General features: G+C 69.3%; 235 protein-coding genes, 3 tRNA genes, 1 other RNA gene and 1 pseudogene (2 of these 240 only partly in view). 165 read left to right on the top strand and 75 right to left on the bottom strand.

What is annotated here, in order from left to right; translation table 11 throughout:
- The 3 genes in view from M3195_RS08805 to M3195_RS08815 are tightly spaced (at most 10 nt apart) and all read left to right on the top strand, a layout consistent with a single transcriptional unit that may run on beyond the window.
- Nucleotides 1–448 carry the end of a TIGR03364 family FAD-dependent oxidoreductase gene (locus M3195_RS08805; RefSeq protein ID WP_251586678.1) on the top strand. 692 nt of this gene lie to the left of the window's left edge, so only the last 448 of its 1,140 coding nucleotides appear in the window; the start codon falls outside the window, past its left edge; the stop codon is at nt 446–448.
- Entirely contained in the window at nt 445–1,185 is a 741-nt protein-coding gene (locus M3195_RS08810) for an HAD family hydrolase (RefSeq protein WP_251586680.1), read from the top strand. Before M3195_RS08805 ends, M3195_RS08810 begins: the two co-directional genes overlap by 4 nt.
- Before the next feature lie 10 nt (nt 1,186–1,195).
- Nucleotides 1,196–2,284 (top strand): alcohol dehydrogenase catalytic domain-containing protein, encoded by a 1,089-nt coding sequence (locus M3195_RS08815; RefSeq protein WP_251586682.1) that lies wholly within the window; start codon nt 1,196–1,198, stop codon nt 2,282–2,284.
- Nucleotides 2,285–2,290: 6 nt separating this feature from the next.
- Here the strand turns inward: M3195_RS08815 and M3195_RS08820 are convergent, their stop codons facing one another.
- Nucleotides 2,291–2,797 carry a CinA family protein gene (locus M3195_RS08820; RefSeq protein ID WP_251586684.1) on the bottom strand — a complete coding sequence of 169 codons (507 nt, stop codon included), beginning with the start codon at nt 2,795–2,797 and terminating at the stop codon, nt 2,291–2,293.
- Between the two features lie 247 nt (nt 2,798–3,044).
- Here M3195_RS08820 and M3195_RS08825 point away from each other — a divergent pair, with 247 nt between their 5' ends.
- Nucleotides 3,045–3,668 carry a DUF6766 family protein gene (locus M3195_RS08825; protein WP_251586686.1) on the top strand — a complete coding sequence of 208 codons (624 nt, stop codon included), beginning with the start codon at nt 3,045–3,047 and terminating at the stop codon, nt 3,666–3,668.
- Here the strand turns inward: M3195_RS08825 and M3195_RS08830 are convergent.
- Both M3195_RS08830 and M3195_RS08835 read right to left on the bottom strand, forming a co-directional pair.
- Entirely contained in the window at nt 3,641–4,162 is a 522-nt protein-coding gene (locus tag M3195_RS08830) for an FHA domain-containing protein (RefSeq protein ID WP_251586688.1), read from the bottom strand. The two genes, M3195_RS08825 and M3195_RS08830, sit on opposite strands and share 28 nt — an antisense overlap.
- Before the next feature lie 32 nt (nt 4,163–4,194).
- Nucleotides 4,195–4,584, bottom strand: coding sequence for a DUF7882 family protein (locus M3195_RS08835; protein ID WP_251586690.1), 390 nt, complete (start codon nt 4,582–4,584; stop codon nt 4,195–4,197).
- Nucleotides 4,585–4,666: 82 nt separating this feature from the next.
- Between M3195_RS08835 and M3195_RS08840 the strand changes: the two genes are divergently transcribed.
- The 4 genes from M3195_RS08840 to M3195_RS08855 all read left to right on the top strand — a co-directional run bounded on the left by M3195_RS08840 (nt 4,667) and on the right by M3195_RS08855 (nt 7,595).
- On the top strand, nt 4,667–5,017 hold the full coding sequence (locus M3195_RS08840; protein WP_251586693.1) for a DUF7882 family protein: 351 nt from the start codon (nt 4,667–4,669) through the stop codon (nt 5,015–5,017).
- 93 nt (nt 5,018–5,110) lie between these two features.
- Entirely contained in the window at nt 5,111–5,995 is an 885-nt protein-coding gene (locus M3195_RS08845) for an SDR family oxidoreductase (protein WP_251586695.1), read from the top strand.
- 88 nt (nt 5,996–6,083) lie between these two features.
- A complete protein-coding gene (locus tag M3195_RS08850; RefSeq protein ID WP_251586697.1) occupies nt 6,084–6,995 on the top strand; it encodes an EamA family transporter in 912 nt (303 codons plus the stop codon).
- Nucleotides 6,996–7,034: 39 nt separating this feature from the next.
- A complete protein-coding gene (locus tag M3195_RS08855; protein WP_251586699.1) occupies nt 7,035–7,595 on the top strand; it encodes a GNAT family N-acetyltransferase in 561 nt (186 codons plus the stop codon).
- A 19-nt stretch (nt 7,596–7,614) separates the two neighbouring features.
- On the opposite strand, the gene M3195_RS08860 is transcribed toward M3195_RS08855, so the two are convergent.
- Complete coding sequence (locus M3195_RS08860) at nt 7,615–8,379, bottom strand: YidC/Oxa1 family membrane protein insertase (protein WP_251586701.1); 765 nt, start codon at nt 8,377–8,379, stop codon at nt 7,615–7,617.
- A gap of 62 nt (nt 8,380–8,441) precedes the next feature.
- Complete coding sequence (locus M3195_RS08865; RefSeq protein WP_251586703.1) at nt 8,442–8,714, bottom strand: DUF6412 domain-containing protein; 273 nt, start codon at nt 8,712–8,714, stop codon at nt 8,442–8,444.
- 89 nt (nt 8,715–8,803) lie between these two features.
- Between M3195_RS08865 and M3195_RS08870 the strand changes: the two genes are divergently transcribed.
- Nucleotides 8,804–9,865: an NAD(P)H-dependent flavin oxidoreductase gene (locus tag M3195_RS08870; protein WP_251586705.1), complete on the top strand. Its 1,062-nt coding sequence runs from the start codon at nt 8,804–8,806 to the stop codon at nt 9,863–9,865.
- Nucleotides 9,866–9,903: 38 nt separating this feature from the next.
- Here the strand turns inward: M3195_RS08870 and purU are convergent, their stop codons facing one another.
- Complete coding sequence (gene purU / locus M3195_RS08875; protein WP_251586707.1) at nt 9,904–10,755, bottom strand: formyltetrahydrofolate deformylase; 852 nt, start codon at nt 10,753–10,755, stop codon at nt 9,904–9,906.
- Between the two features lie 76 nt (nt 10,756–10,831).
- Between purU and M3195_RS08880 the strand changes: the two genes are divergently transcribed.
- Entirely contained in the window at nt 10,832–11,302 is a 471-nt protein-coding gene (locus tag M3195_RS08880) for a glutaminase (protein ID WP_251586709.1), read from the top strand.
- An 8-nt stretch (nt 11,303–11,310) separates the two neighbouring features.
- Here the strand turns inward: M3195_RS08880 and M3195_RS08885 are convergent, their stop codons facing one another.
- The 6 genes from M3195_RS08885 to M3195_RS08910 all read right to left on the bottom strand — a co-directional run bounded on the left by M3195_RS08885 (nt 11,311) and on the right by M3195_RS08910 (nt 15,723).
- On the bottom strand, nt 11,311–12,030 hold the full coding sequence (locus M3195_RS08885; RefSeq protein WP_251586711.1) for a glutamine amidotransferase-related protein: 720 nt from the start codon (nt 12,028–12,030) through the stop codon (nt 11,311–11,313).
- A gap of 44 nt (nt 12,031–12,074) precedes the next feature.
- The gene (locus tag M3195_RS08890) at nt 12,075–12,815 is read right to left on the bottom strand and encodes a LysR substrate-binding domain-containing protein (protein ID WP_251586713.1); all 741 of its coding nucleotides are present in this window, start codon (nt 12,813–12,815) and stop codon (nt 12,075–12,077) included.
- Between the two features lie 128 nt (nt 12,816–12,943).
- Entirely contained in the window at nt 12,944–13,351 is a 408-nt protein-coding gene (locus M3195_RS08895) for a DapH/DapD/GlmU-related protein (protein ID WP_096715048.1), read from the bottom strand.
- 87 nt (nt 13,352–13,438) lie between these two features.
- Nucleotides 13,439–14,212: a DNA-formamidopyrimidine glycosylase family protein gene (locus M3195_RS08900; protein WP_251586715.1), complete on the bottom strand. Its 774-nt coding sequence runs from the start codon at nt 14,210–14,212 to the stop codon at nt 13,439–13,441.
- Nucleotides 14,212–15,027: an EI24 domain-containing protein gene (locus M3195_RS08905; RefSeq protein ID WP_251586717.1), complete on the bottom strand. Its 816-nt coding sequence runs from the start codon at nt 15,025–15,027 to the stop codon at nt 14,212–14,214. The genes M3195_RS08900 and M3195_RS08905 overlap by 1 nt, the downstream gene beginning before the upstream one ends.
- Nucleotides 15,028–15,036: 9 nt before the next feature.
- The gene (locus M3195_RS08910) at nt 15,037–15,723 is read right to left on the bottom strand and encodes an HAD family hydrolase (RefSeq protein WP_251586719.1); all 687 of its coding nucleotides are present in this window, start codon (nt 15,721–15,723) and stop codon (nt 15,037–15,039) included.
- A 249-nt stretch (nt 15,724–15,972) separates the two neighbouring features.
- On the opposite strand from M3195_RS08910, the gene M3195_RS08915 reads away from it, so the two are divergent.
- Entirely contained in the window at nt 15,973–16,722 is a 750-nt protein-coding gene (locus M3195_RS08915; protein ID WP_251586721.1) for a GntR family transcriptional regulator, read from the top strand.
- Nucleotides 16,723–16,795: 73 nt separating this feature from the next.
- Here the strand turns inward: M3195_RS08915 and M3195_RS08920 are convergent, their stop codons facing one another.
- Entirely contained in the window at nt 16,796–21,484 is a 4,689-nt protein-coding gene (locus M3195_RS08920) for an ATP-dependent helicase (protein WP_251586723.1), read from the bottom strand.
- 69 nt (nt 21,485–21,553) lie between these two features.
- On the opposite strand from M3195_RS08920, the gene M3195_RS08925 reads away from it, so the two are divergent.
- A complete protein-coding gene (locus M3195_RS08925; protein ID WP_251586725.1) occupies nt 21,554–21,964 on the top strand; it encodes a DUF6157 family protein in 411 nt (136 codons plus the stop codon).
- Between the two features lie 9 nt (nt 21,965–21,973).
- On the opposite strand, the gene M3195_RS08930 is transcribed toward M3195_RS08925, so the two are convergent.
- Nucleotides 21,974–23,572: an ABC-F family ATP-binding cassette domain-containing protein gene (locus M3195_RS08930; protein WP_251586727.1), complete on the bottom strand. Its 1,599-nt coding sequence runs from the start codon at nt 23,570–23,572 to the stop codon at nt 21,974–21,976.
- A 330-nt stretch (nt 23,573–23,902) separates the two neighbouring features.
- On the opposite strand from M3195_RS08930, the gene M3195_RS08935 reads away from it, so the two are divergent.
- Nucleotides 23,903–24,163 carry a hypothetical protein gene (locus tag M3195_RS08935; RefSeq protein WP_251586729.1) on the top strand — a complete coding sequence of 87 codons (261 nt, stop codon included), beginning with the start codon at nt 23,903–23,905 and terminating at the stop codon, nt 24,161–24,163.
- Here M3195_RS08935 and M3195_RS08940 read toward each other — a convergent pair.
- Complete coding sequence (locus M3195_RS08940) at nt 24,160–24,822, bottom strand: alpha/beta hydrolase (protein WP_251586731.1); 663 nt, start codon at nt 24,820–24,822, stop codon at nt 24,160–24,162. The two genes, M3195_RS08935 and M3195_RS08940, sit on opposite strands and share 4 nt — an antisense overlap.
- A 96-nt stretch (nt 24,823–24,918) precedes the next feature.
- Between M3195_RS08940 and M3195_RS08945 the strand changes: the two genes are divergently transcribed.
- Nucleotides 24,919–25,521, top strand: a complete 603-nt coding sequence (locus tag M3195_RS08945; RefSeq protein WP_251586733.1) for a DUF4916 domain-containing protein — start codon at nt 24,919–24,921, stop codon at nt 25,519–25,521.
- Nucleotides 25,522–25,658: 137 nt separating this feature from the next.
- On the opposite strand, the gene M3195_RS08950 is transcribed toward M3195_RS08945, so the two are convergent.
- Nucleotides 25,659–26,726 (bottom strand): threonine aldolase family protein, encoded by a 1,068-nt coding sequence (locus tag M3195_RS08950; protein WP_251586735.1) that lies wholly within the window; start codon nt 26,724–26,726, stop codon nt 25,659–25,661.
- A 68-nt stretch (nt 26,727–26,794) separates the two neighbouring features.
- Between M3195_RS08950 and M3195_RS08955 the strand changes: the two genes are divergently transcribed.
- Both M3195_RS08955 and M3195_RS08960 read left to right on the top strand, forming a co-directional pair.
- A complete protein-coding gene (locus M3195_RS08955; RefSeq protein WP_251586737.1) occupies nt 26,795–28,360 on the top strand; it encodes an MFS transporter in 1,566 nt (521 codons plus the stop codon).
- Nucleotides 28,347–28,988 carry a GNAT family N-acetyltransferase gene (locus tag M3195_RS08960; RefSeq protein WP_251586739.1) on the top strand — a complete coding sequence of 214 codons (642 nt, stop codon included), beginning with the start codon at nt 28,347–28,349 and terminating at the stop codon, nt 28,986–28,988. Before M3195_RS08955 ends, M3195_RS08960 begins: the two co-directional genes overlap by 14 nt.
- 28 nt (nt 28,989–29,016) lie before the next feature.
- Here the strand turns inward: M3195_RS08960 and M3195_RS08965 are convergent, their stop codons facing one another.
- Both M3195_RS08965 and M3195_RS08970 read right to left on the bottom strand, forming a co-directional pair.
- The gene (locus M3195_RS08965; protein ID WP_251586741.1) at nt 29,017–29,655 is read right to left on the bottom strand and encodes an SDR family NAD(P)-dependent oxidoreductase; all 639 of its coding nucleotides are present in this window, start codon (nt 29,653–29,655) and stop codon (nt 29,017–29,019) included.
- Between the two features lie 125 nt (nt 29,656–29,780).
- Nucleotides 29,781–31,211, bottom strand: coding sequence for a DUF6421 family protein (locus M3195_RS08970; RefSeq protein WP_251586743.1), 1,431 nt, complete (start codon nt 31,209–31,211; stop codon nt 29,781–29,783).
- Between the two features lie 71 nt (nt 31,212–31,282).
- Here M3195_RS08970 and M3195_RS08975 point away from each other — a divergent pair, with 71 nt between their 5' ends.
- From M3195_RS08975 to M3195_RS08985, 3 genes are read left to right on the top strand one after another with little or no spacing between them, the layout of a single operon-like run.
- Entirely contained in the window at nt 31,283–31,738 is a 456-nt protein-coding gene (locus tag M3195_RS08975) for an Lrp/AsnC family transcriptional regulator (RefSeq protein ID WP_251586745.1), read from the top strand.
- 54 nt (nt 31,739–31,792) lie between these two features.
- Nucleotides 31,793–32,083, top strand: coding sequence for a DUF4287 domain-containing protein (locus M3195_RS08980; protein ID WP_251586747.1), 291 nt, complete (start codon nt 31,793–31,795; stop codon nt 32,081–32,083).
- A gap of 36 nt (nt 32,084–32,119) precedes the next feature.
- On the top strand, nt 32,120–33,094 hold the full coding sequence (locus tag M3195_RS08985) for a 1,4-dihydroxy-2-naphthoate polyprenyltransferase (RefSeq protein WP_251586749.1): 975 nt from the start codon (nt 32,120–32,122) through the stop codon (nt 33,092–33,094).
- Between the two features lie 12 nt (nt 33,095–33,106).
- Here the strand turns inward: M3195_RS08985 and M3195_RS08990 are convergent, their stop codons facing one another.
- Together M3195_RS08990 and M3195_RS08995 are read right to left on the bottom strand one after the other, a co-directional pair.
- Complete coding sequence (locus tag M3195_RS08990; RefSeq protein ID WP_251586751.1) at nt 33,107–33,391, bottom strand: DUF4229 domain-containing protein; 285 nt, start codon at nt 33,389–33,391, stop codon at nt 33,107–33,109.
- Between the two features lie 49 nt (nt 33,392–33,440).
- Nucleotides 33,441–34,328 carry a hypothetical protein gene (locus M3195_RS08995; RefSeq protein ID WP_251586753.1) on the bottom strand — a complete coding sequence of 296 codons (888 nt, stop codon included), beginning with the start codon at nt 34,326–34,328 and terminating at the stop codon, nt 33,441–33,443.
- Between the two features lie 111 nt (nt 34,329–34,439).
- Here M3195_RS08995 and M3195_RS09000 point away from each other — a divergent pair, with 111 nt between their 5' ends.
- The 5 genes from M3195_RS09000 (at nt 34,440) to M3195_RS09020 (ending at nt 40,346) form a co-directional block, all read left to right on the top strand.
- A complete protein-coding gene (locus M3195_RS09000) occupies nt 34,440–35,450 on the top strand; it encodes a glycosyltransferase family 2 protein (RefSeq protein ID WP_251586755.1) in 1,011 nt (336 codons plus the stop codon).
- Nucleotides 35,447–36,787 (top strand): alpha-2,8-polysialyltransferase family protein, encoded by a 1,341-nt coding sequence (locus tag M3195_RS09005; RefSeq protein ID WP_251586757.1) that lies wholly within the window; start codon nt 35,447–35,449, stop codon nt 36,785–36,787. Before M3195_RS09000 ends, M3195_RS09005 begins: the two co-directional genes overlap by 4 nt.
- A gap of 2 nt (nt 36,788–36,789) precedes the next feature.
- Nucleotides 36,790–37,971, top strand: a complete 1,182-nt coding sequence (locus M3195_RS09010; protein ID WP_251586759.1) for an acylneuraminate cytidylyltransferase — start codon at nt 36,790–36,792, stop codon at nt 37,969–37,971.
- Between the two features lie 84 nt (nt 37,972–38,055).
- The gene (locus M3195_RS09015; protein WP_251586761.1) at nt 38,056–38,928 is read left to right on the top strand and encodes an N-acetylneuraminate synthase family protein; all 873 of its coding nucleotides are present in this window, start codon (nt 38,056–38,058) and stop codon (nt 38,926–38,928) included.
- Nucleotides 38,925–40,346: a DUF6716 putative glycosyltransferase gene (locus tag M3195_RS09020; RefSeq protein WP_251586763.1), complete on the top strand. Its 1,422-nt coding sequence runs from the start codon at nt 38,925–38,927 to the stop codon at nt 40,344–40,346. The genes M3195_RS09015 and M3195_RS09020 overlap by 4 nt, the downstream gene beginning before the upstream one ends.
- A 40-nt stretch (nt 40,347–40,386) precedes the next feature.
- Here M3195_RS09020 and M3195_RS09025 read toward each other — a convergent pair whose 3' ends face one another.
- Entirely contained in the window at nt 40,387–41,322 is a 936-nt protein-coding gene (locus M3195_RS09025) for a hypothetical protein (RefSeq protein WP_251586765.1), read from the bottom strand.
- A 146-nt stretch (nt 41,323–41,468) separates the two neighbouring features.
- Between M3195_RS09025 and M3195_RS09030 the strand changes: the two are divergent.
- Nucleotides 41,469–41,544, top strand: a pseudogene (locus M3195_RS09030).
- Between the two features lie 155 nt (nt 41,545–41,699).
- On the opposite strand, the gene M3195_RS09035 reads toward M3195_RS09030, so the two are convergent.
- A complete protein-coding gene (locus M3195_RS09035) occupies nt 41,700–42,311 on the bottom strand; it encodes a TetR/AcrR family transcriptional regulator (protein ID WP_251586766.1) in 612 nt (203 codons plus the stop codon).
- A 70-nt stretch (nt 42,312–42,381) separates the two neighbouring features.
- Here M3195_RS09035 and M3195_RS09040 point away from each other — a divergent pair, with 70 nt between their 5' ends.
- The gene (locus M3195_RS09040) at nt 42,382–43,671 is read left to right on the top strand and encodes an MFS transporter (protein ID WP_251586768.1); all 1,290 of its coding nucleotides are present in this window, start codon (nt 42,382–42,384) and stop codon (nt 43,669–43,671) included.
- A gap of 15 nt (nt 43,672–43,686) precedes the next feature.
- Here the strand turns inward: M3195_RS09040 and M3195_RS09045 are convergent, their stop codons facing one another.
- Nucleotides 43,687–44,496 carry an SDR family oxidoreductase gene (locus tag M3195_RS09045; protein ID WP_251586771.1) on the bottom strand — a complete coding sequence of 270 codons (810 nt, stop codon included), beginning with the start codon at nt 44,494–44,496 and terminating at the stop codon, nt 43,687–43,689.
- A 120-nt stretch (nt 44,497–44,616) separates the two neighbouring features.
- On the opposite strand from M3195_RS09045, the gene arfB reads away from it, so the two are divergent.
- On the top strand, nt 44,617–45,057 hold the full coding sequence (gene arfB, locus M3195_RS09050; RefSeq protein ID WP_251586773.1) for an alternative ribosome rescue aminoacyl-tRNA hydrolase ArfB: 441 nt from the start codon (nt 44,617–44,619) through the stop codon (nt 45,055–45,057).
- A 9-nt stretch (nt 45,058–45,066) separates the two neighbouring features.
- Here arfB and M3195_RS09055 read toward each other — a convergent pair whose 3' ends face one another.
- Both M3195_RS09055 and M3195_RS09060 read right to left on the bottom strand, forming a co-directional pair.
- Nucleotides 45,067–46,275 (bottom strand): alpha/beta hydrolase family protein, encoded by a 1,209-nt coding sequence (locus M3195_RS09055; protein WP_251586775.1) that lies wholly within the window; start codon nt 46,273–46,275, stop codon nt 45,067–45,069.
- 3 nt (nt 46,276–46,278) lie between these two features.
- Entirely contained in the window at nt 46,279–48,363 is a 2,085-nt protein-coding gene (locus M3195_RS09060; RefSeq protein WP_251586777.1) for a bifunctional lysylphosphatidylglycerol flippase/synthetase MprF, read from the bottom strand.
- 86 nt (nt 48,364–48,449) lie between these two features.
- On the opposite strand from M3195_RS09060, the gene M3195_RS09065 reads away from it, so the two are divergent.
- The 5 genes from M3195_RS09065 (at nt 48,450) to M3195_RS09085 (ending at nt 53,748) form a co-directional block, all read left to right on the top strand.
- Entirely contained in the window at nt 48,450–49,511 is a 1,062-nt protein-coding gene (locus tag M3195_RS09065; RefSeq protein ID WP_251586779.1) for a PQQ-dependent sugar dehydrogenase, read from the top strand.
- A gap of 80 nt (nt 49,512–49,591) precedes the next feature.
- Entirely contained in the window at nt 49,592–50,758 is a 1,167-nt protein-coding gene (locus tag M3195_RS09070) for a MalY/PatB family protein (RefSeq protein ID WP_251586781.1), read from the top strand.
- 90 nt (nt 50,759–50,848) lie between these two features.
- The gene (locus M3195_RS09075; protein WP_251586783.1) at nt 50,849–51,199 is read left to right on the top strand and encodes a PLD nuclease N-terminal domain-containing protein; all 351 of its coding nucleotides are present in this window, start codon (nt 50,849–50,851) and stop codon (nt 51,197–51,199) included.
- A gap of 14 nt (nt 51,200–51,213) precedes the next feature.
- A complete protein-coding gene (menD, locus tag M3195_RS09080; RefSeq protein WP_285885787.1) occupies nt 51,214–52,860 on the top strand; it encodes a 2-succinyl-5-enolpyruvyl-6-hydroxy-3-cyclohexene-1-carboxylic-acid synthase in 1,647 nt (548 codons plus the stop codon).
- Between the two features lie 45 nt (nt 52,861–52,905).
- Nucleotides 52,906–53,748: a polyphosphate kinase 2 family protein gene (locus M3195_RS09085; RefSeq protein WP_251586787.1), complete on the top strand. Its 843-nt coding sequence runs from the start codon at nt 52,906–52,908 to the stop codon at nt 53,746–53,748.
- 13 nt (nt 53,749–53,761) lie between these two features.
- On the opposite strand, the gene M3195_RS09090 is transcribed toward M3195_RS09085, so the two are convergent.
- A complete protein-coding gene (locus M3195_RS09090) occupies nt 53,762–55,012 on the bottom strand; it encodes an isochorismate synthase (protein ID WP_251586789.1) in 1,251 nt (416 codons plus the stop codon).
- Nucleotides 55,013–55,071: 59 nt separating this feature from the next.
- On the opposite strand from M3195_RS09090, the gene M3195_RS09095 reads away from it, so the two are divergent.
- The 6 genes from M3195_RS09095 to M3195_RS09120 all read left to right on the top strand — a co-directional run bounded on the left by M3195_RS09095 (nt 55,072) and on the right by M3195_RS09120 (nt 61,048).
- Complete coding sequence (locus M3195_RS09095; RefSeq protein ID WP_251586791.1) at nt 55,072–55,635, top strand: hypothetical protein; 564 nt, start codon at nt 55,072–55,074, stop codon at nt 55,633–55,635.
- A gap of 9 nt (nt 55,636–55,644) precedes the next feature.
- Nucleotides 55,645–56,379 (top strand): class I SAM-dependent methyltransferase, encoded by a 735-nt coding sequence (locus tag M3195_RS09100; protein WP_308211574.1) that lies wholly within the window; start codon nt 55,645–55,647, stop codon nt 56,377–56,379.
- 45 nt (nt 56,380–56,424) lie between these two features.
- A complete protein-coding gene (locus tag M3195_RS09105) occupies nt 56,425–57,486 on the top strand; it encodes a polyprenyl synthetase family protein (protein WP_251586793.1) in 1,062 nt (353 codons plus the stop codon).
- 55 nt (nt 57,487–57,541) lie between these two features.
- Nucleotides 57,542–58,915, top strand: coding sequence for an FAD-dependent oxidoreductase (locus M3195_RS09110; protein WP_251586795.1), 1,374 nt, complete (start codon nt 57,542–57,544; stop codon nt 58,913–58,915).
- Between the two features lie 62 nt (nt 58,916–58,977).
- The gene (locus tag M3195_RS09115; protein ID WP_251586797.1) at nt 58,978–60,012 is read left to right on the top strand and encodes a hypothetical protein; all 1,035 of its coding nucleotides are present in this window, start codon (nt 58,978–58,980) and stop codon (nt 60,010–60,012) included.
- Between the two features lie 28 nt (nt 60,013–60,040).
- The gene (locus M3195_RS09120; RefSeq protein WP_251586799.1) at nt 60,041–61,048 is read left to right on the top strand and encodes an alpha/beta hydrolase; all 1,008 of its coding nucleotides are present in this window, start codon (nt 60,041–60,043) and stop codon (nt 61,046–61,048) included.
- A gap of 25 nt (nt 61,049–61,073) precedes the next feature.
- On the opposite strand, the gene M3195_RS09125 is transcribed toward M3195_RS09120, so the two are convergent.
- Nucleotides 61,074–61,712 carry a GntR family transcriptional regulator gene (locus M3195_RS09125; protein ID WP_251586801.1) on the bottom strand — a complete coding sequence of 213 codons (639 nt, stop codon included), beginning with the start codon at nt 61,710–61,712 and terminating at the stop codon, nt 61,074–61,076.
- Between the two features lie 663 nt (nt 61,713–62,375).
- On the opposite strand from M3195_RS09125, the gene M3195_RS09130 reads away from it, so the two are divergent.
- Entirely contained in the window at nt 62,376–62,738 is a 363-nt protein-coding gene (locus M3195_RS09130; protein WP_251586803.1) for a hypothetical protein, read from the top strand.
- A gap of 78 nt (nt 62,739–62,816) precedes the next feature.
- A complete protein-coding gene (locus tag M3195_RS09135) occupies nt 62,817–62,993 on the top strand; it encodes a hypothetical protein (protein ID WP_251586805.1) in 177 nt (58 codons plus the stop codon).
- Here M3195_RS09135 and M3195_RS09140 read toward each other — a convergent pair.
- The 20 genes from M3195_RS09140 to M3195_RS09230 form a co-directional block, all read right to left on the bottom strand.
- A complete protein-coding gene (locus tag M3195_RS09140) occupies nt 62,990–63,907 on the bottom strand; it encodes a sigma factor-like helix-turn-helix DNA-binding protein (protein ID WP_251586807.1) in 918 nt (305 codons plus the stop codon). The two genes, M3195_RS09135 and M3195_RS09140, sit on opposite strands and share 4 nt — an antisense overlap.
- The gene (locus M3195_RS09145; protein ID WP_251586809.1) at nt 63,894–64,643 is read right to left on the bottom strand and encodes a tail fiber domain-containing protein; all 750 of its coding nucleotides are present in this window, start codon (nt 64,641–64,643) and stop codon (nt 63,894–63,896) included. The genes M3195_RS09140 and M3195_RS09145 overlap by 14 nt, the downstream gene beginning before the upstream one ends.
- Before the next feature lie 12 nt (nt 64,644–64,655).
- Nucleotides 64,656–66,353: a hypothetical protein gene (locus M3195_RS09150; RefSeq protein WP_251586811.1), complete on the bottom strand. Its 1,698-nt coding sequence runs from the start codon at nt 66,351–66,353 to the stop codon at nt 64,656–64,658.
- Entirely contained in the window at nt 66,350–66,706 is a 357-nt protein-coding gene (locus M3195_RS09155; RefSeq protein WP_251586813.1) for a hypothetical protein, read from the bottom strand. The genes M3195_RS09150 and M3195_RS09155 overlap by 4 nt, the downstream gene beginning before the upstream one ends.
- Complete coding sequence (locus tag M3195_RS09160) at nt 66,706–68,106, bottom strand: hypothetical protein (protein WP_251586815.1); 1,401 nt, start codon at nt 68,104–68,106, stop codon at nt 66,706–66,708. Before M3195_RS09160 ends, M3195_RS09155 begins: the two co-directional genes overlap by 1 nt.
- On the bottom strand, nt 68,106–68,606 hold the full coding sequence (locus M3195_RS09165) for a hypothetical protein (RefSeq protein ID WP_251586817.1): 501 nt from the start codon (nt 68,604–68,606) through the stop codon (nt 68,106–68,108). The genes M3195_RS09160 and M3195_RS09165 overlap by 1 nt, the downstream gene beginning before the upstream one ends.
- A gap of 3 nt (nt 68,607–68,609) precedes the next feature.
- The gene (locus tag M3195_RS09170) at nt 68,610–69,023 is read right to left on the bottom strand and encodes a hypothetical protein (protein WP_251586819.1); all 414 of its coding nucleotides are present in this window, start codon (nt 69,021–69,023) and stop codon (nt 68,610–68,612) included.
- 2 nt (nt 69,024–69,025) lie between these two features.
- The gene (locus M3195_RS09175) at nt 69,026–69,433 is read right to left on the bottom strand and encodes a hypothetical protein (protein WP_251586821.1); all 408 of its coding nucleotides are present in this window, start codon (nt 69,431–69,433) and stop codon (nt 69,026–69,028) included.
- The gene (locus M3195_RS09180) at nt 69,423–69,746 is read right to left on the bottom strand and encodes a hypothetical protein (RefSeq protein ID WP_251586823.1); all 324 of its coding nucleotides are present in this window, start codon (nt 69,744–69,746) and stop codon (nt 69,423–69,425) included. The genes M3195_RS09175 and M3195_RS09180 overlap by 11 nt, the downstream gene beginning before the upstream one ends.
- Before the next feature lie 95 nt (nt 69,747–69,841).
- Entirely contained in the window at nt 69,842–71,539 is a 1,698-nt protein-coding gene (locus M3195_RS09185; RefSeq protein ID WP_251586825.1) for a hypothetical protein, read from the bottom strand.
- Complete coding sequence (locus M3195_RS09190; RefSeq protein ID WP_251586827.1) at nt 71,536–72,570, bottom strand: hypothetical protein; 1,035 nt, start codon at nt 72,568–72,570, stop codon at nt 71,536–71,538. Before M3195_RS09190 ends, M3195_RS09185 begins: the two co-directional genes overlap by 4 nt.
- Before the next feature lie 134 nt (nt 72,571–72,704).
- Nucleotides 72,705–74,165 carry a hypothetical protein gene (locus M3195_RS09195; RefSeq protein WP_251586829.1) on the bottom strand — a complete coding sequence of 487 codons (1,461 nt, stop codon included), beginning with the start codon at nt 74,163–74,165 and terminating at the stop codon, nt 72,705–72,707.
- Nucleotides 74,166–74,361: 196 nt separating this feature from the next.
- On the bottom strand, nt 74,362–74,688 hold the full coding sequence (locus M3195_RS09200) for a hypothetical protein (RefSeq protein WP_251586831.1): 327 nt from the start codon (nt 74,686–74,688) through the stop codon (nt 74,362–74,364).
- Nucleotides 74,685–75,257, bottom strand: coding sequence for a hypothetical protein (locus M3195_RS09205; protein ID WP_251586833.1), 573 nt, complete (start codon nt 75,255–75,257; stop codon nt 74,685–74,687). The genes M3195_RS09200 and M3195_RS09205 overlap by 4 nt, the downstream gene beginning before the upstream one ends.
- Nucleotides 75,258–75,407: 150 nt before the next feature.
- On the bottom strand, nt 75,408–75,611 hold the full coding sequence (locus tag M3195_RS09210; protein ID WP_251586835.1) for a hypothetical protein: 204 nt from the start codon (nt 75,609–75,611) through the stop codon (nt 75,408–75,410).
- The gene (locus tag M3195_RS16915; protein WP_285885703.1) at nt 75,608–75,733 is read right to left on the bottom strand and encodes a hypothetical protein; all 126 of its coding nucleotides are present in this window, start codon (nt 75,731–75,733) and stop codon (nt 75,608–75,610) included. Before M3195_RS16915 ends, M3195_RS09210 begins: the two co-directional genes overlap by 4 nt.
- Nucleotides 75,730–76,071, bottom strand: a complete 342-nt coding sequence (locus M3195_RS09215; RefSeq protein ID WP_251586837.1) for a hypothetical protein — start codon at nt 76,069–76,071, stop codon at nt 75,730–75,732. Before M3195_RS09215 ends, M3195_RS16915 begins: the two co-directional genes overlap by 4 nt.
- Entirely contained in the window at nt 76,068–76,361 is a 294-nt protein-coding gene (locus tag M3195_RS09220; RefSeq protein ID WP_251586839.1) for a hypothetical protein, read from the bottom strand. The genes M3195_RS09215 and M3195_RS09220 overlap by 4 nt, the downstream gene beginning before the upstream one ends.
- Complete coding sequence (locus M3195_RS09225; protein ID WP_251586841.1) at nt 76,358–77,002, bottom strand: hypothetical protein; 645 nt, start codon at nt 77,000–77,002, stop codon at nt 76,358–76,360. Before M3195_RS09225 ends, M3195_RS09220 begins: the two co-directional genes overlap by 4 nt.
- A gap of 74 nt (nt 77,003–77,076) precedes the next feature.
- Entirely contained in the window at nt 77,077–77,280 is a 204-nt protein-coding gene (locus M3195_RS09230; RefSeq protein ID WP_251586843.1) for a helix-turn-helix domain-containing protein, read from the bottom strand.
- Between the two features lie 130 nt (nt 77,281–77,410).
- On the opposite strand from M3195_RS09230, the gene M3195_RS09235 reads away from it, so the two are divergent.
- Nucleotides 77,411–77,986, top strand: coding sequence for a helix-turn-helix domain-containing protein (locus tag M3195_RS09235; protein ID WP_251586845.1), 576 nt, complete (start codon nt 77,411–77,413; stop codon nt 77,984–77,986).
- Nucleotides 77,961–79,022, top strand: a complete 1,062-nt coding sequence (locus M3195_RS09240) for a tyrosine-type recombinase/integrase (RefSeq protein WP_251586847.1) — start codon at nt 77,961–77,963, stop codon at nt 79,020–79,022. Before M3195_RS09235 ends, M3195_RS09240 begins: the two co-directional genes overlap by 26 nt.
- Here M3195_RS09240 and M3195_RS09245 read toward each other — a convergent pair.
- Nucleotides 79,015–79,248, bottom strand: coding sequence for a hypothetical protein (locus M3195_RS09245; RefSeq protein ID WP_251586849.1), 234 nt, complete (start codon nt 79,246–79,248; stop codon nt 79,015–79,017). The two genes, M3195_RS09240 and M3195_RS09245, sit on opposite strands and share 8 nt — an antisense overlap.
- Nucleotides 79,249–79,273: 25 nt before the next feature.
- On the bottom strand, nt 79,274–79,762 hold the full coding sequence (locus tag M3195_RS09250) for a YajQ family cyclic di-GMP-binding protein (protein WP_251586850.1): 489 nt from the start codon (nt 79,760–79,762) through the stop codon (nt 79,274–79,276).
- Between the two features lie 86 nt (nt 79,763–79,848).
- Between M3195_RS09250 and M3195_RS09255 the strand changes: the two genes are divergently transcribed.
- The 40 genes from M3195_RS09255 to rplQ all read left to right on the top strand — a co-directional run bounded on the left by M3195_RS09255 (nt 79,849) and on the right by rplQ (nt 114,105).
- The gene (locus M3195_RS09255) at nt 79,849–80,001 is read left to right on the top strand and encodes a hypothetical protein (RefSeq protein WP_251586852.1); all 153 of its coding nucleotides are present in this window, start codon (nt 79,849–79,851) and stop codon (nt 79,999–80,001) included.
- Between the two features lie 121 nt (nt 80,002–80,122).
- Nucleotides 80,123–81,151, top strand: a complete 1,029-nt coding sequence (locus M3195_RS09260) for an ABC transporter (protein WP_251586854.1) — start codon at nt 80,123–80,125, stop codon at nt 81,149–81,151.
- Nucleotides 81,151–81,651 (top strand): hypothetical protein, encoded by a 501-nt coding sequence (locus M3195_RS09265; protein WP_251586856.1) that lies wholly within the window; start codon nt 81,151–81,153, stop codon nt 81,649–81,651. Before M3195_RS09260 ends, M3195_RS09265 begins: the two co-directional genes overlap by 1 nt.
- A gap of 60 nt (nt 81,652–81,711) precedes the next feature.
- The gene (locus tag M3195_RS09270) at nt 81,712–82,359 is read left to right on the top strand and encodes a spermidine/putrescine ABC transporter substrate-binding protein (protein ID WP_251586858.1); all 648 of its coding nucleotides are present in this window, start codon (nt 81,712–81,714) and stop codon (nt 82,357–82,359) included.
- A 218-nt stretch (nt 82,360–82,577) separates the two neighbouring features.
- On the top strand, nt 82,578–82,946 hold the full coding sequence (rpsL, locus tag M3195_RS09275; RefSeq protein WP_013584051.1) for a 30S ribosomal protein S12: 369 nt from the start codon (nt 82,578–82,580) through the stop codon (nt 82,944–82,946).
- 5 nt (nt 82,947–82,951) lie between these two features.
- Nucleotides 82,952–83,422 carry a 30S ribosomal protein S7 gene (gene rpsG, locus M3195_RS09280; protein WP_050722490.1) on the top strand — a complete coding sequence of 157 codons (471 nt, stop codon included), beginning with the start codon at nt 82,952–82,954 and terminating at the stop codon, nt 83,420–83,422.
- Nucleotides 83,423–83,506: 84 nt separating this feature from the next.
- On the top strand, nt 83,507–85,621 hold the full coding sequence (gene fusA / locus M3195_RS09285; protein WP_251586860.1) for an elongation factor G: 2,115 nt from the start codon (nt 83,507–83,509) through the stop codon (nt 85,619–85,621).
- 147 nt (nt 85,622–85,768) lie between these two features.
- Nucleotides 85,769–86,962: an elongation factor Tu gene (tuf, locus tag M3195_RS09290; protein ID WP_096715090.1), complete on the top strand. Its 1,194-nt coding sequence runs from the start codon at nt 85,769–85,771 to the stop codon at nt 86,960–86,962.
- 294 nt (nt 86,963–87,256) lie between these two features.
- Entirely contained in the window at nt 87,257–96,373 is a 9,117-nt protein-coding gene (locus M3195_RS09295) for an isopeptide-forming domain-containing fimbrial protein (RefSeq protein ID WP_251586862.1), read from the top strand.
- A 147-nt stretch (nt 96,374–96,520) separates the two neighbouring features.
- Complete coding sequence (locus M3195_RS09300; RefSeq protein WP_045264638.1) at nt 96,521–96,733, top strand: hypothetical protein; 213 nt, start codon at nt 96,521–96,523, stop codon at nt 96,731–96,733.
- An 845-nt stretch (nt 96,734–97,578) separates the two neighbouring features.
- Nucleotides 97,579–97,887, top strand: coding sequence for a 30S ribosomal protein S10 (rpsJ, locus tag M3195_RS09305; RefSeq protein ID WP_017201594.1), 309 nt, complete (start codon nt 97,579–97,581; stop codon nt 97,885–97,887).
- 8 nt (nt 97,888–97,895) lie between these two features.
- Nucleotides 97,896–98,555 carry a 50S ribosomal protein L3 gene (rplC, locus tag M3195_RS09310; RefSeq protein WP_096715092.1) on the top strand — a complete coding sequence of 220 codons (660 nt, stop codon included), beginning with the start codon at nt 97,896–97,898 and terminating at the stop codon, nt 98,553–98,555.
- 2 nt (nt 98,556–98,557) lie between these two features.
- Nucleotides 98,558–99,220, top strand: coding sequence for a 50S ribosomal protein L4 (gene rplD, locus M3195_RS09315; protein WP_096715093.1), 663 nt, complete (start codon nt 98,558–98,560; stop codon nt 99,218–99,220).
- The gene (gene rplW, locus M3195_RS09320) at nt 99,217–99,540 is read left to right on the top strand and encodes a 50S ribosomal protein L23 (RefSeq protein WP_017829206.1); all 324 of its coding nucleotides are present in this window, start codon (nt 99,217–99,219) and stop codon (nt 99,538–99,540) included. The genes rplD and rplW overlap by 4 nt, the downstream gene beginning before the upstream one ends.
- A 21-nt stretch (nt 99,541–99,561) precedes the next feature.
- On the top strand, nt 99,562–100,401 hold the full coding sequence (gene rplB, locus M3195_RS09325) for a 50S ribosomal protein L2 (RefSeq protein WP_251586864.1): 840 nt from the start codon (nt 99,562–99,564) through the stop codon (nt 100,399–100,401).
- 12 nt (nt 100,402–100,413) lie between these two features.
- Nucleotides 100,414–100,695 carry a 30S ribosomal protein S19 gene (gene rpsS / locus M3195_RS09330; RefSeq protein WP_045249922.1) on the top strand — a complete coding sequence of 94 codons (282 nt, stop codon included), beginning with the start codon at nt 100,414–100,416 and terminating at the stop codon, nt 100,693–100,695.
- A gap of 25 nt (nt 100,696–100,720) precedes the next feature.
- Nucleotides 100,721–101,119, top strand: coding sequence for a 50S ribosomal protein L22 (gene rplV, locus M3195_RS09335; RefSeq protein WP_025102404.1), 399 nt, complete (start codon nt 100,721–100,723; stop codon nt 101,117–101,119).
- Nucleotides 101,119–101,874, top strand: a complete 756-nt coding sequence (rpsC, locus tag M3195_RS09340) for a 30S ribosomal protein S3 (RefSeq protein WP_050722499.1) — start codon at nt 101,119–101,121, stop codon at nt 101,872–101,874. The genes rplV and rpsC overlap by 1 nt, the downstream gene beginning before the upstream one ends.
- On the top strand, nt 101,874–102,293 hold the full coding sequence (rplP, locus tag M3195_RS09345; protein ID WP_045275476.1) for a 50S ribosomal protein L16: 420 nt from the start codon (nt 101,874–101,876) through the stop codon (nt 102,291–102,293). Before rpsC ends, rplP begins: the two co-directional genes overlap by 1 nt.
- The gene (gene rpmC, locus M3195_RS16920) at nt 102,293–102,610 is read left to right on the top strand and encodes a 50S ribosomal protein L29 (protein ID WP_050722500.1); all 318 of its coding nucleotides are present in this window, start codon (nt 102,293–102,295) and stop codon (nt 102,608–102,610) included. Before rplP ends, rpmC begins: the two co-directional genes overlap by 1 nt.
- Nucleotides 102,610–102,927: a 30S ribosomal protein S17 gene (rpsQ, locus tag M3195_RS09355; RefSeq protein ID WP_096715095.1), complete on the top strand. Its 318-nt coding sequence runs from the start codon at nt 102,610–102,612 to the stop codon at nt 102,925–102,927. Before rpmC ends, rpsQ begins: the two co-directional genes overlap by 1 nt.
- A complete protein-coding gene (gene rplN / locus M3195_RS09360) occupies nt 102,924–103,292 on the top strand; it encodes a 50S ribosomal protein L14 (protein WP_053097479.1) in 369 nt (122 codons plus the stop codon). Before rpsQ ends, rplN begins: the two co-directional genes overlap by 4 nt.
- Nucleotides 103,293–103,295: 3 nt before the next feature.
- Nucleotides 103,296–103,643, top strand: a complete 348-nt coding sequence (gene rplX, locus M3195_RS09365; protein ID WP_251586866.1) for a 50S ribosomal protein L24 — start codon at nt 103,296–103,298, stop codon at nt 103,641–103,643.
- Nucleotides 103,643–104,233, top strand: a complete 591-nt coding sequence (gene rplE, locus M3195_RS09370; protein WP_096715096.1) for a 50S ribosomal protein L5 — start codon at nt 103,643–103,645, stop codon at nt 104,231–104,233. Before rplX ends, rplE begins: the two co-directional genes overlap by 1 nt.
- A 133-nt stretch (nt 104,234–104,366) precedes the next feature.
- Nucleotides 104,367–104,765: a 30S ribosomal protein S8 gene (rpsH, locus tag M3195_RS09375; protein WP_096715097.1), complete on the top strand. Its 399-nt coding sequence runs from the start codon at nt 104,367–104,369 to the stop codon at nt 104,763–104,765.
- Nucleotides 104,766–104,771: 6 nt separating this feature from the next.
- Nucleotides 104,772–105,308 (top strand): 50S ribosomal protein L6, encoded by a 537-nt coding sequence (rplF, locus tag M3195_RS09380; protein ID WP_096715098.1) that lies wholly within the window; start codon nt 104,772–104,774, stop codon nt 105,306–105,308.
- Nucleotides 105,309–105,310: 2 nt separating this feature from the next.
- Nucleotides 105,311–105,670, top strand: a complete 360-nt coding sequence (gene rplR / locus M3195_RS09385; protein WP_096715099.1) for a 50S ribosomal protein L18 — start codon at nt 105,311–105,313, stop codon at nt 105,668–105,670.
- A complete protein-coding gene (gene rpsE / locus M3195_RS09390; protein WP_096715100.1) occupies nt 105,667–106,368 on the top strand; it encodes a 30S ribosomal protein S5 in 702 nt (233 codons plus the stop codon). Before rplR ends, rpsE begins: the two co-directional genes overlap by 4 nt.
- Nucleotides 106,368–106,553, top strand: coding sequence for a 50S ribosomal protein L30 (gene rpmD, locus M3195_RS09395; RefSeq protein WP_067121122.1), 186 nt, complete (start codon nt 106,368–106,370; stop codon nt 106,551–106,553). The genes rpsE and rpmD overlap by 1 nt, the downstream gene beginning before the upstream one ends.
- The gene (rplO, locus tag M3195_RS09400) at nt 106,553–107,182 is read left to right on the top strand and encodes a 50S ribosomal protein L15 (RefSeq protein ID WP_251586868.1); all 630 of its coding nucleotides are present in this window, start codon (nt 106,553–106,555) and stop codon (nt 107,180–107,182) included. Before rpmD ends, rplO begins: the two co-directional genes overlap by 1 nt.
- A 104-nt stretch (nt 107,183–107,286) precedes the next feature.
- Nucleotides 107,287–108,609, top strand: a complete 1,323-nt coding sequence (gene secY, locus M3195_RS09405; protein ID WP_096715102.1) for a preprotein translocase subunit SecY — start codon at nt 107,287–107,289, stop codon at nt 108,607–108,609.
- A complete protein-coding gene (locus M3195_RS09410; RefSeq protein WP_251586870.1) occupies nt 108,606–109,202 on the top strand; it encodes an adenylate kinase in 597 nt (198 codons plus the stop codon). Before secY ends, M3195_RS09410 begins: the two co-directional genes overlap by 4 nt.
- A 10-nt stretch (nt 109,203–109,212) precedes the next feature.
- Complete coding sequence (gene map / locus M3195_RS09415) at nt 109,213–110,061, top strand: type I methionyl aminopeptidase (RefSeq protein ID WP_251586872.1); 849 nt, start codon at nt 109,213–109,215, stop codon at nt 110,059–110,061.
- 137 nt (nt 110,062–110,198) lie between these two features.
- Nucleotides 110,199–110,870 carry a DsbA family protein gene (locus tag M3195_RS09420; RefSeq protein ID WP_251586874.1) on the top strand — a complete coding sequence of 224 codons (672 nt, stop codon included), beginning with the start codon at nt 110,199–110,201 and terminating at the stop codon, nt 110,868–110,870.
- A 178-nt stretch (nt 110,871–111,048) separates the two neighbouring features.
- Nucleotides 111,049–111,270: a translation initiation factor IF-1 gene (gene infA / locus M3195_RS09425; RefSeq protein ID WP_028496510.1), complete on the top strand. Its 222-nt coding sequence runs from the start codon at nt 111,049–111,051 to the stop codon at nt 111,268–111,270.
- Between the two features lie 65 nt (nt 111,271–111,335).
- Nucleotides 111,336–111,452 carry a 50S ribosomal protein L36 gene (rpmJ, locus tag M3195_RS09430; protein ID WP_005050492.1) on the top strand — a complete coding sequence of 39 codons (117 nt, stop codon included), beginning with the start codon at nt 111,336–111,338 and terminating at the stop codon, nt 111,450–111,452.
- A 131-nt stretch (nt 111,453–111,583) separates the two neighbouring features.
- Nucleotides 111,584–111,958 (top strand): 30S ribosomal protein S13, encoded by a 375-nt coding sequence (gene rpsM / locus M3195_RS09435; RefSeq protein WP_050722514.1) that lies wholly within the window; start codon nt 111,584–111,586, stop codon nt 111,956–111,958.
- A gap of 31 nt (nt 111,959–111,989) precedes the next feature.
- Complete coding sequence (gene rpsK / locus M3195_RS09440; protein WP_050722515.1) at nt 111,990–112,388, top strand: 30S ribosomal protein S11; 399 nt, start codon at nt 111,990–111,992, stop codon at nt 112,386–112,388.
- Between the two features lie 129 nt (nt 112,389–112,517).
- Nucleotides 112,518–113,507 carry a DNA-directed RNA polymerase subunit alpha gene (locus M3195_RS09445; protein WP_251586876.1) on the top strand — a complete coding sequence of 330 codons (990 nt, stop codon included), beginning with the start codon at nt 112,518–112,520 and terminating at the stop codon, nt 113,505–113,507.
- A gap of 34 nt (nt 113,508–113,541) precedes the next feature.
- Nucleotides 113,542–114,105 carry a 50S ribosomal protein L17 gene (gene rplQ / locus M3195_RS09450; RefSeq protein ID WP_251586879.1) on the top strand — a complete coding sequence of 188 codons (564 nt, stop codon included), beginning with the start codon at nt 113,542–113,544 and terminating at the stop codon, nt 114,103–114,105.
- Nucleotides 114,106–114,271: 166 nt separating this feature from the next.
- Here the strand turns inward: rplQ and M3195_RS09455 are convergent, their stop codons facing one another.
- Entirely contained in the window at nt 114,272–115,846 is a 1,575-nt protein-coding gene (locus M3195_RS09455) for an AMP-binding protein (protein ID WP_251586881.1), read from the bottom strand.
- A gap of 116 nt (nt 115,847–115,962) precedes the next feature.
- Between M3195_RS09455 and M3195_RS09460 the strand changes: the two genes are divergently transcribed.
- From M3195_RS09460 to M3195_RS09480, 5 genes are all read left to right on the top strand, one after another.
- Nucleotides 115,963–116,763, top strand: a complete 801-nt coding sequence (locus tag M3195_RS09460; protein ID WP_251586883.1) for a sulfite exporter TauE/SafE family protein — start codon at nt 115,963–115,965, stop codon at nt 116,761–116,763.
- A 61-nt stretch (nt 116,764–116,824) separates the two neighbouring features.
- Nucleotides 116,825–117,280: an FAS1-like dehydratase domain-containing protein gene (locus M3195_RS09465; protein ID WP_251586885.1), complete on the top strand. Its 456-nt coding sequence runs from the start codon at nt 116,825–116,827 to the stop codon at nt 117,278–117,280.
- On the top strand, nt 117,280–117,678 hold the full coding sequence (locus M3195_RS09470) for a MaoC/PaaZ C-terminal domain-containing protein (protein WP_251586887.1): 399 nt from the start codon (nt 117,280–117,282) through the stop codon (nt 117,676–117,678). The genes M3195_RS09465 and M3195_RS09470 overlap by 1 nt, the downstream gene beginning before the upstream one ends.
- 14 nt (nt 117,679–117,692) lie before the next feature.
- Nucleotides 117,693–118,823 (top strand): UDP-N-acetylmuramate dehydrogenase, encoded by a 1,131-nt coding sequence (locus tag M3195_RS09475; RefSeq protein WP_251586889.1) that lies wholly within the window; start codon nt 117,693–117,695, stop codon nt 118,821–118,823.
- 32 nt (nt 118,824–118,855) lie between these two features.
- The gene (locus M3195_RS09480; protein WP_308211575.1) at nt 118,856–119,338 is read left to right on the top strand and encodes a VOC family protein; all 483 of its coding nucleotides are present in this window, start codon (nt 118,856–118,858) and stop codon (nt 119,336–119,338) included.
- Here M3195_RS09480 and M3195_RS09485 read toward each other — a convergent pair.
- On the bottom strand, nt 119,272–120,474 hold the full coding sequence (locus M3195_RS09485) for a pyridoxal phosphate-dependent aminotransferase (RefSeq protein WP_251586891.1): 1,203 nt from the start codon (nt 120,472–120,474) through the stop codon (nt 119,272–119,274). The two genes, M3195_RS09480 and M3195_RS09485, sit on opposite strands and share 67 nt — an antisense overlap.
- An 81-nt stretch (nt 120,475–120,555) precedes the next feature.
- On the bottom strand, nt 120,556–121,650 hold the full coding sequence (gene ald, locus M3195_RS09490; RefSeq protein WP_251586893.1) for an alanine dehydrogenase: 1,095 nt from the start codon (nt 121,648–121,650) through the stop codon (nt 120,556–120,558).
- Between the two features lie 122 nt (nt 121,651–121,772).
- Here ald and M3195_RS09495 point away from each other — a divergent pair, with 122 nt between their 5' ends.
- The gene (locus tag M3195_RS09495; RefSeq protein ID WP_251586895.1) at nt 121,773–122,282 is read left to right on the top strand and encodes an Lrp/AsnC family transcriptional regulator; all 510 of its coding nucleotides are present in this window, start codon (nt 121,773–121,775) and stop codon (nt 122,280–122,282) included.
- 109 nt (nt 122,283–122,391) lie between these two features.
- Here M3195_RS09495 and M3195_RS09500 read toward each other — a convergent pair whose 3' ends face one another.
- The 3 genes from M3195_RS09500 to aceA all read right to left on the bottom strand — a co-directional run bounded on the left by M3195_RS09500 (nt 122,392) and on the right by aceA (nt 125,915).
- Entirely contained in the window at nt 122,392–122,826 is a 435-nt protein-coding gene (locus M3195_RS09500) for a hypothetical protein (RefSeq protein WP_251586897.1), read from the bottom strand.
- A 94-nt stretch (nt 122,827–122,920) separates the two neighbouring features.
- A complete protein-coding gene (gene aceB / locus M3195_RS09505) occupies nt 122,921–124,570 on the bottom strand; it encodes a malate synthase A (RefSeq protein ID WP_251586899.1) in 1,650 nt (549 codons plus the stop codon).
- Between the two features lie 19 nt (nt 124,571–124,589).
- Nucleotides 124,590–125,915 (bottom strand): isocitrate lyase, encoded by a 1,326-nt coding sequence (aceA, locus tag M3195_RS09510; protein ID WP_251586901.1) that lies wholly within the window; start codon nt 125,913–125,915, stop codon nt 124,590–124,592.
- A gap of 134 nt (nt 125,916–126,049) precedes the next feature.
- Here aceA and M3195_RS09515 point away from each other — a divergent pair, with 134 nt between their 5' ends.
- The 3 genes from M3195_RS09515 (at nt 126,050) to M3195_RS17100 (ending at nt 129,852) form a co-directional block, all read left to right on the top strand.
- A complete protein-coding gene (locus M3195_RS09515; RefSeq protein WP_251586903.1) occupies nt 126,050–127,501 on the top strand; it encodes a helix-turn-helix domain-containing protein in 1,452 nt (483 codons plus the stop codon).
- 109 nt (nt 127,502–127,610) lie between these two features.
- Nucleotides 127,611–129,188: a glucoamylase family protein gene (locus tag M3195_RS09520; protein WP_251586905.1), complete on the top strand. Its 1,578-nt coding sequence runs from the start codon at nt 127,611–127,613 to the stop codon at nt 129,186–129,188.
- A gap of 37 nt (nt 129,189–129,225) precedes the next feature.
- A complete protein-coding gene (locus M3195_RS17100) occupies nt 129,226–129,852 on the top strand; it encodes a TetR/AcrR family transcriptional regulator (RefSeq protein WP_251586906.1) in 627 nt (208 codons plus the stop codon).
- Nucleotides 129,853–129,858: 6 nt separating this feature from the next.
- Here M3195_RS17100 and M3195_RS09530 read toward each other — a convergent pair whose 3' ends face one another.
- Nucleotides 129,859–130,506 carry an amino acid deaminase gene (locus M3195_RS09530; RefSeq protein WP_251586908.1) on the bottom strand — a complete coding sequence of 216 codons (648 nt, stop codon included), beginning with the start codon at nt 130,504–130,506 and terminating at the stop codon, nt 129,859–129,861.
- Nucleotides 130,507–130,624: 118 nt separating this feature from the next.
- Here M3195_RS09530 and M3195_RS09535 point away from each other — a divergent pair, with 118 nt between their 5' ends.
- From M3195_RS09535 to M3195_RS09560, 6 genes are read left to right on the top strand one after another with little or no spacing between them, the layout of a single operon-like run.
- The gene (locus M3195_RS09535; RefSeq protein ID WP_251586910.1) at nt 130,625–131,269 is read left to right on the top strand and encodes an HAD family hydrolase; all 645 of its coding nucleotides are present in this window, start codon (nt 130,625–130,627) and stop codon (nt 131,267–131,269) included.
- A gap of 49 nt (nt 131,270–131,318) precedes the next feature.
- On the top strand, nt 131,319–132,308 hold the full coding sequence (locus tag M3195_RS09540; protein WP_251586912.1) for a phosphate/phosphite/phosphonate ABC transporter substrate-binding protein: 990 nt from the start codon (nt 131,319–131,321) through the stop codon (nt 132,306–132,308).
- Nucleotide 132,309: 1 nt separating this feature from the next.
- Nucleotides 132,310–133,134, top strand: coding sequence for a phosphonate ABC transporter ATP-binding protein (gene phnC, locus M3195_RS09545; protein WP_251586914.1), 825 nt, complete (start codon nt 132,310–132,312; stop codon nt 133,132–133,134).
- A complete protein-coding gene (gene phnE, locus M3195_RS09550) occupies nt 133,131–133,952 on the top strand; it encodes a phosphonate ABC transporter, permease protein PhnE (RefSeq protein ID WP_251586916.1) in 822 nt (273 codons plus the stop codon). The genes phnC and phnE (M3195_RS09550) overlap by 4 nt, the downstream gene beginning before the upstream one ends.
- Entirely contained in the window at nt 133,949–134,761 is an 813-nt protein-coding gene (gene phnE / locus M3195_RS09555; protein WP_251586918.1) for a phosphonate ABC transporter, permease protein PhnE, read from the top strand. Before phnE (M3195_RS09550) ends, phnE (M3195_RS09555) begins: the two co-directional genes overlap by 4 nt.
- Nucleotides 134,748–135,614 carry a MurR/RpiR family transcriptional regulator gene (locus tag M3195_RS09560; RefSeq protein WP_251586920.1) on the top strand — a complete coding sequence of 289 codons (867 nt, stop codon included), beginning with the start codon at nt 134,748–134,750 and terminating at the stop codon, nt 135,612–135,614. Before phnE (M3195_RS09555) ends, M3195_RS09560 begins: the two co-directional genes overlap by 14 nt.
- Nucleotides 135,615–135,657: 43 nt before the next feature.
- On the opposite strand, the gene M3195_RS09565 is transcribed toward M3195_RS09560, so the two are convergent.
- Nucleotides 135,658–137,166 (bottom strand): PucR family transcriptional regulator, encoded by a 1,509-nt coding sequence (locus tag M3195_RS09565; protein WP_251586922.1) that lies wholly within the window; start codon nt 137,164–137,166, stop codon nt 135,658–135,660.
- Between the two features lie 107 nt (nt 137,167–137,273).
- Here M3195_RS09565 and gabT point away from each other — a divergent pair, with 107 nt between their 5' ends.
- The 6 genes from gabT to M3195_RS09595 all read left to right on the top strand — a co-directional run bounded on the left by gabT (nt 137,274) and on the right by M3195_RS09595 (nt 145,442).
- On the top strand, nt 137,274–138,635 hold the full coding sequence (gabT, locus tag M3195_RS09570; protein ID WP_251586924.1) for a 4-aminobutyrate--2-oxoglutarate transaminase: 1,362 nt from the start codon (nt 137,274–137,276) through the stop codon (nt 138,633–138,635).
- A 98-nt stretch (nt 138,636–138,733) separates the two neighbouring features.
- Nucleotides 138,734–140,116 (top strand): flavin monoamine oxidase family protein, encoded by a 1,383-nt coding sequence (locus M3195_RS09575; RefSeq protein WP_251586926.1) that lies wholly within the window; start codon nt 138,734–138,736, stop codon nt 140,114–140,116.
- Nucleotides 140,116–141,000, top strand: a complete 885-nt coding sequence (locus M3195_RS09580; protein WP_251586928.1) for a universal stress protein — start codon at nt 140,116–140,118, stop codon at nt 140,998–141,000. Before M3195_RS09575 ends, M3195_RS09580 begins: the two co-directional genes overlap by 1 nt.
- Nucleotides 141,000–142,544 carry an APC family permease gene (locus M3195_RS09585; protein WP_251586930.1) on the top strand — a complete coding sequence of 515 codons (1,545 nt, stop codon included), beginning with the start codon at nt 141,000–141,002 and terminating at the stop codon, nt 142,542–142,544. The genes M3195_RS09580 and M3195_RS09585 overlap by 1 nt, the downstream gene beginning before the upstream one ends.
- A 43-nt stretch (nt 142,545–142,587) precedes the next feature.
- A complete protein-coding gene (locus M3195_RS09590) occupies nt 142,588–144,054 on the top strand; it encodes an NAD-dependent succinate-semialdehyde dehydrogenase (RefSeq protein ID WP_251586932.1) in 1,467 nt (488 codons plus the stop codon).
- Between the two features lie 23 nt (nt 144,055–144,077).
- Nucleotides 144,078–145,442, top strand: a complete 1,365-nt coding sequence (locus M3195_RS09595) for an NAD-dependent succinate-semialdehyde dehydrogenase (protein WP_251586934.1) — start codon at nt 144,078–144,080, stop codon at nt 145,440–145,442.
- Between the two features lie 156 nt (nt 145,443–145,598).
- On the opposite strand, the gene M3195_RS09600 is transcribed toward M3195_RS09595, so the two are convergent.
- From M3195_RS09600 to M3195_RS09610, 3 genes are all read right to left on the bottom strand, one after another.
- Nucleotides 145,599–146,252: a response regulator gene (locus M3195_RS09600; protein WP_251586937.1), complete on the bottom strand. Its 654-nt coding sequence runs from the start codon at nt 146,250–146,252 to the stop codon at nt 145,599–145,601.
- On the bottom strand, nt 146,243–147,352 hold the full coding sequence (locus tag M3195_RS09605; protein ID WP_251586939.1) for a sensor histidine kinase: 1,110 nt from the start codon (nt 147,350–147,352) through the stop codon (nt 146,243–146,245). The genes M3195_RS09600 and M3195_RS09605 overlap by 10 nt, the downstream gene beginning before the upstream one ends.
- A 69-nt stretch (nt 147,353–147,421) precedes the next feature.
- Entirely contained in the window at nt 147,422–148,078 is a 657-nt protein-coding gene (locus M3195_RS09610) for a DedA family protein (RefSeq protein WP_251586941.1), read from the bottom strand.
- A gap of 206 nt (nt 148,079–148,284) precedes the next feature.
- On the opposite strand from M3195_RS09610, the gene poxB reads away from it, so the two are divergent.
- Nucleotides 148,285–150,009: a ubiquinone-dependent pyruvate dehydrogenase gene (gene poxB / locus M3195_RS09615; protein WP_251586943.1), complete on the top strand. Its 1,725-nt coding sequence runs from the start codon at nt 148,285–148,287 to the stop codon at nt 150,007–150,009.
- Between the two features lie 125 nt (nt 150,010–150,134).
- Here poxB and M3195_RS09620 read toward each other — a convergent pair whose 3' ends face one another.
- A complete protein-coding gene (locus tag M3195_RS09620) occupies nt 150,135–152,933 on the bottom strand; it encodes a hypothetical protein (protein WP_251586944.1) in 2,799 nt (932 codons plus the stop codon).
- A gap of 61 nt (nt 152,934–152,994) precedes the next feature.
- Nucleotides 152,995–154,818, bottom strand: a complete 1,824-nt coding sequence (locus M3195_RS09625) for an HSP90 family protein (protein ID WP_251586946.1) — start codon at nt 154,816–154,818, stop codon at nt 152,995–152,997.
- A gap of 190 nt (nt 154,819–155,008) precedes the next feature.
- Between M3195_RS09625 and M3195_RS09630 the strand changes: the two genes are divergently transcribed.
- From M3195_RS09630 to M3195_RS09665, 8 genes are all read left to right on the top strand, one after another.
- A tRNA-Trp gene (locus tag M3195_RS09630) sits at nt 155,009–155,081 on the top strand.
- 40 nt (nt 155,082–155,121) lie between these two features.
- Entirely contained in the window at nt 155,122–155,397 is a 276-nt protein-coding gene (gene secE / locus M3195_RS09635) for a preprotein translocase subunit SecE (protein ID WP_251586948.1), read from the top strand.
- A 40-nt stretch (nt 155,398–155,437) separates the two neighbouring features.
- The gene (gene nusG, locus M3195_RS09640; RefSeq protein ID WP_251586950.1) at nt 155,438–156,514 is read left to right on the top strand and encodes a transcription termination/antitermination protein NusG; all 1,077 of its coding nucleotides are present in this window, start codon (nt 155,438–155,440) and stop codon (nt 156,512–156,514) included.
- A gap of 329 nt (nt 156,515–156,843) precedes the next feature.
- Nucleotides 156,844–157,275: a 50S ribosomal protein L11 gene (gene rplK, locus M3195_RS09645; protein WP_025102337.1), complete on the top strand. Its 432-nt coding sequence runs from the start codon at nt 156,844–156,846 to the stop codon at nt 157,273–157,275.
- 11 nt (nt 157,276–157,286) lie between these two features.
- Nucleotides 157,287–157,976, top strand: coding sequence for a 50S ribosomal protein L1 (gene rplA, locus M3195_RS09650; RefSeq protein WP_096715141.1), 690 nt, complete (start codon nt 157,287–157,289; stop codon nt 157,974–157,976).
- A 172-nt stretch (nt 157,977–158,148) separates the two neighbouring features.
- Nucleotides 158,149–158,967, top strand: coding sequence for a transporter substrate-binding domain-containing protein (locus tag M3195_RS09655; RefSeq protein WP_251586952.1), 819 nt, complete (start codon nt 158,149–158,151; stop codon nt 158,965–158,967).
- 3 nt (nt 158,968–158,970) lie between these two features.
- On the top strand, nt 158,971–159,636 hold the full coding sequence (locus tag M3195_RS09660) for an amino acid ABC transporter permease (protein ID WP_096715144.1): 666 nt from the start codon (nt 158,971–158,973) through the stop codon (nt 159,634–159,636).
- A complete protein-coding gene (locus M3195_RS09665) occupies nt 159,623–160,426 on the top strand; it encodes an amino acid ABC transporter ATP-binding protein (protein WP_251586954.1) in 804 nt (267 codons plus the stop codon). The genes M3195_RS09660 and M3195_RS09665 overlap by 14 nt, the downstream gene beginning before the upstream one ends.
- A gap of 8 nt (nt 160,427–160,434) precedes the next feature.
- Here M3195_RS09665 and M3195_RS09670 read toward each other — a convergent pair whose 3' ends face one another.
- Nucleotides 160,435–161,094, bottom strand: coding sequence for a LysE/ArgO family amino acid transporter (locus tag M3195_RS09670; protein WP_251586956.1), 660 nt, complete (start codon nt 161,092–161,094; stop codon nt 160,435–160,437).
- Nucleotides 161,095–161,166: 72 nt separating this feature from the next.
- Between M3195_RS09670 and M3195_RS09675 the strand changes: the two genes are divergently transcribed.
- The 6 genes from M3195_RS09675 (at nt 161,167) to M3195_RS09700 (ending at nt 165,425) form a co-directional block, all read left to right on the top strand.
- Nucleotides 161,167–162,039 carry a LysR family transcriptional regulator ArgP gene (locus tag M3195_RS09675; protein ID WP_251586958.1) on the top strand — a complete coding sequence of 291 codons (873 nt, stop codon included), beginning with the start codon at nt 161,167–161,169 and terminating at the stop codon, nt 162,037–162,039.
- 198 nt (nt 162,040–162,237) lie between these two features.
- Complete coding sequence (locus M3195_RS09680) at nt 162,238–162,876, top strand: SipW-dependent-type signal peptide-containing protein (RefSeq protein ID WP_251586960.1); 639 nt, start codon at nt 162,238–162,240, stop codon at nt 162,874–162,876.
- A gap of 2 nt (nt 162,877–162,878) precedes the next feature.
- A complete protein-coding gene (locus tag M3195_RS09685; protein WP_251586962.1) occupies nt 162,879–163,538 on the top strand; it encodes a SipW-dependent-type signal peptide-containing protein in 660 nt (219 codons plus the stop codon).
- A gap of 53 nt (nt 163,539–163,591) precedes the next feature.
- A complete protein-coding gene (locus tag M3195_RS09690) occupies nt 163,592–164,188 on the top strand; it encodes a signal peptidase I (RefSeq protein WP_251586963.1) in 597 nt (198 codons plus the stop codon).
- Nucleotides 164,185–164,889, top strand: coding sequence for a hypothetical protein (locus tag M3195_RS09695; RefSeq protein ID WP_251586965.1), 705 nt, complete (start codon nt 164,185–164,187; stop codon nt 164,887–164,889). Before M3195_RS09690 ends, M3195_RS09695 begins: the two co-directional genes overlap by 4 nt.
- On the top strand, nt 164,886–165,425 hold the full coding sequence (locus M3195_RS09700) for a hypothetical protein (RefSeq protein ID WP_251586967.1): 540 nt from the start codon (nt 164,886–164,888) through the stop codon (nt 165,423–165,425). The genes M3195_RS09695 and M3195_RS09700 overlap by 4 nt, the downstream gene beginning before the upstream one ends.
- 21 nt (nt 165,426–165,446) lie before the next feature.
- Here M3195_RS09700 and M3195_RS09705 read toward each other — a convergent pair whose 3' ends face one another.
- Entirely contained in the window at nt 165,447–166,127 is a 681-nt protein-coding gene (locus tag M3195_RS09705) for a YqaJ viral recombinase family protein (RefSeq protein WP_096715152.1), read from the bottom strand.
- Between the two features lie 256 nt (nt 166,128–166,383).
- Between M3195_RS09705 and M3195_RS09710 the strand changes: the two genes are divergently transcribed.
- From M3195_RS09710 to rplL, 3 genes are all read left to right on the top strand, one after another.
- On the top strand, nt 166,384–167,367 hold the full coding sequence (locus M3195_RS09710; protein WP_251586969.1) for a type IV toxin-antitoxin system AbiEi family antitoxin domain-containing protein: 984 nt from the start codon (nt 166,384–166,386) through the stop codon (nt 167,365–167,367).
- Between the two features lie 365 nt (nt 167,368–167,732).
- Nucleotides 167,733–168,221, top strand: a complete 489-nt coding sequence (gene rplJ / locus M3195_RS09715) for a 50S ribosomal protein L10 (protein ID WP_096715154.1) — start codon at nt 167,733–167,735, stop codon at nt 168,219–168,221.
- 48 nt (nt 168,222–168,269) lie between these two features.
- Nucleotides 168,270–168,650, top strand: coding sequence for a 50S ribosomal protein L7/L12 (gene rplL / locus M3195_RS09720; RefSeq protein WP_096715155.1), 381 nt, complete (start codon nt 168,270–168,272; stop codon nt 168,648–168,650).
- A 99-nt stretch (nt 168,651–168,749) separates the two neighbouring features.
- On the opposite strand, the gene M3195_RS09725 is transcribed toward rplL, so the two are convergent.
- On the bottom strand, nt 168,750–169,754 hold the full coding sequence (locus tag M3195_RS09725; RefSeq protein ID WP_251586971.1) for a LacI family DNA-binding transcriptional regulator: 1,005 nt from the start codon (nt 169,752–169,754) through the stop codon (nt 168,750–168,752).
- Nucleotides 169,755–170,029: 275 nt separating this feature from the next.
- On the opposite strand from M3195_RS09725, the gene M3195_RS09730 reads away from it, so the two are divergent.
- The 8 genes from M3195_RS09730 to M3195_RS09765 all read left to right on the top strand — a co-directional run bounded on the left by M3195_RS09730 (nt 170,030) and on the right by M3195_RS09765 (nt 178,968).
- Nucleotides 170,030–171,343 carry an ABC transporter substrate-binding protein gene (locus M3195_RS09730; protein ID WP_251586973.1) on the top strand — a complete coding sequence of 438 codons (1,314 nt, stop codon included), beginning with the start codon at nt 170,030–170,032 and terminating at the stop codon, nt 171,341–171,343.
- A 103-nt stretch (nt 171,344–171,446) separates the two neighbouring features.
- On the top strand, nt 171,447–172,586 hold the full coding sequence (locus M3195_RS09735) for a carbohydrate ABC transporter permease (RefSeq protein WP_096715158.1): 1,140 nt from the start codon (nt 171,447–171,449) through the stop codon (nt 172,584–172,586).
- A complete protein-coding gene (locus M3195_RS09740; protein ID WP_251586975.1) occupies nt 172,586–173,548 on the top strand; it encodes a carbohydrate ABC transporter permease in 963 nt (320 codons plus the stop codon). The genes M3195_RS09735 and M3195_RS09740 overlap by 1 nt, the downstream gene beginning before the upstream one ends.
- An 87-nt stretch (nt 173,549–173,635) precedes the next feature.
- Complete coding sequence (locus M3195_RS09745; protein WP_251586977.1) at nt 173,636–175,012, top strand: cystathionine beta-synthase; 1,377 nt, start codon at nt 173,636–173,638, stop codon at nt 175,010–175,012.
- Between the two features lie 53 nt (nt 175,013–175,065).
- Nucleotides 175,066–176,220 carry a cystathionine gamma-synthase gene (locus M3195_RS09750; RefSeq protein ID WP_251586979.1) on the top strand — a complete coding sequence of 385 codons (1,155 nt, stop codon included), beginning with the start codon at nt 175,066–175,068 and terminating at the stop codon, nt 176,218–176,220.
- 87 nt (nt 176,221–176,307) lie between these two features.
- Entirely contained in the window at nt 176,308–177,672 is a 1,365-nt protein-coding gene (locus M3195_RS09755) for a multidrug effflux MFS transporter (protein ID WP_374209316.1), read from the top strand.
- 31 nt (nt 177,673–177,703) lie between these two features.
- Nucleotides 177,704–178,333: a phosphatase PAP2 family protein gene (locus tag M3195_RS09760; protein ID WP_251586981.1), complete on the top strand. Its 630-nt coding sequence runs from the start codon at nt 177,704–177,706 to the stop codon at nt 178,331–178,333.
- 32 nt (nt 178,334–178,365) lie between these two features.
- Complete coding sequence (locus tag M3195_RS09765; protein WP_251586983.1) at nt 178,366–178,968, top strand: GNAT family N-acetyltransferase; 603 nt, start codon at nt 178,366–178,368, stop codon at nt 178,966–178,968.
- Nucleotides 178,969–179,039: 71 nt separating this feature from the next.
- Here M3195_RS09765 and M3195_RS09770 read toward each other — a convergent pair.
- Nucleotides 179,040–179,127 (bottom strand) — tRNA-Ser (locus M3195_RS09770).
- A 180-nt stretch (nt 179,128–179,307) separates the two neighbouring features.
- Here M3195_RS09770 and mpaB point away from each other — a divergent pair.
- The 12 genes from mpaB (at nt 179,308) to trhO (ending at nt 188,979) form a co-directional block, all read left to right on the top strand.
- Nucleotides 179,308–180,324 (top strand): daptide biosynthesis RiPP recognition protein, encoded by a 1,017-nt coding sequence (gene mpaB, locus M3195_RS09775; protein WP_251586985.1) that lies wholly within the window; start codon nt 179,308–179,310, stop codon nt 180,322–180,324.
- A complete protein-coding gene (gene mpaD / locus M3195_RS09780; RefSeq protein ID WP_251586987.1) occupies nt 180,324–181,616 on the top strand; it encodes a daptide-type RiPP biosynthesis aminotransferase in 1,293 nt (430 codons plus the stop codon). Before mpaB ends, mpaD begins: the two co-directional genes overlap by 1 nt.
- Nucleotides 181,613–182,845 carry a daptide-type RiPP biosynthesis dehydogenase gene (mpaC, locus tag M3195_RS09785; RefSeq protein WP_251587576.1) on the top strand — a complete coding sequence of 411 codons (1,233 nt, stop codon included), beginning with the start codon at nt 181,613–181,615 and terminating at the stop codon, nt 182,843–182,845. The genes mpaD and mpaC overlap by 4 nt, the downstream gene beginning before the upstream one ends.
- Nucleotides 182,799–182,933, top strand: a complete 135-nt coding sequence (gene mpaA1 / locus M3195_RS16935) for an MpaA1 family daptide-type RiPP (RefSeq protein WP_285885709.1) — start codon at nt 182,799–182,801, stop codon at nt 182,931–182,933. The genes mpaC and mpaA1 overlap by 47 nt, the downstream gene beginning before the upstream one ends.
- Before the next feature lie 43 nt (nt 182,934–182,976).
- Nucleotides 182,977–183,102 carry an MpaA2 family daptide-type RiPP gene (gene mpaA2 / locus M3195_RS16940; protein WP_285885710.1) on the top strand — a complete coding sequence of 42 codons (126 nt, stop codon included), beginning with the start codon at nt 182,977–182,979 and terminating at the stop codon, nt 183,100–183,102.
- A gap of 36 nt (nt 183,103–183,138) precedes the next feature.
- The gene (gene mpaA3 / locus M3195_RS17105; RefSeq protein ID WP_308211576.1) at nt 183,139–183,258 is read left to right on the top strand and encodes an MpaA3 family daptide-type RiPP; all 120 of its coding nucleotides are present in this window, start codon (nt 183,139–183,141) and stop codon (nt 183,256–183,258) included.
- 90 nt (nt 183,259–183,348) lie between these two features.
- The gene (gene mpaM, locus M3195_RS09790; protein WP_251586989.1) at nt 183,349–184,170 is read left to right on the top strand and encodes a daptide-type RiPP biosynthesis methyltransferase; all 822 of its coding nucleotides are present in this window, start codon (nt 183,349–183,351) and stop codon (nt 184,168–184,170) included.
- Entirely contained in the window at nt 184,163–185,827 is a 1,665-nt protein-coding gene (mpaP, locus tag M3195_RS09795) for a daptide biosynthesis intramembrane metalloprotease (protein ID WP_251586991.1), read from the top strand. Before mpaM ends, mpaP begins: the two co-directional genes overlap by 8 nt.
- Nucleotides 185,828–185,839: 12 nt before the next feature.
- Nucleotides 185,840–186,556 carry an ATP-binding cassette domain-containing protein gene (locus tag M3195_RS09800; RefSeq protein WP_251586993.1) on the top strand — a complete coding sequence of 239 codons (717 nt, stop codon included), beginning with the start codon at nt 185,840–185,842 and terminating at the stop codon, nt 186,554–186,556.
- Complete coding sequence (locus M3195_RS09805) at nt 186,553–187,281, top strand: ABC transporter permease (protein ID WP_251586995.1); 729 nt, start codon at nt 186,553–186,555, stop codon at nt 187,279–187,281. The genes M3195_RS09800 and M3195_RS09805 overlap by 4 nt, the downstream gene beginning before the upstream one ends.
- Nucleotides 187,278–188,012, top strand: a complete 735-nt coding sequence (locus M3195_RS09810; RefSeq protein ID WP_251586997.1) for a hypothetical protein — start codon at nt 187,278–187,280, stop codon at nt 188,010–188,012. Before M3195_RS09805 ends, M3195_RS09810 begins: the two co-directional genes overlap by 4 nt.
- Before the next feature lie 76 nt (nt 188,013–188,088).
- Nucleotides 188,089–188,979 carry an oxygen-dependent tRNA uridine(34) hydroxylase TrhO gene (trhO, locus tag M3195_RS09815; protein ID WP_251587000.1) on the top strand — a complete coding sequence of 297 codons (891 nt, stop codon included), beginning with the start codon at nt 188,089–188,091 and terminating at the stop codon, nt 188,977–188,979.
- A 28-nt stretch (nt 188,980–189,007) separates the two neighbouring features.
- Here the strand turns inward: trhO and M3195_RS09820 are convergent, their stop codons facing one another.
- The 3 genes from M3195_RS09820 to M3195_RS09830 are packed head-to-tail and all read right to left on the bottom strand — an operon-like array spanning nt 189,008 to nt 193,455.
- Nucleotides 189,008–191,251, bottom strand: coding sequence for a transglutaminase family protein (locus M3195_RS09820; RefSeq protein WP_251587002.1), 2,244 nt, complete (start codon nt 191,249–191,251; stop codon nt 189,008–189,010).
- On the bottom strand, nt 191,238–192,452 hold the full coding sequence (locus M3195_RS09825; protein ID WP_251587004.1) for a DUF58 domain-containing protein: 1,215 nt from the start codon (nt 192,450–192,452) through the stop codon (nt 191,238–191,240). The genes M3195_RS09820 and M3195_RS09825 overlap by 14 nt, the downstream gene beginning before the upstream one ends.
- 13 nt (nt 192,453–192,465) lie before the next feature.
- Nucleotides 192,466–193,455 (bottom strand): AAA family ATPase, encoded by a 990-nt coding sequence (locus M3195_RS09830; protein WP_251587006.1) that lies wholly within the window; start codon nt 193,453–193,455, stop codon nt 192,466–192,468.
- A gap of 89 nt (nt 193,456–193,544) precedes the next feature.
- On the opposite strand from M3195_RS09830, the gene ffs reads away from it, so the two are divergent.
- The 16 genes from ffs (at nt 193,545) to M3195_RS09910 (ending at nt 212,677) form a co-directional block, all read left to right on the top strand.
- Nucleotides 193,545–193,641, top strand: an RNA gene (gene ffs / locus M3195_RS09835) — signal recognition particle sRNA small type.
- Nucleotides 193,642–193,684: 43 nt separating this feature from the next.
- The gene (locus M3195_RS09840; RefSeq protein WP_251587009.1) at nt 193,685–194,323 is read left to right on the top strand and encodes a rhomboid family intramembrane serine protease; all 639 of its coding nucleotides are present in this window, start codon (nt 193,685–193,687) and stop codon (nt 194,321–194,323) included.
- 101 nt (nt 194,324–194,424) lie between these two features.
- Entirely contained in the window at nt 194,425–195,000 is a 576-nt protein-coding gene (locus tag M3195_RS09845) for a hypothetical protein (RefSeq protein WP_251587011.1), read from the top strand.
- A 50-nt stretch (nt 195,001–195,050) separates the two neighbouring features.
- Nucleotides 195,051–197,168 (top strand): phosphate acetyltransferase, encoded by a 2,118-nt coding sequence (gene pta / locus M3195_RS09850; RefSeq protein WP_251587012.1) that lies wholly within the window; start codon nt 195,051–195,053, stop codon nt 197,166–197,168.
- On the top strand, nt 197,165–198,385 hold the full coding sequence (locus M3195_RS09855) for an acetate/propionate family kinase (protein WP_251587014.1): 1,221 nt from the start codon (nt 197,165–197,167) through the stop codon (nt 198,383–198,385). The genes pta and M3195_RS09855 overlap by 4 nt, the downstream gene beginning before the upstream one ends.
- Before the next feature lie 55 nt (nt 198,386–198,440).
- Nucleotides 198,441–199,268, top strand: a complete 828-nt coding sequence (locus M3195_RS09860; RefSeq protein ID WP_374209317.1) for an HAD family hydrolase — start codon at nt 198,441–198,443, stop codon at nt 199,266–199,268.
- Entirely contained in the window at nt 199,265–201,769 is a 2,505-nt protein-coding gene (locus M3195_RS09865; protein ID WP_251587015.1) for a glycoside hydrolase family 65 protein, read from the top strand. Before M3195_RS09860 ends, M3195_RS09865 begins: the two co-directional genes overlap by 4 nt.
- A 175-nt stretch (nt 201,770–201,944) precedes the next feature.
- Nucleotides 201,945–204,299: a DNA polymerase III subunit gamma and tau gene (locus M3195_RS09870; RefSeq protein WP_251587017.1), complete on the top strand. Its 2,355-nt coding sequence runs from the start codon at nt 201,945–201,947 to the stop codon at nt 204,297–204,299.
- Nucleotides 204,299–204,892, top strand: coding sequence for a recombination mediator RecR (gene recR, locus M3195_RS09875; protein WP_096714913.1), 594 nt, complete (start codon nt 204,299–204,301; stop codon nt 204,890–204,892). The genes M3195_RS09870 and recR overlap by 1 nt, the downstream gene beginning before the upstream one ends.
- Complete coding sequence (locus M3195_RS09880) at nt 204,889–205,821, top strand: DMT family transporter (RefSeq protein WP_251587018.1); 933 nt, start codon at nt 204,889–204,891, stop codon at nt 205,819–205,821. Before recR ends, M3195_RS09880 begins: the two co-directional genes overlap by 4 nt.
- 85 nt (nt 205,822–205,906) lie before the next feature.
- Nucleotides 205,907–207,187 carry an aspartate kinase gene (locus tag M3195_RS09885; protein ID WP_251587019.1) on the top strand — a complete coding sequence of 427 codons (1,281 nt, stop codon included), beginning with the start codon at nt 205,907–205,909 and terminating at the stop codon, nt 207,185–207,187.
- 111 nt (nt 207,188–207,298) lie between these two features.
- Nucleotides 207,299–208,369 carry an aspartate-semialdehyde dehydrogenase gene (locus M3195_RS09890; RefSeq protein WP_251587020.1) on the top strand — a complete coding sequence of 357 codons (1,071 nt, stop codon included), beginning with the start codon at nt 207,299–207,301 and terminating at the stop codon, nt 208,367–208,369.
- 83 nt (nt 208,370–208,452) lie between these two features.
- Nucleotides 208,453–209,922, top strand: a complete 1,470-nt coding sequence (locus M3195_RS09895; RefSeq protein ID WP_308211577.1) for a malate:quinone oxidoreductase — start codon at nt 208,453–208,455, stop codon at nt 209,920–209,922.
- 7 nt (nt 209,923–209,929) lie between these two features.
- On the top strand, nt 209,930–210,583 hold the full coding sequence (locus M3195_RS09900) for a thymidine kinase (RefSeq protein ID WP_251587021.1): 654 nt from the start codon (nt 209,930–209,932) through the stop codon (nt 210,581–210,583).
- 100 nt (nt 210,584–210,683) lie between these two features.
- On the top strand, nt 210,684–211,406 hold the full coding sequence (locus tag M3195_RS09905) for a FadR/GntR family transcriptional regulator (protein ID WP_251587022.1): 723 nt from the start codon (nt 210,684–210,686) through the stop codon (nt 211,404–211,406).
- An 11-nt stretch (nt 211,407–211,417) separates the two neighbouring features.
- On the top strand, nt 211,418–212,677 hold the full coding sequence (locus M3195_RS09910; protein WP_251587024.1) for an alpha-hydroxy acid oxidase: 1,260 nt from the start codon (nt 211,418–211,420) through the stop codon (nt 212,675–212,677).
- Nucleotides 212,678–212,705: 28 nt separating this feature from the next.
- Here the strand turns inward: M3195_RS09910 and M3195_RS09915 are convergent, their stop codons facing one another.
- The 5 genes from M3195_RS09915 to M3195_RS09935 form a co-directional block, all read right to left on the bottom strand.
- Nucleotides 212,706–213,461 carry an HAD-IIB family hydrolase gene (locus M3195_RS09915; RefSeq protein WP_251587025.1) on the bottom strand — a complete coding sequence of 252 codons (756 nt, stop codon included), beginning with the start codon at nt 213,459–213,461 and terminating at the stop codon, nt 212,706–212,708.
- A complete protein-coding gene (locus tag M3195_RS09920; protein ID WP_251587026.1) occupies nt 213,458–213,931 on the bottom strand; it encodes a VanZ family protein in 474 nt (157 codons plus the stop codon). Before M3195_RS09920 ends, M3195_RS09915 begins: the two co-directional genes overlap by 4 nt.
- Before the next feature lie 66 nt (nt 213,932–213,997).
- Nucleotides 213,998–214,074, bottom strand: a tRNA-Pro gene (locus M3195_RS09925).
- A gap of 53 nt (nt 214,075–214,127) precedes the next feature.
- Nucleotides 214,128–215,072, bottom strand: a complete 945-nt coding sequence (locus M3195_RS09930) for a metallophosphoesterase (protein WP_374209322.1) — start codon at nt 215,070–215,072, stop codon at nt 214,128–214,130.
- Entirely contained in the window at nt 215,063–217,621 is a 2,559-nt protein-coding gene (locus M3195_RS09935; protein ID WP_251587028.1) for a transglycosylase domain-containing protein, read from the bottom strand. The genes M3195_RS09930 and M3195_RS09935 overlap by 10 nt, the downstream gene beginning before the upstream one ends.
- Before the next feature lie 76 nt (nt 217,622–217,697).
- Here M3195_RS09935 and M3195_RS09940 point away from each other — a divergent pair, with 76 nt between their 5' ends.
- Nucleotides 217,698–217,922, top strand: a complete 225-nt coding sequence (locus tag M3195_RS09940) for a DUF4177 domain-containing protein (RefSeq protein ID WP_251587029.1) — start codon at nt 217,698–217,700, stop codon at nt 217,920–217,922.
- On the top strand, nt 217,919–218,377 hold the full coding sequence (locus M3195_RS09945; protein WP_251587030.1) for a RidA family protein: 459 nt from the start codon (nt 217,919–217,921) through the stop codon (nt 218,375–218,377). Before M3195_RS09940 ends, M3195_RS09945 begins: the two co-directional genes overlap by 4 nt.
- A 58-nt stretch (nt 218,378–218,435) precedes the next feature.
- Here M3195_RS09945 and acs read toward each other — a convergent pair whose 3' ends face one another.
- Complete coding sequence (gene acs / locus M3195_RS09950; RefSeq protein WP_251587031.1) at nt 218,436–220,403, bottom strand: acetate--CoA ligase; 1,968 nt, start codon at nt 220,401–220,403, stop codon at nt 218,436–218,438.
- A gap of 409 nt (nt 220,404–220,812) precedes the next feature.
- Between acs and M3195_RS09955 the strand changes: the two genes are divergently transcribed.
- From M3195_RS09955 to topA, 6 genes are all read left to right on the top strand, one after another.
- A complete protein-coding gene (locus M3195_RS09955) occupies nt 220,813–221,820 on the top strand; it encodes a TadA family conjugal transfer-associated ATPase (protein WP_251587032.1) in 1,008 nt (335 codons plus the stop codon).
- A complete protein-coding gene (locus M3195_RS09960; RefSeq protein WP_251587033.1) occupies nt 221,814–222,710 on the top strand; it encodes a type II secretion system F family protein in 897 nt (298 codons plus the stop codon). Before M3195_RS09955 ends, M3195_RS09960 begins: the two co-directional genes overlap by 7 nt.
- A gap of 38 nt (nt 222,711–222,748) precedes the next feature.
- Nucleotides 222,749–222,946, top strand: a complete 198-nt coding sequence (locus M3195_RS09965; RefSeq protein WP_251587034.1) for a DUF4244 domain-containing protein — start codon at nt 222,749–222,751, stop codon at nt 222,944–222,946.
- A 14-nt stretch (nt 222,947–222,960) separates the two neighbouring features.
- On the top strand, nt 222,961–223,302 hold the full coding sequence (locus M3195_RS09970; protein WP_251587035.1) for a TadE/TadG family type IV pilus assembly protein: 342 nt from the start codon (nt 222,961–222,963) through the stop codon (nt 223,300–223,302).
- 34 nt (nt 223,303–223,336) lie between these two features.
- On the top strand, nt 223,337–223,666 hold the full coding sequence (locus M3195_RS09975) for a helicase (RefSeq protein WP_251587036.1): 330 nt from the start codon (nt 223,337–223,339) through the stop codon (nt 223,664–223,666).
- Nucleotides 223,667–223,764: 98 nt separating this feature from the next.
- Nucleotides 223,765–223,913: the 5' portion of a type I DNA topoisomerase gene (gene topA, locus M3195_RS09980; protein WP_251587037.1), read on the top strand. The gene runs 2,710 nt beyond the window's last position; the window shows 149 of its 2,859 coding nt (coding positions 1–149); the start codon lies at nt 223,765–223,767; its stop codon lies off the right edge, out of view.

The following is a 223,913-nucleotide window of genomic DNA, read 5'->3' on the forward strand; positions in this document are numbered from 1 at the left end:
GCTGACGGGCTGGTCGCTCGTTCGGTACGGTCGCTTCGCCGAGGGATCGGCGGCGACCGCACTGCGGGAGCGTCTGCACGCCGAGCGGCCGGAGCTCGCCGCGCTCGACCTCAATCAGATGTACACGCAGCTGCCCGACGGCACGCTCATCCTGGGCGACTCGCACGCCACGGCGACCGCGCCGGCGCCGTTCCAGCCCGAGGCCGCGTTCACGGCATTCCTCGCGGAGGCGGAGGCGCTGTTCGACATCCCGGCTCCCCGCGTGCTCGAACGCTGGCAGGGCGTCTACGCGAAGGCGCCGGGCGATTTCCTCGTCGACACGGCTGTCGACGGTGTGCTCGTGCTCGCCGCGACGACGGGGATCGGAATGACGACGGGACTGGGGCTCGCCGAAGAGAATCTCACCGCCGCCTTCGGGTGGGCACCAGCGATGGAAGGAACACCATGACCACTCCGCTCGAATCCCCGAGGCGCGACGCCGTGCCCGCGGAACTCGTCGTGCTCGACATGGCCGGCACCACGGTGCTCGACGACGGCGTCGTGGAGAGCGCGTTCCAGCGTGCGGCCGAGCGCACCGGCGTCGCCGACCGGATGCCGTGGGGCGAGGCTCTCGCGTACGTCCGGGACACCATGGGCCAGTCGAAGATCGACGTCTTCACCCATCTCGCCGGTGGCGACCGGGCGGCCGCCGAGCGCGCGACCGCGGCCTTCGAGGGCGCCTATGCCGAGATCGTCGCCGAGCAGGGCGTCACCCCGATCGCCGGCGCCGCCGACGCGATCCAGGACCTCAAGGACGCCGGGCTCGCGGTCGTCCTGACGACCGGTTTCGCGCCGGTGACCCGCGACGCGCTGATCGACGGTCTCGGGTGGCGGGGCCTGATCGACCTCGCCCTCTCGCCGGTCGATGCCGGCCGGGGGCGCCCGGCGCCCGACCTCGTGCTCACGGCACTGCTGCGCACCGGGGCTTCCTCGGTCTCGGCGGTCGCGGTGGCCGGGGACACCGTCAGCGATATCGAGTCGGGACGCCGTGCCGGCGCCGGCTTCGTGGCGGGCGTGCTCACGGGAGCCCACGATCGGGATGCGCTCACGGCTGCGGGAGCCGATGCCGTGCTCGCCGACGTCACAGCTCTGCGCGCGTCGCTCGCCGAGCACGACCTGCTGCGCCTCGTCGCCGCCACCCCGTGAGGCGGACGACATGGGCACGCTGCTGATCCGTCCCCCCGGCCACCGCCGCGACGTCGCGCTCCGACCTGCCGCGACCGCCATGGTGTGGATCGGCGAGGGACACCCGCACGAGACCATCGCGGTGCCGGGCGTGGCCCTCGGCGACCACGACGTGCTCGTCGCCGTCGAGCTCTCGACCATCTGCGGATCCGACGTGCACACCGTGCAGGGTCGCCGATCGGCACCTGTGCCGCTCGTGCTCGGTCACGAGAGCGTCGGCCGGGTGATCGCGACCGGCGACTCCGGCGCGACCACTGTCGACGGCGCACCTCTGCGCATCGGCGACCGCATCGTGTGGTCGGTCACGGTGTCGTGCGGCTCGTGCGATCGCTGCGCACGCGGGCTGACGCAGAAGTGCCGCACCCTCGCCAAGTACGGACATGACCGGGTCGGCGTGCACGGCGACCTCACCGGTGCCTTCGCGAGCCACGTGCAGGTGCGCGGCGGCACGGCGATCGTCCGCGCCCCGGAGTCCCTGCCCGCCTCGGTGCTGGCCCCCGCGTCGTGCGCCACGGCCACCGCCTGGGCGGCCGTCGCCAGAGCCGCCCGTGATCACGACCTCGACGGTGCGGCCGTGCGCATCCACGGTGCGGGTCTCGTCGGCCTGACCGCGGCGGCGATCGCGGCCGAGCACGGAGCCGCCGTGGAGGTCAGCGACCCGAACCCGGCACGTCGAGCGCTCGCCGCGCGTTTCGGAGCGACGTCTCTCGACCGGGAGCCGGAGGTCGTCATCGAGGCGTCTGGGCATGCCGTCGGCGATGCTCTCGCCGGTGTCGCCACCGGGGGGACCGTCGTGCTGGTCGGCAGCGTGTTCCCCGCGGATCCCGTGCCCCTCGACGCGGAGAGCATCGTGCGCCGCCTCGTCACCGTCGCCGGGGTGCACAATTACTCGGGCGCCGACCTCGTCGAAGCCGTCGGGTTCCTCGCCGGTCGCGGGCGCGCCTACCCCTTCCCGGATGCCGTCGGGGAGATGCGTCCGCTCACCGCCGTCGACGAGGCTCTCGCCGCGGCATCCGCGCCCGAGGCCCCACTGCGCATCGGGCTCGTCCCCGGTCGCTGAACCGGCTCACTCGACGCCGACCCCGCGACGGGGGCCTGCCGCGCGAAGGCCCTCGGCGTGGAACGCGAGCAGACGCACGGCGGTTTCGACCGTCTCGTCGAGGATCTCCTTCGGTTCGCCGGTGAGCGCCAGCATCCGATGTCCGATGCCCTCCGGTGTCGCCCATCCGAGATATACCGTGCCCGCAGGGTGTCCGCCGTCGGGACCCGGACCGCCGACGCCCGTCGTCGAGACGCTGAGGTCAGCATCGAACAGCTGCCTGACGCCCTCGGCGAGCTGCTCTGCGCAGGTCGCCGACACGGGGTCGGTTCCCGGAGTCATGCCCAGCACCCGCTCCTTGATATCGGTCAGGTAGGCGACGACTCCGCCGGCGAACCACTCGCCGGCCCCCTCCGCCGCGCCGACCGTGCCGGCCAGGCGACCGGACGTGAGGGACTCGACCACGGCGATGCGGAGCCCTCGTTCGGCCGCGAGCTCGCCCAGACGCTGCAGCGCCTCGTCGACCGCGCTCACCGGACCCCGCCCTCGGTGCACCGGGTCTCGAGCGTCGTGATGTGTCGCGCGGTGGTCATGCTTCTGCTCCTTCTCGGTCGATCGCGCCCCGGGCGCTGAGGACCTCGGGGCGTGATCCCGACGTTAGAGGCGCCGGACGGCGGGGGAGAGGGGGATTGACAACTCCGCTCCCGCTCGTCAAGCCCCTCCCCGAGCCCGACGCGCGATCCGCGACAACGGCCTCAGCCTGTTCTTCCTGGCGCTCTTCGTGCTCGCTCTGCTCGGTCAGTCGGTCGCCGGCTACCTGCGCAACGATGCGGAACTGACGGATCACGGGATGCCGAGCATCGGCTTCGGAGAGCTCGTCACCTCGTGGGATTTCCTCGTCGACGTCGCCGAGAACTGGCAGTCGGAGTTCCTCCACTTCTTCCTCTTCATCGCCGCGACCATCTGGCTCGTGCAGCGCGGGTCGCCGGAATCGAAGCGGCCGGGGGACGAGGGGCCGGGCAGCGACGCCGATCAACGCGTCGGCGACCAGGCCCGCCCGGACCCTCCGGCGTGGGCGCGCGCGGGCGGGCTGAGGGCCATGCTCTACAGCAACTCCCTGCTCATCGCCATGGGAGCGATCTTCCTGCTCTCCTGGCTCGCGCAGTCGCTGACCGGCACCGTGGTGATGAACTCGGAGAACGCCATGCACGGCGCAGGCGCGATCACCTGGTTCGACTACGTCGTGTCGGCGGACTTCTGGGACCGCACGCTGCAGAACTGGCAGTCGGAGTTCCTCGCGGTCGGCACGATGGTCGCGTTCTCCATCTACCTGCGACAGCGCGGGTCCGCCGAGTCGAAGCCGGTCGGCGTCCCGGATCAGGTCTCGTCGACCGAGTCGGAGTGAGTCGGAGCCTCCGACTCGATGGTCGCCTCGTCGGAGTAGTCCGGCCGCGGCGGCTGCAGCGGCTGGTCGGAGTACTCTCCGCCGAGGCGTCCGCCGTAGGGGCGTCCGTGGTCGGCGAACTCGTCGCGTGCGTACACGAGCGTCCATGGGCCCACCGTGAAGCGCGCGCCGGTCCGAAGGGTCTGGCTGCGCTCGCCGGGGTGGGTGGCGTCGGCGTCGGGGTTGGAGTTCATCTCTCCCGCGCCGTGCAGTTCGAGCACGTACTCGTCGCGGTCGTCGTGAGTGATCGTCGCATGCACCGGATCGGCATCGGCGAGGCGCAGGTCCGCGTCGGCGGCCGAGCCGATGCGCACGACGTCGGACTCCAGCGCGAATTCCGACCGCTCGTCGTCGCGCGTGACGCGGAGGCGGGGGTTCCCGGCGCCGAACTCGGCGTGCGTGGTGGTGGGCGCGTAGCCCTCGTCGGAGCGGTCGTCGATGTGGCGTGCGTTCATGATCTTGGCCTCCTCGGGTCGAGAATTCGACCCTACGCGGTGCGCCCGTCGCTGTCAGGGGGTTGACTTCCGTCGGCCTGGTCGCCCGCGGCTCCGTCCGCGGCTGTGAGCTCTGCCGCGGGCACGAGATCCTCACTGACGAGCGTGATGCCGCCGCTGCTGTTCGCCGAGTTCGCCATCGCGGTTATCCAGTCCGCGCGCAGTTCCACTCCTTCCGGGTCGTCGAATACGAACCGCAGCGGGATCGAGGGATGGAGCCAGATCGTGGTGCGCCCCGGGGGCTGCCCCGCGGGGTGAGTCCAGCTGAGCGTGAAGCTCTCGTTGCGACGCAGCTTCGTGGCGACCACGACCTTGAGATGAGCCAGGGCGCGGTCCTCGATGTGGATCGGGTTGTCCGCGCCGTCGTAGTAGATCAGTCCCATACCGGCACGGTACGCCGCAACTTCGCCAGGCGACAGGCGTATCGTGGTGAGAGGCCGTGCCATGCGGACAGGAGAGGGCGGGATGGGCAAGTTCATCTATGAGGGCAGCGTCAAGAGCGAGATCGAGGACAGGGCGCTCACCCACCTGCAGCTCGTGATCACCGCGAAGCTGCGTCGAGGCGAGCCGTTCCCGTTCAGCTGGCGCGAGGACACCAGCGTCGGGGGAGGGCGCACGACGGTCTGGATGCAGCCGGGGAGCTCTCTCGTCTTCAAGTACTTCGGCAGCCGCCAGCCGTCGATCAACCGCGCCTGGATCGAAGCGCTCGCGTTCACCGCGAACTCGCCCGGGGGCCTCTACCTGGTCCCCGAGCCGCAGGACGGCGGCGGATCCGCGGACTCGACGGGCGAGGTCGCCACAGCGCCTCCCGCCTGATCGAGGAAGGCGGGGAATGTTGTCAACCCCCTGCCTCCCCCCGGCATCGGCCGGAAGTCTCGATGGACACCCATCGAGAGGAGCGACAGCGCCATGGCCGAGAACACCACGGACCCCCGCAGCGAGCACCGCCAGGAAGGATTCCCCGGGCAGCAGCAGGATCAGCCCGGGCTCACCGAGCACACTCGCCCCGACCCCGACCACGGCGAGGGCAGCTATATCGGACACGGCCGCCTCGCCGGGCGGCGTGCACTCATCACCGGCGGCGACTCGGGCATCGGCCGCGCCGTCGCGATCGCCTACGCCCGCGAGGGTGCCGATGTGGCGCTCGCGCACATGCCCGAGGAGCAGGAGGATGCCGACGACACCCTCGAGCTCGTGCGGGCGGAGGGTCGCCAGGGGCTGAGCCTCGCCGGTGACGTGCGCGACGAGGCGTTCGCGACGGAGATCGTCGGCCGCACCAGGAGCGCCCTGGGTGGCCTCGACATCCTCGTGCTCAACGCCGCGTACCAGCACGACATCGAGAGCTTCGACAGCCTCAGCACGGAGCGCATGCGGCGGGTGTTCGACACGAACCTGATCGGGATGCTGTTCACGGCCCGCGCCGCCTACCCGGATCTCGCGCCGGGGTCGAGCATCATCGTCACGGCATCCGTGCAGGCATACCAGCCGTCTCCCGGTCTCATCGACTACGCCATGACCAAGGCCGCCCAGGTCGCGTTCGTGAAGGCGCTCGCCGAGGAGGCGGGTGAGCGCGGCATCCGCGTCAACGCCGTCGCGCCGGGTCCGATCTGGACGCCGCTCATCCCCGCGACCGGATGGGACGAGGAGCGTCTCAACACATTCGGAGAAGACACCCCGCTCGGCCGCGCCGGCCAGCCGGCGGAACTGGCGGGTGCCTACGTGTACCTGGCATCAGGCGACGCCTCGTACACCTCGGGAGCCGTGCTCGCCGTGACGGGTGGCAAGCACCTCTGATCCAGACCCCCGGGCCGCGGCGGACGGCGCCGCGGCCCGGGTCTCGCTCCGGGTCTCGCGCCCGGCATCCGCGCCCTAGGCTTGTGTGGTGCAGCAGTCAGCGTCGTCCCGTCCGCTGGTCGGCGTGGCCCTGGTCATCGGATCGTGTCTGTCGCTGCCCTTCGGCGCTGCCGTCGCCGCGCAGCTCTTCCCCGTGCTCGGCCCGTGGGGTGTCACGTCGATGCGCGTCGCGATCGCCGCGCTGCTGCTCGTCGTCATCGTGCGACCGCGTCCGCGTCGGTGGACGCGGAGCCAGTGGACGGCAGCCGTTCTCTTCGGCTTCTCTCTTGCCGCCATGAACGCGTTCTTCTACGCGGCGATCGACCGCATCCCGCTCGGGCCGGCCGTGGCCATCGAGTTCCTGGGCCCGCTCGTGCTGGCCGCGATCCTCACCCGGCGGCTCGCCGATGCCGCCTGGGTCGGGGTCGCCTTGGTCGGCATGGCGCTGCTCGCCGTCGACGGGCTGATCGGCGCCGAACCACTCGATCCGCTCGGCGTGGTGTTCGTCCTCGTCGCGGCCGGGTTCTGGATCATGTACATCCGCATGAGCGCTCGGGTCGGCGCGGTCATCCCCGGCAGCGGCGGACTCGCGATGGGTCTCGTCGTCGCCGCGATTCTGCTCATCCCGGTCGGCGTTCCGGCGGCTGTCACGGTCGCGGGCGACATGCAGCTGCTGCTGCTGGCCGCCCTCACCGCCGTGCTGTCGTCGGTCATCCCGTACAGCTTCGAGCTCGCGGCGCTTCGCCGACTGCCGCAGCGCGTGTTCGGCGTGCTGCTGAGCCTGGAGCCCGCGTTCGCGACGCTCGCCGGCTGGCTCGTCCTGGGGCAGTCCGCGACGCCGCTGCGGATGCTGGCCGTCGCCCTGGTGGTGCTCGCCAGCGTCGGCACGACCATGGGCGTTCGACGTCAGCGGCGGCGCGACGAGGGCCCGTTCACCGCCCCCATCCCGCTGCCGGACTGAGATCGGCTGATCGCATCGTGCCTCGTGTCACGATGGACTGTGACCATCGAACGACGCCTCCGCGATCAGCCGACCCTGCGCACTCCGCGTCTGCGTCTCGAACAGCTCGGTCCCGAGCACCTCGATGACGTACACGCCGCGCTCGGAGACAGCGAGGCGATGAGGCTCACCGGTACGCGTGCGTCATTCACCGCAGAGCAGGTCCGCGCACACCTCGACCGGTTGCCCGGTGCCGATGACCGGGCCGACTTCGCGATCATCCGCGCAGCGGACGGCGTCTTCCTGGGCGAGGTCGTGCTGAACGAGCTCGAAGCAGACGACCTCGCGATGAACTACCGCGTCGCGCTCGCGGCGCCGGAACACCGCGGGCAGGGGTATGGCACCGAAGCGGGGCGCGCCGTCGTCGAGTGGGCCTTCGCCGCGGTCGGCCTGCACCGGATCTCGCTCGAGGTCTACAGCTTCAATCCGGGTGCGCAGAGGTCCTACGAGAAGATCGGCTTCCGCGTCGAGGGTCGCGCGAGGCACGCCCTGCGCTGGGACGACGCGTGGGTCGACGCGATCCTCATGGGGCTGCTGAGCGACGACCCGCTCCCGGACTGACCGGGGCGGGTCGACGCCGTCAGCGTGCGGCGACGGGCACGGGCAGCGGGTAGCGGCGACGCAGCAGCATCCGCTGCACGAGTGTCCACGCCACCGTGACGGTGAGGTAGAGCGCTGCGGCGAGCGGGACGAACGCCGCGAACACGGCCGTGAGGTAGTGCAGCGTACCCGCGACGCGCATCATCGCCGGGGAGTTCAACGGAGACTCCTCCGAGCCCTCGACCGGCACGGGGCGGAAGACCCGTCGCGAGACCTCGGCGACCGCGACGATGATCGCGAGGAGCACGCCGAACACGAGGAACGTCTCGGGTGTCGCCGTGCCTCCGAAGACCGCCGACACGAGGCTCGTGCCCAGCGGGGCGCCGAAGAGGTCGTGCGCGAGAAGGTCGTTCGGATGCCCGGCGATCTCGGGGCGCAGGAACAGCGTGTAGATGAGGCCGACGACGGGCGCCTGCGCGAGCACCGGCAGCATGCCCGCGAACGGCGAGGTGTTCTCGGAGCGGTAGAGCTCCATCATCTCCTTCTGCAGTCGCTCGGGGTTCTTCCCGTGGCGCTTCTGCAGGTCGCGCAGACGCGGGGCGAGGCGCGCCCTGATCTGCTCGGCCTTGGCCTGCGACACCCCGACCGGGATGAGCAGTGCCCGCACGAGCAGGGTGACGAGCACGACCGCGAGCGCGGCGGCCGATGCTCCGGCGAGGGGTTCGACGAGGGTGGCGAGGCCCGCCAGGGCGCCGTAGGCGGCGTCGAGCAGGGCGGCGAGGGGTGGGAAGGCGAAGATGTCCATGGAGGTCCGTTCGTGTGTCGGGAGGGGTCGGCGAAGGCCGCGCGGTCCCGATGAGAGACGGACTACGCGGCGGCGGCGACTCCCGGCGCACGAGGGCGCGGGTGCCCGGCGGCATCCGGATCGCTCTGCCCGAGCAGGGTCGACACGTCGATCGCCCGCAGCGGATGCGGGGCGGTGCGCGGCGTCGGCGGGGCGACGCTCAGTGCGACGGCGATCGTGAGGGTGGTGAGCGCGATCACGGCGATCGCGAGGCCGAGCGCCGCGGCATCCGGGACGGCGATCAGCCCGAGCGCGGACGCGATGAACGACAGCATCTGGCTGAACCACTCGCTCATGCGCGCCTCCCTCAGGGCGAGCGTAGCATCGGCGAAAGGACGGATGCCGGGCGCGAGCCGCCCGTCCGCTGCGGGCGTAGCCTCGGAGCATGAGTGATCTGCGCGCGCTGTTCGGGATCGAGCATCCGATCGTCCTCGGTCCGTTCGGCGGACTCTCCTCGGTGGCGTTGACCGCCGCGGTCAGCGAGGCGGGCGGCCTCGGCGGCTTCGGGCTCTATGGCTTCGACGGCGACCGCATCCGTGAGACGGTGGCGCAGCTGCGCGCGGCGACCGCCCGTCCGTTCGCCGTGAACATCTGGCTGCCGACCGGAGACGAGGCCCTGCCGAACCCGCAGCACACGGTCTTCGCGCAGGCGCTGCAGCCGTTCTACGAGGCCGTCGGAGTCGACGTTCCCGCCCGTCCGGACCGCTACCTGCCCCCGCTCGACGAGCAGCTCGACGCGATCTGGGAGGCGGCCCCGCCCGTGCTCAGCGTCGTGTTCGGAGTCCCGTCGGGGGAGATGATCGACGAGGCGCGACGCCGCGGCATCCGTCTCGTCGGCACCGCGACGACGGTCGCCGAGGCAGTCGCGCTGGCGGACGCGGGTGTGGATGCCGTCGTCGCCACGGGACTCGAGGCCGGAGGTCACCGGGTGACGTTCCTGAAGCCCGCCGAGGAGTCGCTGGTCGGCACGTTCGCTCTCGTGCCGCAGGTGGTCGACGCGGTGGACGTGCCCGTGATCGCGGCCGGCGGCATCGCCGATCGACGAGGGGTCGCCGCGGCCCTCGCTCTCGGCGCCGCGGGCGTGCAGGTCGGTACGGCGTTCCTCGCCACAGCGGAATCGGCGACGACCGAGCCCCACCGCGACGCCATCCGCGGCACCGCAGCCGACGCCACCGTGCTCACGCGGGCGATGAGCGGCCGCCTGGCCCGAGGGGCGCGAAACCGGGCTGTGCGGGCGATCGAGGCCAGCGGCACGATCGCTCCGTTCCCTATGCAGAACTGGCTGACGGGCAGGTTCCGCGCGGTCGCGAACGAGCAGGGACTCGGCGAGTTGCAGTCGCTCTGGATGGGACAGGCGGCATCGCTCGCGCGGTCGCGCACCGCGTCGGAGGCCTTCGCGGAATTGCTCGCCGGAGTTCCGCAGGACGACGGAGGCACGTCTGGCTAGATGTGATAGATCGCGCTGCCGCGTCTCCGTGAAGCCGGCTAGAGGATGACGGTGGACCGGCCGTGCACGATTACGCGATCCTCCGCGTGCCACTGCACGGCGCGCGCGAGCACCAGGCGCTCGACGTCGGCGCCGCGACGCTGCAGTTCGGCCGCGGACGCGGAGTGCGTGACGCGCGTGACGTCCTGCTCGATGATCGGCCCCTCGTCGAGGTCGGCCGTGGCGTAGTGCGCTGTGGCGCCGATGAGCTTGACGCCGCGCTCCTTGGCCCGTGCGTACGGGTTCGCGCCGATGAAGGCCGGCAGGAACGAGTGGTGGATGTTGATCACCGGCGCCTCGAGCCGCTCGATGAAGTCGTCGGTGAGGATCTGCATGTAGCGGGCGAGGACCACGAGGTCGACGTTGCCGCGCAGCAGCTCCAGCTGGCGCTCCTCCATGACCTGCTTGTCGCCGGACGGGATGTGCACGAACGGCACGCCGAACGAGCGCACGGCCTCCGCGAGGTCGGGGTGGTTCGAGACGACCATCGTGATGTCGATGTCGAGCTGGCCGCGCTGGGTGCGCCATAGCAGCTCCATGAGGCAGTGGTCGTACTTCGAGACGAAGATCGCGACGCGCTTGCGGCGCGCCGTGTCGTGCAGCGACCACTCCATGCCGAAGCGCTCGGCGACCTCGGCGAGATCTGCTTCCAGGGCGGTGCGGGCGGCGGAGAGGCCCGGCAGGTGGATCACGGTGCGCTGGAAGAAGCGTCCGCCCTCGGAGTCGGTCGAGTGCTGGTCGAGCGAGATGATGTTCGCGCCGTGCCGGGAGAGCACACCGGCGACGGCGGCGACGATGCCGGGCTGGTCGTCGCAGGCGATGAGCAGGCGGGCGGTGTCGGGCTGGGGCATGGGGACTCCTCGGGGTGTGCATCGATTCTGCCGTGCCCGCGGGTCCCCGAGCGAATCGCGGCCCTACCCTGGAGGGATGGACGAGGTCGCGACGCCCGCATCGCAGCTGCTCGCCGAGGCGCGAGCCGCCCTCGTCGGCGCTCCGCGCGAGGGCCTGGGCGAGGAGCGCGTCTCGCGGTGGCGCGGTCGGCGCATCGTGCGCATCGGCGACGCCTGGCACCTGGGCGTGCTGCTGCTCACCGACACGCACGCGCTCGCGACGGCCGAGGTGCTGCGCGCCGCCGACCCCGGCCGGCGCGGCTACACGGCCGAGTCGGCTCGCGAGCGCGCCGAGAGGCGCGCAGAGGCACTGCGCGGCGGATTCGCCGAGGGCGAGGTCGCGCACGTGGGGTGGTCGGTGATCGACGTGGATGCCGTGGATGCCGGCGGGGCATCCGGTCCGCTCGGCGTCGTCGACGGAGTGCCGTCGGTTCACTGGAGCACGGCCGGTGGGTGGATGCCACTGGAGGCGTATCTGCGCGAGCGCGTCGAGCTCCTCCGCGGCTGACCCTGCGCTCAGCCGGCGAAGGTCTCCGCGAACCGGCGCAGCAGGGCCGCGCCCTCGGTGACCGACGCCGACAGCACCTGCCCCTGTACGAGGTCGAATTCGTCCGGGTCGAAGTACCCGGTCGTGCGATAGAACGTCATCCGGTCGGCGAAGTCGCGCGGTGTGGGCTCGGGATGGAACTGCGCCGTGTAGAGGTGCGAGCCGACGCGGTAGGCCTGCACCGGGCAGACGTCGTTCGTCGCGAGCAGGACGGCGCCCGAGGGCAGCGCGACCGCGCTCTCCTTGTGCGCCGTGAACACCGTGAGCGCGGGAGCGCTGGGCCCGAACACCGGATCGGAGTCACCCGCGGCGGTCGTACGGATCACGGTGGCGCTCGCCGGCTCGGGCGTCGAGGTCGTGACCTCGCCCCCGAGCATCCTCGTCACGACACCGATGCTGAAGCACGTGAAGAACGCGGCGACGGTCCCGTCGATCGTGTGGCGCGCCAGGGTTTCGAGGTCGGCCTCGACCCGCAACTGCTCGGGCGACTTGCTCGCGTCGGTCACGTTGAAGGGCGATCCGCCGACGACGACTCCGCGGTACCGGCTCAGATCGACGGTGTCGAGGCGGTCTGTGAGAAGGTCGAGGCGGTCGACCACGTCGACGCCGAGCGCCCGTCGGAACGAGGCGTGCTCGGCATCCGCTGCCCCCAGCTCGGGGCGCACGCAGACGTAGAGAAGCGAGACCACCACGAGAGTCTAACGAGCGGTGAGGGCGCGGCCCGACGCGGCCGTCACCGTGAGGAGTTCGCGGTGCGGCCGCGCACGATGCCGACGAACGTGTCGACGTCGTCGGTGGAGCGGTCGCGCAGCCACGCGAGGCCGACGGTCGAGGTCGGTCCGTCGACGAGCGGTCGACGGTCGACGTCCTTGCGGTGGTGCAGGCGCGCGAGCGACATCGGCACGATCACGACGCCCGTGCCCGCAGCGGCCGTGGCGATCGCATCGGCGGTCGTCATCGCCGAGAAGCGCGGCGTGACGGCGCCGGGCACGTCGATCGGCCCGAGGGTGTCGTCGGAGAGCGGGATCACGACCTCGCCCGCCAGATCCCCGAGCGTCAGTTCGTCGGCGGCCTGCAGGTGCGAGTCGATGGCCGCGACGACGACCGGCGTCTCCTCGTAGAGAGGGATGACGTGCAGGGTGTCATCCGCGAGGGGCAGGCGCACGATCGCGGCATCCAGCGTCGCGAGGGCTGCCCGCTGGTCGGCGACATCGATCGGCACGAGCTCGAGCGGCACGTGCGGCATCCGCTGCCTCCACGCGTCGATCCATTTGCCGGGCGTGGCGCCGGGTACCGCGCCGAGGCGGAATGTGCGCGGTTCCTCCGGCTCGGCGGGCGGCGCGTCGAAGACGACTTTCGCGGTCTTGCGCGGCGGCTTCGGCGGAGGGAAGCGCTGCGCCGGGGCGGCCTTGTTCCGACGGGCGGGCGTGCCCCTGCCGGAGCCGCGCGGCGGTCGTCGTCCTTGGTTCGCCATGCTGTCCAGGGTACTCGCGCCGTGCGGGTCGGCGCGGGGGCGGCACGTTCTGCGGTGACGAGCACGTTCTGCGGCCACGCGCGAGCGGTGAGGCCGCAGAAGTTGGCCAAGGCCGCAGAAGTTGACGCTCAGGCGGCGAGCCAGAGCCCCTTCGGGTTCGTCGCGATGGTCAGCCCTGCGGCCACCGTCTCGTCATCGCCGATGCGAGCACCGCGGACGATGCGCGCTCCGGCGCCGATCTCGGTGCGGACGCCGATGTGCGCGTGGTCGCCCACGGCCGCGCCCTCTCCGATGTGCGCGTGCGCCTCGATGTGCGCACCCTCGCCGATCACGGCATCCGGTTCGATCCATGCGCCGCGGGCGATGGTCGCCCCCGCGCCCACTCGGGCACCGGGTTCGATGTAGGCGCCCGCTTCGATGTGCGCCTTCGGATGGACCTTCGCGCCGTGCGCGACGAGACCCCGACCATTCGCGTGCTTGCGGTATCGCAGCGTCGCGCCCTGGTCGTTCTCGATGTCGACGTAGTTCTTGCCCACTGTTCCTCCCGTGTTCCGGAGTTCTCCGGATATATCAACAACCACAAGAGGTTCGGATTCATTCCCCGGAATGGATGGGGGTTGACATCATCTCTGACAGACGGGACACCAGAAGGTGATGCGCTCGCGGGTGGGATCGGCGCCGAGTTCTCCGCGTTGGATCAGCGTGCCGCACCGCCGGCACGGTCGCCCGGCGCGGCCGTAGACCCAGGTCCCCTGTCCCGGCCGGTCGACGCCCGTGAACGTCCGGTGCCGACGATCGCGGTTCGCCCGGATCGTGCGCACACCCAGGGCGAGCAGCGCGGGTACGTCGACCTCGGCGGCCGGTGTGGTGGGCAGCACGCCGCGCAGGTAGAGCAGTTCCGCGGCATATTCGTTGCCGAAGCCGGCGACGTTGCGCTGGTCGAGCAGGGCCACGTGGATGCTGCGGTCGTCGGCGCTGACCCGGCGCGCGGCCTCGACGGCGTCCCAGTCCGCTCCGAGCGGATCGGGGCCGAGGTAGCCGACGAGCTCGTCCTCGTCTCGCGTCGGGACGACCTCGATCTCGGCGAGGTCGATGCCGACCGCATCACGCTCGGCGGTGCCCACGATCGCGCGCACCTTGAACGCCGGATGCCGCCACTTCTCGCCGTGGCGGTATACGAGCCAGGCTCCGTCCATGCGGAGATGCGAATGCAGCGTGGTGTCGCCGATGCGCAGCAGCAGGTGCTTGCCGCGGGCGACCGATGCCACGACGGGTTGCCCGGTCAGATCCACCGTCGCGAAGCGCGGGACCCGCAGGTCGAAGCGCGTGACCTCGGCGCCGACGATCGCCTCCTCGAGCCGGCGGGCTGTGCGGAAGACGGTATCTCCCTCGGGCATCAGGCGCCCCCGGTCGGGGGATGAGCGACAGGCGGAGGCAGCGGAGCGGAGACGGAGCCGGGCCGGGGAGGCGGAGGAGCGACCGGAGTGCGCTCGAGCAGGCTGCGCGCGAGCACCGTCGCCCCTGCCACGGCCGCTGGCATCACCGCGACCGCGCCGCCCGGCACGAGGAAGCACAGCTGGGTCGCCGCGCCGAACCCGAGCACCCTGGCGCGACTCCCTCGGAACAGCGTCGCGCGGTCAGCGGGCGAGAGGTCGCGCGCATCGAACGCGCGGCCGGTGAGCTCGCGGGCGAGCACCCGCCCCGACAGCAGCACGCCGACGACGGGTCCGAGGATGCCGCCCACGAGCGGGATGAGCCCGAGCAGCAGCACCACGACGGCGACGAGCACGCCCAGGAGCACGAGGCGGATGCCCTCGCCCAGTGCCGACCAGAACCCGCCGCCGTCGGACGCGGGCGGGTCGCCGAGGTCGGCCTCGACCGCGCGCCAGATGCGCTGGTAGAACGGGTCGCCGATCGCGAGCGCCAACGCGCTGAACACCGCGCCGGCGAGGGCGAGGGCGGCTGCGAACAGCACGATGCCGACGACCCCGCGGAAGAGGTCGCGCCACGGCTCGGCCCAGCCGTCTGCGAAGGGCGTCGCCCAGTCGGCGATCGTCCACAGCGAGAACGCCAGGGGGATCAGTGCCGCCAGGAGCAGCAGACCGGCGATGATCGCAGGCACAAGACCCAGCGCCATGAGTCCGGGTCGCCGCCGCCACGTTCCGAAACCGCGGAAGAGCATGCGGACGCCTTCGCCGAACTCGCGGATCATGCGTCCAGCCTAGGAGACAGGCGCCCGGACGATCGCGAGCACTGTCGAGACGTCGACCTCGGTGAGGGATGCCGTGCGGTGCACCCCCGGCGGAAGGGCGCGGTGGAGATCTCCGACGACGAGCGTCGGACACCCGGCGGCGACGGCGGCGGAGGCGCCGACCAGCGAGTCCTCGAGCACGAGGCAGCGGTCCGGCGGCATCCCCAGCGCGCTCGCACCGAGCAGATACGGGTCGGGAGCGGGCTTCGTGCGCGGGGCGTCGTCGGCGGTGATCGAGGCGCGGAAGAGCGAAAGGTCGACGTGCTGCGCGAAATGCTCCACCCAGTGCCGCGGCGAGGAGGTCACGAGCGCCAGCGGGATGCCCGCCGCAGCGAACTCGGTCAGCAGCCGACGTGCGCCGGGCTGCCAGGGGATCTCGGCGCCGTAGCTCGCCAGTGCGCGGCGGTCGAGCTCCCGTGCGACGGTGTCGAGGTCTGACGGCAGGTCGAGCCGATCACGCAGAAGCGCAGCGGTGCGCACGAGGTCGAGGCCTTCGGATGCCGCGACGAGACCCGAGGCATCCGCCGTCGCGCGCCCGGACGGCAGGTGATCGTGCACGAATCGCTCGACCGCCCCGAGCCAAGTGGCCTCGGTGTCGAGGAGCGTCCCGTCCATGTCGCTCAGCACGGCCCATCCGGGTGACTGCTCGCCCGACATCGTCCTCCTCCGCCACGTCGATCACGACCGGATCGCCGTACCCATCCGCTCGCGGAGAGGAGGCCGCATCGGGGCGCTCCGGGGAACGGCGCGTGAACGGCAGGGGGACGGACGGTGAAACCCCGCGGACACGTGCGTGCACGTGTGCAGGCAGCGGTCCCGAGCCGCGCGGTGGAGGGCGGATGGAGGGTTACGCTGACGCCTGATGCGTCGGAACCCGAACCCGGCGCGGGGAGAGGGGAGCGAGTCGTGCACCGGTACCGGGAGATCGCGCGCGACCTGACGATCCGGATCGCGGACGGCGACTTCGACGCGACCGGCATGCTCCCCGCGGAGGCGCAGCTCGCCGCTTCCTTCGGCGTCTCGCGCGGCACGGTGCGCAACGCGCTCGTGCTCATGGCGCGACAGGGCGCGATCGCACCGCGACGCGGATCGGGCTGGCTGGTGCGCACGACCGCTCTGAGTCAACGGTTCTCGGAGGTGCGGTCGTTCGCGCAGTGGGCGCGCAGCCGGGGGATGGAGCCGGGCGGACAGGTCGTCGCGCAGCAGCGCCGGAGCGCGACGCCGACCGAGCTGCGCACGCTGCGGGGGCACGGCGGTGGGCCGAGCGGCCCGACGCAGGTGCTGGAGGTCGTGCGGCTGCGGACGTTGAACGGGCGGACGGTCATGCTGGAGCGCACCGCGTACCCGCCGTGGATCGCGCCCCTGATCGAGGCGCTGCCTGCAGATGAGCCATCGGTCGTCGGCGCTCTGGAAGCGCAGCACGGTGTGCGGATGGTGCACGGCGAGCACTCGATCGACGCGATCGCTGCGCCGAGTGAGGACGCCCGCCTGTTGGAGGTGCGTCGATCGAGCCCGCTTCTGCGCGTGCGGCGTGTGAGCTACGCGGCCGATGGGCGGGCGATCGAGACCGGCGACGACCGGTACCTCCCCGACGCGATGTCGTTTCAGGTGCAGGCGTCGCTGCAGGGAACGTCGCTCACCCGGCGCACCGGCTGAGGCGAGCTTTCGGGCGGCCGTCGGGCTGTCGGACCGCGGTCTGTGCGGGGGCGGCTGTCGGCGCGTGGCCGGCTCAGATCGCCTTGCGCAGCGAGTAGCCGCGCGGGGTCGCGACGAAGCCCGCCTCCTGCAGCGCGGTGGCGAGGGGTGTTCCGTAGACGCCGTCTCCATCGACCTTCTCGACCGTGAGCGTGTCGAGTCGGCGGGCGCGGGAGGTCGCGGCGAGGTCGGCGGCGGCCGCGCGCAGCACATCGGGATCGTCGCTGAACGAGAGGACCGTCTTCCCGCCGCGTTCGAGATACAGCACGAGGGAGCCGTCGACGAGCACGACGAGCCCGCCGGCCTTGCGACCCGGTCGGTGTGACACATCGGCTCGTTTCGGCCAGCCGAGCGCGGCGCCGTACGGGTTCGCGGGGTCGGTCGCTGCGAGGGTCACCGCGGCGAGCGGCGGCGGGTCGGCGAGACCGGCGAAGGTGCGGAGGCGGTCGACGGTGGCGGATGCCGCGAACTGGGCGGCGCCGAGCTTCTCGATCACATAACCGCGGCGGCAGTGCCCCGCCTCCTCGAACCCCGCGAGCACTCGGTAGGTCTGCGCGAAACCTCCCGGCACGCCCTCGCTCTGCACGGCGCCCCGGGTGACGACGCCGTAACGGTCGAGCAGGAGCCCAGCGGTGACGGTCGCGCGGCGCGCGGCATCCGTCTCGATCCTCGGCAGGAGCGACCAGCGCCCGCCGACCGAGGTGGGACGCGGGGTCGAGCGGGCGAGCGACATACCCCGGTAGGCGCGCGTGCGCGGGGCACGACGCGTCACCCGGTGAGCCTGCGATCCGCCGGCGAGCAGCGAGCGGATGGGGGCGAACGTGTCGTTGGTGACGCGCCCCGACCAGGTGAGCGACCAGAGGGCTTCGAGTACGGACTGCTCGTTCTCGGCGCCCGCCATGTCTCGGAGCTGCGAGGCGAAGTAGGCACCTCCCGCCTGCAGGGCGTCGAGCACCCGCGCTTCGATCGAATCGGCGGCGATCTCGTCGTCCGGTTCGGGCAGCGTGAAGGGCGCGAGATCTGCCGGGTGCAGCGACACCCAGCCGTCGCGGCCCGGGAGAGTGCCATGACCCGACCAGATGACTTCGCCCGCCGCGGTGAGTTCGTCGAGCAGGGCGGGGGAGTAGTCGCGCACTCGGGAGGGCAGGACGAGGGACTCCCAGGCGCTCGCCGGCACAGGCACTCCGGCGAACTGCTCGATCACCGTGAGCACGCCGTCGATGCCCTCCAGCGGGCGGTTCAGGTGCTGCCAGTCGGGGAGGAAGCGGGCGTACGCCTCGGGAGCGACCGGTTCGACGCTGCCGCGGATCGCTGCGAGCGAGCGCATGCGCAGTCGTCGCAGCACCTCGGTGTCGCACCACTCGGTCTCTGACCCGCTGCCGGATGCCTCGGGCAGGAAGAATCCGCTCGTCAGACGTCCGGCGTGCTCGAGCCGCTGCAGGGTGTGCCGGGCGACGGCCGCGCCGATGCCGAGGCGGGTGGCGAGAGCATCCGTCGTGAAGGGGCCGTGGGTACGGGCGTACCGGGCGACGAGGTCGCCGAGCGGGTCGGCGAGCGGTTCGAGGAAGGCGACGGGGATGCCGGTGGGCAGCGCCGCGCCGAGGGCGTCGCGCAAGCGCCCGGCGTCTTCGATCGCGGCGATGCGGGTCGTGCCGGCGATGGTCACGGGGATCGCCCGCCGCGCGGCGACGAGGGCGTCGAGGTGCGCCACGGCTTCGTCTCTCGTCGCGGGCGCAGGGGGCGCAGCAGGTGCGGTCTCTGCGGTCGCACCCGCGGTCGCTGTCTCGGACGCGGGTTCGAGTCGGAGCGCGACCTCGTCGGCATCCATCGGACCGAGCATGCGCAGCAGATCGGCGACACCCTCGAGCCCGCGCACGCGACGCTCGGGGTCGAGTCGCTGGGCCTCTCGCTCGAACTGCGCGATGACCGCGGGGTCGAGGAGCTCGCGGAGCTCGACGGTGCCGAGCAGTTCCCCGAGCAGCGCCGGATCCACCGAGAGCGCGGCGGCGCGGCGCTCGGCGAGCGGGGAGTCGCCCTCGTACATGAACGCGCCGACGTAGCCGAAGAGCAGGTCGCGGGCGTAGGGCGACGGCTGGCCGGGCTGGGTCTCGACGAGGCGGATGCTGCGGTCGGCGATCGAGGTGGCGAGCCGGCGCAGCGACGGCAGGTCGTAGACGTCCTGCAGCACTTCGCGGAGAGTCTCGAGGATGACCGGGAAGGTCGGATGCCGACGAGCCACCTCGAGCAGCTGAGCCGAACGCTGCCGCTGCTGCCAGAGAGGCGTGCGACGGTTGGGGTTCGTGCGGGGCATGAGCAGCGCGCGGGCGGCGCACTCGCGGAAACGCGAGGCGAACAGGGCGGAGCCGCCGACCTCCTGCGTCACGAGCTGTTCGAGCTCGTCGGGGTCGAAGACGAACAGCTCGGCTCCGGGCGGCTCGGACTCGGCGTCCGGCAGTCGCACGATGATGCCGTCGTCGCTCGCGACCGCCGACCCTTCGACCCCCAACCGCTCGCGCACGCGGGCGTTGATCGCGAGCGCCCACGGCGCGTGCACCTTCATGCCGTACGGGGAATGGAGGATCACCCGCCAGTCGCCGACCTCGTCGTGACCGCGCTCGACCGTGAGCGTGCGGTCGGTGGGCAGGGTGCCGGTCGCTTCGCGCTGCTCGGTGAGATGCGCCATCAGGTTGGCGCGCGCCTGCTCGTCGAGCCCGGCCTCGATGAGCCGCTGGGTGGCCTTCTCGGAGCTGGCCGACGACACCTCGCGTGAGAACTTCCCGAGTGCCTCGCCGAGCTCGAACGGACGCCCGATGCCGTCGCCGTGCCAGAAGGGCACCTTGCCCGGCTGGCCGTATGCAGGGATGACGTTGACGCGGTCGTGCGTGATCTCGGCGATCCGCCAGCTGGTGGTGCCGAGCGTGAACACGTCGCCGACCCGGGATTCGTAGACCATCTCCTCGTCGAGCTCGCCGACGCGTGCGCCGGCGCTCTCGCCCGCGACGAAGACCCCGAAGAGTCCGCGGTCGGGGATCGTGCCGCCGCTCGTGACGGCGATGCGCTGCGCGCCGGGGCGACCGGTGAGCGTGCCGGCATCGCGGTCCCACACGAGGCGCGGTCGCAGCTCGGCGAACTCGTCGGACGGAAAGCGGCCGGCGAGCAGGTCGAGCGTCGCCTCGTACGCCGAGCGCGGGAGCGACTGGAACGGGGCGGAGCGCCGCACGGTCTCGAACCACTCCTCGACGCTGATGGCGCCGAGCGCGCTCGCCGCGACCGTCTGCTGCGCGAGGATGTCGAGCGGGTTGCGCGGCACCTGGATCGCCTCGATCTTGCCCGCCAGCATCCGCTCGGTGACGATCGCGGTGTGCAGCACGTCGCCGCGGTGCTTGGGGAAGAGGGCGGCGCGGCTGATCTCACCGACCTGGTGTCCTGCTCGACCGACGCGCTGCAGGCCCGATGCCGCGGACGGCGGAGCCTCGACCTGGATCACGAGGTCGACCGCGCCCATGTCGATGCCGAGTTCGAGACTGCTCGTCGCGACGACGCACCGGAGGACGCCGGACTTCAGCTCCTCCTCGACCTGGGCGCGCTGCTCCTTCGACACCGACCCGTGATGGGCCTTCGCGAGCACGGGGTCGGCGCCGGCGGTCGCCCCGGCCTGCGCCATCATGCCCGCCGGCACCGTCGCCTCGGGGAGGGGGACCCCGATGCGCTCGGAGTAGATCTCGTTCAGCCTGCCCGTCAGGCGCTCGGCGAGACGCCGCGAGTTCGCGAACACGATGGTCGAGCTGTTCTGCAGGATGCGGTCGACGATCGCCTCTTCGACGTGCGGCCAGACCGACCCGGTGACCTCGGTGTACTCGGCGGATCCGTCGTCGGCGGTCGTCGCGGCCGCGCCGGGCGGCGGGGGCGGATTCGTCATGTCGTCCATCGGCACGACGACGCCGAGCTCGAAGGTCTTCGACGCCGGGGGAGCGACGATCTCGACGGGTGCCGCGCCGCCGAGGAAGCGGGCGACCTCGTCGATCGGTCGCACTGTCGCCGACAGGCCGATGCGCTGGGCGGGCTCGTCGTGACCATAGGTCCGGCGCAGCGCGTCGAGTCGCTCGAGACTCACCGCGAGGTGGGCGCCGCGCTTCGTGGCGGCGACCGCGTGCACCTCGTCGATGATGACGGTGTGCACGTCGCGCAGCGTCTCGCCAGCGCGGCTCGTGAGCATGAGGTACAGCGACTCGGGCGTCGTGATGAGGATGTCGGGCGGGTCGGCGACGAGTTTGCGGCGATCGCTCGACGTGGTGTCGCCGGAGCGGACCCCGACCGTCACCGCGGGGGCCTGCATGTTCAGCCGTCGGGCGGACTGGCCGATGCCGATGAGCGGCGATCGCAGGTTGCGCTCGACGTCGACGCCGAGCGCCTTCAGCGGGGAGATGTAGAGGATGCGGGTGCGCGACGCATCGGCATCCTTCTTCGCCTTCTTCGCCTGTCCCTTCTTGGCGGCGGCAGCCGCCTCGACCGCACCTGCCGCGATGCGCTCGCGGAACACGCTGTCGATCGCCCAGAGGAAGGCCGACAGCGTCTTGCCCGACCCGGTCGGGGCGACGACCAGGGCGTGCTTGCCGGCCGAGATGGCCTCCCACGCCCCCGCCTGCGCGGGGGTGGGCGCAGTGAACGCCCCGCGGAACCAGTCCTGCGTCGCGGGGGTGAATCGCTCGAGCACGTCGCTCATCCGTCCATCATCACCCGGGCCACCGACATGGGGTTCCGGATTGTCCGACCCCCGGCGCATGCTGTAAGCATGGCGACGCACACCACTGACTACCGCACCACGTTCATCGAGGTCGCCGAGGACTGTCCGACCGACCACGCGCAGGAGCCGCCCTCCGGCGATAAGCCCACGATCGCGGCGCTGCACTACCGGCTGATCAGCGAGAGGCCGTACGGGCGCACGTCCGACGACGTGATCTTCGAGACCCATGCGCTGCGTCAGGGCATCGATCCCGATGACGCCGCGGCGCGCGAGGCGTTCTTCGCGAAGGGCCAGCCCTGCCTGCGCTCCTCGCCGCTCGGCAAGCGCTACGGCTGGGGCATCGATCACGACGCCGAGGGCAGGGTCGCTCTCGTCCCTCGCGAATCCGAGGAGTACGCGCTGCGAGCCGCCGACCCCGCGATCGCCCACACGAGGGCGATGCGGAGCCGGCGGGCATGACCGTGAACGTCACTCGACCTGTTGCAGCATCCCGTCGCCGTCGATCTCGAGCGTGAGGTCGAGGTCCAAACGCGTGAGGAACGCATCGTCGTGGCTCACCACGAGCACAGCGCCCTGATAGGCCTTCAGCGCCTCGACGAGCTGGTCGACCGTGTCGATGTCGAGATTGTTCGTCGGTTCGTCGAGCAGCACGAGGTGAGGCGCGGGGTCGGAGAGCAGCAGCTTCGCGAGCGCGACGCGAAACCGTTCCCCGCCCGACAGTGCGGCCACGGGGCGATCCGCCGTCGCTCCACGGATCAGGAACCGCGCCAATCGGTTGCGCAGCTCCTTCTCCGGAAGGTGCGGCGCCGCAGCTGCGATGTTCTCGACCACCGACCGGGTCTCGTCGAGCCCGTCGACCCGTTGCGGCAGGTACCCGACGCGATCCGTCAGCGGGAGCGCGGTCAGTGGACCCCGCACCCGGTGATGCACGAGGTCCTCGAGCAGCGTCGTCTTGCCGGCCCCGTTTCGTCCGATGAGCGCGACCCGTTCCGGACCCTGCACGACCCACGAGCGCTCGCCGTCGCCGATCTCAGCGATGCGGCGCGTGCGCGAGACCTGCGGATCCGGCAGCTCGATCTTCATCGACGCATCGGAGCGGATGCGGCGCCCCGCCTCCTCGAGCGACGCCCGCGCGGCATTCTCCTTGGCACCGACCTCGGTGCGCAGCCGACCGGCCGACACCTCGGCGGCCATCCGGCGCCCGTGCGCGATGATCTTCGGCACGCGCTTCTCGATCTCGGCCTTCTTCGCCGTCCGGGCACGGTGCGCGAGCTTGACCTCCGCATCGATCCGCTGACGCTTCTCCTTGCGGAACTCCTGCTTCGCCGTCGCCTCGGCCTGCCTCGCGGCATCCTGCTCCGCGTCCAGCCAGGCACGCCATTCCGAGTACGGGCCGCCGAACACGCTGAGCGTCTGGGCGTAGAGCTCGGCGGTGTCGTCCATGAGCTCGAGCAGCGAGAGGTCGTGGCTGACGACGATGAGCGTGCCCTTCCAGGCGCGCACCATCGCGGCGAGCTTCGCCCTCGCATCGCGGTCGAGATTGTTGGTCGGCTCGTCGAGCAGCGTGATCGGCGCGCGGCGCAGGCGGATGCCGGCGATCGCGACGAGCACGGCCTCGCCGCCCGAGAGCTCCCCGACGCGGCGGTCGAGGAACTCGGGTGCGAGTCCGGCATCGGCGAGGGCCATCTCGGCGCGCGCCTCGATGTCCCAGTCGTCGCCGACCGCGTCGAAGTGGGCGGCATCGACGTCTCCTGCGCTGATGGCACGCACGGCGTCGAGCGCAGCGGCGACGCCGAGCAGGTCGGCCACCCTGCGTTCGACCTCGAGGGTCAGCTGCTGCGGGAGAAAGGCGACCTCACCTGTCGTCGAGATGGATCCGGACGCGGGCTCGAGCTCCCCGGCCATCAGCCGCAGCAGCGTGGACTTGCCCGCGCCGTTGCGGCCGACGAGGCCGGTGCGCCCGGTGCCGAAGGATCCGGACACCGAGTCGAGTGCCGTCGAGCCGTCGGGCCAGGTGAAGGTCACGCGGTCGAGCGTGACGGATGCATGAAGGGTGGGGGTGGTCATGGGGTCTCCTGTCGAGTGCGGGGTGCACTGACACCGGTCGCCCTGCTCGGGGATCGAACGCCCGGGAGCGCAGCCGCGAGGAGCGGCGGTCGTCAGAGAGACGGAGGGCGGTGGTCGGCCGTGGAGTCGGCGATCGTCGGGTCAGCGCGCGGATGAGAGAGCGCGGAGGCGACGATTCAGATCAAGGGACTTCCAGACACGGCGGACAGGACTCCACGACGATACCCGGGCGTGTCGCAGATGCGCAACCCCGGGCGTGTCGCGACGGCGCGACGGGCGTGCGTCGAGCGGGGGGATGCCGGATCGGCGCGCCGTCCGTACGGTGGAGTCATGGCAGATCGCGAACCCAGCCCCCAGGAGATGCGCACCCGTCTGGGCCTCGGCGCCGGCCTGGCGATCGGCATGGGCATCGGCGTCGCGCTCGGCGTCTCCCTCGACAACTGGATCCTCGGGATCAGCATCGGCGTGATCATCGGCCTCTCGCTCTCCGTCGCGATCGGCCAGGCGCCGTGGCGGCGCCGTCGTGGTGCGATGCCGGAAGACCCGACCGGCGACGACGGGACGGAGCAGGAGGATCCCGCCCCGCGCTAGCCCTCTGTGGTGCGCATGCGCTCGAGCCACTTGTCGAGGAACGTCCGCACGTCGCCGAGTTCGTCCTCCGAGATGCTGTGCGTGAGGCCCGTGTACACGCGGCCCGACAGCTCGGCGTGGGCGGGAAGCCACTCCGCCGTGTGCGCCACGAGGGCGGCGGGGATGACGTCGTCGTTCGTCCCTCGTCCCCAGAACACGTGCGGTCGGAGCTCGGGGAGTTCGCTGTCGCGGGGCAGCTCGCCCGGTGCTGCGTAGCCGCTCAGCGCGACGACCGCGTCGACGTTCTCGGGCGCCAGGCGCAGGGCCTGCAGGGCGACGGCGGCTCCCTGAGAGAAACCCAGGAGGGCGACGGATGGGGCATCACCGCGCTCTGATTCGAGCCAGTGCAAGAAGGCGCGCGCCGCTGCGGTGACGGCGGTCGGGCTGCGCCCGTCGAGGCCTTCGATCGGATACCAGGAGCGGCCGGGCATCGGCCACGGCGGCGCCAGCGGGGCGGCGACGGATGCCACGGCGATGCCCTCGGGCAGGTACGGTACCAGGCCGAAGAGGTCGTGCTCGTCGGCGCCGTATCCGTGCAGCAGCACGAGCAACGGCATCCCCGTCCGTTCGGTCGTCGACCAGCGCGTGAGCGCGCCGTCGAGCATCAGTTCCTCGCCCACGCCTCCCATCCTGCCAGCGGGGTCCGACATCGGAGCTCGCGGGCGGCATACCGGTCGTCGCTGTCCGGCCGCGGAGGCGGCTGGTAGAAAGGACACATGGCCGTCCGCACACCTGATCCCGAACCAGAACCCGACGACGGCATCGGCGCGTTCGGCGACGCACAGCCGCCCGCTCCTGACGCGAACCCCGGGTGGCTGAGCGAATTCGAGCTCGAGGAGGCGCGGCGCCGGCTGCCCATGCTCTATGTCGAGGCGATCCCGGTGCGCACCGACGGCTCGGGTCAGGTCACCGAGATCGGCATCCTGCTGCGCTCGACCCCGCTCGGCGAGATCACGCGGACCATCGTCTCCGGTCGCGTCCGATTCGGCGAGACGATCCGCGACGCGCTGTTCCGGCACGTCGAGAACGATCTCGGGCCGATGGCCTTCCCGCTGCTGCCGCCGCAGCCGCTGCCCTTCACGGTCGCCGAGTACTTCCCGATCCCGGGTGTCAGCGCGTACCACGACGACCGTCAGCACGCGGTGTCGCTGGCCTTCGTGGTGCCGGTGACCGGCACCTGCGAGCCTCGTCAGGACGCTCTCGAGGTCACATGGTTCTCGCCGGAAGCGGCTGCGTCCGACGCCGTCGCCGCCGAGATGGAAGGCGGACGCGGCACGCTCGTCCGCCTCGCGCTCGCGAACCTCGGCCTGCTTCGCTGATACCGGTACATCGGGCGCCGACGCCCCTGCTGAACGCCGACGCCCCTGCCCATTGACGTCAATGGACAGGGGCGTCGGCGATGAACAGGGGCCTCGGCGACGAGGCGGTGACCGGCGGGAGTGGAAGCGCCCTGCGCTCAGGCGGTGGTGAGCCGCGCGAGCTCGGCGACGAAGGCGTCGACGTCGGACTCCTCGGTGTCGAAGCCGCACATCCACCGCACCTCGCCTCGCGCGGCATCCCAGTCGTAGAAGCGGAAGCTCTCGCGCAGGCTGTCGGCGATGCCGTCGGGAAGGGCGGCGAAGACGCCGTTCGACTGGGTCGGCTGCGTGAACGTCACGCCGGAGATCGAGCCGTCGGCGATGCCCGCCTCGATCGACCCGCGCAGGCGCCGTGCCATCGCGTTCGCATGCTTCGCGTTCCGCAACCACAGGTCGCCGTCGAGCAGCGCGATCAGCTGCGCCGACACGAACCGCATCTTCGACGAGAGCTGCATGTTGAACTTGCGTGAGTAGGTGAGTCCGGTGGACGCCTCGGGGTCGAGCACGACGATCGCCTCGCCGAGCATGGCCCCGTTCTTGGTGCCGCCGAAGCTCAGCACATCGACGCCGGCATCGCGGGTGAAGGCGCGCAGCGGCAGGTCGAGGGCAGCTGCGGCGTTCGAGATGCGCGCGCCGTCGAGGTGCAGCCGCATGCCGCGCTCGTGGGCGTGATCGGCCAGTGCACGGATCTCGTCGACCGTGTAGAGCGTGCCGAGCTCGGTCGACTGGGTGATCGAGACGACGAGGGGCTGCGCGCGGTGCTCGTCACCCCAGCCCCAGGCCTCGCGGTCCACGAGCTCGGGGGTCAGCTTTCCGTCGTCGGTCGGCACGGCGAGGATCTTGAACCCGCCGATGCGCTCCGGGGCACCGCCCTCGTCGACGTTGATGTGAGCGGAGGATGCCGCGATCACGGCGCCCCACCGGGGGAGCATCGACTGCAGAGCGGTGACGTTGGCCCCGGTGCCGTTGAAGACCGGGAACGCCTCGATCCCCTCGCCGAAGTGGGAGCGGAAGACCTCCTGAAGACGCTCGGTGTAGGCGTCCTCGCCGTAGGCGATCTGGTGCCCGCCGTTCGCCTCCGCGATGGCCGCGAGGACCTCGGGGTGGACGCCGGAGTAGTTGTCGCTGGCGAAGCCGCGGATCGCGGGGTCATGCTGAATGCTCACCGGTCAAGCCTAATCGCCGCCGCAGATACCCCTACCCAATGTCGGAGGGGAGTCCTACCCTCGGAGCCATGGAACGCACAGCCGCCCAGAGGGCCTTCGCGAACGTTCTCGTCAACACGCTCATCGCCAACGTGACGACGAGCTTCCTCTGGTTCGCGCTGACGTTCTGGGTGTACATCGAGACTCAGTCGGTGCTGGCCACGGGAATCATCGGCGGCGCGTACATGCTGTTCATCGCGTTCTTCGCGATGATCTTCGGCACCATCGTCGACCGTCACCGCAAGCACACCGTCATGCTGCTGTCGAGCGTGATCTCGGCTGCGGCCTTCCTCGTCGCCGGCGTGCTCTACGTCTGGCAGCCCGAGTCCGCCCTGCTCGACCTCGGCGGACCGTGGTTCTGGATCTTCTCGCTCGTGATCCTCTTCGGTGGCGTGATCGAGCAGCTCCGCAACATCGCCCTCTCCACGACGGTGACCCTCCTCATCCCCGAGGAGCGGCGGGCGAACGCGAACGGCCTCGTCGGCACCGTGCAGGGGCTGGCGTTCCTCGTCACCAGCGTGTTCTCCGGGCTGTCGATCGGGTTCCTCGGGATGGGGTGGACGCTCGGGATCGCGATCGTCGCCATGGTGCTGACATTCGTGCACCTGCTCTTCATCCGCATCCCCGAGGGCACGCCGACACCCGATCCCGACGCGCCGAGCGCGCTCGACTTCCGGGGCAGCGTCGCCGCGATCAAGCTCGCCCCCGGCCTGTTCGCGCTGATCGTCTTCTCGACCTTCAACAACCTCATCGGCGGCGTCTACATGGCGCTCATGGACCCGTACGGGCTCACGCTCTTCGACGCGCAGATGTGGGGCTTCGCCCTCGCCTTCTCCTCGACGGGCTTCATCATCGGCGGCGCGCTGGTGGCGAAGTTCGGTCTCGGCGCGAAGCCCATGCGCACGCTGCTGTTCGTGGTCATCGCGATGGGGCTGCTGGGGTCGATCTTCATGCTCCGCGAGTGGTGGCCACTGTACGTGCTGGGCATGTGGGTCTATATGGCTCTCGTCCCGCCCGCCGAGGCGGCGGAGCAGACGGTCATCCAGAAGGTCGTCCGCTACGACCGTCAGGGTCGCGTGTTCGGCGTCGCGGCCGCGATGGAGGCGGCGGCGGCTCCGATCACGGCGTTCCTGATCGCTCCGATCGCGGAGTTCCTGATCATCCCGTACATGGACTCCTCGGCAGGGCAGCGCCAGTGGGAATGGCTGCTCGGCGAGGGCGACGCCCGTGGCATCGCCCTCATCTGCCTCTTCGCCGGGCTGATCATGGTGGTCGTCGGCGTACTGGCGTTCTTCACGAAGTCGTACCGCAAGCTCACCGACCTGTACGCGAACGCCCCGGAGCAGGACCCGCAGGCGGATGCCGGCAAGGCTGCGCATGCCGGGGAGGCTGCGGACGTCGGTGCGGATGCGGACGAGGCTGTCGATGTCGGGGAGGCTGCGGATGCCGGAGCGACCGCACATGCCGAAGAGGTAGCGGATGCATCAAGGACAGCGCCAGCCGCAGAGGCGCTGGTCGACCCGGTATCGGCGCGAGGCGGCCGAGCGTCGGCGGAAGAGGCGCCTTCGGCGGAGCGCGATCGTGCCGGGGACTGAGGACGACGCGGACGAGTCTCCGCAACGGCCGACGCACGGCACCCCCGACCTCCGCATCGTGCCCGCGAACGAGGCGCGGTGGGACGACCTGCAGGCGATCCTGACCGGAACCGCGGGCCGGTGCCAGTGCGAGCGGCAACGCCTCGGCGACGGCGACTGGTGGCATATGCCTGTCGACGAGCGCCGCGACCTCCTGCGAAGCGAGGCGCACTGCGACGACCCTCGGTCGGGGGAGACGATAGGCCTCGTCGGGTACCTCGACGAGGCCCCGGTCGCCTGGTGCGCGGTCGACCGGCGTAGCGTCTACGGGCGACTGCGCGGGTCGTCGGTGCCGTGGAAGGGAAGGCAGGAGGACAAGGATGACGATCGTGTCTGGGCGGTGACCTGTCTGATCGTCCGGCCCGGATTCCGCGGCCGCGGGCTCACCCGTCCGCTCATCGCCGCGGCCGTCGACCACGCGCGATCACGGGGCGCGGTCGCGATCGAGGGGTACCCGATGTTCACGGCCGGATCGACGGTGTCCTGGGGCGAGATGAACGTCGGATCCGTCGGCGCTTTCGCTGCGGCGGGCTTCGTCGAGGTCAGCCACCCGACGACCCGTCGGGTAGTCATGCGACGCGAGTTCTGAGGTTTCCGACGACCCGGAGAGCTCGGGCTCAGATGTCGTGGATGCGGTCGTTCAACTCATCGGCCGGACGATCCCACAGCCCGAGCACCGCCGAGGCGAGCGAGTCCGCGTCGAGCGCCTTTGCCCGGAAGATCACGGAGGCGGCGCGCAGAGGCCCCCCGGCATCGCGCGCCGCCTTCGCGAACCCCTGCGCCGTCGCGCGTCCCCAGGCTTCGCTCGCGGCCTTGACCGCGGCATAGTTCGCTCCTCCGGCGAGCGGCCGAGCCACCGCCGTCGACGACACGAGCGCGAAGCGCCCGGCATCCGACTCCCGCAGCAGCGGCTCGAAGGCCCGGCTCGTCGCCCGCACCGCCTCGAAGGCCGGCAGGAGAGCGTGCAGATCCTCGTCAGTCTGTCCGGCGAGCCCACCGCCGCCGCGCCATCCGCCGACGAGCGGGATCACGCCATCCACCGCACCGACGCTCGATGCGAGTGCGCTCATCTCCGCGAGCGACGTCGCATCGGCCGCGACCGTCTCAGCACCCAGCTCCCGCAGCGGTGCGAGCCCGGCATTCGATCGGCCGGTCGCGATCACCCGCGCGCCCGCGGCGACGAGCGCGGTCGCCACAGCAAGTCCCGACGCGCTCGTCGCACCGGCCAGGACGATGGTGCGTCCGTCGATGCTCATGTGGTCACCTTTCGCGGTGGGTCATTTCTGCGGTGATGGGTACGTTCTGCGGCCAGTGCGGCACGAGATGGCCGCAGAACTTGCGTTGGGCCGCAGAACGCGCACCGGATCCCGGAGAGGATCGATCAGTCGTCGGAGCCGCGGATGCCGACGGTCGACTCGATGACCGGCTTCATCTTCTTGTCGAGCGTCTCGAAGAACATCGACAGCGGGAACTCGTCGTCCATCACGGCATCCGTATAGCCCTTGGGTGCTCCGGCGAGGATCTCGTCGGACAGCCCCCTGGCCCACTGCGAGGCGGGGTGCGGGGTGAGCGTGCCGCGAACGAGCTCATAGGCGGCGAGCCAGTGCGCGACCTTCGGACGGTCGATCGAGTGCCAGTAGAGGTCGTCGATCGCGTCGCCGAGGGCCACCACCGCGTCGGGCACGTTGTCCCAGTCGAACGCGAGGGCCGTGTCGGTCCAGTGCAGCACGCCGCGCTGGTGCAGCCATGCGAACAGCAGCTGACCGCCGACCGCGTCGTAATTGCGGGTGCGCGTGCCGGTGATCGCGAAGCGGAAGATCCGGTCGAAGATCACCGCGTACTGCACGAGTCCCGCGTGATCGAGCATCTCCTGCTCGTCGGCGGTGAGCTGCTCGCCCGCCTCCCGACGAGCGGTCAGGGCGCGCTCGATCTTCACCGACTCGCGGAATGCCGTCATGTCGCAGCGCATCTCTTCGAGCGAGTACAGGAAGAACGGCATCCGCTGCTTGATCATGAACGGGTCGAACGGCAGGTCGCCGCGCATGTGCGTTCGGTCGTGGATGATGTCCCACATCACGAACGCGCGCTCGGTCTGCGCCTGGTCATCGAGCATCGCGGCGGCGCGCTCGGGCAGCTCGAGGTTGGTGATCTCGGCGGCGGCGCGGACGACGCGGCGGTAGCGCGCGGCCTCGCGGTCCTGGAAGATCGCGCCCCAGGTGAACGAAGGGATCTCGCGCATCGCGACGGTCTCGGGGAAGAGCACGGCCGAGTTCGTGTCGTACCCGGGCGTGAAGTCGACGAGGCGCAGCGAGACGAACAGCTTGTTGCCGTAGTCGCCGGCCTCGAGGGCGGCGATGAACTCCGGCCAGATCGTCTCGACGATGAGCGCCTCGACGAGACGGTCGCTCGAGCCGTTCTGCGTGTACATCGGGAAAACCACGAGGTGACGGATGCCGTCCACGCGGTGCTGCTGCGGCTGGAAGGCCATGAGCGAGTCGAGGAAGTCGGGGACGCCGAAGTCCGCTGCGGACCAGCGCTCGAAATCGACGACGGATGCCGCGAGGTACTCGGCGTCATGCGGGAAAGCGGGGGCGAGAGCGCGGATGCCTGCCGTGATCGCGGCGACGAGTTCGCGCGCGGCGGCGTGGTGCCCGGCGTCCGGGATCGACCCGTCCTTGACCTGCATCTCCCGAAGGGCGATGGCCGCGTCCTTGAGTTGCGCCCACGCCGCGGACTGCTCGGCGGTCGCCGCGTCCTCCACGACCTCGGGCTCGCCGACGATGGCCTGGCTGTTCAGGGTAGGAGTGGACATGGAACCTCCGATCGGGATGAAAAACGGAAATTTTCCGGTCATAACGGAATCCTGACGATAATCTTACATCCATGGATGATTCTGTCGATCACGCGATCCTGGCCGAGATCTCCCGGGACGGCCGCGCCACGCTCGCCCACCTCTCGGACTCGGTCGGCCTCTCCGTGTCGGCGGTGCAGTCACGGCTCCGTCGGCTCGAGACGCGCGGCGTCATCAGCGGCTACCGCGCGATTCTCGACCCCGAGCAGGTCGGCGCCCCTCTGTCGGCCTTCATCGAGATCACGCCGCTCGACCCCGCCCAGCCCGACGACGCCCCGGAGTTGCTCGAGCACCTGACGGCCATCGAGGCATGCCACTCGATCGCCGGGGATGCGAGCTACATGCTGTTCGTCCGCGTCGCGACGCCGCGCCACCTGGAAGAGCTCGTCCGCGACATCCGCCTCGCGGCGAACGTCAACACCCGGACGACGGTCGTGCTGCAGACGTACTACGAGCACCGACCGCTGGTCACGGTCGCCGAGGGATAGCGCGCGCCGAGCGGAGCGCGATACGGTGACCACAACCGACGCACAGGAGCACCGATGTCCTTCCAGGCATACCTCGACAAGGTCGAGACCCAGACCGGACTGACCCCGCGGCAGTTCATCGAACTCGCGAAAGAGAAGGGCTTCGACGAGACGACGAAGTCCGCCGTCGTCCTCAACTGGCTCAAGGAGGAGTACTCCCTCGGCCACGGGCACGCGCAGGCCATGGTGCACGTCATCCTCAAGGGGCCGAAGATCAGCGACAAGCACGTCGGCACGGGCGGCTCGCACGGCGACAAGAGCGACACGCTGTGGCTGGACGGCAAGGACTCGAACCCCAATCCGTGACGGGCCGGGAAAGCCCCGGCCAGTAGGATTCCCTCCGTGGCAGCATCGACCAAGCGCAAGAAGAAGAGCCGGCCCTCGCCGCGGAGGCCCGTGCGGGCGAGCGGCAACCCCGCGAAGAAGCCGATCGTCGAAGCCGGGCCCATAACGGCTCGGGACTGGATCGGCGCTGCGCGCCTGCGCACCCTTCCGCTCGCGATCGCCCCGGTGGTCATCGGCACCGGCGCCGCGCGCAGCACCGGACCCGAGTTCCACTGGGTCATCGCCCTCGCCTGCCTCGCCGTCGCCGTGCTGCTGCAGATCGGCGTGAACTTCACCAACGACTACAGCGACGGCATCCGCGGCACGGATGCCGTGCGGGTCGGCCCGGCGCGGCTCACCGCTTCCCGGCGCGTGAAGCCGCGCACCGTGCTGATCATCGGACTGGTCTTCTTCTCTCTCGCCGCGGCCGTCGGCGTCGCGATCGTCATCCGCACGGAGCAGTGGTGGATGCTGGCGGTCGGCGCCGCGTGCATCGTCGCGGCCTGGTTCTACACCGGCGGCAAGCGACCCTACGGCTACTTCGGGCTGGGCGAGGTCTTCGTGTTCGTGTTCTTCGGGCTCGTCGCGACTCTCGGCACCACGTGGGTGCAGGTCTTCCAGCTCCCGCAGCAGGCATGGCTCGGGGCGATCGCCGCCGGACTTTTCGCCTGCGCGGTGCTGCTCGCCAACAACCTCCGCGACATCGATCAGGACCGCGTGGTCGGCAAGCGCACGCTCACGGTGCTGATCGGCCGTCGCCCCACGCAGGTGCTCTTCACGCTCTTCGTGCTGGCGCCCTTCGGCATCCTGGTCTTCCTCGCGCTGCTGTACCCGATCGCGTGGATCGGCGTGCTCGCGCTGCTCGCGGGGCTCCCGGCGATCCTCATCGTGTGGACGTACCGCCAGCCGAAGGAGCTCGTGATCGCGCTCGCGCTGACGTCGCTCACGGCGCTGCTCTACGCGGGCGCGCTGTTCTGGGCGTTCGCCGGCTGACGCCGAGACGCGTCAGGGGCGGTCGGACTCGTCGACCGCGGCGTCCTCGACATCGGCGTCGGCCTGACCGGCCACCGGGCGTCCCTCACGACGCTCGTGGATGCGCGCCGAGGCGTCGGACAGCGGAGTCCGCAGGAAGAGCATCGAGATGCTGGCCCCGATGAGCGCGGCGAAGATCGCAGCGAGCCACCAGAACTCGCGGAAGATCGGGAAGAAGAACCACATCACGGCGAGCGGCACGAGGAATGCCAGCAGCCGCAGCACGGTGTAGACGAGGAGAGGGGCGGGCTTCTTCACCAGGACAGTCTACGTTCGGGTGTCCAGCAGCCGGCTGGGAGCGAAGCGTTCAGCGATCGAGGGACGAGAGCGGGATGCCGCGCACGACGCGCTTCCACGGGTGCTCGCCGAGGGTCCACAGGTAGCCGGCATCGAGGTCGAGGGCGAGGTCCTCGCACCCGACGGGCAGTGGCACGGCGCTCCGCTTCAGACCGCTGAGGGTGCCGATCCAGAGCGCGCCGGGGCGGAGCAGATCGGACTGCGAGACGAAGTGACGCTCGCCCCAGCGCACCGCACCCTGCATGCGCGGGATGCCGGGGGCTGTGCGTTCGATCTCAGTGAAGCGACCATGGTCTCCCTCGGGCAGCGAGAACTCGCCGATCCGGCCGCTGTCGTCCTTCCGGTACTCGCCGATCAGCACGCGCGGCAGCGGGGTTCCTTCGGCGTCGAACACGCGGCCGATGTACGAACAGCGCAGCGCGACCGGGTGCACGCGAGTGCGCACCGCGACCAGAGCGGTGACGCGCGGACCGCGCCGTGTCGACCCGGACAGGCGCCGAGCGAGGGCGCCGCGCACCCGGCGGACCCGCGAGAGGTCGAACTCCCAGATGCCGTCGCGGGTGGCGGCGACGAACAGCCGGTCGTCGAACCAGGCCAGCCCTCCGGCGTGGATCGGTGCGGGCTGCAGCTCGCCGTCCTCCTCGACGGCCAGCAGCACGTCGAGGTGGCGCGAGCGGTCGAGGTCGACGAGGGCGACCCGTGACGCCAGATGGTGCCCGTCGAGGCGCTGCCGGAACCAGCTGACCGCCAGGGTGTGTCGTCCGTGCCAGACGCCGAGGTCGACGCCCTGCGGATACCAGCGCCTGGTCCACGACCGGGCGGTCAGCCACCGCAGGTCGACCGCGTCTCGGCGCTTCTGCCGCACGGGGCGCCAGGTGGTTCCGAACGGCCAGAGCATCCTCCCATCGTCGCCGATCCGCCACTCGTGCGCGAATGCGACGGGGCGCGTCGCTCCGGGTCACCCCCCGTTCACCTGCGCGTCGCCGCCCGGCAACGAGCGCCTGCGACCATGCCGGGACCGTCCACCACCGGGAGCTCCGTGCGCACACCGCTCGTCACCGTCATCCTTCCTGCGAAGGACGCAGGCGCGTACATCGGCACGACGCTGGAGACGCTGACCCGACAGTTCGACGACCCGGCGGCGCTGCAGCTGGTCGCGATCGATGACGGCTCCCGCGACGACACCGGGGCGATCATGCGCACCTACGCCGAACGGATGCCGCACGCCACCGTCATCTTCAACCCGCGCGCTCGCGGCCTGGCGAGCGCACGCAACCAGGGACTCGCCGAGGTCCAAGGGGAGGCGTTCTGCTTCCTCGACGGCGACGACTGGATGCAGCCGCGTCGTCTCGAGGTGCTGGCGCGTCGGCTGCGCGAGCTCGACTGCGACGTCGTGCGCACCGACCACGTGACCGTGCGTGACGGGGTGCGAGGGCTGGTCAGGGCGCCGCACCCGTGGCGGGAGCAGGTCCAGTCTCCGCGCGACGCGATCCTGCCCGAAGATGAGCCCACTATGGTCGACTACCCCTTCGCCTGGGCGGGGATGCTGCACCGCCGCGTGCTCGACGAGGGCCTCGCCGGTTTCACCCCCGGTCTCTTCACGGCGGAGGACCGCCCGTGGATCTGGCGGCTTCACCTGCAGGCGAGGTCGTTCGCGGTGGTCGACGCTCCGGCGCTGCTGTATCGCCGTGGGGTGTCGACCTCGCTGACCCAGGTGCGCGATCGTCGGCAGCTCGACTTCGTGACGGCGATGGACGAGGTGCTCGACATCGTGGGCGCGGACTCCGAGGCCGAGCGCTTCCTGCCCAAGGCGGTATGGACGGTGCTCGCCCTCAGCTCGCGCCACCTCGTCCGTGCACGGCGGATGACGCCCGGGCTGCGCGCAGAGATGCGGTCCGGAATCCGGGGGCTGCTCGGCCGTCTGCCCGCGCTCGAATCGGATGCCGTTCTCGGGCGCCTCGACGGTCCGCGGCGTCGGGTGCTCGCGTCGCTCCTGCGCTCGGTCGAGTCGGCGGCATGACGCAGCTGTTCGCGCTGCACAGCGCATACGCCCTCACGACGGCGGTCGCCGCGCTCGATGCCGGTCTGCTGGGCGATGACGAAGACCGGGTGCTCGTTCCCTTCGTCTCCGCCCGGGTGCCGGAGACCACCGTCGGCATCCTCCACGACCCGGCGCTCGCGGGCCTGCGCGCACGGTTCGACCGCATCGAGGATCTCGACGAGCTGCTGGGACCGCTGCATCCGAGCGCGTGGAAGCCGGAGAAGGCCGAGCTTCCCGTGCTCGAGCGTCTGCTCACGCGCGCCTGGGGCCTCGACGGCGACGACCTCGAGATCCTCGTGCAGAGCCCTCAGGTCGCGCCGGCGCTGACGCTGATGCGGCTCTTCCCCCGTGCGCGGATCACCATAATGGGCGACGGGCTGATGACGTACTCGCCGCTGCGCGTGAAACTGCCCCACACGATCACCGCGCGCATCGGCCGAGTGGTGCACGCCGACGTCGTCCCGGGAGTGGCGCCGTTGGCGGCCTCGCCGAGCGCGACGGTCGTGCCCGTCCCCGCCCAGGCATTCCGCCGTGCCCTGCTCGAGGCGGCTCCGGAGGAGGCGGTCGAGCACGGGGACGGCGACACCGTGCTCGTGCTCGGCCAGTATCTCGCCGCTCTCGGGCTCCTCTCGGATGCCGAGGAGGTCTCCCAGCAGCGGCAGATGATCGATCTCGCGGCACGGCGGCGACCGAGCCGGATCGTGTTCAAACCGCATCCCTCCGCTCCGCCCCGGGTGACCGACGCGCTGCGTGAGCACGCGCGGTCAATGTCCGTCGAGTTCGTCGAGTACCGCGGCGGACTGTCGGCGGAGGTGCTCGCGGATCGCCTCGATGCACGCACCGTGATCGCCGGCTTCTCGACCGCGCTGCCGACCGTGCAGAGCGTGTTCGGTCGCGACATCGACTCGGTCGGCACCGATGCCCTGCTGCGCCGACTCACCCCTTTCGAGAACAGCAACCGCATCCCCGCGACGATCGTCGACGTCCTCACCCGAGCGGACTCGCCGTATGGAGAACCGGCGCAGCTGCAGCTGCTGATCGACGCCGTGGGCTATGCCATGCAGCCGCTCGTGGCCGCGCACCTGCGTCCGCGCGCGGAGGCGCTGCTTCGCGGCATCCGCTCCGTCGATCGCGATCGCTACTTCTCGCCGCAGCGTCTGGCCGAGCTGCGTCTGCCCGGGGCGCCGCCGCCGAGCCTGATGGATCGCGCGCTGCGGCCGGCGGGCGGTGTCGGGCGGGTGGAGGAGCTTCGGCTCACCGCACTCGGCGCTCGACGCCGCATCGGACGCGCATGGCGCGTCCTGAGAGGACGATGACGATGACGATGACGAAGACGGAGTCTGCGACGACGACCGGGCGCACGGTCGCGATCATCCCGGCACGAGGAGGATCGAAGGGCGTTCCGCGCAAGAACGTGCAGCGTGTGGGTGGAGTGCCGCTCATCGAGCGCGCGGTGCGCGCCGCCCTGGCCGCCGAGGGGATCGACCTCGTCGCGGTGTCGACCGACGACGCCGAGATCGCAGCGGTCGCGTCGGCCGCGGGAGCGGTGATCGTGCGACGACCCGACGAGCTCTCGGGAGATGCCGCATCGTCGGAGAGCGCGATCCTGCATGCGCTGGACGAGATCGAAGCCGCGGGGGAGCGGGTCGAAGTCGTGGCATTCCTGCAGGCCACGTCGCCGTTCATCCCCGCCGGGGCACTCGCCGGTGCCGTGCGCGACATCAAGGACGACCGCGCCGACAGCGTGTTCTCGGCCTTCGAGACGTACGGATTCCTCTGGGCACGCACGGGCGACGACGCGGCCGTCGCGATCAACCACGAGGCGGGGTACCGCCCGCGGCGCCAGGACCGCGAGCCGCACTATCTCGAGACCGGAGCGTTCTACGTCTTCCGGGCGGACGGGTTCCGCGAGGCGCAGCACCGCTTCTTCGGCCGCATCCGCATCGCTGAGGTGCCCGAGTGGTCGGCCGTCGAGATCGACGACGCACAGCAGCTCGAGATCGCCCGCGCGCTCGCCGCCCTGCACGAGACGCCGGAGCGGATCCCCGTGCGCGCCGTCGTGACCGACTTCGACGGCGTGCACACCGACGACACCGCGAGCGTCGACGCCGACGGCATCGAGCGGGTCAGGGTGAGCCGCGAGGACGGCATGGGTGTCTCGCTGCTGCGAAAGGCCGGCATCCCGATGCTCATCCTCTCCACCGAGGTGAACGCGGTGGTGCGTGCCAGGGCCGAGAAGCTCCGGGTCCCGGTGCTGCACGGCATCGACGACAAGGAGTCGGCGCTGCGTGGGTGGGCCGAGGAGAACGGGATCGCGCTCGACGAGATCGCCTACCTCGGCAACGACGTCAACGACCTGCCGGCGATGCGGATCGTCGGGTGGCCCGTCGCGGTCGCGAACGCGCACCCGCGAGTCCTCGCCGAGGCGCGGGTCGTGCTGACGCGGCGGGGCGGCCGCGGTGCGGTGCGCGAGCTCGTCGAACGGGTGTTGCCCGCCTGACGGGTGCCGGTAACCCTCCTGTCGCGCGGTGTTCACTCGCGGCGCGTACCCAGGAGGGAAGGCCATTCGACGACCGGAGGAACCATGACTGTCAGCATCGGATCGCGCGTCATCGGAGGCGGTCGTCCCGCCTACGTCATCGCCGAGATCGGCCTGAACCACAACGGCGACGTCGACATCGCCAAGCGCCTCATCGACGTCGCAGCGAAGGCCGGGGCGGACGCCGTGAAGTTCCAGAAGCGCACGCCGGAGATCTCGACGCCCGAGCATATGCGCGACGTCATGCGCGAGACGCCATGGGGGACCATGACCTACTTCGAGTACCGGCATCGCATCGAGTTCGGTCGCGACGAGTACGTCGAGATCGGCGACCACGCCACGATGCTCGGGCTCGACTGGTTCGCCTCGCCGTGGGACGTGCCCAGCGTCGAGTTCCTCGAAGACCTGAACGTGGTCGCGCACAAGGTCGCGTCGGCGAGCCTCACCGACACCGAGCTGCTCGTGGCGCTGCGTGAGACCGGCAAGCCGATCATCCTGTCGACGGGTATGTCGACCATCGAGCAGATCGATCGGGCGCTCGACACCCTGGGCACCGACCGGGTCGTTCTCATGCACGCCACGTCGACCTACCCGCTGGAGCCCGAGGAGGCGAACCTGCGGATGATCTCGACGCTGCGGGACCGGTACGCCGGCGTCCCTGTCGGCTATTCGGGCCACGAACGCGGGCTGCAGATCTCTCTCGCCGCCGTCGCGCTCGGCGCCGTCGCGGTCGAGCGCCACATCACCCTCGACCGCACCATGTGGGGCTCCGACCACGCGGCTTCCCTCGAGCCCACGGGGCTGGAGCACCTCGTGCGCGACATCCGCGTGATCGAGAAGGCGCTCGGCGACGGCGTCAAGCGCGTCTTCGACAGCGAGCGCGCCCCGATGGCCAAGCTGCGTCGCGTCCCGGCGTGAGCGGAGCCGGGGGCGTGAGCGTGGGCGTGCGCGGGTCGCTGCGGGTCGTCGCGATCGCCGACGCCGATTCGTTCGTGAAGTGGTCGGCGTCTCTGCTGGGCGGTGTGGACGGCATCCATCGCCATCTCCTCGTCGTGCGGACGCCGCTCACCGCCAGCGTCGAGCAGCAGCGCGCGGCACTGACCGGCACCGGGATGCAGGAGCACGACGTGACGCGCCTCGGCTTCGCCGCCGTGCAGGCATGGCTCGAGGGGCAGCGGCCGGATGTCGTGTTGCTCGCCGGACGCGGGCCGTTCGTCCGGCTTCTCGGACGCGTGATCGATCGCCTCTCCCGACGACCGGTGGTGGTGGCCGGCCTCCCTGGAATGGCCATTCCGGCGCAACGCGGCGCGCTCGACTACCGCCGTCACGCCGACCTGCTCGTCGTGCACTCGCATCGCGAGGAGCGTGCGTTCGCCGAGCTCGGGCGACGCATCGGGGTCGAGCTGCCGACGGCGCTCGCGACGCTGCCGTTCGCGCGACCTCGATCGCGGATGCTGGCGCTCGACCGTGCACGCGTGCTCGCCGCCGGAGCGGCCCGACCCGGCAACACCGTGCTCGCCGATCGGCCGCCCTCGGTCGAGTCCCGGGCGAAGCGCGAGCCGGCCACCGACATCGTCTTCGCGGCTCAGGCTCTCGTGCCGACCGCGCGGGAGGAGCGCGCCGAGATCGTCGCCACCCTCGTCCGGGCCGCGGAGGCGGACCCTGAGCGTCGGGTCGTGGTCAAGCTGCGGTCGCGGCCGGGGGAGTCCGAGACCCACCTCGAGCGCGATCCGTACCTCGACCTGCTGCCCGACCGCCGACCCGGCAACCTCGTGGTGTCGTACGACTCCATGGCACAGGCGCTGTCGACCGCGGCCGGTCTCGTGACCGTCAGCTCGACCGCGGCCGTCGAGGCGGTGGCACTCGGCATCCCGGTCATCGCCCTCGACTCGTTCGGGGTGAGCAAGAGCCTGCTGAACACGGTCTTCGTCGGGAGCGGTCTGCTGGGCGGACGCAGCGAGGTCGTGGCGGGCCGGTTCCGGCATCCGCACGCCGACTGGCTGCGCGACAACTACTTCCATCCGGCGGCCGAGTCCACGTGGTGGAGCCGCGTCGAGGAGCTCGTGGCGCAGCGCCGCGCCGGTCGGCTGCCGGCCCGCACGGTGCCCGCGCCGCGCGGGGGAGCGCTGCACGAGGCGTGGCATCGCGCGAGCGTGCTCGGCCGGGAGGACCGCTCGGTGAGCGGCACCGCGGCGCTCGCGCTCGGCGTGCCGGCGACGGCGGCTCTCGGGCGGGTGCGACGTGGACGAGTGCCGTCGGGCGGCGGCACCTGGGCCGACCCGATGACCGACTTCACACTCGAACCCAACCCGTTCCACGACTCGATCCGCCGCTGACGGTCGGGCGCGCGTCGGCCTCGACGCCCCCGCTCCCGCATCACGCTTCTGAGCGACGACCCGGAAGGATCGACGGCGGATTCGCATCGTTCCACCGCTGGAAGGTCTGCAGGAGCCAGAACCACGCGAACAGCAGCAGCGCGACGACCTCGCCGATCAGCACGGCCGGCGTCTCGCCGAACACCTGCCGGAACAGCACGGCTGCGGCGAGGAACAGCAGGTCGACGATGAGCAGCCCGGCGATCCAGCGGTAGATCGAGCGCCGGCGCGGCGTGGGTGCAGTCTCACCGGGTTCCAGCGGCCCACCCGCATAGAGGATCGGCACGGCGGAGAAGACCCCGAAGAACGCGAGCGTGGCGACGAAATGGATGCTGTGCACCGGCCAGAAGTTGAAGGGGAAGCTCTCGTTCAGCGACGGGACGAACGCGAGTGCCGTCACGACGGATGCCGTCGCGACCGCGATCACCGAGACGAGGACCGCCGAGCGGTTCGGCGTGCGCGTGCGCGCCCGGATGACGGCGGTCACGATCACGGTCGCGACCACGATGATCGCGTACACCGCGATGCCGGCCTTCGCCGATTCCACGGCGCCGGCCGGAATGCAGTCCATCGCGGCGGGGCAGGGGAGGTGCCCCTCGGCGCGCGTGTCGGCGATCCCCGTGGGCACGATCGCGATGAGCGGCGCGAACACGGCGCAGACGTCGAGCAGCGTCGTCGCTCGATTGCGGCCGGACAGCGCGAGCAGCGCCACGGAGACCGCGATGAGCGTGCCTGTGAAGACGTCGCGCATCGGTGTGTAGAACGCGTGACTGATCGACGGGAGCGGGTGCCAGCCGAACTGGAGCGGCTCCCAGACGACGATGACGCTCTGGAGCGAGACGGCGACCAGCAGGGCGACGACGACGAGCACGAGCGACAGTCGCAGGTACCGGTGCGTCTTCTGGCCGGTCGTGGTGAAGTCGTCGTCGGCGGCCATGCCCGTGACGCTACACCGGTGTTCCGCGTCGTCTCCTGGTCACGCGCCGACGCTCACCGTCACGGGAAGAAACGTCCCGACACGCGGCGTCAATCCCTCGGCGGATGCTGGTGTTCGTGAGCACGCCCCGGTAGCGTCGACCCCATCGCGGCGATCCGGGCGGTCCCGGGCCTCAGCTCATACCTGACGGCGTTGCGGGTTCGACTCCCGCCGTCGCGTCCACTCTCGGATCACGCGATTGCACCCGTAACCGACTCCTCGACCTTCATGCCGTGGGGTGCCGCTCCCAAGAAGATGTCGGCTATCCCCTGAGGGAAGAGGTCCCCTGGACCTCTTTTCGCCGACACCTCGAGGTTAGTAGCAGCATCCGACCTCCGTCAGCCGTCGCCGGCGAGCCGCTTCTCGATCGGATCCCACCCGCCCTCGAGCACGGCGAAGCCGGCCTCGAGCGTCGCGAGCTGGTCGTCGCTGTCGGTCACGAGCAGCTGCATCTGCAGAACGAAACGGGCGAACACGCGGATCTCGGCGGTGGGTGCGTCGAGGCCGAGCTCGTCGGCGATGGCCTCGGCGAGAGCATCCTCGTGGCGCAGCCACATCTTCGCGGCGTAGTCGCGCAGCGCGGGGGTCTCGTTGAGGAAGCGCATGAAGGTGCGCGCGACGTCTTCCCCGTGCTCATCCAGATTCAGCCCGATCTCACCGCGGTAGAAGTCGTGGATGGCTCGGCTGATCGTCACACCGTCCGCCCGGTCGCGTACGGCGGCGACGAGGCGATCTCGCTGCTCGTCGTCCTCGTCGAAGACGAGCGCCTCCTTCTGCGGGAAGTGCGCGAACACGGTCGTGGGTGAGACATCGGCCGCGTCGGCCACCTCCCGGATGCTGACGTTGTCGAATCCGCGCTCCAGGAACATCATCGTCGCCACGTCGGAGATGTTCTTGCGGGTCGCGGCCTTCTTGCGTTCGCGGCGGCCCATCGGCTCGGCAATCATCATGTCCACAGCTTATCGTGAAGCGGGTACAAAACTGGCTTGACACCAAAGCTGGTATTGATACAGTTACGAAGTGACTTCACTCAACTCGCCGGCGCGCAGCGACAAGCGCGCCTGGGTCATGCTCATCGTCCTCACGATGCTCACCGTCATCGGCATGACCGTCGTCCTCCCCGTGCTGCCTTTCGTCGTGCTGCAGTACGTCACCCACGAGCACGATCTCGCCCTCTGGGTCGGCGTGCTCGAGGCGATCAACGGACTCTGCGCGTTCCTCGTCGCGCCGTTCCTCGGCCGGCTCTCCGACCGCTTCGGCCGCCGCCCGGTCATCATCGCCGCGGCGTTCGGCGCGGCCTTCTCGATGGTGCTGTTCGGCATCGGGGGCGCCGTCTGGGTGCTCGTGCTCGCCCGCGTCATCCAGGGCCTCACGGCCGGCGACCTACCGGCGCTCTTCGCCTACCTCGCCGACATCACCCCGCCTGAGAAGCGCGCGCAGCGCTTCGGCCTGCTCGGCGCGCTCTCGGGCATCGGCATGATGCTCGGCCCGGCCATCGGCGGCCTCCTCGCCGCGGTGAGCCTGCAGCTGCCCGTGTTCCTCACGGCGGCGGTGTCGCTCGTGATCGCGATCCTCAGCCTGTTCCTCCTGCCCGAGAGCCTGAAGCCCGAGAACCGCATCTCCGAGATCCGCGCGCGCGACGTGCAGCCCTTCGCCGTCTTCAAGAACGCGTTCGCCAGGAAGGAGCTGCGCGCCCTCATGATCGGCTTCGGCCTGCTGGCCCTGCCGTTCGGGTTCTTCGTGAACAACTTCAGCGTTCTCGCGCTCGACTCGATCCAGTGGGGGCCGACACAGATCGGCCTCCTCACCGCCGGCGTCGGCATCATCGACATCCTGATCCAGGGCGTCCTGCTCGGCATCCTGCTCCCGCGCATCGGCGAGAGGGGCGTGATCGTGAGCGGCATCGTCGCGCAGATGATCGGGCTCGCCGGCCTCGCGATCGTCGCGTCGGTTATCGCCCAGCCCTGGGTGTTCATCGTCGGCGCCCTCCTGCTGGCCGCCGGACAGGGTGCCTCGCAGGCTGCGATGGACGGCGCGATGTCGAACGTGGTCGGCGACGACGAGCAGGGATGGCTCGGCGGAGCGACCCAGTCGCTCAACGCCGCCATGAGCACCGTCGCCCCGCTCATCGCCGCCGCGCTCTACACGACCGTCAGCCACGCGGCGCCCTACTGGCTCGGCGTCGCCCTCATGATCGTCGCGGCGATCGTCGTCGGCCGTGCGCACATCGCGAACACGGCGAAGCGGCACGCAGGTCCCGTCGACGACGAGCCCGCCCCCGCGGAGCCGGTGGCCGCGGGGATCCGCTGAGACGCGGGGCGGCGCCTACACGGTGCGCCAGCTGTGCTCCGTGATCGCCGCCCCCGCCTGCGGCCCCATCTGCAGCATCCCTCCGTCGATCGCGATCGAGGCCCCGGAGATGTACGCCGCCTCGGGCGACGCCAGGAAGGCGATCAGCGCGGCGACCTCGCGGGCGTCGCCGGGACGCCCGAGCGGGATGCCGGGGCGATCGACCGTGTGCGGGTCGACGTCCTCGTTGCCCGTCATCGGCGTCGCGATCTCACCGGGCGCGACGCTCACCGCGCTGATGCCGTGCGCGCCGAGCTCCAGCGCGAGGTTCTTCATGAGTCCGCCGAGTCCGTGCTTGGCGGCGTCGTAGGCGCTCGCGCCGACCATGGGCTGGTGCTCGTGCACGCTCGTGACCGAGATCAGGCGCCCGCCGTTCCCGGCCGCGACCATCGCCCTCGCCGCGCGCTGCAGACACACGAACGCGCCGGTCAGGTCGGTGTCGACGACCCGGTTCCAGTCGTCGAGCGACAGGTCGAGGAATCCGGTGCTCGCCCCGGTGCCGGCGTTGTTCACGAACACGTCGACGCCGCCGAGCTCCGCGATCAGCCCGTCGATCACGTCGCCGCATGCCGGAATGTCGGAGACGTCGAGTTGCGTCACCACCGCGCGCGCTCCGTGCGCGCGCACCTCGGCCGCCGTCTCCTCCGCTCCCGCCTGGTCGGAATGCCAGGTGATGCCGACGTCGATCCCCGCGGCGGCGAGGGCGACGGCGGTGGCCCGTCCGATCCCCGAATCCGCCGCCGTGACGATCGCGCGTCGTGCCTCTGCCTCGATGCCCGTGCTCATGGTCCCGCTCCTTCGCTCGTCGGTGGTTGCGGTCGACGCTAGGAGCACCTCGCGCCGTCGCCGAGCGGGTTGACCGGGCGGGGATGCGGCGCTAGCGGGCGAGCGCGGGATGATGGATGCATGGCCGCACCGCTCCGCCCCGGCCTCCGCGTCTCGTCGGGGCTCACGATCCCCGACGCCGAGCTGTCGTGGCGCTTCTCGCGATCGTCGGGCCCCGGAGGTCAGGGCGTCAACACGGCCGACTCCCGCGTGGAGCTCAGCTGGGATGTCGCGGGCAGCGCGGCGCTCACGCCCGCCCAGCGCGATCGTCTGCTCGCCCGACTCGACGGCCGACTCGTGGGCGGAGTGCTCACGATCGCGGCATCCGAGCACCGGGCGCAGCTGCGCAACAGGGATGCCGCGCGGGAGCGCCTCGGGGCCCTCGTCGCGGCCGCGCTCCGCCCTCCGGCGCCGCCGCGGCGCGCCACGAAGCCGACCCGCGGCTCGAAGGAGCGCCGTCTGACGGCGAAGCACAAGCGGACCGACGTGAAGCAGTTGCGGCAGCGACCCCGCGACGTCTGACGGCTCGGGTCAGCCGAGCCGCTCGTCGAGCCAGTCGTACATGCGCTGTGCCGTCAGCGTGCGGGCGAGCGGCTGGCAGTGGCCATCCGCCCCTTCGGCGGCGGTGAAGGGCACGGCGGTGGAGACGGATGCCGTGAGGTCGGCGAGCTGCTGCGCCTGCCCCGGCCAGAACTGCTCCCCCTCGGGGGAGAGGATCAAGAGGGGCGTCGTGATCTCGGCCGCGATATCCGCCACCGTGTAGGTCCGCACCGCCTGGATGGTCTCGCCGTACCCGGTCGTGCCGTAGGGGCGGGCGCGGAACTGCCACGTCCGAGCGGTGTCGGCGGATAACTTCATCCCGAGCGCCATCTCCTTGTCGAACTTCTCGACGTCGCCGGCGTCGAGCGTCTTCAGCAGACCGTGCGGCAGGTGGCCGGTCCACGACGTCGAGACGTCGACGATGCCCGGATCGACGATGGCCGCGGCGAAGCGGTGCTCGAAGGCGAGTGCTCGCGCCACCCAGTACCCGCCCTGGCTGATCCCGTAGACGGCGATGCGCATGGCGTTCACACCCTCCAGGCGGGCGATGAAATCGAAGACCGGTGTCAGCACGTGCTCCCAGTCCGGCCGGAACGGCACTTTCTTCTCGAACAGCTGCGACTGCTGCCCCGGACCGTCGAAGACGAGCACGTTGTACCCGCGTCTCACGCCGGCGGCGACGCACGACGCCCACAGCGACGCGAGCGAGCCGTCGCTGCCGTTCACGGCGACGAGGGTGCCGGTCGCGGTGCCCTCCGGTCGGAAGAACCAGCCGGGCAGGGTCTCGTCGTCATAGGGGATCGCGACCTCCTCGACGCTGACGGAGGTGTGGGCGAGGAACCCCCGCCAGGCCTCCTGCTGGCGACCGAACAGTGCGGTCAGCTCGTCGGACTCGCCGGAGGCGCTCGCGGCGTTCACCGCGACCCCGAAGTACGACGACGCGCGCAGGAAGGCGGATGCCGCGCTCACGCGGTGCCCGGCATCCGCCGTGCTCGTGGCCGTTGCGAGCGTGCGCTCCGCGAGTCCTCTCCACGCCGCGAACCAACCGTCGTGATCGCCTTTGCGCACGCCGCCGACGGCGGCGAACACCTCGCCCGGCTCGCTCGCGCCCTCGACGCCGCCGCCGATCACCGTCTTGAGCTCGAAGTCGAAATCCGCGTTTCCGGAGAGCCGGATCGGGGTTCCCTCGTGATGTGCCATCTCTCAGTCCTTTCCGTCCGCGCCGCCTCGGACGAGCTCCAGCCCGGCGCCGGCGAACTGCCGGAGCGTCGCGTCCGGCAGGAACGCGCGGGTGAGTGCCGGCCCGATCGCGGCGAGGTCGCTCTCATCGCGGAACAGCAGGTACATGGTCTCGTAGCGGGGGTGGAACTTCTGCTTGAAGCGGTGCAGCGACCCGAAGCCATACACGGGTTCCAGGGCTTCGGCGAGGCGGTCGCTGAGGGCCGCGATCATGCCGGCGTCCGGCGGGTAGTCGTGCGCGAGCGGGGCTCCGGAGAGCGACATGATCTGCGCCCCCTCGTCGGAGAACTGCCGGGCCGACGAGCCGATGAGGAACTCCATGACCGGCCCGAAACCGCCGTCGCGCCGGCGCATGAGGTCCAGCGTCCAGCCGCGCACGACGCCCCCTTCGCCGTAGACGGGAAGCCACGACAGGAATCCGTCGACGTCGCCGTTCGGTGCGAGAGCCAGGGCGAGCCGCACCTCGGGGTCCTCGGCCTCCTCCAGGGTGCCGAGCGTGAAGCGCATCTCCGGGAGGTCCTTGTCGCCGACCCACGCCTCGGAGATCGCCCGTATCTGCTGCTGCACCCCCCAGGGCTCGGCCTTGAGGTGCGTCATCCGGAAGGTCATCTCCTCGCGGCCGGCCCTGTTCAGCGAGCTGCGCACCGAGTTCCAGCGCTTGCCCGTGAACTCCAGGCCCGGCAGGTCGACGATCGTGTCGTCGGCGACCACGAGGTCCCGCCATCCGACGGGCACGGCGGCCCGGGTCGCGTCGTCGGCGCTGAAGAAGCACGGCACGAGCCCGGCGTTCTCGGCCGTGCGGATGAAGTCCGTCACGGCCTCGGCTCGGCCCTCGGCCGGCCCGATCGGGTCCGCGAGCGCGAGCGCGACACCGGCGCGCCGCTGATAGGCGATGATCGCGCCGCCGTCGACCCGGGCGTAACTGTTCCCCTCCCATGTCGCCATCCACGACAGCGTTCCACCGCCGTGCGCGCGCAACGCGGTCTTCACGTCGTCGACGGTGGGTGAGGGCTGGATGCCGAGCAGCGAGCGGCGCCGAGAGCGGAAGGCTCGGCGGACGCCGATCAGGTACGCCAGCATGATGATCCAGAGGAAGCCGTTCGCGAGCGCGAGCTCCGTCTCGCCGTCCCACCGGAAGTCCACCTGGGCCTGACTGAAGACCGTGATGAGGATGAGCACCAGGCTCGCGATGAGCACATTGAAGAGCCCGAGCAGGATCGCGAGCACCCACGCGAACCGGCGACCGCGGCGCAGGCCGTTCACGAGCACCAGGATCACGACGAGGTCGATCGCGAGGTCGATGAACCCGCCCGAGGCGGGCTCGGTGGGCCCGAACGGGCCGTCGGTGGCGATGAGAGTCGTGATGATCTCGACCGCACCGAGCACGAGGATCGCGACGACTGCGATGAGACGCTGTTCGCGCACGGTCGTCCGAGCCACTCGCAGCGAGCGGTCGACCGCGAGGATGAGCAGCACGGCGAGCAGGTGCTCGAGGTCCGCGACCTTGCCCCAGAACAGCATCGCGATGAACACGAAGCCGAGCAGGATGAGCCAGCCGCGCACCCGCCACGGCGGGCGGAACCGGCCAACCGCCGCCGCGATGCAGGCCATGGTGCCGCCTGAGGCGCCGACGTCGAGGGCCTGCGCCTGGGTGCTCGCCCATGCCCACGGGAACTGCGACAGCACGAACAGCAGCAGCGCGGTGGCGAGGATCGCGAAGAGCTGGCCGACCCAGTAGTAGGCGAGTGCGACGCGGCTGCCTCGGATGTACTCGAGGTACGCCATGCCCCAGAAACCGGCGATGGTGAACACGTACACCCAGGGCTCGTTGACGAAGAACGTGCCGGTCAGAGGCGTCCACCACTTGCCCTCGGCGAGGTTGGGCAGGCCGTAGGCGACGTCGCGGAACAGCGCGGTCTCCTCGAAGGGGCGCCACAGGCCCTGCGACACGAGGCCCACGACGAGGATCAGGACCACCGTCGTCAGCGTCGCGGGGATGCGGCGCGCGATGGACAGAACAGGATGCGGGGTGCTGCGCGCCTCGGTCATGCGCTCAGCGTAGCGACGGAGCGGCGGTCGGGGGAGGGTGACCGCGGTGCCTTGTTCCCCGGGCCATCCCGACGTTGGATGGAGGTATGACCCCCGACGCCTGCCCGCCTCGCTCCGCACGACGTCGCGCGCTCGCCGTGGTGGCCACGACATCCGCGCTTCTGCTGGCCGCGTGCTCGGCAGCCCCTCGTCCGGCGTCGACCGCTGCCGCCGACACGGTCGCCGAGGGCCTCGACGCTCCCTGGTCCGTCGCGTTCCACGACGGCATCGCGCTGGTGAGCGAGCGCGACAGCGCGCGCATCCTCGAGCTCGGCGACGACGGACCCCGCGAGGTCGGCACGGTCGACGGCGTGGTCGCGGGCGGCGAAGGAGGCCTCCTCGGGCTAGCCGTGCACGAGGGCGAGCTCTTCACCTACTCCACGGCCGAGGACGGGAACCGGGTCGAGCGGCGCGAGATCCGCGGAGACGCCGGTGGCCTCGAACTCGGGCCCGCGTCGACGGTGATCGACGGCATCCCGGCCGCGCGCACCCACAACGGCGGACGCATCGCCTTCGGACCGGACGGGATGCTGTACGTCACCGCCGGCGACGCCGGCGACCGCGACAGCGCCCAGGATCCGGATGCCCTGTCGGGGAAGATCCTGCGGCTCACCCCGGAGGGCGACGTTCCGGACGACAACCCGGTGGACGGCTCACCGGTGTGGAGCCTCGGCCATCGGAACCCGCAGGGCATCGCATGGGATGCCGACGGCACGATGTACGCGAGCGAGTTCGGGCAGGACACGTGGGACGAGCTGAACATCATCGAACCCGGAGGCAACTACGGGTGGCCCGAGGTCGAGGGTATCGCCGCCGACGACGACTTTATCGACCCCGTGCAGCAGTGGGAGCCGGATGCCGCGAGTCCGAGCGGCATCGCGGTCATCGGCGCCGACCTCCTCATCGCGAACCTCCGCGGAGAGCGACTGCGGGTCGTGCCGCTCGACGACGTCTCGACGAGCACGGAGCTGCTGCAGGGGGAGCTGGGCCGGCTGAGGGATGTCGTCGCGGCGCCGGACGGGGGCGCCTGGGTCGTCACGAACAACACCGACGGCCGGGGGAGTCCCCGCGACGGCGACGATCGGATCGTGCGGATCGACCTCGACTGACGATGGCTCGTCGGGCCCGGTGTCCCCAACGCGCACCAAGATGGAAGAGTCCACCTCCGATTCTCTGACAAGGAGTCCGTATGAGCCTCGCCGCATCCTTCGACGCCATCGACGTCGATCACCTCCGACGGATCGGCGGCCTCAAGTGGTCGACGTTCCCTGACGCGGTGGGCGCATTCGTCGCCGAGATGGACTTCGGGGTCGCCCCCGGCATCTCCCGGGCCGTGCACGCCGCGGTCGACCAGGGACTGTTCGGGTATCTGCCGTCGTCATTGTCCGACGAGATGTCGCAGGCGGCCGCCGAGTGGATGCGCGACGTCTACGGCTGGGTCGTCCCGGCATCCGACATCCATCCGATCGCCGATGTGATCCAGGGCCTGAAGCTGGCGATGGAGCACTTCTCCCGTCCCGGGGCTCCCGTGATCGTGCCGACGCCCGCGTACATGCCCTTCCTCACGGTGCCGCTCGCCGCGGGGCGCGAGGTGATCCAGGTCCCGATGATCCAGACGGAGGGACGGTACACGCTCGACCTCGACGGCATCGACGCGGCCTTCCGGGCAGGCGCCGACCTGCTCGTGCTCTGTAACCCGTACAACCCGGTGGGCCGCGTGTTCGACCGCGACGAGCTCGTGGCGGTCAGCGAGGTCGTCGAGCGCCATAACGGACGGGTGTTCTCCGATGAGATCCATGCGCCGCTCGTGTACGCGCCGGGAGCGCACACGCCGTACGCCTCGGTGTCTCCCGTCACCGCAGGGCACACCGTGACCGCGACCTCCGCGTCGAAAGCCTGGAACCTCCCCGGCCTGAAGACCGCGCAGCTCATCCTCACCAATGAGGCCGACCGTGCGATCTGGGAGCCGATCGGACCCATGGAGTCCCATGGTGCGAGCAACCTCGGGGTGATCGCGAACACCGCCGCCTACCGAGACGATCGCGCCTGGCTCGCCGACGTCGTGCAGTACCTCGACGGCAACCGCCGCTTCCTCGGCGAGGCGCTCTCCGCGCGCATCCCCGAGATCGCGTACCGCGCGCCCGAGGGCACGTACATCGGCTGGCTCGACGCCCGGGAGCTCGAGCTCGGTCCGACCCCGGCCGACTTCTTCCGCGAGCACGCGGGCGTCGCGCTCACCGACGGGTCGGCGACCGGCACCGCGGGCGTGGGCTTCATGCGGTTCGTGTTCGCGACGTCCCGCCCGATCATCGAGCACGCCGTCGACCGCATGGCCGAGGCCCTCGCGAGGCGCTGACCGTTCGGGTCTCGCTAACGATCCGGCGTCGGTGTGCCCCGCTGCGACCGCACCGGAGCCTGCGGGTTCTCGCGCGCCTAGACTGGATACGTGGCGAGACTGTTGATCGTAGGCGGCTTCCTGGCCGCCGTGTTCTGGGTGTTCAGCATCGTCGACTGCGCCGTGCAGCCGTCGACGCGGCACCGGGGCGTGCCGAAGGCCGCCTGGATCGCGATCGTCGTGCTGATCCCGGTCATCGGCGGCATTCTCTGGTTCACGATCGGCCGTCGCCGAGCGAACGACACGGGCAGCATCCGCACGGTCGCGCCCGACGACGACCCGGAGTTCCTGCGCGGTATCAGCAAGAGCGAACAGGACGCCCGCATCCGCCGTCTCGAGGAGGAGCTCGCGCGCCTCGAGGACGAAACCGACGACGGCACTGCACCGGACCCGCGTCCGTGACCTCGTCGCCGGCGATGGATGCCGCCGCATCCCTCATCGCGGAACTCGTCGGCCACGGCGTCCGCGACGTCGTGCTCTCGCCAGGGTCCCGTTCGCAGGCGCTCGCGCTCGCCGCGGTCCGGGCCGCCGATGACGACGCCCTCCGTGTCCACGTGCGGGTCGACGAGCGCGTCGCGGGCTTCACCGCGCTGGGACTCGCCAGGGAGGCCGGCGTCCCCGCCGCGGTGATCTGCACCTCGGGCACCGCGGTCGCGAACCTGCTTCCTGCGACGCTCGAGGCGTTCCACTCCGGGGTCCCGCTGCTGCTGCTCACCGCCGATCGACCGCCCGAGCTGCGTGGAGTCGGCGCGAATCAGGCGACCATCCAGCCCGGCATGTTCTCGCCGTGGGTGCGCGACGAGATCGATGCCCCGGTGCCCGGCGACGGCGACTGGTCGGGACTCGGCGCGCGCGCGATCACGATCGCGATGGGCGGGGACGCACCGCGGGGTCTCCCGGGCGTCGCCGGCCCCGTGCACCTCAACCTCCCGTCGCGCGAGCCGCTGTCGGGCGAACCGCCCGTGCTTCCGCTGGTCCAGGGCGGCGCGCCGCGGCCGACCGTCGGCGAGGCGTTCGTCGTCGAGCGCGGGCCGCGCACGGTCGTGATCGCCGGCGCGGACGCCGGGCCGGATGCCGAGGAGATCGCCCACGCGGGATCCTGGCCCCTCATCGCCGAGATCGTCAGCGGAGCCCGCTTCGGTCGACACCTCGTGCACGGTTACCGCGCCCTTCTCAGCGAGCCGGAGCTCGGTGGCAGGATCGAACGCGTCGTCGTGCTCGGGCACCCGACGCTCAGCCGCGAGGTCGCGCGGTTGCTCGCCCGCCCCGATGTCGAGGTCGTGGCCGTGCGACGCGGTGGTGAAGAGCTCGACTTGAACGGTCGTACGATCCCAGTCACGTCGGTGTCGGTCGCCGCAGGAGAGACCGATCGCGACTGGCTCGGCGCGTGGCTGTCGGCATCCGCGTCGCAGGTGGTCGATCTCAGTGAGCGCGCACCCGATCAGAACGGTCTCGCCTCGGCGAATCCAGCAGCGCGTCGCGAGGCGATGGAAGCGGAACTCGAGGCCGTCCGTCGTCCGCTCGACCGGGAGCTGCTGGTGGACACGGTGTGGCGTGCGACGTGGCCGCACGATCGGCTCGTCTTCGGCTCGTCGCGCCTGGTGCGCGTCGCCGACACGGTGCTCGGCGGCAAGAAGGTGCCGGTGCACGCGAACCGCGGACTCGCCGGGATCGACGGGACGATCGCGACCGCGACCGGCGTCGCTCTCGCCAGCCAGGCGGGCGGCGCGCCGGGTGTCACCCGGGTGCTGCTCGGCGACCTCGCCTTCCTGCATGACGTCGGCTCGCTCCTGCTGCCGCCCGACGAGCCCGAGCCGCGGCTGCAGGTGATCGTCGGCAATGACGGCGGCGGCACGATCTTCGACGGTCTCGAGGTCGCGGGCACGGCGGGACGCGCTGCGCTCGACCGGGCCTTCTACACGCCGCATACCGTGCGGCTCGAACAGCTCGCGCGTGCCTACGGGTGGGAGTACCAGCGCGTGACCAGTCGGGCGCTGCTCGATCAGGCGCTCACGACCCCTGCCGGGGGCCGGCAGCTGATCGAGGTCCCGCTGAGCCGGTGAGTCGCGACCTGGGCAGCGTCCGCGGGCGGTGGCAGGATGAGCCACATGAATGCGCACTCCTGGTCCCGCACCCTGCAGGTGGCCGACGGCTTCCGCCTCGCCGACGTCGATCCGTCCAGCACGCCGGGGTATCACGGCCATAAGGCCGACGGCGCTCGTGACCTGGCGGCCGGACTCGACGAGCTGAACGACCTGCAGGAGCGTCTGTTCGCCGAGAGCCGGGTCGGCGTCGCGACCGACTCGGTGCTCCTGATCCTCCAGGCCATGGATTCGGCGGGCAAGGGCGGCATCGTGCGGCACGTGGTCGGCGGAGTCGACCCGCAGGGCATCGCGCTCACCGCCTTCAAGGCGCCGACGCCCGAGGAGCTGTCGCACGACTTCCTGTGGCGGGTCGAGCGCCGTCTGCCCGAGCCGGGGTTCATCGGGGTGTTCGACCGGTCGCACTACGAAGACGTGCTGATCGGTCGAGTGCGACAGCTCGCGCCGGCTGAGGAGATCGAGCGCCGCTACCAGGCGATCACCGAGTTCGAGGCGCGCGTCGCGGCATCCGGAACCCGCATCGTGAAGGTCATGCTGCACATCTCGCCGGAGGAGCAGAAGTCGCGCCTCATGGAGCGGCTCGAGCGGCCCGACAAGTACTGGAAGTACAACCCCGGCGACGTGGACGAGCGGATGCTGTGGCCGCAGTACATGGAGGCGTACCAGGCCGTCTTCGAGCGAACCTCCACGGAGGCCGCGCCCTGGCACGTGATCCCCGCCGACCACAAGTGGTACGCCCGCCTGGCCGTGCAGGAGCTGCTGCTCGACGCGCTCCAGCAGATCGACCCGCAGTGGCCGGCCGCCGATTTCGACGTCGAGGCCGAGAAGGAGCGCCTCGCCGCCAGCTGACCGGCTGCGTCCTTCAGGCCAGGGCGTCGACCAGCGGGCGGAACTTCACCCGCGTCTCCAGCAGCTCCGATTCGGGATCCGATCCCGCGACGATTCCCGCGCCGGCATACGCCGTGACGGCGATGCCCTCCTCGACGGCGGTGAACTGTGCGCAGCGCAGAGCGATGGCCCACTCGCCGTTGCCGTGTGCGTCGACCCAGCCGACCGGACCGGCGTAGCGACCGCGATCGAAGGGTTCCAGCTCGCGGATCGCCGCGATCGCCGCGGGGGTCGGAGTGCCGGCGACCGCCGCCGTCGGGTGCAGAGCGCCGACGAGATCGAGCGACGATCCGCCCTCCGCCAACTCGCCCTCGACATCGGTCGCGAGGTGGAACAGGTTCGGCAGCTTCAGCAGGAACGGCTGCTCGCTCGCGGCCAGTGCCCGTGTGTGCGGGCGCAACGAGGCCAGGACGCTCTGCACGGCGTACTGGTGCTCGTCGAGGTCCTTCGTACTGGACGCGAGATGAGCGGATGCCGCGGTGTCGGCGTCGGCATCCGCCCCGCGTCCGATCGTTCCGGCCAGCACCCGCGCGGTCACGGTGCGCTGCTGCACGGTCACCAGGGTCTCGGGGCTCGCGCCGATCAGGCCGTCGACCGCGAACGCCCAGGTGTCGGGGTAGCCGGTCGAGAGCGCGCGCACCAGGCGGCGCAGATCGGAACCCGCCGGGATGCTGCCCGTGAGGTCGCGGGCGAGCACGACCTTGCTCAGCTCGCCGTCGGCGATGCGCGCGAGCGCGCCGCGCACCGAGTCCTGGTACCCCTGCGGGCTCTGCGCGCCGGGCCCGACGGTGCCCGCCCAGTGCGGCCCGTACGGGCGCGTGACCGCGTCCGTGGAGCGATCGTCCTCGGCCGAGTGGATGCGGGTGAGCCACGTGCGGCCGCGGTGGCGCCCGACGACGAGTGCGGGGACGACGAGCACGCTCTCGGCAGCGGAGTCCTCGTCGAAGGCGAGCGCCCCGAACGCGACGAGCCCCGTGCCGGGGAGGGAGAGGGGGTCGTCGATGTCGGCATCGGCGCTGACCTGGCGCCAGGCGTCGGCGATCACGGCCGAGCGAGGCCGACCCGTTCCCGCGGGAACGGCGACGGTCTGCACGACGTCGTCCCCGACGGCGACGATCCCGTCTCCGCGGCGCAGCCAGGCGAGCGGTCGGGCGGGGTCCGCGTAGGCGAGGGGGTCTTCGATCGGGTCGATCTCTCGGGTCCGCACGACCAGCCTGCTGCTCACGCTCCCAGCCTAGTTCCGCGCGTCGCCCAGGGCCGCGCTCCTCGGCCTACGCTGAGCACATGAGCGATCCCCGTCCCGTTCCCGGTGCCGAGATGATCTTCCAGTGGCGTAAGTGGGACGGCTCGCCGCACTGGCGTCATGAATGCGTCTATCTCGGTGCCGACGAGTGGGGCGACTGGCTGGGCCAGCCCACCGGCTGGCCGAGCGCACGGCCTGGTGCGTCGTTCATCGCGGAGACGCCCAACGTGACGCTGATCCCGCGGCGCACCGATTTCGCGCTCACGGTGAATCGTGCGCACCCGAGGGGCATGCGCATCTACATCGACCTGGGGTGGGACGTGCGGTGGTCCGACGACCCGCTCCTCGCGACGGGCATCGACATGGATCTCGACGTGGTGCGGGTCGTCGGGAAGCTCGGAACGTGGGTCGACGACCGCGACGAGTGGGCCGAGCACAGCGTGCAGTTCGGGTACCCAGCCGACGTGCGGGCACAACTGGAAGCCCTGGCCCTCGACCTCGAGGAGCGGGTACGCGCGCAGGTCGCTCCGTTCGACGACGCGACGGCCGACGTGTGGCTGGATCGGCTGGAGGCTCTGCGGCTCGCACCGAGGCCCCGCACCTAGACTGGACGCGTGACCCCGACCGATGACAACCGCGCCGACCTCGGCAAGGACCCCTCACGCGTGAGCGGCATGTTCGACCAGGTCGCAGCGGGCTACGACAGGACGAACACCGCCATGACGGTGGGCAACGACGCGCTGTGGCGCGCGGCGACGACGCGGGCCGTCGCGCCGAAGCCCGGGGAGCGGATCCTCGATCTCGGCGCGGGCACGGCATCGTCCTCCGCCTCTCTCGCCCGCAGCGGCGCCGAGGTGGTCGCCGCCGACTTCTCGCCCGGCATGCTGGCCGAGGGACAGCGCCGCCACGGGCGCATGCGCAACCTCTCGTTCGTGCAGGCGGATGCAACGGACCTTCCGTTCGACGACGGCGAGTTCGACGCCGTGACGATGTCATACGCCCTGCGCAACGTGAACGACCCGAAGAAGGCGCTGCGCGAGCTGCTCCGCGTCACCAAGCCCGGCGGCCGTCTCGTCATCAACGAGTTCTCGACACCTCCTCGTCGGCTCTTCCGGTCTGCCTACCGCTTCTACAACGCACAGGTGCTGCCCCGGGTGGCTCGCGTCGCCGGCACGAACGGCGCCGCCTACGACTACCTCAACGAGTCGATCAGGGAGTGGCCCGACCAGAAGACGCTCGCGACCTGGATCCGGGATGCCGGGTGGACCGATGTCGCGTATCGCAACCTGTCCTTCGGGATCGTCGCCCTGCATCGCGCCCGCAAGCCGAAGTCCGGCGCAGCGGCGTGACCCCGGCGGGCGAATCCTCTCAGCGGACGACGGTAGGCTGAAACCGTGACTTCGAGCCGCGTAGCCCCGGGTTCGCGACTGGCGAGCCGTCTCGGTTTCAGCGACCGTATCTTCATCGGCACCGCCGGTCGTCGCATCGCCCAGGCCATCGAAGACGGGCTGGAGCTCGTCGAGACGGGTCTCGCGGATGACGTGCGTGTCGCCGATCCGCTGGCCGACGCCGCGAGCCGCTACCTGTACGAGGCGGGCGGCAAGCGCATCCGCCCCGTGCTGACGCTCCTCGCCGCGCAGCTCGGCGACGGCAACACCGAGCAGGTCATCGACGTCGCCAAGGCGCTCGAGATCACGCATCTGGGCTCGCTCTACCACGACGACGTCATGGACGGAGCCGACCGCCGTCGCGGCGTCCCGGCCGCACAGACCGTGTGGGGCAACAACATCGCCATCCTCACCGGCGACATCCTCTTCTCCCGTGCGAGCCAGCTCATGTCGCGGCTCGGAGAGCGCGCGATCCGTCTGCAGGCCGACACCTTCGAGCGTCTCGTGCTCGGCCAGATGCACGAGACGATCGGCGCGCAGCCCGACGACGATCCCATCGACTTCTACATCCAGGTGCTCGCCGACAAGACGGGGTCGCTCATCGCGGCGGCGACACAGGGCGGCGTGATCTTCTCGAACGCGCCCTCGGAGTACGAGGAGCCTCTGCGCGTCTACGGCGAGAAGATCGGCGTGGCCTTCCAGCTGCTCGACGACGTCATCGATCTGTCGGCGAAGCCGGAGGACACGGGCAAGGTGCCCGGCACCGACCTGCGTGCGGGCGTGCCGACCATGCCCTACCTGCTGCTGAAGGCCGAGACGGATGCGGCGTCGATCGACCTCGCCGCGCGCATCGACGACGGCGTGACACGCATCGCCGCCGGCGAGGACCCGTCGATCCTCGATTCCGCTCTCGCGGAGCTGCGCGATCATGCAGGAACCGAGAAGACCCTCGCGCTCGCGCACTCCTGGACGCGCGACGCGATCGACGCGCTCACCCCGCTCCCGCGCGGGACCGTGCGCGAGGCGCTGACGCGTTTCGCTGAGACCCTCGTCGAACGCTCCAGCTGACGATGCGCGGCCGCGAGGCCGCCCGCCGGGCGTGACGGCAAACGAAAGGATCACCATGACCAAGCTCAGACTGGCCATCGTCGGGGCAGGCCCCGCCGGGATCTACGCCGCCGACATCCTCCTCAAAGCCGAGCGCAAGTTCGACGTCTCCATCGACCTGTTCGAGCAGCTGCCTGCGCCCTACGGCCTGGTGCGCTACGGCGTGGCTCCCGACCACCCGCGCATCAAGGGCATCATCACGGCGCTGCGCGACGTGCTCGACCGCGGCGACATCCGGCTCTTCGGCAACGTCAGGTTCGGCGAGGACATCACCCTCGAGGATTTGAAGAAGCACTACAACGCGGTGATCTTCGCCACCGGCGCCATCCGCGACACGACCCTCGAGATCCCTGGGATCGACGCGGTCGCCTCGTACGGCGCGGCCGACTACGTGAGCTGGTTCGACGGCCACCCCGACGTGCCGCGCGAGTGGCCGCTGGACGCGGCATCCGTCGGCGTCCTCGGAAACGGAAACGTGGCGCTCGACGTCGCCCGCATGCTCGCGAAGCACGCTGAGGACCTGCTCGTCACCGAGGTTCCCGAGAACGTCTACCAGGGGCTTCAGGCGAGCCAGGTCACCGACGTGCACGTCTTCGGCCGCCGCGGCCCGGCGCAGGTGAAGTTCACGCCCCTCGAGCTGCGCGAGCTCGGCGAGCTCCGCGACGTCGACATGGTGGTCTACGACGAGGACTTCGACTACGACGAGGCGTCGAAGGATGCCGTGGCGAGCAACAAGCAGGTCATGGTGATCGACCGCATCCTGCAGTCCTGGCGCAAGCGCGACTCGGTGAACAACGCCGGCGGTACGGCATCCCGCCGTCTGCACCTGCACTTCTGGGCGCGTCCCGTGGAGGTGCGCACCGACGAGTCGGGCCGCGTGGCTGCGCTCGTCTACGAGCGCACGCAGCCCGACGGCCAGGGCGGAGCGGTCGGCACCGGCGAGATGCGCGAGGTTCCGCTGCAGGCGCTCTACCGCGCGATCGGGTACTTCGGCTCGCCGCTGCCCGGCGTCCCCTTCGACAAGAAGCACGGCGTGATCCCGAACCGTGAAGGGCAGGTGCTCGCGAAGGACTCCAACCAGCAGCTGCCGGGCGTCTACGCCACCGGCTGGATCAAGCGCGGGCCGGTCGGCCTCATCGGCCACACGAAGTCGGATGCCATGGAGACCGTGCGTCACATCATCAACGACCAGGGTTCGTGGTGGCACCCGGAGGACCCGTCCGAGGATGCCGTCGTCGCGCTGCTCCAGGAGCGCGGCGTGAAGTGGACCGACCTCGACGGCTGGCACCGTCTCGACGAGCACGAGATCTCGCTCGGCGCCCCGCACGAGCGTGCTCGCGTGAAGGTCGTCCCGCGCGAGGAGATGGTGCGCGTCTCCCGTGGGGAATGACGGTTACGCGATCGTTGCCGGTCGCGCCCGGGGCGGGAGCGGTATCTCCCTAGGCTGAGGGCATGCGACTGCGTTCTCTTCTCGTCCTAGGGGTGGCCGCCGCGTTGCTCCTCTCCGGTTGCGCCCCGGAGCCGAGTCCCGAACCGACGCGCACCTCGTCTTCGCCGACGCCGAGTCCCACCGTCACGCCGACGGTCGACCCCATCGTCGCGCCCGAGGCGGCGTTCGACGTGACCTGCGACGACGTCGCGGCCGAGATGGCCGGGCTCGTCGGCGAACCGTCGACTCCGGTGAAGCCTGCCATGAGCACCGTGTCCGGGATGAGCTGGCTCCCCGGCCCTGCTGAGTACATGTTCCAGCGCGCCTCCGGTATCGCCTGCTCGGCGGGCGATGCGGGCCGCAACTGGGAGATCACGATGGTGCCGGACGCCGTGACGGTGATCGCCGGTGCATCGGAGCGCCAGGGGTACTGGGGCGAGGTCGCTCAGTGTTCCCCCGGCACATGCTCCTTCGAATTCCCGGACGGCGATGTCCTGCTCTCCGCGTCGATCTTCGACCCGTCGTTGGGCGAAGGCGACGTCGCGAGAGTCGGCGAGGTGCTGCGGAGGCTCTCGGGTGCAGCCGCCGCGAGTGTTCATGACGTGGAGTACATCGACAGCGATCTGGTCGGTGCCCCCTGCGAACGGTACGCGACCCTCGAGCAGGTCGACGCCATCGTCGGCGCCGACGATGCGCGGCTCATCACCTCCTTCGGGGGCTGGGGCATTCCCGCGGAGGTTTACCACGTCGTGAACGGTTCGCGCATGTGCTACTACGCGACGGCGGAGATCAACGGAACCAGCTACCTCATGATCACCGCCCTCCCGGCGGGCGCGTGGGCGTTCGAGAACCAGGACGGCACTCCGGCCGAGGTCGAGGGCGCGGAGGCTGCGAAAGCCAGCGTCGGCGCTTACGGCGAGAACATCCTCGACGTTCGCGTCGGCGTGGACTGGATTCGCCTGGTCACGTACGACAACGGATCCGGCGCCGCGAACCCACGTCCCCTCGCCGAGCAGGTGATTCGGAACCTCACGGTCGGGCCGACCGCGCCGCAGTAGTCGCAGGGCCGTCGGCTAGCCTGGCGGCATGGCTGACTGGATCCCGGATGTCCTCGGCGACGAGTTCGAGCAGCTGACCCTCGAGCTCGACGCCGACGACGAGGGGCCCGTGGTCGCAACCCTGGTGCGAGCGCTTCCGCCGGAGCCCGCCTGGTGGGATCGCCTCGTCCGACGCCGGAGGGAACTCGACGACGTCGACGTCCTGTACGTGCACGGCTGGTCCGACTACTTCTTCCAGAAGCGGCTCGCGCGGTTCTGGACGGCGAGGGGAGCACGATTCTTCGCGCTGGACCTCCGCAAGTACGGTCGCAGTCTGCGCGATGGCCAGACTCCCGGGTACATCACCGACCTGGCGACGTACGACGAAGACATCGCCGCTGCGCTCGACGCGATGGGCCGTGGGCAGGACGGCACGCCCTCGGGGCGGCGGCTCGTGCTGCTCGGCCACTCGACCGGCGGCCTGACGCTCAGCCTCTGGGCGGCGCGCCACCCGAAGACGGCGGACGCCGTCATCCTGAACAGCCCGTGGCTTGAGTTCCAGGTCGCGTCCGCACGACCGCTCATCGCCCCGGTCGCCGAGCTGCAGGCGCGCTGGGCGCCACGGGACGTCGCGCCGCAGGTCGATCTCGGCTTCTACACGCGCGCCCAGCAGGAGGTCGCAGACGACACCGACCCGATGGACATCGATCTCAGGTGGCGACCGTCGCAGACCATGGCCGTGCACGCGGGATGGTTTCACGCCATCCTCGTCGGGCACGGAGCCGTGGCCGCCGGATTGGCGATCGATGCCCCCGTGTGCGTGCTGCTCTCCGCACGGTCGGCTCCGCCGACCCGGTGGTCGGAGGTCCTCACACGGGTCGATTCCGTCCTTGTCGTCGACGACATCGCTCGCGCATCCCTCAAGCTCGGCTCATCAGTGACAGTCGAGCGGATCGAGGGCGCTCTGCACGACGTGTTCCTCTCGCGGCATGAGGCCCGCGACGAGGCGTATGCAAGGCTCGCCCGGTGGGTGACCGGCTGGTCCGCCTCGAGGTGAGCGATGCCGGACGACAGGCCGTGGATCAGACGTAGTGCATCGCTCGTGCGAGGCGCTCAGCGGCGTCGGCGTCGGCGGCCAGCACCGCGTCCCGGAATTCGCGATAGATGCCCAGCATCCGCTCGTGATCGGCAGCCGGCACGCGCCAGGCGCGGAGATTCCGTGCGAGCGCCATACTCGCGTCGTTCAGCAGGAACTGGTGCTGCGCGTTGCGGCTGCGGCCGCTCAGGAACGCGAACACGGCCCAGCGGCTCTCGAACACGTGGTCGTGGGGCGAGACCCCTCTCGACATCTCGTCGATCAGCTCGGCGAGACGGTCTCGGTCCTCGGCGGACATCCTTGCGACTCCCATGCGTGCCGCCATCCCCGCCTGATATCCGGCGAATTCCAGGGTCTGCTCGACGACCTCGGGTGATACGGCGGTCACCTCGGTATAGCGGCTCGGGTACATCGTGACGAGTCCGAGGCGCTCGAGCCTCTGCAGCGCCTCGCGCACGGGAGTGCGAGAGACGTGGAGTTCTTCGGCCACGTCGACGTCGCGGATGCGGTGTCCCGGCGGTAGTTCGCCGTCGACGATCTGCGCACCGATGTGCTGGAAGACCTCCTCGGCCAGGAGCTGCTTTCCCTCCCGCATGATCTTCATCGAGTTGGTCCTGCTCTTCATGGATTTGTCCCCACCTACGTTCCCGGATCCGAGCCCCATGAAGCGCCCGGACGGCCGCTAGATCACGAAGTCGTTCGTCGTGCCAACAATCCACGGGTGCCCTCGGTGAGCGCACGAGAATGCGCTCACGGCAGGGCACCATCGTGGAACCACGCCGATGAGTCTGCGGTGGCGAGCCCGCAAGGAGCTCGTCGATCGCAGACGATGCCGAGCGCGGAGACGCCGTGCGCCTCCGCCCGCACAGGGGATCGGAGGAGCGCGAAGCCATGGAAGGACTCGCAGCGTGTCGTGCCTCGACTCATCGTCGGCCGCATCAGGATGCGACGATTCAAGTGTCGGGCACTACAACCCGTATATCGGTATGCGATCGAAATCTGTGGATAATGTGCTACCGCCGGGCACGAAGAATCCTGGTGTATCGCTAGGGATGCACGAACGACCGGGGGCCGGCCGGAGGAGAAGCGAGGGCGGACCGCGTCAGCGGTAGTTGATGAACGGCACTGAGCTTATCGTCGGTGAGCCTGGGTGCCCGTGCGCGGCGGAATTGCGCTGGTTTGATTACCGAGACTTGACGTCGGTTAGCGCCACTGAGCGCACATTCTGCGGACTGTTTGCGGACTGCGGACCTGTCGGAGATCCGACACCTGGCTTAAGATCAGCTCCATGAAGCGAACCGCCGCCATCGTCGCCGCCAGCCTCCTATTCCTCACAGGCTGCTCGAACTCGACGGCGGCTCCTGCGCCGACGGTCACCGTATACGAGACCGTGCCCGCAGCCGCCGAGCCCACTCCCGTGGCCCCCGTGGAGACGACGGCACCCGCCGCACCCGAGCCGGTTGTTCTCACAGAGGAGCAGCGGGCGACGATGAATACGACGTTCGGCGCTGAGTTGGGTACGGATGGGCCGCTCGGGATCTACTGCCCTATGGACCAGAGTGGCCGTGCGTACTATGCGGATCTCGTTGCGAGGCAGCTGGACGGGTTCACGGAGGCCATGGTCCTGCAGTACCTCGCTGAGACCTGCTGAAGATCCGGCAGTTCTCTCTCGAGCCTGACGATACGATCAGAGCCAACCGACAGCGGCGTACTTCGAGGGAGAGACCACATGACGCTCAGTGATGACATTGCAAACCTCCGCAGAGAAACCCACCGCAAGGGGGAGCAGGGCATCCGAGGGCATGACAAGGCCAATGCGTATCTGGCCGTCCAGATCTCCGGCCTGTGGGATGCCATCGCACTTCTTGCGAAGGCCCACGACGAGAAGGCCGTTGCCGAGGACTAGGCCGCTGAGCGTCGCCGCTTGGCGTGGTGAACGATGATGCCGTAGCTGACGTCGAGCCGGCGTGAGACTTCTCGCATTGACTCGCCCTGGCTGAGTAACTCGTCTGCTGCGGCCTGCTGGAACGGGGACATCGTGAGTTGCTTTGACCCGGGAACCTCATGGCGACCTTCGTGCAGCATGTCGACGAGATAGGACACGTCGGCGCGGAACGCCAGAGTGACGATGCCGAGGTACTCGGGGAGGTCTTTCTGGTGACGCTCGCGCAGGTACGTGACGAGCGACTCGGGTGGCTCCCATGGCATGTGCACTTGTCGGGGCATCGGGGCCGGGTCGTCGAGGAACTGGTTGCGTGCGAAGGCTCGAAGGTTCTTGAGGCCGGTTTGGGTGATGTTCCGCACCGTACCGGGCACCGCCGACATGACATCTGCTACGTCCACGAAGGGGAGCTCATCGAAGTAGCGCAGTGCGATAAGGGTCTTGTGGCGAGGTGACAACGTGGTGAAGAAATCGACGATGTCTTCGCGCGTGATCCGTGAGCCGGGGGCGTCCGTGGGGGTGCGAAGCGATGTGCGCTGTACCTCCCATGTCTCCTCACCCAACTCGTCCGTGGTGGGTTCGTCGTACTCGCCCTTGTGGGCGATGTCGCGGTAGTACTTGCTGACGGTGCGTTTGACGTCTTCCTTCAGATACCACCAGAACAGGCCGCCGTTGCCCTCGCGACTCTTGCCCTGCTCGGCGAGAACGTCGTCCCACCGTCCGACGAGCTTGACGAGGGCGATTGCTGCGACCTGCTTGAGGTCGTCGATGGACATGAGGCAATTGCCGCGGTCGGCCATCCACGCGTAGTTCTTGACGATGTGCCCGCGTACGACGGGCAGGTACTCGCTGATGAGAGGGTCGTCACGAGTGAGCATCGCTGGCTTCCAATTCAGACACCCGAGTCACCAGGCGCTGCACGGCGGGGAGGATCGCCATGAACATGCGCTCGTAGTGAATGCCCAGCACCTGATCGTTCTCGTCGTGGAACACGGCCCAAGGGAGTACCTCGGCGACGTCATCGGCGATGAGGCCATAGTCGTGGGAGCCGTCTGAGATCCAGTCGAACTCCACGATCTGAAGTTGTGCCAACTGTTCATCGGTGATGTTGATGGGTTCGATGTTGGTCTTGAAGCGCCGAGCGGAGGACGTGTTGCCGAGCGTGCCGTCCGGCTGGATGCCGACCGCGCGCCAGTTGACGATGGAGCGGCCGTGGACGGCCGGGTTCAGGTACCCGTCGTAGGCGGTCGATCCGTTCGGGATGTCTTCGAGGTCGGCGAGCTGGGTGGGGAATGCGTAGCCCGGTATCTGGTACTCGAGGCGGGTGCCGTTGTAGCCGAGCAGCGGTGTCTCGCCGGGTGCCACAGCACCGCTGTTGCGCCATGCGCTGATCGCGACCGCGGCACCCTTCGCCGTCGTGGCCCCGGTGCCGCCTCGTGCGATCGTGAGCGGCCAGAGGGCACTGATCTGAGCCGCTACCCAGTCACGGGTGGAGCGGATGCGCTGGACGATGTAGTCGCGTGTCTTGTTGACTTCGGTGTCGAGGGTGTTGGCCAGCGCTGTTCCAGGGACGAGATCCATACCGTCCGAGAGCGCGTCGTCTCCGATTGCCATGGCTGTTCCTTCCTAGAGTGCGTCGATGGTGCCGACGAGGCTGTCGATGGTTCCGGCGAGTAGGTCGATGGCGCCGGTCGGGGTGTCGATGGTGCGGCTGGTGATGGTCATCTGGTCGCTGTCGAGGTCGAACTGCACGACGTTGGTCTGTCCGATCTGGGTGGGTGACCCTTCGAGCACGACGGTGATGCCCTGCTCGGCCTTGGCTGACCAGTCCGCGACGGTGGAGACGGTGACCTCCCGCCCACGTCCCTGAGCTCGTCGGACGACGTACGCGGCTCTGCCTGGACCCGGATAGGGGGTGGCGAGCTGGAATCGGCGCAGACGCGTGTAGGAGGGTGTGAGCGATGCGGTCTCGACGAGCTGCTGCGTGGTTCCGGACTGGTCCTTCCACTCGTACTCGACCGCCGCGGCGTCGAACCAGTCGTCGTCGTCTCGGCTGGTCTTCTCCGAACCGGCCGCCATGTTCACCGCGTGACGGATCTCGAGCGCCCCTCCGGCGTCGTAGTTCTCGTCTCGAAGGGTCCACACCCGCTGCTCGTCGCACACGAGCCGGCGCCCGGCCGCCTGGACCAGCGGCGCGAGGAAGGTCAGCGCATCCTGGCCGGCCTTCCAGATCAGCGCGTCGGGGGTGGCCGCATTGATCTTCACACGCCTCGTCGAGACAGAGGCGTGTGCCGTGTTCGCCCACTCGTAGTCGTACTGGGTGGTATCGGTGGTCGACCCGTCGAAGTAGAGGCCGTCGGCGACGAGGTCTCCCGTGGCCTCGCTGAGCCGCCATGCGGTGACGTCGACTTCCTCACTGCCGCCGAGTTGGTTCGCGCGGACGCGCACGCGGATCTTCGCGGTGTTGGCGTACGCCGCGAAGGGTGCCGTGACAGCGCGCTTCCAGGTGCCCGCCGTCATGGTGGTCGTGACCGGTGGGATGAATCCGAGGATGTTGCCGGAGGCGTCGAAGCAGACGGCGTCGAGGATGATCTGCCGTCCGGTCGCTCCGCTCAGGTCTACCGACAGCACGTGATGCTTGCCGCCGCTGAGTGACACGGCACTCTCGCCGATGTAGATCTCGGCGTTGTTCGTGAAGACGCCTGCGTTCGACACGTACGCGACGTAGGTGGGGGAGTACGCAGGACCGCCTGTTGTTCGACGTGTGGGCGTGAGCCCGCCGCTCGTCTGAGTCCAGGCCCAGTCGGTCGTGTTCGTGCCCGCGCGTGGGTTACGGATGAGGTTGGAGCTGTTTGCCAGTGCGGGCACCGTGACGTCGATCCCACCCGGCGAGAGCACCGTGCCGGGGATGACCTTGCCCAGCACGTACCCGACGAGTAACCGAAGCGACGACTGGTAGTTCAGGGGCGCGGTGTCGTCTGCCAGGGGAGCGTAGTCGGACAGGAGCGCCTCGTCGGAAGCAAGAGTGAGCGTGACGGTGGCTTCGGCGAGGTCGACAGACCGGTCGCGCAAAGTGAGGTCGAAGACGCGGTGCTGCACGCCCCACGGGAACGTCGCGAGCACGTCGATCAGGATCCGCGGCGGCGGCGAGGTGCGGGGGTCCAGAGCGGCGAGGACGGTCAGCGAGGGCACCGCGATGACAACCGTTCCCTGCACGTGAGGGCGGCGTCGAGCGTCGAGCGAGACGCTGCCCGTTCGCTTGCTCAACTGCACGTTCGGCGAGCCCTTGAGCGCCACCGTGTAGACGTGCGAGGAGTCGGTCACGGCTTCACCTCACGGAAGGGGATCGTGAGCTTCCAGTCGCCCGCTGCGCCGAGTTCGATGCCGATATCGCCGTCGGCGACCACGAACGTCATGGCGATCTCGGGGATTTCGGAGTGCTCGAGCCCGAACTTCTGAGCGGTGCGGAGGACGGCGCGTGCAGCGTGGGCGGCCGCGCCATCAGCGAAGACGAAGATGAACGTTCCGCGTCGCATTCCGAACGGCCGGAACGTCACGTCGTCATCCTCGCGTCCGAGGATCGGATGCATGATCGTGCGAGCCTCTGAGGTCTCCGCCCAGTTCGGCATCGACGTCGGGATGATCTCGCCCGCGCTGTGTGTGATCGTCGCGCCCATTACTGCCACTCCCCATCCGGCGTGATGACCTTGCCCTTGTACGTGATCGTCTTGCCGTTGTTGCGGATGAAGAACCCATCGAGGTCGCGCTGCGCCTGGTCGATTGCCGTCCGGGCCTGCAGCACGATTTCCTTGCCGTTCACGTCCGCGACAACGCCGTCCACGTCGCCGCGGAACTTGTCGACGTTGGCGGTGGCCTGGCCGGTGTCAGCGTCGATCAGCACCTTCTGGCCGTCGGGGAGCGTGAGGAGGCGGTTGCCGAGCTCGTCGACCTCTTCCTTTGCGGTTCCCGCCGATTCGATCAGGCCGAGCAGCACCTTCGAGCTGTAGTCGGTCGCCGTTGCCGTCTTGTCGGCGTACTCCTGCGTGGTGGTGACGACTTCTCTCCACCGGTCGCGAATGTCAGCGACGTCGCTCTTCAGGGTCTTCTTGTTGGTCGTTCCGGTGAGCTCGTACGAGTTGGAGTCTTCGAGCAGTCGGTTGATCTGCTGCTGCACCGCCTGCTGCGCTTCGAGGTCTCCGGTGTTCGCGGCGATGACCGTGGACCGGTCCAGTCCGAGTTGAGTTGCGTCAGCGAGTACCCGCTTGTACTCGTCGGCGCGATCGGTATTGAAGATCAGGTCCATCGCGTCGGCGATCTTGGTCTGCTCGTCGATGAAGAGTCGCCCGTCCTGCGCGGCCCCCTCGTAGGCTGCTCCGATGCGCTCGCGCATCCGGTCGGCGGCTTCCTGCTGCTTCTGCAGCTCGGCAGTGACGAGTCCGAGTCCGACTGCTCCCGCCGCTAGTCCGGCTGCGCCTACGATGCCTGCTGGCCCCGATCCGGCGAGAGTGCCGGCGAGCCCTCCGAGAGTGTCCTGTCCAACCTGCCCGAGATCGGCGAGGTTGTCGCGCACGCTCGAAACCGCCTCTGAGAGGTTCTGACCGACCTCGGAGACTACCTCCTGCGCTCCGTCGGAGAGCTTGCCGAGCCCCTTCTTGCCACGGTCGCCTACGTCATCGGCGTCGTCAGCGAGCTTCTTCGTCTCGCGCTGCGCGTCCTTCAGGGAGTCCTCGAGCTTGTCGATGGCGCGTTCGCCGTCTCGCCCTGACTCCTTGAACTCGTCGCCGATCCGCTCGACGGCTCGCTCTGCCTGCTTCGCGTTGAGGCCCATGTCACGGAGCGCGGACTTGATATCTTCGTCCGACTTGCCCGCTTTACGGGATGCGTCCACGAGCTTGGCTGCGAACGCTGAGACGTCGCCGCCTGCTTTGCCCGACGCCTGGCCCGCGTCGCCGACAGCGTCGCCGAGCCGATCCATCGCGTCCGCGGCGTCCTCCACGGGGTTGATGACCCCGGAGCGGACGTTGTCTTCGAACGCGCGGGTGTCGGCGCCGATGCCGATCTCGTGAATCCTCGCCATCACTTCTTCCCGTCGAATGCGTCGAGCAGAGAGCGATAGGCGCTCTGGATGGCCACGGAGGTGATGCGGGGGATGGCCTCAAGCGCGGCGGGGTAGACCACGTTGCCGCCGCGACGTGGAGCTCCGAATGCGTTGCCGAGTCGACGGTTGTAGGACTTGCCCTTCTTCGACCGCTGGGTGATGACCTTCTCCGGGTTGGCGCCGAACTCTGCGCCGAATGCCACCGTGGGAACGGCCGTTCCGGACGACAGCTTCCCGATGCCTCCGGAGCGAAGGTAGATGTTGCGGGTCGCGACACCGACCCGGGCCGTGTTCACTAGTGCCCTCTGCTGCAGGCGAGTCTCGGCACGGCCTCGGGTCTCCTCCACCCAGATGGGCTCGGCTTCCTTCCGCGTGTATGCGGTGACGTTCTTGCGGGCCTCTGCGGGGACTGCCCGCAGAGCGATGAGCAGATCCCGCAGAGGCGAATCGATCAGAAGACTGATCCGCCCCGATGTCATGCGTCAGCCCTCAGTGGGTGCGGAGAACGCCGGCTGGCCGTTGATCGGCAGGTTCACCGTCGCCGCGTGGATGGCTGCAGCACCGCCACCGAACTGGCCGGCGAGAACACGGGCGCTGAACGTCGCGACCTGGCCGCCATCGTCAGGGGTGTAGGTGAACGTCTTCATCTGGCCGTGCCACTCGATGAGCTTCTGCGAGAAGCTGTTCGGGGTCTTCCAATCCTGGTTGTACCCGAGCTGCGCGACCCACGCGTTGCCCCCGACGAACTGCGTGACGCCGCCGCCGATGTCGGTGGTCGTCGCGGTCGGGGCGGTGGGCACGAGCGCGCACGAGGTGACGGCGGCGGTGTAGTCGTCGCCTTCGACGGTGATCTTTCCTGTGGTGCCGAAGTATGCGGCGTTGGCGATGGTGGGCATGTCTACTGCTCCTTGGTTTCAGTGAGGACGGTAAGAGGGATGCGCCAGACCCATTGCCCGGTCGCTTCGAAGGTCTGCTTTGTCGCGGGCGACCAGTAGATGTCCGACTGCTTGTCGAGAATGCGGATGAGAGTGAGAGCGAGTTCGTCTACGTCGTCCTCGCCCTTCTCCCCGGTCTTTGGCGACCCCAGGACGATGTCGATTCCCGCGGCGACCGCGCCGCCTGCGAGCCTCTGACCGAACGCTTCCTGATCGAATCGAGTGAACTCGAACATGATGAGCGGAGTGCGGTACTCGGTCGGTGGCGCCTTCAGGTACTCGTCGATGGTCCAGCGCTTGAACCCCTGGGGGAGCGCGGGCGCTAGGCGCTCCTTGAGCGTGGCCCTGACGCTGCCGAGGTCACCAAACATGAGCGACCCCCGACTGTGGGCGGATGACTTTCTGGATCTCCTTCGACAGCGGTCGGGGGACGAACGAGAATCCGTCCGGGCCGATCGAGTCGCCGACGATGCGGCCGGCGTTGTAGAGGTTCTTGGCCTGCATGAGCTGGGCGAAGACGTACCGTGGTGGGATCTCGGGCAGGTCTTCACCCAACTCGGCCTGGACTGCGGCGATCTTTGAGGCCGGGTAGCCGAGCCGCTCGAGCAGATTCACGACCTGTTCGAGCGGCTCGCCGGTTGCCGCGTAGGCGACGACCTGAACGCGCGCAGTGTCAAGGAGCATCCCGCAGAGCTCCTCGTTATCGGTAGGCGCGTCCGACCAGGCCTCTTCGATGCGATGCACCTGAGACCCGTCGTACGTGCTGTACCAATCCATCGTCAGGCGGCCTTGGTTCCAATGAGCACGGTGGCCTCGGGGCGAACCACGAACGTCTCGAGGAAGCCGACCGTCGCGCGGTCGACACCGAACTTCGCGACGTTCAGCGCGTCGATCTGGATCGGCGTGGTGCCGAGCTCGCGGAACTCGATCGCGTTCTTCGACCCGGCCATGACCTGCGGGTCGGTGGCCTTGGTGCCGATGAACGCGGACTGCGGCGCCTTGCGAACGGTGACCTTGCCGTCCACGTTCGCCTCACCCGTGCCGACACCGACCGCCAGCGAGACGAACTCGGGCAGGAGATCCTTCGGGGTGAAGATGAGCTGCTGCCACAGGACGGGGTTCACGACCGCCCAGGCCGGGTCGTCGTCCGCGTCAGTGATAGCTTCGATGGCCTGGATGAGCTGGACGACGCCGGGGTAGTACTGCGAGTTGGCGGGGGTGCCAGCGGGCAGCGAGCCGGGAGCGACGAGTCGCGAGAGTGCGGCGCCCTCGTCGCGAGAGGCGACGCGGTACATGGTCGCCAGTGCCTCGAGGTCGGTGACCTTCGCGTAGGAGTTCGCGACACCCTTCCAGAAGGATTCCAGCACCTCGGCGCCGCCTGAAAGGTAGCTCCACTCGGCGGCTACGTCGGCCGCGTATCCGAAGCGATCGCGGGTGCTGCTGCGCTTGGACGTGGTCGCGGAACCGGTCGGCAGCTCGATCTTCTCGCCGTTGGTCTTCTGGACCAGGTTCTCGGTGCCGTCGAGGCGGAACCCGGCGCGGCCCCCGATCTCGATCGGCCCGAAGGTGTGGTTGTTGAGGGGCAGGTACTTGCGTACGTACTCTTTGCCCTGCCAGAGCTTGCCGACCCAGGCGGGCTGAATGACGCCCTCGGCGGGCAGCGCGCCGGCGCCGGTCGTCGTGATGTCGGCGAGCTCGAACAGTGCCGTCTCGCTGTCCTCCACCTGGACGCCGGCCTTGACCGATGCCATGGCCGAGAAGACGGCGTGCATGTCGAGTTCCTTGGCGGGCTCGGTGACGGGGTTCGTCAGGAGAGGTGCGGGGGTCTGGCCCGCGGCGGATGCAGTCATGGTTTCTTCCTTCTCTGGGGTTTCCTCATCCACGGGCGCGGAGTCGGGGGTGTAGGTCGCGGTCTCTCCCTCGGGGGTGCTGACGGCGATGTCTTCGGGGAGCGTGGTCGAGAGGACGGCGAGGTGGCCGTTCTCGTCGGGCGTGAGGGCGTTGTCCGTGTCGCTCTCGTCCGACGCGTCTTCTTCGGTCACACCGGGAGCGAGGGCGAACAGGGCTGCGGACTCAAAGGCTCCTTCGGTGCAGACGGCGGCGCCGGTCAGCCGGGAGCGAATGGCGTTGACACCCTTGCGGACGAGCGAACCCATCTCGGCCGACAGCTTCCGCTTGGCCGGATTGGCCAGGTAGGCGTCGCCCTCGTCGGTGTTGAAGATCGAGAACTCGGCGACAACGCCCGCGTCGGTGACCTCGAGCGAGGTGGCGCGGCCGATGGGGTTGAAGCGGTCGTGCTCGTCGTTGAGAGTGACGGCGCTCGGGTCGCGGGGGATGGTGACGGACGAGGCGGAGAACATCACCGGCTCGGTCTTGGAGAGGCTGGGGCGGCTGAGTTCACCGAAGGGGAGTAGGAGCCCCTTGACGGTGCGTGTGTCTTCGACGCGGGAGAAGAGGCCCGCTTCCTGAGTGGTCATTCGGATACCTCCGTGGAGGTGGCGCTGTCGCCCGCCTCCGGGTCGATGGACAGCGGGGCGGGTACTACGAAGGCGGAGGCGTCGGCGCGGACCTCGGCGCCTTCACCCACGACGACATCGGCAGACAGTGCGGCGGCGATCGCGACCGCATACTCCGAGGAGCCGAACATCCACAGCTCCGAAGTCTCGCCGTTCACGTTCTGGTACTGGACGTTGCCAGAGCCGCCGCCCTCCTTCGAGGCGCCCACGAAGTTGAGCGGGACGCCCGCGTGCATGGCGAGGTCGATGCGGACGGAGTTCTTGGCCTCTTCGAACAGGTCCAGGGAGCCGCTGATTCCGCGCTCGATGACGTCGATGTAGGACGGCGTTACCGAGATCGAAGAGTTCTTCCGGCCCTCCTTGTAGTTCTGGATCAGCGCGCGCGTCTCGTCGAGCTCCATGCCGTCGTAGGAGCTGTCATTCACGTGCAGCTCGGTCGCTGCGGGCGGGCTGTCCAGGCGGGCCTGGCGGGCGATCTCGATCTTGCGCGCCTGGCGGATGGAGTCGATGCCGTCGGTGAGGATGCCGGAGCTGCCGAGCGGAACGACGACCGCGCGCATCCGGAACTCGGCCGGCACGGCCTTGTCGATGGTGATCGCCTGCGTCTCATGGTCGATGGACCACAGGTTGCGGGGGATGGTGATCCAGTCGTAGACCAGACCTTCCGTGTCCAGCCGGCATCCGAGGACGCCGAACCCCTCGAAGTACAGCTCTTCGACGAGCTGCTTCACAGCCAGCCACCGACTCATCCCGGGGTAGTCGCAGGAGCTTACCCAGTAGGGCTGATTCTCTGCGCGCGCTGCTGGGGTGCCTGCGGCGTACTTCTCAAACCGGAGCTTCGTGACGAGAGCCTGGTGGGCAGCAAGAGCCCGTCGCACCTCAGGGACACGACGGGCGATGGGGCGATCTATCAGCTCGCCGGGAAGCTGACCGAAGTAGTCGCCGACGATGGCTTGGGCCAGGTGATCTCCGGAATAGGGCGAAGCCAACATCGGGGCTGCGGACTGAGTGAGCCGCACGCCCCCGGTGAGGAAGGAGAAGACGCCCAAGGCTGCTCCGATCTAGGAGGAGGTAGCCCTAGCTTATCAGTCTGCTCACTGAAACCCTAGATTGCTGAGCATAATGGTCAACCGTGAATGATGGCACTCGTCAAATCGCCGCGCTCGCGCTCGTCCAGAAGCTTGTAGGCGGCGAGGGCGACGGCCTCTAGGCCGGAGATGTCGACCTCCTCCTGGCCTTTCGGGCGACCGAGCGACCACCCTGAGCTGTAGTTCCACCCGCGTTTGACCGCGACCTCGGCGGCAGAGGTGAGTTCGGGCTGGTCGAAGTGGCGAAGGTGGCCCTCGTTGAGGATCTTCGTCAGGTTGATGGCGGCGCGTGCGACGTCCTTCGACAGCACCGGCCGCTCAGCCGGCGCCCGTCGAGACTCGCGCACCCGACGAACCTCCACCTCCGTAGCGGCGCTCTTCGGGTCGTAGACGATGTCGCGCTTGTGCTTGCGGGCCAGGTCGAGCAGCTTCTGCGCGAAGCCCTCCGTGCCCTTCTGGTGGTGCAAGAGACCCACGTTCACCGTGTCCTTCGGCCCTGACCAGGCCGCAGCGATCGACGCGTACGTTCCATCGGGGTGAACGAACGGGACCATGCAGAAGCGGGCCGGGGGAGTCGAGCCGGCCTCGGTGAGAGGGAGCGCGGCAGCCTGCCACTTGGGCTGAGACAGGAGCGCCGTGTTCGACCCCTCCAACGCGAACACCGACAGGATCTCGGCCGGGAACTTCTTCCGCATCGCCGGGGTGTCGAAGTCCTCCTTGATGACCTCGAGTGGCGTTGTCCACCCGATGCCCGGATGCACGCGCAGAACATGCTCACGCACGCGTGCCCTCGGATGCTCTTCGGACGGCTCCCAGTCCTCGAGCTCGTCGGGGTCGACGTCGTCAGGCAGACCGTGACTGAGGACCGCCGCTGTCGGGTCCGTCAGCGCATCCCACAGGAGCTGTCCCGAGCGGAACGCGCCCGCGGTGCCAGAGAGGACGAACTGCGCCTGGTGACGCGTGTGCAGCGTGGGACGGATCGCGGCCGTCAGGTCCTCGCCTAGCTCTAGCTCTGCCTCTCCGGCCTCGTCCACCCACGCGACGTCGAAAGCGTTCGACCGGAACCCATCTCCCGAGGGGGCGTACACGTCGAAGCTGGACCCGTTGCGGAACAGCAGCCCCTCCGAGCCCTTCGACAGCGAGATCTTCACGAACTCCTCGCGCGCCTTCACGTCTGGGTACAGCCGCTGCAGAGGAGCCGCCACGTCTTTCTTGAACCGCTCGCCCGCCTTCGCACCCGTCGTCGCGAGCGTCCAACCCACCAGGTAGTCCTCACGCAGCGCGCACCGACCGATCAACGTCGCCTGGATCGCCGTCGTCTTCGTCGTACGCCGAGGCTCCAAGATGCCGTTCACCTTCAAGCCTGCGGCGAGGGTGTCCGTGATCGCGAGCTGGATCGGCGTTGGCCCCACGATCTCGCCCGCGAAGTTCCGACGCTGATCGAGTCGCAGAAGCCGAGCACCCTCAAGGAACTCACGCCGAGAGTCCTCCGTCGTCACAAAGCCCGTCGAATGCAACGGCTCCGGAATCAACGAACGACGCTCCAACCACGTCGACTCATCCTGCAAATCAGCGAGTGTCGGGTGAACCGTCATGCTGCTCTCTCATCTCGGGGGGAGGGGCGCGTGTTGAGCCGTAGGCGGGGGTCGTGGTGATCTCCACCAAAAAAGTCCTCGGCGCCCGGGTTGTCCGCTCTCAGGCCCATGGCAGCGCCTTGAACGTAGACTTGGTGCTGCGTCGTGCGTTGGTGATGGCGGCTCCCATGCGTCCTCCGTGTGCACGGTTGCCAACGCACTGCCCGCTCTTGCTGCGGTGCTCGGGTGCAGCGTTGTCGATGGACTCGCCGCCGTTGGGGTCGAGGTGTCCGACGTCGAACACGACCTTGCCCTCAGCGTCGATAGGCAGTGGGGCACCGCATCGCCAGCAGCCCACCACCTCACCGCGCTCGTACGCTGCCCTGACCTGTGACCTGATCGTGCGTGTGGTGCGCGACCACTCGGGGCTCTTGTGCTTGTGCGTCATGCTGCTCTCCTCGGATCGGCGAAGTTATCCATAGGCTCTAGTGAGGTGGTCCCGTTGAGCCGATCTGATTCCTCTTGTCTCTCCTGTTTCTCCTTTCCTCCTAGGGGGGACTGTGAGCGTCCCCCAACCGGAGGCTGAGCGTCCCCCAACTGGGACGTTGAACGTACCCCTGCGGGAGACGCCGAGCGTCCCCCAACTTTGCGTGCACGGTGTTCGGCGGTGCGCTGGGAAGCGGTGGCATCGAGCACCAGGTCATATACCGCGCGACGCCCGTTCCCACCCACGCGGTACCTCTTGATGGCGCCCAACTTGACCAGTCCGTTGAGCGCGACCTTGACCGCCTTGAACGCTGCATCCCGCTCTCGTTCGCCGTCCTCATCCTCGGGCGCGTAGTCCGGAACACGGCGTCCGAGGATGAGGGCTAGGGCCTCTCGTGAGTCGAAGTAGCGCGGAGGCTTGTCTGCGTCGAGAGCGGTCAGGCACATGCCGACCAGCAGGCGGAACTCGTTCGGGTTGAGTTGGATGTCGGCCCCGTACGCGATGGCCCTACCGACTAGACCAGCTCCCACGTCACCACCTCCTCTTGACGGGGTGCCATCTGCGGACCTCGTCAGAAGCATGCAGACGGCAGCAGTAGTGAGGCCCGGGATGTCCGCTGTTGAGCATGCACCGCCCATGCGGCAACTGCTCTCTGCACAACGGAGACCCGGACCCGATCATTACGACTTCGTCTCCTCGCGGAACCTGATGTGCCTCTCGCCGGTGTCGTCGGTCAGGATGACGACGAGGCTGGCTAGCTTGTTGAGCGTCGCGCTGTCGAGCCAAAGGCGTGCTGGGTGGCCGTCCTCGCGGTAGTTGATAACGGCAGCGCGCTCTTGGCCCGTGACGTTGCGTGCGGCGGCGTTAGCAGTTGGGTCTTTCATGCTGCGGTCCTTCCCTCGAAGCTGAGGACGCCTGAGCGGATCAGCTCCTGTTCGAGCAGGTCGTCTGCGAGCGCGAACAGGTCGGGGCGAGTGTTGCGGGCCATCATCTCGATCTCGCTCATGCGGCCTCTCCCATCGCCGCGGCCTCAGTGCGTTCGACGTAGTCGGCGATCAGCTCGAAGAGCGTGTCGCCGGAGAGTGAGGTGTCAGGATCGGGCTCGAGCTTGCCGTGAGCGATGACGCCGTTCTCGATGGTCCAGCCCCAGCGGATCTCCACGTTCTCGTCGGAGTACTCGTAGATCCACCCGACGTATCCGTCCTCGAAGATGCCGTCGAATGACACTGTGCGCGCCCACCGGGGTGCGTGCGCGGCGATCTCGGGGTGCGCGGCGAACATCTCGCGACACTCCTCGATCGGGGCGTCTCGCTCGCAGAGCGTCCGGATCTCGAGCGCGCTCATTCGTCGATCTCCCGAAGCTGCTCGTCGACTGCGGCGAGGCGACGGATCGGACGCCGCTTGTCGGGTGTCAGGGTCGCGCTGGGTAGCTTCACCCGGGTGTCGGGAAGCTCGATCGCGAGCTCGACGAGGCGTGCTGCGAGGCCAAGGGCGTAGTGCTTGTCGATCTCATCGAGAACGACGTTGTCGCCGTCCACGATGGCGAGGCAGGACTGTGCGCCGGTCTCGTGGTCAAAGAGAACGACGACGTGCTCGGCCGCGTTGTCCATGATCCATTCGCGCTCGGTGGTCATGCGGGCACCTCCGTCACCTTGCGATCCCACGATTTGACCCAGTCGGCAACGATGTCGATGTCGATGCCGCACAGCCAGAGGAAGGCCGAGTTGATGGTGCCCTCGTGGACGATGTCGTTCATGGGGGACCGCAACGTCGCCGTGGTGTCGTGGATCGACACCTTCATGTGCTCACGGCGTGCGAGGCCGCGGAGTCTCGCTGCTGCGCGACTGACCTGTGCGGCGGTAGGCGGGTAGTGCTTGTCGGCCCGGACGATCAATGCGTCGTCGTCATCGGCCATGACGACGACGTACACGCCCATGAAGATCCAGACGCCGTCGCGAGTGCTGTACACGCCCCAGCGCTGCTCTCCCTCTTCACCTTCATAGGACGGGGAGTAGTGGACGTGCCGGCGCATCACCCCGTCTTTGTAGTGCGGGCTGTAGGACTCCCAGACGTGGACGAGGTTCTTGCGACCAAGTCGTTGCTTCGGCCACTGGCTGACGATCTCGCAAGTGTTGCCCGATGCGCGCCAGTCGTCGCGCTCCTGGACGAACGCCTGTCGACGCATCTCGGCGAGATCGATGCGTTCCTGCGTGATTGCCTTGAACCGATCCTGGATGCTCGCGATCGAGTCGGCGGGGGATAGCATGGTGTTCATGAGTTGATTCCTTCGGGGATCGGAGCCCTCGACACCCTGGCCGGTGTTGGGGGCTTTTTCTTTGGTGGTCAGCATCACGACGCCTCCGTGAACGCGGCGTTGATGAACTCGTTCAGGTCCGATTCGCGGACCATGCGGCGCCCTCCCACGCGACCCGACTTGAGCTGTTCGCTCGCGATGAGGTGTCGGACCGATGTGGGCGTTCGACGAAGCCGCTCGGCGACTTCATCGACAGTGAGCAGGCTGATCGCGACTGCCTGTGTGGCGGTGATCGACATTGATGTTCTCCGATTTCTAGTCGAGTACGACTCGATTTGCGATTCAAAGGTAACACGGAAAACTTGTCGTGCGCGACTAGAATCGAGAAAATCTCCTCAATCGCTAGTTGTGCACCACTAAAGTTGAGCCATGACCTCTGATGAGCAGATTGGCAAGAACCTCGTCGAGCTCCGTGGTGACCGAAGCCAGAAGGATCTTGCGGACGAGATGCGCAAGCGCGGCTTCCGGTGGTCCCAGGCCACGGTGTGGAGCATCGAGAAGGGCGAGCGTCCGCTGCGACTGAGCGAGGCGGATGCAGTTGCGGACATCTTGGGCGAGACAGTTAACATGCTTGTGGCGACCGGAGAGAAGTTCACGGTGACGATGCTTTTCCGTGCCGTCCGTGACCCGCTCGACGAGATCGAATCGCTCACGGACGAGGCATTTCGGGAGCAGAAGACGATGGCTCTACTCGCAGGGCACCTCGTCGATGACGAAATGCGCCGGCTAGCGTTCCGTGATTCGCCGCTGCGCGCCGCGTGGACTGCGATGGTCACCGCGATGGAAAAGCACGATGCTTGGCGGCGCACGTCTGACCAGGTTGACGGTCCAGATGCTCTTGAACCCTCACCCGAGTACGACGCTCTGATCGAGTTCTGGCGGTCGGAGATAGCCAGCTACACGCCGAGCAGAGAGAACGATGGCGTCGATCAAGCAGAGGGCTGACGGGGTCTGGCGGGCTCGCTACCGGGATCAGAACGGCAAGGAGCACGCGAAACACGCGCCGACGAAGAAGCTGGCTCAGAAGTGGCTCGACGAGCAGACGGCCGCGATGGTCACGGGTCAGTGGGCTGACCCGAGTGCGGGCCGCGCAACGTGGGATGAGTGGGTGTCTCGGTGGCTTGCGATGCAGGTGTGGGCTGGTGGCACGGTCACGGCGGCGACGACTGCCGTCGAGTCGGTGCCCTGGCGCCAGAAGGCCATTCGCGACGTGAAGGCCGGCGACGTGCAGACCTGGGTGACAAAGGAGGCTGAGCGCGGCCTAGCTGCCTCGACTATCCGTACACGCCTGAACTACGTGCAGATGGCGTTCCGGGCGGCTGTGGATAACCAGGTGATCGCACGCAGCCCTGCAGTCCGGGTGAAGACGCCGCGGCAGCGCAAGCGTGAGGCGACGATGAAGATCCTCACCGCCGAGCAGGTGAGCGCCGTGCTCGAGGCATCGGGCGACTTCCGGCCATTTGTTGAAGTCTGCGTGTTCGCGGGCCTTCGCCTCGGCGAGGCCGCGGGATTGCAGCACGGCGACCTACATCGTGATGTCAACACGATCTCGGTGCATCGTCAGGTGCAGGGGTCGTCGATCCCGACAACGAAGATCACGCCTCCGAAGGCTGGGTCTGAGCGCGACGTGTTCGTGCCGGCCGAACTCATCGACATGCTTTCAAGTACGACGTCCGGACTTGACCAGTTCCTCTTTCGGACACCGATGGGACACCTGTACAACCGGAACAGCGCGGGGGAGCGGTGGCGTAGCATCCGTCGACAGGTCGGTCTCGGTGACGATGTGACCCTGCACACTCTGAGACACACATTTGCGTCGAACCTGATCGCGTCAGGGTGCGACGTCGTGACCGTCCAGCGCGCGCTTGGGCACTCTCAGCCGTCGATCACGCTCAACGTCTACTCCCACCTGTGGCCGTCCGCCGAGGACAAGACCCGAACGGCCACGTCGGCGTTCATGAAGCAGGTATCCGCTATCTGAGGAACAGGTGGGGGAAGCGGACGAGGAGCAGGCTGCGCGCCTCCTCTTGAGTCAACTTGCCCAGTGGGTCGATGCGCTCTAGGAACTCGAGGGTGGTCTCGATCGCGTCTTCGTCGCCGGTCGGCCGCGCGACACGCGGGCTCACGAGGGCTTGCAGCTCCTCACGAACCACACGGCGGACGAGCCGTTCTAGCTCGTGCTGCGGACTGGCGGCGGACTCTGGCACGAAAACCCCAGGTCGGCGGCAGGGCTTACCGGTAGTTGATGAACTGCAGGTCGATGTCGAGATCGGACCCCTTGAGGAGGGCGATCACGGCCTGCAGGTCGTCTCGACTCTTCGACTGCACGCGCAGCTCGTCGCCCTGGATCTGGCTCTTGACGCCCTTCGGGCCCTCGTCGCGGATGATCTTGCCGATCTTCTTCGCGTTCTCCGAGGAGATGCCGTCCTTGAGGGACGACACGATGCGGAACTCCTTGCCGCTCGCGAAAGGGTCGCCCGACTCGAGGCTCTTGAGGGAGATGCCCCGCTTGATGAGCTTGGACTGGAAGACGTCGAGCACGGCGTTCGCGCGCTCCTCCGTGTTGGCGGTGATCAGGACCTGCTCGCCGCTCCAGGCGATCGACGCACCGGTGCCCTTGAAGTCATAGCGCTGCTCGATCTCCTTGCGGGCCTGGTTGAGGGCGTTCTCGGCCTCCTGGTGATCCACTTTCGAGACGATGTCAAAGGAACTGTCAGCCATACGGAGAGTGTAACGATCGGAGACGCGGGAGGCATGCGTCGGCGTTGCTTCCTCGTTCCCGTGCGCGCCGGTCTTACCGTGGAGACATGGCACGGGTAGGGGGACGGAATCTGGCGATGAGCTGGATCGCGGGTGTGCTGTGCACGGGTGTGATCCTGGGGCTCCTCTGGTTCGCGATCCCCATAGTGCCCACCCTCGCGACGTTCGCCGGCGACACTCTGCGAACGCTGCTTCCCTGACGACCCTCGAGCGCCAGGATCCGCGCCGCGACCGGTCGGGCGACACGTCGGCACGCCTCCGGGGGAGGGCCGACGCGCGGCGGTAATCTCGCAGAGCACACATCCGATGAGAGGCGCACCCATGAGTGACCCCGAGGTTCCCCAGCCCGAGCGGCGGAAGGACGTCGATGACGTCGTCGACAGCGCGAACGCTGGACTCGACGCCGCCGAGGCCGCCCGCGCGGACGTCCCCGGTCGTTCGTCGACGGATGCCGCGGAGGGCGACGTCCCCGCACCGCGCACGGATCCCGCCGTCGACCCCGATCTCGCCGCCTTCGAGGCGGCCGAACGCGAGCACCCCGGCACGTTCTCCACGCCGGAGCTGAACGACCTCGCGCGCTCCGAGGAGCGCGATTCCTCCTTCTCCGATCGGGATGCCGACGCAACGGCCGCGCACTCCGCTCCGAGCGCGCGCAACGAGTCGACGATGGCGTCTGCTGCCTACTCGTCGCCCGACGACACCGAGACGCGCGTCGTGCCCTCGGAGCCGGTCGTCGCGGAGAGGACGGCCGTCGCGGAGCCGGCCGCCGCCCCCACCTTCGCTCAGCAGCCCATCTTCGTCCAGGCGCCCGAGCCGCCGCGCGAGCGCGGCAACCGTGGGACCGCCGGAGCCATCGGGCTGCTCGCGACCCTCGCGTTCGCGATCCTGTACCTCGGCACGACGCTGGGTCTCGGCGCGTGGACCGGGGACGTCACCGCCGAGAACATCGGGGAGGCCGCCCTCGCCCCGCTGACGACCTGGGGCTTCTGGGTGCCGGTCGTGGTCTTCTTCCTCGGGTTCTGGCTGCTCGGTGCCTTCATCAACCGCGGCCGGTGGGGCCTGTGGGTGGTGTTCGGCATCATCGTCGGCCTCTTCGCCTGGGGCGGCCACCTGCTCGGTCAGCTGTTCGAAGAGCGGTTCTGGCTGCTCACCGCCCGCGAGGGAAGCGAACTGATCGGCGAGCAGCTGTTCGCGCCGCTCGCGATCGCCGCCTTCGTGTTCGGTCGTGAGCTGACCATCTGGTTCGGAGCGTGGGTAGCCCGCAGCGGAGCCCGCAAGACCGAGCTCAATGCCGAGGCCCAGCGCGAGTACGAGCGCACTCTCGAGGCCGGCCCGACCCTTTCGAGGTGATGGCCGAGACTTCGTCGCCGAACCCCCGCGGACACGGATCCGCGGGGGTTTCGCGCGTCCTGGCGCTCACTCTCGCCACGATCGGTTTCTTCGCGCTGGCAGTGTTCGGACTGGGTGCTCTCAGCGTCGCGACCGACGCCGACATCATCGCAGTTCGCGGCCTCGGGCAGATTCCGGGGGTGGTCGGGATGCTCGCGGCTCTCCTCGCCTTCGCGATCATGCTGTGGTCGTCGCTGCGCCGACAGCATCCGTCGTTCCTGTCGGTGCCGACGACGGCTCTCGCCGCCGCCCTGTCCCACCTGATCGTGCTGTGGGTTGCGGTGCTGCTGGCGCGCGGCGATCTCGTCGTCGCGACGGCGGTGGCCGGTGATCTGGTGCGTGGTGGAGCGAGTGCCGTGCTTCTGGTGGCGGCGGCGATCGCGGCCTGGGCGGGCGTGGCCCTCCGCCGCACCAGATCTGGCCGGCCGAGATGGCCGTGGGAGGACGAGGGCCCGGAGTGATGCCCCGCCGTCCAGCGTGAAATCGCCACGCAGGGCGTGCGCGCATCGTACGCTCTACGTGTGGAGCGCTCACTGGAGACGCAGGTCGACCAGGCCGTGGAGGCCTGGCTTCGCTGGGTGCCGCGCTGGGAGCCGGCCACCCATCGGGGGCGCGTCGCGCCCTGTCGCCGGTGCCTCGGGTCCCCGATCCTCTCCGCGGCCGGCATCGGCGCGAACGCCCCGCACGGCGTGCAGCACGGTCTGTCGACCCGCATGAAGACCATCGTCGACCATGCGGTCGCGGAGTACACCGCGCGGAACCTGCCGATGCTGCAACGGGAGCTGGATCAGCAGGCCGCCCGCAACCGCGCGCGCAGCTATCGCCCGGCGGACGACCTGGATCCCGAGTTCGACGGCCTGCCGCTCGACCCGGAGCCGGTGCCAGGCGCGCCATTCCTGTTCACGATCGCGGGCCTTGCCGATGACGAGTCCGCGGCGCTGCCGCCGCTCCCGCCTCTGACGGACGAGGCCAAGGCAGCGCTGCGCCAGGAGGTGGCGCTGGCGGACGAGTACGCCAACATGGTGGGCCGTGAGATCTGCGGCATCCTGCTCCGCCATCGCATCCGCATCCAGGCGGCCATCTCGCAGCACGTCGAGCCGCAGATCGAGGCGATGCTCGCAGAGCTGACGCAGTCGCTCGACTCTCCCTTCGACCCCGACCTGCCGTGATCGCTGGACGGTCGGCGCACATTTGACCGCTCACGTTACGCGGCATTACACTTGATCAGGTGTGTGCACGTCTCGACGTGCGCGCTGGGCGTCGGCTCCATGGCCGGTCCGCCCCCACGGCATACCCACCACCGCAAAGCTCGCCGGTTCCGGCGTGCCGGTGGGTCATGATGTGAAACCCATCACGCTGTCACCGTGCAGCACTATGAGGAGAGAACGTGCCAACCATTCAGCAGTTGGTTCGCAAGGGTCGCTCGCCCAAGGTCTCGAAGACCAAGGCGCCGGCGCTCAAGTCGAACCCGCAGCAGGCCGGGGTCTGCACCCGCGTCTACACCACCACCCCGAAGAAGCCGAACTCGGCGATGCGCAAGGTCGCTCGTGTGAAGCTCCGCAACGGCACCGAGGTCACCGCCTACATCCCCGGTGAGGGCCACAACCTGCAGGAGCACTCGCTGGTGCTCGTGCGCGGTGGTCGTGTCAAGGACCTCCCCGGTGTCCGTTACAAGATCGTCCGCGGCGCCCTGGACACCCAGGCCGTCAAGAACCGTAAGCAGGCTCGCAGCCGCTACGGCGCGAAGAAGGGCTGAGTCCAATGCCTCGTAAGGGTCCCGCCCCCAAGCGTCCCGTCGTCAACGACCCGGTCTACGGCGCTCCGATCGTCAGCCAGCTGGTCAACAAGATCCTGGTCGACGGCAAGAAGTCGCTCGCCGAGTCGATCGTCTACAACGCCCTCCGCGGCGTCGAGGCGAAGAATGGCCAGGACGCTGTCGCCACGCTGAAGAAGGCGCTCGACAACGTCCGCCCGACTCTCGAGGTCAAGAGCCGCCGCGTCGGTGGCTCGACCTACCAGGTGCCGGTCGAGGTCAAGCCTCACCGCGCCAACACCCTCGCCCTGCGCTGGCTCGTGAGCTACGCCAAGGGTCGTCGTGAGAAGACGATGACCGAGCGTCTGCAGAACGAGATCCTCGACGCGTCGAACGGTCTGGGTGCCGCGGTCAAGCGCCGCGAGGACACCCACAAGATGGCCGAGTCGAACCGCGCGTTCGCTCACTACCGCTGGTGACAGCCTCGCCCGCCTCCGGCCACACGCCGGGGGCGGGCACCCCCTCTTCGCAGTACGACTGCACGAAAAGATAAGGACACTCCTGTGGCACAAGACGTGCTCACCGACCTGAGCAAGGTTCGGAACATCGGCATCATGGCGCACATCGATGCTGGAAAGACCACGACGACCGAGCGCATCCTGTTCTACACGGGCGTCAACCACAAGCTCGGCGAGACGCACGACGGCGCCTCGACCACCGACTGGATGGAGCAGGAGAAGGAGCGCGGCATCACGATCACGTCTGCCGCCGTGACCTGCTTCTGGAACAAGAACCAGATCAACATCATCGACACCCCTGGTCACGTGGACTTCACGGTCGAGGTGGAGCGCTCGCTCCGCGTCCTCGACGGCGCTGTCGCCGTGTTCGACGGCAAGGAGGGCGTCGAGCCCCAGTCCGAGACCGTGTGGCGTCAGGCCGACAAGTACAACGTCCCCCGCATCTGCTTCGTCAACAAGATGGACAAGCTCGGCGCGGACTTCTACTTCACCGTCGACACCATCATCAACCGCCTCGGTGCCAAGCCCCTCGTGCTGCAGCTCCCGATCGGCGCCGAGAACGACTTCGTCGGCGTCATCGACCTCGTCGAGATGCGCGCGCTGGTCTGGCCCGGCGACGCCAAGGGTGACGTGACCATGGGTGCGTCGTACGAGATCCAGGAGATCCCGGCCGACCTCAAGGACAAGGCCGAGGAGTACCGCCAGCAGCTGCTGGAGACGGTCGCCGAGACCGACGAGGAGCTTCTGGAGAAGTTCTTCGGCGGCGAGGAGCTCACGGTCGCCGAGATCAAGGGCGCCATCCGCAAGATGGTCGTCGCCTCGGAGATCTATCCCGTGCTCTGCGGCTCGGCCTTCAAGAACCGCGGTGTGCAGCCGATGCTGGACGCTGTCGTCGACTACCTCCCGTCTCCGCTGGACGTGCCCGCCATCGAGGCGCACGACCCGAAGGACGAGGAGAAGATCATCGAGCGTCACCCCGACGCGAAGGACCCGTTCGCGGCCCTGGCCTTCAAGGTCGCCGTCCACCCGTTCTTCGGTCGTCTGACCTACGTGCGCGTCTACTCGGGCGAGCTCGAGTCGGGCGCCCAGGTCATCAACTCGACCAAGGGCAAGAAGGAGCGCATCGGGAAGATCTTCCAGATGCACGCCAACAAGGAGAACCCGGTCGAGAAGCTGACCGCCGGCAACATCTACGCCGTGATCGGCCTGAAGGACACCACCACCGGTGACACCCTCGCCGCGATCGACGCGCCGGTCGTCCTCGAGTCGATGACGTTCCCGGAGCCGGTGATCGAGGTCGCCATCGAGCCGAAGACCAAGGCCGACCAGGAGAAGCTGGGTCTCGCGATCCAGAAGCTCGCTGAGGAGGACCCGACCTTCCGTACCGAGCTCAACCCCGAGACCGGTCAGACGACCATCAAGGGCATGGGCGAGCTGCACCTCGACATCCTCGTCGACCGCATGAAGCGCGAGTTCCGCGTCGAGGCGAACGTCGGCAAGCCGCAGGTGGCGTACCGCGAGACGATCCGCAAGGCCGTCGAGAAGCACGACTACACGCACAAGAAGCAGACCGGTGGATCGGGCCAGTTCGCCAAGATCCAGTTCAACATCGAGCCGCTCGAGCTCGACGGCGAGAAGACCTACGAGTTCGTGAACTCGGTCACCGGTGGTCGCATCCCGCGTGAGTACATCGGCTCGATCGACGCCGGTTTCCAGGACGCCATGAACGTCGGCGTGCTCGCCGGCTACCCGATGGTGGGCGTCAAGGCGACCATCGTCGACGGTGCGGCGCACGACGTCGACTCCTCGGAGATGGCGTTCAAGATCGCGGGCTCCATGGGCTTCAAGGAGGCCGCTCGTCGCGCCAACCCCGTGCTGCTCGAGCCGCTGATGGCCGTCGAGGTCCGTACTCCCGAGGAGTACATGGGCGACGTCATCGGCGACCTGAACTCGCGTCGTGGCCAGATCCAGTCGATGGAGGACGCCGCCGGCGTCAAGGTCGTGCGCGCCTCGGTGCCGCTGTCCGAGATGTTCGGCTACATCGGCGACCTGCGCTCGAAGACCTCCGGCCGTGCCGTCTACTCCATGGAGTTCGACAGCTACGCCGAGGTCCCGCGCGCCGTGGCCGACGAGATCGTCCAGAAGGCCAAGGGCGAGTAACCCTTTCTGGGAGCCGGGTTCCGGCCCGGCTCCCAGGTCACCTACAACTTCACATTCCCTCTCTACTAAACTGAGAATCACACCCGTAGAGAACCGGTCGCAATCCAGTGCCCGGCACCTCTACAACGACGTCCTGAGGAGGACCCAGTGGCTAAGGCCAAGTTCGAGCGGACCAAGCCGCACGTCAACATCGGAACGATCGGTCACGTCGACCACGGCAAGACCACGCTCTCCGCAGCGATCTCGAAGGTGCTTGCTGACAAGTACCCCTCCGACACCAACGTGCAGCGCGACTTCGCTTCCATCGACTCGGCGCCGGAAGAGCGCCAGCGTGGTATCACCATCAACATCTCGCACATCGAGTATGAGACCCCGAAGCGTCACTACGCTCACGTCGACGCTCCCGGTCACGCCGACTACGTCAAGAACATGATCACCGGTGCGGCTCAGATGGACGGCGCGATCCTCGTGGTCGCCGCCACCGACGGCCCCATGGCTCAGACGCGTGAGCACGTGCTGCTCGCCAAGCAGGTCGGCGTTCCGTACCTGCTCGTCGCGCTGAACAAGTCCGACATGGTCGACGACGAGGAGATCCTGGAGCTCGTCGAGCTCGAGGTCCGCGAGCTGCTCTCGAGCCAGGGCTTCGACGGCGACAACGCTCCGGTCGTCCAGGTCTCCGCTCTCAAGGCCCTCGAGGGCGACGAGAAGTGGACCGAGAAGATCCTCGAGCTCATGCAGGCCGTCGACGACAGCGTGCCGGACCCCGAGCGTGACCGCGACAAGCCGTTCCTGATGCCCGTCGAGGACGTCTTCACGATCACCGGTCGTGGAACCGTCGTCACGGGTCGCGCCGAGCGTGGCACCCTGGCCATCAACTCCGAGGTCGAGATCGTGGGTCTGCGCCCGACGCAGAAGACGACCGTCACCGGTATCGAGATGTTCCACAAGCAGCTCGACGAGGCATGGGCCGGCGAGAACTGTGGTCTGCTGCTCCGCGGCACCAAGCGTGAGGACGTCGAGCGCGGCCAGGTCATCGTGAAGCCGGGTTCGGTCACGCCGCACACCGACTTCGAGGGCACCGCGTACATCCTGTCCAAGGACGAGGGTGGCCGCCACAACCCCTTCTACACGAACTACCGCCCGCAGTTCTACTTCCGTACCACCGACGTCACCGGCGTCATCTCGCTGCCCGAGGGCACCGAGATGGTCATGCCGGGCGACACCACCGACATGACGGTCGAGCTGATCCAGCCGATCGCCATGGAGGAGGGCCTCGGCTTCGCCATCCGTGAGGGTGGTCGTACGGTCGGCGCCGGTACGGTGACGAAGATCATCAAGTAAGCATCTGCTTCCTGCGAAAGGGGTCGGACCTTCGGGTCCGGCCCCTTTCGTCGTCCCGGCGCGCATCTTCTTGATACATGGGCTTGAATACAACTTGAAGTGTCATATAGGGTGAGAGTCGCTGCACTTCGTGCAGCCCGTGTGCGTCTCCCGGGGTCAAGGCCGGGATGACGACTGTCGATGCGTTCCGCTGAAAGCCCCGAGGGTTCGCGGGCGCGCATCCGTGGTGTGCATGCGCGAGGGGAGTGCCTGCACACCGGGGAGTGGCGTGCGGGGTCATAGGGGAGTTTCAGCATGCGTTCGACCCTGCGTCGAAAGATGAATCAGCGCGCCCGGAGACTGACGGCCGTCACCGCCGTCGTCTCCCTCATCGCGGGAGCACTGGCTCTCGGGGTGTCGGCGCAGATGGCCACCGCCGCGCCCTGGGCGCCGCGCGTCTCCGCCGACAACGTCGATCCGGCGTCGGCCGGCAAGGACTTCGTGCTCGCGGGCGAGAATGTCGGCTTCGACATCGCCGTCGCGAACGCCGACGGGGGAGCGCAGTTCAACCTGAGCCTCGTGGCCACGCTCCCGGCATCCGTCTCCTTCGTCTCAGCCGGCGCGTTCGGTTCGCCGACCGTCTTCCAGGCCGGAGAGGTGCTGCCCAACCGATCGCGTACGGTCGACACCGACTGCCTCGCGGCCGGCCTTGCGCTGTCGGATGAGCCTCCGCTGTGCTCCGTGCCCGAGGGCCAGCAGGTCTGGGTGTGGTCGAACGTCAACGACCTCCCGCAGGGCGCGACCGTGTCGTCGACGGTCACGGTCGCTCCGATCGCCGACCTGTACCCCGTCGGCGGCGAGGTCGGCTTCTCGATCCGTGCGTACACGAGTGACGACCCCTCCCGCCTTCCCACATTCGACGGCTCGCCCAGCGTCGCGAAGACCACGACCCACACGTCCGGCGCGGGCACCGCGACCGACGACGTGCCCGTGCAGGCCCTGCGCATCGTGAAGAGCGAGCCGAGCGTCGAGAGCGAACTCCTCCGCGGCGTGCACCGCAACGTCACCACCTACACGCTACGGGTCGAGAACACCGCGCGCGGGGTGACGTCCGGCGTGACGGTGACCGACTACCTGCCCGCCGGCCTCGAGTACCTCGGGCTCGCCGCGATCGACAACTCCTCCCGTGCGGAGTACCCGGGCGCGGGTCCGGTGTCCGGCGGCACGACCGCCGGGGAGAGCGTCGACACGATCCCGGTCACCGCGGCAGAGGCAGCGGCGCTGGGACTGCCCGGTGCAGGCGTGTACACGAAGATCGTGTGGACGCTGGGCGACCTGGCGGCCGGCGCGACGGCCGAGATCCGCTATCACGCCGGCGTGCCGCTCCTGGCCAATGCTCTGTGGCCCGCCGGCACCGCTCCGGCGACCGCAGCGGGCACGCAGGCTGCGAACCTCGACAACAACACGGGCTCCTCCACCCGCCACGGCGGCGCCGACAACGCCGAGGCCGCTCAGACATTCCGCAACGTCGCGGTCGTCGCGGGCACCTACCAGGGGCCCGTGCTGGGTGGTGACCCGGCATACCGCGCCGCCACCGACGATGACGACGAGATCATCGAGGCGGTCGACATCCGCGTCGTGAAGGGCGTCGAGTCGAGCGGTCTCTTCGCCACGGGGTCCGTCGCCACCTACTCGGTGCGCGTGGACGTGAGCGAGTACGTCGACGCGTCGAACATCGTGCTGACCGACGTCATCCCGAACGGTCTCTGCCCCGCCTTCCCGGTCTCCGGCGGCGACACGGTGCTGACGATCGACGATCGCACCGTGTCGAAGGAGGGTTGGAACCTCGAGGTCCCCGGCGACGCATGCAACCTGCCGACAGAAGCGCGCGGTGCCGTGCTCTCGTCCGAGCTGCAGCTGACCGCCCTCGCGTATGACACGACCGACGGCACCTTCACCGCCACTTTCGCCGTCGACGACCTCGCCGCTGGTGCCTCCTTCACCGGGGAGTATTCCGTCATGCAGCGCCCGAACTACACCGGCGCGAACGGCGGGACGAGCTCGGGCGACCGGTTCCTCAACCGGGTCCAGGTCGCAGCCGAGACCACCCCGATCGCGGCGATCGCGAACGACCCGGCGCTGAGCGCGAAGGTCGGCGGCACCCGTCACGCGCTCGACGACTCGTCGGCACTGATCACCTCGAACTACACCGGTCTCGAGAAGGTCGTGCTCGAGCGCGGCGACTCGCCGACGGATGCAGACGCGACGTGGTCCGCCGAGAGTTCGACGCCGTTTTCGCCCGGCGACGACGTCTGGTACCGCGTGACGGTGCCGTTCGCGACGGGTATCGACACGCGCAACCCCATCCTCACCGACTACCTCCCCGAGGGCGTCGAGATCGCCGAGATCCAGTATGGATTCCGCGGCATGCCCGGCTTCACCGACACCACCGGACCCGTGGCCTGGGGTTCCGGCACGTTCCCGACGGACTACATCCCGAACACCGCGGCGAGCGGCACTTCGCTCACGTGGGAGTTCGGCGCCCACAACCGCAACGCCAGTGGCGACCGCTTCATGCCGGCCGGGAGCGCGGCGATCATCTACATCCGCGCCGAGGTCGTCTCGCAGTCGGCATCGCGCGACGACGTCGACAGCCCGCTGAACCACGCCAAGTACCAGCAGGTCAACGTCGACGGCGAGATCTCGTTCCTGCGCGACGACGCGGGCATCGACCTCGACTGGGGAGCGACCCTGACCAAGGGCATCCGCGCGGTCAACGGCTCCGTGATCGGCGACGGCTTCGGCGCGCGGATCCCCACGCGCCAGGTCGTGCAGGGGGATGCCGTCGAATACCGCATCGACGTCACCGCACCGCAGAACACGACGACCGACCACGTGGTCTGGGACGTCCTGCCCGCCGGTGTCACGAAGGCGGACGTCGGCTCGTTCACCTCGGAGCTCTACGACGCGGGCACCGCCACGACCATCCCCGCCGGTGACGTCACCGTCGCGGCCTACGACGACGGCGACACCCTGCCCGACGGCATCTCGCTGGCGAGCGAGTTCGCCGGTCGCTCGGTGATCGCGTGGAAGGTCGGTGCCTCGGTGGCCGGCTCGACGGCCGCGACGGAGACCGCCCCTCAGCAGGTGCGCGGACTGACCCTGGGTTACACGCTGACCGTGCCGGCGGGGGTCGCGGGCGGCGGAGCCGCCGCACAGCTCACCCAGAGCTACACCAACACCGCGGGGCTCGTCAGCTACGCGGTCGAGAACAACCCGAGCCGCACCACCACGGTCGTGCCACAGGGCGACGGGGGAGGGCAGCAGCTCACCACCCGGACGCCGCGGGACGGCGAGGTCGCGGCATCCGACGACGGCACGGTCGGCACGGCCGAGGTGCACCTGCCCGACGTGGCGGTCGACAAGAAGCTCGTGTCGACCGAGGTCGCTCCGGTCGCGGACACGTCGACCGGGACCAGCGACCTGGGCGACGGCTCCCGCAACAGTGCGACCCAGATCGTGCAGGGCGAGAAGGCAGCGTTCGAGTACTCCGTGACGATCCCCGCGCGCACCACCGTCAAGGGGGCCGTGCTCTCCGACGACGGCAGGTTCGGCATCTCGCCCGGCTCGGGATCGATGGCCTATCAATACATCGAGGGCAGTGCGACGTTCTTCGGGCCATCGGGTGCCCCGCTGGCCATCGGCGCGTCCGCCGCCGACTTCCGCATCTCCGAGCGAGCGGGAGAGTCGCACGGCGTCCTCACCTTCCCCGACGTCTACACGAACAAGACGTCCGAGCCGCAGACCTTCCGTGCGCGCATCGCGGTGTGGGTGACCGATAGGGACGCCTCGACCTCAGGCGGCTCGCGGGTCGACATCGCCCACGGCACGACGCTGACGAACACGGCACGGCTGACCTTCGTCGACCCGAACGCGCAGGGCGGCGCGCGCCTGACCCGCACCGACACGGCGTCCGTCGACTTCGTCGAGCCGTCGCCGACGCTGACCAAGACCACGTCGTCGGCCACCGTCGCGGCGAACGGGACCGTGACCTACACGCTCACCGCGAGCAACGCGGCGAACCGCCCGGCGCTCTACGACGTCACGGTCATCGACTGCGTGCCGCAGCAGATCACGCCGTCCGCGCTCGCGCCCTCCGAGGGCACGGCTCGCATCCTCGCCGACACCTGCTCCGTATCCGCGAACGCGGCGATCCAGAAGGGCACCGGCAGCGGCACCCTCATCGAGTGGACCATCCCGGCCGTCCGCGGCACGGGTGCTGCCCCCACGCTGACCTACACCGGCACGGTCGAGGCGCTCGCGGGCGGCGGCTCCCAGTTCGTCAACCGCGCCGAGCTCAGCGGGTACACGCTGCCCCTCGCCGTGGGCGCCGATCAGGACACGGCCGACCGCCGCGGCCTCGTCACGCGCGCGGCCGACGCCACCGTGCGGATGCCCGACGCCTCCGTCACCAAGAGCGCGTCGCCGGCATCCGCAGCGGTCGGCGATACCGTCACCTACTCGGTCACGACGACGTTGCCGTCGAGTACCAACTTCTACGACGTCGTTCTCACCGACACCCTCCCGGCGGGCGTGGAGTTCCTCCCCGAGGGCACCAGCACTCAGAGCGTGCAGTGGACGGGTGCATCGGACGAGCCGAGCGTGGGCGCCCCGACGCTGCGCGGCAACGTGCTGTCGTGGACGATCGATCGGGACGACATCCTCGCCGCGGGCGACGTCCGCACGATCACCGTCACCTATCAGGCGCGTCTCACGACGGCGGTCACCTCGGCCGCTCCGGTCAACAGCGCGACCTTCGCCTGGAACCGGATCGACGGCACGACGGATCCCGCCGAGCGCGGTTCCGCCACGGCATCCGCTCCTGTGACGATCCTCAACCCCGACGTGACGATCGCGAAGGCGGTCAAGAACGTCGGCGCTGCCGACAGCAGCTACGGCTCGGCCTCCCTCGGCGGTCCCGACCAGACGTTCACCTACCGTGTCCGCGTGACGAACGCGAGCGGCGCCGGAACGGCACCCGCTCACGGCGTCGTCGTGACTGACACGGTGGACGCCGGCATCCGCATCGACACGGACCAGCAGGCTTTCGCCGGCGCGACGTTCTCGGACGCCGCGGCCCTGCGGGAAGGGCGAGGCGGGGTGATCACCTGGACGATCGATGGTCCGCTGAGCAACGTCGCCGGGTCGAACACCCGCGACTTCGTCTACGACGGCACGTTCATCGCCGCGCAGTCGCTCGGCACCGGCACGCTCGGGAACCGCGTCGTCGTGACGCAGTACGAGTCGGCGTCGAGCGGCGGATGGGCGTACCGGCCCGGCACCGGCACCCGCCCCGGCGGAGCCCCGCTGACGGCCAGCGCCACGTCGGGGAAGGCGGACATCACTCCGCGGTTCCCGCAGGTCGCACTGAGCAAGCGGGCGACCTCGGGCACCGAGGCCTTCGTCGGAGAGTCGTTCTCCTGGACACTCCAGGCTCAGAACACCGGCACCGGGGTCACGCAGACCATCACCCTGACCGACACGCTTCCGGCGAACTGGGAGTACGACGCGACCGTGACTCCGCGCCTCACGGTCGGCACGGCAGCCTCGGTCGCTCTCGGCGCTCCCGTGCTCGGTGCCCAGAACGGCCGCCAGACGCTGACGTGGACCTTGGGTTCGGCGAGCGGGCAGCCGATCCTGCCCGGCTCAGCGGACGGTGCGACGCTCACGCAGCGCACGCTGCTCGTGACGTTCGCGACGGTGCCGCACCCCGGTGCCCTGACCGCGCCCGGTGCCGGTCTGGCGATCAACCACCGCAACACGGTCGGCGGCTCGGCCACCGATGCGACCGGGTCGACGCGCAACGCGAGCGGAGCATATGCGGGTCCCGACGCCACCGCCGACGCCCACATCGGGCGTGCCGATCTGCGCATCGTCAAGCAGGCCGTCGGCGGCGACGCCCAGGGCGCCTGGACCGCCGGCGACACCGCACGGGCGGGGTACACCCAGCCGCAGTGGCGCATCACCGTCACCAACCAGGGCCCGGATGCCGCGAGCGGGCCGTTCCGCCTCACCGACTCGACCGACCTCCCGGCCGGTATGACGACCGGTGCCTTCACGGCCCGGTACTACTCGAGCGCGGCGGACACCACCGGCGTCCCTCTGACGCTGTCGGGTTCCGGTGCGGCATCCGATCCGTTCGTGGTCGGCGACCGCTCCCGCACGCTGAAGGCCGACGGCACGGACCGCATCGTGCTCGTCGCGAACGTCTCGATCCAGGCGCCGGCGACGGGCACGGCGACGAACAAGGCCGACGTCGTCGGTCGTACGTTCGAGCGGCCGGCTGACATCACGAAGGACAACGCGACCTCCGTCTCGAAGCCGATCTCGAGCGCGGCCGACCTCGCGGTGACGAAGACCGTCAACACGGCGGAGGTCACCGCGGGCCGTCCCGTCACGTGGGGCATCAGCGTGCGCAACAACGGTCCGTCCGCCGCCGTCTCGACCGGGACGTCCCCCATCACAGTCGCCGACGTGATCCCCGACGGCATCAGCGCCGTGCAGGATCCGTCCGCCGGACTCACGGCGTGGACGGTCGCGGCATCGAACGGCTGGCCCGCAACGGCGGGCGACACCGTCACCTGGACGTTCACGGGCTCGCAGCTGCCGGTCGGACCGGCGCAGGGACTGTCGCTCACGGGCACGGTCGACGCCTCGTGGACGGGTGGCGCAGTGCGCAACGTCGCGGTCGTCTCCCCGGGTGCGACGACCGATCCGGTCGCCTCGAACAACACGGGAGAGGCGTCGGTCACCCCTGGCGACGACACGACGCTGGCGATCGCGAAGACTCGCGTGGTCCGTGAGGGCGGAACGTGGAAGGATGCCGCGCAGTTCGGCGGCCCGCTTCCCGCTCTCGTCGCCGGCGAGACGATCAGCTACCGCATCGTCGTGACCAACAACGGTCCGGCCGATGCCCGCGACGTCCGCGTCGTGGACGAGGTGCCCGGCATGCTCGCCTACGCCTCGGTGGATGACGAGAACGGTCGGTGGACGCGTACCGCCGGCCCCGGAACGGATGACACGTTCGCCGTCGCGGGCACCGTGCCCGCCGCTGCCGGCGACAACACCCGATCGTTCGTCGTCACGTACGTCGTCGATTCCACGCTGACCCCTGGCTCCGACGTCGAGAACCAGGCCAGGGCTGAGGCGACGAACTCGACGAACACCCCTCGGGACGGCGATACCACCGGATCGAACCGTGTGGCGGACCTGTCGATCGTGAAGCAGGCGCTCGGCGCCGACGGATCGCCCGTCGCGGACGGCGTGGTGCCCGAGGTGACGGCCGGCACGCAGACGCGCTTCCTCCTCACGGTCACGAACGACGGCCCGAGCATCTCGAGCACTCCGATCGACGTCTCCGACCGTCTGCCGGCCGGGCTGTCGTACGTCTCGTCGACCATCGACGTGGCCGGTGCCGGTGCGCGCACCGCCACGGCCGCGGTCTCGGCCGACGGCCGGTCCCTCTCGTGGGCAGCCCTCACCGGCGCCGACACGCTCGCAGCAGGGCAGACGATCGCGATCGTGGTGACGGCCACCGTCGCGCCGGACGTGCGTCCGCAGCGACTCGTCAACACCGCCGACGTCTTCGGACCGGAGGACTCCGACCCGACCGACGATCACAGTGAGGCGTCGATCGACATCGTGACGCTCGCCGAGCTCACGCTCGCGAAGGACGTCGTCGCAGGCCCATGGATCGCGGGCACCGAGATCGAGTACACGCTCACGGTGCGCAACGACGGACCTTCGGTCGCGGACGCCTTCGTGACGGATGTGCTGCCCGATGGGCTCTCGGCCGTGTCGATCGCGGGCGCCGGATGGACGTGCGAGGTCTCGGACCAGACCTGTGAGCGGGCGGCTCACCCGCTCGGGGACAGCACGATCACCATCGTGGCGCTCGTCGGCTCGAACGTCCTCACCGGCACGTCGCTGACGAACACGGCGACCCTGTCATGGAACGACAGCCGGGCCACGTCTCCGCACCAGGTGTCGGACACGGCGGTCATCGACGTGACGACGGACGCCGATCTGCGCCTCACCAAGACCGCGATCGACGCCGACGGCGCCGAGGTGCACCGAGCCGTCGCGGGGGAGACCACCCGGTACCGCCTCGAGGTCGAGAACCTCGGAGCGAGCGATGCGGTCGGACCGATCGCCGTGGTCGACGAGCTGCCGGTCGGCATCGCGTTCGCCGGCCTGGTCGGCGCGTCCGCTGACGCCTGGACCGCGAGGGTCGATCCGTCCGCCCCGCAGTCCGTGACCTTCACGCTCGCGCCGGCGGAGACGGGTCTCGTGAGCGGGGCGTCCGCTCCGGCCATCGAGTTCGACGCGTTGGTCGACCCCGCGGTCGGTCACGGCACCGTGCTGACGAACGCCGCCGTGGTCGCCTCGGGGACTCCGGACGCGAACGTCGCGAACGACCGCGACACGGCCGAGGTGACCGTCGTCAGGGAGGTCGACCTGTCGATCGCGAAGACGCATGACGCGGATGCCGTGCGCATCGGCGACGAGCTGACCTTCACCCTGCAGGTCGCGAACTCGGGTCCCTCGGAGGCGACGGACATCGTCGTGACCGATGTCGTCCCGGCCGGACTCGAGGTGCTCACGGCCCTCGGCGACGACGTCGGCGACGCCTGGACCGTCGAGGCCATCGAGCCCGTCGACCAGGATGACCCGAGCGCCGGGACCCGGGTCGTCGCGCGGTACGAGCAGCCTCTCGCCCCGGCGGAGGACGCCGCACCGCTCGTCATCGAGACGCGCGTGCTGGTCGGCGCGTACCCCGAGGTCGTCAACACGGCCGCGGTCACCGCTGCGGAGGTCAGCGGTCAGCATCCCGACCGCACGCCGGACGACAATAGCGCGGAGGATGCCGTCGCCGTGCCGCCGATGGCCGCGCTCACCGTCACCAAGACGGCCGTCGGGACGTTCCAGGCGGGCAAGACGGGTCTGTACCGCATCGTCGTCCGCAACGACGGTCCGACCGCCGACCCCGGTGCCGTCGTGGTGACCGATGCCCTGCCCGAGGGGATGTCGTTCGCAGGCTCGCCCGACACCACGGCGCGCGCGGACGGACGCCTCGTGACCTGGACGCTCGCCGACGGTCTCGCGGTCGACGAGGAGGTCACGCTCACGGTGCGCGTGAACCTCGCGCAGGCCACGTACCCGGCCGTGACGAACGTCGCGTCAGTCTCCTCCGCGAGCGAGCAGACATCCGAGGCGCGCCTCGTCTCCGCCGCGGACGTCGACGTGCAAGCGGCTGACCCGCTCGCGACGACCGGCGCGGAACCGGTGTGGGGTCTCGCGCTCCTCGCCGCGCTCACGATGCTCGCAGGCGGGCTGTTCCTCGCTCGCCGTCGCAGTGCGGCAGGGGAGTAGGAGCCGCCGGCAGTTCCCCGCAGAAGGGTGTGACGGAGCCGTTCGGTGACGCTCCGTCACACTCTTCTTCCTCGTGCCGTCCCCTCCGTGCAGAATGAACGTGACGAGCGAGATCCCTCGCCGTCGATCATCGAGAAGGGGGCCCGCATGGGTATCGAGGACGCCGTCAACAAGGGCAAGGACCTGTACGAGCAGAACAAGGACAAGATCGCCGAGGCGGTCAAGAGCGAGCAGGCCGAGGACATCAGCGACAAGGTCCTCGACGGCGTCGCCGACTTCGCCAAGAAGATCGCGCCCGGTGCGGCCGACAAGATCGACGAGATCCGCGACAGCGCCGACAAGGCCGTCGGCAACGAGTAAGCGGCCTCGCACAGACGCTGGGCGGCGGCTCTCCGGGGGAGGGCCGCCGCTTCGCTGCATCCGGGACCGGGTTTTCCACAGGGCGGTATCGCGTTTCGGCGGACGATGCCTTTAGAATGATGTCGACCGCCTGGGGAACATGCGGTCGGGGACGTCGAAGGGGTTCGACCTCCCATGTCTGCGCGGCTCGTCCGCGTCACAACTGGGGAAGCGATTTTGGGGATCATCGTGCGACGCGCGCACTCTGTGCGCCCTGGCGTCTTCCCGCCTGCACGGCGGACGTTCCGCCGTGCCCTCGGTCGAGGGCTCCGGCGTCCCTTCACGTCGGGGTTCTCGCGTTCGGTGTGCCCCCTCGCACTGAACGCCCTCCCCAAGCGGGGCGAGGCATGGGGATGCCTCGCCCCGCTCTCCCCCTGAGCAGCGGCGCGTATTCGCGCTGCTGAGGCGTCTGATCGACGTCCTCAGCAGATGCTCAGCGAGCGCGACACGCCCGGGTTTGCAGAACGGAAAACCGCCGTGGCAGAATAGACAGGTTCGACATTCCGGCGCGCTCAGCGTGCGCCGGATCACCACCAGGGCAGTGCATAGGCGGCGCGACAGCGCAGGGACCTAGGCCGCGGGTGGCAGGACACCCCCGACACCTTCATCACGAGGGCTTCGCCGTGCGCGGCGGAGGTCGGCAATCCGCTCGCCGAGAGGCGTGCGGGCTGACAGCAGAACAGTGGTGCGCAGACCGGTTCGCAGAACCGATCGAGTGCCGAGGCGCGAACAGCGCCGACGTGCGTCCAATGCCCCTGGGTCACCCGGCTCAGGACGGTAAGACGCTTAAAGAGAGAGAGCAGACAATGGCGGGACAGAAGATCCGCATTCGCCTGAAGTCGTACGACCACGAGGTCATCGACACGTCCGCACGCAAGATCGTCGACACCGTGACCCGTGCGGGCGCGACCGTCGTCGGTCCCGTGCCCCTTCCGACCGAGAAGAACGTCGTGTGCGTCATCCGGTCGCCCCACAAGTACAAGGACAGCCGCGAGCACTTCGAGATGCGCACCCACAAGCGTCTGATCGACATCGTCGACCCGACGCCCAAGGCCGTCGACTCGCTGATGCGTCTCGACCTGCCGGCCGACGTCAACATCGAGATCAAGCTCTGAGGTTCGACATGGCTGACATCAACGCAAAGATTTCCAAGGGCATGCTCGGCACCAAGCTCGGCATGACCCAGGTGTGGAACGAGAACGGCAAGCTCGTTCCCGTCACCGTCATCGAGCTCGCCTCGAACGTGGTCACCCAGATCCGTACCCCCGAGAAGGACGGCTACAACGCCGTGCAGATCGCCTACGGTCAGATCGACCCGCGCAAGGTGAACAAGCCCCTGACCGCCCACTTCGAGGCAGCCGGCGTCACGCCGCGTCGTCACGTCACCGAGATCCGCACCGCGGACGCCGGCGACTACACCCTGGGCCAGGAGCTCACGGTCGACGGCACCTTCGAGGCCGGCCAGCTCGTCGACGTCGTCGGCACGAGCAAGGGCAAGGGCACCGCCGGTGTCATGAAGCGCCACAACTTCAAGGGCGTCTCGGCTTCGCACGGTGCGCACCGCAACCACCGCAAGCCCGGCTCCATCGGCGCATCGTCGACCCCGAGCCGCGTCTTCAAGGGCATGCGCATGGCCGGCCGTATGGGTGGCGAGCGCGTGACCGTCCTCAACCTCACGGTGCACGCCGTCGACATCGAGAAGGGTCTGCTGCTCGTCAAGGGCGCCGTCCCCGGTGCTCGTGGCCGCATCGTCTACGTCCGCAACGCAGTGAAGGGTGCCTGATCATGGCTGACTCCACTCTCGCGCTCGACGTCCTCAAGGCAGACGGCAAGAAGGCAGGCTCGGTCGAGCTTCCCGCCGCTCTGTTCGACGTCAAGACGAACATCCCGCTCATCCACCAGGTCGTCGTCGCGCAGCTCGCGGCGGCTCGCCAGGGCACGCACTCGACCAAGCGTCGTGGCGAGGTCTCCGGTGCCGGCCGCAAGCCCTTCAAGCAGAAGGGCACGGGTAACGCCCGTCAGGGCTCGATCCGCGCGCCGCACATGACCGGTGGTGGCATCGTGCACGGCCCGAAGCCGCGCGACTACTCGCAGCGCACCCCCAAGAAGATGATCGCCGCCGCCCTCCTGGGTGCGCTGAGCGACCGCTTCCGCGGCGACCGCCTGCACGCCATCGACACGTTCGGCACCGACGGTGCTCCCTCGACCAAGGCCGCGGCGGGCTTCCTCGCCCAGGTCGCCACGTCGAAGAACGTGCTCGTGGTCATCGAGCGCGGCGACGAGCTCGCGCTGAAGAGCATCCGCAACCTCAGCCACGTCCACGTGCTGTCGTTCGACCAGCTCAACGCCTACGACGTGCTCGTCTCCGACGACATCGTCTTCACCCAGGCCGCTCTCGAGGCGTTCATCTCCTCGAAGTCCGGCGCCAACCAGGAGGTCTCCGCATGAGCGAGCAGGCATCTGTTCTCCAGACGGCCCTGAACAAGGACCCGCGCGACATCATCCTGAAGCCGGTCGTGTCCGAGAAGAGCTACGGTCTGATCGACGAGGGCAAGTACACCTTCCTCGTGGACCCGCGCGCTTCGAAGACCGAGATCAAGCTCGCCATCGAGAAGATCTTCGGCGTCAAGGTCGCAGGGGTCAACACCCTCAACCGCGTCGGCAAGGCTCGTCGCACCCGCTTCGGCACCGGCAAGCGCAAGGACACCAAGCGCGCCATCGTGACCCTGAAGTCGGGCACCATCGACATCTTCACGGCAATCGGCTGATCCGGGGGATAAAGGACAATCATGGCTATTCGCAAGTACAAGCCCACGACCCCGGGCCGCCGCGGCTCGTCGGTGGCTGACTTCGCCGAGATCACCCGATCGACGCCGGAGAAGTCGCTGCTGCGCCCGCTCGCCAAGACCGGTGGTCGCAACAACCAGGGCCGCATCACGACCCGTCACATCGGTGGTGGCCACAAGCGCCAGTACCGCGTCATCGACTTCCGTCGCAACGACAAGGACGGCGTCAACGCCAAGGTCGCTCACATCGAGTACGACCCCAACCGCACGGCTCGCATCGCGCTGCTGCACTACTTCGACGGCGAGAAGCGCTACATCATCGCGCCGAACAAGCTGAAGCAGGGCGACATCGTCGAGTCGGGCGCAGGCGCCGACATCAAGCCGGGCAACAACCTCCCGCTTAAGAACATCCCGACCGGTACGGTGATCCACGCGATCGAGCTCCGTCCCGGCGGCGGTGCGAAGCTCGCGCGTTCGGCCGGTGCATCCGTCCGTCTCGTCGCGAAGGACGGCCCCTACGCTCAGCTGCGTCTCCCCTCGGGCGAGATCCGCAACGTCGATGCGCGCTGCCGCGCGACCATCGGCGAGGTCGGCAACGCCGAGCAGTCGAACATCAACTGGGGCAAGGCCGGCCGCAAGCGCTGGCTCGGCGTCCGTCCCACCGTCCGCGGTGTCGCGATGAACCCGGTCGACCACCCGCACGGTGGTGGTGAGGGCAAGACGTCCGGTGGTCGTCACCCCGTCACCCCCTGGGGCCAGGCTGAGGGCCGTACCCGTCACGCCAACAAGGAAAGCGACAAGTACATCGTGCGTCGCCGTAACGCCGGCAAGAAGCGCAAGTAGGAGTAAGAGAAGATGCCTCGCAGTCTCAAGAAGGGCCCCTTCGTCGACGAGCACCTGCTTCGCAAGGTGATCGGTCAGAACGAAGCCGGCACGAAGAACGTCATCAAGACCTGGTCGCGTCGGTCCATGATCATCCCGGCCATGCTGGGTCACACGATCGCGGTCCACGACGGTCGCAAGCACATCCCCGTGTTTGTCTCCGAGACCATGGTCGGTCACAAGCTGGGCGAGTTCGCGCCCACCCGCACCTTCCGCGGCCACGAGAAGGACGACAAGAAGGGCCGCCGCCGCTGACGCGGGGGCGATAGAGGAGAGAGAAATGGTGGAGTCCATCGCACGCGTGCGACACATCCGCGTGACCCCTCAGAAGGCTCGTCGTGTCGTCGCGCTCATCAAGGGCAAGCAGGCCCAGGAAGCTCTCGCGATCCTGAAGTTCGCACAGCAGAGCGCCAGTGAGCCGATCTACAAGCTTGTCGCGTCGGCCATGGCCAACGCGCAGGTCAAGGCGGATCGTGACGGCGAGTACCTCGACGAGCAGGACCTGTACGTGAAGAACGCGTACGTGGACGAGGGCACGACGCTCAAGCGTTTCCAGCCCCGTGCACAGGGTCGCGCTTTCCAGATCAAGAAGCGCACGAGCCACATCACGGTCGTGCTCTCGACGCCTGAGGCGGCTCCGGCCGCTGCGGGCGACAGCAACAAGAAGGCGAGCAAGTAATGGGACAGAAGGTAAACCCGTACGGCTTCCGCCTCGGCATCACCACGGACCACGTGTCGCGCTGGTTCTCGGACTCGACGAAGCCGGGTCAGCGTTACGCCGACTACGTGGCCGAGGACATCAAGATCCGTCGTCTGCTGCAGACGCAGCTCGACCGCGCCGGTGTCTCGAACATCGAGATCGAGCGCACCCGTGACCGCGTCCGCGTCGACATCCACACCGCCCGTCCGGGCATCGTGATCGGTCGTCGTGGTGCAGAGGCCGAGCGCATCCGCGGCGACCTCGAGAAGCTCACGGGCAAGCAGATCCAGCTGAACATCCTCGAGGTGAAGAACCCCGAGGCCGACGCTCAGCTCGTCGCGCAGGGCATCGCCGAGCAGCTCTCTGCTCGTGTGGCGTTCCGTCGCGCGATGCGCAAGGGTCTCCAGGGCGCGCAGCGCGCTGGTGCCAAGGGCATCCGCATCCAGGTCTCCGGCCGCCTCGGCGGCGCCGAGATGAGCCGCTCGGAGTTCTACCGCGAGGGTCGTGTGCCGCTGCACACGCTGCGCGCGAACATCGACTACGGCTTCTACGAGGCCAAGACCACCTTCGGCCGCATCGGCGTGAAGGTCTGGATCTACAAGGGCGACCTGACCAACAAGGAGCTTGCTCGCGAGCAGGCCAACGCACCGAAGTCCCGTCGTGACGACCGTGGTGGCGACCGCCGCCGCGCGCCCCGCAACGAGGCTCCCGTCGCAGAAGGAGCGTCTGCCTGATGCTTATCCCCCGCAAGGTCAAGTACCGCAAGCAGCACCACCCGAAGCGCGATGGCCAGGCCACCGGCGGCACGAAGGTCTCCTTCGGCGAGTTCGGCATCCAGGCTCTGACCCCGGCGTACGTGACGAACCGTCAGATCGAGTCCGCTCGTATCGCGATGACCCGTCACATCAAGCGTGGTGGAAAGGTGTGGATCAACATCTACCCCGACCGCCCGCTCACCAAGAAGCCGGCTGAGACCCGCATGGGTTCCGGTAAGGGCTCGCCCGAGTGGTGGGTCGCCAACGTCAAGCCGGGTCGCGTCCTCTTCGAGGTCGCCGGTGTCAACGAGGAACTCGCTCGTGAAGCACTGACCCGAGCAATCCACAAGCTGCCGCTCAAGGCACGCATCATCAAGCGCGAGGAGGGCGACGCGTAATGGCGATCGGCACCAAGGAGCTCGCTCCGGCAGAGCTCGACACGTTCGAAGACCAGCGCCTCGTTGAGGAGCTGCGCAAGGCCAAGGAGGAGCTGTTCAACCTCCGTTTCCAGTCGGCCACCGGCCAGCTGGAGAGCCACGGCCGCATCCGCGCCGTCAAGCGCGACATCGCGCGCCTCTACACCGTGATCCGCGAGCGCGAGCTGGGCATCCGTGCGACGCCCGCTCCCGTCGAGGCTCCGGCCAAGAAGGCGTCCAAGTCGAAGGCGAAGAAGGCGGATGCCGCTGACGACGCCGTGAAGGAAGAGGCCGAGTGATGGCTGAGAAGAAGGCTGCAGCCGCTGAGGTCGAGCACGCCGCGCACGATGTGCGCGACGCCGAGGCCCGCGGTTACCGCAAGGCCCGTCGTGGCTACGTCGTCAGCGACAAGATGGACAAGACCATCGTGGTCGAGGTCGAGGACCGCGTGAAGCACCCGCTTTACGGCAAGGTCATCCGCCGCACCTCGAAGGTCAAGGCGCACGATGAGGCGAACTCCGCCGGCATCGGCGACCTCGTCCTGATCAACGAGACCCGCCCGCTGAGCGCCACCAAGCGCTGGCGTCTGGTGGAGATTCTGGAGAAGGCCAAGTGATTCAGCAGGAGTCTCGCCTCAAGGTCGCCGACAACACCGGCGCGAAGGAACTGCTCACGATCCGCGTTCTCGGTGGCTCGCGCCGCCGCTACGCCGGTCTGGGCGACACCATCGTCGCGACGGTCAAGGACGCGATCCCGGGCGGAAACGTCAAGAAGGGCGATGTGGTCAAGGCCGTCATCGTCCGCACGGTCAAGTCCACGCGCCGTCCCGACGGCTCGTACATCAAGTTCGACGAGAACGCCGCCGTGATCCTGAAGAACGACGGGGAGCCCCGCGGCACCCGCATCTTCGGCCCGGTCGGCCGTGAGCTTCGCGACAAGAAGTTCATGAAGATCGTCTCGCTGGCGCCGGAGGTTATCTAAGTCATGGCGAAGATCAAGAAGGGTGACCTGGTTCAGGTCATCACCGGACCCAAGGACGAGCGCGGCAAGCAGGGCAAGGTCCTCGAGATCCTGTCCGAGCGCAACCGCGTCGTCGTCGAGGGCGTGAATTACGTCACCAAGCACACGCGTGTCGGTCAGACGCAGCGTGGCACCAAGACGGGTGGCCTCGAGACCGTCGAGGCTCCCATCCACATCTCGAACGTCGCACTCGTCGACCCCTCGACCAAGAAGCCGACCAAGGTCGGTCACCGTATCGAGGAGCAGACCAAGGACGGCGTCAAGCGCACCGTCCGCGTGCGCTTCGCGAAGAAGAGCGGTAAGGACCTCTGATGGCAACCGAGACTGCCGTGGAGGCTGGCAAGATCCAGCCCCGCCTGAAGCAGAAGTACAACGCTGAGATCAAGAAGGCGCTGCAGGACGAGTTCGGCTACGCGAACGTCATGCAGATCCCCGGCCTGGTCAAGGTCGTCGTGAACACCGGTGTCGGCGAGGCAGCTCGCGACAGCAAGGTGATCGATGGTGCGGTCGACGACCTCACCAAGATCACCGGCCAGAAGCCGATCGTCACGAAGGCCCGCAAGTCCATCGCGCAGTTCAAGCTGCGCGAGGGTCAGGCCATCGGCGCGCACGTCACCCTCCGCGGTGACCGCGCGTGGGAGTTCGTCGACCGCCTGGTCTCGCTCGCACTGCCCCGCATCCGCGACTTCCGCGGACTGTCGGCCAAGCAGTTCGACGGCAACGGCAACTACACCTTCGGTCTCCAGGAGCAGAGCGTGTTCCACGAGATCGACCAGGACAAGATCGACCGGGTTCGCGGTTTCGACATCACCGTCGTCACCACCGCGAAGACGGATGACGAGGGTCGCGCCCTGCTGCGTCACCTCGGCTTCCCGTTCCGGTCGGACGACGCCCAGGCGTAACACCTTCGACGGGCTCAGGGGCCGGTGGTCACTGAGCCCGTCGTAGTGCACGTACAATTGAAGATTGCGTGCTCATCGCAGGCCGTCTGTCGTGTAACGGCAGCCGGAACCTCATGAACGAAGGAAAACACCCATGACAATGACAGACCCGGTCGCAGACATGCTGACCCGTCTGCGCAACGCGAACTCGGCGCACCACGACTCCGTGACCCTGCCGTCGAGCAAGCTGAAGACGCACATCGCCGAGATCCTCCAGCAGGAGGGTTACATCGCCGGTTGGGAGACCGCTCCCGCCCGCGTCGGCACCAACCTCACGCTGCAGCTCAAGTACGGTCCCAACCGTGAGCGTTCGATCGCGGGCATCAAGCGCGTGTCGAAGCCCGGTCTCCGCGTGTACGCGAAGTCGACCGAGCTCCCCAAGGTCCTCGGCGGCCTCGGCGTGGCCATCCTGTCCACCTCCTCCGGTCTTCTCACCGACCGTCAGGCTGAGCAGAAGGGCGTGGGCGGAGAAGTTCTCGCCTACGTGTGGTGATCCCAGATGTCGCGTATCGGACGACTTCCCATCGACGTTCCCGCGGGCGTGACCGTTTCGGTCGACGGCCGTGAGGTCGCGGTGAAGGGCCCCAAGGGTGAGCTCACCCTCACGGTGGCCACCCCCATCGAGGTCGCGGTGGAGGAGAACCAGGTTCTCGTCACCCGTCCCGACGACGAGCGTGAGTCGCGGTCGCTCCACGGCCTGACCCGCACTCTCATCAACAACAACATCATCGGCGTGACCCAGGGCTACTCCAAGGGCCTCGAGGTCGTCGGCACCGGTTACCGCGTGGCGCAGAAGGGCAGCTCGGTCGAGTTCGCCCTCGGCTTCTCGCACCCGGTCCTCATCGACCCGCCCGCCGGCATCACGCTCACGGTCGAGGGCACGAACAAGCTCACCGTCAGCGGGATCGACAAGCAGGCTGTCGGCGAGGCAGCTGCCAACATCCGCAAGATCCGCAAGCCCGAGCCGTACAAGGGCAAGGGCGTGCGCTACGCCGGCGAGAACGTGCGTCGCAAGGCCGGAAAGAGTGGTAAGTAACCATGGCTCTCAAGTCAAAGTCTGACGCCCGCGCGCGTCGTCACGCCCGCCTTCGCAAGAAGGTCGTGGGCACCGAGGTGCGTCCGCGCCTCGTCGTCAACCGTTCGGCTCGCCACGTCTTCGTGCAGCTCGTCGACGACAGCAAGGGTCACACCGTTGCGTCGGCTTCGACGCTCGAGACCGACCTGCGCGGGTTCGAGGGTGACAAGACCGCCAAGGCCCGCAAGGTCGGTGAGCTCGTCGCCGAGCGTGCGAAGGCCGCCGGCGTTTCCGAGGCAGTGTTCGACCGTGGCGGCAACCGCTACGCGGGTCGTGTCGCCGCCATCGCCGAGGGCGCTCGTGAAGGAGGCCTGGCACTGTGAGTGACAACAAGGAGAACGAAGTGACCGAAGCGGCTGCTGCCACTTCCGAGACCGCTGCGGGCACCACGCAGTCCGAGCCGTCTCGCGACCAGCGCGACGGTCGCCGTGGCGGCCGTGGCGACCGCAACCAGGGCGGCCGCGACCGCAACTCGCGCGACCGCGGCGACAACCAGTTCTTGGAGCGCGTCGTCACCATCAACCGCGTCTCGAAGGTCGTGAAGGGTGGTCGTCGCTTCAGCTTCACCGCTCTCGTGGTCGTCGGCGACGGCAACGGTCTGGTGGGCGTCGGCTACGGCAAGGCCCGTGAGGTGCCTCTGGCGATCTCGAAGGGCGTCGAAGAGGCCAAGCGCAACTTCTTCCGCGTGCCGCGCGTCGCGAGCACCATCCCGCACCCCGTGCAGGGTGAGGCCGCAGCCGGCGTCGTGCTGCTGCGTCCGGCCGCTGCCGGTACCGGTGTCATCGCGGGTGGTCCCGTGCGCGCCGTGCTCGAGTGCGCCGGTATCCACGACGTGCTGTCGAAGTCGCTCGGCTCGTCGAACACGATCAACATCGTGCACGCGACGGTGGAGGCGCTGAAGCAGCTCGAGGAGCCCCGTGCGGTCGCCGCTCGTCGTGGCCTCGAGTTCGACCAGGTCGCCCCCGCGCGTCTTGTCCGCGCCGAGGCTGACGCCATCGCCGCACAGAAGGTAGGTGCCTGATGGCCGCCCGGCTCAAGGTCACGCAGATCAAGTCCAAGGTGAGTGAGAAGCAGAACCAGCGCGACACGCTGCGTTCGCTCGGTCTCAAGCGGATCGGTGACAGCACCGTCCGTCCCGACGACGCGCAGACGCGCGGCTACGTCAAGACCGTCGCGCACCTCGTGAAGGTTGAGGAGATCGACTAATGGCTGAGAAGAACGAAGCCGCAGGCGCCGAGAAGGCCCCGAAGAAGGCTGCCGCTCCCAAGGCTGCCGCCGAGAAGAAGCCCGCCGCCAAGAAGTCGTCCGCTGCTGCGGCCGACGCCAAGGCCGAGGCTCCCGCCAAGAAGCCCGCCGCCAAGAAGGCCGCGCCGAAGACGGATGCTCCGGCCTCCCGTCCCGGCGTCCTCAAGGTGCACCACCTGCGTCCGGTCCCCGGATCCAACACCGCGAAGACCCGTGTCGGTCGCGGTGAGGGCTCCAAGGGCAAGACCGCGGGTCGTGGTACCAAGGGCACCAAGGCTCGCAACACCGTTCGCGTCGGTTTCGAGGGTGGGCAGATGCCTCTGCACATGCGCACCCCGAAGCTGCGCGGTTTCAAGAACCCGTTCCGCGTCGAGTACCAGGTCGTGAACCTGGAGAAGCTCGCGGAGCTCTACCCCCAGGGCGGCGACGTCACGGTGAGCGACCTGGTCGCCAAGGGTGCGGTTCGCAAGAACGAGAAGGTCAAGGTTCTCGGGAACGGCGACATCGCCGTGAAGCTCACCGTCGCGGTCGACAAGGTCTCGGGTTCTGCCGAGCAGAAGATCGTGGCTGCGGGCGGATCCGTCAAGTAACCACTTCATGAGAGGGGTCGGAGATTCTCCGGCCCCTCTTATGGGTTAGCCTGTTCTTTCAGCCGTCCCTCAGGGATCGGCAACCTTTTCAGGAGGAACGTCCCTTGTTTAGCGCCATCGCGCGGATCTTCCGCACGCCCGACCTGCGTCGGAAGATCGGTTTCACTCTCGCCATCGTCGCGATCTACCGACTCGGCTCCAACGTCCCCGCTCCGTTCGTGAACTTCCCGAACGTCGAGGAGTGCCTCGCTCTGAACTCGGGCACCGAGGGACTGCTGGGTCTGGTCAATCTCTTCTCCGGCGGGGCGCTCCTCCAGCTCTCCATCTTCGCGCTGGGTGTGATGCCGTACATCACGGCGACGATCATCACCCAGCTGCTGCGCGTGGTCATCCCGCACTTCGAGGCCCTGCACAAAGAGGGTCAGGCCGGCCAGTCGAAGCTGACCCAGTACACGCGCTACCTCACGATCGCCCTGGCACTGCTGCAGTCGACCACGCTCGTGACGGTGGCCCGCAGCGGCCAACTGTTCGGCACGACCGACGTGGCCGCGTGCCAGAACCTCCTGACGAACGACGTCTGGTGGGCGCAGCTGCTCATCATCATGGCGATGACCGCCGGCACCGGCCTCATCATGTGGTTCGCCGAGCTCGTCACCGAGCGCGGCATCGGCAACGGCATGTCGCTGCTGATCTTCACCTCCATCGCGGCCACCTTCCCCGGCGCCATGTGGCTCATCTGGGAGAGCCGCGGCTTCGAGGTCTTCCTGCTCGTGCTCCTCGTCGGCATCATCGTGATGGGCCTCGTCGTGTTCGTCGAGCAGTCGCAGCGGCGCATCCCGGTGCAGTACGCGAAGCGCATGGTCGGTCGCCGCACGTTCGGCGGCACGAACACCTACATCCCGATCAAGGTGAACATGGCGGGTGTGATCCCCGTGATCTTCGCGTCCTCGCTGCTGTACATCCCCGCGCTCATCGCGCAGTTCAACACCCCGCAGGACGGCTCCGAGCCGGCCGCGTGGGTCACCTGGATCAGCACGTACTTCACCACGGGCAACCACCCGATCTACATGGCGGCGTACTTCCTGCTGATCATCGGGTTCACTTACTTCTACGTCGCGATCACGTTCAACCCGGTCGAGGTCGCCGACAACATGAAGAAGTACGGCGGTTTCATCCCCGGCATCCGCGCCGGTCGTCCGACCGCCGAGTACCTCGACTACGTGCTCACGCGCATCACGCTGCCCGGCTCGATCTACCTCGGTCTGATCGCGCTGATCCCGCTCATCGCCCTGGCCACCGTCGGCGCCAACCAGAACTTCCCGTTCGGCGGCGCCTCGATCCTCATCATCGTCGGTGTGGGTCTCGAGACGGTCAAGCAGATCGATGCGCAGCTGCAGCAGCGTCACTACGAAGGGCTCCTCCGATGACAGCATCCGCTCGTCTTCTCATCGTCGGTCCGCAGGGCTCGGGTAAGGGCACGCAGGGCGTCCGCATCGCGGAGTCCTACGGCATCCCCGTGGTCTCGACCGGTGACATGTTCCGCGCGAACATCAAGGAGGGCACGCCCCTCGGCCAGCAGGTCACCGAGATCCTCGACAAGGGCGACCTCGTCCCCGACGAGCTCACGAGCGAGATCGTGCGCGACCGACTGTTGCAGGACGACGCGGCGAACGGGTTCCTGCTCGACGGCTACCCGCGCAACACCGCGCAGGTGGCGCACCTCGAGGAGTTCCTCGGCGAGCGTGGCGAGTCTCTGGATGCCGTCATCCTGCTGGACGTGCCGCGTGACGAGAGCATCTCCCGCCTGAAGCTCCGCGCGGCGGAGCAGGGACGCTCCGACGACACCGATGCCGCGATCGCGCACCGACTCGACATCTATGAGCACGAGACCGCACCGATCCTCGAGGTCTACGGGGAGCGCGGCATCGTCGACCGGATCGACGGCGTCGGCTCGCTCGACGAGATCACCGAGCGCGTGTTCGCGGCGCTGGCTGCGCGCGGCCTCCGCCTCGCCGCCTGATCGCCTTACGATGTTCCGCCGGTCGATCTACAAGACCCCCGCTCAGCTCCGCTCGATGGTCGAGCCGGGTCTCATCACGGCGGCGGCACTGGATGCCGTACGTCCGTTGATCCGCCCTGGGGTCACGACTCTCGAGCTGGATGCCGAGGCGAACCGCGTCATCCTCGAACGCGGCGCCGAGTCGAACTTCCAGCTCGTGCGCGGCTATCGCCACACGACCTGCGTCTCGGTGAACGAGGAGGTCGTGCACGGCATCCCGGGCGAACGCGTCCTCGAAGCCGGCGACATCGTCTCGATCGACTGTGGGGCGCAGTACCAGGGGTGGAACGGCGACAGCGCGATCACGGTCGTGGTGCCCGACGCCGAACGGCCCGAGCTCGTCGCCCGGCGCGAGGAGCTCTCGCGCGTGACCGAGGGGTCGATGTGGGCGGGTATCGCGGCGATGGCCACGGCGCGTCACCTCGGCGACATCGGCGCGGCGATCCAGGGGTACATCGAGGAGCAGGGCGTCTCGTCTGTCTCCGGCCGCACCTACGGCATCCTGCGCGAGTACGTCGGCCATGGGATCGGTCGCAAGATGCACGAGGCGCCGAGCGTGTTCAACTACCGGACACCCGACCCTGGGGCGGAGGTCAAACCAGGACTCGTCCTCGCGATCGAGCCAATGGTGACCGCCGGGGGAGAGGAGACCTTCGTCGAGGACGACGACTGGACCGTGTCCACGACCGACGGCTCCGACGGCTCGCATTGGGAGCACAGCGTCGCCCTGCATGCGGACGGCATCTGGGTGCTCACCGCGTCCGACGGGGGAGCGGCCGGGCTCGCGCCCTTCGGTGTGACCCCCGCACCGATCGCGTAACGAGGTCGTATCGGCCGCCGCCGTCACAACCGGCGCATAGGTTTCTGCGGGCACAATAGGTGTGTATGGGTGCGCATGCATCCGCAGACTTCACGCCGGATCCGCCGCGAGCGGACCTCGACAGAAACGGAAAATCCATGGCGGCCGCGAAGAGCAGCAACACCAACTGGTTCGTGATCGGCGTCTCGGCGGCCGTGGTGGTCGTGCTGGCCGTCCTCGCGTTCGTCGTCGTCCTTCTGAACAATCAGGCGACCGATCCCGGCGCGGCTCCGAAGAGCAACGACACTTTCAATTCCGAGACAGGCTCCATCGCCTTCGGCGACGGAGACGACACCGTGTCGATTTTCGTCGACTTCCAGTGCCCTGTCTGCAAGAGCTTCGAGGAGCAGTACGGCGCCGACCTCGAAGCGGCGGCAGCCGACGGGCGCATCACCCTCGAGTATCACCCGATCGCCATTCTCGACCGCTTCTCGCAGGGCACCGATTTCTCGTCCCGCTCCGCAGGCGCCGCTGTCTGCGTTGCCGAGTCGAACCCCGACCTCTACCTGGACTACGCGAAGACACTCTTCGACAACCAGCCGGCGGAGAACTCCAGCGGTCTCACGAACGATCAGCTGGCCGACTTCGCCACTCAGGTCGGCGCGGACGACGCCGTCTCCTGCATCACCGACGAGACGTACCGCAAGTTCGGCGCGGCGCAGGCCAAGAAGAACGAGATCAGCGGCACCCCGACCGTCGAGCTCAACGGCACCCGTCTCAACCTCCAGGACCAGGCCGACTTCAAGAAGTTCACCGACCTGCTCGGCTGAGCGGTCGCACACGCGACAAGGGAGTTCCGGCATCCTGCTCAGGTTGCCGGAACTCCCTTCGTCGTCTAACATAGATCTTTGGTGCCTTGCGCCTTGATTCGGCGTGTCCGAGTCGGCGAGACGCCGCAATCCCACTCACAACGCAGATCGACCGGTCTGCAGAAGCGCAAGCGAGGCTATGGCTAAGAAAGACGGTGTCATCGAGATCGAGGGCGTGATCTCCGAGGCTCTGCCCAACGCGATGTTCCGCGTCGAGCTCACCAACGGACACAAGGTCCTGGCGACGATCTCCGGAAAGATGCGGCAGAACTACATCCGCATCATCCCCGAGGACCGTGTGGTCGTGGAGCTCAGCCCCTACGACCTGACCCGAGGCCGCATCGTCTACCGCTACCGCTGATCGGTCGAGAAGTAACACCCCAGGCATCCGTGCCTGCCCGGTGAAGACAGCGAACAGGAATCATCATGAAGGTCAACCCCAGCGTCAAGCCCATCTGCGACCACTGCAAGGTGATCCGCCGTCACGGCCGCGTCATGGTGATCTGCAAGAGCAACCCGCGCCATAAGCAGCGCCAGGGCTGATCGACCGGATCTGACTCACAACTCAATACACACGACGGCAGGATCAGATCCCACTCCGGTGGGGGACACCTCGGGGCGGAGGCCCGGGCACCGATCCTGCTCCACACCTCCACCACACTCAGGAGAACCGCATGGCACGTCTTGCCGGCGTTGACATCCCGCGCGACAAGCGCGTGGTGATCGCCCTTACCTACATCTACGGCGTCGGCCGTACCCGCTCGGTCGAGATCCTCAAGGCCACCGAGATCGACGAGTCGATCCGCGTGAAGGACCTTTCGGACGACCAGCTCGTCGCACTCCGCGACTACATCGAAGGCAACTACAAGGTGGAGGGTGACCTGCGCCGCGAGGTCGCCGCAGACATCCGCCGCAAGGTCGAGATCGGCTCCTACGAGGGCATCCGCCACCGTCGTGGCCTCCCGGTCCGTGGTCAGCGCACCAAGACCAACGCCCGTACCCGCAAGGGCCCGAAGCGCACCGTCGCCGGCAAGAAGAAGGCCCGCTAAGCGCGGCCCCAGGGACTAGGAGAACACTTTCATGGCTGCACCCAAGGCCGCCGCGCGCAAGCCGCGCCGCAAGGAGAAGAAGAACATCGCGCTGGGCCAGGCCCACATCAAGTCGACGTTCAACAACACCATCGTTTCGATCACCGACCCGTCCGGCGCCGTCATCGCCTGGGCATCGTCGGGTGGCGTGGGCTTCAAGGGCTCGCGCAAGTCGACCCCGTACGCCGCCGGTATGGCTGCCGAGTCCGCCGCCCGTCAGGCCGCGGAGCACGGCGTCAAGAAGGTCGACGTCCTCGTGAAGGGTCCGGGCTCCGGCCGCGAGACCGCGATCCGCTCGCTCCAGGCCGCAGGCCTCGAGGTCGGCTCGATCTCGGACGTCACCCCGCAGGCGCACAACGGCTGCCGCCCGCCGAAGCGTCGCCGCGTCTGACCCGGCTCGTTGAGCCGTCCGCCCTCGAGGCGGGCGGCTCAACGCCCGTCAGCGGGCATCGACTTCCACAACTCAAGACCTCACCCACCACATGTCATATAGCGGGCATGTGATCGAAAGGAACACAGAGTGCTTATTGCACAGCGTCCCACACTCACCGAGGAAAAGATCGTCGAGAACCGGAGCCGGTTCATCATCGAGCCTCTGGAGCCCGGCTTCGGATACACGATCGGCAACGCGCTCCGTCGCAGCCTGCTGTCGTCGATCCCCGGCGCTGCCGTCACGAGCGTTCGCATCGACGGCGTGCTGCACGAGTTCAGCACCATCCCCGGCGTGAAGGAGGATGTCACCGAGATCATCCTCAACATCAAGCAGCTCGTCGTCTCGAGCGAGCGCGACGAGCCCATCACCGCGTACCTGCGCAAGACCGGTGCCGGTGAAGTGACCGCCGCCGACATCTCGGCTCCGGCCGGTGTCGAGGTGCACAACCCCGAGCTCGTCATCGCCACGCTGAACGACACGGCGAAGTTCGAGCTGGAGCTCACGATCGAGCGCGGCCGCGGCTACGTCTCGGCGACGCAGAACCGCAACGAGTACGCCGAGGCCGGTCAGATCCCGATCGACTCGATCTACTCGCCGGTCCTCAAGGTCAGCTACCGCGTCGACGCCACCCGTGCCGGTGAGCGCACCGACTTCGACAAGCTCATCCTTGACGTCGAGACGAAGAACTCGATCAGCCCCCGCGACGCCGTCGCCTCGGCTGCCAAGACGCTCACGGAGCTGTTCGGTCTCGCCCGCGAGCTGAACGTCGAGGCCGAGGGCATCGAGATCGGCCCGGCGCCGGTGGAGGCTGTGAACTCCAGCGAGCTGTCGATGCCGATCGAGGACCTCGACCTGTCCGTGCGCTCGTACAACTGCCTGAAGCGCGAAGGCATCAACACCGTTTCGGAGCTCGTCGCCCTCTCGGAGACGCAGCTCATGAACATCCGCAATTTCGGCCAGAAGTCGGTCGACGAGGTGCGCGACAAGCTCATCTCGCTCGGTCTGTCGCTCAAGGATTCGGTGCCCGGTTTCGACGGCGCCCACTTCTACGGCGGCAGCGAAGACGAGTCCTTCTGATACCCGACCCTTCCTGACCAGGAGTTAGACGATTATGCCCAAGCCCACCAAGGGTCCCCGCCTCGGAGGCGGCCCCGCCCACGAGCGCCTGCTGCTTGCCAACCTCGCGGCGGCCCTGTTCACCCACAAGTCGATCAAGACGACCGAGACCAAGGCCAAGCGCCTGCGTCCGCTCGCCGAGCGCCTGATCACCTTCGCCAAGCGTGGAGACCTTCACGCTCGTCGCCGTGTCCTCTCGGTCATCGGTGACAAGGACGTCGTGCACACGCTGTTCGCCGAGATCGCTCCGCTCGTCGCGGAGCGCGAGGGCGGCTACACGCGCATCACCAAGGTCGGCAACCGCAAGGGCGACAACGCTCCCATGGCCGTGATCGAGCTCGTCCTCGAGCCCGTCACCCCGAAGGCGAAGTCGACCAAGAAGGCTGCTCCGGCTGCCGCTGCGCCCGCCGCCGAGGAGAAGCCCGCCGAGGAGGCTCCCGTCGAGGAGACCACCGAGGAGGCTCCGGCCGACGAGACCGCTGCCGACGCCGGCGCCGAGTCGCAGGCCGAGGGCGAGGCCGCTGAGGCTGCCGCCGAGGACGCTGTCGAGAACAAGTAACCTCTCGCCTCACACGAAGCCCGCCATCCCTCCCGGGGTGGCGGGCTTCGTCGTATCGTGGACGCTGTCGTGTCCCGATACGCGGACGGCATCCCGATCCGCGGATGCATCGAGGGGTTCGATCCGCGGATCGGGACCACGTCCGCAGATCGGGCCCGGAGCGGGGTCAGGGGCGGGCGCGAAGGTCTTTCCGGAGGATCTTGCCCGACGCCGACTTGGGTATCGCGTCGATGAACTCGACCTGACGCACCTTCTCGTGCGGCGCCACCTGGGCGGTGACGTGAGCGATCACGGCATCCGCGTCGAGGTCGGCGCCCTGCTGGCGGACGACGAAGGCCTTCGGCACCTCCTGGCCCTCATCATCGGGACTGCCGATCACGGCGGCGTCAGCGATGGATGGATGTTCCAGCAGCACCGCCTCGAGCACGGCCGGCGCTACCTGGTAGCCCTTGTACTTGATGAGCTCCTTGAGTCGGTCGACGATGCGGAACACGCCATCGGCCGTGACCGTGGCGACGTCGCCCGTGTGCAGCCAGCCGTCGGCATCCAGCATCTCGGTCGTCGCATCCGGACGGTTCAGATACCCCGCCATGACCTGCGGACCGCGGATGAGGATCTCGCCAGGCTCACTCGCGCCGGAATCGGGGATCTCCACGTCGCTGCCGTCGTCGGCGAGAAGCCGTGCCTCGGTGTTCGCGAGCAGCAGTCCGACCGACGAGCGGTCGATGTCGGGGCGGTCGTAGGGTATGGCATGGGTGACCGGGCTCGTCTCCGTCATGCCGTATCCCTGGCACACGATGCAGTCGAGGCGGGTGGCGACGGCAGTGGCGAGCGCGCCGTCGAGCGGCGCTGCGCCCGAGAAGATCACCTTCACCGACGACATGTCGTACTCGTCGACGAGCGGGTGCTTCGCGAGGGCGACGGCGATGGGCGGGGCGATGAACACCCAGCTCGTCCGGTGCTCCTGCACGACCCGGAGGAAGTCGGTGAGGTCGAACCTCGGCATGGTCACGAGCGCCGCCCGCTGCCGCAGCGCGAAGTTCAGCAGCACGGTCATGCCGTAGATGTGGAAGAAGGGGAGCACGGCCAGCACGCGGTCGTCGTCGGCGAGCGAGATCGACGAGCGGCACTGGCTCACGTTCGCGACGAGGTTGCGGTGGGTGAGCATCACGCCCTTCGGCCGCCCCGTCGTGCCGGAGGAGTACGGGAGCACCGCGAGGTGCGTCGCCGGGTCGAAAGACACCTCGGGCGCGCTGCGCCGCTCTCCGAGCAGAGCGGGGAGCGACGGGTGCCCGTCGGCGCCGTCGAGAACGATCACATGGTCGGCGTCGATGCCGACGCGCTGGGCCGCGGCCCAGGCCCCGGGGAGCAGAGGCGAAACGGTCACGAGCCAGGTGGCTCCGGCATCCGTGAGCTGGTTCGCGATCTCGTCGGGCGTGTAGAGCGAGTTGATCGTCGTCGCGGTCGCGCCTGCGCGCAGGATCCCGTGGAACACCGTCGCGAACGCGGGGACGTTCGGGCACAGCACACCGACGACCGTGCCGACCTCGACGCCGCGATGCGCGAGCGCGCCAGCGAAAAGGTCGATGTGTTCGACGAGCTGCCGGTAGGTCGTGGTCGCCCCGCTCGTGCCGTCGATGAGCGCGATGGCATCGAGCCGGCCTTCGTCGAGGTCGCCGAACAGGAAGTCGTGGATGGACGTCGCGGGGATCTCGACGTCGGGAAAGGAACTGCGCACCATGAGATCTCCTTCGATCCGACTCGGACGGCCTCGTCCGGTGCGATCCAGTGTCGCATGAAAGGGCACTCGGTCCCAGGGTGATCTCGACGAGGATGCCGCGAGAGTAGGCTGTTCCGGTGAGTGAAGCGCAGACCCTGAACCGAGGGCCCCGCGCCGTCGTCTCCTTCGTCGTCATCGGCCTGACCGCCGGCCTGCTCTCCGGACTGTTCGGGGTCGGCGGGGGCACGGTGATCGTCCCGCTCCTCGTGCTGTTCCTGCACTTCAACCAGCGGCTCGGGGCGGGCACGTCTCTGGCCGCGATCGTGCCCACCGCCACGGTCGGTGTCGTGTCGTACGCCCTGCACGGCTCCGTCGCATGGATCCCCGCGCTCATCCTCGCCGCGGGATCGGTCGTCGGCGCGCAGATCGGGACCCGATTGCTGCCCCGCATCTCGCAGACCACCCTGCGGTGGTTCTTCGTCGGCTTCCTCGTCGTCGTGATCGTCAGCCTCTTCCTCGTCATCCCGTCGCGCGACGCCGTGTTCGAGCTGTCCGTCATCAGCGGAGTCGCGCTCGTCGTGGTGGGTGTCGCGACCGGCATCCTCTCGGGGCTCATCGGCGTCGGAGGCGGGATCGTCGTCGTCCCCGTGCTCATGCTCGCGTTCGGCACGAGCGACCTCGTGGCCAAGGGCACGTCGATGCTCATGATGATCCCCACCGCGATCTCGGGCACCATCGGCAATCTCCGCAACCACAACGTCGACATCGTCGCCGCGGCCATCGTGGGCGTCTCGGCCTGCACCACCACCGCTCTCGGCGCCTGGCTGGCGACGATCATCGATCCCGTGGTCGCGAACATGCTGTTCGCGGCATACCTCGTGGTGATCGCCGTGCAGATGGCGATGAAGGCGATCAAGGGTCGGCGGAAGAACGGCTGACCTCAGGTTTCCTCCGGTCCTCCCGGTCCTTATCGGAGCGACGAGAACGTAGGATCGAGGGGTGGCAGTGAACCAAGAACTGATCGGTCGGGAGTTCCCGCCGACCGCCCCCTACCTCGTCGGTCGTGAGAAGGTTCGCGAGTTCGCTCGCGCGGTCTTCGCCGACGCCCCGCAGCACACCGACGTCGACGCCGCGCGTGCCGCCGGCTTCTCCGACGTCGTCGCGCCGCCGACGTTCGCCATGGTGATCCAGGACCTCACGCTGCAGCAGCTGCTGAGCGAGCCGGACTCGGGCATCGAGTTGGCTCGTACGATCCACGCCGAGCAGCGCTTCGCCTACTCGCGGCCGATCGTCGCGGGCGATGAGCTCACCGCCCAGCTGCGGGTCACCGGCATCCGCATGATGGGCGGCAACGCCATGATCACCAGCGAGGCCGAGATCGCGGATGCCGAGGGCGAGCACGTCGTGACCGCGACGAGCGTTCTGCTCGTCGGTGCGGAAGAGGGAGCGCAGTGATGTCGTACGCCGTCGGAGACGTGATCGCGGAGCGCACCGTGCACCTCACGCGCGAGTCCCTCGTGCGCTACGCCGGAGCCTCGGGCGACTTCAACCCGATCCACTACCGCGATGACGTCGCCGCAGCGGTCGGACTGCCCGGAGTCCTCGCGCACGGCATGCTCACCATGGGCATCGCCTCGTCGGTGGTCATCGCGGCGCTCGAGCCGACCGCCCGTGTCCTCGACTACGGTGTGCGGTTCACGAAGCCCGTCGTCGTCGACCCGGAGAACGGTGCCGACCTGCACGTGCTCGCGACCGTGGGCGCCGTGGACGACAACGCCACACGCATCGACCTGAAGGTCACGTTCGGCGAGGCGACCGTGCTCGTCAAGGCGCAGCTGCGCGTCGCCGCGTGATGGAGGACTCCGTGGTGCGCGAGACGGAGCCGCTGCAGCTCTCGACGCTGACGACCCTGGGCACCGGCGGGGCACCGGAGCGGATGCTGGAGGCCACCACGCGCGACGAGCTGATCGACGCGCTCCGGGACGTGTGGTCGCGCGGCGAGGCCCTGCTCGTGCTCGGCGGAGGGTCGAATCTCTTCGTCGGCGATGAGTCGTTCGAGGGCACCGTCGTGCGCGTCATGACCCAGGGAATCGAGGAGCTGCCGTCGCCGCACCCCGGGCGCATCCGTCTGCGCGTCGAGGCGGGGCATGGTTGGGACGCTCTCGTCGCCTACGCGGTCGAGCACGGGTACGCCGGTCTCGAGGCGATGAGTGGCATTCCCGGCACCGTCGGCGCCGCGCCCGTGCAGAACATCGGCGCCTACGGCCAGGAGATCCAGGAGACCCTGGTCGAGGTCGACCTCATCGACGAGTCCACCGGCGAGGTGTCGACTGTGCCGGCTGCCGATCTCGGTCTCGGCTTCCGCACGTCGGTCTTCAAGCATCACTACGGCAGCGAGCCCGAGCGTCGCGCCGTGATCCTCTCCGTGACGGTCGATCTCCTCGTCGCCGGCGAGCGGGTGGTGCGCGGCGAACAGCTGCGACGCGCGCTCGGGCTGAGCTCGGACGAGCCCGTGCCTCTCGCGCGGGTTCGCGAACGCATCCTCGCCACACGGGCCTCGAAGGGGATGCTGTGGAATGAAGACGACCCCGACACGCACGGCGTCGGCTCGTTCTTCCAGAACGCGATCGTGCCCGAGTCCATCGCCCGCTCACTCCCGCCGGAGTGCCCTCGTTGGCCGGTGGCGCCCGATCTCGACGCGGTGACGGTCATCCCGCTGCACTCGTACGAGGGCCTCGTGCCCGCGGCGAAGACCGAGGCGCCCGAGGTCAAGGTCAGCGCCGCCTGGCTCATCGAGCAGGCCGGGATCCGCAAGGGATTCACGCTCCCGAGGTCGCGCGCGTCGGTCTCGACGAAGCATGCGCTCGCGCTCACCAATCGCGGCGGTGCGACGGCCGCGGAGGTGTCGGAGCTCGCACGCTTCATCCAGAGCCGGGTCCACGCCGAGTTCGGACTCGTGCTGCAGCCGGAGCCGGTGCTGCTCGGCGTGGAGCTGTAAGCCGCGTCGGAGGTTCGCCGTACACTCGCCGCATGAGTGGACTCATCCCGTACCTGCTGTTCCCCGGTAACGCCGCAGAGGCGCTGGAGCTGTACCGCGGGGTGTTCGGCGGTGAGCTTCACACCATGACGTACGCGGATGCCGGTCGGCACGACGGTCCGGCCGACGCTATCGCGCACGGCCAGCTCACGGGTCCGGTGGCACTCGCAGGCGCGGACGCCGGCGCCGACGACGACGCGGTGCAGATGAGCGGGATGTTCCTGTCACTGCTCGGCACGGCCGACGCCACGACGCTCACGAGCTGGTTCGATCAGCTGTCGTCGGAAGGACGCGTGATCGACGCGCTGCAGAAGCGGCCGTGGGGCGACTACGACGGCACGCTCGTGGACCGCTACGGCATCCGCTGGCTGATCGGCTTCCGCGGGGCGACTGATCGCCCTCGTCGCGATCAGGAGGCGAACAGGCGCTGCAGGCGCTGTACGCCCTCGAGCAGCTGGTCGTCGCCCAGCGCGTAGGACATGCGGATGTAGCCGGACGGGCCGAAGGCCTCGCCGGGAACCACAGCGACCTCGGCCTGCTCGAGGATCAGGTCGGCGAGCTCGAGCGAGGTCGTCGGCGTCACGCCGCCCCACGTGCGGCCGAGCAGGCCCTGCACGTCGGGGTAGACGTAGAACGCACCCAGCGGGTTCGGCACGACGAGACCGTCGATCTTCGACAGCTCGGAGACGATGAGGCGGCGGCGGCGGTCGAACGCCTCGCGCATCTGCTCGGCCTCGGTCTGCGGGCCGTTCAGAGCGGCGATCGCGGCCTTCTGCGCCACGTTGTTCACGTTGCTCGACAGGTGCGACTGCAGGTTGCCGGCGATCTTGATGGCGTCGGCCGGGCCGACCATCCAGCCCACGCGCCATCCGGTCATGGCGTAGGTCTTGGCGACGCCGTTCACGAGGATCGTCTGGTTCGCGACTTCGGGAACGGCCGCGACGATCGAGGTCGCCGTCGTGCCCTCGTAGGTGAGGTTCTGGTAGATCTCGTCGCTGATCACCCAGATGCCGTGCTCGAGCGCCCACTCGCCGATGGCCTTGGTCTCCTCGGCGGTGTAGACGGACCCGGTCGGGTTCGAGGGCGAGACAAAGACGAGGACCGTGGTGCGGTGGGTGCGCGCGGCCTCGAGCTGCTCGACCGTCACCTTGTAGTCCTGGTCGGCGCCCGCGAAGACCTCGACCGGTGTGCCGTCGGCGAGGCGGATCGCCTCGGGGTACGTCGTCCAGTATGGGGCGGGCAGCAGCACCTCGTCGCCCGGGTTCACGACTGCCTGGAAGGCCTGGTACACCGACTGCTTGCCGCCGTTGGTCACGATGACCTGTGACGGCGAGGCGTCGAGGCCCGAGTCCCGCAGCGTCTTGGCCGCGATCGCCTCGCGCAGCGCGGGCAGGCCGGGAGCCGGCGTGTACCGGTAGCTGGCCGGGTCCGCGAGCGCCTCGGCCGCGGCATCCACGATGAACTGCGGGGTCGCGAAGTCCGGCTCGCCTGCGGCGTACGAGATGACGTCCTTGCCCTCGGCCTTGAGGGCCTTGGCCTTGGCGTCGACCTTGAGGGTCGCCGATTCTGCGATGGCGGACAGCTTGCGGGAGAGAGGTGCGCGTTCGGTCACGGTATCGAGCGTACCCGGGTCGGTGTCGCGCAGGAGGGGTGCGTCGACATCAAGAATGTCCGTTCTTTCGCGCTGAGCCGGTCAGACCGTCGCGAAGCCGTGGGCCTGGGCGACGGCATCCAGCGTGATGCGTCCGCCCTGCACGTTCAGGCCCTTCGCCAGCGACGGGTCGTCGGCCGCCGCGCGCTCCCAGCCCTTGCCGGCGATCGCCGAGACGTAGGGGAGCGTGGCGTTCGTGAGCGACCGCGTCGCCGTCTCGGGGACGGCCCCTGGCATGTTCGCGACGCAGTAGTAGATCGAGTCGTGCACGGCGAACGTCGGGTCGTCGTGGGTCGTGGGGCGCGAGCCCTCGAAGCATCCGCCCTGGTCGATCGCGATGTCGACGAGCACAGAGCCCGGCTTCATCGCCGCGACCATCTCGTCGGTGACGAGCTTGGGGGCCGCCGCTCCCGGGATCAGCACCGAACCGATCACGAGATCAGCGGTCGTGAGCGCCTCGGCGATGTCGTAGCGGCTCGACGCGCGGGTCTCGAGCGCGCCGCCGTAGCGGTGCTCCAGCTCGCGCAGCCGGGGCAGCGAGATGTCGATCACCGTGACCTGCGATCCGAGACCGAGCGCGTTGGCCGCAGCGTGCTCGCCCGCGACGCCGCCGCCGATCACGACGGTCTTGGCACGAGGCGCCCCGGCGATACCGCCCATCAACACTCCGCGGCCGCCGGCCGAGCGCATGAGTGAGTACGAGGCCATCGTGACCGACAGGCGTCCGGCGATCTCGCTCATCGGGATCAGCAGGGGCAGGCTGCGGTCCGGCAGCTGCACGGTCTCGTAGGCGACGGCCGTCGTGCCCGCGTCGACGAGGGCGGTCGTGAGCGCGCGATCGGCGGCGAGGTGCAGATACGTGAACAGCGTCAGGTCGTCGCGCAGGAAGCCGTACTCCTGGGCGATCGGCTCCTTGACCTTGATGAGCAGCTCCGCTTCGCCCCAGGTCTCCTCCGCCGTCTCGACGATCTCGGCTCCCGCGGCGCGATAGGCATCGTCGGAGATGCCTGAGCCGACGCCGGCACCCGACTGCACGAGGACGCGGTGGCCCTCGTGGACGAGGCGGTCAGCACCCGCGGGGGTGAGCGCGGTGCGGTTCTCGTTGTTCTTGACCTCGGTGGGCACGCCGATCTTCATCGATCCTCCTGGTGTCGCGGGGCGGGGCGGTGCGGTGCGTCAAGAATCGCAGAAACATCGGAATCACAACAGAATCCCTGAAGAAGATTCGACCACGAGCGGCATCCTGAATAATCATTCGCATGGATGCCACCTTCGAACCCGCGCAGGCGAAGACTCTTCGGGCGCCTGCGCTCGATGCGACGGACGCCGAGATCGTGCGGCTGCTCAGCGCAGACGGTCGCATGACGAACGCCGAGCTGGCCTCGCACCTGGGCGTCGCCCCGTCGACGGCGCACACCCGGCTGCGCGCGCTCGTCGAGCGCGGGGTGATCACCGGATTCCACGCGAGCGTCGACGAGCGGATGCTGGGCGCCGGCCTGCAGGCGGTCATCGGCGTGACGCTGCGTCCGAGCGGGCGACGTGAGAGCATCGTCGAGTTCGCCGACCGGGTGCGCGTACTGCCGCAGGTCATCCAGGTGTTCTTCCTCGGCGGCGACGACGACTTCCTGCTGCATATCGCGGTCGCGGACTCCTCCGAGATGCGGGAGTTCGTGCTGGAGCACCTGTCGGCCCAGTCGAGCGTCGCCTCAACCCGCACGAGCATCGTCTTCGACTACCACCGCAACTCGGTGGCGGCGCCGTTCCGCTGACGCGGGCACTGAACCACGATGCATGCCGGATGCACGCATGCAGGTCGGCCGGCCGGCATCCGACCTGCATCAGTGTTTCAGGCCTGCAAGTGGGCTCTGATTGCGGAGCTCAGGCGCCGAAGGATGCCGGAAGGGCGCAGTAGTCCGCGAATCGGCGCGAAGGATTCGCCGGATCCGTCAAATCGACGAGCGCGGAGGCGACCGAGTGCGGCTGCTCGTCGCCCGCGAGCTGCCACAGCGTGAAGTTCCACAGGCCGCGCGACCTCTCGCTCAGCAGGGCAGCGGGTCCCGAGACGATGAGCGCGGTGCCCTCGGCGGCTTCCGCGCGGAACGGCGCGATGACGTCGGTGCGCAGGGCCTGGTCGTCGCCGTCGGCGGTGTGCGCGCGTGCGACGGTCTGGCCCGCGTCGGTCAGCGCCGCGGCCAGGTCGTCGGCGGCGCGGCGCGAGCGCTCGGCATCCGCTCCAGCGACGGCGAGCAGACGCTTCCCCCGGGGGTAGAGGTGCAGGAATTCCGAGGTGATCCCATTCCAGACGTCGGTCATGTCTTCAGGCTACGCCCGCTCGGACGGGCGGGGGTCGGAACGCGGAGGGGCCGGATGCCGCGCGGCATCCGGCCCCTCCTGCAGCAGGTCAGGCCTAGTCGACGAGGAACCGCGAGTAGGCGCCGACGGTGAGGAACGCGGGGAACTCCGGCTGCAACGCGACCTCGCGGAACACGTCCGCTGCGTCGTCGAAGCGGTCTCCGGCCGACCGGGTGGCCCGCGCGAGAACGTCGCCGATCAACCCCTCGACGTACTCCGCCGTGATCGGCGTTCCGTCGTCGGTCGTGCGGTCCTGGTGGATCCACTGCCACACCTGGGAGCGGCTGATCTCGGCGGTCGCGGCATCCTCCATCAGATTGTCGATGGCCACGGCGCCGAGACCGCGCAACCAGGCCTCGAGGTATCGAATCGCCACAGAGACGTTGTCGCGCACGCCCTGCGCGGTGATCGGGCGCCCGATGTGCAGGTCGAGCAGGTCCTCCGGCGCGACGGACACGTCGGGCCGCTGCCGGTCGACCTGGTTCGGGCGGTCGCCGAGCACGGCGTCGAACTCGGCCTGCGCGGTCGGGATCAGGTCGGGGTGGGCGACCCACGTGCCGTCGAACCCGTCGCCGGCCTCGCGCTTCTTGTCGGCCGACACCCTCTCGATCGCCCGGGCAGTGACCTCGGGGTCGCGACGGTTCGGGATGAACGCGCTCATGCCGCCGATCGCATACGCTCCCCGCTTGTGGCAGGTCTGCACGAGCAGCTCCGTGTAGGCCCGCATGAACGGCACCGTCATCGTCACCTCGCTGCGGTCGGGGAGCACGAAGCGGGCGCCACGGCCGCGGTAGTTCTTGATGATGGAGAAGATGTAGTCCCAGCGTCCCGCGTTGAGCCCGGCGCAGTGGTCGCGCAGCTCGTACAGGATCTCGTCCATCTCGAACGCCGCGGGCAGCGTCTCGATCAGCACGGTCGCGCGGATCGTGCCGTGGGGGATGCCGATGTACTCCTCGCTGAACGAGAAGACGTCGTCCCACAGCTTCGCCTCCTCGCTCGACTCCAGCTTCGCGAGGTAGAAGTATGGACCTCGGCCGTTCGCGATGAGCTCCTGCGCGTTGTGCAGGAAGTACAGCCCGAAGTCGACGAGCGAGCCGGATGCCGCGGTGCGGCGCCCCGCGCGATCGATGAAGGCGAGGTGCTTCTCGGGCAGGTGCCAGCCGCGCGGCCGCATCACGATCGTGGGGGTGCGCTCCGCCGTGACGCGGTACTCCTTGCCCTCGGGGGACGTGAAGGAGAGCTCGCCGTGGATCGCGTCGCGGAGCGACAGCTGCCCCTCGATCACGTTCTTCCAGGTGGGGCTGGTCGCATCCTCCTGGTCGGCGAGCCAGACGCGCGCGCCGGAGTTCAGCGCGTTGATCGTCATCTTCGGGTCGGTGGGTCCGGTGATCTCGACGCGGCGGTCCTCCAGGCCGGGGCCGGCGCCGGCGACCCGCCACGACACGTCGTCACGGATGTGCCGGGTGTCGTCGCGGAACCGCGGGTCATGGCCGTTGCCGATCTCGAAGCGTCGCCGCATCCGGTCGGCGAGACGGTCGTGCCGACGCGACGCGAAGCGATGGTGCAGTTCGGTGAGGAACGCGATCGCCTCGGGCGTGAGGATCTCGGTGTAGCGCTCGCGGATCGGGCCGGTGATCGTGATGGCCGGACCCTGCTGAATGGTCTGGACGGGAGCGGTGGTCGGGGGAGCGGTGGGAATGGTCATGATCGGAGTCCTTTGAGAGTCAGTGGAACTGCGCGGTCTCGGTGGAGCCGGCGAGGGCGAGTGTCGCGCTGTCGGGGTTGAGCGCTGTCGAGATGACGTCGAAGTAGCCGGTGCCCGCCTCACGCTGATGCTTGGTGGCGGTGTAGCCGTCGGCCTCGGCGGCGAACTCGGCCTCCTGCAGCTCGACGTACGCGCTCATGGCGCGTTCGGCGTAACCGCGGGCGAGGTCGAACATGGAGTGGTTCAGGGCATGGAAGCCGGCCAGGGTGATGAACTGGAACTTGTAGCCCAGGTCGGCGAGCTCCCGCTGGAACGTCGCGATCTCGGCATCCGAGAGGTGGCGCTTCCAGTTGAAGCTCGGCGAGCAGTTGTACGCGAGCATCTTGCCGGGGAACTCTGCGTGGATCGCCGCCGCGAACTCGCGCGCCAGTGCGATGTCGGGCTCACCCGTCTCGACCCAGAGCAGGTCGGCGTACGGCGCGAACGCGAGGCCGCGGCTGATGACCGACTCGATCCCGGAGCGGATCCGGTGGAAGCCCTCGGCGGTGCGCTCGCCGGTGAGGAACTGCTGGTCGCGCTCGTCGACGTCGCTCGTCAGCAGATCGGCGGCGAGAGCATCCGTCCGGGCGATGATGACGGTGGGGACGCCAGCGACGTCGGCAGCCAGACGGGCCGCGTTCAGCGTGCGGATGTGCTGCTGCGTCGGCACGAGCACCTTGCCGCCCAGATGCCCGCACTTCTTCTCGCTCGCGAGCTGGTCCTCCCAGTGGATGGCCGCCGCCCCCGCCTGGATCAGCGACTGCGCGAGCTCATAGGCGTTGAGCGGACCGCCGAACCCGGCCTCGGCGTCGGCGACGATCGGCGCCAGCCAGTCCTGGGTGACGGTGCCCTCAGCGTGCTCCAGCTGGTCCTGGCGCAGCAGTGCGTTGTTGATGCGGCGCACGACGGCCGGCACCGAGTTGGCGGGGTAGAGCGATTGGTCGGGGTACGTCTGTCCGGAGAGGTTGCCGTCGGCCGCGACCTGCCAGCCCGAGAGGTAGATGGCCTTGAGGCCCGCGCGCACCTGCTGCACGGCCTGGCCGCCCGTGTAGGCGCCGAGTGCTCGTACGTACTCCTCGGTGTGCAGCAGGTTCCAGAGGTTCTCCGCGCCCCGGTGGGCGAGGGTGGCGTTCTCCCGGACGGAGCCGCGGATGCGGATGACGTCGTCTGCCGTGTACGTGCGCTCGACGCCGTCCCAGCGGGGGTCGGTGTCCCAGATCTCCTGCAGCTCGGGGGCCGTCTGGACCTGGTCGCCCGCGCGCAGACCGGCGGGGCGAGGGGTGCGGTTCTCAGCGGTGTTCGACATGGTGTCTCCTTCATCGGATTCCGGCGGCGGTGCCGGGTGGCGTGTAACCACCATCCGTGAAGATCCCAGGTTCACATCGCCATTTCCGATGTGAAGATCGCCGGAAATTCTGTTTCTGTGACAGAATCAGCGCCATGGACGCCTCTCCCGGTGCAGACGAGACCGATGCCCTCACGATCGGACGGCGCATCCGCCAGCTGCGCACGGCGCGGGGGATGACGCTCGACGACCTCGCCGTGGCGGTCGACCGCGCGCCGAGCCAGCTGTCGATGATCGAGACCGGCAAGCGCGAGCCCAAGCTCACGCAATTGCAGGCGATTGCGCGCGTGCTCGGCGTCACGCTCGACGCCCTGCTGGAGGGGGAGCCGCTCGACGAGCGCAGTGCGACCGAGATCGCCCTGGAGCGCGCCATGAAGGGGCAGACGTTCCAGGCGCTGGGGATCGAGCCGTTCCGCATCGCGAAGAGCATGCCGACCGATGCGCTCAAGGCGCTCCTCGCCCTGCACGGCGAGATCGACCGGCTGCGCGACGAGCGCGCGGCCACTCCGGAGGAGGCCCGACGGGCCAACGTCGAGCTGCGGCATCTCATGCGACGCCAGGACAACCATTTCGCCGACCTCGAGGCGAAGGCGTCGGAGATCCTTGCCGCGGTGCGGCATCCGGGCGGCCCGCTCACGCAGCGGACGGCCTCCGAGATCGCCGCCTACCTCGGCTTCACGCTGCACTACGCGCCCGATCTGCCGCAGACCACGCGCAGCGTCGCCGACCTCGCGAACGGACGCCTGTATCTCTCGAGCAGGGTGCCGGCCAAGGGTGATGCGCGCACCGCGGTGCTGCAGGCGCTGTCGAGCCGCATCCTCGGGCACTCGGAGCCGCGCAGCTATGCGGAGTTCCTGCGCCAGCGCGTCGAGACGAACTATCTGACCGGGGCGCTGCTGATCCCCGAGGCGCATGTCGTGCCGGCGCTGCAGGACGCGAAGGCGCGCCGCTCGATCTCCATCGAGGACCTCCGCGACGCCTACTCCGTGTCGTACGAGACCGCCGCGCACCGCTTCACGAACCTCGCGACGAGACACCTCGGCATCCCGGTGCACTTCCTCAAGGTGCACGAGTCGGGCACGATCACGAAGGCGTACGAGAACGACGACGTGAACTTCCCGACCGATCGCCTCGGCGCGATCGAGGGGCAGATGTGCTGTCGTCGGTGGACGAGCCGGGTGGTCTTCGACGAGGACGACCGCTTCAACCCGTACTACCAGTACACCGACACGGGCAACGGCACGTACTGGTGCACCGCGCGCGTGGAGGCCTCGAGCGAGGGTCTGCACTCGGTGAGCGTCGGCGTGCGCTTCGACGACACGAAGTGGTTCGTGGGGCGGGACACCCCGCACCGGGGAGTGTCGAAGCACTCGGTCGAGGTGTGCTGTCGCCGGGCGCCCGCCGAGCTGGAGGAGCGCTGGCGCGAGCACTCGTGGCCCAACGTGAAGACGCCGCGCACGCTGCTCGCGACGCTGCCGACCGGGTCGTTCCCCGGGGTCGACACGACCGACGTGTACGAGTTCCTCGAGGCGCACGCGCCCAGGTGATCGGCATCGCTGCACGCCGGATGGGGATTGAATCAACCCCGAACACGTGTTAGGTTTTCGCAGATCGGAGCGCTGCGATCGGTGGCGCCGTTCTCGATGAGGAGACACGATGAAGCGATGGATGAGTGCAGTGGCGACGGCCGGACTGGTCGTCGCGGGACTCGCGGTCGCCAGCCCCGCCACCGCCGGCGGCAACGGCGGTGGCGGACACGGCGGAGGCAAGCCGGGGACCGAGGAGCTCAACCGCTGGGCGGTCGACACCTGGGCGTCCCTCGACGCCATGACCGACGAGGCGACGGGACTCCCGTCCGACAACGTCACCGGTGACCTGCAGACCGCGGGTGCCTACACCTCGCCTACGAACATCGGCGGATACCTGTGGTCGACCGTCACCGCCCGCGACCTCGGCATCATCGGCGAGGACGAGGCCCGAGACCGTCTGTCGACCACGCTCGACACCCTGACCGGCCTCGAGCGCAACGACGCGAGCGGCATGTTCTACAACTGGTACTCGCCGACCACCGGTGAGAAGCTCACGACCTGGCCCGACTCCGGCGACCCGGTGTACCCGTTCCTCAGCACGGTCGACAACGGCTGGCTCGCCGCATCCCTGCGAATCGTCCGCGAGGCCGAGCCCGACCTCGCTCAGGAAGCCGACGCCCTCTACGACTCCATGGACTTCGGGGCGTTCTTCGACCCCGCGGGCGCTGCGGGGCTGCCCGCCGGCACCAACCGCGGCGGGTTCTGGGATGCTGCGCCGCCGGACTGCAGCGTCGAGGCGCCCATGTACAACGGGTCGGGGGAGACCGCGTATTACACGTGCCACCACTACGACACGACCGTGAGCGAGAGCCGGATCGCGACCTACCTCGGCATCGCCAACGGGCAGATCCCCGCGACCGCCCTGTACGGCACGCATCGCACGATGCCCCCCGGGTGCGACTGGGCCTGGCAGGAGCAGCTCCCGCAGGGGGAGTACCGCACCTACGACGGCGTGGAGGTCTGGGAGGGCACGTACCAGTACGAGGGCATGTCGTTCGTGCCCAGCTGGGGCGGCAGCATGTTCGAGTCGCTCATGCCCGACCTGCTCGTGCCCGAGGCGAAGTGGGGACCGAGGTCGTGGAAGACGAACCACGCGGTCACCGTCGCCGTGCAGAAGGCGCACGGGCTCGACGAGGCCGGCTACGGGTACTGGGGCTTCTCGCCCGCCAGCAACCCGTTCGGCGGCTACGCCGAGTACGGCGTCGACATCGCCGGTATGCGGTCGGACGGCTACACTTCCGACGCCGAGCAGACCGACGTCGACGTCGACCGCCCCGGATGCTCGACGGGCACCAACCCCGACCCGGAGTTCGGTGACGGCGTCGTGACCCCGCACGCATCGTTCCTCGCGCTTCCCTATGACCGCGAAGGCGCGCTCAGCAACCTCGAGGGCATCGAGCAGGAGCTCGGCGCCTACGGTCCAGGCGGGTTCTACGACGCGGTCGCCGTGCGCAGCGGCACGGTCGCGGAGCGCTACCTGTCGCTCGACCAGTCGATGATCATGGCGGCGATCGGCAACGAGCTCACGAAAGATACACTCAAGGACTACTTCGTGGACCGCGAGATGGAGCAGACGCTGCGGCCCGCGATGAAGCAGCAGATATTCGGCTCGTCGTGGGGAGCGGGGCACGGCCACGGCGGCTGAATCCCGGTCGGCCCGCGCGAGAGGACAGGAGCGGGCAGTGGGCACGGACGAGCAGCCGGTCGCCGGGCGGGGTCGCCGCGGACCCTACGCGGCAGGCCAGGCCCGGCGGCAGGCGATCGTCGACGAAGCACTCGCGGTGTTCTCCCGCACGGGGTTCCGCGGTGGATCCCTGCGGGAGATCGCGAAGCGCGTCGGCGTGACGCCGGCCGGTCTCCTGCACCACTTCGCCGACAAGGAGGAGCTCTTCGCGGAGGTGCTTCATCAGCGTGACGAGAAGGTCCGCGCGGCCGCGGGGGATCCGGCCGAGCACACCCTGCTCGAGCAGGCCCGGCGCGTCGTGGCGCACAACCGGACGTCGCGAGGGCTGACCTCGCTGTACGCGATCGTCTCGGCCGAGGCGACGGACCCCGAGCATCCCTCGCACGAGGACTTCGCCGCTCGGTATCGGGATCGTGCGGCCGAGGCCGAGGAGATCCTCCGCCGCGGGCAGGCGGACGGAGAGGTGCGTGCCGATATCGATCCCGCGAACGCCGCGCGCCTGATCAGCGCCGTCATGGACGGCATCCAGCTGCAGTGGCTGCTCGACGACTCCGTCGACATGATCGCCCTGTTCGAGGAGTTCACGGCGGGATATCTGCTGCCCGGTGCGCCGGATCGGGGCTGAGGAGGATCACACCGCGTTCCAGCGCACCCGCGGATCCGCCTCGAAACCGGCAAGCGCAGCCTCGGCGTCGTCGACCGGGAACATCGTCACGAGCAGCGGATCCGCTCCCGGAGCGGGCGCGACCTCGTAGGCGAGTGCGGCCGGGCCGTGGGCGGCGCTGAGGGCGACGCGGCTCGCTCGGCCGTCGACCGAGCACGTCGACTCCACCGCCGGTGAGCGGAGAAGGGTGGATGCCGCGGACGTCGCCCGCGCGAGGAGGGAAGGGCCGCAGCGCCAGGGGAGGAGGGCCTGCGGGGCCAGCCCCAGCGCGGTGCTGAGCGCGGTGCCGAGCCATCGTTCGCGCTTGAGGCCGTACGGCGTGGGCGCGAGTGACAGCAGGTAGCCGTAGGTGTGCAGGACCCCCGCATTTCCGTGGGGCCATTCGGCAGCGACGCCTGCGCGATCGTGCAGCTCGTCGAACAGGGCGCGGGGGAGAACGGCCGTGCCGAGGTTCTCGTCGATCACGGTGGAGAGACCCCAGCGCGCGAACAGACCGGCGTCCCGGTCGTCGGCGATCGCGCCGCCGATCCAGGGAAGCGCGTCCAGCGCCGCCCGTGCTCCTGGTCGCGTGGAGGCGGCGAGGGCGGCGCGGTCGAGATCGTCATGTTCGGACACGGCGCTCACCATACTCGACCGCCATGGACGCATCGTTCACGCGGTGTTCACACGATGGGGACTTTCTGTCCACACTCGTTACTCACTATGGACGGAGCGTCCACACCGAAGGAAACCCGTGACCTCCATCCTCCTCTTCGACTTCGACGGCACGATCGCGCTCGGCGACGGCCCGGTCCTCGCCTACGCCCAGCAGGTGTCTGCGGCGCTAGGGGGCGACGACGGGTTCGTCGACGGCATCCGCTCCGCCCTCGCCCACGCGGACGGGGCGTCGCTCGACGGATACGACGCCGTGCGCCGCGCCGCCGAGGAGCGAGGTGCGGACGCGCGGCTGCTCAGCGAGGCCTACCTCGCGAGCCGGCGTCAGCTCGCCACCGGGGAGGCCCCGATCGCCGCGCCGGACGGGCTCGTCGAGTTCCTCACTGAGACGTCCGCCGAGGCGGAGCGCGTGCTCGTGACCAACGCGCCGCCGATCCGGATCGCGGAAGCCCTCGACGCCCTCGGCCTGGCGGGACTCTTCGACCGGATCGTGACGAACGCCCGCAAGCCCGCCGGGCTCGATGCCGTGCTCGCGGACCTGCCCGCCGACGCGCGGGTGCTCAGCATCGGCGACATCTGGCACAACGACCTCGCCCCGGCGCACGCCCGTGGCCACGCGACCGCGCTGATCGGCGGATTCGCCGACCCCGCCGCCTCCCCGACCTACCGTGCCGCCGTCTTCGCCGAGCTGATCCCGCAGCTCCGCGACTGGCTGCGCGGCTGAGACCTCCACCTCCCCTCCTCACCAACCCACCTCACATCGAAGGACGACAATGCGCACCTCCCCCTTCCGCCGCTCCGCCACCGGCCTCATCGCCGCCGGCGCGCTCCTGACCGTCGTGCTCGCCGGATGCTCCGGCACCACGGCAGCGCCCGAGGACTCGGCCGCCCCCGCCGCCGACCCGGACTCCCTCGTGCTCGCCCTCGTGCCCTCGCAGGACCAGGACGGCCTCGTCGACACCGCCACGCCCCTCACCGACTACCTCACCGAGGAGCTCGGGATCGAGGTCACCGGCGTTGTGTCGAAGGACTACCAGGCCGCGGTTGAGGCCATGGGCGCCGGTCAGGCGCAGATCGGCTTCCTGCCGTCCCTGCAGCTCTGGCAGGCCAACGACATGTACGACGCCTCGATCGTCCTCCAGACCGAGCGCAACGGCAACATCACCTACCCGGCGCAGTTCATGACGAACAACCCCGACAAGTACTGCGACGACGAGCCGGTCGAGCGCGACGGGATGCTGTTCTGCAACGGCGCCGACGCGATGACCGGTCCTGCGGGACTCGACAGCATCGACAAGGTGAAGGGCGCGAAGGTCGCGGTGCTCGGCCCCGGCTCGCCCGCCGGCTACATCTACCCGATCCTCGCGCTGCAGGAGGCGGGAATCGACACCGACGCCGACATCCAGCAGATCCCCGTCACGGCCAACGACGCCTCGGTGCTCGCGGTCTACAACGGCGACGCCGAGGTCGGCTTCAGCTTCTGGGACGCCCGCACGATCGTTCAGAAGGACACCCCCGACGTGGGCCAGAAGGTCGTCGTGTTCGCGATGACCGAGGAGATCCCGAACGACGGCGTCGCTCTGTCGAGCGACCTCTCGCCCGAGCTGCAGGAGCGCATCACGACCGCGCTCGAGGACTTCTCGAACACGGAGGACGGCTCGGCGATCCTCGAGAGCATCTACTCCATCACCAAGCTGGCGCCCGCGAACCCCGACTCGCTCGACGTCGTGGCCCGTGCCGCTCAGGCCCTGGGGCTCCAGTAAGTTGTCCGACCAGATCCAGCACGTGGACGCCGCAGCTCCGGCTGCGGCGTCCACGCCGTGGTCCATCCGGCTCGACGAGGTCACGGTCCGCTACCCGAACGGCACGATCGGCCTGAACCGGGTGTCGCTCGACATCGCGGCCGGCGAGATGGTGGCCGTGGTCGGGCTCTCCGGCTCCGGCAAGTCCACTCTCATCCGGACGATCAACGGCCTCGTCCCGGTCACCTCCGGCGCTCTCGACGTCGGCGAGCACCGCGTGTCCGGCGCGTCGGCACGCACGCTGCGCCGCCTGCGCGGCGACATCGGCATGGTCTTCCAGGGCTTCAACCTCGCGGGCCGTGCGAGCGTGCTGCAGAACGTGCTCGTCGGCCGCCTCGCCCACACCCCGCTGTGGCGCACCCTGCTCGGCGCCTACCCCGATGTCGACAAGCAGCGCGCCTATCACGCGCTCGACCGCGTCGGCATCCTCCCGAAGCTCCACTCCCGTGCATCCGACCTCTCCGGCGGGCAGCAGCAACGCGTCGCGATCGCGCGCGCCCTCGCTCAGGAACCGCGCATCGTGCTCGCCGACGAACCCGTCGCGAGCCTCGACCCGCCCACCGCGCACGGCGTCATGAACGACCTGCGTCGCATCAACCGCGACCTCGGCATCACGGTCCTCGTCAACCTGCACCTGCTCGACCTCGCCCGCGAGTACGGCGCACGGATGATCGGGATGCGGGCGGGAGAGGTCGTGTACGACGGCCCGGCCACGAGCGCGACGGATGCCGACTTCGAGAGCATCTACGGACGCTCGCTCACGCCGGAAGACCGGTTGGACGCATGACCGCGCCCGTCCGGGCCGCCGCGCCCGTCCCGCTCGAGATACCCGCGCGTCCGCCCGGCGCGTGGAAGGGCCCCGTGATCGTCGTCGCCGTGCTCGTCGTGACCGTCGTGATGTGCCTGCCCGTCATCGGGATCGGCGTCGACTTCGGCACGATCGCCCGCAACTGGCAGAACGGCGCCGACAAGGTCGTGAAGCTCCTCCTTCCCGACTGGAGCTTCTTCCCCCGCACCGTGCCGCCCCTCATCGAGACTCTGCAGATGGCGGTCATCGCCACAGCGGTCGGCGCCGCGGTGTCGCTGCCGCTGAGCTTCTGGGCGGCCCGAGCCACGAATCCGAGCGCCCCGTTCCGCATCGCCGTCCGCGGCGTCCTCAACGTCATCCGCAGCGTGCCGGACCTCCTGTACGCGGCCATCCTCGTGGCGATGGTCGGCGTCGGCGCGCTGCCCGGCATCCTCGCCCTGCTGCTGTTCAACGTCGGCATCATCGTCAAGCTCGTGTCGGAGGCGATCGACACGAACGACCGCGGCCCCCTCGAGGCCGGTCGTGCGGTCGGTGCGACGCAGGCGAAGATCAACCGCACGCTCGCGCTTCCCGACGCGTGGCCCGCGTTCGCGAACCAGACGCTGTACGTGTTCGAGCTCAACGTCCGGGCCTCCACCGTGCTCGGACTCGTCGGCGCCGGCGGGATGGGCCTGCTCATCGACGCGGTGCGCACCTTCTACCGCTACGACCAGCTGTCGCTCATCATCCTGGAGATCCTCATCGTCGTGATCGTGATCGACCTCGTCTCCGACGCCATCCGCCGGAGGCTCGTATGACCGCGCTCACCGTGCTCCCCGACAAGCCCAGGCGCCCGTGGCTCGTGGCGGGCTGGGTCCTCGTGACCGCAATCGTCGTGCTCGCCTTCTGGTCGATCGACATCGCCTGGGGGCGGCTCGCCGATCTCCCCGGCGAGATCGTGCGGTACACCGTGCTCATGTTCGGGTCGCCGAACTGGGAGAAGCTCCCCGAGGCGCTGTGGCAGACCTGGCGCAGCATCGAGATGGCCTGGGTCGGCACGATCCTCGGCATCCTGCTCGCGACCCCGTTGAGCCTGCTCGCCGCGCGCGGCTTCGGACCCGCCTGGCTGCGATCCCTGCTCCGCGGGCTGTTCTCGTTGATCCGCGCGGTGCCGGAGATCATCATCGCGATCGTGATCCTCTCGGTCACCGGCCTCACCCCGTTCACCGGTGCGCTCGCTCTCGCCGTCAACGGCATCGGCACGCTCGGCAAATGGGGCTACGAAGCCGTCGAAGCCGTGCCTCGCGGGCCGATCGAGGCGGCGCGGGCGGCCGGCGGCGGCACTCTGCAGGTGCTGCGCTGGGGGGTCTGGCCGCAGGCGGAGCCCGCGTTCTGGTCGTTCTGGCTGTACCGCTTCGAGATCAACGTGCGCTCCTCCGCCGTGCTCGGTCTCATCGGCGTCGGCGGCATCGGAGACATGCTGACCTCGTACACCCAGTACCGTGAGTGGTCGACGGTGGGTGTCCTGCTCATCGTGGTCGTCGCCGTGACGATGCTCATCGACGGAGCATCCGGTGCGATCCGACGTCGGATCATGGAGGGAGCCCGCACCCGTGTTCTCGCCTAGCGCCCCGCCCACCGCGCGCATCGTCGCGGTGCTCAACACACTGCAGCCGGCCGAGCGCCGTGTCGCCGAGCTCATCGTCGACTCGGCCGACGCCGTGGTCGAGTGGACCGCCCAGGAGCTCGCCGACCGGGCGGGCGTGGGGCGCGCCACGGTCGTGCGCGCCTGCCAGAGCATCGGCTACCGGGGGTACCCGCAGCTGCGCGTCGCGCTCGCCGCGGAGCTCGGCGCGGCCCCGGGAGACACCGTCGTCGATCATGGGCCGGGCGTCCTGGGGAGGATGCGCGGCGAGATCGACCGGCTCGCCGCGACGCTGCCCGCCCTCACGAGCCTGCTCGATGCGGATGCCGTCGCGGAGGCCGTGCGGCGCGCGGCCTCCGCGACCCGCCTGCTCGTGCTCGCGAACGGCCTGTCGTCGCCGATCGCGAACGACCTCGCGATGCGCCTGACCGCGGCAGGACGACCGGCGGAGTTCATTGCCGACGCCATCGCACAGCAGATCGCCGCCCGACACCTCACCGCCGACGACGCCTGCGTCGTCATCAGCGGGTCGGGCGCGAACGAGGCGACCCTGCGTGTCGCGACGGCGGCGGCGCGCGGCGGCGCCCACGTCATCGCGCTCACCTCGTTCGCCTCGTCGGCGCTCACCGAGGTCGCGACGCACAGCCTCGTGATCGCTCCGTCGGGTGGGAGCTTCCGCGAGGAGCTGCAGCACGCCTCGCGCGTCGCCTACCTCGTGTTCGCCGAGGTCTTCGCGGCCGCGGTCACGGCCGAGCGGGGCGGCGACGCCGTGCGGACCAAGGCGCACGTGCTCGAAGTGGTGTCCGAGAACCTCGGCGAGGGCGCGGAGCGGTAGCGGCGACCGCGGCGGACGCCGAAGGGGTCGCGGAGTCAGCGACTCAGTCGCGCGCGGTCTGCAGCAGGGCCCAGAGTTCGGCGCGGGCGGGGAACGACGACAGATCGGCACCCAGCAGCGTCCCGGCCTGCGCGATGCGCGTGCGCAGCGTGTGCCGGTGCACGCCCAGCGCCGCGGCGGCCGGCTCCGCCTTCGCGTCGTGTTCGAGCCAGACCCGCAGGGTCCGCTCCAGGTCGGTGCGCGAGCGGGCGTCGCTCTCGCGCAGCGGCGCGAGACGCGATTCGGCGAGCAGACGGGCCTCGTCGGTCGCGAGCGCGCTCAGGATGCTGGAACCCACCGCGTCGGCGTAGCGGTGGACCCCGGCATCCGCCTGCCGGTGCAGCGCCGCGACGGCCTGGGCGTGAGCCCGGGAGAACGAGTCATACGACTCCGATCCCGATGCGCCGACGCGGATGCCGAACCGCTCGGCGACGTCGTCGAGCACCCCCTCGTCGACGGCCGACACGCACAGCGTCACGCCGTCGTCGGACTCGGCGACGAAGGATGCCGTTCCCTCATCCGTGCGGCGTCGATCCCACCAGTCGGTCAGGGGGCCGGCCGGTGCGTCGGCCGCGACAGCGACGACGATCGGCGCGGGCGGCAGCGAACCGAGCACACGTCGCGCGAGCGCGGGATCGTCGCCCTGCAGCGACGACAGCAGCTGCGAGTGCAGGCGCCGCCGGCTCCGGGCGAGCTGCTCGCTCTGCTCGAGCGCGAGCCCGGCCATCGCGATGACCGAGGTCACGACGGTGCGCGCCTCGGGGTCGAGGCCGTCGATGCCGAGGGCGATGACCCCGCGCAGGCGGCCGCCGCGTCCGATGGTGAACAGCATGAACGAACGGTCGCCGACCGTGAACGACTGCCCCGCCTCGAGTCCGCGCGTCAGCACCTCGGCGACATGCTGCCCCAGGACGTCCTGCGCGGCGTCCGCGAGCTCGTCGACGGCGTGCGACGACTGCAGCTCTCCGGACGCGTCGTACATCCCGACCCAGACGCCGAGGCGTCGGCCGAGCTCGGCGAGGGTCGCGTCGAGTCCGCGGGGGCGCAGCGCCGCGAGGGCGAGGGCGCGATGGGTGTCGAGGGCCCAGGAGCGCCGCGCATACGCCTGGGCGGCGATCGCCTCCGAGTGAGCGCGCGCCACGGCGATGAACGGCGTGCGGTAGGGGACTTCGAACAGCGGCATCCCCCGGCGTGCGCACGCGGCGACGAGCTCGTCGGGGATGCCGGCGCGATGCACCTCCGTTCCGAAGCCGAGTCCGCGCACACCGCGGTCGGCGAGCCGGTCGACGTACACGTCGACGTCGGTGTCGGCGTCGAACTGGACCCCGGTGGTGAGCAGGGCGAGGTCTTCCGCAAGGAAGGGCGTCGGATCGGCGAGGTCGGAGCTGTGCACCCAGCGCAGCGGGCTTCGCAAAGCCCCCGCGGGGAGCGTCTGCGGCTCGGACACCAGCCGCAGACCCAGATCGCGGCGACGGAGCAGCGCCTGCAGCGTCGGTTCCTCGGCGATCTCCATCCGGCCCCCTCCCCATCAAACAGGGATGTACGGTGCGGTGAATCCCTGCGGCACATTGTACAGCTCGGCGAATGCACGCCGGGCGAGACCGGTCGTACGCTCGCGTCATGGCTCTCCTCGACACCGACACCGCGACCGTTCCCCTCGGCGGACCCGACCTCCTCCAGGAGCGTCGGCTCGTCACAGAGCTCCCCGGGCCCCGCTCGGCCGAGATCCTCGCCCGCAAGGCCGAGGCCGTGCCCGCAGGCGTCGGCCACACGGTGCCCGTCGCCGCCGTCGCCGCGGGCGGAGGCGTCGTCGTCGACGCCGACGGCAACTCGCTCATCGACCTCGGCTCCGGCATCGCCGTGACGACGGTCGGCAACGCGCACCCGAAGGTCGCCGCGGCCGTCGCCGCTCAGGCCGCGCAGTTCACGCACACCTGCTTCATGATCTCGCCGTACGAGTCGTACATCGAGGTGGCCGAAGCGCTCAACCGTCTCACACCCGGCGACTTCGCCAAGAAGAGCGCCCTGTTCAACTCCGGAGCGGAGGCGGTCGAGAACGCGATCAAGATCGCCCGCAAGCACACCGGCCGCCAGGCCGTCGTCGCGTTCGACCACGGCTACCACGGCCGCACCAACCTCACCATGGCTCTCACCGCGAAGTCGATGCCCTACAAGAGCGGCTTCGGTCCGTTCGCGCCCGAGGTCTACCGCGCGCCGATGTCGTACCCGTTCCGCGACGGCCTGTCGGGTCCCGAGGCGGCAGCCCGCGTCATCCTGCAGCTCGAGAAGCAGGTCGGGGCCGACAACCTCGCCGCCGTCATCATCGAGCCCATCCAGGGCGAGGGCGGGTTCATCGTCCCGGCCGACGGCTTCCTCCCCGCGATCCTCGACTGGTGCCGCGCGAACGGCGTCGTCTTCATCGCCGACGAGGTGCAGACGGGCTTCGCCCGCACCGGCCACATGTTCGCGAGCGAGATCTTCGGCATCGAGCCCGACCTGATCACCACCGCCAAGGGCATCGCCGGCGGTCTGCCGCTCGCCGCCGTGACCGGGCGGGCCGAGATCATGGACGCCTCGCACACGGGCGGCCTCGGCGGCACCTACGGCGGAAACCCGATCGCGTGCGCGGCGGCGCTCGCCGCGATCGACGTGTTCGAGAACGACGGCGTGATCGAGCGCGCGCGAGAGATCGGCGAGATCCTGAAGGGCCGTCTCACCTCGCTCCAGCAGGGCGACGCCCGGATCGGCGACATCCGCGGACACGGCGCGATGATCGCCGCCGAGTTCGTCGACCCCGAGACCCAGGCCCCGGATGCCGCGCTCACGGCCGCGGTCGCGAAGGCGGCGATCGCGAAGGGCGTGATCGTGCTCACCTGCGGGACCTACGGCAACGTCATCCGCTTCCTGCCCCCGCTGGCGATCGGCGACGACCTGCTGAACGAGGGTCTGGACGTCATCGCCGAGGCGCTCGCGTCGGCGTGACCCACGGCCGCCGAGGCGGCCCCACACACGTCCGGCCGCGACTCGTATCGGGGGATTTCGAGTCGCGGCCGGCAACCTTTCCAACGAAGGAGAAGCAGATGGCTGAGATCACCCGTGACGTGCTGATCGTGGGAGCCGGAGCCGCAGGGCTCACCGCCGCGAACGACCTGCGCAAGGCCGGCCTGTCGGTGGCCGTCCTGGAGGCCCGCGACCGCGTCGGCGGCCGTCTGTGGACCGACGTCATCGACGGAGCGATGCTCGAGCTCGGCGGCCAATGGGTCTCGCCCGACCAGGACGCGCTGAAGGACACTCTCGAGGAGCTCGGCCTCGAGACCTACAGCCGCTACCGCGAAGGTGACAGCGTGTACGTCGGCCCCGACGGTCGGGTGCACCGGTTCACGGGGGAGATGTTCCCCGTGTCGCCCGAGACGGAGAAGGTCATCGCCGAGATCACCGACCGCCTCGACGAGATGGTCGCGCAGATCGACCCCGATCGCCCGTGGGAGCACCCGCAGGCCAAGGAGTGGGACAGCGTCACATGGGACGCGTGGCTGCGCCAGCAGACCGACGACGACGAGGCCGTGCGCAACCTGGCCTTCGCCACCGGGTCCGCGATGCTTACCAAGCCCACGCACACGTTCTCGCTCCTGCAGTCGCTGCTGATGGCGGCATCCGCCGGCTCGTACTCGAACCTCGTCGACGCCGACTTCATCCTCGACAAGCGCGTGGTGGGCGGTCTGCAGCAGGTGCCGATCCTGCTCGCGGAGCGCCTCGGCGACGAGGTGCTGCTGAACCAGCCGGTCCGCACGCTCGAGTGGGGCGACGACGGCGTGGTCGCCACGACCGACGAGCTCACGGTGCGTGCACGGTTCGCGATCCTCGCGCATGCCCCGGTCCTGTACGACCGCATCTCGTTCGTGCCGCCGCTGCCGCGTCGCCAGCACCAGCTGCACCAGCACCTGTCGATGGGTTTCGTGATCAAGGTGCACGCGGTCTACGAGACCCCGTTCTGGCGCGAGCAGGGACTGAGCGGCACCGCCTTCAGCCCCTACGAGCTCTCGCACGAGGCGTACGACAACACCAACCACGGTGACGAGCGCGGCACGTTGGTCGGATTCGTCAGCGACCAGAACGCGGACGACCTCTTCGCTCTGAGCGACGAGGAGCGCAAGGAGCGCATCCTCGAGTCGCTGTCGCACTACTACGGACCGGAGGCCAAGAACCCGGTCGTCTACTACGAGAGCGACTGGGGCACGGAGGAGTGGACGCGCGGCGCCTACGCCGCGAGCTTCGACATGGGCGGCCTGCACCGGTACGGCGCGGACCTGCGCACGCCGGTCGGCCCGATCCACTTCGCCTGCAGCGACATGGCCGGGGCGGGCTTCCAGCACGTCGACGGCGCGATCCGGATGGGTCACCTGGTCTCCTCGAACATCGTCGCCTCGACGAGGGACGCCGGCGAGACGGCTGAGGTCGGCTGATGACCGGCTCCATCGTCGTCGGCTACACGGCGACGGATGCCGGAGCGGACGCCGCGGCACTCGGCGCCCGCCTGGCGCGCAGCCTCGGCGCGGTGCTCCGCCTTGTGATCGTGCTGCCGTCGGAGGGTACGCGCAATGCCGCGGTCGCCCCCGAACGGGCGTACGAAGACCATCTCCGTCGCCAGGCGACGCAGTGGCTCGAGGATGCCGTCAGCGGCCTGCCGCAGGAACTCGTCCGCACCGGGCACGTCCGGTTCGGGGAGTCGTTCGCCGAAGGGCTGATCGCCGCGGGCGAGGAGTTCGGAGCCCGGCTCATCGTCGTCGGCGCCGCGAACGGCAGCCTGTTCGGGCGCCACCGCCTCGGCAGCGTTGCCTCCGAGCTGCTGCACTCCTCGACCATCCCGGTCGCGCTCGCTCCGGCAGGCACCTCGACGGAGGACGACCACGTCCTTCCCCGCGTGACGGTCGCCGTCGGCACCCGTCCCGGCGCCGAGAACCTCCTCGACGAGGCGGCCACGGTCGCCGCCGATGCGCACGTCGGCCTCCGCCTGGTGTCGCTCGTGCCCTTCGACGTGCCACCGGGCCTCGACACCGGTTCGATCCGTCTGGCCGGAGACGAGCACTCCCGCGAGGTGCTCTCCGTGGCATCCGGTCTCCTGCCCGACTCCCTCGACGCGGTCGTCGAGGAGGCGCCCGGCGACACCGTCGAAGACGCGGTCGCCCACCTCTCGTGGCTGCCCGGAGAGGTGATCCTCGTCGGATCGAGCCGCCTGGCGCAGCCCCGCCGTCTCTTCCTGGGCTCCACGGCGGCGAAGATGCTGCATGAGCTTCCCGTTCCCATGATCGTGGTCCCGCGCACGCGGGCCGAAGCAGGAGTCCGCTGATGAGCAACTCGAACCGGGCGACGGAGCCCGTATCCGGTGTGACGACCGGAATCTCGCAGAAGGGCCTCAGTGCCGGGGCGGTCGGCGTGCTCGGCGCCGTCGTGATCGGCGTCTCGACCATCGCCCCCGCCTATACTCTGACGGCGTCACTCGGCCCCACCGTCGCGGTCGTCGGCACACAGGTTCCGGCGATCATCCTCGTCGGTTTCATCCCGATGCTGCTGACGGCCTTCGGCTACCGCGAGCTCAACCGCGAGATGCCCGATTCCGGCACCTCGTTCACGTGGGGCGTCCGCGCGTTCGGCCCGTGGATCGGATGGATGACGGGATGGGGCCTCATCGCCGCGACGGTCATCGTGCTGTCGAACCTCGCGGGCATCGCCGTGGAGTTCCTGTTCCTGCTGATCTCTCAGCTCTCGGGCAATCCCGACATCGCCGATCTCGCCTTCAACCCGTTCATCAACGTCGTCGTCTGCCTGCTGTTCATGCTCGGCGCGACGCTGGTGTCGTACCGCGACATGCAGACCACGCAGAAGTTCCAGTACATCCTCGTCGGCTTCCAGGTGCTGGTGCTCGTCGTCTTCTCGGTCGTCGCGATCGTCAAGGCTCTCGACGGTGAGGCGCCGGATCCGACCGCCTTCTCCTGGTCGTGGTTCAACCCGTTCGAGGTGCCCACCTTCAGTGCGTTCGCTGCCGGCCTGTCGCTGTCGATCTTCATCTTCTGGGGCTGGGACGTCGTGCTCACCATGAACGAGGAGACGAAGGACCCCGCGAAGACCCCCGGGCGGGCCGCCATGGTCACCGTTTTCGTCGTCGTCAGCCTCTACCTGCTCCTCGCGATCGGCCTCATCATGTTCGCCGGCGTCGGCGACGGCGACCTCGGCCTCGCGAACGAGGACATCTCGGCGAACGTCTTCTTCGCGCTGTCGGACCCGATCCTCGGACCGCTCGCGTTCCTCGTGTCGCTCGCGGTGCTGTCGAGCTCGGCCGCGTCGCTGCAGTCCACCGCTGTCGGCCCGGCGCGCACCCTGCTCGCGATGGGTCACTACGGTGCGCTGCCCAAGAAGTTCGCGAAGGTCAGCCCGCGGTTCTTCACCCCCGGCTACTCCACGATCGTGTCGGCTGTCGTCGCCTCGGTGTTCTATGCCGTGATGCGACTGGTCAGCGAGAACGTGCTCACCGACACGATCCTGTCGCTCGGGATGATGATCTGCTTCTACTACGGACTCACCGCGTTCGCGTGCGTGTGGTACTTCCGTCGTCAGTGGTTCGACTCGGCACGCAGCTTCTTCTTCACGTTCCTGTTCCCGCTCGTCGGCGGCGTGATCCTCGCCGTGCTCTTCGTGACGACCCTCATCGACTCCATGGACCCCGCCTACGGCAGCGGCTCGAGCATCGGCGGTGTCGGTCTGGTGTTCGTCCTCGGCGTCGGCATCATCGGCATCGGCATCGTCATCATGATCTGGCAGGGGATCAAGCGTCCTGCGTTCTTCCGGGGAGAGACGCTCACCGCCGACGCCCCGCCGAGCCTCCGCCGCCGCTAGACGGAACCCCTCCCAGACCCACGCCCCCACAGAGAGAGAACCCATGAGCACTCAGACAGAGCAGGCGCTGCTCGACAGCATCCCCACCGGCCTCTTCATCGGCGGCGAGTGGATCGACGGTGAGACCGGCGCGACCTTCGACGTCACCGACCCCTCGACGGGAGACGTGATCCGCACGATCGCCGACGCGACGCCGGCAGACGGGATCCGCGCCCTCGACGCCGCGGTCGCCGCGCAGGACGCCTGGGCGGCCACCGCGCCGCGCACCCGGAGCGAGATCCTTCGCAAGGCCTTCGACCTCGTGCAGGAGCACAAGGACGACCTCGCACTGCTCATGACCCTCGAGATGGGCAAGCCACTCGCCGAGGCCCGCGGCGAGGTCGTCTACGGCGGCGAGTTCCTCCGGTGGTTCAGCGAGGAGGCCGTGCGCATCAGCGGCCGCTACGGCATCAACCCCGAGGGCACCGGCCACATGGTCGTCTCGCAGCGCCCCGTCGGCCCGTCGTTCTTCGTGACCCCGTGGAACTTCCCGTTCGCGATGGCGACGCGCAAGATCGCCCCCGCGCTCGCCGCCGGCTGCACTGTGGTCATCAAGCCCCCGGCACTCACGCCGCTCACGACCATCTTCTTCACGAAGCTGCTCGAAGAGGCGGGGCTCCCGAAGGGCGTCGTCAACGTCGTGCAGACGTCGAAGTCGTCGGCGCTCTCCGCCCCCATCATCGCCGACCCGCGCCTGCGCAAGCTGTCGTTCACCGGCTCGACCGAGGTGGGCCGGAAGCTCATCGCGCAGGCCGCCGAGGGCGTGCTGCGCGTCTCGATGGAGCTCGGCGGCAATGCGCCGTTCGTGGTCTTCGACGACGCCGATCTCGACAAGGCCGTGGAGGGCGCGCTGCTGGCGAAGTTCCGCAACATCGGCCAGGCCTGCACAGCGGCCAACCGCTTCATCGTTCACCAGGACGTGGCGGACGAGTTCGCGAAGCGCGTCACCGAGCGCGTCACCGCGATGAAGGTCGGCCGCGGCACCGAGGAGGGCGTCGCGATCGGCCCGCTCATCGACGAGGATGCCGTCGCGAAGGCCGAGGAGCTCGTGGGCGACGCCGTCGACCGCGGCGCGAAGCTGCTCGCAGGCGGCAAGGCGCTGGAGGGCGTCGGCACCTACTACGAGCCCACCGTCCTCACCGACGTCGTGCCCGGCTCGGCGATCCTGCGCGAGGAGATCTTCGGCCCGGTGCTCGCGATCTCGACCTTCGCGACCGAGGAGGAGGCCGTGCGCCTCGCGAACGACACCGAGTACGGACTCGTGTCATACGTCTTCACTGAGAACCTGCAGCGCGGTCAGCGGATGATCGACGGCCTCGAGACGGGCATGATGGGACTGAACGTGGGCGTCGTGTCGAACGCGGCGGCTCCCTTCGGCGGCGTCAAGCAGTCGGGTGTCGGCCGCGAGGGCGGTGCCGAAGGCATCCACGAGTACCTGTCCACCAAGTACACCCTGATCCCGGTCTCCTGACCGAGCCGAAGGAGGACGAAACCATGACCGACTACGCCGTCATCAACCCCGCCACCGGAGAGACGCTGAAGTCCTTCGACACGTTCACGGACGCGCAGATCGAGGAGGCCGTCGCCGCCGCCGACACCGCGCACCGCGAGTGGTCGCGCTCGTCCACCGTGGCCGAGCGTGCCGCGCTCATCCGTCGCATGGCCGAGCTGCATCGCGAGCGCCGCGAGGAGCTGGCCGACGTGTTCGTGCGCGAGATGGGCAAGCCGCGCGAGGCCGCGCTCGGAGAGGTCGACTTCGCGGCCGACATCGCCGAGTACTACGCCGACCAGGCCGAGGCCATCATGGCCGATCAGCCGATCGACATCCTCGGCGACGGCTCGGCGATCATCCGCCGCTCGTCGCTCGGACCGCTCGTGGGCATCATGCCGTGGAACTTCCCGGCGTACCAGATCGTCCGCTTCGCGGCGCCCAACCTGATCGTCGGGAATACGATCCTGCTGAAGCCCGCGCCGCAGTGCCCGGAGTCGTCATCGGCGATCGCCGCGATCTACCGGGACGCGGGCTTCCCGGAGGGCGCGTACCAGAACGTGCTCGCCACGAACGAGCAGATCGCGACGATGATCGCGGACCCGCGCGTGCAGGGCGTGTCGCTCACGGGCTCCGAGCGCGCCGGTGCGGCCGTCGCCGAGATCGCCGGCCGCAACCTCAAGAAGGTCGCCCTCGAGCTCGGCGGATCCGACCCGTTCATCGTGCTCTCGACCGACGACCTCGACGCGACCGTGCAGGCCGGCGTCGACGCGCGCCTCGACAACAACGGCCAGGCGTGCAACGGTGCCAAGCGCTTCATCATCGTCGACGACCTCTACGACGCGTTCGTGGAGAAGTTCACCGCGGCCATGGCGGCGGTCGAGGCGACCGACCCCATGCTCGAGGACACCGTGCTGGGCCCCGTCTCCTCCGAGACCGCGGCCGAGAACCTGCAGAAGCAGATCGACACGGCCGTCGAGCAGGGCGCGACGCTGCTGACCGGCGGCACGCGCGACGGGGCGTTCTTCGCGCCCACCGTGCTCGCCGACGTCACGCCCGAGATGAACGTGTACCGCGAGGAGCTCTTCGGCCCCGCGGCGGTCGTCTACCGCGTCGCCGACGAGGACGCCGCGGTCGCGCTCGCGAACGACACGACCTTCGGGCTCGGCTCGTACGTCTTCACGACCGACGAGGCACAGGCCGAGCGGGTGGCCGACAAGATCGAGGCCGGCATGGTCTACGTCAACCTCGTGCTCGCCGACAGCCCCGAGCTGCCGTTCGGCGGCATCAAGCGCAGCGGCACGGCGCGCGAGCTCGGCCACCTCGCCGCCGACGAGTTCGTCAACAAGAAGCTCATCCGCATCGGCTGACGCCGACGGGGAGGAGGGGCGGATGCTGCGGCATCCGCCCCTCTGTCGCGTTTCCGCGCGACCGACCTGCAGGTCGTGCGCACGGATGCATGTCGGATGCCGCAGGCAACGGACTGCAGGTGGGTTCTCGGCCTGCAGGTCGACCGCGCAGGGTCGTCAGTCCGCGAGGTCGAGGTAAGCGAGCACCGCGAGCACGCGGCGGTTGACGGCCGACCCCGACGCGACGCCGAGCTTCGTGAAGATCGTGTTGATGTGCTTCTCGACGCCGCTCTGGCTCATGAACAGCCGTTCGGCGATACCGGTGTTGCTGTGCCCCTCGGCGATGAGCTCGAGCACGGCGGTCTCGCGCTCCGTGAGCTCGCCCATCCGCGGGTCGGGGCCGGACCGATCGGCGATCAGGCGGCTGATGACTTCGGGGTCGAACGCGACCCCGCCGTCGGCGATCCGCACGATCGCGTCGAGGAATCCGGCGATGTCGGAGACGCGGTCCTTCAGCAGATACCCGACCCCGCCGCGGCCGTCGAGCAGCAGCTCGCTCGCATAGCGCCGCTCGACGTGCTGCGAGAGCACCAGTACCGCGACACCGGGATGGTCGCGGCGGATGCGGAGAGCGGCGCGGATGCCCTCGTCGACGAAGTCGGGCGGCATCCGCACATCCACGATCACGAGGTCGGGCTCGTCCGCCGCGATGGCGGCGAGGAGGGCGTCGGCATCGCCGACGGATGCCGTCACGACGTGTCCCTCGGCGACGAGAAGCTGAGCGATGCCCTCACGGAGCAGCGTCGAGTCCTCGGCGATGGCTATCCGCACGGGATCACCGCCTCGACCACGGTCGGGCCGCCGACCGGGCTGTGCACCCGCAGCTGCCCGTCGCGGGCTGCCACCCGTGACGCGATCCCGGAGAGCCCGGTGCCCGCGGCATCCGCCCCGCCGACGCCGTCGTCCTCGACGCTGACCGACAGCAGCCCGTCGCCGCTGCGCACACGGATCGTGATCGATGCGGCATCCGCGTGCTTGATCGCGTTCGTCACTGCCTCGCTCGCGACGAAGTAGGCTGCGGTCTCGGCCGCCCGGTCGGCGATCGGCCCCGCCTCGACATCGAGGTGCACGGGCATGGCCACGCGGTCGCGCAGGGCGCGCAGGGCCACCGCGAGTCCGTCCCGCTGCAGCATCTCGGGATACGTCCGCCAGGCGACGTCGCGCAGGTCGTCGAGGATGTTCTGGGTCTCGTCGCGCGCGGTGCGCAGCAGGGCCGCGCCCTCGGCAGGATCCGAGCGCTCCACCCTCGCGAGCAGGATCGAGAGCGCCACCACCCGCTGCTGCACGCCGTCGTGGATGTCGCGCTCGATGCGTCGTCGCTCGGAGTCGACGGCGTCCACGACCTCATCGAGGGTCGTGTGCAGGCGAACGACCTCCTGCGACAGTTCGCCGACGTCGGGCCGCTGGAACGTCTCCCAGACCCGCCGCTCGAGCCAGGCGATGCCGCCGAGTCCGGAGAGGGCGAGGAACAGCAGCACGAGCCCCGGGACGACGAATAGGCCGACCGTCGCCCATGTCACTCGGCCGGGCCGAGCGCTGAACAGCGCCACCGGGCCGCCGGTCGCCGCCGCCACGAGCATCTGGACGCCCACGACGACTCCCGCCACGATCAGCACCAGGATGCAGAGCACCACGAGCTGCAGCAGCGCCGAGAGGGCGAGTAGACCTCGCGTGCGGCGGGCCGACGGCGGGACGCGGCGGGCTATGCCGTCCACCCACGCGAGGCGGGTGGCGAGAGCGTCGAGCACAGTCGGCGCCGGGCGACGCGGTGTCGTCACGACCGCCACGAGCGTCGCGGGGAGCATCGCGATTCCGGCGGCGGTGCCGCCCAGCATCCGCAGCACATCGCGCACGATCGGCCGGGACGTCATGAGTCCATTGTGCCGGTCAGGCGGCGCTTTCGAATCGCGCGAGTGGCAACCGTCGGGGGCTGAGAACCGTCATTTGCGCGATTCGACGGTGGCGGCGGGAGTGCCCTGCACCCGCTGACGCACGCGCAATACGACGAAGACGGATACGGCGGCGATGACCGCGGCGACCACGATGAGCTGCAGGCCGTCCGCGTACTGCTCGATGCGGTGCCACTGCTCGCCGAGCAGGAACCCCGCCAGGACGAACACCGTGTTCCAGATCGCGCTGCCGGCCGCGGTGAGCAGCGTGAAGCGCAGCAGGGGCATGCGCTGCACCCCGGCGGGGATCGAGATCAGGCTGCGGAAGATCGGGATCATCCGCCCGAAGAACACGGCCTTCGACCCGTGCTTCGCGAACCAGGCCTCCGTGCGGTCGACGTCGCTCACCTTCATCAGCGGCATCCGGTCGACGATCCGCCGCAGACGCGCGGGACCGAGCCAAGCGCCCAGGCCGTACAGGGCGAGCGCGCCGACGACCGAGCCGATCGTCGTCCACACCAGCACCTCCCAGAGCACGATCGATCCCTGGCTGGCGGTGAATCCGGCGAGCGGCAGGATCACCTCGCTCGGGATGGGCGGGAACAGGTTCTCGATCGCGACCGCGACCCCCGCTCCGACGCTGCCGAGCGTCTCCATGAGGGCGATAGCCCAGTCAGCGAAAAGGCCGAGGCTCTCAGAGGTGTCCATGCTCTCGACGCTACGGAGCGGACGGGATGCCGTCACTGCGGCTGCCCCTCCGGCGAGGTGCGGAAAACCGGAAAGCCGGGCTCGTTCTCGGTTGCTTCCCTCGGCCTTTTGCGTCTCCCGCGGCCTGATCCCGACGGGATGGCCGAGCGAAGCGCACGAGGCCGAGCGAAGGCCTAGGCACCGTCGCCCGGGCGTAGGGTCGAAGCATGGCCACGGTTGCAGAGAACATCGTCAAGACACTGGGAGCCAACGGGATCGAGCGGGTGTACGGACTCCCGGGCGATTCGCTGAACGGCTTCACCGACGCGCTGCGCAAGGACGGCGGCATCCGCTGGGTCCACGTGCGCCACGAGGAATCGGCAGCCTTCGCCGCCGCAGCGGATGCCGCGCTCACGGGCGACCTGGCGGTGGTCGCCGGCTCCTGCGGTCCCGGGAACCTGCACCTCATCAACGGCCTCTACGACGCCAACCGTTCTCGCGTGCCCGTGCTCGCGATCGCCGCGCACATCCCCACGAACGAGATCGGCACCGGGTACTTCCAGGAGACCCACCCGCAGGAGCTGTTCCGCGAGTGCAGCGTGTACGTCGAGTATGTCGCCGACCCGCGGCAGATGCCTCGTCTGCTCGAGATCGCGATGCGGGCCGCGATCGAGCAGCGCGGAGTCGCCGTGCTCGTGATCCCCGGCGACGTGGCGCTCGCCGAGATCGCCGACGACCGCGCCGTGGTGATCGAGCGCACGCGTCCCGTCGTCACGCCGAGCCCCGATGAGCTGGAGCGCGCGGCGACGCTCCTCAACGCCTCGACGAAGACGACGATCCTCGCCGGAGCGGGAGTCGAGGGCGCGCACGACGAGGTCATAGCGCTCGCCGACCGGCTCGGTGCTCCGATCGTGCACGCGCTGCGCGGCAAGGAGTTCATCGAGTACGACAACCCGTTCGACGTGGGCATGACCGGTCTGCTGGGCTTCGCGTCGGGATACCGCGCGATGGAGGCGGCTGACACGCTGCTGGTGCTGGGCAGCGACTTCCCGTACGAGCAGTTCTACCCCGAGCACGCGACCACCATCCAGGTCGACATCCGCGGATCGCAGCTCGGCAAACGGCATCCGCTCGACCTCGGTCTCGTCGGCGACGTGCGCGCGACGGTCGACGCGCTGCTGCCGCGGCTCGCCGCGAGGACGGACCGCGACCACCTCGACGACGCTGCTGCGCACTACCGCAAGACCCGCGCGAAGCTCGACGATCTGGCGACGCCCACGAAGAAGGGGCGGCCGATCCACCCGCAGTACCTCGCCCGCGTGCTCGACGAGGAGGCGTCGGATGACGCCATCTTCACCGCCGACGTCGGCTCGCCCACCGTCTGGGCTGCGCGCTACCTGTCAATGACGGAGCGCCGTCGCCTGATCGGATCCTTCACGCACGGATCCATGGCCAACGCCCTGCTGCACGGCATCGGGGCGCAGGTGTCGCACCCCGACCGCCAGGTGGTCGCGCTCGCCGGGGACGGCGGCCTGGCGATGATGCTCGGCGAACTGCTCACCGTCACCCAGAACGGACTCCCGGTGAAGACGGTCGTGGTGAACAACTCCTCGTTGAACTTCGTCGAGCTGGAGATGAAGGCGGCCGGATTCGTGAACTACGGCACGGGTCTCGACAACCCCAGCTTCGCGGCGATCGCCGAGGCGATGGGCATCTTCGCCCGCCGGGTCGAGAACAGCGAGGATCTGCCGGATGCCGTGCGCGAGGTCCTCGCACACGACGGCCCCGCGCTGCTCGACGTGGTGACCGAGCGCCAGGAGCTCTCTATGCCGCCCGCCATCGAGGCTGCGCAGGTCAAGGGCTTCGCTCTGTATGCGATCCGCACGGTGATGTCGGGTCGGGGCGACGAGCTGCTCGACCTCGCCAGGGCCAACTGGCGTCAGTTCCTCTGAGTCCTCGTGCCGGGGACACTTCTCCGTGCGCTCCGCGCGGAGAAATGCGCTTCCCTCGGACGGTCTGCAGCAGAACATCCGAGCGAAGCGCATTTCTCCGAGGGAAGAGCAGCGCGCCCCGAGGCTCAGCCGTCGAGATGGGCCCGCACCTCGGCGGCCTCCGCGTGACGCCCGAGTCCCTCGAGCACGTCGCCGAGCTCGAGCGCGGCGACCTGCAGGAGGGGCGGGTGCCCCGCGGCGTGCTCGATGACCGTGCGATAGATCGCCACGGCATCCTCTGAGCGCTCGTTCGAGGCGAGCAGTCGCGCGGCGAAGAGCTCTGACCCGCCCGCCGAGCCGAGGTCGCCGAGCTCCGCGAAGCCGTCGGCGGCCGTCAGGGCCGAAGACACGGCCTCGTCGGTGCGGCCGAACGAGGCGAGCGCCCGCGCGCGGGAGTCGGTGACGTCGGCGAGCAGCCAGCCCGCGTCGTGCTCTGCGGCCAGCGCGGCGACCTCGTCGAAAATCGGGAAGGCGCGTTCGTCCTGCTGCGCCCCGTACGCCTGCCCGAGGTTGTGCAGCACCTCGACCCGTGCGCCGACGGCGTCGGGCACGGCCCGGACGATCTCGGCCGCGGACTCGAGGTCGGCGATCGCGGCGTCATGCTCCTCGAAGCGGGCGAGGATCTTGGCGCGCTCGGTGAGCGAGACGGCCTGATCGGCCGGTTCCTCGCCCTCGCCGAAGAGCTCGGCGGCGTACCCGTAGGCGCCGACGGCCTGACCGAACTCGCCGGCGCCGGCCAGTGCCCGAGCGAGGAGCGACGCGGTCATCCCTCGGGATGCCGGGTGCACCTCGGCCTGCTCCTCACGTTCGAGCACCCGCCCGAAGAGCTCGGCGGCCTCGGGGACGTCGCCCTGTGCGAGCATGGCGCGCGCGAGGCGGAAATCCGCGCCGACCTGATCCCCGCCCTCCTGCGCGGCGACGCGGGAGGTCACGCGGTAGCGGGCCACGGCCTTCTCCGGCTCACCGGCATCTTCCCAGAGCGCACCGGCCAGCAGATGCGCGGTGCCCAGCGCTCGTGTGGCGCCGAGTCCGGCGAGCAGGCGGCACGCCTCATCGGCATCCGCCGCGCCCTCCACGAACGCCTCCTGCCCGCCGCGCACGCGGGCGCGGGTCTGCAGCGCCTGCGCACGGTGGCCGTCGCTCAGGTCGCCCTGCGCGAGGAGGCGATCGAGCAGGGCCGTCGCCGCCTCCGTGTCGCCCTTCTGCAGCACCGCCGCGATCGCGATGAGGGTCGTCGTGTTCGACAGCCGTGCGTCGCCGGCCTCGGCGAACGCCCGTGCCGCGCGTTCGGCCAGGTCGAGCGCGGCGTCCGGTTCCTCGGCGTGCATGTGCAGGGAGGCGCGGCTGATCGCCAGGTCGCCGCGCGACCAGGCGGGAAGGGCGTCGCATGCCGCGAGGGCATCGTCGAGCGCGGCCACCGTTTCCGGGGTGTTCAGACCGAAGGTCGCGAGGCCCAGGCGCTGCTCGAGATCGGCCTGCTCGTCGCGTCCGGCCGCCCGCAGCGCCTCGATGCGGGCGGGCAGGAGGTCGGCTGCCTCGTCGGCGCGATCGAGGGCGATGAGGATGCCGAGGCGCATCGACATGAGCTGTGCGACTTTCGCCGGATCTTCGACGGCCAGCGCCTTCGGGAGGGCCTGGAGCGTCTCGTGCTCGGCGCCGAACTGCGCGAGGTTCATGGCGCGGTCGAACCAGCCGTCGGCATCCGTCGGGGTCGCCGCGTCGGCGGTCGCGACGAACGCGTCCGACCGGATCGGCACGTCGTACCGCTCGCCGTCGAGCGCACGAAGCCGCGCGATGCTGCGCGCGTGGCCGTCGCTGCCGTCCCGTCGGTCGAAGTCGGCGCCGATGCGCTCGGCGGAGGCCCAGGCCGTCGCGGCCAGCTCCGCGGCGCTCCACTGACCCTCGTGTGCGCCGAAGAACGCCTGCAGCGCCGGCGCCTCCGCTCCCCGCACGGGGGTGTCGCCGTGCCCGGTCAGCGTCACCCGGTCGAGTGCGAAGGCGATCGCGCCGAGCGCGGCGAAGTGGGCGTCGACGTTCAGCCCGTCGTGTGCCAGCCAGCCGATGTGGCGCTCGACGAGCGCGAGGGCGCGGGCCTCGTTGCCGGTGATCGCGGCGAAGACGAGGTTGTTGGCGACGATGCGAAGGTTGTCCGGGTTGTCCTTCGCCAGGCGATAGCTGCGGAGGTGTGCGCTCTTGGCCTCGTCGAAGCGGCCGGCGCGCAGATAGGGGAGCAGCACCCGCGACAGGGCGTGCTCCGGCTCCTCACCGCAGGAGTAGCCGCCCTCGAGCATCTCCTCGACGAGACGGATGGCCTCGTCATCCCGATCCGTCTCCGCGAAGAACCCCGCGAACTGACTGCGACCGCAGGCATCGCAGTGGCTGTGCTCGTCGCGGGGCGTCGCCTCCAGGCGCACGCGCAGAGCCTCGGCATCGTCCATCCGGCCGGCATCCCACGCATCCTCGAAGCGGGCGGTGAGCACGCCGCTGAGGCCGAGGCCGCTCGCGCGATAGTGGGTCTCCATGTCGTCGAGCACCGCGGCGATCTGCTCCCCCGAGAACGCCGGCGATGAGCGCAGCGCCGACGCCATCCACTTGAACTGCCACATCAGGTCGGCCCCGCCGTAGTCGAGGTCGGCGGGGAACCGCTGCGGGTCGGCGTCGTGCCGGGCGAGGCACCACGCGAACGAGTTCAGCATCACGTCGGTGGCGCCGTTCATGTTCGCGGACGCCGTCTGCCGCATCCGCGCCTCGTACTCCAGGCGCTCGTCGCCGAGCTCGACGGCGAGGGCCACGGCCTCAGCCACGAGCGCCTGCTCGGCGGGGCCCCACGGAGTGCGGTCGATCTCCTCGATGAGCTGCTGGAAGCGCTTCTGCGGACGTGCCATGGTGGCCCCTTCGTACGGGTCGGCGAAGACGTGCGGACGGGTGGTGGAGACGGACGGATGCTCAGACGACGTCGTCGAAGGGGACGGCGTCTCCTTCGATCCCGGCCGAGAGCGAGACGAGGTCGGTGAGCGCGGTCGTCATCAGCGCGCGATCCGCATCGGAGAGCGGGTGGTGGCCGGCGAGGAGCGCCTGGATGTAGAGCAGCTGCACCGTGCGGGAGAAGACCGCGTCGTCGTGCACGCGCACGAGCGCGCGCACGACGCGGTTCGACCAGTTGAGGCAGAGGCGGGCGCTGAGGTCGTCGTCGCGGGATGCCGACAGGGTCGCGTCGATGCGGTCCAGCACGCCGCCCCACAGCTCTCCGGTGAAGCCCTTCGTGCGACCGCGGTCCAGTCGGCGCAGCACCTCGGGGTCGGCGACGTAGAGCGCGGCGAGTTCCGGCTGATCGATCGATCGCACGGTCACGGAGCAGTCGGATGCCGCGAGCACCCCGCCCGCACGGGCTTCCAGCGCCACGGCGGCCTCGCGATCGTCGAGCGGGGGAGGGTCGAGGCGGTCGAGCTCACCGCCCACGTCGACGAGTTCGACGGACACCTGCGGATACAGCTCCGGCAGCATGCGCACGAGGTCGGCGTCGTACAGGTAGCCGCCGTTCACGAGCACCTCGGATGCGGGGGAGATGCCGGCGACCTGCCGGAACTCGTCGACGGTCTGCGCGAATCGGATGTGCGGGAAGCGCTCGACGAGGTCGCCGATGCGAAGGGTTCCGTGGGTCGTCTCGAGCGTGAGCCACCGGGTGATGAAGCGGGCGAGCTCCTCGTCGTGGCGCACCAGCGACTTCAGCCCCACCTCGTGGATCGCGACGAACTGGGCGAGGCGGTGCGGCTCACGCAGCCCGAGGTCGAGTACCCACCGACGGATGCCGGCGCCGAGCTGCTCGCGTACGTGCTCCAGTGCGGTGTCGTCGACGAGCGACTCGCGGCTCGCGGTCGGCGCGAGGCCCGTCGAGTCGACGACAGCCCGGACGAAGAAGGCCCAGTCGGGCAGCACGTCGTCGGCGCGCTCCGACAGCAGCATCCGGCCGAGGTACATGCGGGTCGCCTGCCGAGCGCCGGGAGGGGGCGCGTAGGGGAGGACGTACGCCAGGCCGCGGGTGCCGGTCGCGGGCTCGCCGATCTCGATGATGTCGAGGGGCGCGGTGCCGAGCAGGTCGCGTCCGTACTGCACGGCCGCCTCCGGATCCGCCGCGGCGTCGAGGAACGGAGCCGCGCGCGTGAGGTCGACATCGCCGCTCGACGTCTCGAGCGTCACCCGCACCGGCAGGAACTCCGCGAAGGCGGTGGCCAGCTCGCGCACGGCGGCGGGGCGCAGCAGCTCGTCGGCGTCGAACCGCGGGGCGAGGTGCACGCTCGTGCCGATCGGCAGATCGTCGTCGATCTCGCTCACCCGGAACGTGCCGTCGGCGCTGCCGGTCCATTCCACTGCCGATCCGCCCTTCGCGCTCCGCGAGCGGATGACGATGGTGTCGGCGACCATGAAGCAGCTGAGCAGCCCGATGCCGAACTGGCCCAGATAGTCGCTGCGGGGCATGTCGAAGATGTCGCGCTTCGAACTGCGGCCGACCGTCGCGAGCAGGTCGGCGACCTCGGTCGAGGTCAGTCCGATCCCGTCGTCGCGCAGCACGAACTCGCCGCTCTCGTCGGAGAGCGGGGTGATGCGGATCCGGCCGCCCTGCCCGTCGAACTCGCGGCGGGCGGTGGCGGCATCCCTCGCGTTCTGCAGCAGCTCGCGCAGGTAGACCCGAGGACTCGAGTAGATGTGCCGGCTGAGGAGGTCGACGACCCCGCGCAGATCCACCTGGAACTGCTGCACGTCAGAGCTCACCGCATCCCCTCCCGTTGCGTCCGCTCGCCGAGCCTAGCAACAGCGCGGTGCCTGCGTCGGTTCGGCACCCGTCGGCGGATGCCGTATGCTTGACCAGCAGTTGTTGTCTGCATCCTTTCGCCGTGCCCCGGCTCACACGACCGGGCCGGATGGCAGGATGGAGACGACACCCCGAGACCTCACGGTCTCTAGGGCGGTAGCTCAATTGGCAGAGCAGCGGTCTCCAAAACCGCAGGTTGCAGGTTCGATTCCTGTCCGCCCTGCGCGTCAGCGCAACGCTGGCACACGAAAGGTACATTCAGGATGGATCAGGACGAACCGCGCGGCGAGGTCGTCGCGGCCGGCGCCACCCGCGAGAAGAGCGGCAACGCCTTCTCACGGTTCTTCGGGGGCATCGCCCTGTTCTTCCGTCAGGTCATCGCAGAACTGCGCAAGGTCGTCACTCCGACCCGCAAGGAGCTTTTCAAGTTCACCGCGGTGGTGCTCGTCTTCGTTCTCATCGTCATGGGCATCGTCTACGGACTCGACACCTTGTTCGCGTGGCTGACGCACATCGTGTTCGGGGTTCCCGACGCGTGACGACCTGCGGCCCTGGCTGCAGTGATTGGAAAGAAGCACCGTGTCTGAACGATATTCCGACGACGCCGACTGGGCGACCGCCGCAGAGCAGTCCAGCGAGGAGGACGAAGCCCAGGAGGGCAACGTCCTCGCCGCCGAGGAGCGCTCCGTCACGTCCGCCGAGCATGTCGCCATCCACGTGGAGGATGCCGACGGCGACGAGGATGCGGATGACGACACCGACATCGAGATCGACGACCCGGAGGCCGACGCGATCGTGAACGACGCACTCAACCTGGACGAAGCTGCCGAGTCCGAGGCCGCTGCCGAGGTCCTCAACGACGCTGTGGCCGAAGAGACCGCAGAGCAGGAAGCGGAGGCGGCCGACGAGGTCACCCCGTACGACGGCCCCGACATCAACGGCGAGGACGACCGTCCCGTCGTCGGCGACGGCGACGCCGACGACCCCGTGGTGGCGGCCGTCGAGGCCGAGGAGGACGCCGAGGACTCCGAGGAGGACCCGTACGAGGCCTTCCGCATGGACCTGCGCATGCTCCCCGGCAAGTGGTACGTCATCCACTCGTACGCCGGCTTCGAGCGCAAGGTCAAGGCCAACATCGAGCAGCGCAAATCGACGCTCGAGGTCGAGGACGAGATCTACCAGATCGAGGTCCCGATGGAGGACGTCGTCGAGATCAAGAACGGCCAGCGCAAGATGGTCACCCGTGTGCGCATCCCCGGCTACGTGCTGGTGCGCATGGAGCTCACGGAGGACACCTGGTCGGTCGTCCGCCACACGCCGGGTGTCACCGGCTTCGTGGGCAACGCGCACAACCCGACGCCGCTGCGCTTCGAAGAGGCCTTCAACATGCTGAAGTCGCTCGTCGAGGTCAAGGACGTCCCGACCGCCAAGAACATCGCGGCCAAGGGCGGCGTCGCCGTCGCTCGCCCGCTGCCGGCCGAGGTCGACTTCGAGGTCGGCGAGACCATCACGATCAAGGAGGGCTCGTTCGCGGGTCTGCCCGGATCGATCAGCGAGATCAAGCCCGAGAGCGGCAAGCTCACGGTGCTCGTGTCGCTCTTCGAGCGCGAGACACCGGTCGAGCTGTCGTTCGACCAGGTCACCAAGATGATCTGACACCCCTTCTTCACGAGAAAGGCCGCCCCTCGGGGCGGCCTTCTCTCGTTACGGCATCCGTTCTCACGTGCGTTTCGTGCGCGACCCACCCCCTTCCGCGCGAGCCACCCCCTCGTGGGCGGGAGAAAGAGGGGTGGGTCGTGCGCAGAGGGGTGGCTCGCGGGGTGGGGGCGCGGCGATGAGATGCGGCGACGGAGAGCGCGCTGATCGGGTAGACTGTTGTGGTTTGTGCGCCGCTTTCGCGTGCGTCCAGACGACCACGGTCCGGAGATGCCGGATCTGTGGGAGAAGCGGGTGCTGCGGCATCCGATTCGATGAAAGGAAAGAGAATGGCACCGAAGAAGAAGGTGACCGGCCTGATCAAGCTTCAGATCAACGCCGGTGCAGCCAACCCGGCGCCGCCGATCGGCCCCGCGCTCGGTCAGCATGGCGTCAACATCATGGAGTTCTGCAAGGCGTACAACGCCGCGACCGAGTCGCAGCGCGGCAACGTCATCCCCGTCGAGATCACCGTCTACGAGGACCGCAGCTTCACCTTCGTCCTGAAGACCCCGCCCGCGGCGGAGCTCATCAAGAAGGCCGCCGGCGTGCAGAAGGCTTCGGCCACCCCGCACACCGTCAAGGTCGGCAAGATCACCAAGGACCAGGTCCGTCAGATCGCCGAGCAGAAGCAGGCCGACCTGAACGCGAACGACATCGAGGCCGCCTCGAAGATCATCGCCGGCACCGCCCGTTCCATGGGCATCACGGTCGAGGGCTGAGGGAGATAATCATGGCTACGAAGTCCAAGGCTTACCGCGCTGCCGCCGAGAAGATCGAGGCAGACCGTTTCTACACTCCCGCCGAGGCTGTCGCCCTGGCCAAGGAGACCGGCTCGTCGAAGTTCGACGCCACCGTCGAGGTCGCGCTGAAGCTCTCGGTCGACCCCCGCAAGGCCGACCAGATGGTGCGCGGCACCGTCATCCTGCCTCACGGCACCGGCAAGACCGCCCGCGTCATCGTGTTCGCCACCGGCCCCGCGGCCGAGGCCGCGATCGCTGCGGGCGCCGATGAGGTCGGCGGCGCCGAGCTCATCGAGAAGGTCGCCGGCGGCTGGACCGCGTTCGACGCGGCCGTCTCCACCCCGGAGCTCATGGGCCAGGTCGGTCGTCTCGGAAAGGTCCTGGGTCCGCGTGGACTCATGCCGAACCCGAAGACCGGCACGGTGACCCCGAACACGGCCAAGGCCGTCGAGGACATCAAGGGCGGAAAGATCGAGTTCCGCGTCGACAAGCACGCCAACGTGCACTTCGTCGTCGGCAAGGCCTCTTTCTCCACCGAGCAGCTGAACGAGAACATCGACGCAGCGCTCGAGGAGATCGTCCGCCTCAAGCCGTCGAGCTCGAAGGGCCGTTACATCCAGAAGGGCGCCGTGTCGACCACGTTCGGCCCCGGCATCCCGCTGGACGTCAACGCGATCTGACGCTCACGCGCGCACAGGAAGGCCCCCGCTCCGGCGGGGGCCTTCTTCGTTGCATACACCATGGCGACATCGGGCGTCATCCGACTGGGATGCCGGGGAGATCGCGCGTACTGTGGGTGAGTTCCGCGCACCACAGCATCCGCGCTTCACATCACCCCAGGAGGGTTCACCCATGTCCCGTCGCTTCATCGCCGTCACCGCACTCGTCCTGGGGGCCGCCGCGCTCACGGCCTGCAGCGGCAGCACCGCGCCCGCCGAGAGCGGCTCGTCGTCGGAGGGAGGGTCGAACGACTTCGGCCTCGTCGAAGACGGCACGCTGACGGTCGCGACCGAGGGCACGTACCGCCCGTTCAGCTTCCACGGCGACGGCGGCACGGGCGACCTGACCGGCTACGACGTCGAGATCATCCAGGCGGTCGCCGACAAGCTCGACCTCGAGGTCGACTTCAAGGAGACCCAGTGGGATGCGATCTTCGCGGGTCTCGACGCCGGCCGCTTCGACGTGATCGCCAATCAGGTCACCATCAACGACGAGCGTGAGGCCGCGTACCTGTTCAGTGCGCCCTACACGGTGTCGCCCGGTGTGATCGTGGTGGCCGAGGACGACGACTCGATCTCGTCGTTCGACGACCTGAAGGGCAAGACCACCGCCCAGTCGCTCACCAGCAACTGGAACGACCTCGCGAAGGAGTCGGGCGCGAACGTCGAGGGCGTCGAAGGGTGGGCGCAGGCCGTCGAGCTCCTCCGCCAGGGCCGCGTCGATGCGACCATCAACGACAAGCTCACCTTCCTCGACTACGAGAAGACCAACAGCCCTACGGGCCTCAAGATCGCCGCGGAGACCGAGGATGCCGGTGAGCAGGCCTTCGTGTTCACGAAGGACAAGCAGTCGCTCGTCGACGCCGTGGACGCGGCTCTCGAGGAATTGCGCGCCGACGGCACGCTCGCCGAGATCAGCGACAAGTACTTCGGCGCCGACGTCACCCAGTAACCCATGGAGAGCCCCTGGCAGCTGTTCCTCGACTCGCTGGGGCCGATCGCCCTGGCGGGGCTGACGGCCACGGTGCCGCTGGCGCTCGTCTCGTTCGTCATCGGTCTGCTCATCGCGATCGGCGTCGCGCTCATGCGGATCTCGGTGAACCCGGTGGTCTCCGGAATCGCGCGGTTCTACATCTCGGTGATCCGCGGCACTCCGATGCTCGTCCAGCTCTTCGTGATCTTCTACGGGATGCCGTCGATCGGCGTGACGATCGATCCGTGGCCGAGCGCGATCATCGCGCTGTCGCTGAACGTCGGCGGGTACGGCGCCGAGGTGGTGCGGGCGGCGATCCTCTCGGTGCCGAAGGGACAGTGGGAGGCCGCGTACACGGTCGGCATGAACCGCACGCGGACGCTGACCCGCATCATCCTGCCGCAGGCTGCGCGGGTCTCGGTGCCGCCGCTGTCGAACACGTTCATCTCCCTGGTCAAGGACACCTCGCTCGCCTCGCTGATCCTCGTGACCGAGCTGTTCAAGGTCGCGCAGCAGATCGCGTCGACGACGTACCAGTTCATGGTGCTGTACCTCGCGGCGGCGCTGGTCTACTGGGTGTTCTGCCTCGTGCTGTCGTTCGGGCAGAGCGCACTGGAGAGGAGGCTCGATCGCCATGTCGCGCACTGACGGAACGGGTGAGGAACTGCTCGCCGCTCGTGGACTGCACAAGCGCTTCGGCGACAACGAGGTGCTGCGCGGGATCGATCTGACGCTGCACCGCGGAGAGGTCGTCGTGCTGATCGGTCCGAGCGGGTCGGGCAAGACGACGGTGCTCCGCGCGCTCAACGGACTCGAGACTCCGGATGCCGGAACGATCGATGTGGCGGGCGGGCCGCAGATCGACTTCGCCGACGCGGGCGCCCAGGGCAAGCGCAAGCGAGCCCAGCAGCGCCTGGCGCTGCGCGACCGGTCGGCCATGGTGTTCCAGCACCACAACCTGTTCCCGCACCTGTCGGTGCTCGAGAACGTCATCGAGGGGCCCTGGCGGGTGCAGGGGAGGCCGAAGGCCGAGGTGATCGCCGAGGCACGCATCCTGCTCGCGCGCGTGGGGCTCGCCGACAAGGAGAGCGCTCGCCCGCACCAGCTCTCGGGCGGGCAGCAGCAGCGCGTCGGCATCGTCAGGGCACTGGCCCTGCGGCCCGACCTGCTGCTCTTCGACGAGCCGACCAGTGCCCTCGACCCGGAGCTCGTCGGGGAGGTGCTGCTCGTCATCAAAGAGCTCGCCGACGAGGGGTGGAGCATGGTGGTCGTCACGCACGAGCTGAGCTTCGCGCGCGAGGCGGCCGACCGGGTGCTGTTCATGGACGGCGGTGTCGTCGTCGAGGAGGGAGCTCCGCAGGACATCTTCGGCGCTCCGCGGCAGGAGCGCACGCAGCGGTTCCTGACCCGCATCCTGCGCCCGCTCGACGGGGACTGAACGCCGGCTCAGGCGAGCGCGGGCAGGACGAGGCTGACCGCGAGCGCGATCATGACGACCGCGATGATTCCGTCGAGGATGCGCCAGGAGCGTTCCGTGCGCAGCCAGCGACCGAGATAGCGCGCCCCGAAGCCCAGCGCCGTGAACCACAGGATGCTGGCGACGATCGCCCCGGCGGCGAACAGCCAGCGCTCCTCACCGTGGGTCGCCGCGATCGAGCCGAGCATGAGCACGGTGTCGAGGTACACGTGCGGGTTGAGCCAGGTGAGCGCGAGGACGGTCAGGAGCACCGGGGCCAGCGCGGTGCGCGTCGCGGTGGCGGTCGCCGCGCCGCCGCCTTCGGGCGCGGCACCCGTCGTCGGCGCGTCGTCGACGCGCAGCTGTTCGCCGCCGCGCCAGGCGCGGCGTGCGGCGAGAAGGCCGTATCCGAGCAGGAACAGGGCGCCGGCCCACCGGGCGACAACGACGAGCCACGGCGCGGCCGAGATCACGAAACCGAGTCCCGCGACGCCGGCGAGGATCAGCAGGGCGTCGGACAGGGCGCAGACGACCACGACCGGCAGCACATGCTCCCGACGGATGCCCTGGCGCAGCACGAAGACGTTCTGCGCGCCGATGGCGACGATGAGCGAGAGGCCGAGTCCGAGACCCGAGAGGACCGAGAGCATGTACTCCACGGTAGGCGGGGTGTAAGCATGAGAGCCAGCGAGGATTCCTTGTCAGCCATTAGTCTGGCTAATGTGAGGATCGATCCCGACCTGGCCGCCACCGTCGCGGCCGTCGCCGACGAGGGCACGCTCGACGCGGCATCCCGCGTCCTGCGCATCACGCCGTCGGCGGTGAGTCAGCGATTGAAGACCCTCGAGCAACAGCTCGGGCGCGTGCTCGTCGTGCGAGCGAAGCCCGCGCGGCTGACCGAGGCGGGCGAAGCCGTCGTGCGGCTCGCTCGGCAGATCGCGCTGCTCGAGCACGACGCCCTGAGTGGACTGGGCCTCGGCGGCGAATCGGCACGCCCTCGGATCCCGCTCGCGGTGAACGCCGACTCGATGGCGACCTGGTTCCTCGCGCCGCTCGCACGTCTGTCGCGCACGCACGACATCGACGTCGACCTGCACCGCGACGACCAGAACTTCACCGCGCGGCTGCTCGAGTCGGGCACGGTCATGGCGGCTGTGACGAGCGAGGCGACGCCGGTCGCCGGGTGCTCCGTGTCGCCCCTCGGGGTGCTGGAGTACCGCGCGATGGCGGAGCCCGGCTACGCCGCACGCTGGTTCTCCGGCGGGGTGACCGCCGAGGCGCTCACCACCGCACCGTTCGTCGACTTCGACCGTCGAGACACACTTCAGCACCAGTGGCTGGCGACGAGGGGTGTGACCGCGCAGGGGGTGCCGAGGCATTACGTGCCGGCATCCCATGACTACGCGCTCGCCGTTCGGCTCGGACTCGGCTGGGGGATGGTCCCGCGGCTGCAGGACGAGGGCGGATTGGTCGATCTCGGCGGTCCACCGCTGCGGGTCGCGCTGTACTGGCAGCAGTGGAATCTGCGCTCGACGCTGCTCGATGCGATCGCCGCCGACATCGCCGAGGAGGCGCATCGCGTGCTCGCCCCCTGACGAACGGTTCCGATCCGTTTCGCGATCAGGCTGTTGCATCCTGGATTGAATAGGTATTCAATCTGATGAACGGGCATGTGTCTTGTGGGAGCGGTTTCGTCGAGGCGCATGCAAGACGAAAGAGTGCGCAGGCGCCGGTCTTTGAGGGAGGATCGTCCACCTCGTTCGCGCACTCTCGATTCCTGAGGGGGAAGAGACATGGTCACCAGGGACACCAGGAGGACGGACACCAGGAGGAAGGTTCTCGCCGTCCTCGCCGGAGGCGTCGTATTGGGGGTGGGCGTGGGAGTGACGCTCGCCGCCTGGAACGACTCCGAGTTCGCCACCGGTACTTTCGGTGCGGGGTCGTTCAACCTGGAGGGCTCGACGACGAGCGCCACCACGGGGTATGACGACCACAACATCGACAACGGGGATGCCGCGGCATCCCTCGTGTTCCAATTGCCGGCCGTTGCCGCGTCGATGTCGCCTGGAGACGTCGTCTACGCCCCGTTCTGGGTGCGACTCGACGCCACGACGACGAACGCCGCGACATTGGCTCCCGCCGGGATCACCGCGGGGACCGGCGGCAACGAGGCGAACCTCTCGTACACCGTCACCGCGATCGGCGCCGCAGCGACGTGCGGGGCAGGAGCCACGGGAACCGTCGTCGCCTCCGGAGCGACGCTCAGCGCCCAGACCGGAGCGACATCGGTGCCGCTCGCCGAGGGCACGGCCCCCGGCACGGCCGGCGCGCCCGTGCAGCTGTGCTTCGCCGTCACGGCCGGTGCCGCGCTGACCCAGGGCGCGACGGCGACCGCGACGTGGGAGTTCACCGCCACCTCCGTCTCCGACTGATCATGGCCGACACCCGCAGACGCGTGCGGGAGAGGAAGCGACTGCGCTCTCGTCGGATCCGGGCCGTCCTCGCGGGCGGACTCGTGTTCGGCGTCGGCGCGACGGTGACCCTCGCCGCATGGAACGACTCCGAGTATGCGTCGTCGACGTTCACCGCCGGACGTTTCGACATCGTGGGCGCCACCGACGGAGCGACGTTCTCTAACCACGCCACCACCGGAACCGCCGCGGCGCTGAGCTTCGCCGTCGCACCGACCGCGATGGTGCCGGGTACGACGACGTACGCGCTGTTCAGCGTCAGGACGGCCACCCCGTCGGCGGCGGGGACGCTGCAGCTCACCGCCGGTACACCGGGCGGCACCGGTCTCGCCACCTACCTCACCTACGGCGTGCGCCTCGTGCCGACGGCTGCCACGCCGAGTCAGTCGTGCACCGCTGCGACCTACGCCGCGGCATCCGGCGCCTCGAGCGTGATCGTCGCAGACGGATCGGCGCTCACGGTCGGGGGAGCGGCCACGACGTCCGTGCCGCAGGTGGTGACGGCGAACGGCGGCAACCAACTGAACTACTGCGTCGCGGTGACGCTTCCGACGACCGCGGTCAACGCGGCGCAGGGGCTCACGATGACGCAGACGTGGCAGATCCAGGGCACGTCGTCGTAGCGGGACGGATCCCGAGGGCGACGGATGCAGATGGCGCGCGGAGAGGAGGGGAGATGAGCACACCAGCCACCCGTCGGGAACGGCGTGAGCGCTCGGCCGACCGGATCGCCGAGGGCTCGGGCGAGGCGCCGACCGCCCGCGAGTCCCGAAGCGCGGGGCGGTTCCTCGTCGACTCGGCGCTGTGGATCGCCGCCGCCGCGGGCGTGGTGTGCATCGCGCTGGTCGTGCTCGCCCTCGCGGCGCAGGTCACGCTCATCATGTTCCGCACCGGGTCGATGTCTCCGACGATCCCCGCGGGTTCCGTCGCCGTCGTGCAGCGGGTGCCCGCGACCGACGTGGCCGTCGGCGACATCGTGACCGTCGACCGATCCGCGGAGCTGCCCATCACCCACCGGATCACCTCGGTCTCCGACGGGGCGACTGCCGACGAGCGCGTCATCACGATGCGGGGCGACGCGAACACCTCCGACGATCCGTTCCCGTATGCGGTCACCTCGGTGCGGCGCGTGCTCTTCTCGGTGCCGGGCGTGGCACCCGTCATCGTCGCGCTCGGGGACCCCCTGGTGCTGGGCGGGATCACGGTCGCGGCGACCGTGATCGTCGTGTGGGCGTTCTGGCCGCGGAGGCGGCACGAGGCGGGGGGCGCATGACGATCTCCCGGGCCGCGGTCGGCGCGGGACTCGCCATCGCGCTCGCCGCGGGGGCTGCCCTCGCAGCGGCGCCCGCGTGGGCGGCGCCGAGCACGGAGGTCGTGCAGGGTGCGGTGCTGCGGATCGTCTCCGTCGCGGACTGGGACGAGGCGGCGGACCTGCTCCCGGGTGAATCGGTGGTGTGGGACGTGGCGGTCAGTGCGGATGCCGACGTCGAGCCCGGGACCGTGACGCTCGCCGTGAGCGCGACAGGTGCGGCGCCCCTGCTCGTCGACGCGGAACTGTGCCTGCAGCCCTGGGCCGACGGCGCGTGCCCGGGTGGCGCGACCGTGCTCACGACATCGTGGACCATCCCGCGTGACGGCAGCGAGGCCGTGCTCGCCGACTTCCCGTCGACGCAGACCGCGCACCTGCGTCTGCGGCTGGCGCGGGGCGGAGACGATGACCGGCCCGGGTTCACCGATGTGCGCGTCTCGGCCCGCGGCGTCGGCGATGCGGTCGCCGCAGGCCCGGGAGGCGGACTCCCCACCACCGGCGGAACGGCGCCGGTCGGTGTGCTCGTCGGCGGGATCGCGCTGGTCGGCGCCGGGGCGGTGCTTCTCGCGGAACGTACCCGGCTGCGGGGGCGTGGTCGGCCGGTCGCACGGGGTTATCGGGGCGCACGCGATGGGCGCGACCCGGATGCGGGGCTGGCGCCGTGACCGTGCGAACTCGAGCATCGCGGCGGCGGCTGCTCGCCGGCATCCTGGGCGTGAGCGTCCTCGCGGGCGTGAGCGTCCTCGCGGGCGCGAGCGCAGTCGCGGGTGCGCAGCTGGTCGACGCGCGCTTCACCGACACCGAGTACGCCGCCTCCGGGACGTTCACGTCGTTCACGGTGCCGCCGGCCACCATCACCGCGTGCACGATCACGAACAACGGGCTCGGCATCTTCCAGAGCGTGACGCTCGTGTGGACGTCGATCTACCCGGCCAGCGGGGTGCGACTGACGCTCACCCAGGGGGCCACGACGGCGGTGGTTCCGGCATCCAACATCACGACGTCAGGTCCGAGCGGCGGGGTCTACACGCACACCGCCGTGCTCCCGCAGACGCTGCTCGCCAGCCTGCTCACGAACCTTCTCGGGAGCACGACGACCATGACGGTCAACAACCTTCTCGTCGGCACCTCGTGGTTGTCGGCGGGAGTGTCGAGGCAGCTGTCGATCGCGCTCCTCGGGACGGGCGCGACCTGCACCTGATCCCCGCGGCGCGGGTTGGCTTCAGTCGGCGAGTGCCAGGGCACGGAACGCGTCGCGCTCGCGCAGGTGCTCGCGGCGGCTGGTCGTGGCGACCGGCATCCTGCGGGGGACCTGCTGACCGGTCGTCCGCCGATACAGCTCGTCGATGAGTTCGGTGGCGAGGCCGACGAGCTTGGCGATCTCGCGGTCGTCGCGGTCGATCCAGACGCAGCGGGGCTCGTCGTGCACCGGGGCGAAGTCGACGTGCTCCTCCCAGACGAACAGGGTGCGCTCGGCGCCGAGCACGTGCTGCTGCCACCACACCTGACGGAGGTAGGTGCGGGGGATGCCGCGGAACGCTTTGTTGGTCGTCTTGATCTCGGCGAGCTCGATGCGTCCTGCCGTGTCGACCGCGATGCCGTCGGGGGTGGCGAGATGGCGGTGCTCGACCTCGGCGCGGAACAGCGCGGATGAGGGGAGGATACCGTGCGTCGCCGCGACCCAGGCCGCGATCTCCGGCTCGCGTCGGCGGCCGTGGTCGGTATAGGCATTGCCGCCGAAGCGCGGACCGCCGCCCAGCTTGGAGTCGGCGGCGCGCGCGATGGAGTTCGCGCTCGTGAGCCCGGCGACGTCGGTGGCGGTGATCCCGCGGGACCTCGCGCGCATCCAGGCGACGCGGTCGCGGGAGTCCGCAACGATGCGCGCTTGGAGTTCCGGGGTCACCTCACGAGCCTAACCCCGGGTGCCGACCCTCGCCGCCGTACACGCCGCTCCGCGGCATCCCCCTCCCCGTCCCGTCGACGCCCCTGCTCCGCTACGACGCCCCTGCTCATTGGCGCAGATGCGCAGGGGCTTCGTAGCCCAGCAGGGGCGTCGGCGCTCCCTGACTCCTCCTGCACAATCGCTCGGAAGCGTGAATCCGGGCCAGAGGGGTGTGAGTGCCGCCAGCTGCAGTCAAGCCTCGCGCAACGATCGGTGGATGCCGAAGAGGATCGATATCGCCACAGCTCACGCACTGGTGATGACCCGGGACGACCTCCGCCACCGCGGCTGCACCGAGCGTGACATCGAACGACTCGTGCGTGAAGGCACGATCCACCGTGTGCGCAACGGCCGCTACATTTCGGCCGACGACCGGGAAGGGTTGTGGAACGAGGGTCGCCACCTCGTCGACGTGGTCGCGACCCACCTCAACTCCGACGCCCCCGGCCCGGTGTTCTGGGGGCCGTCGGCAGCAGTGATCCACGGATTGCCGCTGTACCGGCTCGCACCCCAGCAGGTTCACACGGCGATCGTCGGTGCGCGCCACGGCCGAACGTGCGCGGGAGTCGTGTGGCACAACGTCGGTATCGATCCGTCGGACATCGTGGAGATCGAGGGCATCCGGTGCACCTCTCTGGATCGCACTGTCCTCGACCTCGGCCGTTCGACGTCGGTGGAGGTCGCTCTGTCTGCTGCTGACGCGGCCCTGCGAAGCGAGGCGGTGTCGGGCCACGTGCAGGACACTGACGCGGCGTCGGCATGGGTCGGCCGGATGTCCGATCGAGCCGAGCGCTCGCACGGTCGAGGAATCCGGCGGGCCCGAAGCATCATCGCCTTCGCCGACGGGCGAGCTCAGCTCCCCGGCGAGAACGTGAGCCGTCTCCAGCTCGCCCGGCTCGGATTCGCGAGACCGCAACTCCAGGTCCACGTCGTCGGCCCTTCGGGCGAGGACTACTGGCTCGATTTCGGTTTCCGACGGGCGCAGTGCTTCGGCGAGTTCGACGGCACGGGCAAGTACCTCGACGAGGCGTTGCGCGACGGGCGCACCGCGGAGGAGATCGTCATGGCAGAGAAGAGACGCGAGGATGCCGTGCGCGGCGTCACCGGATGGAGAACCGCGCGCTGGGGTTCGTCGGACATCCTCTCGACGGATGGCTTCGGAAGGACGCTCGCCGCCTATGGCATCCGTCCCCCGGGGTGAGGCACGTCGCTCGGCGCCCCTGTCCAGCTACGACGCCCCTGCTCATCCATGTGAACCAGCAGGGGCGCCGTAGCTCCCCCGGGGCGTCGGCGCGGGGCCGGGAGGAGAAGAGGGCGAGGGAAGAGGGGAGGGGGCAGGAGCGGATTTGGGAGGAGAGCGCGCGTGAGGTAGAGTAGGGGCAACCGAAGACCGCTGGTCATCGAACGTGTGCGAACACGGACGATCGAAGCTCTGCTCAGCAGGGGCCCGCGCAGGCGACGAACTTCCCGAAGCTCCGTGCGCTTGCGCCGGAGCTTTTCTGTTGCACGCGGTCGAGGTCGGCGCCTCACCGCCGTGAGGCGCCTCGTACACACCAAGGAGTGACCATGGCGCAGAAGGATGCATCGGTCGCCGAGCTCACGAAGTCATTCGAGGACTCGACTGCCGTTCTGCTGACCGAGTACCGCGGTCTGACGGTTGCCCAGCTCAAGCAGCTGCGCAACAGCATCCGTCAGGACGCTGAGTACGCCGTGGTGAAGAACACGCTGACCAAGATCGCCGCCAACAAGGCAGGCATCACCGCGCTGGACGACGACCTCAAGGGTCCGTCGGCCGTCGCGTTCGTGCACGGTGACTTCGTCGCCACTGCCAAGGCTCTTCGTGACTTCGCCAAGGCCAACCCGCTTCTCGTGATCAAGGCCGGCATCTTCGAGGGCAACGCCCTCACCGCCGACGAGGTCAACAAGTACGCCTCGCTCGAGAGCCGTGAGGTTCTGCTGGCGAAGGCCGCGGGCATGATGAAGGCGACGATGGGCAAGGCTGCCGCCACCATCGACGCGCTTCGCGAAAAGCTCGAGACCGCCGACGCCGCGTAAGCGTCCGACGTTCTCGTACAACAACCCCATCTATCTAGGAGATACATCATGGCGAAGCTTTCCACCGAGGAGCTGCTCGAGCAGTTCGCTGGCCTGACCCTCGTCGAGCTCAACGACTTCGTGAAGGCGTTCGAGGAGAAGTTCGAGGTCACCGCTGCCGCACCCGTCGCCGTTGCCGGCGCCGGTGGCGCTGGTGCTGCCGAAGAGGTCGAGGAGAAGGACTCCTTCGACGTCATCCTCGAGGCTGCCGGCGACAAGAAGATCCAGGTCATCAAGGCCGTCCGCGAGCTCACCTCGCTCGGCCTCGGCGAGGCCAAGGCTGTCGTCGACGGCGCTCCCAAGGCCGTCCTCGAGGGCGCGAACAAGGAGACCGCCGAGAAGGCGAAGGCCACTCTCGAAGAGGCCGGCGCGACGGTCACCCTCAAGTAATCCCGTCCGGGTCGAGGTGCTCGCACCTCCTCCTGAACGTCTGCGAAGGCCCCGGGTCATCCCGGGGCCTTCGTGCATCTCCGGCGCGACCCGGGTGGATCACCGGGGCGCAGCGGTCGAGCTGCGCACCACCAGCGAGGATGCCGTCACACACCGCTCCAGCGGCGATTCGGAATCCTCCATCTGCCGCTGCAGCAGTCGCACGGCCTCGTGTCCCTGCTCGCGCGGTGACTGCTTGATCGTCGTGAGCGCGAACATGTCGGCGTGCTGGTGGTCGTCGATCCCGACGATGCTGAGCTCGGTCGGCACGGCGATCCCGAGCCGCCTGGCGGCGATCATGGCTCCGATCGCCGCCTCGTCGCAGACACCGACCACGGCAGTGGGGCGCGAGCGACGGTCGCCGAGGAGCTCGACAGCGGCCGCGTACCCGCCGGGCATGGTGGGCGGCGAGTCCGCGACGCGTGCGTGCTCCGCCAGTCCTGCGGCGGTGAGCGCCTCGCGATAGCCCTCGATCCGTCGAGCGTCGCCGAAGCTGAGCTGCGCCGGATCGCTCGAGCCGCCGACGAAGGCGATGTCGGTGTGGCCGAGGTCGATGAGGTGCTCGGTCGCGATGCGCCCGGCGGCGACGTCGTCGATCGACACGGCGCTGGACCCCTCGCTGTAGGGCCCGACGCTCACGAGCGGTCGCTCCGACCGGTGGAGCCGTTCGAGCTCCTGCGCGCTGGGCTGGATGCCGACCGCGATGATCCCGTCGAAGCGGCGCCCGGGGAGCACGGTGTCGAACAGGCGCTCGCGGGTCTCGCTGCCCTCGCGGATGCCGTACAGCGCCAACTCGTAGTCGAGGGCGAACAGCGACTCCTGGATGCCGTCGAGCAGCTCGGCGAAGAACCAGCGCTCGACGGGCGGCATGATGACCCCGACGGTCTGCGTGCGACCCGTGGCGAGGCTCGTCGCGGAGGAGTGTGCGACGTAGGCGAGCTCGTCGGCAGCATCCGACACACGCCGTCTCGTTTCCTCGGACACGTAGCCGCGGCCGGTGAGAGCGCGGCTGGCGGTGGCCTTGGATACACCGGCACGGGCCGCGACGTCCGCGATCGTGCTCATCGGTCCTCCTCGACCCGTGTCATCCGTGCACGCCAGCGTGCGCGGATGACATGGTAGCTCGCCGCGGGCGGAAAAGGAACCGGTTCCACACAATCGTTGCGGGAGCGCTCCCATCTTCGCGGAGACGGCCCGGAGAAAGGTTGCAAGCTTGTGATCCTCGTATGTTGTGCCGGGAACTGAGACGCCGGTATGTTGGCGTGGAATCGGTTCCCGATCTGCGCCGAGGGGCGGCGTGGATCACCGAGGGGCCGTGGAACTCGAAGAGGAGAATTCACATGGGTCTGTCACAGCGTTCCCGGCGTTACGCGCCGATCGCCCTTCTGGGTGTCGCGGGTATCGCACTCGCGGGCTGCGGTGCTCCCGGCGCACCGAGCGGCGGCGGAGGCGGCGGCGGCGACAACACCGTCACGATCTACGGCACGATCGTCGACTCCGAGGCCGAACTCCTCCAGGAGTCCTGGGCGGACTGGGCCGAGGAGAACGACATCACCATCAAGTACGAGGGCAGCCAGGACTTCGAGACCCAGCTCGGCACCCGCGCACAGGGCGGCAACCCGCCCGACATCGCGATCTTCCCGCAGCCGGGTCTGTTCGCCGACTTCGCCAAGCGCGACTTCCTCAAGCCCGCGCCCGAAGAGGTCGAGAAGAACGCCAACGAGTACTGGACCGAGGACTGGGTGAACTACGGCACGGTCGACGGCGAGTTCTACGGCGCGCCGCTCATGGCCAACGTCAAGGGGTGGATCTGGTACTCCCCGGCGAAGTTCGCCGAGTGGGGCGTCGAGGTCCCGACGACCCTCGACGAGATGCAGGCGCTGACGGAGACCATCCAGTCCAAGATCGGCGGGCCGGCGTGGTGCGCCGGCTTCGAGTCCGGCACGGCGACCGGCTGGCCGGGCACCGACTGGGTCGAGGACTACGTGCTCCGTCAGGCGGGTCCGGACGTGTACGACCAGTGGGTGACGAACGAGATCCCGTTCACCGACCCGCAGATCAAGACCGCATTCGACTCGGTGGGATCGATCCTGCTCAACCCGTCGAACGTGAACGCGGGCTTCGGTGACGTGCGCTCGATCAACTCGACCGCGTTCGGCGACGTGGCTCCGGCCCTCGCGGGCGGCACCTGCGCGCTGACCCACCAGGCGTCGTTCCTGTCGGGCTTCTTCCCCGAGGGCACGAACATCGCCGAGGACGGCGACGTCTGGGCGTTCATGCTCCCGGGTGAGACCGCTGACGACAAGGCCGTCACCGGTGCCGGTGAGATCGTGGGCGCGTTCAGCGACTCCGAGGCCACCCAGAAGGTCCTCGCGTACCTGTCCAGCCCCGAGTGGGCGAACAGCCGCGTGAGCCTCGGCGGCGTCACCTCGGCCAACAACGGCCTCGACCCCGCGAACGCCAAGGACCCGATCCTCCAGGAGACCATCAAGATCCTGCAGGACCCGGACACCACGTTCCGCTTCGACGCGTCCGACCTGATGCCCGGTGCCGTCGGCGCTGGAACCTTCTGGAAGGGCATCGTCGCCTGGGTCAACGGCACCTCGACCGACGAGGTCCTGACGCAGATCGAAACCGGCTGGCCGTCCAGCTGATCGGATGAGGAGGGCCGCCCCATCCGGGGCGGCCCTCCTTCTCATCCCGTGGCCCGCACATCGACGTACGGGCTGATCCGCAACGCGTCATGAAGGGGAATCCGTGAACGCGACAGCATTCTTCCAATGGATCGGGACTCTGCCCCAGATCCTCCAAGCAGTGGTCGTGGTCATCGCCTTCGCGGTGGTCGTGGCCGTCATCCTCCTCCTCGTGGACATCGCCCCGCGACGTGGAGCGATCTACACCTGGGTGCGCCTGGCGATGTGCCTGCTCATCCCGCTCGCCGTGATGTTCTTCTTCAGCTCCTACTACTGGGCGATGGGCGTCGCCGTCCTCGTCGGAGCTCTGTTCTTCTTCCTGGACTACCGATCCCGCGATGGGGCGGGATACCTGATCCAGCTCGTGGCCTTCATGGCCCCGGCGCTGCTGCTGCTGCTCGTCGGGCTCATCCTCCCGTCGATCCAGACGATGTACTCGTCGTTCCGGAACTCCTCGAACAGCGACTTCGTCGGATTCGCGAACTACGCCTGGATCTTCACGCAGTCCGACGGCATCACCTCGGTCGTCAACTCGATCATCTGGGTGCTGCTCGTGCCGACCGTGTCGACGATCGTCGGTCTGGCCTACGCCGTGTTCATCGACCGCACCCGCGGCGAGAAGATCTACAAGGTGCTCGTGTTCATGCCGATGGCCATCTCGTTCGTCGGCGCGAGCATCATCTGGCGGTTCATGTACGAGTACCGCGGCGGCGACTTCAAGCAGATCGGTCTGCTCAACCAGATCCTCGTCTGGTTCGGCGGCACGCCGCAGCAGTGGCTGCTCAACGAGCCGTGGAACAACCTGTTCCTCATCGTCGTGCTCATCTGGGTGCAGACCGGTTTCGCGATGGTCGTGCTGTCGGCATCCATCAAGGGCGTCCCGGCCGAGCTCCTCGAGGCGGCCGAGCTCGACGGCGCGAATGCCTGGGAACGCTTCCGCTCGGTGACCGTGCCGTCGATCCGTCCCGCGCTGATCGTGGTGCTCACGACGATCTCGATCGCCTCCCTGAAGGTCTTCGACATCGTGCGCACCATGACCGCCGGAAACTACGGCACCTCGGTGCTGGCGAACGAGATGTACACGCAGTTCTCGAAGTTCGAGGCGGGTCGCAGCGCCGCGCTGTCGGTCATCCTCTTCATCCTCGTGCTGCCGATCGTCATCTACAACGCCAGACAGATCAAGAAGCAGAGGGAGGTGCGGTGATGAGCGACACCCTGAAGACCGAGACCCCCGCCTCCACCCGGGCGATCACGACCGGCGGCGGACTGGATGCCGCGGCGGGGCGCGCGCGCAAGAAGCTGTCACGGCCCTGGGCGTCGGTGGGCTCCATCCTCATCGCCGTGCTGTGGACGATCCCGACGCTGGGGCTGTTCATCTCGTCGTTCCGTCCGCGAGACGACATCCAGTCCAGCGGATGGTGGGAGTTCTTCGCGAACCCCGCGGTGACCTTCGACAACTACGTGCAGGTCCTGCAGTCGGGCACCACGCAGCTGACCATCCTCGAATCGTTCATCAACTCGATCGCGATCACGATCCCCGCGACCGTCATCCCGCTGATGATCGCGGCGATGGCGGCGTACGCGTTCGCCTGGATCGACTTCAAGGGTCGCAACGCGCTGTTCATCTTCGTGTTCGCGCTGCAGATCGTGCCGATCCAGATGGCACTGGTGCCGCTGCTCAGCTCGTTCTCGCGGGGCATCAACCTGTTCGGGCTGCAGGTGACCCTGCCGCTCGACGCCTCGCAGGGATACGCGCAGGTGTGGATCGCCCACACGATGTTCGCGCTGCCGCTCGCGATCTACCTGCTGCACAACTTCATGTCGGAGATCCCGGGCGAGATCATCGAGGCCGCGCGCGTCGACGGTGCCTCCCGCGGGCAGATCTTCTTCCGCGTGGTGCTGCCGCTCACGATGCCGGCCATCGCCTCGGTGGCAATCTTCCAGTTCCTCTGGGTCTGGAACGACCTGCTGGTCGCTCTCGTGTTCGCCGATGGCGCGGCGGCGCCGATCACGAAGCTGCTGGCCGAGATCACGGGAACCCGCGGCAACGACTGGTACCTGCTCACCGCCGGTGCCTTCGTGTCGATCATCATCCCGTTGATCGTGTTCTTCGCCCTGCAGCGCTACTTCGTGCGCGGCCTGCTGGCAGGTTCCACGAAGGGCTGACGCGACGACGCGAGCGTCGACGACAGGATGCCGCGGCCGGGTGCAACACAACCCCGGTCGCGGCATCCGCACGTCTACCCTGAAGACATGAAGTATGCGGACTCGATCGTCGACCTCGTCGGCGACACCCCTCTCGTGAAGCTCCAGCGGGTCACCGAGGGCATCGAGTGCACCGTCCTCGTTAAGCTCGAGTACCTGAACCCCGGCGGCTCCGCCAAGGACCGCATCGCCTCGCGGATCATCGACGCCGCCGAAGCCTCGGGTGAGTTGCGGCCGGGCGGCACGATCGTCGAGCCCACGAGCGGCAACACCGGCGTGGGCCTCGCCCTGGTCGCGCAGCAGCGCGGCTACGGATGCGTCTTCGTCGTGCCGGACAAGGTCGGCGAGGACAAGATCGACGTGCTGCGCGCCTACGGAGCCGAGGTCGTCGTGACGCCCACGTCGGTCGCCGCCGACAGTCCGGAGTCCTACTACAGCGTCAGCGACCGGCTGGCGCGGGAGATCCCGGGGGCGTTCAAGCCCAACCAGTACGAGAACCCGAACGGGCCGCGCAGCCACTACGAGACCACGGGCCCGGAGATCTGGCGGGACACCGACGGCCGCATCACGCACTTCGTCGCCGGGGTCGGCACGGGCGGGACCATCACCGGCACCGGCCGGTTCCTGCGCGAGGTCTCCGACGACCGGGTGCGCATCGTCGGAGTCGACCCCGAGGGCAGCGTCTACAGCGGCGGCACCGGTCGCCCGTACCTCGTCGAGGGCGTGGGGGAGGACATCTGGCCCGGCGCCTACGACCCGACCGTGCCGCACGAGATCGTCGCGGTCGACGACGCCGAGGCCTTCGCGATGACCCGCCGCCTCGCCCGCGAGGAGGGCATCCTCGTCGGCGGGTCCAGCGGCATGGCGGTCGTCGGCGCTCTGCGCGTGGCCCGCGAGCTCCCGGCGGACGCGGTGATGGTCGTGCTCCTGCCCGACGGCGGGCGCGGATACCTCGGCAAGATCTTCAACGACGGGTGGATGCGGTCCTACGGCTTCAGCGACGTCGAGGACGGCGAGACGGTCGCCGACGTGCTGGCCGCCCGCGCACCGCGCCAGGGCGACGGCATCCCCGACCTCGTGCACGCGCACCCCACCGACACGGTGCTCGAGGCGATCGGCCTGCTGACGGAGTACGACGTCTCGCAGCTCGTGGTGCTGAGCGCCGAGCCGCCGGTCATGATGGGCGAGGTCGTCGGCACGGTCGACGAGAAGGGTCTGCTCGACCTCCTCTTCCGGGGCGACGCCAAGCCGACGGATGCCGTCGGCGAGCATGTCGCGGAGAGGTTGCCGCTCATCGGCATCCATGCTCCGATCGCGCAGGCGCGCACGGCGCTCGCCGAGGCGGACGCCCTGCTCGTCACGGAGGGCGGGCGGCCGCACACCGTGCTCACCCGACAGGACCTGCTGTCGTACCTGTCTCGCTGACCCCGGGCGTAACGGGCCGGCCGCTGTCACGGCCGCCGACGTAGGCTGAAGGCATGTCCGAGTACTCCTTCGCCACCCGAGCCATCCACGCGGGCCAGGAGCCCGATCCGACCACCGGATCGATCATCCCGCCGATCTACCAGGCCTCCACGCACGTGCAGGACGGCATCGGCGGGTTCCGCGAGGGGTACGAGTACAACCGCGCCGGCAACCCGACCCGCTCCTCGCTGGAGACCCAGCTCGCGGCACTCGAGGGCGGCGCGCGAGCTCTGTCCTTCGCCTCGGGTCTCGCCGCGGAGGACGCGCTGCTGCGCGGCATCCTCTCTCCGGGCGACCACGTGCTGCTCAGCAACGACGCGTACGGAGGGACCTACCGCCTGCTGACCAAGGTCCTCGCCAAGTGGGGCATCGAGACCACGACCGTCGAGCTGTCCGACCTCGATGCGGTGCGCGCCGGTCTCCGCCCCGAGACCCGGATCATCTGGGTCGAGACGCCCAGCAACCCGCTCCTGAAGATCGTCGACATCGCCGCTGTCGCCGAGATCGCGCACGCCGCCGGCGCCATCGCGGTCGTCGACAACACCTTCGCCTCGCCCGCGCTGCAGCAGCCGCTGTCGCTGGGCGCCGATCTCGTCGTGCACTCCACCACCAAGTACCTCGGCGGGCACTCCGACGTGCTCGGCGGTGCCGTGGTGTTCGGCGACGACCGGTTCGTCGACGATGTGAAGTTCCAGCAGTTCGCCGTCGGTGCCGTGTCGGCGCCGTTCGACGCGTGGCTCACGACCCGGGGTATCAAGACCCTCGCGGTGCGCATGCGCCAGCACTCCGAGAACGCGCAGGCCGTGGCCGAGTGGGCGGCGGAGCGCCCGGAGTTCGCGCAGGTCTACTATCCGGGTCTCGCCGCGCACGCCGGTCACGACATCGCCGCCCGGCAGATGAGCGGATTCGGCGGGATGCTGTCGCTCGGTCTCGCGGCGGGACCGGCGGCCGCCAAGGCGTTCGCCGAGTCGACCGAGCTGTTCCAGCTCGCGGAGTCGCTGGGCGGCGTCGAGTCGCTGATCGGATACCCGCCGGACATGACCCACGCGTCGGTGCGCGGAACCGAGCTCGCCGTGCCCGAGAACATCGTGCGGCTGTCGGTGGGCATCGAGGACGCCGGCGACCTCGTCGCCGACCTCGAGCAGTCGCTCGCCCGCATCTCGCGCTGACGGTCGCGGAGGCCGGCCGGTGGGGGAGTAGCATGGATGCTTCGCTCGAATCGATTCGAGACTCATCCCCCTCCCCGGAAAGCCCCTGTGTCTGACGCGCCCCGCACCGATACCGTTCCCACCCTCTCCGCACCCGAGCGCACGGCGACCGGCAGCATCCGCGTGCCGTCGTCGACCGGCGCCATCCGCACGCTCGGCTCGAATCCGGCAACCGCGCCGATCATGCTCCACCCCGGAGACTCGCTCTCGAACGCCCGGCGCGCGCTGTACATCGTGCTGCTGGGAGCGCTGACCGCGCTCGGCCCCTTCACGATCGACCTCTACCTGCCGGCGTTCCCGGTGCTGGAGGAGGACTTCCAGACCACGGCTGCTGCGGTGCAGCTGACCCTGACCGGCACGATGATCGGGTTCGCGCTCGGCCAGCTCGTCGTGGGTCCCCTCAGCGACAAGGTCGGCCGCCGCGTGCCGCTCATCGCCGTGACCGCGCTGCACGTGCTGGCGAGCTTCGCCGCGGCGTTCGCACCGACCCTGCCGCTGCTCGGCGCGGCCCGCGTGCTCATGGGCGTCGGCGCCGCGGCCGGCGGCGTCGTGGCCATGGCGATCGTGCGGGATCTGTTCGGCGGCCGGCGCCTCGTGGTCATGCTGTCGCGGCTTGCTCTCGTCTCGGGCGTCGCCCCCGTGGTGGCTCCGCTCATCGGCTCCTGGCTGCTGACTCTCGTGCCGTGGCAGGGCATCTTCATCGTCCTGGCGCTGTACGGCATCGTGATGCTCGTCTCGACGCTGATCTTCGTGCCCGAGACACTGCCCGTCGCCCGCCGGCAGGAGAAGGGCGGCGCGACGGTCCTGCAGCGCTACCGGTCGGTGTTCTCCGACCGCGTCTTCATCGGCGTGCTCATCATCGGCGGCATGACGTTCTCCGGGCTGTTCTCGTACCTCTCGGCATCGCCGTTCCTCTTCCAGCAGACGCACGGACTCGACGCCCAGCAGTACGGGCTCCTGTTCGCCGTGAACTCGCTCGGCGTGGTGATCGGCGTGCAGACGGCATCCCGACTGGCGGCGCGGTTCGGCCCGCAGTGGGTCATGGCCTACTCGACGGCGGTGCTGCTGGCCGCCGGCACCGCGATCATCGTGACCGATCAGCTCGGGCTCGGCCTCTGGGGCACCGTGGTGCCGCTGTTCTTCTTCATGACGGCGTGCGGGTTCACGTTCCCGAACGTCCAGGTGCTCGCGCTCGACCGCCACGGCAAGGCCGCCGGCACTGCGGCATCCGTCATCGGCGCGACGAACTTCGGCGTCGCGGGGCTCATCTCGCCGGTCGTCGGCTGGATCTCGCAGGGAGCGGGCATCACGGCGACGACGATGGCCTCGGTCATGGTCGGCTGTGCCGTGATCGCCATCCTGGCGCTCTGGTTCGTCGTGCGCCCCCGGAGCGTCGGGATGCTCACTCCCTGATCCTTCAGCCTGCACCCGGCAGAATGGTGCGATGAGATCGCGAACGTTGCTGTGGTGGGGACTGGGAACTCTCGTGGCGGCAGCGCTGCTGGGAGCGGCGATCGTCTTCGGCTACACCGAGCCGCCCGGTTTCGACCGATGGTGGAACGAGGCGATCGCTCAGCACCGCGCCGACTGGATGCTGACGGGCGCTCTCGTGCTCGACCACATCGGCGGCGGATGGGTCGCGATCCTCGTCGTCCCACTGCTCGTGATCATCGCGCTCCTGCTCGCGAGGCGCTGGCGCGGAGCGGTGTTCGCCGCGGCCGCGTTCCTGGCGAGCGCCGCGCTCGTGCAGCTCCTGAAGAACCTGTTCGGCAGGGCTCGGCCCGAGGACATGATCGTGACGAGCGACTTCGGCTCGTTCCCCTCCGGGCACACCGCCAACGCCGCCACCATCGCGCTCGTGCTCTATCTGCTCTTCCCGCGGGTGTGGGTCGCGATCGTGGGTGCCGCATGGATCGTGGCCATGGCCGTCTCGCGCACGCTGCTCTCCGTGCACTGGGCGACCGATACGCTCGGTGGCGCGCTCGTCGGCGCGAGTGCGGTGCTGCTCATCGCGGCCGTCCTGCTGCCGTGGGCACGCACGACCTCGAAGCGCATACCGAGGCCGATAGGCTGACGATCGTCCCCCGCACTCAACGAGGAGTCGTCGTGCCCCGCATCCGCCCCTACCGTCCGTCCGATCGCGCAGCGATGTACGAGATCTGCCTGAAGACGGCGGATGCCGGCAAGGACGCGACCGGAATCTTCTCGGATGACGAGCTGTGGGGCGATCTGTTCGCGGTGCCCTATGTCGAGCGGCATCCCGACCTCGCCTGGGTGGTCGAGTCGGACGACGAGCGCGTGATCGGCTACATCGTCGCGACCGACGACACCGATGCGTTCCAGGCGTGGTTCCGGGACGAATGGTGGCCGTCGCTCATGTCGAAGTACCCGCGCGCGGCCGAGCCCTCGACCCGCGAGGGGAAGATGATCGAGTACGGGTATCGGCAGTCGCCCGGCACGAACGCGAACGCCGCGGAGTACCCCGCCCACCTGCACATCGATCTGCTCCCCGAGACGCAGGGCCAGGGTCTCGGGCGACGCCTCATCGAGACGCTCTTCGCGGAGCTCACGCGGCGCGGTGTTCCCGCGCTGCACCTCGGGATGGACCCCGCGAACACAGGCGCGGCGGCCTTCTATGAGCGACTGGGCATGACGCCGCTGCCCGCTGAGCCGGGCGGACAGGTGTACGGAGTGCGATTCGCGCGATAGTCGCACCGCGTCGCCGAGGCCGAGGACTGAGACGACCGAGGGGCCCCACTTCGTGGAGCCCCTCGGTCGTCTGGCGGTGACGGCGGGATTCGAACCCGCGGTTGCTTGCACAACACACGCTTTCCAAGCGTGCTCCTTCGGCCGCTCGGACACGTCACCAGGAAACAACCTCCTCAGTCTATCCGATCGGTCGAGGGGCGCATGACCAGCCCCACTTCGCGGTCGGGCATCACGTTCTCGTGGGATTTCTCGACCCGAGTGAAAAATATTGATACACGAATGAGGTGTGTATAGCTTCAGATGAAGACGCACAGGCGTCGCAGAGCATCGGGGGCTGGGGTGGCTGAATCTGAGGTCGTCGGGGCGCGCGCGCTCCGCGAGTTCGTCACGGGGGAGCGGAACACCTACCGGCGGGTGTTCCTGGTCGATGCCGATGCGCCGATGACAGCCGTCCTCGATGCGGCGGGCGCTCAGGATGCCGTGCTCCTGCCCGAGGGTGAGGAGCTCCCCGCGGCGACCGCCGCGCTCTTCCGCTACAGAGGCCGCCTCGCGGAGAGCGGCGATGAGATGCTCCTCGGAGAGACCGCCGTCGAGCTCCAGGACTACGTCGCGGCAGCCTTCGTCCAGCTCGTCGGTCCCACCGTGGTCGCCGTGCTCGACACGCCGGGATGGAAGGCCTTCCTCGACGATGTGCACCTCGCCCGTCGCACGGGTGTCTTCCCGTCGGCGCTCCTCGACCCGCGGGTGGTCCTCGCCGAGCGTTCAGCACTCGAAAGCCCTCGCGCGATCGACATCCCGAATGCGATCAGGGTGCATGCCGACGGCGCATTCACCGTCGGCATGAGGGGCGAGGTCGTCGGCCACGTCATGGACACGCCGGAGCGGCTCGCGGAACCCGTCGCGCGAGGAGCGAGGCTCGGCGGCGCGCCATCCATCGACGAGCTGACCGCCTCGGATCCCGGACGTGACGCGACGGTGCGCTACCTGCGGGCCATCGACCTCCTCAGGATGCTCCGGAACGCGAACGGCGTACGGGTCGCCGGGTTCGGCTGGTCGCTGATCGACGACGACGGAGCGGACGCCGAGCCGCTGGCCTCGGATCCCTTCCTCCTCGACGCCGCCGAAGGCTTCGTGCTGGCCGACGTCGATTCCCGCCGCCGACGAGCCCTCTCGCTGCTGACCGCCGTCGTCGTGGAAGCGACGCAGACGTCGAGCGGGCCGGAACTCGCCGTCGAGCGGATCGCCCGGCGCCTCGCGGTCCCGGCGTCGGATGCCGGTCGACTCTGCGAGGACGCCATCGGAGCGCTGGGTATCTCCTTCGGTGTCTCGACAGCGGGAGCGGAGGCGGCACGGTGATGACCTCACCGCACGCAGTGACCACCCGCAGCGCACTGACCTCACCGCACGCACTGTGGCCGGCGATGCTTCCGGCCGACACCGTCTTCACCCCGGCGCAGACTGCGATCAGCGCAGACGGCAACCGCATCCGCTACGCCGACGGATCCTCGCGGCTGTGCGCGACGAGCGGGCTGTGGAACGTCCCGCTCGGATTCGGGAATCCGGCCGTATCGGAGGCCGTCGCCAGAGCAACGCGTGATGCGTCGTACCTGACCCTGTTCCGATCCCCGAACCGGTACGCGCAGATCGCGGCGGAGAGACTGCTCGAGATCGCCGGCCCGACGCGATACAGCCGCGTGATCTTCTCCACCTCGGGCGGGGCGGCCAACGACGCGGGGATGAAACTCGCGCGACAGTACTGGTCACACCGAGGGGCCGCCTCCCGCTCGCTCGTCGTCGGGCTGAGAGGCAGTTATCACGGCACGATGTACGGCAGCCACGCGCTCAGCGGCGACGACCTTCTGCAGGAGGCGTACGGCGTCGATCGACGCTCGGTCAGGCATGTGGCGCACGACGACGGAGAAGAACTCGACACCCTTCTGCGTCGTGAGGGATCGCGAGTCGCAGCGGTGGTCGTCGAGCCGGTTCTGGGCAGCGGAGCCCGCCCACTGACCGATTCCTTCGTCACGCGCCTTCTCGCGCTGCGGGAGGAGTACGGATTCCTCGTCGTCGCGGACGAGGTGGCGACCGGATTCGGCCGCACGGGGCTGATGTTCGCGAGTGATGGATGGCCGGCCGCGCCCGATGTCCTGATCGTCTCCAAAGCACTGACCAACGGCGCGATGGGCGCCGCGGCCGTGCTCGTCGGACCGCGCGTCGCGTCGGAGTTCGTCCGCGGGGGGTGGACGTTCGTGCACGGAGAGACGCAGGCGGGGACACCGGCGTGCGCGGCCGCGATCCTCGCGGTCATCGACGAACTCGAGCGCATCGACGTGATCGAATCAGTGCGCGCGCTCGCCGAGGACCTCGCCGGCGTCGCCGACTCGATGAGGGCGGATGGGCTGTTCACCCGGGTCACCGGGAAGGGATGCTTTCTCGGACTGGACCTCCGCACGGACGACGGCGGTGCGCTGTCCGGGCGGCAGGTCCTCCAGGTCGTCGCCGCCATCGCCGATCAGGGCGTGCTGGTGCAGCCGGGCCCGAGCGGGATCGGGCTGATTCCCGCCTACGGATTCGATGCGGCCGACCTCCTCGAGATGGATGCCGGAGTGCGGGCGGGGCTGGCGCAGGCGCGGAGCGCGTGGACATGACGGGCGCGTTCACCGCCCGCGTTCCCACGCTGTGGCACGGCAGAGGCGTCGCGCAGACGATGACCGCACGACTGACCGCGCATCGGGCGACGATCGTCGTCGCCGACGCGGCCGTGCGCGCTCCGTTTCTGCCAGCTCGTCCGAGAGGCGTCGCCGAGCTCGACGCCGCAACAGTGCGCGCCGAGACGATCCGCGACATCGCCGAGCTGATCGCGCGCGAGCGCCCCGAGGTCGTCCTCGCTGTGGGCGGCGGAACCGTTCTCGACACGGCGAAGATCGCCGCGCTCGCACTCGCCCCCGATCGATCCCTGCAGTTCGTGCTCGAACGCGCGCAGAGCGAGGCGCTCGTCTATCTGCCCGAGGCGCCTCCGCCCGTCGATCTCGTCACCGTGCCGACGACGCTCGGCACCTCGTCCGAGACCAACGGCGTCGCCATCCTGACGAACACTCGTGGTCACAGGCTCGTCCTCGGGCGCGCGCTGAGACCGCGGCACGCTCTCCTGGACCCGGAGAATCTCCTGTCGCTGAGCGAAGCACACGTGCGTGAAGGGGCGCTCGAAGCATTCCTCCGGCTCGCCGGGGCATCGACCGGTCCGACCCGAAGCGCTCGCGCGCACGGCGACGCCGTGGCACTCGGCAGAGCCATCCTCGAGACCGCTGACGGGCGAGTGGACTCCGGAGACGTGCGTCTGCGACTCGGCCGTCTGAGCGCGGCGACCCAGCGCAGCGCGGCGCTGCGCGGACCGGATCCGTACGCCCCTCGCCACTGGTACGTCGCCAACGAGGTCGCCTTCCACCTCGGCGTGCGCAAGATGAGCGCGACCGCAGCGATCATCGCCTCGGTGTGGCAGCGGATCTGCGACCGGGACTCCCGGTGGGGCGACCGTGCGAGCCTGGAGGGATTCTGGGCCTGCGCATCCCCGCGGCTCCGCCTTCCGCCGGACCCTGCGCGCGGCATCGCCGAGCTCGTGGACCGGTGGGGCATCGCCCGGCCGCCGACACCGAGCAGTCGTGACATCGATCGCATCGCTGTCGCGATCGAGAACGCCTGGGGAGCTCGACGACCGATGCTGCCCGGCCTCGTCGGATCGGACTTCCGAGATGTGCTCCGCGCCTCCGCATGGAGCGACCGGAGGGGCGTCTCGCACGGCGTCCCCACACCGCGGGAAGGGGGTGAACGACATGGACCGCGACACCGACTCGCGTCTCCGATTCGAGGAGCTCGATGAGATGGAGGCCCCCAGCTGGGAGAGCTTCTATCAGGGCGTGGGCAGCGCGCTGATTCTCATCGGCATCGGCGCAGCCGCCGCCACCTGAGCGACACCCGCCCCGGAACCGGAAAACGAAAGAAAGGACGCAGATGAGCACTGCGACGCCCGCACTCGAGTTCATCGAACTCGAAGCGATGGACGCTCCCGACGACGCCCTCGACTGGACTCGAGGCTTCGCCGTGGGAGTGATCATCGGGATCCTCGCGCTCACCTAGAGGGCTCCCTCTCGATACCCGCGAAGGAGGTGAGACGTGCACAAGGAATCGCTGGAGTTCGTGGAACTCGAACAGATCGATGCGCCGCTGGAGTGGTGGGAACACGCCGGTTACATCATCGCCATCATCGGCGGTGCAGCAGCGATCGCGACCTGATCGGTCACGACTCCGACGGGATGCGGGTGGTCATGCTCCGCCCGCATCCCACATCCCAGATGACAGACCCTCAGGAAAGGAGACGAGTCGATGGAGGATCTCATCACAGACTCCGTCCGCGCGCGGCTCGCTCTCGCGCGGGCGGACGCGAGAGAGCTCGACCTGTACTCGGGGGCCGGCACCGACTTCTACCAGCGGCTGGTGGGCGCTGACCGCGCGGAGATCCGGGAGGTGATGGCTCTCGCACGCCGCACCGGGGGACCGATCCTCGACATCGCGGCTGGCAGCGGCCGCTTGACGATCCCGCTGGTGCGATCCGGATACCGGGTGACGGCCGTCGATCTCTCCCACGACATGCTCTCCCACCTGCGGCGGGCGCTGCCCGATCACCCGGCGCTGCACTGCGTCGTCGCCGACATGCGGGACCTTCGACTGGCGCAGGGATATGCGCTCGCCGTGCTCGGAGCCACCTCCATCACGCTGCTCGACGGCGAAGGGAGGTCGCGCCTGTACCGGAGTGTGCGCCGGCACCTGACGTCTGACGGCGTCTTCGCCCTGACCGTCGCCGCGGGCACGTCGGCGGCGACACTCTCCGTACCGCAGGAGCACGAGATCACGGTCCCAGGACCGGAAGGGGACGAGACCTATCTCTTCGCCCAGCAGGTCGACGCAGACGGGGCGAGCCGCGTGGTCAACTGGCTGCGTCCCGCCGATCTGCGACGTGGCGGCGAGGTCACGGTCCTCACGAGTCGGCTGCGAGTGCTCGATCGCGAGCAGCTCGCGGCGGAGCTCGTGGCATCCGGGTTCGCCCCGCCCCGTATCTCGGCGGTCCGCACGCAGGACGGACAGCACATCGAGCTTCTCGAGACGACCGCGATCGCACCTCTCAGAGCGGCGGAGAGTGATGTCTAGATCCGCACGTCGCACCGCGGCGGGAACGAGCGCTCCCCTCGATGACGAGGCGCGCCCCCGGCTCGCCCCCGCCGTCACCTTCGAGAAGACGGACGAGGGCCGGTGGATCGCGATGCTGCACGGAGTCCCTTCGTCGCGAGTCTCGGGCGGGGTCGTCGCTCTGCTCTCGTCGATGGACGGCGAGACGACGCTCCGCGACCTGCACTTGCGCTTCGCGGCGTCCGACCCGCGGCCCACGTTCCTGGCGCTGATCGAACGATTCCGTCACAGCGGTCTCCTCGACGACGCTCATCGCACGCCGCCGGGGCGCGTGTCCTTCCGGCCGCCGTTCACCGTGCAGTTCGCGACCATGCGCGCGCCGGCGATCTTCGCTCGCCTGAGCGCGCGCGCAGCGGCGCCTTCGCTGACGCGGCTCGCGCTGCCGCTCGGCATCCTGCTGTGCGCCGGGCTGCTCGCGGCGGCCGTACAGGCGCATGACATCCGGCAGGTGCTCACCTCGCCGTTGCCGCTGACCGAACTGATGATCCTCGTCGCCGTCCTCGCCTCGCTCACCCTGCTGCACGAATGCGCCCACGGGATCACCCTGACCAGGTTCGGTGGCAGCCCCCGGCGCGCCGGCTTCATGCTCATCTATCTCGCACCGGCATTCTTCGTCGACGTGACAGACGGGTGGCGCCTGGGCGAACGGCGCCAGCGCGTCGCCGTCGCGCTGGCAGGACCGGCGGTGCACGGCGCCGTCGGCGCTGCCGGGGCCCTCGCCGCTCTGGCGACTCCGGCGGCGGAGGCGGACAGGATCCTGTTGCTCCTCGCCTTCTCCTGCGCCGGCATCGTCGTGGTGAACCTGATCCCGTTCGTGCGGTTCGACGGGTACCTGGCACTGATGAGCGCGCTCGATGAACCGAATCTCCGAGATCGGGCCATGCACGATGCGCGGCACGCCCTGGCGCGGATGCTGTTCGGCGGGCCCCGGGCGGAGAGACGGCTCGGTCGGTGGTGGAGTGTGCCGTTCGGTCTCGCGAGCATCATCGCGCCCGTCGCGCTGGTGCTGGTGGCGGTCGCGCGTATCGCCGATGCGCTCGCCGGAGGGGGGCCGGTGTGGGGCCTGGTCACGGTCGCGCTGGGGGCGACCGTGGCCAGTGTCGGCATCGCGATCGTCGTCCGCGGACTGGGTCGCGTCCTGCGCGCGGGGGTCTCGCCCCTCCGATTCGGGCTGGTCACGGCAGCGCTCACGGCGGCCGTGGCCACCGCGGGAGCCGTGATCCCGGTGCCGCTGTCGGCGACGTACGGCTTCGTCGCGGAGCGCGGTCGAGTGGTCCTGGTGCAGGCCCGTGAGGCGCCGCGTGCCGGGATACCCGCGGGGTCGCCGGTCGCTCTGACGACGAACGGCATCCTCGTGCACGAGCAGATCGGTGCGGGAACGGCGACACCGCGTGAACCGCGGTCCATCGAGGCGCCGGTCGATGCTCTGCTCCCCGTGCTCGCGGGGGACGCGATGACCGAGGCGGTCATCGTCGCGGAGGTCGAGGTGGACGTCGCGGATCGGGGCGCGGTCGTCTCGGGCCGGGCGCGGGTCGACCTCGGGACGCGGAGTCTGTGGCAGGCGGTCTGGGCGAGAGGCGTGCAGGCGCCTCTGTCGCCCCTTCTCAGCGACAAGTAGGAAAGGATCGAGATGGACAAGCACGCGATCGAGGTCAGAGGACTCACGAAGAGGTTCGGTCATCGCACCGCCGTGGAGGATCTGACGTTCGTGGTTCCGCAGGGGGCCGTCGTCGGATTGCTCGGGCCGAACGGAGCGGGGAAGTCGACGACGCTGCGGGCGATCGTCGGCCTGATCGCTCCGACGAGCGGTGAGAGCGTCATCGACGGCGTGCCGTTCGCGGCGCTCGAGAATCCGGCGGCACACGTCGGCGTGCACATGGACGGGTTCGGCTTCGAGGGCGGCATCACGGCGAGACGCCACCTCGAGATCTGCCGGGTCGCGACCGGAGCGCCGCGCCGCCGGGTCGACGAGGTGCTGGACGAGGTGGGCCTCGCAGCGGACGCGCGTCGACGGGTGAAGACGTTCTCGACGGGTATGGCGCAGCGGCTCGGACTGGCCGCGGCCCTCATCGGCTCGCCGCACACGCTCATCCTCGATGAACCGGCGAACGGCCTGGATCCTGACGGCATCCGCTGGCTGCGGAGATTCCTGCGCGACTACGCCGCCCGCGGCGGGACCGTACTCGTCTCCAGCCACCAGCTGGCCGAGCTCGAGCAGATCGCGGACCAGGTCGTCGTCATCAAGCGTCGCGTCCTCTTCACCGGCCCTCTGCGCGACCTCGTCATCGACGACGGCGACTCGCTCGAGAACCGCTACTTCGACCTCGTCGAGGGAGCGTCCGCATGAGGAACGTGGTCCGGAGCGAGATCCTGCGATCGGTCAGCGGGCTCTCGGTCTCCGCCGTCTACATCGTCGCCGTCCTCATGCCCGTCTTCGTGCTGTTCTCGGACGGCACGCGATGGGAGCTCGCCGGTCTCGATGCCGGCACCGCGACCACGCGACTCCTCGAACCGCTCGCCTGGTGCGGGGTCTCCGCCGCCTTCGTCGGCGCGTACGCGGTCACGCGCGAGTGCTATTACGGCTCGCTCGGGCGCACGCTCACGAGCGTCGCACTCTCCCGGGCGTTCTGGGGGAAGATCATCGGGGGTGCCGTCGTGGGCGTCGCCATGGTGTTCGGCATCCTCGTCGTCTGGACGCTCGGCGCGAGCCTCGTCCTCGCCCGCGCCGGCCTCTCGCTGTCGTGGGAGCCGGACACGTGGCGCCTCTACGCCGGGGCGCTGCTGGGCGCCGTGCTCGGCGCACCGATCGGAGCAGCGGTCGGTTGGATCGTCCGGAACTACTACGCGGCGGCCGCGCTCCTCATCGTCATCCCGCTGGCGCTCGAGTTCACCCTGCTGCGTGTGGCGCCGGAGGTGGCGCGGTTCTCTCCGGGGTTGGCTCTGGCCGCCCTGGGAGTACCCGGTCACCAGGACCGGATGCTCGAGTTCGTCCCCGCGCTGGCAGTGGGGCTGACGTGGCTCACCGGCCTGACCGCTGCAGCGTGGCTCGTTTCTGCGAGGCGGCGTCCATGATCGGGCGAGCCTTCCGGATGCAAGCGCGCAGCCTCCTCCACGACGCCGTGCTGCTGTGGATGCTGGTGGCGGCGTTCGCGATGTCGGTGCTGGTGGCCGCCGGCGCGCCGCCCGAAGTCGCTGAGGCGCCGCCGAGCAGCAGGGCAGCGATCCTCGCACCGGTCGGCGTCGTCGTCGCGGTGTACGGGGCGGTCCTCGCGGCGGTGTACGGGTCTTTCCGATACACGGTCGACCGTCGAGACGGCGTCCTCGCCCAGCGTCTGATGCTGCAGCGGCGCCCGACCGTTCTGCTCACCAGGGTGCCTTCCGCCGCGGTCGGCGGCGCGTTCGTCTCCCTGGCCGCCGTGGTCGGCGCGCACGCTGCGTTCGGCGTCGCCCTCGGCGGCCTCCCGATCGACGGGTCGGCCGTCGGGCGCACGCTTCTGCTCGGTGCCGTCGCCGGCGTCTACGGGCTCGGTGTCGGGCTCGTGGTGCAGTCCCATCTCGTCGCGCTCTTCATCGCCCCGATGTCTCTCGCCGCGGGACTTCTCGTCGTGGCGGTCTGGCCGGCGATGGCCGCCCACCTGCCGCTCCTCACCCTCCTCGAGGCGCTCGACTTCGATGTCAGTGCCGCGGGACTCGCGGCATCCGACCGGCTGGATCGCCCCGTCGCCATCCTCGTCTCCACGGGCTGGATGCTGTTCGGTCTGCTCGGCGGGGGCGCCCTCTTCCTGCTCCGCGATCTGCCGTGATCCCCGCCCGGCGGTGCCGGGGGCGCGGCCGGCAGGCGCGAGGAGGGCGGCACGGCACCCGACGTAAGATCGCTGAGTGGCAACCCCCAAGATCGTGCTCTTCTACGTGTTCACCCCGCTCGCCGACCCCGAGGCGATCCGGGTGTGGCAGCGCGATCTCGGCGAGGCCCTGGGCCTGCGAGGTCGGCTGATCATCTCGAAGGACGGCATCAACGGCACGCTCGGGGGCGATCTGCCCGCGGTGAAGCGCTGGGCGCGCTCGTTCCGGTCGTACGCGCCGTTCCGCGATGTCGACCTCAAGTGGAGCGAGGGCACCGGCGTCGACGCCGAGGGCCGCAGCCTCGACTTCCCGAAGCTCAGCGTCAAGGTGCGCGACGAGATCGTCTCGTTCGGCGCCCCGGAAGAGCTGCGCGTCGACGAGCACGGCGTCGTCGGGGGCGGCGCGCGTCTGAGTCCCGAGGCGCTCCACGAGCTGGTCGGCGAGCGCGGCGACGATGTCGTGTTCTTCGACGGCCGTAACGCGCTCGAGGCGCAGATCGGCCGGTTCCGCGGCGCGGTCGTGCCCGATGTCGACACGACCCGCGACTTCGTGCGGTTGCTCGACTCCGGCGCCTACGACGACCTCAAGGGCAAGCCGATCGTCACCTACTGCACCGGCGGGATCCGCTGCGAGGTGCTGTCGAGTCTGATGGCGTCTCGGGGTTTCGGCGAGGTGTATCAGCTCGAAGGCGGCATCGTCCGCTACGGCGAGAAGTACGGTGACGACGGTCTCTGGGACGGCTCGCTCTACGTCTTCGACAAGCGCGGATCGGTCGACTTCTCCGATCACGCGGCCGTCATCGGCGTGTGCGAGGGATGCGGTGCCGCGACCAAGCGCACGGCGAACTGCCCCGACCCCTCCTGCCGCATCCAGCTCGTGGTCTGCGAGGCGTGCGACGCGGTCCGCTGCCGCGCGCACGCCGGCTGACTGTCGACACTCGCCGCGAGACGACGGATCAGGCGAGCAGGGGAGCGTCCGCCACGCGCGTCGCGAAGAGCGATCGGGGAAGAAGGAACGCCTGCATCCTCGCCGGTCGCGAGACGCTGCGACGCAGATCCACGAGAACCCGACCGAGCGCGTCGCCGACGGCAGCCGTCTTCTCCGCCGACGGGCGCGCATAGCTCGCTCGCTCGACCGCATCCGTCAGGACACGGACATCCGCGGCATCGACCCGCCCATCGCGCACGAGGTCCGCGGCGCGCATACGCGGTGTCTCAGCGTCCGACACCGCTATTCCGAGGTCGAGCATGGTCGCCCTGAGCTCGCCCCACGCCGCCCCGGCATCGCCGCGCCGCGCGCGGGCGCGTCGCGACGTCCGGACGGAAAGACGCGCGAGTGCCGGGAGCAGCAGGAGGATCAGCACCCCGAGCGTGCCGAGCAGGACGGGCGTCGGGTCGAGACGAGTCAGCTGACCGGTGGCTCCGGCGTTGTCTCCGTCGTCGGGACGCTCGACCTCGGGTCCGGTGGTCTGCGGCGCCTCCGGCGCAGCCGACGGGGCGTTCGGCGTCGTAACGGTGCTGCCTCCGCCCGATGTGGACCCGGCGGCGAACGCCGTGGGGATGCCGAGCGACGCCGTCGGCTCGAAGGGCACCCACCCGATCCCGGGGAACAGCACCTCCGGCCAGGAGTGCAACTGGTCGCTCGACACGGAGTAGACGGCATCCTCGCCGCGCTGTGTCGTGGTGAGGGCGCCGGGCAGGTAGCCGACGACGATGCGCACCTCCATGTCGAGGCTCTCGGCCATGAGCGCGAAGGCGCCGGCGAAATGGATGCAGTAGCCCGACTTCACGTCGAGGAACTGCGCGACCGCGTCAGCGCCCGTCCCGTCGAAGCCCTCTTCGACCGGCGTCTCCAGGGAGTACGAGAACTCGCTGCGGAACCAGGACTGCAGGGCGATGAGGCGGTCGTAGTCGTTCGTGGCGTCGCCGGTGACCTCGTCGGCGGTCTCGCCGATCACGGCCGGCAGCTCGACGGCATCCTCGTCGGGTTCGACGGCGAGAGGGGCGGCCGGCGTGGCTCTGATCTGCTCGAGGGTGGGGTCGACCTCGAGCGAGCGGACCGTGTAGTCGTTTCCCACCGCGTCGGCGCTGCGCGAGGCCACGGTGCGGTTCTCCTGACTCACCCGCCACGACGATGGCACGCCCTGCAGCTCGGTCGCCGGGTACGGCACGGGCAGCCACGAGCTCGACACGCGGAGGACCCGGATCGACGTGCTCTGCTCCTCCACCGCGATCTCCGGGCTCCAGTCCTCCGGTCCGAACCCCTCGTCCTGGGGTGCGAAGCCGCCGCGGTCCGGCTCCCAGACGCGGCCGTCGAAGTGCGACAGCGTCGTCAGGCGCAGATACGGAGCGGTGTCGGCCGTCGTCGCGAGCGTGAGCACCTCGACCGGGTTCGGCTGGCGCAGGTCGTCGCCGAGGCGCAGCGAGGCGTCCACCGAGACGCCGGTGCCCGTCCCGGCCAGTGCTGTCGACACGGGCAGCACCGGGGCCACGACCACCGTGGTGGCGAGGGCCGCGATGCCGACGCCCGCGGCGACGGCGGTCGACGTGCGACGCGGCGACTCCGGGTGCTGGGCAGCCGTGGAGCGCAGCAGCAGGAGGAGGAGGATGCCGAGCATCACGAACCACACCACGTCCGCGCCGCTGACGGTGACGATCGTGGGCATGGCCCCCACCGCCGCGGTCAGGAGGAAAGCGATGATCGCGCCGCGCTGGGCGACGAGCTGATCGAGCAGGATCGCGACGACGGCGAATCCGAGACCCATCACGGCCTGCAAGCCGGGCGAGGGATCGAGGGGGGCGGCGCCGAAGACGATCTCCTCGCCCGCCGCCGCCACGAGGGTCTGGAACGTGAGGATCGTCGCGTCCGTGGGCACGAGCCCGAACACCGCGGTGTCTCCCGCAACGAGCTGTGTGAGGGTCCCCGCCGCCACGACGAGCTGCGCGGTGAGGGTGACGAGGTCGCGCACCCACGCGGGTCGTCGCTTCAGGAGCGTGCGTGCGATGACCCCGGTGAGGGCGGTCAGGACGATGACGACGAGCACGGTGGCAGACCAGGCGCCCGGCCGGATGACGGACGTGAACGGCCACATCGCCACGAGGGCGGCGGCGCCGGACAGCGCCGCCGACGCCCAGGCGCTCCGCGGGAGCTCCCTGTCGCGGTGCCAGGCGGGAGCTGGACGACGCTCAGTGCGTGACATCGGTCGACCTCTCCGGCTCCACCGGTGCCGAGCTGACACGGTCGGGCAGCGCGTCGTCCCAGGCGCCGGCGATGTCGTCTCCCAGCGTGGCGACGCGCCATCCGTGCCGGGTGGCCGCTGCGGCAGCTCCGGCGAGTGGGCCGGTGGCGAAGAGCATGGGCGCGGCGGCGCCGGCAGGGCGGAGCAGCGCGGCATCCTCCTCATCGATCTCGCCGGTGATGTACACGAGCGGTCCGGGCGGAGTGCCGCCCACCAGCGCAGCGAGGTCGCGCGCATCGCCGCGCGGAGTCACCAGAGCCAGTGCGACAAGCAGGCCGTCGCGGTCGTCCTCGTGTCCGCGCAGCGTGCCGAGCAGCGCCCCGGCGCTGTCGATCACGTCGACGCCGTATCCCTCCTGCATGAGGTGCACCGCGGCGGAGGCGCACAGCGACACCGCGGCCTCGAACGCCGCGTCGGCCTCATCCTCGGTCCTCCGCCAGCGCCCAGCGCTTCGGTCGAGCACGACCAGCGCGTCCGGGCTCGACTCCTCCTCCTCCTGCCGCACCATGAGCTGACCGCGGTGCGCGGTCGCCCGCCAGTGGATCCGCCGCATGGAGTCCCCGGGGATGTACCCCCGCGGCGAGAGGTTGTCGCTGCCCTGGCCGAGTCTGCTCGACGAGGTCTGGGCCGTGCCGCCCGCTGCGCCGACCTTCACGGTGAGCGGGGACAGGGTGAACACCTCGGGCACCACGGTGACGGTGCGGGTCTCCCCGAACGCCTGCTCGCGCTGGGCGAGTCCGAACGGGTCGACCGTGCGCAGCATCAGGGGTCCGATCGGCCATACCCCGCGGCGCACGCCGGTGAGGAGATAGGTGAGCTGACCGGTCTCGGGCGGGTACTCTCCGGCGGCGTCACCCGATACCGCGTCGGGGAGGACGTCACGCCACAGTCCCCGGGGCACGCGCAGCGCGCGCAGAGCGAACCGCAGGGTCACGCGCGACGTCTCCGACACGGTGATCAGGTCGGTCGACACCTGCCTGGTGACCGAGCCCGAACGGCGGGGCGCCCGCACGGCGATCAGCGCGAAGACGGTCAGCGCGAGCAGCAGCAGTCCGATGTAGAGAAGGATCGCTGCGCCGACGAGATTGGCGGCCACGATGCAGCCGATGCCGGCGAGGAGCGCACCGGTTCCCCGCATCGTCAGCATCCGGCGGCGAGGCATGACGGGATCCGGATCAGGAGCGGACGGCCACGGGCACGCGCACGCGTTCGGCGATCTGACGCAGGGCCGCTTCGACGGGCTGGGCTCCGGCGCGGTGCGCGCCGCGTGCGGGGAGCAGACGATGCGCGAGCACGGGGATCAGCAGCGCCGTCACGTCGTCGGGGATCACGAAGTCGCGGCCATCGAGCGCGGCCCACACCTTCGCCGCCCTGATGAGCTGCAGCGTCGCACGCGGGCTCGCCCCGAGGTGCAGGCTGGGGTCGACCCGGGTGGCCTGGGCCAGGGCGACCGTGTACTCCTCGACGGCCGGAGCCACGTGCACGGAGCGCGCCCACGCGATGAGCGTCGTGATCGACGCCGCGTCGGCGACGGCGGTCACGGATGCGAGCGGATTGACCGTGTCGCGCTGCCGCAGCATCTCGACCTCGGCCGCGGGATCCGGGTAGCCCATCGAGATGCGCATCATGAAGCGATCGCGCTGAGCCTCGGGGAGCGCATACGTGCCCTCCATCTCGAGCGGATTCTGGGTCGCGACGACGAGGAACGGATCGGGGAGCAGGTGTGTGGATCCGTCGACCGTGACCTGGCCCTCCTCCATCGCCTCCAGCAGGGCCGACTGGGTCTTCGGGGAGGAGCGGTTGATCTCGTCGGCGATCACGATGTTCGCGAACACCGCTCCGCGCTTGAACTCGAACTCGCGATCGACCGGGTTGTAGACGCTCACCCCGGTGACGTCGCCCGGCAGCAGATCGGGGGTGAACTGGATGCGCCGCACGGTGGCGTCGACGCTCGCGGCCAGCGCCCTGGCGAGCATGGTCTTGCCGACCCCCGGCACGTCCTCGATCAGCAGGTGCCCCTCGGCGAGGAGGCAGACGAGTGCGCTGCGCACGGCATCCGGCTTTCCGTCGATCACCCGACCGATCGAGCCGACGATGGCGGAGGTCTGCGCGGCGAAGTCCTGGGCGTCGATGATCGGCGTCCTCGGGGGCGGGGTGTCTGGCATGCGTTCCCTCTCGCGTGGGCGCTGCGGTGCGCGTGAACCGATCGTAACCCGCGCGGCTGGGGACCGGCTCCGCATCGGCTAGACTGGGTGACGGCTCTCCGCGTGGCGGCATCCAGGCCAATTCCCCCAGGGCGGAAACGCAGCAAGGGTAACCGGGCTCTGCTGGGTGCGCGGAGGGTCACTTTCTTTTTGTCAGCGTCCTCCTGGTCAGCCCTGTCAGGATCGAGACGTGACGAGGCCAGATGTGACCAGCACCGCCGATTCCCCGCGCCGCAGCGCGCTCGGTCGCTTCGCCTCGCCGATCCTCCTCCTCGCCGCCATGTGGATCGTGCAGTTCGCGGATGCCGTCCTACCGGGGTCCTTCACCGGTTTCGGCCTGCGTTCGTGGGACCCGACCGGCCTCGGCGGCGTCTTCGTCGGCCCGCTGCTGCACGCGAACTGGGCGCACCTCATCGCGAACTCGGTGCCGTTCCTCGTGCTCGGCTGCCTCGTCGCCGTCGAGGGCGCCCGCAGGTTCTGGGCTGTCACGGCTTTCGCGGCGGTCATCGGGGGAGCGGGGACCTGGCTGCTGAACGCACCGGGGACGCTGACCGTGGGTGCCTCCGGGCTCGTGTTCGGCTACTTCGGTTACACCGTGCTGCGCGTCTTCGCACCGGGGCGGGTGTCGCACCGCATCCTCTACGCGATCATCGCGATCGTCGTGATCGCGCTCTACGGCGGTTCGATGCTCGCCGGCGTCGTCGGCGTCCGGGAGGGGATCTCCTGGCAGGCCCACCTGTTCGGCGCCATCGGCGGAGGGCTTGCGGCCTTCGTGGGACGCGGAGCGAGCAGCAGACGCGGAGCGCGCGTCGGACGCGGGCGGCCATGACGTCGACAGCGCGTCGCACGCGAGCACGCCGGGCAGCGCCGCAGCGCCGGCGCCCTCGTGCACGCCGACGGCTCACCCCGCGTCGCCGCGCGCAGCGCAGGATGCAGCGCAGGCGCCTCCTCCGGCGCATCGCCCTGTCGGCGGGGGGGGTCGCGGTGGTCGCTCTCGCCGCGATCCTCATCCCGCTCGGACTCGCGCACGAGAAGCCCGTCGCTGTCTGCCTCGGCGATCCGAGCACCTACCCGGCGGCGGGCATCGCCGGGTGGGAGGGCGAGCAGCTGGAGAACGCCGCGACCATCATGCAGACGGCCACCGCACTCGGCTTCGGTCGCGAGGGTCAGATCCTCGGCGTGATGACGGCGATGGGCGAGAGCAGCCTGCGCAACATCGACTACGGCGACTGGGAGACCAGCGGGTTCACGAACCCCGACGGCAGCAGGACCACGAGCATCGGGCTCTTCCAGCAGCAGGACTGGTGGGGCACGGTCGAGCAGCGCATGGACCCCGCGACCGCGGCGACGCTCTTCTATCAGCGTCTCTCCCGCGTACCGGACTGGCAGTCGATGGATCGCTCGCTCGCCATCCACCGCGTGCAGATCAACCTCGACCCGACGTACTACACGCGGTACACCGAGGATGCCGTCGCGGTCGTGGACGCCCTGTCTCAGCCCTGCTGATCTGCGTCGCATCCAGGCTGCGGAAGGGGAGGTGCGCCTAGGCTGGTGCCGTGGCGCAGAGCATCTACATCACCTCGGCCGAAGGCCATACCGGGAAGTCCACGATCGCCCTCGGCGTGCTCGACGCGCTCATGCGCGTCACGCCGCGCGTCGGTGTCTTCCGACCCATCGCACGCTCGGTCGCCGAGCGTGACGACGTGCTCGAGCTGCTGCTCGCCCACGACGGCGTGCAGCTCGACTATGACGACTGCATCGGCGTGACGTACGACGACGTCCGCGACGACCCCGACCGTGCGTTGTCGACCATCGTCGCCCGCTTCAAGGCCGTCGAGGCGCAGTGCGACGCCGTCGTGATCATCGGCAGCGACTACACCGACGTCGCCAGCCCCGCCGAGCTCGGCTACAACGCGCGGATCGCCGCGAACCTCGCGGCACCGGTGCTGCTCGTCCTCAGCGGTCGCGACCAGCAGCGTCAGGCCGAGCAGCTGGGCACGACCACGGCCCGCACGCCCGAGGCCGTCGGACAGATCGGCGCCCTCGCTCTGTCGGAGCTGGAGGTCGAGCGCGCCGAGCTGTTCGCGATCGTCGTCAACCGCGCCGAGCCCGACCGCCTCGGCGACGTCGAGCAGGCGGTCGCCGCACTCCGTCCCGCGCGGACCACTCCGGTGTGGGCGCTCCCCGAGGACCGCACCCTGGTCGCGCCGTCGATCCGCGGCATCCTCTCCGCCGTCGACGGACGACTCATCAAGGGAGACCCCGACCGTCTCGGCCGCGAAGCCCTCACGATCGTCGTCGCAGGCATGTCGATGGTGAACGTCCTGCCGCGGCTCACCGAGGAGGCCGTGGTCGTCATCCCCGCCGACCGCACCGAGGTGCTGCTGGCGACCCTGCTCGCCGACGCGTCCGGCACCTTCCCGCGCGTGGCCGGCATCATCCTCAACGGTCCGTTCCCGCTGCCCGATCCGATCGTGCAGCTGCTCGACGGGTTCACGTCGACCGTGCCGATCATCGCCACCGATCTCGGCACCTACGACACCGCGGTGCGGGTGATGGGCGCCCGCGGGCGCATCTCGCCCGACTCGCGCGGGCGGTATGACCGGGCCCTCGGCCTGTTCCAGACCCACGTCGATGTCGCCGAGCTCACCACGCAGCTCGGCCTGGCGGAGTCCAAGGTCGTCACACCGCTGATGTTCGAGTACGGGCTGATCGAACGGGCCAGGGCCGATCGTCGCCGCATCGTGCTGCCGGAGGGCGACGACGACCGCATCCTGCGCGCGGCCGCGACCCTGCTCGCGCGAGAGGTGGCCGACCTCACGATCCTCGGCGACGAGGCGACCGTCCGGGCGCGCGCGATCGAGCTCGGCGTCGACATCGAAGAGGCGCAGGTGCTCAGCCCCACCGACCCCGAGCTGGTCGAGCGCTTCGCCGAGGAGTACGCCAGACTGCGCGCCCACAAGGGCATCACGCTCGCGCAGGCAGCGGACACCGTGACCGACGTGTCGTACTTCGGCACGATGATGGTGCACCTCGGTCTCGCCGACGGCATGGTCTCGGGAGCCGCGCACACGACCGCGCACACCATCCGCCCCTCGTTCGAGATCATCAAGACCAAGCCCGGCGTGCAGGTCGTCTCGAGCGTCTTCCTCATGGCGCTCGCCGACCGGGTGCTCGTCTACGGAGACTGTGCCGTCATCCCGGATCCGACCAGCGAGCAGCTCGCCGACATCGCGATCTCCTCAGCCGCCACGGCCCGTCAGTTCGGCATCGATCCGCGCATCGCGATGCTGTCGTACTCGACGGGGGAGTCGGGATCGGGCGCCGACGTCGACAAGGTGCGCCAGGCCACGGCGCTCGTGCACGAGCGGGCGCCGGAGCTGCTCGTCGAAGGTCCGATCCAGTACGACGCGGCGGCTGACGCCGCGGTCGCGAAGGCCAAGCTGCCCGACTCGGCGGTCGCCGGGCGGGCGACCGTGTTCGTGTTCCCCGATCTCAACACGGGCAACAACACCTACAAGGCGGTGCAGCGGTCGGCCGGCGCCGTCGCGATCGGTCCGGTACTGCAGGGACTCAACAAGCCGATCAACGACCTGTCGCGGGGCGCTCTCGTCGACGACATCGTGAACACCGTCGCGATCACCGCGATCCAGGCGCAGGGGGCGGACGCGTGACCACAATCCTCGTCATCAACAGCGGCTCCTCCTCACTGAAGTACTCCCTCATCGACATCGAGGACGAGCGGGAGCTCGCGACCGGTCTCATCGAGCGCATCGGCCAGGACGTCAGCGCGGTCTCGCACACCGTTCGGCCGGATGCCGGGGACGAGGCCGTCGTGACGATGCTCGACGCGACGTACCGGAGCGAGGACGCCGTGTCCGACCACGACCAGGCGTTCGCCGTGATGCTCGAGCAGTTCGCCGATCATGGACCCTCGCTCGACGAGCACCGTCCGGCCGCGGTCGGACACCGGGTCGTGCACGGCGGAGCCCGCTTCTACGCGCCGACACTGGTCACGCCGAGCGTCGAGGAGCAGATCGACGAGCTCGCTGTGCTCGCCCCGCTGCACAACCCGGCCAACCTCGCCGGCATCCGCGCCGCCAAGGCCGTGTTCGCCGATGTGCCGCACGTCGCGGTGTTCGACACCGCATTCCACCAGACCCTGCCGCCCGCCGCGTACACCTACGCGATCGACGCAGAGTTGGCGGCCGAGCACCGCGTGCGCCGCTACGGGTTCCACGGCACCAGCCACCAGTACGTGAGCGAGGCCGCTGCCGCGTTCCTCGGTCGCGACCTGGGCTCGCTGCGGCAGCTGGTGTTCCACCTCGGCAACGGCGCATCCGTCACCGCGATCGACGGCGGGCGCTCGGTCGAGACATCGATGGGTCTCACGCCGCTGGAGGGGCTCGTGATGGGCACCCGCTCCGGCGACCTCGACCCCGCGGCTCTCATGCACCTCTCGCGCCGCGCCGGTTACTCGATCGACGACCTCGACGCGCTGCTGAACAGCCGCAGCGGTCTCAAGGGACTCGCCGGACGCAGCGACATGCGCGACATCCTCGCCGGGCGCGAGGAGGGGGATGCCGCTGCCTCGCTCGCGTTCGACGTCTACATCCACCGCCTGCGCGGGTATGCCGGCGCATACAGCGCGCAGCTCGGCGGTGTCGATGTGATCTCGTTCACCGCCGGGGTGGGCGAGAACGCCCCGGCGGTGCGCGCCGAGGCCATGGCGACGCTGGGATTCGCAGGTATCGAGATCGATCACGGCCGCAATGTCGAACGCCGCGCGGGCATCAGGCGAATCTCGACGGATGCCTCGACGGTCACCGTGCTCGTCGTCCCGACCGACGAGGAGCTCGAGATCGCGAGACAGACCTCGCGGATGCTGTGACACGACACCCCATCCGGGGGTGACCGGCGGCCCCGTGCGGCACTACGCTTGCACAGTGGCACGGAGAGGTGCCGGAACCCTCGTCCTTCTCCTGGAGGCTCCTGTGCCCGAAGCACTGCCCGATCTGCTCCGCGCCGACGGCGTCCTGTTCGACCTCGACGGCGTCCTCACCCCGACCGCCGAGGTGCACATGCGCGCCTGGAAGCTCGTGTTCGACGAGGTGTTCGAACGCTGGGGTCTCACACCCCCGTACAGCGACGCGGACTACTTCGACTACGTCGACGGCAAGAAGCGCTACGACGGCGTCGCGAGCCTGCTGCACAGCCGCAACGTCGAGGTCCCGTGGGGCGCCGTCGACGATCCGCCCGAGGCCGAGACGATCTGCGGCATCGGCAACCGCAAGAACGCCGCGTTCGCGGCGTCCCTGCGGGCTGAGGGCATCGCCCCCTTCGCCGGTTCGCTCGCCCTGGTCGAGAAGCTCACGGCCGCCGGCATCCCGATCGGCGTCGTCTCCAGCTCGAAGAACGCCGAAGAGGTGCTCGGCGCAGCCGGCATCCGCTCGTACTTCCGTGTCGTCGTCGACGGGGTCGTCGCCGAGCGCGACGGCCTCGCGTCGAAGCCCGCGGCCGACATGTTCCGCGCCGGGGCTGAAGCGCTGGGCGTCGACCCGGCGACGAGCGTCGCCGTCGAGGATGCCACCTCCGGTGCGGCCTCCGCGTCGGCCGCCGGGTTCGGCACCGTCGTGGGCGTCGATCGCGGCACCGGGGCCGATGCGCTGCGCGCTGCCGGCGCCACCGTGGTCGTCACCGATCTCGACGCCTTCCTGACAGACTCCGCACCCGCCGAGGCACCCCGCCGCTCCGACTCCGAGGAGACCGCATGATCGACCGCGACCGCTTCCCCGTCGACCCCTGGCGTCTCATCGAGACCCGTTACTCCGAAGGCGGGGTGGGTGAGACGCTGTTCAGCGTCGGCAACGGGTACCTCGGCCTGCGGGGCAACCACATCGAAGGGCGCGGCGCCCACGAGCACGGCACCTTCGTGAACGGTCTGCACGAGACCTGGCCGATCCGCCACGCCGAGCAGGCGTACGGGTTCGCCGAGGTCGGGCAGACCATCGTCAACGCGCCGGACGCCAAGGTGATGCGCGTCTACGTCGACGACGAGCCGATCTCGTTCGACGTCGCGGACGTGCGCGAGTACCGCCGCACGCTCGACATGCGCACGGGTGTCCTCGAGCGGGTCCTGCTCTGGGAGACCCCGTCGGGCAAGCGCGTGCGCATGCGCGACGAGCGACTGGTGAGCTTCGAGGAGCGCCACCTCGCGATCCTGCGTCTCGAGGTCGTCGTCGAGAACTCCGACGCGCCCGTGACGATCAGCTGCCAGCTGCTGAACCGTCAGGACGGCGCGGGCGTCTACGCGGGCACCCCCGTCGAGGCGAAGAAGGGCTTCGACCCGCGCAAGGCCGAGAAGATCACCGAGCGGGTCCTGGAGCCCGCCGAGCACTGGCAGGACGGCCTGCGCTCCGCGCTGTCGTACTCCGTGGCGGCATCGGGGATGACCGTCGCGGTCGTCGCCGACCACATCGTGGAGACCGAGAACGAGTACACTTCACGGACTCTGATCGACCCCGACATCGCCAAGAACGTCTTCCGAGTGCAGGCGAGGGCGGGTGTGCCGATCACGATCACGAAGCTCGTCAGCTATCACTCCTCGCGCGGTGTGCCGCCGCGGGAGCTGGTCGACCGGTGCCGCCGCTCCCTCGATCGGGTGATGGCCGAGGGCGTCGACTCGCGGTTCACCCGACAGGCCGAGTGGCTCGCGGCGTTCTGGGACCGCAGCGATGTGCAGATCGGCGGACGCGACGACATCCAGCAGGCGACCCGCTGGTGCCTGTTCCAGCTCGCGCAGGCCTCCGCGCGCGCGGACGGCAGCGGTGTGCCGGCGAAGGGCCTCACCGGCTCGGGATACAGCGGGCACTACTTCTGGGACACCGAGATCTACGTGCTGCCGTTCCTCACCTACACGTCTCCGCAGTGGGCTCGGAACGCGCTGCGCGCCCGTGTGCACATGCTCCCGGCTGCCCGTCGACGCGCGGCGCAGCTGAACGAGGCAGGGGCGCTGTTCCCGTGGCGCACGATCAACGGCGAGGAGGCCTCGGCCTACTATGCGGCGGGCACCGCGCAGTACCACATCAACGCCGATGTGAGCTTCGCCCTGGGCAAGTACGTGCGCGCGACGGGTGACGAGGACTTCCTGCGCCGCGAGGGCATCGACGTCGCCATCGAGACGGCACGGCTCTGGGCGACGCTCGGCTTCTGGCGCACCTCGCAGGCGGTTCCCGGCTCCGACGGGGAGGACGGGGTCGAGACGTTCCACATCCACGGCGTCACCGGGCCCGACGAGTACACCACCGTCGTGAACGACAACCTCTACACGAACGTCATGGCGCGCTACAACCTGCGCTACGCGGCGCGCGTCGTGCGTGAGGCGCAGGAGGCGAACGGCGAGGAGTTCGCGAGGGTCGTCGAGCGGACGGGCCTGGGCGAGGGCGAGGCGGATGCCTGGGAGCGCGCGGCCGACGCCATGTTCATCCCGTACAGCGAGGCCCTCGGCATCCACCCGCAGGACTCCCTGTTCCTCGAGCGCGAGGTCTGGGATCTCGCGCACACGCCGTCGGACCAGCGGCCGCTCCTGCTGCACTTCCACCCCCTCGTGATCTACCGGTTCCAGGTGCTGAAGCAGGCCGACGTGGTGCTCGCGCTGTTCCTGCAGGGAAACCACTTCACGCCAGAGGAGAAGAAGGCCGACTTCGACTACTACGACCCGCTGACCACGGGCGACTCGACGCTGTCGGCGGTCGTGCAGTCGATCCTCGCGGCCGAGGTGGGGTACCAGGACCTCGCGCTGCGCTACTTCGAGCAGTCGCTGTTCGTCGACCTGCACGATCTGCACCACAACGCGTCCGACGGCGTGCACGTGGCATCCGCCGGTGGCGTGTGGACGGCACTCGTGAGCGGATTCGGCGGCATGCGCGACTGGGCGGGCGAGCTGAGCTTCGATCCGCGGTTGCCGGCGGACTGGACGTCGCTGTCGTACCCGCTGCAGTGGCAGGGGTCGGCACTTCAGATCACGCTGACCGCTGACGAGCTGCGGGTGCACGTGCGCGTCGGGGAGCCCGTGCCGTTCACGGTGCGCGGCGAGGCGTACATCGCGTCGGTGGGGGAGGACGTCGTGGTGCCCCTCGCCGATCAGGGCCCGGTGATCCCGGGGCGTCCGACGCTCCGCCAGTTCGCGAACGCGGTGCGGGAGGACGGCACGCTGCTCTCCGCGTCGGTTCCGGTCATCACCACCGCGATCCCGGTGATCGGCGGCGACGACTGAGTATCCTCGCGACGTCCGCACGAGCCACCCCTTTCGTCCCGAGCCACCCCGCTGTCTCCGCTGTGCGACGGGGTGGCTCGTGCGGGAAGGGGTGGTTCGGCGACGGCGGAGGGAACGGACGGATGCCGGTGCCCGGGGCTGCCTCGATGTCGGCGGCACGCCGTAGGCTGTTCTGGTGACCACAGCCCTCTACCGCCGCTACCGCCCCGAGTCGTTCGGCGAGATGATCGGGCAGTCCCAGGTGACCGAGCCGCTGATGACCGCGCTGCGCGGCGACCGCGTCGGCCACGCCTATCTGTTCTCGGGACCCCGCGGATGCGGCAAGACGACGTCGGCTCGCATTCTCGCGCGGTGCCTGAACTGCGCCGAGGGCCCGACCGATACGCCCTGCGGCACGTGCGAAAGCTGCGTCGAGCTGTCGCGAGCGGGCGGCGGGTCGCTCGACGTCGTCGAGATCGACGCCGCGAGCCACAACGGCGTCGATGACGCGCGTGACCTCCGCGAGCGCGCGACGTTCGCCCCGAGCCGCGACCGATACAAGATCTTCATCCTCGACGAGGCCCACATGGTCACGCCGCAGGGGTTCAACGCGCTGCTCAAGCTCGTCGAGGAGCCCCCGCCGCACGTGAAGTTCATCTTCGCGACGACCGAACCCGAGAAGGTGCTCGGCACGATCCGCTCGCGCACGCACCATTACCCGTTCCGGCTCGTGCCGCCCGCCGCCATGCTCGAGTACGTCGAGAAGCTCTGCGCAGAAGAGGGAGTCGTCGTCGAGAAGGGAGTCCTGCCGCTCGTCGTGCGCGCCGGTGGCGGATCGCCGCGAGACACCCTCTCGCTGCTCGACCAGCTGATCGCCGGGTCGGACTCCCCGGCAGGCTCCGAGACCGTGACGGTCGCGTACGAGCGCGCGGTGGCGCTGCTCGGCTACACGCACGCGACACTGCTCGACGAGATCGTCGACGCGCTCGCCGCAGGAGACGCCGCAGCGGCGTTCCCGGCGATCGATCGGGTGGTGCAGACGGGGCAGGACCCGCGGCGCTTCGTCGACGATCTCCTCGAGCGCCTGCGCGATCTCATCGTGATCGCCGCGGTGGGCTCCGGCGCTTCGGCCGTGCTGCGCGGGATCGCCGAGGACGAGCTCGCGCGCATGCGCTCGCAGGCGGAGGCGTTCGGCTCGGCGCGCCTGTCGCGCACGGCCGATGTGGTCAGCGCAGCCCTCGATGACATGTCCGGGGCGACCTCGCCCCGGCTGCACCTGGAGCTGATGGTCGCGCGCGTGCTGGCCGGGCCATCGGATGCCGGAGCCACGGCCGGGGCCGCGGCTGCCGCACAGCCCCGTGCGGCTGCCGCTCCCGCACCTCGCGCGAGCGCGCCTGCACCCGTGGCGGCCTCCGCAGCGGATGCTCCCGCTTCTGCTGCGACGGCAACCCCGTCCGCTCGCCCGGCGGCTGCGTCGGCGACGGAGACACCCGCACCGGTGCAGGCCGCCGACGCGCCCGCCCAGCCCGGTCGGTCGCCTGCGGCTCCGGCTACCGTCGAGCGCGAGAGCGACGCGGCAGACACCGCGAACTACTCGCCTGCGGAGCAGCCTGCCCCCGCACCTTCCGGTCCGGTCACCTTCGAGCGGATCACGTCGTCGTGGTCGGCCGTCCTGAAGCGCCTCGAAGACATCAGCCGCAGTTCCTGGTTGCTGGCCACCGCCGTGCAGCCCCTGGCCTACGTCACAGAGACCGATGTCCTGACGCTCGGCTTCACGAGCCAGCACGACGTCGCGAAGTTCAAGGGGACGACGCCCGGGTCGGGGCCGTCCGATCATCTGCGCACCGCGATCGAGCAGGAGCTCGGCGTCCGCGTCAAGTACGTGCCCGCCCCCATGCCGCAGGGCGGTGCCCCGCGACAGCCGTCCTCCTCCGGCGGGCCGACATCGAGCGGTTCCTCGACGGCCGGCGCATCCGCATCGGAGCCTGCGTCAGCGGGATCGACGCGTACCCGGACCCGCAGCGACTCCGCCGCACCCGTGACGGAGTGGGCGGTGGCACCGATCCCCGCCTCCGCTCCCTCGGAGCCGGCGGCGACTGCGACCTTGACCGACCATCCGGCCGGCGCGCCCGGCACGGCGGCGGCCGCATCGTCCGTTGCAGCACCGCGCCCCGCTCCTGCCGCGGCAGCCGACACCGCTCAGAGCGCATCCGCCGCGCCGACGGTCACGGGCCACCCCGTTCCCTCCGATGACGCGCCGCCGCCGAACGACGACGAGCCGCCGCCCTACGACGACGAGCCGCCATATGACCCGTCGTACGAGCCGACCCCGCCCCGGGCGCCGTCGCGTCCCTCGCCACAGTCGTCCGCCGCCACGGCGACCTCTCAGGCCACCCCGGCGCCTCCATCGGCACCGGCATCCGCCCCGGTCGTCACCGAGCGCACCCCGAGCGGGGGAGTGCAGCGCTACGGAGAGGCCGTGATCCGCCAGGTGCTCGGCGCCACGTTCGTGCGCGAAGAGCCCTATGAGCCCCCCACGAGGTTCTCCTGATGTACGACGGAATCGTTCAGGAACTGATCGACGAGTTCGGCAGACTGCCGGGCATCGGCCCGAAGTCCGCGCAGCGGATCGCGTTCCACATCCTTCAGACGCCCACGTTCGATGTCGCGCGTCTGTCGGAGCTGCTCACCGAGATCCGTGTGCGCGTGCGCTTCTGCGAGATCTGCGGCAACGTCGCGGAGCAGGAACGCTGCGCGATCTGCCGCGATCCGCGCCGCAACGGGGCGCTGATCTGCGTGGTGGAGGACGCCAAGGACGTCGCGGCCATCGAGCGGACCCGAGAGTTCCGGGGCCTGTACCACGTGCTCGGAGGCGCGATCAGTCCGATCGCGGGTATCGGCCCCGACGACCTGCGCATCGCCCAGCTCATGACCCGCCTGGCAGACGGCACCGTGCAGGAGGTCATCCTCGCGACCAACCCGAATCTCGAGGGCGAGGCGACGGCGAGCTACCTCAGCCGCCTCCTCACGACCATGCAGATCACCGTCTCGCGTCTCGCCTCCGGCCTCCCGGTCGGCGGCGACCTCGAATACGCCGATGAGGTCACCCTCGGGCGCGCGTTCGAGGGCCGGCGCGTGCTGTGAACCCGCATGGCGGCTTCTCTCGTCGAGGCTGGCTGCTCTTCGGCGCGATGGCTCTGCTGTGGGGCGTGCCATACCTCTTCATCAGCGTCGCGGTCGAGTCGCTCTCGCCGCCCGCGATCGTCGCCGGCCGCACGCTCATCGCCGCCCTCCTTCTCCTCCCGTTCGCGATCCGCGGCGGCGCTCTGAAGGCGGCGTGGAAGCATTGGCCGTGGGTCCTCGCGTTCGGCCTCGTCGAGATGGCGGGTCCCTTCGTGCTGCTCGGCCACGCCGAGATGACCCTGCCGTCCGGCATGACCGGTCTGCTCGTCGCGACCGTTCCGCTGTTCGCCGCCCTCATCGCTCTGAGCGGCGGCGACCGCGGTGTGCTGCGCCCCGCGCGGGGGATCGGCCTCCTCGTCGGTTTCGTCGGCGTCGCGATCGTCGTCGCCGGGCCCGGGCTCTTCGGCGGCGACATGAGCCTGCTGGCCGCCGGAGAGGTACTCCTCGTCGCCGTCCTCTACGCGATCGCGCCGTTCATCGTGGCACGCAAGCTCGCCGACGTGCCGTCGCTCGGCACCATCACGCTCTCACTGCTCATGATCGGCATCCTGTACCTGCCGATCGGCGTCTTCACGCAGCACGAGGTGCCGACCCTGACCTCGATCGGAGCGCTGCTCGCGCTCGCGGTCGTGTGCACCGCCGTGGCGTTCCTCGCCTTCTTCGCCCTCATCCGCGAGGTGGGCCCGGTGCGCGCCCCGCTGTTCACCTACGTCAACCCGGTGGTCGCAATCGTCCTCGGGGCGATCGTGCTCGCCGAGCCGCTCACGCCGGGACTCCTGATCGGCTTCCCGCTCATCATCGCCGGATGCTGGTTCGCCGCGACCGGCGGACGGCTGCGGCCCCCGGCATCCACCGCCCCCGACCTGGCCGCGGCCCCGCCAGCGCCCTGACCGGTTCGTCACATGCGCGGGCGGGTATACGAGCCGATCGTAGAATGAGCGTGGGCGGATCCGCCCGTCATCCCAGGGAGTGAACGTGGCCCTCATCGTGCAGAAGTACGGCGGCTCGTCCGTCGCCGACGCAGAGAGCATCAAGCGCGTCGCGAAGCGCATCGTCGACACGCGCCGTGCCGGACACGACGTCGTCGTGGCGGTCAGCGCGATGGGCGACACGACGGACGAGCTGCTCGACCTCGCGAACGAGGTCGCTCCTATTCCCGCTCCCCGCGAGCTCGACATGCTTCTGTCGAGCGGTGAGCGCATCTCGATGGCGCTCCTCGCGATGGCCATCCACTCGATGGGCTTCGAAGCGCGGTCGTTCACCGGCAGCCAGGCCGGCATGATCACCGACTCCCAGCACGGCGCAGCGCGCATCGTCGACGTCACCCCCGTTCGTCTGCGCGAGGCGCTCGACGAGGGGGCGATCGTCATCGTCGCCGGCTTCCAGGGCTTCAACCGCGACACCCGCGACATCACCACGCTGGGTCGCGGCGGATCCGACACCACGGCCGTCGCTCTCGCGGCGGCGCTGTCGGCCGACGTGTGCGAGATCTACAGCGACGTCGACGGCATCTTCACCTCCGACCCGCGCATCATCCCGAAGGCGCAGAAGCTCGACCACATCTCCAGCGAGGAGATGCTCGAGCTCGCCGCGAACGGCGCCAAGGTGCTCTACATCCGCGCCGTCGAGTACGCACGCCGTCACGGCGTCCTGATCCACGCCCGCTCGACGTTCTCGTCGTCGGAGGGCACCTACGTTCTGGGCGAGGGCATGAAGAACCCCCGCGAAGCCGAGGGAGCTGAGATGGAAGAACCGATCGTCGCCGGAGTCGCCACCGACTTCAGCCAGGCCAAGATCACGGTCGCCGGTGTGCCGGACGTCCCGGGCAAGGCCGCGGAGATCTTCAAGATCGTCGCCAAGTCCGGTGCGAACGTCGACATGATCGTGCAGAACGTGTCGGCCACCGGTCGCACCGACATCTCGTTCACCGTCCCCAAGGCCGACGCCGCGGCCGCCCTGAAGTCGCTCGCCGCCGAGCAGACCGAGGTGGGCTTCAGCAACCTCATCCACGACGATCAGATCGGCAAGCTGTCGGTCGTCGGGGCGGGCATGCGCACGCACTCGGGCGTCTCGGCGATCCTCTTCGAGGCCCTGTCGGCCGGCGGTATCAACATCGAGATGATCTCGACCTCCGAGATCCGCATCTCGGTCGTGCTGCGCGACAGCGACCTGGCGGAGGCCGCGCGCACGGTGCACAGCGCGTACGGACTCGACGGCGAGATCGAAGCCACGGTCCACGCGGGCACCGGCCGCTGACCGGCACGGTAGACTCACCCACACCCTGACATCGGCGCCAGGCGCGGCATCCGCACCCCGACGTCGCGCCTGAAGCCTCGCTTGCTGTACTGCTCGACGCCAAGGAACATCATGACCCGCATCTCCGACTCAGGACTCTCCGTCGCCATCGTGGGCGCCACCGGCCAGGTGGGCACCGTCATGCGTGAGATTCTCGCCGAGCGGTCCTTCCCGATCCGCGAACTGCGCCTGTTCTCCTCGTCGCGCTCGGCGGGCACGACGATCGAGTTCGGGGGCGCGTCCGTGATCGTCGAGGACGTGGAGACGGCGGACGCCGCGGGCATCGATATCGCGCTGTTCTCGGCCGGCGCCACCGCCAGCCGCGCCTACGCTCCGCGGTTCGCCGAGGCCGGCGCCGTCGTCGTCGACAACTCGAGCGCGTGGCGCAATGACCCCGACGTCCCCCTCGTGGTGAGCGAGGTCAACCCGCACGCGATCGACGACCGCCCCCGCGGCATCATCGCGAACCCGAACTGCACGACCATGGCCGCGATGCCCGTGCTCAAGGCGCTCGACGCCGAGGCCGGACTCGAGCGGCTGATCGTCTCGACCTACCAGGCGGTCTCCGGCTCCGGACTCGCCGGTGCGCAGGAGCTCCTCGGCCAGGTCGAGGGAGTCCTCGCGCAGGGCGACACCCTGCGCCTCGTGCACGACGGCTCGGCGATCGACTTCCCCGAGCCCGAGAAGTACGTCGCGCCGATCGCGTTCGACGTCATCCCCTTCGCAGGAAACCTCATCGACGACGGTGAGAACGAGACCGACGAGGAGAAGAAGCTCCGCAACGAGAGCCGCAAGATCCTCGAGCTCCCGGCCCTCCGCGTCGCAGGCACCTGCGTGCGCGTCCCCGTCTTCACCGGTCACTCGCTGTCGATCAACGTCGAGTTCGCTCGCGACATCACGCCGGAGCGGGCGCGCGAGGTGCTCGGCGGTGCCCCCGGCGTCGTGCTCGACGAGGTGCCGACTCCGCTGCAGGCCGCAGGCAAGGACCCGAGCTTCGTCGGTCGCATCCGCGCCGATCAGTCGGCGCCGGAGGGCAAGGGCCTCGTGCTGTTCATCAGCAACGACAACCTGCGCAAGGGCGCGGCGCTGAACGCGGTGCAGATCGCCGAGATCCTCGCCGAGCGTCTGGCGGTCATAGCCTGACGGCATCCCCGCGATGCGGATCCGGTCTCGTCGAGCCGGGCCGCATGGTCTGTCGTGCCGTGCCCGCGAACTAGACTGTCCTGGTGACAGAAACAGTCGATGTCGTCCTGATCGGCGGTGGCATCATGAGCGCCACCCTGGGTACCCTGCTGCACGAGCTGCAGCCGGACTGGAAGATCGTCGCCTTCGAGCGGCTGTCTGACGTAGCTCAGGAGTCCTCCAACCCCTGGAACAACGCCGGCACCGGTCACGCCGCACTGTGCGAGTTGAACTACATGCCGCAGCAGAAGGGCGCGCCGCTCGACCCCGCGAAGGCGATCTCGATCAACGAGCAGTTCCAGCAGAGCCGCCAGTTCTGGTCGTCGCTCGTGGAGAAGGGCGTGCTCGACGAGCCGTCGACGTTCATCAACGCGACTCCGCACATGACCTTCGTGCGGGGCGAGAAGGACGTGGCCTACCTCAAGGATCGCTACGAGGTGCTGAAGAAGCAGCCCCTGTTCGCGGGCATCGAGTACAGCGAGGACTCGCGCGTCATCAACAAGTGGGCGCCTCTGCTCATGCAGCAGCGCCGCAAGGGCGAGCCGTTCGCCGCCACGCGTGTGCCGGCGGGCACGGACGTCGACTTCGGTGCGCTGACGCACCAGCTGTTCGATCACCTCACGAAGTCCGGCGTGTCGCTCCGCACGAACCACGAGGTCCGCTCGCTGAAGAAGCAGAAGGACGGGTGGCTGGTCAAGTACCGTACGACGGTCGGCCGCACGCCCGCCGAGATCAAGGCGCGCTTCGTCTTCGTCGGTGCCGGCGGGTGGGCGCTCAAGCTGCTGCAGCGCTCCGGGATTCCGGAGATCAAGGGCTATGGGGTCTTCCCGATCGGGGGACAGTTCCTCAAGACGAGCAACCCGAAGATCGTCTCGCAGCACAAGGCCAAGGTGTACTCGCAGGCTTCGGTGGGCGCCCCGCCCATGTCGGTGCCGCACCTCGACACGCGCGTCGTCGACGGGGAGGCGTCGCTCATGTTCGGCCCGTTCGCGACGTTCAGCCCGAAGTTCCTGAAGAACGGGTCGCTCCTCGACATCGTCACGCAGGTGCGACCGCACAACCTCATGCCGATGCTGCGCGTCGCATTCGCGAACCCCGATCTCATCACCTACCTCATCGGCGAACTGCTCAAGAACCACGCCAAGAAGGTCGACAGTCTGCGCACCTTCATGCCGACGGCGAAGGACGAGGACTGGACGCTCATCGACGCCGGTCAGCGCGCGCAGGTCATGAAGAAGGATCCGAAGAAGGGCGGGGTGCTTCAGTTCGGCACCGAGGTCGTCGCATCCGCCGACGGCTCGATCGCCGGTCTGCTGGGCGCGTCGCCCGGCGCCTCCACGGCTGTGCCGATCATGCTGGACCTGCTGAAGAAGTGCTTCCCCGACGAGTACCCGGGCTGGGAGGGTGAGCTGCGGGAGCTGATCCCGACGTTCGGGGAGAAGCTCAACACGCAGCCCGCTCTCGCCGCATCGTCGACCTCCTCGACGGCCGCCACGCTCGGCATCGACAAGTAGCGCTGCGGTGGCGAAGCTCTACTTCCGCTACGGCGCGATGAACTCGGGTAAGTCCACCGCTCTGCTCCAGGCAGCGTACAACTACGAGGAGCGCGGCCAGCATGTGCTGCTCGCGAAGCCCGCCATCGACACGAAGGGCGCTTCTGAGATCTCCAGCCGCCTTGGCATGACGCGCGAGGTCGACTTCCTGATCGGACCCGGCGACGATGCGCGGGCGCTGTTCGACGCGCAACGCGATCGGGTGCGGCGTGCTGCTGAGGGCGAGCTGGTGCCGGAGGGGCCGGCCGACGTCGCGTGCCTCCTGATCGACGAGGCGCAGTTCCTCACGGCTGATCAGGTCGACGATCTGTTCCGGATCGCCATCGAAGACGGCATCCCGGTCATCGCATACGGCATCCGCAACGACTTCCTCACGCATGCTTTTCCCGGCTCCGCCCGTCTGCTCGCGATCGCACACTCCCTGGAGGAGCTGAAGACCATCTGCCGATGCGGGCGCAAAGCGGTGTTCAACGGCCGGGTGATCGGCGGCAGCTTCGTGTTCGACGGCGACCAGGTCGCGATCGACGAAGGCGCCGAGGGCGCCTCGGCGCCCGAGCTCACCACGTACGAGTCGCTCTGCGGTGCCTGCTACCTGCAGGAGTCCGGCGGCCGCCTGGGCTGACGGCTGGAACTCGCCCGGTTGCGTCCTCGTGGCCGGCTCCTCTTGCGTGGTCTGACCACGCTCGATACTGTGGTCAGACCACATGAGCGGAGGAGAGCGGATGCCGGAGCAACCCGCGCGCGCCTGGCGCATCGTTCTCGAGCACGTCGAGCGCGAGCTCCTCGACGGGCGCCTCGGTCCGGGTGATCGGCTCGCCTCCGAGCGCGACCTCGCCACCGAACTCGGCGTCGGCCGATCCAGCGTCCGCGAGGCGCTGCGGGTCCTGGAGGTCATGGGACTGATCCGCACGGCCACCGGTTCGGGGCCGCAGTCAGGAGCCATCGTCATCGCGACGCCGACGGGCGGCATGTCGACGCTGCTGCGCCTGCAGGTCGCCGCGCAGGGGTTCCCGCTCGACGATGTGGTCCGCACCCGCCTGCTGCTGGAGGATGCCGTCGCCGCCGACCTCGCCACGCAATCCGATCCGGCGCTCGACGAGGTCGGACGCGTGCTCGATGCGATGGACGCACCAGGTCTTGCCCCCGCAGAGTTCCTCGCGCTCGACGCGCAGCTGCACCTGGCCCTCGCCGAGGCGAGCGGGAACAGCGTCGTCGCCGCGATGATGGCCGGGCTCCGCACGGCGATCGAGTCCTACGTGCAGCAGGGCGCTGCGGCGATCCCCGACTGGGCCACCATGGCGGGCCGCCTCCGCTCCGAGCATCGCGCGATCGTCACAGCCATCGATGCGGGCGACATCGAGCGTGCTCGATCGCTCGTCCGCGCCCACATCACCGGCTACTACAGCGCCGCGGGACTCACCCGCGGCATCCCATCCACCGACTGAGAGGTCCGAGCATGGTCCAGCGCCAGCTTCCCAACCCCGGCGAGCTCCTCGAGCTCATGAAGTTCAAGAAGCCAGAGCTCGACGGCACCAAACGGCGGCTCGATGCAGCGCTCACGATCGCCGACCTCCGCACGATCGCGAAGCGGCGCACGCCCAAGGCCGCGTTCGACTACACCGACGGGGCTGCCGAGGGTGAGCTGTCCCTCCGGCGCGCGCGGCAGGCGTTCCAGGATGTCGAGTTCCACCCCGGCATCCTGCGCCCGGCGCCGCAGGTCGACACGTCGGTCGACATTCTCGGCGGGCCGTCGGCGCTGCCCTTCGGCATCGCTCCGACAGGGTTCACGCGCCTCATGCAGACCGAGGGCGAGGTCGCCGGCGCCGGAGCCGCGGCGGCGGCCGGCATCCCGTTCACGCTGTCGACCCTCGGCACGACCTCCATCGAGGGCGTCAAAGCGGCCAACCCCCACGGGCGTAACTGGTTCCAGCTCTACGTCATGCGCGATCGCGAGATCTCCTACGAGCTGACCCGTCGCGCGGCCGCAGCAGGCTTCGACACCCTGCAGTTCACGGTCGACACCCCCGTCGCAGGGGCGCGCCTGCGCGACAAGCGCAACGGCTTCAGCATCCCGCCGCAGCTGACCCTCGGCACGATCATCAATGCGATCCCGAGGCCGTGGTGGTGGTACAACTTCCTCACGACGCCCAAGCTCGAATTCGCGTCCCTCAGCACGACCGGCGGCACCGTGGGCGAGTTGCTGGATGCCGCGATGGACCCGACCATCGGTTACGACGACCTGGCCGTGATCCGCGACCTCTGGCCGGGCAAGATCGTCATCAAGGGCGTCCAGAACGTCGAGGACTCCGTGCGCCTGCGTGACGCCGGCGTCGACGGCATCGTGCTGTCGAACCATGGCGGACGCCAGCTCGACCGTGCGCCCATCCCGTTCCACCTCCTGCCGCAGGTGCGCCGCGCAGTGGGCGACGACTTCACGGTCATGATCGACACGGGCATCATGAACGGGGCCGACATCGTCGCGTCCGTCGCCCTCGGCGCGGACTTCACGCTGATCGGGCGGGCGTACCTCTACGGCCTCATGGCCGGGGGCCGTAGGGGCGTCGATCGCACCATCGCGATCCTGCGCACGGAGATCGAGCGCACGATGCGCCTGCTCGGCGTCGCTTCCCTGGTCGAGCTCGAGCCCTCCCACGTCACCCAGCTGACGCGGCTCGTTCCCGTCGCGAGGAGCGCGTCGGAGGCCGTCGTCCGCTGATCGGCGCACGCGGGAGCGACGCGGCGAATCAGAGCGAGGCGAGCAGCTGCTCGAGCTTGTCCGCCGTGTCCTCCCAACCGTCGACGGCGATCGAGGGGACGCCGAGCGCGAGCACGGGATAATCGTTCCCGCCCTCGTCCAGTCGGTCTCCGTAGAAGAGCATGGACGCGAGCGGGATGCCGGTCAGCTCGGCGAGACGCTGCATGCCGTAGGCCTTGTCGATCCCGGCGCGGGTGATGTCGATCGACGTCGATCCCCCGGAGCGGACCTCGAGCCCGGGGAGGCGTGCTGCCACGGCATCCCGCAGAGCCGCACGCTTCGAGCCGTCGGGGTCCCAGCCGTGCTTCGCGTCGCGCGGAGCCTTCTGACCCAGGGCCGAGAACGTGATCTGCGATCCGCGGTCCTCGAGGATGTCGCCCCACGGTTCTGACTCCCACAGGCCGAGCCGTTCGGCCTCTTCGCGGAGTGCCGTCAGGGCGGCATCCTTCTCGTCGCTGCTGAGGTCGTGCGCGTACACGAGCGCGAAGTCGGCGCCGTCGTGGCGCAGGTACCGGGTGCCGCACGTGGGCAGCAGGTGCAGCCGGGATAGAGCCGCCGCATCGACCGCCGCGAGTCGCGCGACGACCTGCGAGCGGAACTGCTGCTCGTTGCCGCCCGAGATGATCGCGACTTCGCCGCGCTGCAGGAGAGCGATCAGAAGACGGGCGATGCGGTCGCTGATGAGGCCTTTGGACGGTGCAAGGGTGTCGTCGAGATCGAAGGCGACGAGGGCGGGCGTGGTCATGACGCTTCCAGACTACGGGGCGGGACAGTCGTGCTCGGTGCGAAGAGCAGGGTGCAGGCGATCGCGAGGAAGACGCCGATCAGCGCTCCGCCGGAGTTCGCGACGACGTCGCTCACGGTCGCGGCACGGTGGGGGAGTGCAACCCGCTGCGCGATCTCGATGGCGACGGAGATCGCCGGGCCCAGCACGACGGCGATCGGCCAGATGCGGCGCGGCACCAGGAGGAAGGCGAAGACGCCGACCGGCACGAACACCAGGACGTTCGCGATGATCTCCAGACGCGTGAAGTCGAGCCACTCCCAGCCCAGCCGGTGCGCGGTCGACAGCACCAGGTCGAGCAGGTTCGGCATCCGCTCCTCGACGCGGGAGGGCGTCAGCGTCAGCAGAACCAGTCCCAGCAGGAACGGGATGCCGAGCAGCGCCGCGACGCCGCGGGTCCAGCGCTTCGGGGCAGGGAGCAGTGCGCTCACGCGATCCCCTTTCGCCGCATCCCGATACAGAGAAGGCCGCCCGTGCGGGCGGCCTTCCTATGTCACTGGTCGGGGTGACAGGATTTGAACCTGCGACCTCTTCGTCCCGAACGAAGCGCGCTACCAAGCTGCGCCACACCCCGTTTTGCAACCCTCCGAGTCTACAGGGAAATCTCTCCGGCACCCAATCGAGGGCTCAGTCGCGCGCCGTCAGGGTCAGCAACGTCGCCTCGGGGCGGCAGGCGAACCGCACCGGCGCGTAGATCGAGTGACCACAGCCCGCGCTCACGTTGAGCGGCACCGAGCGGCCGCCGTGCGCCCAGGTACTGAGTCCCTTCGCCTGCTTGAGCGGGATGTCGCAGTTCGCGACGAGGGCGCCATAGCCGGGGAGACAGACCTGCCCCCCGTGCGTGTGGCCGCCGAGGATCGCGTCGGCGCCCAGGTCGACGAACGAGTTCAGCACTCGCTGATAGGGGGCGTGCGTAACGCCCAGCACCGGTGTTCCGGGTTCGCGCGGCCCGAGGGAGTCTATGGCCGCGGGCAGAGCGTCGAGGTCGTCCCAGTCGCGGTGAGCATCGTTCACCCCGAAGAGATCGACCGCGCCACCGTTCACGTCGATACGAGCGGCGGTGTTGTTCAGTCCCACCCAGCCGAGCTCGTCGGCGAAGTACCGGTCCATCGCGTCGGTGTCGAGACGCGGCGACGGTGTGTTGCTCTTCTTCGAGGGGCCGGTGAAGTACAGGAACGGGTTTCGCGGCGACGGCGCGTTCACGTCATTCGACCCGTGTACGAAGACACCCGGGATGCCGGCGAGCGGATCGAACGCGCGGCGGATCCCCGCCAGGCCGTCGCGGTGTCCGAGGTTGTCGCCGGTGTTGACGATCAGATCCGGCTGCAGCTGCGCGAGCGACGCGAGCCAGTCCTGCTTCCGGTGCTGCCACGGCGCCATGTGCGCGTCCGAGAGGTGCAGGATGCGGATCGGCGCGGAGCCGGTCGGCAGAGCGGACGCCGAGACCTCGCGCACGGTGAAGAGGTAGCGCTCGATGCCGAACCCCCACACCGCCGCGGCTGCACCGACGGCCCCCACCGCGCCGAGCGCGATGAGGGCCGGATGTACCGTCGTGCGTGACGTCACTGGCAGGCGACCGTGATCGGCGTGGACTTGTTCGTCGCCGTGTTCGCCGCGGGGTTGGTGGATGCCACGACCGCGCCGTTCGGGTTGCACGAGTTGTCGAACGAGATCGACGTGAACCCTGCGGCGAACAGCGCACTGCCCGCGGCCGTCTTCGATTGACCCGTGACATCGGGCACGTTCGCGCCCTGTCCGTTGCTCGGGGAGATCGTCACCGTCGCACCGCTCGGTGCCTGGCCGGAGGGGTCCTGCGCAACGATGACGTCGCCTGCCGGGCCGTCCACAGCGGGGCCGACGACGACCTGGAAGTCGGCGTTCTGCAGCGTCGCGGTCGCGGTCGCGGTGTCCATACCGACGACATTGGGCACATCGGTCAGCACCTGCTTGCTCAGGTTCGCGTCCGGCTGCGGGAACGCGGCGCCGCCGTAGAGACCGTTCGCAGCACGCTGCATCGTCCGCGCGAGGCCGTAACGCATCTCGTTGAGAGGCGTTCCACCCCAGGATTGACGAAGGATGCTCGCCTGGCCCTGCGAACGACCGACCCAGACCGCTGTCGTGACCATCGTGCTGGATTCGATCATCATGGTTCCCCACGACTCGTGGGTTCCCGTCTTGCCGATGAGTGGCACACCGTCGCGAGTGTTGGCGCGTGCGCCGGTTCCGCCGTTCATGACGCCCTGGAGGGCGAAGGCTGCGGTGTTCGCGACCTCGGCCGAGATCACCTGCGAGCACTTGGACTCGGGGACGGGAAGATCCTCGCCCTCGGCGTTGACGACGCGGTCGATCGCCTTCGGCGTGCAGTGCACGCCGCCGTTGGCCACCGTGGCGTACGCGCCCGCCATCGCCAGCGGCGAGATGTACTTCGGGCCGAGGATGTCATACGGAGCGGCCGGGTCGTCGGTGGTCTTGCCGCCGTTGGCGAGGGTGACGCCCATGCGGTCGGCCACGGCGTTGATCTTGCAGAGGTCGAGCTTCTCGGCCATCGCAAGGTACCCGGTGTTCAGCGAGTCGGCGGTGAATTTCATCACGGTGCCCGTGTACCCGCCCTGGTTTCCGAAGTTCTGGATCTTCGTATTGTTGCGGATTCGGTCATCGCCGCACTTGAAGTTCTGGAACACCCGGATGCTGCCGTTCAACGTCTCGCGCACCGAGTGGCCTTCCTCGAGCCAGTCGATCAACGTGAAGAGCTTGTAGGTCGATCCCACTGAGAAGCCGTTCGATCCACCGTGCGCCTTGTCGGTGGCGAAGACGAGCGAGGTGTAGGCCTGGTCGCCCTGGACCGTCTCGCTGAAGGTCGTGTTCTGCGTGATCGCGAGCACGCGCCCGGTCGTCGTCTCGAGCGAGACCCCTGCTGCACCGAAGTACTGATTGTCGTAGTTTCCCGGAACCGTGTCGAGCATCGCCTGCGCGCCGGCGTTCTGGATGTCGATGTTCATCGTCGAGTAGATCTTCAATCCGCCCTGGCGGAGAAGGTCGCGTCGCGCCTCGGGGGTGTCACCGAAGGCGGGGTCGTTGAGGACGACCGACTTCACGTACTCGCAGAAGTACGCGCTGCGCGCGACGTTGTTCGCTGCGACGCAACCCTGCGTCGGCGCCGTGATGGCGGGCGTGATGGGCGTCGCCTCCGCCTCGTCGTACTGGGCCTGCGTGATCTTGCCGTCGGTCAGCATGCGACCGAGCACGTAGTGCCGACGCTCGAGCGTGTCGGCGTACCCGTCGGCCTCGCTGTTGTGTGCGACGCCGTCGTCATCCGTCCACGTCCCGTTCGGGCGGTCGATGCGGTACTGATTCGGGTTCTGCACCATGCCGGCGATCGTGGCGGCCTGCGCCACCGTGAGATTCGCCGCAGTGGTGGAGAAGTAGTAGTTCGCGGCCGACTCGATGCCGTACACGGTGCCGCCGAAGTTGGCGATGTTCAGGTACCCGAGGAGGATGTCGTTCTTGGAGTACTCCTTCTCGATCTGCAGCGCGTAACGCATCTCCTGGAGCTTGCGCTCGATGCCCTTCGAGCCGGACGCGTTGGTCGCGTCGAGCCAGCACTGCTGCAGGTCGTCGGCGTACGTGCCGGACGCGGGGTCGGCGTCCTGCTCGCACTCCTGGATCAGCACGTTCTTCACGTACTGCTGCGTGATCGTCGATGCGCCTCGGTCGCTGGTGCCGCGCAGGTTGTCGACGAGTGCCTTCGCGGTGGCGCCGACGTTCACGCCGCCGTGCGTGTAGTAGCCCTTGTCCTCACTGGACAGGACGGCGTCGAACACGACCGGGTTGATCTGCTCGAACGTCACCGGCACGCGGTTCTGCTCGTAGAAGGATGCCAGTTCCACCGCGGAGCCGTCGGAGGCGGTCGCGTAGATCGTCGACTGCTCCATCGGAGCGGTGACATCGAGGTTGGCGGGCAGGTCTTCGAAGATCGTGAGGGCCTGCGAACCGGCGATACCCGTCATGGCGAGGACAGGGGTGACGCTGGCCGTGACGAGGAGGCCGGCGACCGCGCTGAGGCCGACGAGTCCGAGGACCCCGCCGAGCGCACCCTTCACCGTGCGATTCTTTAGAGGCATACGCTGATCGTAGGGGAGTTCCCTGAAAAACCACCTTTGACGCATCCGCGTAGGGATGCCGCCAGACAGGAGAGCCATGACCACGTGGGAGTACCTCACCACGCCGCTGCTGATCCACAACACCGCCGCGATCCTCAACAACTGGGGCAAGCAGGGCTGGGAGCTCGTCCAGGTCGTGCAGGGACCGGAGGGCGGGCTCGTCGCCTACTTCAAGCGTCCTGTCACCTCGGATGCGACAGGCAACGCCGGTCTCGCGGCCGCTGAGCAGGCGGCGCGCCAGTTCGAAGGAGGCGCCGCGTGAGCATCTCCGCCCGGCTTGCCGAGCTCGGCATCGAGCTGCCCGCGGTCGCCGCACCCGTCGCCGCCTACGTCCCCGCGGTCGTGCGGGACGGCCTCGTCTACACCTCCGGCCAGCTACCGTTCGCCGACGGCGCTCTGCCCGCCACCGGCAAGGTCGGTGCCGAGGTGGGTGCCGAGGACGCGAGCACCTATGCCCGCACCTGCGCTCTGAACGCGCTCGCCGCCGCTGCGGATGCCGCGGGTGGCGTCGACCGGATCGCCGGGGTCCTGCGGGTCGGCGGCTTCGTGGCATCCACCCCTGCCTTCACCGGCCAGCCCGGCGTGATCAACGGCGCGAGCGTCGTGCTCGGAGAGATCTTCGGCGACGCGGGCCGCCACGTCCGCGCAGCCGTGGGTGTGCCGGTGCTCCCGCTCGACAGCCCGGTCGAGGTCGAGGTCACCTTCATCCTGGCCTGACACCGACACACATGCAGAACGCCCCCTCCCGGTCGGGAGGGGGCGTTCTGCATCCGCCCTACTTGACCTGCGCCGAGATGATGCTCATCACCGCGGTGTCCGCGAGCGTCGTGGTGTCTCCGACCTCGCGGCCCTCCGCGACGTCGCGCAGCAGTCGCCGCATGATCTTCCCTGACCGGGTCTTCGGGAGTTCGCCGACGATGTACACGTCGCGCGGACGCGCGATCGCGCCGATCTGCTCGCCGACCCACAGGCGCAGCTGCTGGGCGAGCCCGGCGGGATCGTGGGCGGACAGGTAGCTCTCCTTGATGATGACGAAGGCGACGACCGCCTGACCCGTGGTCTCGTCGGACGCCCCGACCACGGCTGCTTCGGCGGTGGCCTCGTGCGCGACGAGCGAGCTCTCGATCTCCGCGGTGGACAGGCGGTGGCCGGAGACGTTCATGACGTCGTCGACGCGGCCGAGCAGCCACAGGTCCCCGTCGTCGTCGAGCCGCGCCCCGTCGCCCGCGAAGTAGTAGCCCTGCTTCTCGAACTTCTCCCAGTACGTCTCCTTGTAGCGCTCCGGGTCGCCCCAGATGCCGCGCAGCATGCTCGGCCACGGCTCGGTGATGACGAGCAGTCCGCCGTTGCCGTTCCCGACCTCGGTGCCGGACTCGTCGACGACGTCGATCGAGATGCCGGGCAGCGGCACCTGTGCGGACCCGGGCTTGGTCGCCGTCACGCCGGGAAGTGCCGACACCATGATCGCGCCGGTCTCGGTCTGCCACCAGGTGTCGACGATCGGAGTCTTTCCCGCTCCGATCACGTCGCGGTACCAGATCCAGGCTTCGGGGTTGATCGGCTCGCCCACCGAACCCAGCAGCCGCAGCGACGAGAGGTCGAACTTCTGCGGAACGCTGCGGCCGATCTTCATGAACGAGCGGATCGCGGTCGGGGCCGTGTAGAAGATCGAGACCTTGTACTTCTCGATGATCTCCCACCAGCGCCCGGGGTGGGGGGAGTCGGGCGTGCCCTCGTAGATGACCTGGGTCGCACCGTTCGCGAGCGGTCCGTACGTCACATAGCTGTGGCCGGTGATCCACCCGATGTCGGCCGTGCACCAGTAGACATCGGTCTCGGGGTGCAGGTCGAAGACGTACTTGTGCGAGTACGCCGCCTGGGTGAGGTAGCCGCCGGAGGTGTGCAGGATGCCCTTCGGCTTCCCGGTGGTTCCGGAGGTGTAGAGGATGAACAGCGGATTCTCGGAGGGGAACGCCTGTGCCTCGTGGTCTGCCGATGCCGCGGGCACGGCGTCGTGCCACCAGACGTCGCGGCCCTCCTGCCAGTCGACCTCGTTCTCGCCGCGCCTCACGACGAGGACGTGCTCGACGGTCTGCTGCTCGCCGTCGCCACGGTCGGACAGTGCCTGGTCGACCGCGGGCTTGAGGGCGGAGACGCGTCCCTTGCGATAGCCGCCGTCGGCCGTGATGACGAGCTTGGCACCAGCGTCGTCGATGCGCGCGCGCAGGCTGTCGGCGCTGAAGCCGCCGAAGACGACGGAGTGGATCGCGCCGACGCGGGCGACGGCCAGCATGGACGCCACCGCCTCGGGGATCATCGGGAGGTAGATCGCGACGCGGTCGCCGTGACCGATGCCCAGGTCTTCGAGGACGTTCGCGACCCGCTTGACCTCCTCGGTCAGCTCGGCGTAGGTGATGCTGCGCGCATCGCCGGGCTCGCCCTCCCAGTGCAGGGCGACGCGGTCGCCGTTGCCCGCTTCGACGTGGCGGTCGAGGCAGTTGTAGGCGACGTTGAGCTCACCGTCGTCGAACCACTTCGCGAACGGCGGCGTCGACCAGTCGAGGACCCGGGTGAACGGCGTGTTCCAGCTCACGAGCTCCCGGGACTGCTCTGCCCAGAACGCCTCGCGATCGGCCGCAGCGCGCTCGTACAGTTCCGGCGACGAGACCGACTGGGCGGCGAACTCCTCGGACGGCGGGAACTTGCGGGTCTCGTCGAGAAGGTGATCGATCTGACTGCTCATCGGCAGGCGCTCCTTTGCGGCGTGCGGGTCGTGCGGGCGCGACCGAGCCGATGCTCGACCGCGTGAGGGCGAATCTAGTCCCGGCCGATGCCATCGCATACTGCCGAAAGTCAGTATCCGAGCCGGTTTTGTGAGGACGGTCGCCTTGCGTACACTCGACGGCAGCCGAATTCTTCATTCCGGCCCTGGCGTGCCCGATTCCCCCGAAAGGGCCGCCGTTGGCGGCATCTCATTCCCCCCGTGAGGTGCCGCCTTTCTCATGTCTGCACGGGCCTGGACGCATGACCGTCTCCGCGCCGCGTCCGCGCCGCCTCTGCACCGATGGTGCCGCTGAGACGTTCTGCACAGCCAGCGCGGATGCCGACGGATCAGCCGTTCGCGCTCCGGTCGCGCTGTCTAGCGTCGAGCCATGAGCAACGGATTCGTCATCGAACCGCGTGACGCGAGCGCCCACCCCGGGGTCGGCGCTACGGCGATTCGGGCGCCGCTCGACCCCGCCTTCGGGCCCCTCGCCGAGTTCTGCTCCGACGAAGACGTCACCGACGTGTTCGTGAACGGCTCATCGGGGTTGTTCGTCGACCGGGGAAGGGGAACGGAGGCCGTCCCGGGGTGGCGGGCCTCGGAGCGAGAGGTCCGCGACCTTGCCGTCGCCCTGGTCGGCCTCGGCGGGCGCCACCTCGACGACCAGGCGCCCTGCGTCGACGTGCGGTTGGCGTCGGGGATTCGCGTGCATGCGGTGCTCGCGCCCGTCTCCGCGTCCGGTACCGCCCTGTCCGTGAGGGTGCCGCGGGCGGGGGTCGCCGACCTCGATGCGCTCGCCGCCCTCGGATCGATCGACGACAGGCAGAAGCGGTGGCTGCTCGGTCTCGTGCGGGATCGCACGAACATCCTGATCTCGGGAGGGACGGGCACCGGCAAGACGACCCTGCTCTCCGCGCTGCTCACCGCTGCGTCCGAGAACGAGCGCATCGTCACGATCGAGGACGTCGCCGAGCTCTCCCCTCGCCATCCGCATCACGTGGCACTCGAGGCGCGGCAGCCGAACCTCGAGGGGGCAGGCGGAATCAGTCTCGCTCGCCTCGTGCGCGAATCTCTTCGCATGCGTCCCGACCGTCTCATCGTGGGGGAGTGCCGGGGTGAAGAGGTGCGCGAGCTGCTCAGCGCCCTGAACACGGGGCACGACGGCGGCGCCGGAACGCTTCACGCCTCGGGACTCGGCGATGTGCCCGCTCGCCTGGAGGCGCTCGGCGCGCTGGCGGGTCTGGATGCCACGGCTCTGGCCCGACAGGCTGTCAGCGCCTTCGGGATCGTGCTGCACCTGCACAGGGACCCCGACGGGCTGAGGCGCATCGAGCGCGCGGGCACCCTCACCGTAGAAGCCGATCGGCTCGGTATAGAAGAGGTGCAGCCGTGGTGAGGATCCTGCGCCGCAGATCGACCCCGCGGGGCACGGATCCGGCGACCACCGTGCAGACCCTCGCCGTGCTGCTGCAGGCCGGCGCCGTTCCGATGGTCGCGTGGCGGCACATCGCCGACCTCGGCGATCCGCACGCCATGTCGATCGTCGAGCGCGTCGACGCAGGGGAACCGCTCGTGTCCGCGATCGAGGCGCAGGGAGGAGCCTGGCGCGATCTCGCGGCGGCGTGGGAGGTCGCCACGACCGTCGGTGCGCCGCTCGCCGAGGTGCTGAGGACGATCGCGGACACCGTGCGCGATGCCGCCGCCGCTGCCGACGACGTGCGGATCGCGCTGGCGGAGCCCGCGGGGACCGCGCGGTTGCTTCTGTGGATGCCCTTCGCCGGCCTCCTCCTCGGTTTCGCGCTCGGATTCGACACGCTCGAGATCGTCACGACGCACGCCGTCGGGGCGGGGTGCGTCGTGACCGGGCTCGTCCTCGTGCTCGCCGCCCGCGTGTGGACGGCCCGGTTGCTGAAGCGAGCACGTCCGAGGCCAGGCACACCGGGGATGCGGGCGGAGCTTGTCGCGGTGGCGCTGTCGGGAGGAGCGTCCGTCGACCGCGCGCTGCGCCTCGTCGACGGTACCGGAGCATCGCGCCTCGACGATGGGCACCAACTGCGGACCGTTCTTGATCTGTCTCGATCTGCAGGGGTTCCTGCCGTCGAACTCCTCCGGGCGTCGGCGGCGCAGGACAGGCACACATCGCGCGTCGAGGGGCGACTGCGTGCCGCACGACTCTCCACCCGACTCCTGATCCCGCTCGGCGTGTGCACGCTGCCCGCCTTCCTCCTGCTCGGAGTCGCACCGCTGTTGCTCAGCGTGCTCGCCTCGACACCCCTGCCGTTCTGACCCCACTCACGAGAAAGACCTAGAGAAAGAGGAACACCATGACCACGATCCCCACGCTGACCCGCCGCCGCGCGGCATCGCTCTTCGGAGACGAGAGCGGGGCGGCGACAGCCGAGTACGCCATCACCACGATGGCGGCGGTCGCCTTCGCCGGCCTGCTCGTCGTCATCCTGCGATCGGGCGAGGTGCGCGGCATCCTCACCGACATCGTGCGCCGTGCGCTCACCGTCTCATGACGCGTCGGCGTCGCGTGACCGGTCTACCGGGCGGCGATGGCGGGTCGGTCGCCGCGGAACTCGCTCTCGCGCTGCCCGCCGTGCTGCTGGCCCTCCTCCTGGGGGCGGGTGCGCTCGGCGCGGCGTCACGCCAGGTCGCACTGCAGGATGCCACGGCCGACGCTGCGCGCCTGCTCGGGCGCGGCGAGGACGCGGGAGCAGCGGCGGCAGCGGTATCTCGGGCCGTCCCGGGAGCGGGTATGGCGAGTCGCGCCGCCGGCGATGTCGTCTGCGTCACCGCGCACAGCGAGGTCGCCATCGCGGCGGTACGGCTCCCGCTCCGCGCCTCGAGCTGCGCCCTCGCCGGCGGTCTGTGATGGACACGCGTGGTGCTCACCGCAGGAGGCGATGATGGCGGGCGCAGCCCTGGGGGCCGGACTGCTGGCGGTCGCGGCCACACTCTCGATCGGACTGGCGGCCGTCGGAGGTGCCGCCGTCACCGCTCAGCGTGCCGCGGGGGCCGCCGACGCCGCGGCGCTCGCCGCAGCGGATGCCGCGAGCGGTGCCGTGTTCGCAGCGGACGACCCCTGCGCGCTCGCCGCGCGCGTCGCGGCGGCATCCGGTGCTGGCGTGACGCGCTGCGCGCTGGCCGGACTCGTGGCGACCGTGCAGGTCCAGGCGGCGTACGCTGGACTCGCCGCCGTCTCCCGCGCCCGTGCCGGGCCACCCGAGGAGAGGTGACGTCGGCGCGAAGCGCGGTCCCGCGAGAACGCAGGTCGCCGCTGTGACGAACCCATCACGGCGGTGTGTATGGTGTGCTTCGGAGAAAGGATGCACCCTTGGCTCAAGGCAAGAAGCTGGTCATCGTCGAGTCCCCGACGAAGATGAGGTCTATTCAGGGGTACCTCGGTGACGGCTACGAGGTGCTCAGCTCGGTCGGTCACATTCGTGACCTCGCCGACAAGAAGGACATCCCCGCCGCCGACAA

The sequence above is a fragment of the Microbacterium hydrocarbonoxydans genome (genome assembly GCF_023715885.1).
GTDB lineage: Bacteria > Actinomycetota > Actinomycetes > Actinomycetales > Microbacteriaceae > Microbacterium > Microbacterium hydrocarbonoxydans_C.

Bases quoted from the DNA above. Each gene is read 5' to 3' on its own strand.
- M3195_RS08810 (WP_251586680.1), top strand. From the start codon at position 445: ATGACCACTCCGCTCGAATCCCCGAGGCGCGACGCCGTGCCCGCGGAA.
- M3195_RS08815 (WP_251586682.1), top strand. From the start codon at position 1,196: ATGGGCACGCTGCTGATCCGTCCCCCCGGCCACCGCCGCGACGTCGCG.
- M3195_RS08830 (WP_251586688.1), bottom strand. From the start codon at position 4,162: ATGAACGCACGCCACATCGACGACCGCTCCGACGAGGGCTACGCGCCC.
- M3195_RS08835 (WP_251586690.1), bottom strand. From the start codon at position 4,584: ATGGGACTGATCTACTACGACGGCGCGGACAACCCGATCCACATCGAG.
- M3195_RS08840 (WP_251586693.1), top strand. From the start codon at position 4,667: ATGGGCAAGTTCATCTATGAGGGCAGCGTCAAGAGCGAGATCGAGGAC.
- M3195_RS08845 (WP_251586695.1), top strand. From the start codon at position 5,111: ATGGCCGAGAACACCACGGACCCCCGCAGCGAGCACCGCCAGGAAGGA.
- M3195_RS08860 (WP_251586701.1), bottom strand. From the start codon at position 8,379: ATGGACATCTTCGCCTTCCCACCCCTCGCCGCCCTGCTCGACGCCGCC.
- M3195_RS08865 (WP_251586703.1), bottom strand. From the start codon at position 8,714: ATGAGCGAGTGGTTCAGCCAGATGCTGTCGTTCATCGCGTCCGCGCTC.
- M3195_RS08870 (WP_251586705.1), top strand. From the start codon at position 8,804: ATGAGTGATCTGCGCGCGCTGTTCGGGATCGAGCATCCGATCGTCCTC.
- purU (WP_251586707.1), bottom strand. From the start codon at position 10,755: ATGCCCCAGCCCGACACCGCCCGCCTGCTCATCGCCTGCGACGACCAG.
- M3195_RS08880 (WP_251586709.1), top strand. From the start codon at position 10,832: ATGGACGAGGTCGCGACGCCCGCATCGCAGCTGCTCGCCGAGGCGCGA.
- M3195_RS08890 (WP_251586713.1), bottom strand. From the start codon at position 12,815: ATGGCGAACCAAGGACGACGACCGCCGCGCGGCTCCGGCAGGGGCACG.
- M3195_RS08900 (WP_251586715.1), bottom strand. From the start codon at position 14,212: ATGCCCGAGGGAGATACCGTCTTCCGCACAGCCCGCCGGCTCGAGGAG.
- M3195_RS08905 (WP_251586717.1), bottom strand. From the start codon at position 15,027: ATGATCCGCGAGTTCGGCGAAGGCGTCCGCATGCTCTTCCGCGGTTTC.
- M3195_RS08910 (WP_251586719.1), bottom strand. From the start codon at position 15,723: ATGTCGGGCGAGCAGTCACCCGGATGGGCCGTGCTGAGCGACATGGAC.
- M3195_RS08920 (WP_251586723.1), bottom strand. From the start codon at position 21,484: ATGAGCGACGTGCTCGAGCGATTCACCCCCGCGACGCAGGACTGGTTC.
- M3195_RS08925 (WP_251586725.1), top strand. From the start codon at position 21,554: ATGGCGACGCACACCACTGACTACCGCACCACGTTCATCGAGGTCGCC.
- M3195_RS08930 (WP_251586727.1), bottom strand. From the start codon at position 23,572: ATGACCACCCCCACCCTTCATGCATCCGTCACGCTCGACCGCGTGACC.
- M3195_RS08935 (WP_251586729.1), top strand. From the start codon at position 23,903: ATGGCAGATCGCGAACCCAGCCCCCAGGAGATGCGCACCCGTCTGGGC.
- M3195_RS08945 (WP_251586733.1), top strand. From the start codon at position 24,919: ATGGCCGTCCGCACACCTGATCCCGAACCAGAACCCGACGACGGCATC.
- M3195_RS08955 (WP_251586737.1), top strand. From the start codon at position 26,795: ATGGAACGCACAGCCGCCCAGAGGGCCTTCGCGAACGTTCTCGTCAAC.
- M3195_RS08965 (WP_251586741.1), bottom strand. From the start codon at position 29,655: ATGAGCATCGACGGACGCACCATCGTCCTGGCCGGTGCGACGAGCGCG.
- M3195_RS08970 (WP_251586743.1), bottom strand. From the start codon at position 31,211: ATGTCCACTCCTACCCTGAACAGCCAGGCCATCGTCGGCGAGCCCGAG.
- M3195_RS08975 (WP_251586745.1), top strand. From the start codon at position 31,283: ATGGATGATTCTGTCGATCACGCGATCCTGGCCGAGATCTCCCGGGAC.
- M3195_RS08980 (WP_251586747.1), top strand. From the start codon at position 31,793: ATGTCCTTCCAGGCATACCTCGACAAGGTCGAGACCCAGACCGGACTG.
- M3195_RS08995 (WP_251586753.1), bottom strand. From the start codon at position 34,328: ATGCTCTGGCCGTTCGGAACCACCTGGCGCCCCGTGCGGCAGAAGCGC.
- M3195_RS09000 (WP_251586755.1), top strand. From the start codon at position 34,440: ATGCCGGGACCGTCCACCACCGGGAGCTCCGTGCGCACACCGCTCGTC.
- M3195_RS09005 (WP_251586757.1), top strand. From the start codon at position 35,447: ATGACGCAGCTGTTCGCGCTGCACAGCGCATACGCCCTCACGACGGCG.
- M3195_RS09010 (WP_251586759.1), top strand. From the start codon at position 36,790: ATGACGATGACGAAGACGGAGTCTGCGACGACGACCGGGCGCACGGTC.
- M3195_RS09015 (WP_251586761.1), top strand. From the start codon at position 38,056: ATGACTGTCAGCATCGGATCGCGCGTCATCGGAGGCGGTCGTCCCGCC.
- M3195_RS09025 (WP_251586765.1), bottom strand. From the start codon at position 41,322: ATGGCCGCCGACGACGACTTCACCACGACCGGCCAGAAGACGCACCGG.
- M3195_RS09035 (WP_251586766.1), bottom strand. From the start codon at position 42,311: ATGATGATTGCCGAGCCGATGGGCCGCCGCGAACGCAAGAAGGCCGCG.
- M3195_RS09045 (WP_251586771.1), bottom strand. From the start codon at position 44,496: ATGAGCACGGGCATCGAGGCAGAGGCACGACGCGCGATCGTCACGGCG.
- arfB (WP_251586773.1), top strand. From the start codon at position 44,617: ATGGCCGCACCGCTCCGCCCCGGCCTCCGCGTCTCGTCGGGGCTCACG.
- M3195_RS09055 (WP_251586775.1), bottom strand. From the start codon at position 46,275: ATGGCACATCACGAGGGAACCCCGATCCGGCTCTCCGGAAACGCGGAT.
- M3195_RS09060 (WP_251586777.1), bottom strand. From the start codon at position 48,363: ATGACCGAGGCGCGCAGCACCCCGCATCCTGTTCTGTCCATCGCGCGC.
- M3195_RS09065 (WP_251586779.1), top strand. From the start codon at position 48,450: ATGACCCCCGACGCCTGCCCGCCTCGCTCCGCACGACGTCGCGCGCTC.
- M3195_RS09070 (WP_251586781.1), top strand. From the start codon at position 49,592: ATGAGCCTCGCCGCATCCTTCGACGCCATCGACGTCGATCACCTCCGA.
- menD (WP_285885787.1), top strand. From the start codon at position 51,214: ATGGATGCCGCCGCATCCCTCATCGCGGAACTCGTCGGCCACGGCGTC.
- M3195_RS09085 (WP_251586787.1), top strand. From the start codon at position 52,906: ATGAATGCGCACTCCTGGTCCCGCACCCTGCAGGTGGCCGACGGCTTC.
- M3195_RS09095 (WP_251586791.1), top strand. From the start codon at position 55,072: ATGAGCGATCCCCGTCCCGTTCCCGGTGCCGAGATGATCTTCCAGTGG.
- M3195_RS09110 (WP_251586795.1), top strand. From the start codon at position 57,542: ATGACCAAGCTCAGACTGGCCATCGTCGGGGCAGGCCCCGCCGGGATC.
- M3195_RS09115 (WP_251586797.1), top strand. From the start codon at position 58,978: ATGCGACTGCGTTCTCTTCTCGTCCTAGGGGTGGCCGCCGCGTTGCTC.
- M3195_RS09120 (WP_251586799.1), top strand. From the start codon at position 60,041: ATGGCTGACTGGATCCCGGATGTCCTCGGCGACGAGTTCGAGCAGCTG.
- M3195_RS09125 (WP_251586801.1), bottom strand. From the start codon at position 61,712: ATGAAGAGCAGGACCAACTCGATGAAGATCATGCGGGAGGGAAAGCAG.
- M3195_RS09130 (WP_251586803.1), top strand. From the start codon at position 62,376: ATGAAGCGAACCGCCGCCATCGTCGCCGCCAGCCTCCTATTCCTCACA.
- M3195_RS09135 (WP_251586805.1), top strand. From the start codon at position 62,817: ATGACGCTCAGTGATGACATTGCAAACCTCCGCAGAGAAACCCACCGC.
- M3195_RS09140 (WP_251586807.1), bottom strand. From the start codon at position 63,907: ATGCTCACTCGTGACGACCCTCTCATCAGCGAGTACCTGCCCGTCGTA.
- M3195_RS09145 (WP_251586809.1), bottom strand. From the start codon at position 64,643: ATGGCAATCGGAGACGACGCGCTCTCGGACGGTATGGATCTCGTCCCT.
- M3195_RS09155 (WP_251586813.1), bottom strand. From the start codon at position 66,706: ATGGGCGCGACGATCACACACAGCGCGGGCGAGATCATCCCGACGTCG.
- M3195_RS09160 (WP_251586815.1), bottom strand. From the start codon at position 68,106: ATGGCGAGGATTCACGAGATCGGCATCGGCGCCGACACCCGCGCGTTC.
- M3195_RS09165 (WP_251586817.1), bottom strand. From the start codon at position 68,606: ATGACATCGGGGCGGATCAGTCTTCTGATCGATTCGCCTCTGCGGGAT.
- M3195_RS09170 (WP_251586819.1), bottom strand. From the start codon at position 69,023: ATGCCCACCATCGCCAACGCCGCATACTTCGGCACCACAGGAAAGATC.
- M3195_RS09175 (WP_251586821.1), bottom strand. From the start codon at position 69,433: ATGTTTGGTGACCTCGGCAGCGTCAGGGCCACGCTCAAGGAGCGCCTA.
- M3195_RS09180 (WP_251586823.1), bottom strand. From the start codon at position 69,746: ATGCTCCTTGACACTGCGCGCGTTCAGGTCGTCGCCTACGCGGCAACC.
- M3195_RS09185 (WP_251586825.1), bottom strand. From the start codon at position 71,539: ATGACCACTCAGGAAGCGGGCCTCTTCTCCCGCGTCGAAGACACACGC.
- M3195_RS09190 (WP_251586827.1), bottom strand. From the start codon at position 72,570: ATGTTGGCTTCGCCCTATTCCGGAGATCACCTGGCCCAAGCCATCGTC.
- M3195_RS09200 (WP_251586831.1), bottom strand. From the start codon at position 74,688: ATGACGCACAAGCACAAGAGCCCCGAGTGGTCGCGCACCACACGCACG.
- M3195_RS09210 (WP_251586835.1), bottom strand. From the start codon at position 75,611: ATGAAAGACCCAACTGCTAACGCCGCCGCACGCAACGTCACGGGCCAA.
- M3195_RS16915 (WP_285885703.1), bottom strand. From the start codon at position 75,733: ATGAGCGAGATCGAGATGATGGCCCGCAACACTCGCCCCGACCTGTTC.
- M3195_RS09215 (WP_251586837.1), bottom strand. From the start codon at position 76,071: ATGAGCGCGCTCGAGATCCGGACGCTCTGCGAGCGAGACGCCCCGATC.
- M3195_RS09220 (WP_251586839.1), bottom strand. From the start codon at position 76,361: ATGACCACCGAGCGCGAATGGATCATGGACAACGCGGCCGAGCACGTC.
- M3195_RS09225 (WP_251586841.1), bottom strand. From the start codon at position 77,002: ATGAACACCATGCTATCCCCCGCCGACTCGATCGCGAGCATCCAGGAT.
- M3195_RS09230 (WP_251586843.1), bottom strand. From the start codon at position 77,280: ATGTCGATCACCGCCACACAGGCAGTCGCGATCAGCCTGCTCACTGTC.
- M3195_RS09235 (WP_251586845.1), top strand. From the start codon at position 77,411: ATGACCTCTGATGAGCAGATTGGCAAGAACCTCGTCGAGCTCCGTGGT.
- M3195_RS09240 (WP_251586847.1), top strand. From the start codon at position 77,961: ATGGCGTCGATCAAGCAGAGGGCTGACGGGGTCTGGCGGGCTCGCTAC.
- M3195_RS09250 (WP_251586850.1), bottom strand. From the start codon at position 79,762: ATGGCTGACAGTTCCTTTGACATCGTCTCGAAAGTGGATCACCAGGAG.
- M3195_RS09255 (WP_251586852.1), top strand. From the start codon at position 79,849: ATGGCACGGGTAGGGGGACGGAATCTGGCGATGAGCTGGATCGCGGGT.
- M3195_RS09260 (WP_251586854.1), top strand. From the start codon at position 80,123: ATGAGTGACCCCGAGGTTCCCCAGCCCGAGCGGCGGAAGGACGTCGAT.
- M3195_RS09265 (WP_251586856.1), top strand. From the start codon at position 81,151: ATGGCCGAGACTTCGTCGCCGAACCCCCGCGGACACGGATCCGCGGGG.
- rpsG (WP_050722490.1), top strand. From the start codon at position 82,952: ATGCCTCGTAAGGGTCCCGCCCCCAAGCGTCCCGTCGTCAACGACCCG.
- M3195_RS09295 (WP_251586862.1), top strand. From the start codon at position 87,257: ATGCGTTCGACCCTGCGTCGAAAGATGAATCAGCGCGCCCGGAGACTG.
- M3195_RS09300 (WP_045264638.1), top strand. From the start codon at position 96,521: ATGGGTATCGAGGACGCCGTCAACAAGGGCAAGGACCTGTACGAGCAG.
- rpsJ (WP_017201594.1), top strand. From the start codon at position 97,579: ATGGCGGGACAGAAGATCCGCATTCGCCTGAAGTCGTACGACCACGAG.
- rplC (WP_096715092.1), top strand. From the start codon at position 97,896: ATGGCTGACATCAACGCAAAGATTTCCAAGGGCATGCTCGGCACCAAG.
- rplD (WP_096715093.1), top strand. From the start codon at position 98,558: ATGGCTGACTCCACTCTCGCGCTCGACGTCCTCAAGGCAGACGGCAAG.
- rplW (WP_017829206.1), top strand. From the start codon at position 99,217: ATGAGCGAGCAGGCATCTGTTCTCCAGACGGCCCTGAACAAGGACCCG.
- rplB (WP_251586864.1), top strand. From the start codon at position 99,562: ATGGCTATTCGCAAGTACAAGCCCACGACCCCGGGCCGCCGCGGCTCG.
- rpsS (WP_045249922.1), top strand. From the start codon at position 100,414: ATGCCTCGCAGTCTCAAGAAGGGCCCCTTCGTCGACGAGCACCTGCTT.
- rplV (WP_025102404.1), top strand. From the start codon at position 100,721: ATGGTGGAGTCCATCGCACGCGTGCGACACATCCGCGTGACCCCTCAG.
- rpsC (WP_050722499.1), top strand. From the start codon at position 101,119: ATGGGACAGAAGGTAAACCCGTACGGCTTCCGCCTCGGCATCACCACG.
- rplP (WP_045275476.1), top strand. From the start codon at position 101,874: ATGCTTATCCCCCGCAAGGTCAAGTACCGCAAGCAGCACCACCCGAAG.
- rpmC (WP_050722500.1), top strand. From the start codon at position 102,293: ATGGCGATCGGCACCAAGGAGCTCGCTCCGGCAGAGCTCGACACGTTC.
- rpsQ (WP_096715095.1), top strand. From the start codon at position 102,610: ATGGCTGAGAAGAAGGCTGCAGCCGCTGAGGTCGAGCACGCCGCGCAC.
- rplX (WP_251586866.1), top strand. From the start codon at position 103,296: ATGGCGAAGATCAAGAAGGGTGACCTGGTTCAGGTCATCACCGGACCC.
- rplE (WP_096715096.1), top strand. From the start codon at position 103,643: ATGGCAACCGAGACTGCCGTGGAGGCTGGCAAGATCCAGCCCCGCCTG.
- rpsH (WP_096715097.1), top strand. From the start codon at position 104,367: ATGACAATGACAGACCCGGTCGCAGACATGCTGACCCGTCTGCGCAAC.
- rplF (WP_096715098.1), top strand. From the start codon at position 104,772: ATGTCGCGTATCGGACGACTTCCCATCGACGTTCCCGCGGGCGTGACC.
- rplR (WP_096715099.1), top strand. From the start codon at position 105,311: ATGGCTCTCAAGTCAAAGTCTGACGCCCGCGCGCGTCGTCACGCCCGC.
- rpmD (WP_067121122.1), top strand. From the start codon at position 106,368: ATGGCCGCCCGGCTCAAGGTCACGCAGATCAAGTCCAAGGTGAGTGAG.
- rplO (WP_251586868.1), top strand. From the start codon at position 106,553: ATGGCTGAGAAGAACGAAGCCGCAGGCGCCGAGAAGGCCCCGAAGAAG.
- M3195_RS09410 (WP_251586870.1), top strand. From the start codon at position 108,606: ATGACAGCATCCGCTCGTCTTCTCATCGTCGGTCCGCAGGGCTCGGGT.
- map (WP_251586872.1), top strand. From the start codon at position 109,213: ATGTTCCGCCGGTCGATCTACAAGACCCCCGCTCAGCTCCGCTCGATG.
- M3195_RS09420 (WP_251586874.1), top strand. From the start codon at position 110,199: ATGGCGGCCGCGAAGAGCAGCAACACCAACTGGTTCGTGATCGGCGTC.
- infA (WP_028496510.1), top strand. From the start codon at position 111,049: ATGGCTAAGAAAGACGGTGTCATCGAGATCGAGGGCGTGATCTCCGAG.
- rpmJ (WP_005050492.1), top strand. From the start codon at position 111,336: ATGAAGGTCAACCCCAGCGTCAAGCCCATCTGCGACCACTGCAAGGTG.
- rpsM (WP_050722514.1), top strand. From the start codon at position 111,584: ATGGCACGTCTTGCCGGCGTTGACATCCCGCGCGACAAGCGCGTGGTG.
- rpsK (WP_050722515.1), top strand. From the start codon at position 111,990: ATGGCTGCACCCAAGGCCGCCGCGCGCAAGCCGCGCCGCAAGGAGAAG.
- rplQ (WP_251586879.1), top strand. From the start codon at position 113,542: ATGCCCAAGCCCACCAAGGGTCCCCGCCTCGGAGGCGGCCCCGCCCAC.
- M3195_RS09455 (WP_251586881.1), bottom strand. From the start codon at position 115,846: ATGGTGCGCAGTTCCTTTCCCGACGTCGAGATCCCCGCGACGTCCATC.
- M3195_RS09470 (WP_251586887.1), top strand. From the start codon at position 117,280: ATGTCGTACGCCGTCGGAGACGTGATCGCGGAGCGCACCGTGCACCTC.
- M3195_RS09480 (WP_308211575.1), top strand. From the start codon at position 118,856: ATGAGTGGACTCATCCCGTACCTGCTGTTCCCCGGTAACGCCGCAGAG.
- ald (WP_251586893.1), bottom strand. From the start codon at position 121,650: ATGAAGATCGGCGTGCCCACCGAGGTCAAGAACAACGAGAACCGCACC.
- M3195_RS09495 (WP_251586895.1), top strand. From the start codon at position 121,773: ATGGATGCCACCTTCGAACCCGCGCAGGCGAAGACTCTTCGGGCGCCT.
- M3195_RS09500 (WP_251586897.1), bottom strand. From the start codon at position 122,826: ATGACCGACGTCTGGAATGGGATCACCTCGGAATTCCTGCACCTCTAC.
- aceB (WP_251586899.1), bottom strand. From the start codon at position 124,570: ATGACCATTCCCACCGCTCCCCCGACCACCGCTCCCGTCCAGACCATT.
- aceA (WP_251586901.1), bottom strand. From the start codon at position 125,915: ATGTCGAACACCGCTGAGAACCGCACCCCTCGCCCCGCCGGTCTGCGC.
- M3195_RS09515 (WP_251586903.1), top strand. From the start codon at position 126,050: ATGGACGCCTCTCCCGGTGCAGACGAGACCGATGCCCTCACGATCGGA.
- M3195_RS09520 (WP_251586905.1), top strand. From the start codon at position 127,611: ATGAAGCGATGGATGAGTGCAGTGGCGACGGCCGGACTGGTCGTCGCG.
- M3195_RS09540 (WP_251586912.1), top strand. From the start codon at position 131,319: ATGCGCACCTCCCCCTTCCGCCGCTCCGCCACCGGCCTCATCGCCGCC.
- phnE (WP_251586916.1), top strand. From the start codon at position 133,131: ATGACCGCGCCCGTCCGGGCCGCCGCGCCCGTCCCGCTCGAGATACCC.
- phnE (WP_251586918.1), top strand. From the start codon at position 133,949: ATGACCGCGCTCACCGTGCTCCCCGACAAGCCCAGGCGCCCGTGGCTC.
- M3195_RS09565 (WP_251586922.1), bottom strand. From the start codon at position 137,166: ATGGAGATCGCCGAGGAACCGACGCTGCAGGCGCTGCTCCGTCGCCGC.
- gabT (WP_251586924.1), top strand. From the start codon at position 137,274: ATGGCTCTCCTCGACACCGACACCGCGACCGTTCCCCTCGGCGGACCC.
- M3195_RS09575 (WP_251586926.1), top strand. From the start codon at position 138,734: ATGGCTGAGATCACCCGTGACGTGCTGATCGTGGGAGCCGGAGCCGCA.
- M3195_RS09580 (WP_251586928.1), top strand. From the start codon at position 140,116: ATGACCGGCTCCATCGTCGTCGGCTACACGGCGACGGATGCCGGAGCG.
- M3195_RS09585 (WP_251586930.1), top strand. From the start codon at position 141,000: ATGAGCAACTCGAACCGGGCGACGGAGCCCGTATCCGGTGTGACGACC.
- M3195_RS09590 (WP_251586932.1), top strand. From the start codon at position 142,588: ATGAGCACTCAGACAGAGCAGGCGCTGCTCGACAGCATCCCCACCGGC.
- M3195_RS09595 (WP_251586934.1), top strand. From the start codon at position 144,078: ATGACCGACTACGCCGTCATCAACCCCGCCACCGGAGAGACGCTGAAG.
- M3195_RS09605 (WP_251586939.1), bottom strand. From the start codon at position 147,352: ATGACGTCCCGGCCGATCGTGCGCGATGTGCTGCGGATGCTGGGCGGC.
- M3195_RS09610 (WP_251586941.1), bottom strand. From the start codon at position 148,078: ATGGACACCTCTGAGAGCCTCGGCCTTTTCGCTGACTGGGCTATCGCC.
- poxB (WP_251586943.1), top strand. From the start codon at position 148,285: ATGGCCACGGTTGCAGAGAACATCGTCAAGACACTGGGAGCCAACGGG.
- M3195_RS09620 (WP_251586944.1), bottom strand. From the start codon at position 152,933: ATGGCACGTCCGCAGAAGCGCTTCCAGCAGCTCATCGAGGAGATCGAC.
- secE (WP_251586948.1), top strand. From the start codon at position 155,122: ATGGATCAGGACGAACCGCGCGGCGAGGTCGTCGCGGCCGGCGCCACC.
- rplK (WP_025102337.1), top strand. From the start codon at position 156,844: ATGGCACCGAAGAAGAAGGTGACCGGCCTGATCAAGCTTCAGATCAAC.
- rplA (WP_096715141.1), top strand. From the start codon at position 157,287: ATGGCTACGAAGTCCAAGGCTTACCGCGCTGCCGCCGAGAAGATCGAG.
- M3195_RS09655 (WP_251586952.1), top strand. From the start codon at position 158,149: ATGTCCCGTCGCTTCATCGCCGTCACCGCACTCGTCCTGGGGGCCGCC.
- M3195_RS09660 (WP_096715144.1), top strand. From the start codon at position 158,971: ATGGAGAGCCCCTGGCAGCTGTTCCTCGACTCGCTGGGGCCGATCGCC.
- M3195_RS09665 (WP_251586954.1), top strand. From the start codon at position 159,623: ATGTCGCGCACTGACGGAACGGGTGAGGAACTGCTCGCCGCTCGTGGA.
- M3195_RS09670 (WP_251586956.1), bottom strand. From the start codon at position 161,094: ATGCTCTCGGTCCTCTCGGGTCTCGGACTCGGCCTCTCGCTCATCGTC.
- M3195_RS09680 (WP_251586960.1), top strand. From the start codon at position 162,238: ATGGTCACCAGGGACACCAGGAGGACGGACACCAGGAGGAAGGTTCTC.
- M3195_RS09685 (WP_251586962.1), top strand. From the start codon at position 162,879: ATGGCCGACACCCGCAGACGCGTGCGGGAGAGGAAGCGACTGCGCTCT.
- M3195_RS09690 (WP_251586963.1), top strand. From the start codon at position 163,592: ATGAGCACACCAGCCACCCGTCGGGAACGGCGTGAGCGCTCGGCCGAC.
- M3195_RS09695 (WP_251586965.1), top strand. From the start codon at position 164,185: ATGACGATCTCCCGGGCCGCGGTCGGCGCGGGACTCGCCATCGCGCTC.
- M3195_RS09710 (WP_251586969.1), top strand. From the start codon at position 166,384: ATGCCGAAGAGGATCGATATCGCCACAGCTCACGCACTGGTGATGACC.
- rplJ (WP_096715154.1), top strand. From the start codon at position 167,733: ATGGCGCAGAAGGATGCATCGGTCGCCGAGCTCACGAAGTCATTCGAG.
- rplL (WP_096715155.1), top strand. From the start codon at position 168,270: ATGGCGAAGCTTTCCACCGAGGAGCTGCTCGAGCAGTTCGCTGGCCTG.
- M3195_RS09725 (WP_251586971.1), bottom strand. From the start codon at position 169,754: ATGAGCACGATCGCGGACGTCGCGGCCCGTGCCGGTGTATCCAAGGCC.
- M3195_RS09730 (WP_251586973.1), top strand. From the start codon at position 170,030: ATGGGTCTGTCACAGCGTTCCCGGCGTTACGCGCCGATCGCCCTTCTG.
- M3195_RS09740 (WP_251586975.1), top strand. From the start codon at position 172,586: ATGAGCGACACCCTGAAGACCGAGACCCCCGCCTCCACCCGGGCGATC.
- M3195_RS09745 (WP_251586977.1), top strand. From the start codon at position 173,636: ATGAAGTATGCGGACTCGATCGTCGACCTCGTCGGCGACACCCCTCTC.
- M3195_RS09750 (WP_251586979.1), top strand. From the start codon at position 175,066: ATGTCCGAGTACTCCTTCGCCACCCGAGCCATCCACGCGGGCCAGGAG.
- M3195_RS09760 (WP_251586981.1), top strand. From the start codon at position 177,704: ATGAGATCGCGAACGTTGCTGTGGTGGGGACTGGGAACTCTCGTGGCG.
- mpaD (WP_251586987.1), top strand. From the start codon at position 180,324: ATGACCTCACCGCACGCAGTGACCACCCGCAGCGCACTGACCTCACCG.
- mpaC (WP_251587576.1), top strand. From the start codon at position 181,613: ATGACGGGCGCGTTCACCGCCCGCGTTCCCACGCTGTGGCACGGCAGA.
- mpaA1 (WP_285885709.1), top strand. From the start codon at position 182,799: ATGGACCGCGACACCGACTCGCGTCTCCGATTCGAGGAGCTCGATGAG.
- mpaA2 (WP_285885710.1), top strand. From the start codon at position 182,977: ATGAGCACTGCGACGCCCGCACTCGAGTTCATCGAACTCGAAGCGATG.
- mpaM (WP_251586989.1), top strand. From the start codon at position 183,349: ATGGAGGATCTCATCACAGACTCCGTCCGCGCGCGGCTCGCTCTCGCG.
- mpaP (WP_251586991.1), top strand. From the start codon at position 184,163: ATGTCTAGATCCGCACGTCGCACCGCGGCGGGAACGAGCGCTCCCCTC.
- M3195_RS09800 (WP_251586993.1), top strand. From the start codon at position 185,840: ATGGACAAGCACGCGATCGAGGTCAGAGGACTCACGAAGAGGTTCGGT.
- M3195_RS09805 (WP_251586995.1), top strand. From the start codon at position 186,553: ATGAGGAACGTGGTCCGGAGCGAGATCCTGCGATCGGTCAGCGGGCTC.
- M3195_RS09810 (WP_251586997.1), top strand. From the start codon at position 187,278: ATGATCGGGCGAGCCTTCCGGATGCAAGCGCGCAGCCTCCTCCACGAC.
- M3195_RS09820 (WP_251587002.1), bottom strand. From the start codon at position 191,251: ATGTCACGCACTGAGCGTCGTCCAGCTCCCGCCTGGCACCGCGACAGG.
- M3195_RS09825 (WP_251587004.1), bottom strand. From the start codon at position 192,452: ATGCCTCGCCGCCGGATGCTGACGATGCGGGGAACCGGTGCGCTCCTC.
- M3195_RS09830 (WP_251587006.1), bottom strand. From the start codon at position 193,455: ATGCCAGACACCCCGCCCCCGAGGACGCCGATCATCGACGCCCAGGAC.
- M3195_RS09845 (WP_251587011.1), top strand. From the start codon at position 194,425: ATGCAGCGCAGGCGCCTCCTCCGGCGCATCGCCCTGTCGGCGGGGGGG.
- M3195_RS09865 (WP_251587015.1), top strand. From the start codon at position 199,265: ATGATCGACCGCGACCGCTTCCCCGTCGACCCCTGGCGTCTCATCGAG.
- recR (WP_096714913.1), top strand. From the start codon at position 204,299: ATGTACGACGGAATCGTTCAGGAACTGATCGACGAGTTCGGCAGACTG.
- M3195_RS09890 (WP_251587020.1), top strand. From the start codon at position 207,299: ATGACCCGCATCTCCGACTCAGGACTCTCCGTCGCCATCGTGGGCGCC.
- M3195_RS09905 (WP_251587022.1), top strand. From the start codon at position 210,684: ATGCCGGAGCAACCCGCGCGCGCCTGGCGCATCGTTCTCGAGCACGTC.
- M3195_RS09910 (WP_251587024.1), top strand. From the start codon at position 211,418: ATGGTCCAGCGCCAGCTTCCCAACCCCGGCGAGCTCCTCGAGCTCATG.
- M3195_RS09915 (WP_251587025.1), bottom strand. From the start codon at position 213,461: ATGACCACGCCCGCCCTCGTCGCCTTCGATCTCGACGACACCCTTGCA.
- M3195_RS09935 (WP_251587028.1), bottom strand. From the start codon at position 217,621: ATGCCTCTAAAGAATCGCACGGTGAAGGGTGCGCTCGGCGGGGTCCTC.
- M3195_RS09940 (WP_251587029.1), top strand. From the start codon at position 217,698: ATGACCACGTGGGAGTACCTCACCACGCCGCTGCTGATCCACAACACC.
- acs (WP_251587031.1), bottom strand. From the start codon at position 220,403: ATGAGCAGTCAGATCGATCACCTTCTCGACGAGACCCGCAAGTTCCCG.
- M3195_RS09955 (WP_251587032.1), top strand. From the start codon at position 220,813: ATGAGCAACGGATTCGTCATCGAACCGCGTGACGCGAGCGCCCACCCC.
- M3195_RS09965 (WP_251587034.1), top strand. From the start codon at position 222,749: ATGACCACGATCCCCACGCTGACCCGCCGCCGCGCGGCATCGCTCTTC.
- M3195_RS09975 (WP_251587036.1), top strand. From the start codon at position 223,337: ATGGCGGGCGCAGCCCTGGGGGCCGGACTGCTGGCGGTCGCGGCCACA.